The organism is Pectobacterium betavasculorum (genome assembly GCF_000749845.1).
In the GTDB taxonomy this organism is placed as follows: domain Bacteria; phylum Pseudomonadota; class Gammaproteobacteria; order Enterobacterales; family Enterobacteriaceae; genus Pectobacterium; species Pectobacterium betavasculorum.
This window is the reverse complement of record NZ_JQHM01000002.1, coordinates 173,015-403,700: the sequence shown is the minus strand read 5'-3', so window position 1 is coordinate 403,700 and position 230,686 is coordinate 173,015. Positions and strand designations below refer to the sequence as shown.

The window sequence follows — 230,686 nt, the reverse complement described above, 5'->3', positions numbered from 1 at the left end:
AGAAAGGGTTGATTGAGATGAACGTTCAAAACCGCCCATCTTTCCAAGATATGCAGAGACTTTGCCGTTGTTTTTATAATTTGCTAATGCTTTAGCAAAGAAATTTTCCAATTGACCTGCGGCGGCATCAACAATAATGCTTACGCGGTTTTCCATGTTGGCGGCTCCATGCCAAGTCTTTTGTGACTGTCTTCAACTGACTTTTTGAAAGCAGCTAATTCTTCATCACTAAATTCCTCTGCTTCTTCGTATTCAAGAGGAAGAAACTGAGTGCCGAGAGTGGCCAAAGCCATAGTCAACTTCTTGTATTCAATGAACGTGTTGATCGCGTGGTTTTTCATTGTCATAAGCGTGGTGAGATGTGGCAGCCAGGCTTTGTTATTTTCGGCAACAAAGAAGGTATAAAGAAGCCTCGTTATGCCATTATCTATTTGATTAACCTGATCGTTTAGCTTGTCGATGTCACTGCGCTGAATGTCTAATGCCGCAATGTTCTCATCAGTTCCATTGCTAAGAATATCGATAAACTCTTTATATTTCTCACAGCTTCTTTCAACAGGGGCCATGACTCTGTAGATGACTTTCAGTGCATCGGACGCTTGTTTTTTCGAGATAGAATTCCCGTGACTTCTATCAAAGTCAGATATGGATCGTTCAATAGGCTGAGATACGTTATTGAAAACGTTCTCTATCTTATCCGGCCCTTGGTTGACGATAGCCATAGCTTCAAGCCCTAGCATGATTGATTCCTTATAATTCTACAGGTTAAAAATGATACAGCAAAGTGAGTCACTCTTCCCAGCCGTATTTTTAGGGACTTCGAGCCTTCCCGCAAATCGCCTGCCAAAACGGAGATAAATCATTCGCAGGCATATTTTCGCAATCGGAAAACAAACTGTCATTAAACTGACGCCCCTTTGACACGCTGGCGTTCTAGGGTAAGGCCTCTGTGTTTCACACTGAGCGACCCTAGAGTTATGCGTGCAAAATGCTTTCCCTACCTTGTGCTGTTGCCGACGCTGGTTTTTTTGCTTGCCTTCACCTATTTCCCCTTGCTGCGCTCGGTCATAGACAGTCTGTATGACACTCGGCTGAATACCGATACGCCACTGTTCGTCGGGTTGGATAATTTTGCGCGTCTGGTGCAGGACGCGGTGTTCTGGCAGGCGTTGCTGAACAACGTGCTGTATACCCTGATGACGGTCGTGCCCGGCGTGCTGTTGGCGCTGTTACTGGCAGTGCTGCTGTGGGAAAACACGCGCGTGAATCGCTGGCTGCGTACCGCCTTTTTCTTTCCAATGATTATTCCGCTAGTGAGCGCCGCGACGCTGTGGTTGTTCATCTTTATGCCGGGGTTGGGGCTGCTGGATTACTATCTGGCGAAAGTGTTCGGCCCGATGAATAACAACTATCTCGGTATGAGCGACAGCGCGCTGGTGGCGGTGAGCGTCATTGGTATCTGGAAGTTTGCGGGTTATTACATGCTGTTTTTTCTCGCCGGTCTGCAAGCGATTTCTGCCTCTGCACGCGAGGCGGCGCTGATGGAGGGAGCCTCACGGCGTCAGGTGTTTTTCTACGTCACGCTGCCGCTGCTGCGGCCAACCATCGCCTTCGTGGTCACCATCGCTTTTATCTACGCCATTACTCAGATTGATCACGTCGCCGTGATGACACGCGGCGGGCCGAATAACGCCACGACTGTACTGCTTTATTACATTCAGGATCTGGCGAATGACACGCACGATCTGGGCAAAGCCTCTGCGGCTACCTTCCTGACGCTGGTGATGCTGTTCGCCTTTTCCATTATGAATCTGAAGGTGCTGGAGAAGGGGGCACATTATGAGCGCTGAAAATCAGATTGTTGACGTTCGGAGCGTGAAAAGCCAGCGCGTTGAGAGACGAAGCGTGACCCATCCTCTTCGTGTCACGACGCAGTTTACGCTGCCGCTGCTGCTGATTTGCGCCGCGTTACTGTGGGTCAGTCCGTTTATCTGGATGCTGTCTTCTTCCGTCAGTGCCAGCAGTTTTGGCGTGGATATGGCCTCGCTGTTGCCGCGTCTCCCGCTGACGTTCGATAACTTCCGCGATGCGTGGGACAGCGCCGACTGGTTACGGCTCTACACCAACACGCTGATCTTTGCGGTCGGCACGTTTCTGGTACAGCTGGTCACGATCACCACAGCGGGCTACATCTTCGCTTACCACGAATTCCGTGGCAAAACGCTGCTGTTCTACCTGCTGCTGATTCAAATGATGATCATGCCTGTCGTCATGATGGTGCCAAACATGATGACGCTAAAACAACTTGGCCTGCTCAATACCCTGACTGGCGTGATGATGCCGTATTTCGCCTCGGCATTTGGCGTGTTTCTGATGCGTCAGGCGTTTCTCAATATCGCTAAAGAAATCGAAGAAGCCGCGTTGATGGAAGGCTGCCGCTGGTGGCAGGTGGTGTTTCACGTCCTGATTCCCATGACCTGGCCGTCGATTCTGGCCTTCGCCACGGTCAGCATTACCTACCACTGGAACGAATATCTCTGGCCGCTGATGGTACTCAACGACCCGGACAAACAGGTACTGACCATCGGGCTGGTGTCGTTCGCGATGGGCGCAGAGTCTGGCGGACAGTGGGGGTTGATCTGTGCGGGCACGCTGCTGGTGTGCCTGCCGCTGATGGTGGCCTTTGTGGTGTTCCAGAAGCAGTTCCTGAGCAGCTTTGGTTTCTCAGGTATTAAGTGAATCGCTGATAAGGCCATGCGGGTAATACTGGTTACTTAAGCCCGTTGTTAGGGGAAACACAGGGGGAGGTTCCCGCAGGGACGCCTCACCCCTGTGGTCGCTCCGTGTATCTCGATCCTTAAGCGATCGGTGTTCGCCAACGGGCGAAATAATGATAGAGGTGGTTGTTATGTTGCTGGCTCAGATTTCCGATCTGCATTTTCGCAGTGAAGGGCGCAAGCTCTATGAGTTTATTGATATTAACGGGGAAAATGCCAAAGTCATCAATCAGATGAACGCGCTGAGCGAGCGGCCGGACGCGGTAGTGATTAGCGGCGACATCGTCAACTGCGGGCGTCCGCAGGAGTATCAGGTCGCCCAGCGCGTGTTGCAGATGCTGGATTATCCGCTGTATGTGATTCCGGGCAATCATGATGACAAGCAGCATTTCCTCAACGCGATGCGTCCACTTTGCCCGCAATTGGGCGATGATCCAGAAAATATCCGCTATGCGGTGGATGATTTCCCGATGCGCCTGCTGTTCATCGACACCAGTTTGACTGGGCAGGCGAAAGGCTGGTTGACGCCGTCCACGCTAGGCTGGCTGGAGCAACAATTGCAGGATCACTCAACGCGTGAAACGGCGATCTTCATGCACCATCCACCGCTGCCGTTGGGATCGGCGCATATGGATCGTATCGCCTGCGAAAATGGGCACGAGCTGCTGACACTGATCGAACGTTTCCCACAGCTTACGCGGATCTTCTGCGGCCATACGCATCGGCTGATTATGACTCAGCATCGGCAGGCGATAATCGCTACGGTGCCGGGCACCGTCCATCAAGTGCCGTATTTCTACTATGACGATACGTCGTACTACAACCTGGAACCTGCCAGCATTGTCATGCACCGCTATGTGCCGGTAACCGGGCTGGTGAGTTACAGCCAGTCGATCGCGTCGAACACCGGGCCTTATCTCTACGATCCACGAATCAGCTGTCCGGTGGATGCGTAATGGCCGTGATTCAGTTACGCAATATCAGTAAACGCTTCGAACACATGCAGGCGCTGGCATCGCTGTCGTTAGATATCGCTGACGGTGAATTTCTGGTGCTGGTCGGGCCGTCCGGCTGTGGCAAAAGTACGCTGCTGCGTATGCTGGCCGGTCTGGAAGACGTGAGCGATGGACAAATTCTGCTGGGCGACGACGACATCACGACGTGGAGCCCGAAGCAGCGTAATTTCTCGATGATTTTCCAGAACTACGCACTGTTTCCGCATTTGACCGTTGAGCAGAACATCACCTTTGGCATGCGGATGCGCGGCGAACCGAAGGCCGAATACCCACAGCGGGTACAGCGCGTTGCCAGCCTGCTTCAGCTTGAGCCGTTGCTTAAACGCAAACCGGGAAAACTGTCCGGCGGCCAACGTCAGCGCGTGGCAATGGCACGGGCGATCGTGCGCGATCCACGCTTGTTTCTGATGGATGAACCGCTGTCGAATCTGGATGCTCGCCTGCGCAGCGATGTGCGGGACGGCATTATGGATCTGCATCGGCAGTTGAAAACCACCACCGTCTACGTCACGCACGATCAGATCGAGGCGATGACGATGGCGGACAGGATCGCCGTGCTGGATCGCGGTGTGTTGCAACAGGTCGGTACGCCGGAGCAGCTATATTCTCACCCGGCTAACGTCTTTGTCGCCGGGTTTATCGGCACGCCCGCCATGAACATGGTGACGCTGGCATGTTCCGAAGGTCACGCGTTTTTACAAGCATTATCTGTAGTACTGCCCGCGAGTGAAGAAACACGTTTATTAACCAGTGTGCTGCTAGGGGTTCGCCCTGAGCATATTACCGAACACGCCGCGTCAGACGGCGATTTGTCATTGTCGGGAACGGTGAAGCAACGGGAGCTGTTTGGCGCGGAGTATCTGATTCATGTGGATACGCCGTTGGGCAATATTCGCTACCGTCGTCCAAATCGCGATGGCGTGCCGAACATCGGCGCGTCCGTGGTGCTTCATTTTTCACCGCAGGATTGTCATTGGTTTTCTGGGCAAACCGCCCGAAATTTATCCCAGGAGAAAAGAAATGCGTAAGCCTCGTATGATGGCGCTGGCGATAGCCTTGCTGATGTCTGGCTCTGCTCTGGCAAAAGAGAATATCGATTTTATGTTCCCTGCGCCGGTTGATGGCAAGCTGACGATGGAAATGACGCGCATTATCAAAGAATACAACCAATCGCAGGATCAGGTTGAAGTGCGTGGGATCTTCACCGGCAGTTACGACACGACGAAAGTGAAAGCGGAAGCCGCCGCCAAAGCGGGCGATCCGCCAGCGCTGGTAATTATGTCGGCAAACTTCACCGCCGATCTGGTCATCAAAGATGAAATCCTACCGATGGACGAGCTGTTCAAATATGGCAATGAAAAAGCTACGCCTTTCCTGAACAAAAATTTCTGGCCTGCGCTGCACCAGAACGCGCAGGTGATGGGGGTAACTTACGCGATCCCGTTCCACAACTCGACGCCGATCCTCTATTACAACGAAGACATGTTGAAGAAGGCGGGCGTTAATGAACCGCCAAAAAACTGGGATGAAGTGGTTACGATCGCCAAGAAACTGACCGATCCGGCAAAAGGGCAGTGGGGCATCATGATTCCCTCCACGAACGATGACTACGGCGGCTGGATGTTGTCTGCGCTGACGCGTGCCAACGGTGGGGCGTATTACAATGCCGACTATCCGGGTGAAGTGTATTACAACACCGCATCGACCAAAGGCGCGCTCCAGTTCTGGCGTGATTTGGTGTATCGCGACAAAGCAATGCCAGCCGGTGTGCTGAATTCCAAGCAAATCAGCGCCGCGTTTTTCTCCGGCAAGTTGGGCATGGCGATGCTGAGCACCGGTGCGCTGGGCTTTATGCGTGAAAACACCAAAGATTTCTCGCTCGGTGTGGCGATGATGCCGGAAAAAGAGCGTCGTGGCGTGACCATCGGCGGGGCGAGTCTGGTGAGCTTCAAAGGGATTTCCGAGGAGAAGAAGAAAGCGGCCTGGCAGTTTATGAACTATCTGGTCAGCCCGGAAGTCAGCGGAAGCTGGAGCCGTTTTACTGGCTACTTCGCACCACGTATGGCGGCCTATGATCTACCAGAAATGAAAGACTACCTGGCGAAAGATCCGCGCGCAGCCATTGCGTTGTCACAGCTGCAATATGCCCATCCGTGGTACGCAACTTATGAAACGGTCGCGGTACGCAAAGCGATGGAAAATCAGCTGGCGGCGCTGTTAAACGATCCGGCGAAAAAGGTCGATGACGCTGCTGCCGCTGCACAGAAAGAGGCGGATGGCATCATGAAGCCTTACGTGGATAAAACCGCGTTGCGAGATGTGAAATAAGCCACCTTGCCCCGTTGATGGCAAATCGACGGGGCGTTTATCGGGAAAACCGAATTATAGCAACCATCCCTTGGCTTTGGCGTTTTCCAGATGCTGCTTCATGTATTGCCACAGTTCCGGGTTGATCGTGGCGATGAACTCGGCGCGGTCGAGAACCTGTTCCAGACGGATGCCATTTTCTACCCAGCTTTGGCCGCCGTTGTACAGATTCATCAGCATCGGCATAACGCGATCGAGCACCAGAGCGAACTGGGCGCTGGGGGTTTCATTCGCTTCATATTCTTCCCACAGGTCGTGGAATTGCTGACGCTGTGGTTCCGGCAGTAGGCCGAAAATGCGGGCAGCGGCAGCGACTTCCTGATCGTGAATCGCAAGACGCGCGGAAAGATCGTAAACGATCACATCGCCCGCATCGATTTCGACGATATCGTGAATCAGCGCCATTTGGATCACGCGCTGAATATCCACACCTTCACCTGCGTAAGGCGCCAGCGCCATCGCAGCGACGGCAAAATGCCAGCTGTGTTCGGCAGAATCTTCGTGACGTTCGCTGCCGATAATCTTGGTGCGGCGCTGCACGCTTTTCAATTTATCGATTTCTATCAGAAAGCCGAAGACATCGGTCATGGAACCGAAATTCAGAATAGATGGGGAAGATGACATGAAAAGCTTACCTCTTGCAGTGAAAACAATGCAGTAAAAATCATGCACTGACAAATACAGAAAGGCGCTGTGAGCGTCTGAATCGGATAACCGTTAACGCGAATAACCGATAAGGACGACAGAGCCCTTCAAAAAACAGGAAGATATCGAAGTCGGACATTCTAGGGGATGTTGCCCGAGATTGACATGCATGATCGCACGTTAAGAGGGCGAAGAAGCCAAAAGTAAGGCGGGAATAATTATTTTAGCTTACACGTGTACACTGAAACTATTCTCAGTTAATCTGCTCAAAGGTTAAACACCTACGCCTGCTTCGCTTTGTACAAGAGCGGGAAAGGTAAGGCGGATAACGTCAGCGTACGACGTTGTTGAATGTGTCCTGTTAATACTGCGGAACCTATTGATGTCAAAAAATGCACAGATGTCGGACTACTCGCTGGCAGAGGAAATTGCGAATAGCATAAGCCATGGAATTGGTGTGATTTTCGGTATTGTGGGTCTGGTTTTACTGCTGGTGCAGGCGGTCAACAATGGTGCTGGCAGCGTGGCGATTACCAGCTACAGCCTCTATGGCGGCAGCATTATCCTGCTGTTTTTAGCGTCGACGCTGTACCACGCGATTCCCTCACCGCGTATCAAACCGTGGCTGAAAAAATTCGACCACTGCGCTATTTATCTATTGATCGCCGGAACCTATACGCCATTTTTGCTGGTCGGGCTGGATTCACCGCTGGCGCATGGCTTGATGGTTGTCATCTGGAGCATGGCGCTGTTTGGCGTGATCTTCAAGCTGGCGTTTGCCCACCGTTTTGAAGTGCTGTCGTTGATTACCTATCTGGTCATGGGCTGGCTGTCGCTGGTGGTGATTTATCAGATGGTGATGAAGCTGTCGGCGGGAAGTGTGACGCTGCTGGCCGTGGGGGGCGTGGTGTATACGCTAGGGGTTATTTTCTACGCCAGCAAGCGCATTCCCTACAATCATGCGATTTGGCATGGGTTTGTGTTAGGCGGCAGCGTCTGCCATTTTCTGGCGATTTATCTTTATATTTAAGTTCGCGTGCTTGCCGATAGCGTATGGCGTGCAGTGATAATGGGTAGATCGTAAAGACGCTGTGAATACATCCCTGTACGCTCGAGCCGCGCAGATATGAATCTCATCCCTGAGATTCAGCCTTTCAGGGCCGTCGCAAGCGACGTTCAAAAACGTTCCTGACGTTTTTGTCCCTGTCGCGGACGCTTTACTCTTCTATCCCATTATCACTGTTATCGTTCTGAGAAGAGATTTGCCATCTTCATGATGTGGCTTACTCGTCGAATTAATCCGTGATTTCATACGGCAGAGGCTGAACCGTGAGTTGGCTTTCGGCATCGTCACGTACGCGCAGGATGTTCTCTGCGTTCAGATCGTTATTCAGCACCGCCTGTACCCACACGTCACCGTTCTGCAATTGGCTGGCTGCCAATACTGTACCTGTACGACGCCAGTTCTCGCCGAGCTGCAATTCGAGATCGTCCCCAGCCTGAGGCACCCGGTTCGCTTTGCCCGCCAGCCAGTAGAGTGCGCGCTTATTTGCTCCGCGATATTTTGCCCGAGCGACCATTTCCTGACCAGTATAGCACCCTTTGCTGAAGCTAATCCCATTTAACGCCTGTAAATTAGTCGCTTGGGGGATGAACTGCGCACTGTTTGCGCTGTCAATGATGGGTTGGCCTGCTTCAATATCCAGCGCCAGCCACTGGCGGCTGTCATTCAGGCTGACTTTATCGCCGAGCTGTTCAAGTAGCGATGCGCTGTGTTCAGGAGACAGCACCAGTAGGAAACGCTCTGCGGGATGGGCGAAATGCAGTAAGGTGGCACCTTCGTGCTGAACGACGGGGTGCTCGGCATCTGGAAGTTGGTTAAATACAGAGGCCAGCAGCTCGCGGATACCCGTCCCCGCTGCGCCCAGCAGGATGGCATTATCGTCTGGCGCGATGGTTGTTTTCGAGAAAACGGCGTATTTTTTCAGTTCGCTAAGCTGGGTGTCGCGCAGGTTGCGACGCTCAATAAAAGCAAAGCCTTCGCCGTGATGGAACAGACGCAGGTTGCTCCACATTTTCCCTTTCGCGTCGCAGTGTGCGCAAAGGACGTGCCCATCGTCAGGCAGTGCCGCGACATCTGCGGTGACCTGTCCCTGAAGATATTTAACTGTATCCGGCCCGACCAGCGTGGCCAGTGCCCAGTCATCCAGTGAGATGAGCGTGGCGGCCAACTGGGCGGAAGCAAATGGGAGCTGTGAGGCAAAAGGAAGTTGATGAGCCGTATGTTGGTTAACCATATAGTACAATCCTGCGCTAAGGGCGATACCCGAATGGCCTAATGGTAAAAGAGCGCTCAGGGTTTGCAAGTGGTTATTCACGCAGCGCTATGGCATAGCACATCCTGATGCCGATGAGCACACTTAGCGCGGCGCACATGGGGGAAACTATGTCAAAATGTTACTATTAGTTGATGCCCGCTACCGGAATCGGAGTACACTAGCGGCAAGCAGCGATAACAAGGTGGACATGAAATATGGAAATCGATAATAAATCACGCATTCATTGGGCATGCCGCCGTGGTATGCGCGAATTGGATATCGCGATCATGCCGTTTTTTGAGCATGACTATGACACACTTAATGACAGCGATAAGCGCACGTTTGTACGCTTGTTACAAAGCGACGATCCTGATTTATTCAACTGGTTGATGAACCACGGTGAACCGAAGGACGGAGAGTTGAAACGCATGATTTCCCTCATTCAGACGCGAAATAAAGATCGTGGCCCAGTGGCAATGTGACCTTCGTGTTTCCTGGCGCATGCAACTGCTGTCATTGGTTGTGCATGGCCTACTCGTATTGCTCATTCTGCTGGCACCGTGGCCGGACGGCTATGCATGGCTATGGCTATGTTTGGTCACGATGGTGATGTTCGGTTTTATCCGTAGCCAAAGAAATATCAAATCCCGACAGGGGGAAATCGTTTTGCTTAGCGAAACGACCCTAAACTGGCGACAGCAGGAATGGCAAATTGTCAAACGACCGTGGCTTTTGAAAAATGGCGTGTTGTTGGCATTGCAATCGGCTGATGGGAAAGACAAGCAACAACTGTGGCTGGCATCGGACAGTATGGGCGATGATGAGTGGCGCCATCTGCGTCAGCTTCTTTTGCAGCAGAAACACTGGGCGCGATAACGGCGCGCTTTTGCGCATGATATTGCGCTAAGTGCGTATAAACATCACTACGGTGATTTACGGAAATAATCGCAGCAGGTATCTTACGCCGCTATCGTGAGGATAGGATATCGGCTGTTCCCGTCAGGGAATGTCGGCTTTCCTTTCTCTTTTTCCCTGTTTGAACCTGAGCTTATTCGGTCACCGTCTGACCGTGCCTTACAATCTATTGGGTATAACAATTTTTTGGGTATAACTGATGACTAAGCCCGCAGTGCAAAAAAATGGTCTGCATCCTCGTAATCGCCATCGCGACCGTTATGATTTTCCCGCGCTCAAACAGAGCTATCCTGCGCTGATCCCGTTTGTGAAGGTGAATGCCTACGGTGATGAGTCAGTGGACTTTGCCAATCCCGAGGCGGTGAAAACGCTGAATCAGGCGTTGTTGCAGCATTTTTATCAGATAGAGCACTGGACGATCCCAGATGGTTTTCTGTGCCCACCGATCCCCGGTCGCGCCGACTACATCCACCATCTGGCTGATTTATTGGCGGAAGATAACCGCTCGGTGGTACCGCGCGATGCATCCGTGCTGGATGTCGGTTGCGGCGCCAACTGCATTTACCCGCTGATTGGGTTCCGTGAATACGGCTGGCGTTTTACCGGCAGCGAGATTAATCCGCTGGCGATGAAAGCGGCCAATGAAACGATTGAGGCGAACGCTGGCTTGAACCGATCGATTCGCCTGCGTCGTCAGAAAAACAGCAAAGCGATACTGGCAGGCATTATTCACAAGAACGACACGTTTGATGCCGTCATGTGTAACCCACCGTTCCATGCGTCTGCGGAGGATGCCCGTCAGGGATCGCAGCGCAAACTACATAATCTGGGGCTGGATAAACGCTCCCCGCTGAATTTTGGCGGTCAGCAGGACGAGCTGTGGTGTGAAGGTGGCGAGTTAGCCTTCATTGGTCAGATGATCAAAGAGAGCGCCGGTTTTGCCCGTCAGTGCCTGTGGTTTACGTCGCTCGTATCGCGTAAAGAGAACCTGCCGGAGATTTATCGTGCACTGGAAGCGGTTGACGCGGAAAAAGTCAGAACGATAGATATGGCGCAAGGCCAGAAGCAAAGCCGCTTTGTGGCGTGGAGCTTTATGGATACTGCCGCGCGTGCTCGCTGGTTACAAAAACGCTAAGGTATCTCAGCGGGGGATGATGCCCGCCGCTGAAGTCTACGCGGGACTACAGCAGTGACGACATTTCTTGCAGGATTTGTTCGCACCACTGCTCTAGTCGTTCATCGCTGAGATCGTATTGATTCACTTCGTCTAACGCCAGTCCGACAAAATGTTTGCCGTCAGCAGCTAGCGGTTTTGGGCTGATGAAGTCGTAGCCATCGATTGGCCAGTACCCAATGAATGTGACACCTAACGGCAGCAGTTGTTCATGCAGCATGCCAAGCGCATCAAGGAACCATTCACTATAGCCAAGCTGGTCACCCATACCGTAAAGCGCGACCACTTTTCCTTTGAGATTCAGCGTCGCTAATTGGCCCCAAATGTTTTCCCAGTCTTCTTGAATCTCACCGAAATCCCAGGTTGGGATGCCGAGAATCAGCGTACTGTAGTCTTCCATACGTTGAGGGTCGACATCCTTAACGTTGTGCAGATCCACCAGTTCTTCGCCCAACATGTCGCGAATTTTTTCCGCTGCCATTTCGGTGTAGCAGGTGCTTGAGCCGTAAAACAGACCGATTTTCATATTCAGTTCTTTATAAACAATTTCTATCAAGAAGAGCGCTTTCGCTTTAGGTCACAGAGAGGTGTGACGGGCGAATGATGCCGCCGGATGTCGGTATTCTAAAAGGAGAACAGGCGTAAGGAAAGGTGCAGTGAGGGCCGTAGCCCTCACGGAAGGGAAATTATCCCAGAGACTGGTGACGCGTTTCTTTGGTTAGCAGTAGTGCAATCAGCGTCAGTGACGCCATCGCTGCCAGATAAACACCGACATAGAACAGACCATAGTTAGCCGTCAGCCACGCCGCGATATACGGTGCAACCGATGCGCCCAGAATCGACGAAACGTTATAGGAGAATGACGCGCCGGTGTAACGGACTTCCGTTGGGAACAGCTCCGGCAGCAAAGCCCCCATCGGACCGAACGTCAGCCCCATGATGCTCAGACCCAGCACCAGAAAGCCCATCACCAGCGCCTGATTACCTGAACCGAGCATATAAGGGAACAGCATGGAGAAAACGATCATAAGGCAGGTAATGGTAATCATGGTCTTGCGGCGGCCAAAGGCATCCGCCAGATAGCCCGCGACTGGCACCATCAGACCAAAGCCGATTACTGCGACCATCAGCATCAGCAAGAAGCTATTACGCGAGAAACCCAGCCCCTTAGGTACTGGCGTTGTGCCGTACGTCATGGAGTAAACGGTCATGATGTAGAACAACGTGTAAGTCGCCAGCATGATGAAGGTGCCGAGGATCGTGACTTTCATATGCTTGCGAAGCAGCGTTCCTAGCGGCATACGCACCTGCTTACCGGCTTTGACCGCTTTGGTAAAGACCGGAGCTTCATGCAGTGATATGCGGACATACAGACCAACCAGCACCAGCACGGCGGAGGCGACGAACGGTACGCGCCAGCCCCAGCTCATGAACTGTTCTTCCGTCAGCAGCCAGGACAACAGCAGGAAGGTGCCGTTAGCGAAGAAGAAGCCAATCGGTGCGCCAAGCTGGGGGAACGACCCATACAGCGCACGTTTATTGGACGGAGCATTTTCGGTCGCCAGCAGCGCTGCGCCACCCCATTCACCGCCGAGACCCAAGCCCTGACCGAAGCGAGCGATAGCCAACAGGATCGGTGCAAGAATACCGATGGTTTCGTAGGTCGGTAACAGCCCGATGAGAACGGTCGAAACTCCCATCGTCAACAGAGACGCGACCAGCGTGACTTTACGTCCGACGCGATCGCCAAAGTGACCGAAGACCGCCGAACCAATAGGGCGAGCCACAAAGGCAATGGCAAACGTTGCCAGCGACTGTAGCGTAGCGGCAGTCGGATCGCCCTGTGGGAAGAAAATGTGCGGGAAAATCAGCACCGCAGCGGTAGCGTAGATATAAAAATCGAAAAATTCGATTGCGGTGCCAATGAGTGACGCAACAATCACTTTATTGCGTGAATTTACGGGTGGTGCTTCCGCTTCGGCATCAATAGTGGGGGTGATGGTGGCTTGCATAATGTTTCTTTATTTTAACAACACGAACAGCCATTCTACGCATAGAAAAATCGGCTTTTCAACGTTGATTAAGTAAGGTCAATACCAGCTAGCATGCGGGTTCAAGGAGCCTGTTCCGATATATTGGCGATACATGAAATATAATGTGCCACGGCCTTATTTTTGCCGGAGAATGTTATGGCTATGTTGATGTTCACGGGATATGTGAGATCGCACACAATTCTGTTTGCGTGAGAATACCGCCTTGATGAAGGTGTAAAGTCGTCGCTTCGTCGGCATAATATAGCCAATAGGCGAAGAGGGACACGGCGATGCAAGAACACGATCAGGCACTTATCGAACAGTTTCTCGATGCGCTGTGGCTGGAAAGAAATTTGGCCGAGAATACGCTGGCGTCTTATCGCCTGGATCTGCGAACGCTTGCGGAGTGGCTTGCACACCATGACAACGATTTGCTTCAGGCGCAGTCGCTAGCCCTTCAGGCGTTCCTTGCCGATAGGGTCGATGGAGGCTATAAGGCGACGAGCTCGGCGCGCTTGCTCAGTGCGATGCGTCGCTTCTTTCAGTACCTTTATCGGGAAAAGCTGCGTAGCGACGATCCCAGCGCTGTCCTATCATCTCCGAAACTGCCGCAGCGTTTACCCAAAGATCTGAGCGAAGCGCAGGTTGATGCGTTACTCAACGCCCCAAGCATTGAACAACCGTTGGAATTACGCGATAAAGCCATGCTTGAGGTATTGTATGCGACGGGGCTACGCGTTTCCGAACTGGTTGGTTTGACGATGAGTGATGTCAGCCTGAGGCAAGGCGTGGTACGTGTGCTGGGGAAAGGTAATAAAGAACGGCTGGTGCCGCTGGGTGAAGAAGCGGTGTATTGGATCGAGTATTATCTGGAGCACGGTCGCCCGTGGTTGTTAAACGGGCAGACGCTGGATGTGCTGTTTCCCAGCAATCGCGCACGGCAAATGACGCGCCAGACGTTCTGGCACCGGATCAAGCATTATGCGGTGCTGGCGTCCATCGACAGCGAAAAGCTCTCGCCGCACGTTTTACGTCACGCGTTTGCTACCCATTTATTGAACCACGGCGCGGATTTACGGGTCGTACAGATGCTCTTGGGGCACAGCGATCTTTCCACGACGCAGATTTACACCCATGTGGCGACGGAGCGGCTGAAGCAGCTTCATCAGCAGCACCATCCGCGTGCATAATATAGAGTAAATAGACAGAGTAACAGGATGTTATCTGGCTGACGGGTCACTCCGTCTACTATCACGGCGTATTGCTACAAGCTATATCGCTACAGGCAATGTTGCGAAAAACAGGATTGATGAAATGAAAAAAGGGTTATTACTGCTTTCTTTGCTGGTGGCGACGGCGACCAATTTTGCCCACGCCGATGATGCCGCAATCAAGCAGACGCTGACGCGTCTGGATATGCAGGGCGCTGAAATTCTACCTTCGCCGATGGCAGGTATGAAAACCGTGATTACCGATAGCGGCGTGTTGTACATCAGCGAAGACGGCAAGCATTTGCTGCAAGGCCCGCTTTACGACGTAAGCGGCACGATGCCGGTCAACACCACCAATAAAATCCTGATCGGTAAGCTGGACGCACTACAGGAACAGATGATTGTTTATAAAGCCGCGCAGGAAAAACACGTGATTACCGTTTTCACCGACATCACCTGCGGCTATTGCCACAAACTGCATGAGCAGATGAAAGATTACAACGCGCTGGGCATCACCGTGAGCTATCTGGCCTTCCCGCGTCAGGGCATGAAATCCCCGGCAGCGAAAGATATGCAGTCTATCTGGTGCGTGGCCGATCGCAATAAAGCCTTTGATAACGCGATGAAAGGCGAAGCAATCTCGCCAGCAACGTGCAAAACCGATATCGCCGCGCATTACCAACTGGGCATCCAGTTTGGCGTGCAGGGGACTCCTGCCATTATGCTGCAAGACGGCATGGTTGTACCGGGATATCAAGGGCCGAAAGAGATGCTGGCAATGCTGGAAGCACACAAAGCCTCGAAGAAAACTGGCGGTTAATGCTACGTGAATATGATTACCCAACTCCGTCGGCGTCCGCTGGCGGAGGACATTGATTTACCTGACTCCGTTCCGCCTTTGTTGCGCCGTCTTTATGCGCAGCGTGGCGTTAAAGGGGCTCAGGAGCTGGAACGTGGCCTGAGTGGTTTACTCAATTACCGTTTGTTAAGCGGGATTGATAAAGCGATCGACCTATTGCAACTGGCGCTAGCCGAGAAGCGCTGCATCGTGATTGTGGGCGACTTTGATGCCGATGGTGCCACCAGCACCGCGCTCGCCGTACTGGCGCTGCGCAGCATGGGCGGCGCGAACGTAAAATATCTGGTGCCGAATCGTTTTGAAGATGGCTACGGACTAAGCCCGGCCGTGGTGGCGCAAGCTGCCGCGCTCGGGGCTGAGGTGATTGTTACCGTTGATAACGGAATATCTTCTCATGCGGGCGTCGAAGATGCGCATCGGCGCGGTATCACAGTGCTGGTGACCGATCACCACCTGCCGGGCGAAACCTTGCCTGACGCCGATGCCATGATTAACCCCAATTTGCCTGACTGTCAGTTTCCCTCTAAAGCACTTGCAGGTGTGGGCGTCGCGTTTTACCTGATGATGGCGCTGTTTGTGCGCCTGCGTGATAGCGACTGGTTTACGCAACAGGGTCTGGCGAAGCCGAATCTCACTGAATTACTGGATCTGGTGGCACTGGGCACGGTGGCGGATGTCGTACCGCTAGATGCCAACAACCGGATTTTGGTGGCGCAAGGGCTGAATCGCATTCGTGCCGGAGAGTGTCGGCCGGGCATTCGAGCACTACTGGAAGTGGCTAATCGCGATGCCAGCCAACTGGTCGCCAGCGATTTAGGTTTTGCCATTGGGCCGCGGCTGAACGCTGCCGGACGTCTGGATGATATGACGGTTGGGGTTGAACTGTTATTGAGTAACGACATTACTCAGGCGCGCATGTTGGCTAACGATTTAGATGCGTTGAACCAGGATCGACGAGAGATCGAACAAGGAATGCAGGTAGAAGCTTTGCGCCTGTGTGAATCGCTGGAGCGTACCCGAACCGAGTTGCCTTACGGTCTGGCGATGTACCACCCAGAGTGGCATCAGGGCGTTGTGGGCATTTTGGCCTCGCGCATTAAGGAGCGTTTTCACCGTCCGGTCATTGCTTTTGCACCTGCCGGTGATGGCATGCTGAAAGGATCAGGGCGTTCTATTTCTGGTCTGCACCTACGAGATGCGCTGGAGCGGCTGGATACGCTGTATCCCGGCATGATGGACAAGTTTGGCGGACATGCGATGGCAGCAGGGTTATCGCTGCATGAAGATCGGTTTGAGGATTTCCGCCAGCGTTTCGGAGAACTGGTTGGTGAGTGGCTTGATCCGTCTCATCTAGAAGGCGTCGTTTGGTCTGATGGCGAACTGGCTCTGCCGGAACTGAATTTGCTCTCAACGGCAGAAATGCTGCGCTACGCCGGGCCGTGGGGGCAAGCGTTCCCTGAACCGACGTTCGATGGCTGCTTCCGTATTCTGCAACCCCGCCTGCTTAAAGAGCGCCATTTGAAAGCGATGTTTGAGCCGGTCGGTGCAACAGGAGCGGTGCCGCTGTTAGATGGCATCGCGTTTAATGTCGACACCGCCGTTTGGCCTGATCCGAGTATTAAAGAAGTAGAAATGGTGTATCGGCTGGATATTAACGAGTTTCGCGGTAAACGCTCGGTGCAATTGTTGATTCAACATCTGTGGCCGCGTTAACTTTGTGAACCGAATAGGGCGGGCGGAAAGTCTATAAAATGCGCCTTTTATCCGCTAGAATGGCGGGTTACATCATTCCGTTGTCAACGACTTAACGTAAGAATATAAAAATCATGTTTGAAATTAATCCGGTAAAAAACCGCATTCAGGATCTGTCTGAACGTAGCGCCGTTCTTCGGGGGTATCTTTGACTATGATGCCAAGAAAGAACGCCTCGAAGAAGTAAATGCCGAACTGGAGCAGCCTGATGTCTGGAATGAGCCTGAACGCGCTCAGGCATTGGGAAAAGAACGTTCCTCGCTGGAAGCCATCGTAGATACTATTGATCAACTTGCTCAGGGTCTGGAAGATGTGACCGGCCTGCTTGAGCTCGCGATTGAAGAAGACGACGAAGACACCTTTAATGAAACCTCGCTAGAACTGGACGCGCTGGAAAATAAATTAGGACAGCTCGAATTCCGTCGCATGTTCTCCGGCCAGTACGACAGCGCGGATTGCTATCTGGACATTCAGGCGGGTTCTGGCGGTACGGAAGCCCAGGACTGGGCCAGCATGCTGGTGCGTATGTACCTGCGTTGGGCGGAAGCCAAAGGGTTTAAAACCGAAATTATTGAAGAGTCAGACGGTGACGTGGCTGGTACGAAATCCGCCACGATAAAGATCATCGGTGACTACGCGTTTGGCTGGCTGCGTACTGAAACCGGTGTACATCGTCTGGTGCGTAAGAGCCCGTTCGATTCCGGCGGCCGCCGCCATACCTCATTCAGCTCCGCGTTTATCTACCCGGAAGTGGATGACGATATTGATATCGAAATCAATCCAGCCGACCTGCGTATTGACGTTTACCGCGCATCCGGTGCGGGTGGTCAGCACGTTAACCGGACAGAGTCCGCGGTGCGTATTACTCACATTCCGACCAACATTGTCACGCAGTGTCAGAATGACCGTTCCCAGCATAAAAACAAAGATCAGGCGATGAAACAGCTGAAAGCGAAGCTGTACGAGTTTGAGATGCAAAAGAAAAATGCTGAGAAACAGGCGATGGAAGACAACAAATCTGATATCGGCTGGGGTAGCCAGATTCGTTCCTATGTTCTGGATGATTCGCGCATCAAAGATTTACGCACCGGAGTGGAAACACGTAACACTCAGGCCGTACTTGATGGCGATCTGGACAAATTTATTGAAGCAAGTTTAAAAGCGGGGTTATAAGAATTCGCATGGCTGAATCACAATCACAGGGTGCCGATCAGGCGCAAGATCTGAATAATGAATTAAAAACGCGTCGTGAAAAGTTGGTGACACTGCGTGAAAACGGGATCGCATTCCCGAATGATTTCCGCCGTGACAGCACGTCCGATCGTCTGCACGCTGAGTTCGATGCCAAAGAGAACGAAGAGCTGGAAGAGCTGGGTATCGAAGTGACCGTTGCGGGCCGTATGATGACCCGTCGCATCATGGGTAAAGCCTCTTTCGTGACCTTACAGGACGTTGGTGGCCGTATTCAGCTGTATGTTTCCCGCGACGATCTGGCGGAAGGCATCTATAACGAGCAGTTCAAGAAATGGGATCTGGGCGATATCCTGGGGGCGCGCGGCAAGTTGTTCAAAACCAAAACTGGCGAGCTGTCCATTCACTGTACCGAACTGCGTCTGCTGACCAAAGCGCTGCGTCCGTTGCCGGATAAATTCCACGGTCTGGCCGATCAGGAAACCCGCTATCGTCAGCGCTATCTGGATCTGATCGCTAACGACGAATCCCGCAATACCTTCCGCATCCGTTCTAACGTGATGGCTGCGATTCGCCGCTTCATGGTGGATAACGGCTTCATGGAAGTGGAAACGCCGATGATGCAGGCGATCCCCGGCGGCGCGTCTGCTCGCCCATTCATCACGCATCATAATGCGCTGGACATCGACATGTACCTGCGTATTGCACCGGAACTGTACCTGAAGCGTCTGGTTGTAGGTGGTTTTGAGCGTGTGTTCGAGATCAACCGTAACTTCCGTAACGAAGGTGTTTCTCCACGTCATAATCCTGAATTCACCATGATGGAACTTTATATGGCGTATGCCGATTATAAAGACCTGATTGTGTTGACGGAAAACCTGTTCCGTACGCTGACGCTGGACGTGCTGGGCTCGACCACAGTGGTGTATGGCGATCAGACATTCGACTTCGGTAAGCCGTTCGAGAAGTTGACGATGCGCGAAGCGATCTGTAAATACCGCCCTGAAACCAACGTTGCCGATCTGGACTGCCTGGAGAAAGCGACTGCGATCGCACAGTCTCTGGGCATCAAGATCGAGAAAAGCTGGGGCTTGGGCCGCATTGTTACCGAGATCTTCGAAGAGACAGCAGAAAGTAGCCTGATTCAACCAACCTTCATCACCGAATATCCGGCTGAAGTGTCGCCGCTTGCGCGTCGTAACGATCAGAATCCGGAAATCACCGATCGCTTTGAGTTCTTCATCGGCGGTCGTGAAATCGGTAACGGCTTCTCCGAGCTGAATGATGCTGAAGATCAGGCAGAGCGTTTTGCTCAGCAGGTCAACGCTAAAGATGCGGGCGATGACGAAGCGATGTTCTACGATGAAGACTACGTGACAGCGCTGGAACATGGTCTGCCGCCGACAGCGGGTCTGGGGATTGGTATCGACCGTATGGTGATGTTGTTCACTAACAGCCACACCATCCGCGACGTCATCCTGTTCCCAACAATGCGTCCACAGAAATAAGCTCGTTTTAGCTGAACCTTCTAAACCGGTGCAATTGCACCGGTTTGACGTTATCGACTACGTCAAATTTTAGGGGAAACACGGGGATACCTCGCACCGTGGTAGCCCCGTGTATCTCGATCTCACCTCGATAGTACTATCTCTCGTTTTATCTCTGCATTCTTGTCGTCATTCTGTCATTGTCGCCCAGCGGGGGAAGATGCTATTTTCAGGCATTCATTCACTGCTGGGACACCCTCATGATGACGTACCGCGATGCCTGGTTTGAACTGGCGCTGTTAACCAACGGTCGCAGTTTTCCACGGCATGCGCACGACGAGTTCGTCATCAGCGCCAATCTCAGCGGATTGGAAACGGTCTGGCTGGATGGAGAGACTTTTGTTGCCACCAACGATATGGTGACGACCTACAATCCCAATCAGCTACAAGGTAGTGACAACGCGTTTGATCGCTGGCAGTGCGCATCCTTGTACGTTCACTCGCAGGCATTCGAGCATTATTTCCATCAAACGTTTCTATTCTCACAGGGCTGGAATCCGTCTGCGCAGCTGGCGTCCGAGCTAAAACAGCTTGTCACCACCGATTTGGACGACAGTACCCGTCAGGAGCGCATTATCCTGCTGCTGGCAGGATTGATGGAGGGACAGCACAGAATGCCGTCTCAAAGCCAGGTCAAAGAGGCTGAGCGGATCACGCGGATCAAAGAGGGGTTGCTGAACGATCTCAGCGATATCCCCATGCTTGACCAGCTAGCGCAGCAGGAAAGCTTGTCGGTTGCGCATCTGGTACGCTCTTTTAATCAGTCTGTTGGACTGCCGCCGCTGGCGTGGCTGATGCAGCGACGTATGTGTAAAGCACGAGAACTACTGCGGCAGGGCACGGCGATTAGTCAGGTCGCAGGCGATGTCGGTTTTGCCGATCAGGCGCATTTCACCAAAGCCTTCAACCGCTACAACGCGATGACACCGGGGCAGTTTCGCCGTATCAATTTTTGACAATACAGTGTTTCCCTTGAGCTCTACACTCGCCTTATTGCTTAACGCTCGAAGGGAATACCATGCTGTTAGTTGTATTTACTGGGATGCTGCTATCCCTGTCGCTGTGTCTCGATCTGGGGATGGTCAATACCGCGATTATTAACCGTGGGCTTAGACACGGGGCGCGTTCGGCGTTTTATATCGGGCTGGGTTCCTGTTTCGGCGATCTGTTTTATGCCACGCTATCAGTGCTAGGGTTGGCGGTGGTATTTAACCTGACGCCAGTACGTTGGGCGCTATGGATTGGCGGCGGATTGATTCTGATCTGGATGACGATCAGTATGGCGCGCGCGGCATGGCGCGACTATCCGGTGAAACGCTTCGCCGATCTTTCTGAGTCAGTGAGCGTAGCGACTTCCACTCCACCAGCGCGTTACACCGAGTTTCTCAGCGGTATCGGCATGGCGCTGGCATCGCCGACGGCGTTACTGTGGTTTGCAGCGATCGGCGGCACCATTATCGCGCAGTCTACCGATGGCTCTGCCTTCATGATCGGCCTGTTTCTGCTGGGATTTTTCGTTGGCGGCGTACTGTGGACACTCTTCCTCGCGGCGCTGGTAAAATACGGCCAGCGGTTGCTGAAAGAACGTATCTCATTTTACTGTAGCCTGATCTCCGCGCTGTTGTTTGCCTACTTTGCCTGGCACGTCATTTCTCATGGCTATCAGACGCTGTTCCTGCCACTCTCTACGACTGCATGATCGGTCAAAACAACAGCACTTTGCCGGGTTTTTTACTTGCTCGGCAACGGCATAGCGCTATAATGCCACTCGCCTCTCCGTGCGAGTGTAGTTCAATGGTAGAACGGCAGCTTCCCAAGCTGCATACGAGGGTTCGATTCCCTTCACTCGCTCCAATCACACTTCTCTCAACGTCCACCCAAGTCCAGAAAATCCAGTAACCACAAGGCTTTCCACGATTTCTCAGTCGTTCAGGGAAAACCCACATCTATCTAAATCTACAGGTCAATGTGTATAGTTATGTGTATAGGACGTGATGACATCTGAAATCCTATACATATTCGCCATTGCCTGCTTGCTGACACTGGTGTAATTCGTGGGATATTTATCAAAGAAAAAATGGAATCAATAAAGCCCTGTGCAGCCCGCAGAGTCAGTCGGAAAATACGTTTAACCATCAGGACGGTGGCGACAGTGAGGTCAGAATAACGCTGAGGTCCTCCCCTTGATGAGGGTGTTGCTGAATCGTACCACGCCTGAATGGCTTCATCGTTTAGCCAAAAATGACGGAGCCTCGATTGATGAGGGCTTTGTTGTATGTCTTCCAGTTGGTGATTCTGAACTTCTACTTTTCCACAGAATTGTCTTTTTTTTCAGTATGATGCGTGATCAGGTTTTGTCATTTAGCAAAAGTTCGATTTATTTAACAAAGTCTAAGGGAATCACTAGACCTGTTGATAGCCATATCGTTAACCTCTTAACGGTGTGGTCAGCCCCTGTCTGGTAGGCCAATACTTTTCAGGGGCGAAACGTGATGGATATGTGCTTTTGTGATAGTGTACGTACCTATGGAATTTATCATATTGAAAAAGGTACGTACATGTCAACGATAAAACGCGATACTAAAAAATCAACAGCAGCAGGGAAATCACCGACTTTCCAGATACGGATTTCGCCTGAGCTACGTGAACAGCTTGATGAAATTGTGGCGAAAGAAGGTGTTAGCCTCGGAAACTGGTTCAAAGAGCTTGCCCGTCAGGAGTTGAGAAAGCAGGGGATTGAGCCGAAGGGGTGATGGTTTAGTTGGTTAGCAGAATAAACAACCAAGGGAATGGATGATGGATAAAAGAACACTAATCTTAAAATCAGGGCTGACGGTCAGGGAGCTACTTCGCCTGAAAAATAATTATGTCTATGTAAAAAGTGATGATTTCAAATTTAACACTCCAACGAAGAAAGCCGAGTCCTTTGCAGACTATGTTTTTATCGTTACTCGTTTATGCTGGGAAGCAATGTATCTTCCGGTCTTCATGAGCCTATTTTTTTCAATTTACGCTTACTATGATAGTGGCAATGTGATTGCCTTTGTCAAAACTTTTTTTATTATTTATTCGATATCGATTTTTTGCGTATTAAAAGTTGAGGGTAATTATTATAGTATACGCATGATTACCGTTGTAAAATTAATTAAATTTAGATTGGTTGTTTTTTTTACTAGCTAATTTTATTTTGATGTCATTTGGGGGCAAGATCGGTTTTTCGGGGATGTTTTGTATTAATAAGGGAGGCATAATGGATAAAAGATTACTCATCTTAAAATCAGGCTTGACGGTCAGGGAATTACTTCGCCTAAAAAATAACTATGTTGGCACTAAAAGCAAAGTTTACAGCAAAGAGACAAAAATAAAAGACATCGAACCCTTTTCTGATTACATCTTGTTTGTATCACGTTTATCTTGGAGAGGGATGTTAATACCTTTCCTTTTGCCACTATGTTTCGCTATTTATGATTATTATGAATATCGTATTATAATAAATAGTATTAAATTTTTTATACTTATTTATGGAATTATGTTGTTATGCGTTTTTAAATCAAAGGGAGATTATTTTAAGGTAAAAATGATAACAATAGCTAAATTAATGTACCTCAGGATTCGTGATATTTTAAATCACCAAAAAAATATTTAAAATAGGAACGATTATAGAAATAGCAATGCGGCGAAACATTGCTATTTGTCTCCTAGTAGATAGTTTTCGTTTGAGAATTCAGCGTGTACTTTTTTAATGGAGCTTCCAACCATATATATTTTCATGAATTTGTTGGCGGCAGTAAATTTAGGGCTGTAGTCTTTATCTATATAACGAAATAATTTTGTTGTTCTTGGTTTATCAAGAAAACCTCTGGAAGCAAGCCTGGTTGGATTTTCTATTAACACTGGCATTCTTAAAGCTGCAAAGCCAGAGAGTGATACATCTCCTACACTATAGAATAAATCACCAGCTTTATCACCATATCCCAATAGAGATGCTAACCCCCTGTATACTTTTCTGGTTAAACCAGGGTAATACTTTCCATCATTGATAATAGGAGATACTGCTTCGTAGACATTATTGCCGCCATGAGCCATTAACAGTAGACCAAATGATTTAAAATGTTTTACATTAAGATCTCTTCCTAATTGATTTAATCGATATCCTGCAAATGCCTGAAAACCACCCGATACAACACCAGATGGAGCCTGTCCGTAATTCTGTGTAACTGCCATAGAATTAAAGGTGATCGCTCAGACGGTCACCGAACTCGATAATAAAACGACTCATCGCCAGCCTTCAGTTCTGGATCGGCATACTCCATTTTTTTGACGCATCTTTGATCGCCAGATAAACAACTTTCCGTACCGAGTCGTCCGTCGGGAACACTTTGCGTTTCTTTATGGCCGCACGGATCACGCTGTTCAGTGACTCGATGGCATTCGTGGTGTAGATGGCCTTGTTTGATGCCTGTGAGCTTTAGATAGATCAAATTTGCCATTATTTATTCCTTAATGTTATCCATAATCCTGCCCCATAAATCCTTTTTCCTTATGGGAGGGATAATTTCTGCACTTTTTAGTCAATGAGTCAATAGCCGTTATCGTGCAATGTGTATGATTTTAAATGGTTATTTGGAATATGATTATCGTGGAAATTATTTGATTTGGATTTAATTCGGGTAAGAAGAAAACAGTATCCCTTGACCTGCCTGATATGATGACTGGCGGCGAAGCTTCATATGACGATAGGTGATAAATGACTGCTGGATGATGGCGATGAGCGAAACCAGAGTGGACAACGTTTATACCCATTAATGAATGCGATTTCATACATTTTCTTTTTTCTACCAAAATCCAGTTTTAGCTGGCGGTAAAATTCAAGTGAGAGTGAATGTGTATAGAAATGTGTATGGTTACAGCGGGTGTAGATAGTTAATGTATTTTAATATCAATGCATTATGTTTCGTGTTCTATGCACTTCACTTCAAAAGTATATCGGCGTAATTCCCAAGAGAATCATGATTTCTCAAGCACTGATGAAAAAATCACTCGCTATTATTGTGGCGCTGGACAAAGAAAGAGGGATTTAATATCTATCTATAAGTATCAAATCGACTCGCGAGTAAAATGTCAGGTGCGATATTGCACGGAATGAGAGTACAGCGGTGAGGGAATATCACCATCGCTGTACTTTTAGAAAGAATGCGCTATGTATCTCTTGGGGCGCATTCGGTTGATGGCTTTTACCCGCGATGTGCCCAGTGCGTCATTCTTTTCTCGATAAACGCGAATATTTCATACATCACGACACCCATGGCGCCGATGACCAGCAACCCGGCGAAGACGAGTGCCATATTCATGTTGGAACTGGCTGACATCATCAAATAGCCAATCCCTAAGTTGGATGCGACCGTTTCTGATATCACCGAACCGACAAATGCCAGCGTGATGGCTACTTTTAACGACGCAAAGAAATAGGGCTGAGAGCGAGGTAAGCCGACTTTTTTCAATATATCGAGACGAGATGCCCCGAGGGAACGTAGTACATCTTCCATCTCCGGTTCGACGGTTGCCAGGCCCGTTGCCACATTGACAACGATAGGGAAAAAAGAGATGAGGAAAGCGGTTGCAATGGCCGGTATTGTTCCAATACCAAACCAGACTACCAGTACGGGTACAAATGCAACTTTGGGGATGGAGTTAAACCCGACCAGTAGCGGATAAACAGCTTTGTAAACCAGCGACGATGCCCCGACAGCGACGCCCAGCAATACCCCGACCACAACAGCCAGTGCAAACCCCACTAACGTGGTGTAAAGGGTTTGCAACGAGTGGGCAGCGATAGGTTGCCAGTCGGTAATGAGTGAACGGTAGACATCGCTCAACGAAGGAAAGAGGTAGCTCGGCACCTGCAATCCGACGACGACCATTTGCCAGATCCCCCCCAGTAAAAGCAGAAGTCCCCACGGGGCGAGTCTTATGAGTGTTGCTCGTGACATAGTGAAGCGTTCTCCTTTAGGTATGGCGCTGTGAAGAGATATGTTCTCGCAGTTCAAATACATAGCGGGAAAACGTATCGGTGTAGGTAATCTGGAGATCGCGCGGGCGAGGCAGCTCGATCTCACGACGTGCAAGGATCTGTCCGGGGCGCGTGCTCATGACGTAGACCGTATCCGCCAGAAAGACGGCCTCTCGCAGATCGTGGGTGACCAATACCACGGTGAACGGCTCTTCCTGCCAGAGATCGCGTACCATGCACCATAGCTCTTCGCGGGTGAAGGCATCGAGCGCGCCAAAGGGTTCATCCAGCATCAGTAGACGGGGTTTGTGAATCAACGCCCGGCAAATCGATGCCCGCTGTTGCATCCCCCCAGACAGTTCCCAAGGGTATTTATGCTCGCAGCCTGCCAGCCCCACCCGTTTCAGCAAGTCCCGCGCCTGCTGCTCGTATTCACGTCGCTTGGCACGGAATGTGGAGCGGTAAGGCTCCACAATCTCCATGGGCAACATGACATTCTCCAGCGTGGTACGCCAGGGGAGTAAATTAGACGCTTGAAATGCCATCCCGACACATTTCTGCGGCCCGGCGACCTCACGATTATTGACGAAAACATAACCTTCCGTCGGGGCAATCAACCCTGATGTTAGCTTCATAAATGTTGATTTTCCGCAACCTGATGGGCCGACCAGTGCGACAAACTCATTTTCCTCAATACTGAAATCGATCTCTTTGATCGCCAGTTGGCTGCTGTTGTAGCCCAGACTCACTTTTTCGAATTTAACAAAACTCATTCATCACCACCTGAAGTGTTTATGGGACATCACGTTCCGCACGTGGCGGGAGGAATGCAGAAGTAAATAGGGTTGATTCATCAGGCGTGTTTTTCAGGCCAAATGCCTCGACTACGTCGGTAATGGCGCGCTGCATACGAGCCGGATCGACATCTCCCAGCCCGATCTTTTTGTTCTCTGGTGTGACGACCAGTTGGTCAAATGCCATTTGCAAGCGCCGGGTTTCCAGCGTTGTGTTGATTAGCGAGTCCTGTGCTTTAACGTATTGCACCGCAGCCACGGGATCGGCTAACGTCTCTTTCACCGCCTTATTGAAGGCGCGCAGGAAGGCTTTAATGGCCTCTGGATGCTCCTCCTGCATTTTTTTGCTGGCAATAAGGGTGTTGCCGTAGAGATCGACGCCGTATTGGGCATAAGGGAAAATCACCAGATCGTCCGCCTTGACACCGCGCGCTTCGAGGTTTAGCAGGCTGGTAAAATAGAAACCGGCAATGGCATCCACATTTTTACGCACCAGCAGATTGGGGGTGACCGTAGGATCGGAAGATTGCCAGGTGACGGCATCGTTATTCAGCCCGACTTTTTTCGCGAAAGCGGGCCAGGCTTTACGTCCGGCATCGAAAACGGGAGCCGCGATGGTTTTACCTGCCAGCGCTTTCGGTTCGGTAACACCGCTGCTTTTTAACAGAAAAATGGCGGCTGGCGTGGTGTTATACAACATGTACACGCCTTTTATTCCTGTGCCGGGGTGTTTCGCCTCTTGCTCTATCAGCGCATTGACATCTGCAAAGGCCATGTCGTAAGCGCCCGTGGCTACGCGGGTGACTGCGCCCGCAGAACCATTACCCGAGTCGATCTGTACATCCAGACCTTCCTGCGCAAAATAGCCTTTCGCTTTTGCCATCAAAAACGGTGCGGAAGGCCCTTCAAAACGCCAGTCCAAAGAAAACTTAACCTTTACAGGTTCAGCCGCCTGCGCCTGAGAAAGCAGCAGTAAGCATGAAAACAAAGCGCTAGCGCCTAGTTGGTATAGCTTGGATAATGTTGGCAGCATCGCAGGTTCCTCAAGAGTGAAAGTGAACGATCTTATTGTTGAACGCTGGGTGGGGCTCCGCGCACGATATCGCACAGCCCGGCAATAATGCGTTCGCCAGTTTCCGTGCGCAGTTCTTCATACCAGGCCTGCGTCAGCGCACTATCTTTGCCATGGGTGATATCGCAGCGTTTACGTGCCTTGAGCACCAGTTCCTTGACGCGCGGGCTGCGCAGCGACTGATAGTGCAGAAGTGCAGCTTCAATATCGGCGTGGTGAGCAGCACAATGGTGCAGTGCCTCGCCCAGCACTACCGCATCTTCCAGTGCGGCGCATCCGCCCTGACCGATATCTGGCGTGGTGCTATGGCCGGCGTCGCCCAGAAGCGCTACGCGCCCGCGCACTAATTGGGGAAAGGGTTCGATATCGTGAATTTCAATTCTGTTGGTCGTATCGGGATTGATGGCGGCGATCAGTCGTTGCACCTGTGGTGCCCAGCCGGAAAAATAGCGTAATAGATCGGCGCGTACCGTGGTGCGATCTTCCGGTAAACCTTGAGGGAGTGGAACATCGAAAAAGAAGTAAAACCGCCCGTCAGAAACCGGCATCAATGAAACGCGTTTGCCTTCTCCGACAAAGGTGGTCCACTGATTATCGGGAGCAATCTGTTCGTCAATGTCCACCAGACCATTCCAGTTCACATAACCGGCATAGCGACGTTCCGGTGTGTACCCCAGCACATGCGACCGGAGCGTAGAGTGGGTACCGTCGGCAGCGATTAAAATATCGCTGTGCGTGTGGGAGCCATCGGTAAACCAGGCGGTAACGCCGTGTTCATCCTGCTCAACGCGTTCGACGCGTTTACCAAACTGCACCGTGTCCCGTCCCCAGAAATCCAGCATTCCTCTTTGCAGCTCGGCACGGGCGATAGGGTAAGGTCGCTCACCGACCTGTTCGACCAGCGGGCTGAGGCTAAAGCGGGTCATCGTTTGCCCCTCACGGTAATCCTGATAGGCCATGTAGTGCATCTGACCACCGAAGCGCGTCATAATGCTGCCCATTCCTAAGTGGTTCATACAGGAGACGCCGTTCGGCCAAACTGAAATAGCGGCACCGACTGGTTTAATGTCGCGAACTGCTTCAAATACTTCGCACGTGATGCCCGCTTTTTTTAGGGCGACGGCCGCGCTTAACCCCCCAATACCCGCACCAATGATTGTTGCTTTCATCATTTTTCCTCTGGCTTGTCTTGTCCGTTATCTGTCGACAACCTGCAACGTTTGTATCAATCTGTGTTTTTCTTGCAACTTTAGTACCAATTTGTATTCACTGGCTAAGTGCAGTGTGACTGCGGGGTAAACGACGAAGACGTGCAATAAATGCACAACGACAGTGCAACATTGCTGTCACATTGCGCAATGAAAGGGCGTTAACGGTTTGCGGGAATCAACGGTGCGAAAAAACGGTAATGGTGTTGCAGCCTGCATTGCGCTACACACGATATGCAGCAGATTTGTCGGGTGGCGGTGAAAGTGGCGCACTTTGTGCTAGGCATTGAATCATGAAGCGCCTATCCAACAGATGTTAAGGAACCAGACGCTTAATAATGCGCTGATATTGAGTCAGAGGAGTCGTGTGTAATGATCTCACTTGAGCATTTTAATCAGTTGAGCGGAGAAGACGCGGAGGCGCTGCTGTTACCCTGTGTGGCACTCTCCGATTGGGTTGGGCGGGTCGCTCGCGGGCGCCCTTATCAACACATTACCGATGTGCTGGATGCCGGAGAGCAGGCAAGCCGCGATTGGCAACCTGAAGACCTGATGCTGGCGCTCAGTACTCATCCACGTATTGGCGAAAAAGCGGCCGGAGATACGCAGGAAGCGAAACTCTCTCGACAAGAGCAGGCTGCGGTTAACCCTCAGGACGCGATGCTGGCGCGAGCACTGCACGAGGGGAATGCTCGCTATGAGGCACGGTTTGGTTATGTGTTTCTGGTCCGTGCCAAAGGGCGTAGCGCTGAGGAGATAGTGGATATCGTAGAAAGAAGACTACAACACACGCCGGAACAGGAAACGCAGGAAGCTCTGGCTCAACTGCGGGAAATCACATTATTGAGACTGAAAGGAATATTTAACCCATGAGCACGCTGAGTACCCATATTCTGGACATTGCATTAGGTCACCCTGCTATTGGGGTAAAGGTTCGCTTAGAACGGCATGACGCCGCGTGCTGGTGCAGCATCGCTGAAGACGTCACCAATGGCGATGGGCGTATTGCGGCGTTTGTGAACGAGCCGTTACCCGCGGGACATTACCGCCTGACCGCCGCCATCGGAGACTGGTTCGCTGAAGCCAAGCGCGAATCGCTGTTTGTCGAGGCGCAGATTGATTTTCGACTCAGCGCCTCAGGTGGACACTATCATCTGCCGTTTCTGATTTCACCGTGGTCCTGGTCAACCTATCGCGGCAGTTGATGACTGATGATAGACGGCAATAATTTCTCCGGCGATTGCTACGGCAATTTCTGCGGGCAGTTTCCCCTTCACGTCAGGCAGGCCGACCGGACAGCGCATCGTCGCGAGCTGTGATTCACTGATGCCTTTTCCGGTTAGCTGGTAGCTGAAACGCTGGCGTTTCGTTTGCGATCCTATCAGACCAAAGTAACGGTAATCGCCCCGTTTCAGAATCGCCTCTGCCAAGGTTAAATCGCGTGGATGATGGTGCGTCATGACCACGAAATAGCTCCCAGCGGGGCTGTCTGTCACCGCATCCACTGGGTCATCCAGATGCCGGGCGATCACCCCCGGCGGCATGTGCCGGAACATCTCGTTCCGCTCATCAACCCACGACACCCGGCAGGGCAGGGTGGCAAGTAACGACACCAGTGCACGGCCAACATGTCCGGCACCAAAGACCACGATGTGCGGCTGCGGCAGAATGAGTGGCTCCAGCAACACCATTGTCATCCCGCCGCAACACTGTCCTGCTCTCGCGCCGAGGTTAAAACGTTCAATACGTGGCTGGGTGGCATGGTGTATTAACATATCGCGTGCAATGGCGATGCATTGGTATTCCAGATTGCCGCCGCCGATGGTCAGCCAGCTATCCTGCCGTGTGACGATCATTTTGGTTCCACCATCGCGGGGAACCGATCCTTGCTCGCCCAGCAGCGTGAGCAGAATGCATTCTTCATGACGGGTGTATAAATCATTCAGTATCGTAATCCATGTATCGTTCATGGTGCCTCCCGCAGCGACTGTATTCCCCAGAATACGCGTTCTGGCGTGGCGGGGGCGTCAAGATGCGGGTGTTGATGATAGCCAGCGACACTTGCCACCGCATCCTGTAATGCGCACCAGACGGATATGCCGAGCATGAAAGGGGGTTCGCCAACCGCTTTTGAACGATAAACGGTCTGCTGTGGGTTGGCGTGGTTTTCCAGCAGGTAAACGCGAAAATCGGGGGGGATATCGCTGATAGCCGGGATTTTATAACTCATAGGGCTGTCGGTAAGCAGACGTCCATCCTCGTTCCAGACCAGTTCTTCACAGGTGAGCCATCCGGCACCTTGAATAAAGCCCCCTTCAATCTGACCGATATCCAGTGCGGGATTCAGTGACTGCCCCACATCATGCAAAATATCTGTGCGTAGCAGACGATATTCTCCGGTTAAAGTATCGACAATCACCTCTGAGCAGGCCGCGCCATAGGCAAAATAGTAAAACGGTTGGCCTCGTCCTGCGGCACGGTCGTAGTGAATACCGGGAACCTTGTAAAAGCCGGTAGCGGAGAGCGGAACCTGATTGAGCCACGCCATGTTGGCGATATCAGCAAAACGAAAATATTTTCCCGGCACCTGGACGATTCCATTACGAAAGGCAACGTCCTGTTCATCGCAGTGGTGCAATCGGCACAACATCTCTGTCAGCCGCGTTTTTAGCGTTTGTGCCGCGATTTCCGCCGCTTTACCGTTCAGATCGGCACCTGATGAAGCCGCGGTCGGGGAGGTATTAGGCACTTTGCCTGTATTCGTGGCGGTGACTTGAATGGTTTCCAGGGGAATTTGCAGCACCTCAGCCACGACCTGCGCGACTTTCGTATTCAGTCCTTGCCCCATTTCAGTACCGCCGTGGTTCAACTGCACCGTGCCGTCGGTGTAGATCAGAATTAACGCGCCCGCCTGGTTTAAAAAACTTGAGGTAAAGGAAATACCAAATTTTACAGGCGTGAGTGCCAGACCGCGTTTGAGAATCGGGCTGGTTGCGTTGAATGTGCGGATCGCTTCACGGCGTACCTGATAATCTGCGCGTTGCTCCAACTGCTGGGTGATTACTGATAGGGGATTGTCTTCTATCGTTTGCCAATAGTGTGTGATGTTACGCTCTGTTTTGCCGTAGTAATTACGCTGGCGAATCGTCAACGGATCGCACCCCAGCTCGCGAGCGATGCGATCCATAATTTGCTCGATGGCCACCATACCCTGCGGGCCGCCGAACCCGCGATAGGCGGTATTGGAGGCCAAATGCGTGCGGCAGCGATAGCCTGTGATGCGTGCATCACCGAGATAGTAGGCATTGTCCGCATGAAACATCGCGCGATCGCAGATCGAACCTGAAAGATCGAGCGCATAGCCGCAGTTTGCCGCCAGATCGATGACCACACCGTGCAGCATGCCGTCATCGGTGAAGCCAACATCATAACGAACGAAAAAGGGATGCCGTTTACCGGTTGTCCGCATATCATCACGACGGCTCAAACGCAGTTTTGCGGGGCGTGCTGTCAGATGAGCCGCCAGAGCGGCATGGCAGGCGATACTCGCCGCTTGCGTCTCCTTACCGCCAAATCCTCCTCCCATTCTGCGCATATCGACGGTCACCTTGTTCATGGTGATACCGAGTACCGATGAAACCAGTTTTTGTACCTCGGTAGGGTGTTGCGTGGAGGAGAAAATCTGAAGGCTGTTGTCTTCTCCCGGCAAGGCCATCGCTATCTGTCCCTCCAGATAGAAATGCTCCTGCCCGCCAATATGAAACTGACCTTGGATACGGTGAGGTGCGTGAGTCAACGCCGTCTCTACTTCTCCGCGTTGATGTACATGCGGCGCTTCCACCCAAAACTCGCGGTGTAGTGCCTCTTCTACATCCAGCACGGCTTCCAGAGGCTGGTAGGTGATGCTTACTGCCCTGGCTCCAGCCTGCGCTGCTTCCCAGGTTTCTGCTACGACGGTCAGCACAACCTGACCGTGATACTCCACCGTTTCTTTGGCAAACAGCGGTTCGCCCGGTGCCAGTGCCCCGACATCCAGTTCACCGGGGACGTCTTGCCACCCCAGAACCCGAATCACGCCCGGCATAGCCAAACACGCCTGCGTATCAACGTTGAGAATACGGGCGTGGGCGTGTTCGCTCAGTACCGGACAGAGATGTAATAATCCGGGCAATGTCTGTTTATCATCCACATATTCAGCCTGACCGCTCACGTGTTTGTCTGCGCTTTCGTGCTTCTGCCTACGCCCCGCACCGTCTGCCAATTCACGATGAAACTGTTCCATCAGCATCCGTTCGGACAGTTGTTCTGGATTACTCGACATAGGCATCAACCTCCAGAGCCGTCTGCGGGTGGGACTGCTGCAAGACGTAGCGCCGCAGCAGATTTCGTGCAATAGCGAGGCGATAAGCTCCGCTGCCGCGAAAATCACTTAGCGGTGAAAAATCCTGTGCCAGCGCGGCGCAGGCAGAATCTAAGGCATCAGATAAAGGGCGGTATAGCAACGCTTGTTCACACGTCATTGCTCGTGATGGTGTTGCTGCCATGCCGCCGAATCCTATACGCGCTTCCACTACCCGGCCTTCTTCTACCAGGATATTGAATGCGCCAAAGACCGTGGAGATATCGTCATCACGCCGCTTAGACACTTTCCAGGCGGCGAAGGATGGGGAAATTCCGCTGCGAGGAATGACGATATCGCGGATAAACTCGCCCGGCTGTAAGGCGGTTTTACGATAGGCAAGAAAAAACTGATCGAGGGGAAGCTCACGCGTCTGGTCGCCGCGCTGTAGCACCAGATGGGCATTGAGTGCCAGTAGCATCGGCGCGCCGTCGCCAATTGGTGAGGCATTGGCGAGATTTCCCGCCAGCGTACCTTGATTGCGTATCTGGCAGGAAGCGAATCTCGACAACGCCTGACTAAAGGCTGGAATCAGTGTTTCCAGAGCGTGCTGGCAACGCTGAAGTGTGACTCCTGCACCGAGTACGATCGTGCGATCTGTTATCGTGATGGCTTTCAGCGCCTCGACTTGATGCAGGGCGATGATGCGCTCAAGACGCTGGTGGTGTTGAGTTACGTTAAGGGCTAAGTCAGTGCCGCCAGCCAACAAAGAGGCTGAGGGATGGCGCAGACAGAGCGCCGCCAGTTCCGATAGCGTAGTGGGAAGCAGGCAGGTTTGATCTGGATGATTTTCGATTGCCTTCAGCCGTATTTCACGTAGCCGACCTGCGGTTTGTTGTGCGAGTGTCTCGAAACGATCGTTCACTTCACGTCCGCAGACCTGCTGTGCGGCGGCGATAATAGGTCGGTAGCCCGTGCAGCGACACAAGTTGCCCGCTAACTGTTGCTCAATCGCGTGTAGGGAGCCTGGACAGCCGGACTTCTGCAATGCAAATGTCGACATCACAAAGCCCGGTGTACAAAACCCACATTGGGAAGCATGGCAGTCTGCCATGGCTTGTTGCACTGGGTGAAGTAGGCCGTTGTCAGCCAGATCTTCTACTGTTAGCAACTGTTTGCCGTGAAGTTGGCTCAGCAGCGTGATACAGCTATTGGCAGTCTGGTAGGTCATGCCTTCTATTGCTGGTTCGCCGATGACCACGGTGCAGGCGCCACAGTCACCCGACGCACATCCTTCTTTGGTTCCACTGCGTCTTTCCTGCGTGCGCAGCCAGCGCAGTATTGTGGTATCCGGTGCCACATCCGTTACTGTTTTCAGCGTTTGGTTCAGCAAAAACTGGATCATGCGGCGTCCTCCACGTCATCCTGACGCCAGACGCAGTGGCCATTAACCCAGGTATGCCAGATATTGCGATCGTCCCCCAACGTCATCAGTAAAAATAGCTTCTCATGGATATCATGGCTGTTCGCCAGACGCATTTTTTGCAGCGGGCTAACGGCCAGATCCAGCACCACGAAATCCGCCTCTTTGCCCGGCATAAAATTGCCGATGTAACGATCGAGATCGAGGGCGTGAGCCCCGCCGAGTGTCGCATGATAGAAAGCCTGACAGGCATGGAGCTTGCTGCCTTGCAGTTGAGCGACCTTGTAGGCTTCTCCAAGGGTTTGCAGCATGTTAAACGTTGTGCCCGCACCGATATCAGTGCCAATCCCCACACGTACGCCGTGATCGAGACAGGTATGAAGCGGAAAGAGACCGCTCCCAAGAAATAAGTTTGAGGTGGGGCAGAAGGCGATGGCGGAGTCTGTTTCACGCAGGCAGTCCCACTCACACGGTTCAAGGTGAATCGCATGGGCAAAGACGCTACGTTTGCCGGTCATATGATAATGGTGGTACACACCAAGGTAGCTGCTGTGCTCGGGCCAGAGTGTTTTTACCCACGCCACCTCGTCGGTATTTTCACTTAAATGGGTATGTAGCCAGACATCAGGAAATTCATACCGCAACTGTTCTATCACGCGCATGAGCTCCGGTGAGGATGTTGGTGCGAAACGGGGTGTCAGCGCGTAGTTAATACGACCAGTATTGTGCCAGCGTAGAATCAGGTCGCGAGTTTGTTGATAGCTCTGTTCTGGCGTTTCGATCAGATAAGGTGGGGCATTTCTGTCCATCATCACCTTGCCTGCGATAAGACGCATTTCAAGACTGCTTGCTGCACGGAACAGCGCTTCTACCGATTCTGGATGCACAGTGCCGAATACCAGTGCTGTGGTCGTCCCGTTAGCAAGTAGCTGGTTGAGAAAGAAGACCGACATGGCGGCAGCATAGTCACTGTCAGCATATTTGCTTTCCGTTGGAAAAGTATAGGTTTGCAGCCACTCTAGCAGCTGTTCTCCCCAGGCACCGACCATCTCGGTTTGAGGATAGTGGAGATGCGTGTCGACAAAGCCAGGCACAATCAGCTTGTCGCGATAATCGATATAGTCTGTTGGATGGCGCAACCAGTGGCGTCCCTCTTCCCATTCCACTAGTGCAGCGATATGGCTACCGTCCAGGAATAGCAATCCATCGTCAAGGTTACGGCTCAGTTTCATCATGTCATCTGGCCGCGTCGCCAGGCCAGTGATGTCGAAAAACTGGCTGCGTAATGCACGGGTATAAGTCATCGTCATCGTGAAACCTCTTTTTATACGAAGGCATTCCTTCGTGTGCTTAGCCTGCACGTAAATGAGCTACGCGCTGCTATGCCTTTGCCGCAGATGACGAGAAATTTGCAAATAACATGCCAGTGTATAAATTTATTGATTTTTAATTATGTGTTTGTAAATATTGGATTTTTATTTTGTTGCGCAACAAAAATTCAAAATAATGAAAAAATAGCGTTATTTTCCTGTTTGCAAACGGTTGCTAATATTCGTAACCGTTTGCGTGTTTCGGATAACAGAATAATACTCTGTTGAATGCGGGGGTTTTTCTTGTAATGGCGCAGGGTGGCGTGAAAACTTGCCCCATCATCGTGCATCTGCTCATTGGGGTTAGTCACTCATGCTGATGAATATTTCTTGGGGGCTACTCTTTAATTAAACCTGAATCAGGTATAATAGATTCTACCGTCAGCCGTTCATCGGCTGTGCAACATTCCCTCTGTGTTATCAGCATGTTTATCCTGCTTTTTAACCTTATGCGCGGTAACGGTCAGAAGTAAGTTTTCCACACAGCTGAAACGATCCCGATAAATAAGTGTCATGATAGATGTAGCGCGATGAGAACGACTCTTTATGCGGTACGCTGTTAATCACTTAAAGATGAGTATCATGAAGATTAAGCAAACATTTACCAGGGCATTACTCCACCCACGCTATTGGACGACTTGGTTCGGTCTTGGCGTGCTGTTTTTATTAGTCCAACTTCCTTATCCGCTGTTGATGAAAATCGGAAGCAGCGCAGGTCGTTTATCCCGTCTCTTTCTTAAACGTCGAGTGTCGATTGCTCGACGCAATCTTGAACTATGTTTCCCCACGATCTCCGATGACGAACGGGAAGCCATGATCGACAGCAACTTTGCCTCTCTCGGAATGGCATTGGTCGAAACTGGCATGGCCTGGTTCTGGCCCGATCGTCGCGTGCGCCACTGGTTTGATGTTTCAGGGTTGGAACATTTACAGCGCGCCACCGCAAAAGGTCAGGGCGTGATGGTGATTGGTATTCACTTCATGTCGCTGGAACTTGGCGGTAGGGCGATGGGGTTGTGTCAGCCGATGATGGCAATGTACCGTCCGCACAACAATAAAGCGATGGAAATGGTGCAAACCTGGGGACGTTCTCGCTCGAACAAGGCGATGATCGACCGTAAAGATCTGCGTGGTATGGTGCAGGCACTGAAACGTGGTGAAGCGGTATGGTTCGCTCCCGATCAGGATTACGGCCCTAAAGGTAGCGTATTTGCGCCTTTCTTTGCGGTGAAAAATGCGGCGACCACCAGCGGCACCTACACCATCAGCCGTCTGGCAAAACCCGCGATGATGACGACTGTGCTGATTCGTAAGCCCGATGCTCTGGGTTATCAACTGGTGATTCAGCCTGAATTACAGGGTTATCCTTATCATGATGAACAGGCGGCGGCCTGCTATATGAATAAGGTGATTGAGAAAGAAATCATGCGCGCGCCTGAACAGTATCTCTGGCTGCATCGTCGTTTTAAAACTCGCCCAACAGGCGAAGTTTCACTCTACGCTTGATAAGGCGGCGCCGCAGGATTCTCTATGCGGCGCCCGTTGTTTCTTACTCTTTCTCTAACAGCATCCCACGGGTAGCAAAGGATTTTTTAGCCGCGCCGACGCGCTCGTGGCGTGCTAAATAACGGTAGCAGCCCGCCGCCAGGAATGCGCCGATAAACCAGCTGAAGTTGGCTGCATCGCGCCACTGTGGAGTAAAGCTGATGACCAGACCGATGGCTACCGCAGGAATTAATGCCATCAGCGCGTTCGGATTGAACCCGTTTCGGTACCAGTATCGTCCTTTCGGCGTCGCATCGAAGAGATCGTCCACATAGATTTTCCCGCCTTTGATAACGTAGAAATCCATAAGCAGAATACCAAATAGTGGGCCGATAAAGGCACCGAGTACATCGAGCGTGTAATGAATCAGCTCCGGTGAATTGAAGAGATTCCAGGGCGTAAGTAGGACAGAACCGACCGCGGCGATCATACCCCCAGTGCGGAAACTGATGCGCTGTGGCGAGCAGTTGGAGAAATCGAAAGCCGACGAGACGAAATTGGCGACAATATTAATCCCGATAGTCGCGATAATCATGGTCAGTACGCCAAGCGCAACGGCAAAGCCACTGCCAATGTGTGTGACGGTTTCAATGGGATCGGTAATCATACGCCCAAACAGTGACTGGGTTCCTGAAACAATAACGACGGTGATGATAGAAAACAGCAGGAAATTAAACGGCAGTCCCCAACGATTGCCGCGGCGAATCTCCTGCATACTCTTGCCATAGCGAGAAAAGTCGCCAAAATTTAATAGTGGGCCGGAAAAATAGGAAACCACCAGCGCTGTCGCGGTAAGCATCTGCCAGGTCTGTTCGCTGGTCGTCAGTGTTTTGCTGCTCAGTGTAAAAGAAATATTTTCCCATCCGGTTTGGTAAATAATCCAGACGGCCAGCAGCGTCATGACCACATAGACTGCGGGGCCGGCAAAGTCGATAAAGCGCTTAATCGCGTTCATGCCATGCCAAAACACCATGGCTTGCAGAAACCACATGATGCCAAAACACATCCATCCTAGCGCCGACAGCCCGAGCCAGTGTGTTTGCGTTAGCGGCGCGAGATCCGGGTAGAACTTTAGTAGGACCAGCATTAGGGCATGGGCAGCGAGGTAGGTCTGAATTCCGTACCATGCAAAGGCGATTAAACCTCGTATCACGGCGGGGATATTGGCACCGAATACGCCGAATGCCTGACGGCAGACCACGGCATAAGGAACGCCAGCCATCTGGCTCGGTTTAGCAACCAGATTGGCACAAATCTGCACAATACAGATCCCCACCAGTAGGCACATGAGTACCTGCCAGCTTGCTAATCCCAGTGTGAAAAAGCTGGCTGCGACAACATAGCCCCCCATACTGTGCACATCCGACATCCAGAATGAAAAAATATTGTACCAGGACCATGTTTGAACGCGGGTCGGGGCCAGATCCGCATTGCATAATTTCGGGCTGTACGTATCAGTACCATTATCCGCGCTAATTTTTTCTGGCATGGAATCTGCTCCCTTTACTCTGATCGTTAAATGAATGACGTTGTATATAAAACGACGTTGCATGAATCAGGCCAGAATTCACTTTTTTGTATACATTAATGATCTATCGTGTGTACGATTTATGGATGCTGTTACAACGAGAAAATGAGATGAACTACACCTACGGACTTGAAAGCGCGGCATTCTCACAGCAAAAAGATGACGTTATTTACCAGGCACTGCTCAACGCGATTGTTGAACATCAACTGTTGCCTGGAACAAAGTTGCCGGAGGAAGCGCTGGCTGATGTGTTTGACGTGAGCAGAACGGGGATCAGAAAAGTGTTGCAGCGTCTTGCGGTGGTGCAAATGGTCACGCTAACGCCCAAACGTGGTGCACAGGTAGCGACGCCTTCGGTGGAAGAAGCTCGAGAAATTTTTAAGACGCGCCGTTTTATCGAATGTGCCAATCTGTCTGAGGTGATCTCGCACTGTCGATCGCCTCATTTGGCCGCGTTGAATAAGCTGAATATCGCGGAACAGAAAGCGCATGCTGATAAAAATGGGGCGGAAGCTATTCGTCTGTCAGCCGTGTTCCATATTCAGCTACAGGCGATTTCTGGCAACGCAGTGTTAACGGGAATTGTCTCGCAACTGACGTTGCGCTCATCGCTGGTCATTGCTGCTTATGGGGCCCCATGGCAGCAAGGGTGCCGGTGTCACGATCACCATGACCTTCTCACACTGCTGCGTGATAAAAATGCTACAGCGCTGTCCGAGGCGATGACTCGGCATTTCGACGATATTGTTGCCAGCCTGCGTTTTGACAGGGATGAAAATACCGAGCCTGATTTTTGCCGCTTGTTCGGCCATTTTAAGGAGAAGCTCGCATGAAATCGCTGTTGATTCAGGTGATTAATCCCAATACTAGCCTTGCTATGACGGAAACGATCGGGATGGCTGCCCGTGCTGTTGCTGCCCCTGGAACGGAGATTATGGCGGTGTCGCCTTCTCAGGGTGTGCCTTCTATTGAAGGGCACTTTGATGAAGCCATTGCCGCGGTTGGCGTATTGGAACAGATAAAGCAGGGAAAAGCGCAGGGTGTTGATGGACATATCATCGCCTGCTTTGGCGATCCAGGACTGCTCGCAGCTCGAGAGGTTGCCAGCAAGCCGGTAATTGGTATTGCGGAAGCGGCCATGCATATGGCGACACTGGTAGCAACGCGTTTCTCTATTGTCACCACGCTGCCGCGAACCGTCGTTATCGCCCGCCATTTATTACAGCGTTATGGCTTTGAGCATCACTGTGCCGCACTGCATGCCATCGATTTACCCGTGCTCGCGCTAGAGCAAGATGGCGATATCGCACAGAAGAAAGTGCGCGAATATTGTATACAATCTTTGCATCATGATGGCATCGGAGCCATTGTACTCGGCTGTGGCGGAATGGCCGACCTGGCACAAGATCTGACCCATGAACTGGCGATCCCCGTCATTGACGGTGTCAGCGCGGCTGTCAAATTGATTGAGTCTTTGTCAGCTCTGGGGCTGACAACCAGTAAGCACGGCGATCTGGATTATCCGACCGCCAAGCCGTTAAGCGGCATTTTCAGTACATTGCGTTAAGGAAATCAGACGATGATAAAAGAATCTGCCGCATTAATTGATGCGATTAACCGTGATTATCCACGCGATCTCATTGGGTATGCGGGAACGCCACCGCAGGCTAACTGGCCCGGAAATGCCAGAATTGCGGTTCAGTTTGTGCTGAACTATGAGGAAGGCGCAGAAAATAACGTTTTGCATGGCGATGCGGGCTCCGAACAGTTTTTGTCCGATATTATTGGCGCAGCGAGTTATCCCGACCGCCATATGTCAATGGATTCACTGTATGAATATGGTTCTCGCGCAGGGTTTTGGCGCATTCATCAGGAGTTCCTGCGACGCGGTCTGCCGCTGACGGTATTTGGCGTCGCAATGGCATTGGCACGTAATCCTGAGATTGTGCATGCAATTAAGTCGGCTAATTATGATGTGGTGAGCCACGGCTGGCGTTGGATTCATTATCAAAATATGGATATTGAAACAGAACGTGAACATATGAATAAAGCGATCGATGTGCTCACCGCGCTATTCGGTCAGCCGCCATTGGGCTGGTATACTGGTCGAGACAGCCCCAACACCCGTCAGTTGGTGGTCGATCAAGGCAGTTTTTGGTACGACAGCGACTACTATGGTGATGATTTGCCGTTCTGGATGCCAGTGAAAAAAAGTACTGGTGATGTGCATCCGCACCTTATTGTGCCGTATACCCTTGACGCCAATGATATGCGTTTTGCCTCACCGCAGGGGTTTAACAGCGGCGATCAGTTTTTCAGCTATTTGAAAGACAGCTTTGATGTGCTTTATGCCGAAGGGGAGACTGCACCAAAAATGCTGTCCATCGGTATGCATTGTCGTTTACTCGGCAGGCCGGGACGTTTTCGTTCCCTACAGCGTTTCCTGGACTATATCCAGCAGCATGAGCGCGTATGGATTTGTCGTCGTCAGGACATTGCAGAGCACTGGCGTGTGAATCATCCCTATATCGCGCAGTAAAGCACACTGAATACCACAAACAAAAATGGCCGCCGGAGGGCAGCCATTTTAGGGTGGTTAACATACTCTGAGTACGATTAACGGAAGATAGCGTGGGGGTTAACACCGCGATAGGTTTTGCCCAACGCTTTTAATATTTGATTGATTTTGCGGACAACGCGCATCTTTTTATCCCCACGATTCTTAAATAATTATTGGTTGAAAGTACCAAAGTTGATGTTGATATTTTCAAACATAGCGATGATTTTGTTCAGCAGTTTCATGGTCATTTCCTCGTTGTTAGGTGATTTGTTTTCTGTGATGCTGTTCACGTTTTTAAGAATACTCGCCCTGATACGGAGGGTCAACTTTTTTGTGATGTGAATCACAAAAAAATGAACGATCAGTTTGTGAAGGGTAAACCGCTGTTTTGATTTTCGTCTAATAACCCTTTCTGCTTTTTCTTCATACTGGTGCGTTTTTAGCGAGTTATCGGATTGACGATTACCTGTACTGGCTGCGCATTTCCTTATCGGAAAGATGAAGTGAGATAGGTAAATTGTCTCGATTAGCAGTTGAAATAAGCGCAAGGGAAGCGGGATAATCGTGCGCTTCGCATTGCCTGCCATCGTCTTAACCAGCTTGTTTTAGTACAGCCTGTTTTGGGTCGGCAATGTCTTGAGACAGTAACGTTTTTCCGGTTCTGCATTCAGCGAGCTAATCGTTTGCGTGCAGGGCTATACGGTTCATCGTGTGTCTGTAATGTTGGCGCGCTCGCAGAGCAAGGCCACGGGAGCCGTTCAGTATTGATCTTAAATAATAATGACATTTCAGGGGATACCACTATGCCAAACACCACCCGTCAGGCTGGCTCGCAAGGCTCGCTTGATGCTTTTTTCAAAATTACACAGCGCGGCAGTAACGTGCGTCAGGAAGTGTTAGCAGGCCTGACGACGTTCCTGGCCATGGTTTACTCGGTGATTGTGGTGCCGAGTATGCTGGGCAAGGCTGGCTTCCCGCCAGCGGCCGTATTCGTTGCGACCTGTCTGGTTGCCGGACTGGGATCGCTGCTGATGGGGTTGTGGGCTAATCTGCCGATGGCGATTGGCTGTGCGATTTCTCTGACCGCATTCACCGCGTTCAGTCTGGTGCTGGGACAGCAAATCAGTATTCCCGTAGCGCTGGGTGCGATTTTCCTGATGGGTGTGCTGTTTACCATCATTTCCGTCACGGGCATCCGTTCATGGATCTTGCGTAACCTGCCGCTGGGTGTGGCACACGGTACAGGGATTGGTATCGGTCTGTTCCTGCTGATTATTGCCGCCAACGGTGTGGGTCTGGTGGTAAAAAACCCGATTGACGGTCTGCCAGTTGCGCTGGGCGACTTCACCTCTTTCCCCGTCATTATGTCTCTGTTGGGGCTGGCGGCGACCATCGGTTTAGAGAAGCGTCGCGTACCGGGCGGTATTTTGCTGGTTATCGTCGTGATCTCTGTTCTGGGACTGATTTTTGATCCGAACGTAAAATACGCTGGCTTCTTTGCATTGCCGAGCCTGACGGCTGCCGACGGTTCATCGCTGATCTTCAGCCTTGATATCATGGGCGCGTTGCAGCCGCTGGTTCTGCCAAGTGTGTTGGCACTGGTAATGACCGCGGTGTTCGATGCTACGGGTACGATCCGTGCGGTAGCCGGACAGGCAAATCTGCTGGATAAAGACGGGCAAATCATCAACGGTGGTAAGGCTCTGACCGCAGACTCCGTGAGCAGCATTTTCTCTAGCTTGGTCGGAACGTCACCGGCAGCGGTCTACATCGAATCCGCAGCGGGTACGGCAGCCGGTGGTAAAACGGGCTTAACGGCAACGGTAGTTGGTGTGCTGTTCCTGCTGCTGCTGTTTGTCTCTCCGTTAGCGTATCTGGTCCCTGGCTATGCTACCGCGCCAGCGCTGATGTACGTCGGTCTGCTGATGTTGGGCAACGTCTCCAAGCTGAATTTTGATGATTTCGTTGATGCGATGTCCGGTTTGGTATGTGCCGTATTCATCGTACTGACTTGTAACATCGTGACCGGTATCATGCTGGGCTTTGGTGCGTTGGTATTAGGACGCATCTGTTCCGGCGAATGGCGTAAACTGAACATCGGCACCGTGATTATCGCTGTCGCACTGGTGGTGTTCTACGCTGGCGGCTGGGCGCTGTAATCCCTTCCAACAGACCTTCTGGCTCGGTCCAGAAGGTCTGTCATTCCCCGTTTTCCCTCCTTCATCATCACCGGCGTCAAATGCGATTTTATGTGCCCTTTTATTGGCTTTGGGTTGATGTTACTTGTGTGATAATCAAGAAAGTAATTATCCGTCATACTTCAAACCGCATGTGCGTTGGCAATACTCGGCTCATCTCTGAGCCTCGCCCTGAAGGGCTGCCGCTAGCGGCGTTCAAATCGGCTTAGCCGATTTGTCCTCGCTCACCCCAGTCACTTACTGATGTAAGCTCCCGGGGATTCGCTGTGTCGCCGCCTTCTTGCAGCTTGAATTATTTAGGATGAAACCTCTCTTCTTTACCGAGAAATCCATTTTCATACCGGACTAAATGCGTTAAATATGGAAGGGCAGTTCACGCGCTCGCAGGCAGAATTTTTTGATTTAGGAGTACGTCTAAGGAAAGCATGGAAATATTTTTTACGATTCTTATTTTGACCCTGGTTGTCTCGCTGTCCGGGGTGGTTACGCGCATTTTACCTTTTCAAGTTCCTCTGCCTTTAATGCAAATCGCGCTGGGTGCTATCCTTGCCTGGCCCCAGTTTGGGTTGCACGTTGATTTTAATCCTGAACTATTTATGGTGCTTTTCATTCCTCCGCTGCTGTTTGCCGACGGTTGGAAAACACCCACGCGTGAGTTCCTGAGGCACGGTCGGGAAATTATCGGTCTGGCGCTGGTTCTGGTGCTGATTACCGTGGTTGGCATCGGCTATTTCATCTACTGGATGGTGCCGGGAATGCCGCTGATTGCTGCTTTTGCGCTGGCTGCCGTGCTGTCGCCGACGGATGCCGTTGCACTGTCTGGTATCGTGGGTGAAGATCGCATTCCGAAAAAGCTAATGGGCATTTTGCAGGGCGAAGCATTGATGAATGATGCGTCCGGCCTGGTGTCGCTGAAGTTTGCTGTCGCTATTGCGATGGGGACGATGGTATTTACGGTTTCCGGTGCGACGCTGGAATTTATTCAGGTAGCGCTGGGCGGGCTGTTGGCAGGCGTTGGCGTGACCTGGATATTTGGTAAATCGCTGCGGGTTATCAGCCGCTGGAGCGGTGATGATGCCGCAACGCAGATCGTACTGCTGCTGCTGCTGCCCTTTGCGTCGTATCTGATTGCAGAACACATCGGTGTGTCGGGCATTTTGGCTGCGGTAGCGGCGGGGATGACGATTGGTCAGTCAGGTGTGATTCGTAGCGCGCCACTGACGATGAGAATGCGTGCCAACGGCGTGTGGTCGATGCTGGAATTTGTGTTCAACGGCATGGTGTTCATCATGCTGGGTCTGCAATTGCCGGGCATTCTGGAAACTTCGGTTACGCAGGCGGAGCTGGATCCAACGGTTGAAACCTGGATGCTGTTTACCGATATTGCGATCATCTATGGTGCCTTATTGCTGCTACGTTTTAGCTGGCTGTGGATGATGAAAACATACAGCACGCACATCCAAAAAAAGCGCCCGATGGTATTCGCCGAGTTTTCCACGCGTGAACTGTGGATCGCTTCCTTTGCCGGCGTCCGAGGGGCGATTACGCTGGCGGGTGTGCTGTCTATTCCGCTGTTGCTGACTGACGGCACAGCGTTTCCGTCACGCTATCAGCTGGTGTTTATCGCCACGGGCGTCATTTTGTTCTCTCTGCTGTGTGGCGTACTGGCGCTACCGTTTCTGCTGCGCGGTGTGGTAGTGGCGGACAAAGCGGCGCATGCCAAAGAAATCCGCATGGCGCGGATGGCCGTGGCGGAGGTGGCGATCAAAAGCATGCACAAAATGGAGGAGCGTCTGGCTGCCGATCGAGAGGAAAACATTGATGAGCAGGTGCTGAAAGAAGTCAGCGCACGTGTCATTGGTAATCTACGTCGACGGCTAATCAATAAAGACGATCCTGAAAACGGCATGTTGATTGAAGATCTTGAACGGCGTTTTCGTCTGACTGCGCTGAATTCTGAACGTGCGGAGCTGTACCACCTGCGGGCCACGCAGCAGATCAGCAATGAAACGTTGCAAAAAATGCTGCGCGATCTCGATCTGATGGAAGCGCTCTTGATCGAAAATGAGTAAGACGCAGTGAGGCGCTCCCCGCTACCGCGTTGATTTCTTTCTCTTCTCTTTCCTTCCTCTACATCCCCATGGCGTAAGCGATGGGGATGTTTTTTATGCGCTCAACCTAAGAACTCCGTCAGGCGATTGTAAACTGCTTGTCACTAAATGATAATGATTGTTATTATCTGTAGGGCAATTCTCATAAATAGAAAGTTTAGCAGTAGAAAACCAGAAATAAAAAACGGCCCGCACGGTATCAACATCGTGTGGGGTGAATGGCTGTTTGAAGGACCAGGTAAAAAATAAACGGACATTAACCCTGAATTAATTAGGTAATAAGCCACGTTTATAGGGGAAAATTATGCGTGTATTAGTGGTTGATGATGATTCTGTGCTGTGCCATTGGCTCGGGTCTAAATTACATTCCCACGGCCATTCTTGCCGGATGGTGCACGATGGCGCACACGCATTAAAAGCGATCAAGGATGAAGTTTATGATGTCGTTCTGTTGGACAGAATGCTCCCCATCATGGATGGGTTTACGGTATTACGTGAATTACAAGGGTCACGTCATCCGCCTATTATGCTGCTCTCGGCGCTGGATCGTGATGTCGATCGGGTGATGGGGTTAGAGCTTGGCGCTGAAGACTATCTCGGCAAGCCTTTTAATTTTAATGAGCTTAGATTACGTCTGGATATTATGGCGCGACGCGGTAAACGCCATGTCGATAATCCCTCTATGCTGACTTTTGAAGATCTGCAACTCGACCGTATGCAGCGCGTAGCATGGCGCGGCGGTAAGCGCATTGACTTGACAGATAAAGAAATCAAGTTACTGATTATATTGATGGAAAATCCGGGTCAGGCAATTACGCGCACAATGCTGTTAGAACGTGTATGGGGCTACAATTTTGATCCGCAAACCAATCTAATCGACGTTCATATGTCAAAGCTGCGGTCGAAAATTGATAAAGGATTCCCTCGTCCATTAATTAAAACGCTGAGAGCGATGGGCTACGCATTAGGCGCGGTAGATAAGGACAAAACGGATGTTGGCAGCCACGCTGAATAAAATAAAAATAAAGAGGCTGGGGCAGCGCTGGCAGATAAAAATAAAACACTGGCAATTACTGGGGGCAAGCCAATACCCCGGCTTTTTATGCACCTCTAATTTTCGTCAGGCAATAACCATTGTTTTTCTGTTCTTATTGATGATGCTGATGTGTATTGTCGGCTTCAGTTCATTAAGCGAAACACTGATTCGAACGCATGTCCGTGAAGTTATTCTGGGTAATATTTACGATTACTCGATGCAGTCGCGTTTAACGAATGCTGATAGCCTGATTGCGCAATTACGGCAGGATAATCGCGCGAAGGGAGATGAATTACCGCTGTTTCTGGTGATGAATAAACACGGCGATATTCTGTATCATAATCATCCATTAAGAACGCATTCATTAAACACGGATTCTTTAAGAACACCCCCACTAACGCCTGATTCTGCCAACATGCATCCTTTTGAAATGCGTCAGCATACTGATTGCCGGATGGATGTCAGCTGTCTTAAAGCCGAAATTTCCAGCCCAGACGGCCCTAATCTGATCGGTTTGTCCGTCATGTTGGATGATGGGGGCGTGCTGTTTACCGCTTACAACATTCGGCCCATGTTAGAGCGGGTGAGGACGATCCCGCTCGTGGCGGGGGCGGGATTATTTATCGTGCTGCTCTTCTGCCTGTTTGTCAGCCGCCATTTCAGCTTACGTAGCTTGCGCAGCGTGGAGAAAATCCGCGCGGCGCTGCATCGCTACAGCAGCGGTGAGCAACAGGTACGCATGCCGCTGTCGCCTTACGACGATGATTTTGACAGCCTGAGCGCCGATATTAACCAGAATCTGGAACGGATTGAACGCCTGATGGAGCAAGTGCGCAATACCTCGAGCCATGTCGCGCACGAGCTGCGTACTCCGTTGACGCATCTGCAAAATCGTCTGTTCAACCTGACTGAGCGTGCAGGGCTGGATAACGACATTCGTGATGAATTGAATCTGGCGGTGGATGAGGTACATAAAATCCTTGGGTTGTTCCGTACCGTGATGCGTATCGGTGAAATCGAAAGCGGGCGCTGCGTGCACCAGTTTGAGAACATTGAGGCGCGCCAACTACTGGAAGAAATTGCCGAATATTATCAACCGCTGGCGGAAACGCGCGGCTGTCGCTTGAAGATTGAAATCAAAGCCGGAATCCAGCTCTTTGGCGACCGTGCACTGCTGTTTCAGGCGCTGGCAAATCTGGTGGAAAATGCGCTGAAATACGCGGCACAGGGGAAATACATCACGTTGAGCGTGACGCTTTATCGCGGATGGATCGCCCTAAGCGTTGCTGACCGTGGTCCGGGCATTCCGCCTGCACAGCACGCCAAAGCGCTACAGCGTTTTCAGCGGCTGGATACCTGGTTTCAGTCTGGCTATGGGCTAGGATTGTCTTTGGTTCAGGCGATTACCGATCTGCACGGCGGCAAACTCTATCTGGACTCCTCCGAGCCGGGATTGAACGTCTATCTCTGCCTTAACCGTTGTTGATGTCTTTTTTCTCTCGATCAATATCACGCGTGGTAAGTAGTTTGTACTCTGTTTACCACGACGACCTTCCGTTGTTTTTATGAATATCCCTGCAAAAAATATGAATATTTATTAATTTTCTCCGTAATGAAGCCTACATTAATTATTGATTTATATTGATAATTTTTTTTATGGAAAGATTAACGAATATTAATGTTCTGCTGCTTGCGGCGTTTGATAATAAGTCTCATTATTAATTTTATTATCATCATGGCACCCCCGAATCCCCGAGTAGGCCATGATTTCTTTGGCTGCGGATTAGAGAGTCTTCCTATGAAAAATATGAAAGCAAAATTGCGTTCTTTCCTGCGTGACGAGAGCGGTGTAACGGCGATCGAATACGGCATTCTTGCCGCGGCAATGGCGGCGGCTATCGGGGCGATTTTCGGCGGCGACGGTATTTTCGTCAAAGCGCTGAATGAAAAATTCACCCAAATCGCCGACCAAATTACCGGCACGGGAACCAGCGGCGGTACGTCCGGCGCAGCGAAATAAGCGCGAGATGGCGGATTACACGCACTGGCCGCAGACGGCATTGCTGATGGGGTGCCTGCTGTGGTGTATCAGTACCGACCTGCTAGTACGCAAAATTACCAATCAGGCGGTATTGATTTTATTGCTGGGCTGGCTGTTTTTCAGCGTTTCACATGTCCTGCAATCCGGTGCGTTAGATAGGTTGGCACTACAGAAAACGTTATGGGCGCTGCCAGGTGCGGCGGCAGTACTGGTTGTGGGATTTTTGCTTTTCCTCACCGGCAGATTAGGCGCCGGGGATGTCAAGCTGATGAGCGTACTGTGCCTGTGGGTTGGGCAAGGACACCAGATCGTTTTCGTCATGGTAACGGCGCTGGCTGGCGGTGTTTTAGCCCTCAGTCTGCCGCTGCTTAATACCGTACCCACAGCGGTGGCGATAGGCATTCAAACCACCAACCGGATATTCAAGAGTCGGTTACCTATGCCACCCGCGTTGCCCGCCGATCTTTCTCAAGGCATACCTTACGGCGTCGCCATCGCGTTTGGCGCGATGTATGTCCTGATTTTTCCCTTGTTTTAATTCTGTCGCAGCTTTAAGACACACACGCTAGGGTAGGCAAGTTGAAATGAAAGTGAACTCTACATACGTACTGTCAGGCGCACTCGTGCTGGCAGGCATTGTTGCGTTGATGGTGCGTAGCCATCTCTCTTCTGAACCCCCGGCGCCGCCTCCGGTGGTTGCTCAAGCGCCCGAACCGGTCGCCGTTCTGGTCGCCGCGAAAGATCTTCATCCTGGTGATTTTATTGATCCTGCATCCCTGCGTTGGCAGGTCACCGAAGAACCTGTTTCCCGCACATTCAATTTTATCCGCGGTAAAGACAGCCAGTCTCTGCTGCTGGGTGCAACGCTGCGTGAAACGGTAGCGGAAGGTGCACGGCTGACCAGTAATGTATTGGTTAAGCCGAATGAGCCGGGTTTTGTCGCGGCCGTGCTGCGCAAAGGGATGCGCGCTATTTCTGTGCCGACCAGCGCCGTCGCCAGCAATGCCGGGTTAGTGACGGCGGGCGACCGTGTCGACATCATCCTGAGTATGAAAAGAGACGATCAGTCGGAACTGCCACCAAGTCGTCTCCAGCCTGTCGTTATGCCGCTTTTGGCTTCGCAGACCATTGTGCGCGACCTGCGCGTGCTGGCGCTGAATGAGCGAACTGATGCGCCGATCTATCCGCGCACGGATGTCAGTGCGGAAGACGGTAGCGGACCGGATGCTACGGCGAAAAGCCGTGAATCTGCGACGGGAACTCGCACGCGTTCAGCGACTTATCAAACCGTCACGTTGGAAGTGACGCCGCAACAGGCCGAAGTGCTGGCTGTGGCAAAAGAGCTAGGCATGTTGCACTTAGCACTGCGTAGCGCCACGCCGGATGAGATAGCCGACCCGCTACCGGGACGTCCGCTCGTGACCACCGTGCCACAGGCGACCGACATCTACGGTGCGTTTTCCAGCGGCGGTCACAAAGTTAAAACGTATCGTGGTGAGCAAAAAGACGTGGTGACGTTCCCATCCCGATAGGACGAATACGCAATCTGACAGCCTGCGGGGTACCGCGAGCTGCTCATAGAACAATGAAGCCCATTACGGAAATTAAGTAAATGACGATGTTTTCGCTGTTTTTGAAATCGGACTTTCGGGGGTCGTGCAAACGATTGCTGGCCGCTGGCCTGTTTAATGCGGTATTGCCTGTCACGCTGACGACGATGATGTTGCCTGTGACCACGCTGGCTGCCGGAGTATCTGAAGTGGCTGAAACTAACGTGGTGCACCTGACCGTGCATCAGGGACGGTTATTACAGCTCGATGCGCTGCCAGACAGCGTGCTGGTGGCCGATCCGAATATTGCCAGTTTTGAACTACCTTCACCGGGTAATCTGTTTGTTTACGCTAAAAGCGTCGGTACTACCACGCTCTATGCAATGGATGAAAATGGCAATGTCATCAACGCCATTCGTCTGGTGTCTGAGCATGATTTGAAAGCGCTGGGTGAACGCATGAAGCGTGAATTCCCCGGTGCGGATATCCAACTGGAAGCCTCGATTCCCAGCGGTGTGATTGTGCGCGGCAGCGTCGATACACCGCAGGACGCCAAGCGTGTCATCGACAGCATACAGGCTTACATCAGTGCGTCCTCAAGCGGCGGGCAGGGCGGCGGTGGAGGCGGTGGTGAAAAATTGCCAGGCTCCAGCGAATCCTCCGGCAAAGTGATCAACCAGCTCAAAATCAAGACGCCTTCGCAAATCAATATTCAGGTGCGCGTGGTGGAAGTGTCCCGCAAGTTGACCAGCGAACTGGGGTTCAACTGGGCGGCATCATTGAGCACCGGCAGCGGCAACATGAGCGCAGGCAGCGGTTCGCGTCTGAATCTGTTCAACGCCACAACCGGTCGATTTGCTAACCCAACGGATGCTGGCTTCCTGAACTTCGGTCGATCCAGACTGAGCGGACTGTTAACCGCCATGAACCAGCAGGGCATGGCAACCGTGTTGGCTGAACCTAACCTGACGGCGATGTCAGGGGAAACCGCCGCGTTTGCTGCGGGTGGTGAAGTGCCAATCGTCCTGATCACCAACAACAGTGTCAGCATCGATTACAAATCCTACGGTGTGATTCTGCGTATGACGCCGACGCTGCTGTCTGCCAACCGCATCAGCCTGCACATTGCGCCGGAAGTCAGCGAACTCACGGACGTAGGTTCCGTTCAGTTGGAAGGTGGATCGCGTATCCCAGCTTTAACCGTGCGCCGTGCGGATACCACGGTAGAGCTGGCTAGCGGACAGAGCTTTGCGCTGGCGGGCATGCTGCGTAGCGCGGGTAGCCAGACAATCAACGGCGTGCCGGGGTTGAGTAGCGTGCCGATGTTTGGCCGCCTGTTTGAAAGCGAATCCACCAGTCAGGAAGAAACGGAACTGGTGATCATAGCAACGGCCTATGTGGTTGAACCCGTTAATGCAGGCGATCTTCAGACGCCGGGACAAGGTGTAAAAATGCTGGACTCGTCCATGCCACGTTCTGCGTCCATCGGCTATCTCTACTGAGTTCGTGAGGGGAAATAAAATATGAAAACGATCAACAGCAACCACCCTCCGTTTCGCCCGCTGCACATGCGTGCGGCAGTGCTGACCGCCGTTTTTCTGCTGGCAGGATGCGGATGGAACAAACCGATTAACGACGTGCGTATGCAGCGCTTTGATCAGCCTGCTCTGCAACCGATCGCGGTTCAGCCTTCATCGGTGTCCGTGCCGTTGCTGGTTGCACCGAACGGACGGGGCTTTCTGCCCGAATCTCTGAAACAGCTCAATATCATGTTGAAAGATCAAGGGCGGTTATCCGCGCAGACGCTAACGCTTATCCCGCACAGCGCGAGCGGCGAGCAGATGGCGGGGCGACTGGCGACAGTGCTGAAAAATGCCGGTGCTAATGCGCAGAATGTGAAACAGATGCGCCGTTCTACGGCGAGCGGACAGACTGGCGATCTGGAAGTGATCTCCGAAGCGCTGGTGGTCAAAACCACCCGCTGCACGATCAATGACCCAAATCAGCTAATGGTGAAGCCCTATGAGGCAATAGGTTCTCTCGGCTGCGCCACGCAAAACAATCTGGCGATGATGGTCGCCGAACCCCGCGATCTGATTCAGGCCAAAGCGCTGGACAGTGCGGATGGTGTGGCGGCGGTCAATAGCATCGAACGCTATCACAAAGGTGAAGTGAAAGAGCTCATCGACATTAACTTTGAAGAAGATTAAGGGCGTGACATTCCATGAGTGAAATTACCCCTAACGATGGTGAAGAACTGGCGCTGCCGCTGGTGGCGTTCGCCAATGATACGCGCGATGTAGCCGATATCAGCGATCTCTTTACCCGCCTGAAACAGCCGGATGTGCCGGTGATGTCTGGTGGTATTGCCGCTGCTCGTCAATGGTGCGAGCTGAATGTTCCGCCGCGTATTTTACTGGTAGACCTAGAAGGGGCGCACTGGCCGCTTCCCGCACTGGAAGAACTCCTCAGCGTCTGCGGCCCTACCTGTCAGGTTATTGCGACAGGCAAAGAGCAAGATGTCGGTTTATACCGCGCGCTGCTTCAGGCGGGCGTTGTGGACTATCTGGTCAAACCGCTCACGCTGGATCTGCTGGCAGCAACGCTGGCGAAGTGTGAAGGCCAACAGGCTGGGCCGGAATATGCCCGCATGGGCAGAACGATTGCGGTCGTCAGCGCCAGCGGCGGAAGTGGTGCCAGTACCGTAGCGATGGGGCTGAGCCGCCTGCTGTCTGGTGAGCGTCATTTACCCGTAGCATTGGTGGATTTTGATCGTCGTAACGGTGACCAACTGCTGCTGCAAGGGCAAAGCGATGATGCGGGGCTGGCGGCGGTGTTGGGGACGCAGGAACTGGATACCCGACTGTTGCAGCGTGCCATGCTGCGCGTAGATACCCGCTTGCACCTGCTGGCGCAGAAGCCAGAACTGGGCGAATTGAGCCCGGTCGAGGTGGATAACGTGCTGAATCTCGGCGGTGCACTGTGCCGCATGTTCAATCAGGTGATTTGGGATCTGCCCAGCAGCTATCCGACCGGGGCGCTGGACGTACTGACCTATGCGGATCTGCGCATCATCGTGACGGAATTGACGCTTCAGGATGCGCGTAATGTGCGGCGTGTACTGAATGAAATCGGTGACGAAAGTGAAGGGCAGCGTCTGCTGCTGGTGCATAACCAGAGTCGTTTTGCTACGACCACGCCGTTAAGCCGCGATCGGTTTGAACAATTTACCGGCCGGAAGATTGATGTCGTGTTGCCGAATGCAGGCCATGCGCTGGCGCAGAGCCTCACGCTCGGCGCATTGAATCTGGCTGCGGCTCCTGCTTTCCAGCAGGCATTGCGCCAATTGGTCGATCTGGCCTGCGGCGTGCGCGCCAGACCAACTGAAAAACGCTGGTTCTCGCGTTGGTTAAAACGCGCCTGATGATGTTAAGCGTTCGCCGTTTTTCAAAGGGTTAAGGACTATTTTAGGGTTACGGACATGTTGATTCGCAAGAACAACCTGCAAAAAAGTGAAGCAGGGAAAAGTACGTCTCAGGCCGCACCTGCTGCCAACGTGGCGGAACTGAAAACGCGTCCGGTGGCGGAAAATCGTGCACAGCCAACGGTGAACACCTCTTCTGGCACCACGCCAGCAGCCCGCCAGACGGATAACCGGAACAGCCAGCGTCGGATTATCCGTGCGCAGCTTTACGATCAGATCGATGCCGGTAAAGCGGCGATGATGGGGCGTGACAAGCTGCTGGTACAGATCGAAACGGTGATCCGCCGCATCTGTGACGAGCAACGGTTACAGCTTTCTCGGCAGGAAGAGGAAGCCATCGCCACCGAAATGCTGGATGAGATGACGGGGATCGGGCCGATCCAGCCGCTGCTGGCGGATGACACGGTCAACGATATTCTGGTTAACGGCGCGGGTCAGGTGTTTGTCGAACGCTTTGGCAAACTGGAGCTGTCGCCGATTACCTTCATCGATGAAGAGCATGTGTTTAACACCGCGCAGCGTATTGCCGCGGCTGTGGGACGCCGTATCGACGAAGCCAGCCCGATGGTGGATGCCCGTCTGCCAGATGGCAGCCGCGTCAACGTCATCACTTATCCGCTGGCGATCGACGGCACCACGATCTCGATCCGTAAATTTATGCGCCGCAACCTGTCGCTGGAAATGCTGGCAGAACGCCGCTGTATGTCCTACGCGATGGCGGATGTCCTGAACAAAGCGATGCAGGCACGCGTTAACGTGATCGTCTCCGGCGGCACCGGCGCGGGTAAAACCACCTTGCTGAATGCGCTGTCGCAGAAGATCGGTAGCACCGATCGCATCATCACCATTGAAGATGCGGCCGAGCTGCAATTGCAGCAGGAGCACGTGGTGAGACTGGAAACCCGTCCTGTCAGCGCCGAAGGGACTGGCCGTGTCGATCAGCGCGATCTAATGCGTAACGCCCTGCGTATGCGCCCCGACCGCATCATTTTGGGGGAAGTACGTGGCGGCGAGAGCTTCGACATGTTGCAGGCGATGAACACGGGCCACGATGGTTCGCTGTGTACGGTGCATGCCAATACCTCGCGTGACGCGATACAGCGTCTGGAAAACATGGTGATGATGGCGAACATGCAGCTGCCGCTGATGGCGATCCGTCGCCAGATCGCCAGTGCGGTTCACCTGATCGTGCAGATCGAACGTATGCGTGATGGTATGCGTCGCGTGGTGTCCATCACCGAAGTGTGTGGCATGGAGAACGAAGTGATCCAGCTTCAGGACCTGTTCAGCTTCAACATTCAGGGGATGGATGGGCAGGGTCTGTTGACGGGGGAATATGTTCAGCACATTCAGCGCCCGCAGTTCTACAGCGATAAAGCGCATCTGTTTGATGCGCAATGATGAACTGAGGAGACGCCGATGAGTGATGTACGCCTGAATCTGATCACGCTGCTGGTATTTGGCAGCGTGCTGATGCTGCTTTTGGCGGTCAACGCCTGGAGAAAATCACGCCAGCAACGTATGCAGCGTGAGCAACGCTGGCAGCAGGTTTTAAACGAGGTCAGCCCGTCGGCCGCCGCCGTCGCGTCTGATTCGATCCTGCGCGATGAAATCAAAACGCCGTTGATGGGCGTCCCTGTCATTGGGCGCTGGCTGGCTATCCTCTGGGCGCAAATGACGTTCATCGGCTGGAAAAAGAACCTGCTTCAGCGTTCTCTTTCGCTGGGGGGGGGCAGTCTGATACTCGGCATGATTCTGGGGCAGCGTACCCTGCTGCCGCTCACGATGGGGCTCATGTTTACGCTGCTGCTGTTTGTCAGTATCGGCACAGTGCTGTTCCGCTCGACGCTGCAAAAACATTTGAAAGCGCTGCGCGAAAGCCTGCCCGAAGCCATTGATGCTATTACCCGCAGCTGTCGTGCCGGTGTTCCGGTGGCGAATACTTTCTCGATTGTCGCCGAGCACCTGACGGGGCCGCTGGCGAATGAATTCAAGACGATTGACCACTGGCTGAAACTCGGTATTCCACTGCGTCAGGTCATTCAGGCCTCGGCGACGCGCGTGCCGATGGCCGAGTATCGCTTTTTCGTGGTGATTCTGATCATCAATCAGGAAGCGGGTGGGCGACTGGGGGAAACGCTGGAACGTCTGTCCGCCACGCTGCGTGACCGTCGGGAGCTGCAATTGAAAGTGCAATCCAAGACGTCTGAAGCGCGCGCATCGGCCAAGATTGTCGCCGCGCTGTTCCCCGGCTGTCTGGCCTATTTGTACATGAAATCGCCGGACGATTTCAGCTTCCTGTTCTCCGATCCGGTCGGAACGACGGTACTGATTTACGCCTTGTGCAGCGTATCGGTCGGCATGCTGGTGACGCACGTTATGGTTAAACGGATAGGGTAAAGGGAGAGCCACTCATGACTGTTTTTGACGATCCCTTACTGCTGTTGGCCTTAGTGCTGATGGTGGCAGGAATCTATCTGGCCCGTACACAGCATAAAATTCAGCAATATAAACAGCTGGAAATTCGCATGCGCGGGCATCTGCCCAGCGCCTCTATAGAGGCGGCCTCTCAGGAAAACATCCTGAGAGGCCAGGGAACGGCATTATCCCCCCTGTTGGAAAAACTGTTGCAGCCTCTCGCTACGCAGGGCGAGCGCCTTTCAGGATCGGATCGCGATCGCCGCAATCTACGCCGCCTGCTGGATCTCGCAGGGCTTCGCCGCAACGAAGCGGTGGGATGGCTGGTGATGGGGAAATTTGCCGCAGGGGCGCTGCTCGCTATCGCTCTGGTGTGGGGATGGCTGCCACCTGCTGACCGTGCGGGTTTGACGGGCGTAGCGGCAGGTCTCATTGGCTTCTTTGTCGGCTCCATGGTGCCGGAGTGGTGGCTGAAATGGCGTGCGGCAAGCCGGGGTGAAAAGCTGGCGCGTGCGGTGCCGGACGCGTTGGATCTGATGGTGGTCTGCGCCGAAGCCGGTCTGCCTATTGGACGCGTGTTACAGGTGGTATCGAAGGAGTTAGGGCTGTCTTCACCGGAAATGGCGGATGAACTGCACTACACCGCCGCCGAATTACAGATCCTGTCGGATCGTACGCTGGCGATGAAGCATTTGGCGGAGCGGACACGGGTCAGTGAGATCGAAAGTATGGTGGCGACGCTGATTCAGGCGGAGCGCTACGGCACACCGCTGTCTCAGGCGCTGCGTACGATTGCCGATGAAAGCCGTAAAACGCTGATTCTGGGGCTGGAAGAGAAGGCTGGGAAATTGCCTGCTCAGTTGAGCGTGCCGTTGATGGCGCTGATCCTGCCACCGATTATCGCGATTATGGCATCACCCGCGCTGGTGCGAGTGATTCGCCTGCTGGCGCAATAGTTTTTTACTTTCAACGTATTAATTTTAAAGCATTGATTTTACAAACACCGATTCCCGATATGAGCTGGGAGTCGCAAGGGTTACAACCGATGGAGTGCTCGAAAATGGTCGATCTGGTAGCAAAACTTAAGCGCGGCACGCCCATGCTGGCACTGCTGATTGTCAGTACCGTGCTGGTGGGATGCGGCAGCTCGATGGCGATTAAAGGCAGCAAGGATGAAGGCCTGCGCCTGGCGCGTCTGCTGCGCGATCAAGGGCGTGTTGAAGCGGCGACGGAAGTGTACGCGCGCCTCGACAGTCGTGATGCGCTGAAAGGGGCAGAGATGTTGGAGTATGCCAGCGTTGCGGCGCTGGCACGTTCACCGCAGCAAACATTGGAGCTGTACGGACGAGCACGTCAGGCTCTGGGCGGTGATACCAACCAAATGACGTCGGGAGAAGCGCTGGCGGTGTGTCTGGGTATGGGGCGTACACAGTTGGCACTAGGACGTAATGCGATGGCGCAAACCGACTTTGCTTGTGCGCTGAAAGCACAGCCGAATGATGCTGGCGCACTTAATGGCATGGGCGTGGTGATGGATGCATCAGGTAAACACGCGGAGGCGCGTCAGCTATTTGAAAAAGCATTGCAGGTGAACCCAGCCGACGTTGCGGCACTTAACAATCTGGCGCTTTCATGGTTGGCGAGCGGTAATACGGACAAAGCGATTTCTCTGCTGCGTTCGGTGGATGAGAGCAACGCAACCAGCAGGCTGAATCTGGCGCTGGCCTACCTTTCTGGTGGCAGAGACGATGACGCGCGTTCGGCGCTGGCGACCATTGCACAGCCACAGCGTATTGATGGCCTGATGGACGAACTGAATCAGCGTTTACAGCAGATGCAGCAGGATAAATCCCGTGGCGAAGCGCTGCTGTTGTCCAGCCGCCAACGTCTGCAATTGAGTGCACCGGAGTAATGGTGTGGCTTCGTAATCGCGGCCCGTGGTGTAAGAAAGGTCTTGTGCCACGCCATGAACGCAACTGGCGCAGTACGTGCGGCGTGATTGCCACGGAAGTGGCATTTCTGGTGCCGGTGGTGCTGGTCGGGGTGATGATGCTATTTGAACTGGCTCGTATCGGGCTGGTGATTGCCGTTGGCAGCGCCGCACTGGATAAAGCCGTGCAGACGTTTCGTCTTGATAACCTCGGAACGGACAGTGCGGAACAGATGGGAACGCGGCTAAAAGCGCGCATGGTTGAATCAGGGTACGGCTATCTCAAGGAAGACGATTTAACCGTCAGCGTGTTGCACTTCGACAATCTGACTCAGCTTGGCGGGCTGACGAACGGCAATAGCAGCCAGGAGAATCCCAATGGCGAAGAAACGACGACGCTGCCGGTGTGGTCTGTGACGGTGCAGATCAAAAAAGCATTCATTACGCCGCTGCCGGAAGTGTTAACGCTGGGTGACACTTTCCGCTATCAGTACAAGCATGTGTTTGGAACGGAACTGCGTAATGACTGATCGCTTATTGAAAGGCTGTCGTTTATTAAAAACCGACCGTTTCCTGAGCGGGATCCGTCGCTTCTGGTGTTCTCGCCGTGGTTCTCTTGCGGTAGAAACGGCGCTGGCGTTTCCGATTGTGCTGGCGATAGGCTCGCTGTGTGCGGATCTCTACACCGTCGGGTTGGAACGGACGCGCATGGAACAGCGTGCGGGTGCCATTGCGTCAATATTAGCGATGCAGCAGAAGCTGGATGAGAACGGCTTACAAGGGTTGCTGGATACGGTATTGCCAACGGAAGGTGCAGGGAACTATCAGTTGTTAATCAGCAACGTGCGTCAGACTGGCGAGCTGTACTGGCAGTTGAGCAGAGGCACGGCAGCGGCGCTGTGTGTGGAAAGTGAAACACTGCCAGGTGAAGAGTATCTCCCTGAACTGCCGGAAAGAGATCGTGAAGAAGGCAGTAAGACTACCTCCATGATCGTGGTCGAGATTTGCCGTCAGGGTAAAGACGTGAGCCTGCTAGGCGGTATGTCGCTAGGCGGTTTGCTGCACGCGTCGTCAGTCAACCGGGTCGCTATCGACGTGGTTGAACTGGACGAGGTACTCAGAAAAGAGGCTCGACTAGAGGAAGAAGAGCCGTAATAACCGGCGTATATACAGAAGCGGCATATAGACCGCAAACGGCAGCGAGTATCTCGCTACCGAAATAACGAACAATTAAGACAAATAGGCATATGAGCAATGTCGTTTTTATTTTCCCGTTTTATGGGCGGGTTGAGTACGTGCTGAATCCAGGTATACAGGACAGGAAGTAATGAAAAAAACCTTACAGAACAGAAGCGTAAAAAAAGACGATACCGGAATAACGCTGTTCTGGCGTGAGCACCTGTCTGCCTTTATTCAGCAGGAAAAGGGCGCGGGTACTGCATTCTATACGCTGGGTGCGATGGCCTTATTAGTGACAGCGGCTTTTATCGTTGATACCTCGACGGCAACGGGCGATGCGACGCAGATCAAACGCGCGACAGATGCCGCCGCGCTCGCCGTCGGGCATCAAGCGACCATTAATGGAGAAGAATACAGTCAGGAAGACACCAATAAGCTGGCGTATGAATACGTTAAAAACAATCTGGGGATGAATAAGTCCCTGAGTGAAAAACTGGTGGCGAGTGATGTGTCCGTCACTGAAGGGCGCAACAGTGCCACACGTAAAACCTATACCGTTACTGCCGCCTTTGAAACCAAGCCTGGCCTGCTGAGCCTGGGCGTAAAGAAGCAGGAAGTGTATTCGACCTCGGAAGTCATCAACCGTCCGACCGAAATTGCCTTTGTTATGCCAGTGACAGGCGATATGAGTGAGGGAGATATCCGCTCACTGAAAAGCGTCAGTCGCGCGTTTGTCGAACGCATGCTGAGTAGCGCGGACGGTAAACGCGACAACCTGTGGCTATCGCTGGTGCCGTACAGCCAGTCCGTGAACGTATACGACGCAGAAGATGCGAATCGTATTCGTCGCTGGTCTACGCCGAGTGCGCTAAATCCGCCGGAGCTGCGTTCGCTCTTTGCCAGTGGCGTTGTCAGTAGCCTCGCCGACCGTCGTTTCCCCGATCGCCGCGCTAACCTGCTGTGCATGTACCGTGGATTGGGTCGGGAAGAAAACTTCTTCTGGGATGAGCCGCCCGCAGGTCAGTTTCGCGTTTACTACCGCCATGATTTGCCACAAAACGGCAGTCCTGGTGCGCCACCGATCAGTTGGCGTGGCCCCAACCCCGACCTCTATCCGTGGGATAACAACTCCAATGCTGTAGATACCCGTTGGATTGTTGCTGACAAAGGGTGCCCGAATGCCGCACTGATGCCGCTGACCAATGAAGAAAGCCGACTGAATCAGCGTATCGATCAATTCTCTGCCCGTTTTAACGTGAACTACGCCATCGGCATGTCGTGGGCAGGCGCGGCGCTGTCACCAAATATGCGCGGTTCAGACGGTTGGGGCGATGCCAGGCTGCCGCTGGATTTTAATCTGGATGGCAACGGTGACGGGCAAAAGGTGATCGTGATGATGGCGAATACCATCGGGAACTGGTTTGACACCGATGGCTATAACTTCAATCGCAATCAGTTTTCTGGCAGCACCGGATCAGATGTCGCTCGCGAGTTCGCACAGCAGCGCTTCCGCGATCTGTGTTCCAGCTTCCGCGCGCGCAATATCAAATTTTATTTTGTCGGCATTCGTCCCGGCGACCCAGAGGATTTTGGCCGCAACCTGTTCGACAGAGAAGCGACACCGGGCCTGCTGGTCTGCACCGAGGGTGAGAAACGCATGAGTTTTATCGATGGTGCAGGCTTCGGCGCAGAGGGTGTTGAGGATCAATTGATTCAACGGTTGGATCGTATTGCCGGCCAGATCGAAACCGAGGGCGGCTATGTTCGGCTGATTGAATAACTGCTGAATGTAGCCAGGAATGACGCGATTTGCCCCTTTCATTACAGGACATGACACGATGACTTTTTCCCGCTCAAAATCTGGTTCAGCCTTAACGCGCACGCCGCGTCAGGCGTGGGTATTGGAACCGCGCATGATGTTTGATGCCGCCGCTGTGGCTACGGTTGCTGATGTGGCTGCGCACGTGGCGGCAACGGACACCGCGCCCGGCGTCGATGCCACGCCGGTTAAGGCAACGGTCACCATCACCGATTCCAGCGACAGCTTTGTGCCTATTGATCTGTTCAGCGGCGTTAGCGTGTCAGCGGATAACGGCGGGCAGGAACTGCAAAATCTGGTGATTACCGTCAACCGCACGGGCGCGAATCAGGCAATAGTCATCGACGGTACTGACATTACGCTGGAAGCCGTTAATGGTGCGAAAACCACAGCGGGTGACGGACAATACGGTTATACCGTTGCGGTGAGTGGTGCGACGACAACCATTACAGTGAGCATTGCTTCATCTGCTGAAGCATTTACGCCTACTGATGTTGCTAAGCTGATAGATGGTATTGCCTATAAGCCACTCGATAAAACCGTGGCAGGCGGCGATGTGACGGTAACGCTGAAAAGTCTGAGTGACGAGAGCGACACTGCCGATCTGAATATCCACTCGACCATCACTATCGACAGCAAGATCAACGTTGCGCCCGTGGTGTCCGTATCGGATGCGCCAGAACTGGCCGAATTAATCATCGTACCCGGTATGGAATCGCCACAGGACGTCCGTTATTCCAATAATGGCGAGCGAGCCTATGCCATAGGAAGCGATGGCACGCTGGGTGTCTTTACCGTTGGTGAGCATGGCAAACTGACGTTGAGCCAAACGCTGAGTGATATCAGTGCGCTCAAAGATGTAAAAGAGGTGGTGCTGAGTGCGGATAACCGTTCGCTATACGCTATCACCGGTAGTAGCGATATTGTCGCACTTAGCCTTGACGACAGCGGGCAGATAATTCGGCTCAGCGGCAGCGATGAGCTGCCGGTATATACCCAGACGATTGCTGCGCAAAACGGCAATATTACCGGACTTGCCATCTCCGGCGATGGCACTCAGGTTTATGTCACTACGCGGTTGAACGGCATGATCGTCTTTACTCGTGACGTTACGACGGGCAGCTTGACGTTCCTCCAGCGCGTGAGTGACAGCGGGATCGATCGCAGTGGCATTGTGGCGAGCAGCGGTAACTATGTTGTCACGATGGGGATAGGGGCAAAGCACACGCTGTCGGTTTATCAGCGGAGTGAAGCCGGAACATTAACCTCTGTCGCGACGTTGGAAACGTCTGGGGCTGGTTATGGCGCAGTAGATTACCAACTGACGATCTCAAAGGATCAGCAGTTCATCTATGTCGCCGATCCTGGTAAGGGCGACATCAGCGTCTATCAACTGCGCGATGGCAGCGAAGGGAAGACGCTGACCCGCACGGATACGCAAACTCTGGAAGGCGTCAACGCACTCTATCTTAACGCCGACGGTAGCCAGCTCTATGCCTTGAGCAGCGAAGGCGCATTGCAGATTTATAGCGTCAACGCCTCTACGGGAGCACTAAGCGAAAGTGGCCAGATTAAGGATATTGGCGATACACGTGGCATGGTGCTGTCGCCAGATGGGCAATCACTTCTCGTTGCAGGCGAGGCGATTCAGCGTTTTAGCGCGTTACGCACTTATCTCTATGGCGGCGACTTACCGTTTGCCGATCATATCGCGCTTTCCGATCGCAATCTGGATGTATTAAACGACGGCGCAGGTAACTATAACGGCGCAGTGGTAACCATCGGTCGTGAAACGCCCTCCACAGACGATCAATTCGGCCTGAGTGTAGATAACAACCTGACGCTGCAAGACGGAAAAATTCTGCAAGCAGGCGTAGAGATTGGCACCTTCGCACAGAATCAGGGCACACTCAGCGTAACCTTTACCGCCGGTGTGACGAAAGAAACCGCTAATGCCGTCCTGAAACAGATTACCTACCGCAATGTTGGAAGCCAGAGCACTACTGAAACGGTAGCGCTGACGGTGACCGCGAGCGACGGCGAGCTGAATAGCACGGTGACAACCGTCGCGTTGCTGCTGACGGTTAACAGTGCGCCAACGCTGGTTAGCCAGGGTGTAAGCAACCTGACGTTGGATACGCGTGGCGCATCCGTCACGCTATTCAAAGACACCGTGATTAATACCGGGGAAGCCGGGCAGACGTTGACCAGGCTGTCGATTGGTATTGCTGGCTTAAACAACCCGCATCAGGAATACCTGACGGTGGATGGCACGACCATCGACCTGAGCAAAGACAGCGCGGGCACCACGGCTAGCGGTTACCAGTATAGCTATACCTATAACGACCTGAGAGGTGAGTCTTCACTGGTTCTGAGCAGCGTTCAGGGCATCAGCAGCATGGCAATGATGAAGCTGGTCGACGGCATGAGCTACTCGGCTGGCAAAGAGAGCACCAGCGCCAGCGGCTTGCGTACCATTACGCTAACCGAGTTGCAGGATAACGGCGGCACCGCCAATGACGGGAGCGATACGTCGACGCTGACCATTTCCGGCAGCGTCAATCTGGCTCTAAATGAACAGCCAACGATTGAGGCGACCTATTCCCCTGATGCATCGTTGTTTTACAACGATGGCAAACTCAGTGACTACAACGAGCGCGTCTCGGCGATCGGTGTTTCTCAGGATGGGAAAACCCTGCTGGTAACCGGCAGCGAGGAGAATAACAACGGCGGCAAGACCTACCTGCGCGTTTACGCTCGTGATGCGGAAACCGGCAAGTTGACGCTGCTGCAAAGCTTTACGCAAGGCGAACAGGACGATCCGTCCACCCCAGAGATTGAAGTTAACGGACTGAATACTATCACCACGCTGGCACAGTCTAAAGATGGCTCCAGCGTGTATGTGGCAGGCGGTAGCGGTAGCGCCTACTCGCTGGTGCAGTTTAGTCGCGATGCGACGACGGGACAACTGAGCTATGTCGGCATCGTCGCCACACAGGACGTGAATGGCGTTAGCGGCCTGGATGCAGCGGTTTCCGAGATCGTGATGTCCGACGACGGCACCTCGCTATATACCATTAATGGTGTGACGCCAGTTGATAGCGCTACCGGTAAAAACGCCGTTACTTTCTTCTCGCGCGATATTACTTCCGGAGCGCTGACGTTTGTCGGCTCGCTGATTGGTAGCGATACCATTCCACTGAAAGGCCCAAGCGGCATTGTGCTGTCCAGCGAGGGTAAATCGGCCTATATCTCTAATCTGGGGAACAACAGCATTACGGTACTGTCGCGCGATGCGGAGACGGGTAGCCTGAGCTATGTTAGTACGATCGATAAAACCACGATCGCTGCTGATGTGAATAGCGCGGAAATTCCGACGGACGATCGTTACCTCAATGGGTTGCAGGATATTGTTATTTCCCCCGATAACCGCTTTGTCTATGTGTCATCAAATGCGCAGGGAACGCTCTCCATTTTTAGCCGCGACATGGATACAGGAACGCTGACCTACGCTGGGACGTTGGATCTGTATAGCGAGGGGCATATTGCCGCGAACGCGCTGTCACTGCGCGAATTGGCGATGTCCGAAGATGGTTCGGCGCTGTATGTCGCCGCGCTCGGCAGTAAGTCACTGTTGGTGTTTGGTCGCGATAGCGATTCCGGCGCGTTAACGTACCTCAATAGCGTTGAGCTCTCGGTTAACACCGTCAACCATCTGGCCGTCAGCGCGGATGGTAAGAATATCTATGCCGGGGTCAGTACGTTCTTTGCGGGGCTTAACGTACTCAATGCAGCGGCAAATGCATCTTATAGCCAGACGGCGGATGTATCGTTTGCCACGGGCGTTACGCTGTCAGATCAGGAACTGGACGCCGCTGATGACTACAAGGGCGCGACGATTGCCGTTAGCCGTAACGGCGATGCATCGGCAAATGACCACTTTGCTTTCCAGAGCGGAAGCGATCTGACGTTGTCCGGCAGCGACATTCAGTATCAGGGCACGACAATGGCTACCTTCAACGTGAATGAGGGGGCGGTCTCGATTGTGTTTACCGAAAGCGTTACGAAAGCGGTCGCCAATCAGGTTCTGCATCAGATTACCTACCGTAATGAGGGTGATACGGCTGGCGCATCGATTCCACTGAATATCACCTTTAGCGATGGTGCTAAGGATACCAGCCTGCTGTTGACGCTGGTGGAGAGCAAAGCGCCGGTCGTGGATAACGTGGGGTACGTCCCACCGGCTGGTACAGCAGGGCGGTCATATAGTGCCGTATTACCAGAAAATCTGTTCCGCGATCCTGAAAATGGGGTGCTGACATGGCAAGTTAGCGGCCTTCCTGATGGATTAGCCTTCGATCCTGAAACTCTAACCATTTCCGGTACGCTGGCGATCAGTGGTGCGGGAAAATTCCCGATTACGGTTGTCGTGAGTAACGAGGTGGGGAATAGCACTGAGCATGTAATTATGCTTTCAGTGGAATCCGAACTGGCACAGACGCCGACGATTGGCGGTGAATCGAGCGCCCTTCAGAATGATTACAGCCTTGATGGCTATGACTCCAATAGTTATGTCGATGTGTTGAACGGGGTAAAAGATACCGCGCTGTCTGCTGACGGTAAAACCCTCTATGTCGTGAGTTCACCTGAGGGGGGATCTGCGGTACTGAGTATTTTTGTACGTAATGCGGAAGGAAAATTTACCCTGTCGCAGACCTTCTTTAACTACCGCTCTGTTTCTAACGATGAGACAGGGCAAAACGACAACGTTGTGGACAATGCAGGATTAGCCGGAGCGTCAGATGTGATTCTGTCCGCTGATGGGCAGTACCTGTATGTGGTAGGCAGTGAAGGCAACGCAGTGACCATTTTCAGCGTTGGCAGCGACGGTGAACTGACGCAAGCAGGCGTCCTTGATCAGGCCGCGCTGGGCGGTCGTTCACTGGATGTACGTTCTCACATTGTTTCTCTGGGCGATTACCTTTACCTCACCGCTGCCCAATCTGACAGCGATACGGATGCGCGCAGCGTGCTGGTATTTAAGCGCGGGGCGGACGGTAGCCTGACGTCAGTTTCCCAGACCGATAATCTGATCGGGGCGAACCGTCTTGTGCTTGATCCAACCGGGCGTTACCTGTTCGTGTCGGGTTCCGGCGGTACCGTCGGCGTCACCGCATTCAGCATTGATGCCCAAGGGGCGTTGTCTCAGGTCGGCCAGATTAGTGGAACGAGCGAGTATTACATCAACGGACTGGCGCTGTCGCCCGATGGCAAAACGCTGTATGCGATTAATGCTGATGTGGGGAATTACTCGCTCAATACGATAACGGTAGGCGCTGATGGGGCGCTGACGCTGAGAGAGACAACGCCAATCACCGATGACGGTGGCGATTCCGGCGAGGCGCTGGCGACCAATCTGGTCGTTTCTGCCGATGGCACGGCGCTGTTCGTGGTCGGTAAGAATATTTCTGTTTTTTCTCGTGCCGAAGATGGCAGTCTGACGCTGAAGCACACGATTAGCGGCAGTTGGGATAGCCCGTTCAACATTTCCTTCTCGAATCTGCAAAACGTGGAATTGAGTGCAGACGGCAAGCAGCTGTACCTGATTGGCGGCGATAGGATCCATGTGCTGAATGTTGGTACTGCCGGTGCCGCCTACACCGAAGATACTGATGCAACGGTGCTGTTGCCGTCAGGCCGTCTGTCCGATCCGCAGTTAGATGCGTTAAATAACGGTGCGGGTAACTATAGCGGTGCGAGCATCACGGTGGGCCGACAAGCTGGTGGGCTGCCGGAAGATACCTTTGGTTTTAAGGCCGATAACGGCTTGGCGCTGGACGGTAACAATATCGTCAAAGATGGCACCACGATCGCTACCTTTATGCAGGTTGATGGTGTACTGACGGTGACCTTTACGGCGGCGGTGACAAAAGCCGATGCGCAGAATGTGCTACGCCAGATCACCTACCACAATACCAGTCAGGATCCAGAACACGCGGGATCGTCACCGGCCTTCACCTTCAGCATCAATGATGGCGACAATAACGTCGCGACGATGGACGTGACGGTTAATCTTATTGGCGTAAACGATCCGGCTGTACTGAATACGACGGTGCTGAATCCACAAATTCCGGGCAATGGTGAGTTCGTTAAGCTGTTTAAAGATACGCATATCGACACCGTTGAGAGTGGACAAACCATCTGGCAGGTGGTGCTGACGTTTGATGTGTCAGGGGCAAATGAGACGATCAGCGTCGATGGCAGCACGATCGTGCTTGAACAATCCAGCGGTACACCGCACACAGCTGGTGGATTGCAATATTCTGTTACCGTGCAGGACGGTAAAGCGACGCTCCTCCTGTATTCAATGAAAAATGGCAGCGAAACCGCTGCGATTATTGACAGCATCGGCTACAACTATCTGGGCAGCGATCCCAGCGGGGAACGCCACGTTACCCTGATGATCAAGGAAAATAACTATAGCGGTAGCGCCCCGGAAACCACGTTGAAGCAGGCGATTACACTGACGCTGGTACCTGCGGCAGAAGCCAATACCGCACCAGTTATCACGGTTCCGGCTACAACTCCGGCGTATACCGAACGCGCCGATCCTATCGTGCTGGCACCTGATGCGACGGTGTCTGATGCGCAGATGGACAAGCTCAACGGCGGCAAAGGCAATTACGACGGCGCGACGCTGAAGATTACGTTGGGTGACGGTAAAACGGCGCAGGATAAGCTGAGTCTGAATGCTGGCAACGGCCTGACGTTATCGGGTGATACGCTTCAGAAAGACGGTGTGGTGATTGGTCAGGTCAGTAATAAAGACGGCGTGTTGACGATTAGCTTCAATAGCAATGCAGGCACGATCCCCACCACGGAAGATGTGCAGAACACGCTGCGTCAGATTACCTACTCCAGTGACAGCCATACGCCCGCCGCACGGGTTGCGGTGACGGTGACGCTAGCCGATCGTTATCTGGAATCTCAGGTTACGGCTTTGTCGGTGGCGATTACCGCTGTCAACGACACACCTGTGGTGGCGAACGATCCGGTGCTCTCAGCTGATGAATTGCGTTTGGTGAATGCGTATACCGCGATTACCGGGCTGGGCACGGTGACGGCGGCAGCCCGCACGGCAGATGGGTTGGCGGTGTATGTCAGTGATGATAAAGGCGCGATTGCTTTATTCCAGCGTGATGCGAACAGCGGCGAATTAACCTATGTGCGTACCTTTGCCGCCGTAGAGGGTGTGACAGGAATCAGTCAGCTTCAGGTTTCTGCCGAGGGGAATAGCGTGTATGCGCTGCGTGCTGACGGCAACGCGATCGTCTGGTTTAGCCGCGATGCCGAAGGCAATCTGGAGCATAAAGAAACGCTTAATGAGGGAGAAACGAATCGTTTCGAAGGCAACCTCTGGGACGTAAAAAATATTACGTTGTCGGAAGATGGCAAGACGCTGTATGTCATCAACAACTACAACCTTCTCTGGTTTACCCGCGATACGACAACAGGCAAGCTCGATTATGTTGGATCGATCGAGGGGGATATGTGGAGTGAGCCTTACCTATGGCAACCCAACGAGGTGGTCAGCCGCGGCAATCTGCTATTTGTGACGACGAATACCAGCAGTGGTTCATCACTGATTGTGTATACGCGTGGCGACAACGGCGAGCCGACACTATTGGGGCACACCCGCGACTTTCTTGATACCACGGGTAATACCGTGCAGCTCTCTGGACTGCAACAGATAACGGTCAGCGCCGATGGCCGAAGCATCTTTGTCGCCAGCGCAGAGCAGATCGATGCCTTTGCGCTGGATACCGCGACGGGAACGTTCACCCATCTTGCTCGCGTCGCAGCAGAAGGCTCGGTGAGTGACATCGCTTTCTCTGCGGATGCGCGGGTGCTGTACATTACGCAAAGTGACGGCACACTGACTCGCTATGTGTTGAATGGTCAGGCGTTGATAAAACTCGACACGCTGAAAAACGACGGAGCTGGCTTTGCTCATCTGCTGTCGGTTGACGGTGGTCTGATTGCGCTCGGCAATGGCGTAACGGCACTGGATGAAGCCTCTCGTCTGCCGATTTATCGCATTGATGGTTCAGCGGTCATCGTTGCACCCGCCATCACACTCAATGATGCAGAACTGGATGCACTGAACGGCGGGACGGGAAATTATCAGGGCGCTTCAATCACGTTACAGCGTGGAGAAACGGCATCCGCAAGCGATCGTTTCGATTTTACCGCTGGCGAGGGCTTCACGTTGACGAATGGCGTGATTAGTCAAGAAGGACAAGCGGTCGCGACCTTCACGCAGGTGGACGGCAAACTCACGGTAACCTTCACCGCTGCTATTTCTCGTGCAGATGCGACGGCGCTGGCACGTCAGATTAACTGGGCGACGAGCGCTCCCTTAACTGGAAACGCGGTGTCGCTGACGCTGGTATTCAATGATGGCGAAGCCGATTCCACCGCGCAGGCGCTCGGCGTTACGTTGCTAAGAGAGAGCAATCAGCCGCCTGTTGGTCATGCTGAGCAGTTTACTCCACCAGCCGCACAGGTTGGCACCCGCTGGTCTTATTCTTTGCCCGATAGCCTGTTCAGTGATGCGGAAAATGACGCACTGACGCTATCGATCAACGGTCTACCGAACGGGCTGACGTTTGATGCCGCCACGCGCACGATCGAGGGCGAACCGACCGTATCGGGAACATTCGACCTGACGATTACCGCCACGGACAGCGTGGGCAACGCGACGGCGCTGAATGTGGCGCTGACGGTCAATGCCGCCTCGACGCCAGTCGATCCCGATACACCAGTCGATCCGGGAACGCCGGTTGACCCTGGCACGCCGACGGAGCCTGCCAATCCCGATAACACCTCCACAGTGGCACCGGTCATTCTGGTGCAGCAGGGGGTAAACCTGCCTGTTGATTCGAGCGAAAGAGAGCGCGAACCGCCGCTGGGGGCGATTGTCGCCGAACTGTCTCGTTCAGACGTTCAACTGCTACCGACCAACATGACTGCTGAACCTGTGCGGCAGCGCGATGTTGATACGGCGCGCCAGTCGGATGCCCCTTGGGTGCTCGATCCCGTCATGTCATCGCTGATGCCAATGCTGGAGCAGGTCAACTTCTCTGCGCGTGCTGAGGCGTCTACACGCGATAACGCCGCGCTGCGTCCGGCTGATTCCAACCTGTTCCTGAGCGTGCGTGGTCAGACAACGGCACTGGAGTCGGCGTTTAGCAGCGTGCAGGGCGCGTTACAGCCGGATGCCTCCGGTGCGCTCGCCTTTAGCTTGCCGCAGCGCATGTTCAGCGTGCGTGAAGGCAATGCCACGCTGACGCTACAACTGGCGAACGGGCGTCCGCTACCGGCATGGGTACAGTTTGATGCCCGCAGCGGCGTAGTACGCATTACCGATGCCAGTACATTGCAGGTGAATCAGATCCAACTGGCGTTGAAAGCACAGGCCGCAGACGGCACCAGCCGGATCGTACCAATCACGCTGCAAATCGGGCAGGGCGATGGCGCAGCGATACCTACTGACCGTGGCGCGATGCAATCGCCTTCACTGCCCACTGAAAACCGGGATGTTGAACGGTTAGCGCCTGCGGGGAAAACCGCCTTTACCGAACAGTTGCGTCAGCATCAGCCTGAACAGGATGAACTGCTGGCGGCGCTCAGTGAGTTGAGCAGCCTGCGTGCCTAGCGCACCACAGAGAATACCGAGACGATATTTTATTACTTAACCACTAACCCAGGCGCTTGCAGACGGTAATCAATCCACTGCCTGCAAGATGAAGGGAACAGACAAATAGAAGATGGGGAGAACCCGGGTGAATCAGCACATAGCGCATTTCTGGGATAGCCAGCAACACGACAGTCAGCAGCAGAACGTTCAACGCGAGGCTACACCACGCTCCGCAGGTTCCCGGGCGTTACGGATCGCGGTGACCCTCGCCTGTCTGGGGTTGGCAGGCTGTGCCGTCAAACCTGAACCGATAACGGTTGAACAGCAGGTTGCACAGGCGCTGAGCGACAGAACACAGATGTTCGCCAATCAGGAACCGGTGCGCGGTACGATCACGCTGGATGAGGCTATTGCCCGTGCGCTGAAATATAACCTGCAACAGCGGGTCGCGCTGCTGGAACAGGCGATGGAAGATGATCTGTTGGGCGTACAGAATCTGGACATGCTGTTACCGAAACTGACCGCTCGCGCCGGGCTACAAACCCGCGACAACGTGGCGGGCTCTAGCAGCGAGTCGGTCACTACGGGCCGACAGTCGCTGGAAGCGTCCACCAGCCAGGATCAGACCATGCGCACCGCCGATCTGACGATGAGCTGGAATGTGCTGGACTTCGGTATCAGCTATTTTAACGCCAAAGTGCAGGCGAACAAATCGCTGGCGGCGGAAGAGCGTCGTCGTCGCGTCGTGGCAGATATTACCCGTCAGGTGCGGACGGCCTATTGGGAAGCGGCTACGGCGCAGCGCTTGCAGCCGGAAGTCACTACTGCGCTGACGCAAGCACGTCAGGCGCTGGAATACGCGCGTCAGACCGAACAGCAGCGTTTGCTGGCACCGGTTGAGGCGCTGCGTTTCCAGAAAAATATGCTGGAGATGGTGCGCCAGTTGGAAATCGTCGACAGCGATCTGGTGGTGGCGAAATCCCGTCTGGCAGCATTGATGAACCTGCCGCCGTCGAGCAAATACGATGTGGTTGTACCAAGTGAAAGCAGTCTGGTAGCACCGAAGATGGCCTACTCGCTCGACGATCTGGAAAACTTCTCGATGGTGAAACGTCCGGAAGTGCGCGAAGAAAGCTATCTGGCACGCAATAGCGTACTGGAAACCCGTAAATCACTGCTGCGTCTGCTGCCGGGCGTGTCATTGTTTGCCGGTATCAACGGTGACAGCAACAGCTATCTGGTCAATCACCAGTGGGCGAACGCGGGCGTTCAGGTCAGCGGCAACCTGCTGAACGTGCTGTCGTGGTCATCGGTGAAACGTGCCGGACAGGCGAATGAAGATCTGGCGGAAGTTCGTCGCCAGGCGCTGCGCATGGCGGTGCTGACACAGGTGAACGTCGCCTGGCAGGAATATCAGCAGAGTATGCAAATGTATGGTCGCTATCAGGAACTGGCGCGGATTCAGCGCGGCATCCTGAACCAAACCACGCTTAGCGTACAGCATCGCGCCGAAACGCAGATGGAGCAGGTACGCGTCAGTACGGAAACCATTCTGACGACCCGCGCGCGCGACCGCAGCTTTGCCGATGTGCAGAACGCGCTGGGCGCGGTATATCAGGCTGCCGGGCTGGATGTGCTGCCGGATAACGTGAACGATGTCAGTCTGGCCGCACTGAGCAGCTCAATTGCCCGTACCACGGGGAATCTTGAAAAAGGCGGTGTTGCGGTGCCACGTTTGTCCCTGTCAACACCATCTACGCCTGCCGCCACGACGGCTTCTACCGTAACAGCTTCCACGACAGGTTTGCCTGTAACGAAGCCCATAGCGCCCGTTGCCGTGACACCATCGGCTAACGCAGGGAAACCCTATCGCGTGGTGAACACGGATATGTGGGATAACCTGCAATCTCTACAGGCGGGAGGCTCGCGTTAATGGCTATCGGCATCATGCGTCCGCTGTTGCTGGTGAGTGCGTTAAGTCTACCCCTGTGGGGGCAGGCTGCGACCACAGGAGACATTCGCGTGCAGCTTAGTGCACAGCGTTACACCGTGTTATCCAGCGAAATTGCTGGGAAAGTGACGGATATTGCAGTGAAAGAAGGCGAACACTTCAAACAGGGCGATACGCTGGTAACGTTTGACTGCACCGTGCTGCGCGAAAAGCTGAACTACTCGAACGCCGCAGAAAATGCCGCGCGTAAGAAGCTGGCGATTGCCGATCGGTTGGATAAGCTCAACTCGATCAGCCTGTCGGATGTCGATCAAGCGCGATCGTCGGTGTCGATGGCGCAGGCGGAGAGCGGCGTCAATCGCGCGATGCTGCAACGCTGTGCGATTAAAGCCCCGTTTTCTGGTCGCGTAACGGAAACCAAGGTCAAGCGTTGGGAATCCGTGCCTGAAGGGAAGGAGCTGTTGGCGATTTATGATGACAGTGCGTTCGAGCTGGAAATGATCGTGCCGTCGCGCTGGCTAGTGTGGTTAAAGCAGGGCAGCGCCTTTCAGGTCACGCTGGATGAAACCGGCCTGAACTATCCGGCGGAAATCAGCCGTCTATCGTCAGCAATTGATCCGGTTAGTCAGTCGGTGAAGGCCTTTGGGCGGATTACGCAATCCACCGCTGGCTTATTGCCTGGCATGAGCGGTGTCGCGCAGATTGCACCGCCTGACGCAGCAGGCAGCGTAGCGCCATGACCGAGCGGAATACAACGGCAGCAGCACAAACCGAGCAGGATACCCGGCTGGCGCTGCTGGCTGAGTTATTGCAGTTGCAAAGCCGTGCCAGAGCGCGGGAAACGCTGGATGAACTGGCGTTTTTCATCGTCAATGAAACGCACAATCTGGTGAAGTACCGGCAGGCGCTGCTGTGGGACTGCGACAAACGACGCTTGCAGGCAGCGTCTGGGCTGGCCTCACTCGATCACAATGCGCCGTTTTGTACCGAATTTAGCCGACTGTGCCGCCAGTGGCAGGAGGAAGGACGCCAAACACAGGTGCTGCAATGCCGAGAGTTGCCTGCTGACGATCAAGTTCTATGGCAGGAGCATTTGCCGGAGTTTTTACTCTGGTTACCGTTGCGTGTCGCTCAGGGGGATGCGCCGCTGGTGCTGGTGTTAGCACGCGACAGCGCGTGGCTGCCTGCCGAAATCGTGCTGTTGGAAAAGCTGGCTGATGCCTACGCGCATGCGTGGTCGAGCCTGTGCAAAGTGCGTCGTCGCCCAGCGAAAACGCCGCCAGCCAGACGCCGCCTGATGCTTGCCGCCGCGATCGCGCTGATGCTGATCTTATTGATCCCCGTTCGCCAGTCGGTGCTGGCTCCGGCGGAGATCGTCGCGCATCGTCCGGTTATGGTACGCGCCCCTGTCGCGGGCGTGGTGGATGATATTCTGGTTCGACCCAATCAAACGGTTAGCGCTAACCAACCGCTGGTGCGGCTGGACGTGCGCGAACTGGAAAACCGGCTGGAATCGGCGCGGCAGGCTTTTGCCACTGCCGATGCCCAGTACCGTCAGGCTCAGCAGCAGGCGCTGTTCGATGCCAACAGTAAAGCCAGTCTGGCCGTGCTACAAAGCCGCCGCGAGCAGGCGCAGAGCGACATGGATTTTCTGCAACGTCAGCAGGAACGTATGCAGCTCGTTTCCCCGCGTGACGGCGTGGCGATTCTGGATGACGCCAGTGACTGGATTGGGCGTTCGGTGGTGGTGGGGGAACGCATCATGATGATCGCCGATCCACACGACGTGGAGCTAGAAATTCAATTGCCTGCGGCGGATGCCATTGCGCTGGAAAACGGTGCGGATGTACGCCTGTTCCTCAATGTTGCACCAAATTCGGCACAGGAAGCCCGGCTTGAGCAGATTGGCTATCGCGCCGCACCGACGCCGGATAATGTGATGGCATATCGGCTGCGGGCGCGTTTTACGCAGGATGACCCACTGCTGCGCGTAGGCCTGAAGGGCACTGCCAAGCTATACGGGAAACGCACAGTGTTATTCGTTTATCTGCTGCGTAAACCGCTCGCGTCCCTGCGCGTTTGGCTGGGCGTGTAACGATGGCCGGAGGTACGCTGCCTGCTGCCGGGCTCAGCCCGTTGCGCGATGAACTGATCCTGCATGCTGGGCCCGCTAACCGTGATGGATCGCCAAGCTGGACGCTGGAAGATCCATTACGCGGTCTTTATTTTCGCATCGGCTGGGCAGAAATGGCGATGCTATCGCGCTGGTCGATGGGGAATGCCGAACAGATCGTGGCCGAGGTTAATCAGACTTCTGCATTGACGCTCGATGACAGCGACGTGCAGTACTTCAACCGTTTCTTACAGGCCAACAGCCTGACGCGCGTTTCCGGTGATGACGCGCTGGCGCAGTTTACCCGTCAGGTGGAGCAGTCACGTGTCTCGATTTGGCGTAAGTTACTAAAGAATTACCTGTTTTTTCGTATTCCCTTATGGCATCCCGATCGTTTTCTAGGCGCGACGCTGCCGTGGATCGCGCCGCTTTTCAGCCGTACTTTTCTCAAGCTGACACTGTTGGTGGCTGTGCTGGGGTTATTCCTCGCTGGACGCCAGTGGGAAACGTTCAAGCATACCTTTCTGCATTTCTTCACGCTGGAAGGCGCAGCGCTGGCGGGACTGACGCTGTGCTTTACCAAGATCCTGCATGAGTTCGGCCACGCTTATACCTGTAAGCGCTTTGGTGCGCGGGTCGCTACCATGGGTGTCGCATTTCTGGTGATGATGCCAGTGCTGTACACCGATACGTCCGGTTCATGGAAACTCACTCGCCGTCGGCAGCGGATGGCGATTGGTGCGGCGGGCATGATGACAGAACTGGTACTGGCGGCGTGGGCGACGCTGGCGTGGAGTTTTTTACCGGACGGCATGCTGCGTAGCGCCGCGTTTATGCTGGCGACGACGACCTGGATCATGACGCTGGCGATTAACCTCAGCCCGCTGATGCGCTTCGACGGCTATTTCCTGCTTTCTGACGGATTACAGGTGCCGAATCTGCAAAATAGAGGCTTTGCCATCGGCCGCTGGCAGATGCGCGAATGGCTATTCGGACTAGGGGATGCGCCGCCTGAGCACTTTCCGCGTTGGCTGCAACGCACGCTGGTGGGCTATGCGTTTGCGGTGTGGATATACCGTTTCTTCCTGTTTACCGGTATCGCGATTCTGGTTTATCACATGGCGTTCAAGCTGCTGGGGATGTTGCTTTTCGCGATTGAAATCGGCTACTTCGTGGTGATGCCCGTGGTGAACGAAATACGCGAATGGAGTAAACGCCGTAAGGATTATCGTATGAACCGTAATATGACGACGACGCTGTCCGTGAGCGCCGTGGTTCTGCTCTTGCTAATGATTCCCTGGCAGCGCAGCGTATACGCTCCGGCGCTGCTGCGGGCGGAACAGCAAAGTAGCCTGTATATGCCCGTACCCGCGATGATTCAGCGCATTGAGGTGCAGGTTGGTCAGCCTGTGGATGCTGGGCAAACGCTATTTACGCTGTCGTCTGATGCGTTGGCGCATGAACGACAACAACTTGAACGCCAGATTGCTACGCTGAACTGGCAAAGCACCTTTCAGGTATTCAACAAGGAAGCGGCTGGCGATCATCAACGGGTGAAGCAGGAGCAAGAAGCCGCGCTGCAAAAATTGCAGGTATTGCAGCGTCAGTCTGAACAGTTGACGGTACGTGCGCCGATAGATGGCGTGGTGGCGGATATGGCGACGCCGCTGGAAACGGGCGAGTGGCTGGGGCAGGGCGAATGGCTGGCCGTGGTGACCAAGCCAACCGGCGGGCTGGTAGAAGCATTTGTGTCGGAAAAAGACTGGCAGCGACTTAGTACAGGCGGAAAAGGCACGTTTTATTTACAGGATGTCAGCCGCTCGTCGCTGCCGCTCACGATTGTGGAGATTGCCAGCACGGCGACCCGCGATCTGAATGCCACGCCGGAACTCGCTTCGGTTTACGGCGGCGATATTGCCACGCTGAGCGATTCACAACGCAAGCTGCATCCTGAGCAGGCAGTTTATCGAGTATTACTCAGTCTGCCTGCCGATTATCGTGCTCAGCCGCAGGTACTGCGCGGCACGGTAGTCATGGATGGTGAGGCGCAAAGCCTGCTGATTCGCGGCTGGAAAGTGGTATCTGCCGTGCTGATCCGCGAACTGTCATTCTGATCGGTTTTGATTTCTGCGATGTCGATCCTGGCTTTCTTTCTGCTAGTGCCAGATTCTTGCTTTTGCTGGCAGTAGCGTGAAGGAGGGCGCTTATCTCCTCGATTATGTTGTTCCTGATATCTCTATCCTATCTATTTAAAATGGCGGAAATTTTTAATTTCAGCGACAAGGTTTGGTGCCATACCGAGATACACGGGGCTACCACGGCGCGAGGTGTCCCTGCGGGAACCTCATCACCGTGTTTCCCCTAATATCTGACATTTGCTGTGGCCTGAACCATCGCGATGAAAATTCTTGTCTAACCGACTGAACACAAGAGGGCTGACTGTGAAGCGATCTGTCTTGTTGTTGATGGGCGTCATGCTGGCACCCTATAGCTACAGTGCGCAGGATAACGCCGTGTCGTTATCCGTTTCGGGCTTGAATACCGTGCTGGATAACGGCTTGCTGAAAGTCACATTCGGGGAGGATGGCAGTGCGGAGAGCATGGTGACGGGCGGCAATAATATTGTCACTAACCTGTCCGGTGCGGCGCGTGACCCGAGCAAAACGCGTAGCGCTTACCTCGATTACTATGTCACTAACGGGAATGGCTATGTTAAAGGCGTCAAAGATTTCACCCCCGAGCGCGTGGAGGTGTTGCGTAACGATCGTGAGATGGCGCATGTGGCCTATATCGACGATCGAGGAGGGTTGTTAAAGCTCGAATATCACCTGATTATGCGTCGCGGCGTTAGCGGTCTTTACAGCTATGTGGTGGCTGAAAATAGCGGAAGTCAGGATGTTAACGTCAGTGAACTGCGTAACGTTTATCGCTTCGATCCTGCGCGATTAGACCATCTCTACAGCGGCGTTCGTCAGGGCAAACCGCTGCTCTACAGCCAACTTGAGGCTTCGCCAAAGGTACAGGATGAAACTTGGCGACTGCCGGATAGCAGCATCTATTCCAAATATGATTTCGCTGGCTACCTGCGTGCCGCGCCTTTCTGGGGCGTTTTTGGTAACGGTGTGGGTGCATGGCTGATTCACGGCAATCGCGAGTATTTCTCCGGCGATGCGCTTAAGCAGGATTTGTTGGTGCATCAGGATGCGATCATTCTGAACTATATGACGGGGTCGCACTTTGGCACGCCGGATATGAAAGCGCCGCCGGGCTGGAAAAAATTCTATGGTCCGTGGCTACTGTACATTAACGAGGGCGATACCGAACAGATGCTGGCGGATGCCCAGCGTCAGGCGCAGACTGAAACCGTCAGTTGGCCGTATAAATGGGTGGACGATCCCCGCTATGCGCGCGATCGCACGCAGTTCAGCGGACGTGTTGCCAGCCAGCAGCCAGTCACCGTAGTGCTTTCATCATCATTGGATGAGCTATTTGATGTGCAAACCCGCGGCTATTCGTATCAGGCAACGACTGACTCGCTGGGCAATTTTGCTATTCCCCATGTCCGACCGGGCAATTACCATCTGGCGGTGTACGCTAACAGCGGTACGCAGCCGGGGATATTGGCGGAGCAAACGCTGTCCGTTTCTGGTGATAAGCAAGTACTGCCGGTGATCGCTCTACCTAAAGCCGAATCGGTTGTCTGGGCCATTGGGCAAGCCAATCGGCAGGCGAGCGAATTCCGCTTTGGTAACGAAGCACGTAATACCCGCTGGCAACATGAGGTTCCGGCAAATCTGACGTTCGATATTGGTCGTAGCGACTATCAGCGCGACTGGTATTACGCACAAACCAAACCGGGAAAATGGGATATTCGTTTTGCCCTACAACCTGAGAAGAAAACCTATTTCCTGAACATCGCGCTGGCGGCAGCCAGCAATAGCGGCATGAGCGAGCCAACCACGCCACAGCTTGCGGTAGCGGTAAACGGCACCACGCTGGAGACACTAACTTACGACAACGATAAAGCCATCTATCGCGGTGCGCTACAGAGCGGTCGCTATCACGTTGCGCGTATCTCCGTGTCATCCAGTTTCCTGAAAAATGGCAACAACACCATCACGCTGCAATTAAAAGGCGGCAGCGTGATGTATGACGTGGTGACGTTAAGCGAGGAGTAAATCCAGCTTGAATAACGCGTAGGGGGCGTGGGCATGGATAGCCCTCGATAAAAAAGCGCAGCATTGGATCTCTGGGGAAAGCTGGCCCGCGAGATGCGGGCCAGTGAGAGGCAGAGATTAGTGGGAACTGCCTTTTGAAGCGCCGACGCCGGTTTGTGAACGGACAAACTGAGCATGGAAGCGTGCGCGTTCCTGCTGCCCGGATTCGGAGCGATCGGTGATGGAGAAGAACCAGATACCGATAAACGCCACCAGCATAGAGAATAGCGCTGGATAATCGTAAGGATAAATCGGCGTGGCGTGACCGAGGATTTTCACCCAGATCGTCGGCCCCAGCACCATCAGAATGACAGCCGTCAGCGGCCCCGCCCAACCACCAATCATGGCTCCACGTGTCGTCAGCTTCGACCAGTACATGGAGATGATAATGATGGGGAAGTTACAACTTGCGGCGATAGAGAACGCCAACCCAACCATGAAGGCGATATTCTGGTTCTCAAACAGGATACCGAGCGAAATAGCGACGACACCCAGCACCAATACGGTGATTTTCGAGACTTTTAGCTCATCGCGTTCTGTCGCTTTCCCTTTCTTGATCACATTAGAGTAGAGATCGTGGGATACGGCAGACGCACCCGCCAGCGTCAGGCCCGCAACAACGGCCAGAATAGTGGCAAAGGCCACGGCGGAGATAAAGCCGAGGAAGAAGTTGCCGCCGACCGCATCAGCCAGATGCACTGCCGCCATATTATTCCCACCGATGAGTGCGCCCGTCGCGTCCTTAAACGCCGGATTGGCACTCACCAACAGAATAGCGCCGAAGCCAATGATGAAGGTCAGGAAGTAGAAATAGCCCATGAACCCAGTGGCGTAGAACACGCTTTTTCGGGCTTCTTTGGCATCGCTGACGGTGAAAAAACGCATCAGAATGTGCGGCAAACCAGCCGTACCGAACATTAGCCCCAGTCCCAGAGACAGCGCAGATATCGGGTCAGAAACGAGTCCACCGGGGCTCATGATCGCTGCGCCTTTCGGGTGAACCGCCATCGCCTGTTTGAACAGCGCATCAAAACTGAATCCTACGGATTTCATTACCATAACGGCCATGAAGGTGGCGCCGAATAATAGCAGAACGGCTTTGATAATCTGTACCCATGTGGTGGCGAGCATGCCGCCAAACATCACGTACATCACCATCAGAATGCCGACCAGCACCACGGCCACATGGTAGTTAAGGCCAAACAGCAGTTCGATGAGTTTTCCCGCCCCCACCATCTGCGCGATGAGGTATAAGGCCACGACTACCAGAGAGCCGCAGGCGGACAGGCTACGGATAGGACGTTGTTGTAGACGATAGGAGGCGACGTCAGCGAAGGTATAACGCCCGAGGTTACGTAGCCGCTCTGCGATCAGAAACAGGATAATTGGCCAGCCGACCAAAAAGCCGAGTGAGTAAATCAGGCCGTCGTAACCGGAGGTATAGACCAGCGCAGAAATACCGAGGAAGGACGCGGCGGACATGTAGTCACCCGCTATCGCCAGCCCGTTCTGGAAACCTGTGATATTTCCGCCAGCCGTATAGTAGTCGCTGCGCGAACGCGTTTTCTTCGATGCCCAGTAGGTGATATACAATGTACCGCCGACGAATAGCAGAAACATCACAATGGCCTGAATATTCAACGGCTGGCGCTGAACATCCCCTGTCAGTGCATCCGCCGCCCACGCCAGTACTGGCAGTGTCAACAGTCCGAACAGCATCATAAAGCGTATTTTCATTGCTTTACCTCATTCAGTAACTGCTTGGTCAGACGATCAAATTCACCGTTAGCGCGATACACATAGACGCCTGTTAGAATGAAGGAAATCGCAATTAATCCTACGCCAATCGGAATTCCGCGGGTAATGCTGGAATTGGGAGCGATCGGTGTTCCCAGCCAGCCTGGCGCAAAGGCGATCAGCAGAATAAAACCGACGTAAAGCACCAGCATGATCACCGAAAGAAAAGCGGCAAAACGCTGCCGTTTGTTGACCAGTTCTCTGAATAAAGGGTTACTTTCAATCCGTTGATAAATGTCATCATTCATCGTAAGTCTCCAGTAATCGGTAAGGTTGAGTATTGCCGAGACGTGACCGCCTGATTTATCGCCAGCCGCATTCCCGCAAATCACACCGTGGCTTACGGGAATGAAGAGAACGGTGGCTAATGGTTATTGAGAAGCGGTACCCATGGCCTGCTTTTCTTCGAGCAATTTTTCGACGACGCCAGGATCGGCCAGCGTTGAGGTGTCCCCCAGATTGCTGGTGTCACCGGCAGCGATCTTACGCAAAATACGACGCATGATTTTGCCGGAGCGCGTTTTCGGTAAGGAGTCCGTCCAGTGCAGGATGTCTGGCGTGGCAATGGGGCCGATTTCCTTACGTACCCAGTTGCGGACTTCCGTATACAGTTCACTGGACGGTTCTTCGCCGTGGTTCAGTGTGATATAAGCGTAAATGGCCTGCCCTTTCATATGATGCGGGATACCTACCACGGCCGCTTCCGCAATCTTAGGATGTGCGACGAGCGCAGACTCGATTTCCGCCGTTCCCAGACGGTGTCCAGAAACATTCAGTACGTCGTCAACACGACCTGTGATCCAGTAATAGCCATCCTCGTCACGGCGCGCGCCGTCGCCGCTGAAGTACATGCCTTTAAAGGTGGAGAAGTAGGTTTGCTCAAAGCGATCGTGATCGCCAAACAGCGTTCTTGCCTGACCTGGCCAGGAATCCACAATCACCAGATTGCCTTCACTGATGCCTTCCTGTGGGTTGCCGAGATTGTCGACTAACGCAGGTTGTACCCCAAAAAATGGACGTGTCGCAGAGCCAGCTTTCGCTTCGATTGCGCCGGGGAGCGGGGTGATCATGAAGCCGCCCGTTTCCGTTTGCCACCAGGTATCGACAATTGGGCATTTGCCATTGCCGATTTTGTTGAAATACCACTCCCAGGCTTCCGGGTTGATCGGTTCGCCAACGGAACCCATGATCCTGAGCGATTCACGCGATGTACCCTCGATCGCTTTATCACCTTCAGCCATCAGCGCGCGGATCGCCGTAGGAGCGGTATAGAGGATGTTGACCTTATGCTTGTCGACCACTTGTGCCATGCGGCTCGCGTCCGGCCAGGTTGGTACACCTTCGAACATTAATGTAATCGCGCCGCATGCCAGCGGGCCATAAAGCAGGTAGCTATGTCCCGTAACCCAGCCAACGTCCGCCGTACACCAGTAGATATCGCCGGGATGGTAGTCGAAGACATACTTGAAGGTTAGTGCGGCATAAACCAGATAGCCGCCGGTGGTATGCAATACGCCTTTGGGTTTGCCGGTTGAACCCGAGGTATAAAGGATAAATAACGGATCTTCCGCGTTCATTTCTTCTGGCGGACAGCGATCGTCTGCTTTTTCAATCAGATCGTGCCACCACAGATCGCGCCCATCTTGCCATTCACTAATCTTGCCCGTACGACGGAAAACGATAACGCGGGAAATTGTCGTGACGCTCGGGTTTTTTAACGCTTCATCAATATTCTTCTTTAGCGGAATCACACGTCCGGCACGGATGCCTTCATCGGCGGTGATAACCAGTTTGGCGCTGGAGTCGATGATACGCCCGGAAATGGCTTCGGGAGAGAAGCCGCCGAAGATCACCGAGTGAATAGCCCCGATTCTGGCACAGGCCAGCATTGCTATGGCTGCTTCCGGCACCATCGGCATATAAATGGCAACGACATCGCCTTTCTTGACACCTTGTGACTTCAACACATTGGCGAAGCGGCACACGGACTGGTGTAGTTCACGGTAGGTGACTTTTTTACTTTCAGTCGCGTCATCTCCTTCCCAGATGATGGCGGTTTGATCGCCACGCTCGGCCAGATGGCGATCCAGGCAATTTGCTGCCACATTTAATGTACCGTCTTCAAACCAGCGAATACGGATATGGCCAGGGTCGAATGAGGTGTTTTTGATCGTTTCATAGGGTTTGATCCAATCGACGATCTTTCCCTGTTCACCCCAAAAGGCGGCAGGATCGTTAACGGACAGTCGATACATATTTTCGTATTGCTGGGCATTTATCAGTGCATTTGCCGCAATAGCGGCGGGAATGGCGTGTTTATTATGTTGTGTCATAGCGCTTCTCCTTAAACATGTTAATGCTATGTCAAATAATGGTTAATTGTAGTTAACCCGTTATCTTTGTTTCTTTTTTGCGCGATTGATCACGCAATGCAGGAAAAGCAATGAGGCGTTACTTAAAAGATAGTCTTTTGGTTCAGAAAATAGGCTGTTTTTTCGTGGTAGCCGAAATGTGGGATGTGATATATGTCACAATATGAAAGTCAGCAGAATTATCTATGCTGTTTTAATGCCATTAACGATCAATTCATTGTTTTCAATAGTTTATATCTATCGTTATTAAGTTTTTGATCGCCCTTTACGATCAAAAGGCATAAAGATCCCGCTTATTCAGCCGATAGTAAAAATCCTGTTCAGAGTATATTCCTACGTAGGCCAGCTATTTAGCACATTTAACCGTGGTATGAGTGTTGAGTTTTTGTTCTGGTTGTTAATTATATGTAGGCTATTAATGAAATAGATTTATCTGATTATCAACAGGCAGATAAGTGTGAATAATATACACTCCAGGCGGGTTTCGCAGCGCAGATGCGGGCTTTCTTAAAAGAGTAAAGATGCCGTGGCAAGCTGCTGATAAAAAGAAAAATGAAGTGTTGTTTTTGTGGTCTTATTCAGAAATATCCGGTTTCCAAAAAATAACGTAGATACACCCAACATCACTGGCGCTGAGTAAGGCGACAGATGTTTGATCCCCAGTACCCCGAGAACGTGTAACAGGTTCCGGTTAGCGAAATTCACTAATCTTATTAGGTGATTTTCAGGGGGAAGGGGGAGAACACTATTAGCCCGGAAACCTTTTAAATTCCGGTAGGTTGATTGCTTATCAATAGTGCGCCGAGGGTCATGGTGCGCTGTGAGATACCTTTTTACATAGCATGATGCAGAGGAAACAATGAGTCTGATATTTGGCCGGAATGAGATTTTAGGCATGCTTTCTCAACCAGTTCAGAACGATCGGCGTGCTGTGGCGGTGATTGACGAAAAATATAAGGTCGTCTGCGCGAATTCTGCTTTCAACGCCCATTTTGGATTGCGCGCTGAAATGAATTCGCCCGTCTCAATTGATGATGTATTACCTATCAACGTGAAGTTTGCCTATCACGACTTTATGACGAATTCCAACGTGTTGAGTACGCGCGTGGTGTCGGATTTACTGTCTGATGGTTTTACCAAAAAGCAGTTGAGTACGCTGTCTTTTTCTAAGCTGAACGTTGAAAACCGAGTGCTTTCTCTGTTGATCCTAAATCAGGATGCGGTTGAGCCTTCGACAAATTTGGCGTCATAAGCTTGAATAATCGTAGATTATCTGGCCGAAAGAGTAGGGATGTGAGTTTTTCAGTGGAAAATAACGACAAAGGGAAAATTGCTGTTATTAATGACGTTGCTATGGCTGATTTAGTTTAGCATCGTTTTCTCAATAGCAGTCGACTACGTTGGTTATTCTCTGCTATCCGCTGACGGCCAGTAGAACGATGAAGCAACACCGCCTTTTCGTGAATGGAGAATAAAAGACGTTTTTTATTAACCAGCGTGGTGTGAAAAATTAATAAAAATATAGAGTTAACTATTTTATTGTATGTAATATGCTCTTTTTTAAATAAACAACGAAACGTTTCGATACCAACCTGCCTTACCCCTCGCCTATTCCCTTTTCCTGCTGTCTTTTTGTGGATTATTCCTTTTAGTTAACACGTTTTATTAATCATTGATAATAAGCTCTGAAAATTTTCTTTATTTTTAGCGCATTGAATCCTAAAGAACGGCTAATGAATAATTAGACTCTCGTCTAATTATTAGTGAAGCTAAGCTAACACGGTGTTTATCTGGATATAGCACTTTTTGATAAAAGCCGACGTCAGTTTTTTACCGGTAATGGTATTTCTACACGTCGATTTATCCCTATCGACAACGCACTTTCCGTAATAATTCTGATTTACAGCGCATTATTTCAATTATTTTTTCGATTTCTGGTTCCCCTTTTTACTTTCTCAGTTGGCATAACTTCTGAAAACAAGCGTTTCTTATGCGATAGGGGATAAATCATGGTTAAATTTCGTACCCACCTGTTGGCGCGTATTTTACGTGCCGGGGTACTTGGGGCATCCTTTGCCTCAATGCTGCCAATGGCGGCGGTCTATGCTGCATCTGCGGTGTCTGTCCAACAATATGCGGTGTCGCCTGGCCCACTCAATCAGGTACTCAATCAATTTGCCCAACAGGCTGGCGTACTACTTTCTTACGATCCAGCATTAGCGGCGGGTAAACGCGGTGCTGGGTTGCAGGGGAACTACAGCGTTGATCAGGGTTTCCAGCAAATTCTCAGTAATAGCGGCCTAAATGCACAGTACAGTGCCGATGGTAGCGTGACGCTAGTTCAGCGCACGGCGAGTGAGCCAGTACCCGTTTCAGCGCCTGCGGTTGCTAAAAACGATCGGATTGTTGTCACCGCTCCACCGAATACCGCGATGAAGTTGGATGTACCCGTTTCAGAAACGCCGCGTTCGGTTGCGGTTGTGACAGAAAAACAGATCGAAGAGCGTGGGGCGCAAAAAATCGATCAGGCGCTGCGCTATAGCAGCGGTATTCTGGCTACGCCATACGGGCCGGATAATAAAGCCGAGTGGGTAACCATCCGTGGTTTTAGCGATCAATCTCGATTCCAGAATGGCCTGGCTACGCTGAATGAAGATGGATTCTATGGTCAGCAGATTGAGCCATTTGGCGTCGAACGTATCGAGGTTCTGAAGGGCCCAGCCTCTGTTCTGTACGGACAAAATCCGCCAGGCGGCCTGGTTAATGTCATTACCAAACGACCGACGCGTTTGCCGCAGGGAAAAGTGGAGCTGGAATACGGCTCTAACGACTATCGCCATCTGGCCGTCGACAGTGCGGGTCCGTTAAATGATGATGGCTCGGTGCTATATCGCGTTGTCGCGCTGGCGCGCGGTACCTCGGGTGAGATGGACTTCTCGAAGAGCAAGCGACTTTATCTGGCTCCGAGCATCACGTTCCTCGGAGAAGACACGGAACTGACTGTGTTAGCCAGCTACATGGATACGAACTCGGACACGACCAACGGCTTCAAGCTGCCGTACGGTACATTACACGGCACGCCCTTTGGCAAAGTGGGCTATAAAACGTCGCTGGGTGGTATGCGACGCTGTATGACGAAGACTGTTCCGAAAACGATCGTCAGACATGGCAGCGATGGTTACATGAAGATGAAACCCATCGGCTTGCCTGGCAGCAGGTTGAACAGATTCATGCCCGTTTCCATGCGGTAGACAGCCAATTAGCCTCTTCGGTGCTGAGCAGACGGGGTGCAGAACGTCGACGCATGCTCAAATTGTTGGTTATTGCCAGCCTTACCGGAGGCGTAGGTTTTAGTCTGCCGTGGGAAAGTTATGCAGCCGATTACCGCACCGGAACCGGAGAAACGCGTGAGCTCAGCATCGAAACGGGGATGACTGTCTGGCTGAATACGGATTCAGCATTGAATCAGCAGGGTAACCCCGCGCTGTCTCAGCCGCTGACGTTTCAATTGATCAAGGGTGAGTTGATGCTGGACAACCAAACGGCGCATGCTGCCCGGTTGACGACTCCCCATGGCGATCTCGCTGCTGCGCCTTCCTGCCAACTGGCGCTGCGCTACACTTCTGCCCACAGCGTCCTTTCTGTTTTTAGCGGTGAAGTTTTACTACAAACGGCAGTACCCGCCGCACAGCGCGTGACTGCCGGGCAACAGGTTATCTTTACCTACGACAGGTGCAGCGAGCCTGCGCCCGTTGATAATTTCCGCCAGAGCTGGCGCAAGGGACTACTGGTCGCGGATAGCATGCCGTTAGGACAGCTTATCAATGAAGTTTCCCGCTACCATAAGGGGTACTTTCATGTCGATTCTGCGGTGACAAATTTACCAATTTCGGGCGTTTTTCCGCTGCATGAAACCGATCGCCTGCTTGACGCCATTGCACGGACACTGCCAGTGAAGGTGAGCAGACGTTTTTCCTGGTGGGTGGATATCCGCCCGAGCTAAAACACTGCTGGCATTTCGCCGATAAAACACCAAAAATATGCCCCAATTGTTAGCTGGTTGGTTGTCACTTGCAGACTAAACACAAATCTGGGGCATATATATCAATCTGTTGATACCGAAAAAGGCGTAGCATACTCCACAAAGGGTATTCTCAGCGTTGCCTCTTCATACGGGATGTCATCATGCAGTTACTGAACCTGAAACAAGCTCGCCTGTTGAGCTTTTTCTTTATTATGGGTGGCCTGTTTATATTGCTGCCTCTACGCCTGCTGGCCTGCTTCATTGCCGGTTTTTTGGTGTATGAAATTGTGAATTTGCTGACCCCCTATTTTCAACGGGTCATTAGCGGTAAACGCGCCCGCTGGATTGTGGTTGCGGTAATCAGCACGCTGGTAGTCAGCCTGTTGAGCCTATTGTTCGGCAGCCTGGTCGGATTGTTGATGCAAGAAATGAAGGATACTGCCGCGTTCAATGTACGCATTGGCTACATCCTCAATGACATCCAGCAGCAGATTATCCACTACTTACCGGGCTATCTGCCGGTCAGTATTGAAGAGCTTCAGCATGAGTTGTTGCAGTGGGTTCAGGCACACATTGTGATGTTGCAGAATATGGGGAAAAGTTTCCTGCATGGATTTGTGACAATGCTAATCGGTATGGTGCTTGGGGCGATTGTCTCGCTTTATAACGTCGATCATGACACGGAAAAACCGCTACTAAAAGCGGAGTTGCTACGCCGGGTTTCGCTGCTGTCGGTATCGTTCCGTAACATTGTTTTCGCTCAGGTGAAAATCTCTGTGGTTAATACGGTGCTGTCCGCTATTTTTATTCTTGGCGCTCTGCCGCTGTGCGGGATTCACCTGCCGTTTGCCAAAACGCTGGTGGTGCTCACTTTTGTATTTGGTTTGCTACCGGTCATCGGTAACCTGATTTCCAACTCCATCGTTTTCCTGTCTGGTTTATCTCTTTCACTGCCGATCGCGCTGGTTGCGCTGGTGTATTTGATGCTGATTCATAAGCTTGAATACTTCTTGAATGCACAAATCGTCGGAACGAGGATAAAAGCGCATGCATGGGAAATTCTGTTGGCTATGCTGGTGTTTGAAGCGGCATTTGGCTTGTCCGGTGTGATTGCGGCGCCGATATACTACGCCTACCTGAAAAGTGAATTGAAAGAGGCGTCACTGATTTAATCCTGTATTTCGGCAGGTGATTGACGCGATCGCCTGCCATATCTTGCCATTGTCATATAGAACACTACAACGGCGCACCAACGGCTCAATCTCATCCTTTCCGAAATGATATGTTTAGCAGCATTACTATTGTCGTGCGGATTAATGAAGAATGAGTAAAGATGTTGCGGTTGTTGCTCGTCGTGTGGGGTTTGCCTTAGCGTTAGCGGTGATTGTCGGCTTCGTGTTGCTTGCGCTATTTATTGATGTAGTGGTGCTGAATAACGCCGTGGGGGAGATTTCCATTACTGAGTTTTCTCAGGAGGCGTTCTTATTATTGACCGGGCTGCTGTTCTTGCGCATCGCGATAAAATGGCGTGCGCGTCGGGGGGGCTATCTGCTTATCGCCGGGTTTTTTTTCTGCTTGTTGATTAGAGAAATGGATTTCTTTCTGGATAATATTGCACATGGCAGTTGGTTATATTTTGCCATATTGTGTGCGGTGGTCTGCATTGGCTACGCGACATCTTCAATAAATAGTACGTTTGCCGGGCTGGCGCATTTTCTCCAGCACGCTAGCTACAGCTATATGGTGTGTGGGTTACTGGCCGTTTTGGTCTTCTCTCGCCTATTTGGAATGACCCTGCTGTGGGGAACGCTGATGGACGGTGGGTATATCAGAACCGTGAAAAACGTTGCGGAGGAAGGAGCTGAACTGTTCGGCTATACGCTGTGTCTGATTTCTGGTGTGCTGTATACTCGCTCTGTTAATCAAAAAACGAAGCTCTAAATGAATCAGCCCACTGCGAGATTGGGCTGGTTTTTTTAAAGAATACTTTGTTTTCAATAAGCGATGGTCTTTAGTAAACGATGACCTTCGATTAATGCTGTACCGTAACAACCTGCGGTTTAGCATCTTCTGGTTGAACACCTAACGGGTTGTTGCCCCAGCACTTCTCATATTCCCAGCCTGTCAGCTCTTCTGCGACGGCACGCGCATGAGCGGGTACGTCGGCAATGGTGCCGCCCGCTTTGATTCGTGCAATTTCTTCCAGCAGAATGGCATGATTCTTACGATCCAGCTTCATCTGCGTTGTGTAGTAAATCGCAACCAGTGCAAGAGCGATAACGCCCAGTGAGAACACGCCAACAATCGCCTGTACGGCAGATTCTGGCTGTACCGAGTGTCCGGAGACAAAGCCGAATTGGCTCAGCGTCCAGCCCATCGCGAAGACAATGACGGAACGTACCATCTTGCCAGCAAACGTCATTGCACCCGCGTAAATACCTTCACGGCGACGTCCAGTCAGAACTTCATCCACATCGGCCAGGAAGGTGTAAACCGTCCAGGGAATGTAGTAAATACCACCAGTGCTCAGGCCAAATACAGCGGTAATGGCAAACAGAACGAAGATAGTCATGTCTTCTGACCAGTTCGCAAAATAGAGCGCGGCGTAGGCGATTACGCTCACAATCACCACCATCAGTGCCAGACGGAACGGCCGTGCAAAGCCCATTTTGATGCAAATACCGATGAAGGCCGCAGTAGAAATAAGCTGCATGACTGAGCTGAAACTGTTGAGGTGTGACACCAGCGCCGTGTTTTGTTTCAGGCCAAAGACGATGAAGTAGGTAAATGCGGAAGCGAAAAGCCACTCTGCGCCGAAGCCAAACAGATACATCCCCAGATGCTTGCGGAAAATACGCAGGCGGAAGGTGGAGGCCATATCCACGCTCAGCTTTTTCATGGCTTGCCACAGGCTGGACGTACTTTCACGTACGATTTCATTTACCGGACGCTCCCAGGATGTCATATACAGTGCAATCATTGCTGCACACATAATGGCACCGTAAACCAGACCGGTGTAGAAGAATGGTGTTGCAGAGTCTTTACCGTAGATGGCAATAAACTGCCCCGGAATGAATGCCGCCAGGAAATTGGCGATTTTACCGAAAATGGCTTTAGAACCTGTCAACTTAGAGCGCAGTTTAAAGTCGGAGGTCATTTCGGTAGCCAGCGTCTCATACGGCACCATGATCGAGGTATAAATCAGCTCGAACAGCACGTACGTCGCCAGGTAATACCAAAAGCCAAAGCCTTCAACCCATAGCATAGGGTAGACCAGAACCAGTGGAGCACCCAGTAGAATAAAGAAGCGACGGCGACCAAATCGGCGACCAATTCGAGTGTTGTAAAAGTTATCGCTGATGTACCCCATGATGGGGTTACTGATAGCATCAATGATGCTGGCGACGGAGAAAATAGCAGCAGCCTGAACCAATGTTAAACCACAAAATGTGGTGTAAAAGTACATCAGCCATGCGCCGCTGATAGCAAGCGCGCCACTGCCGAGTAGGTTCGCGCTGCCGTAGCAGAACGTATGTTTAAAAGAGATTGGTTTATTCATGATCAGCCTAATTACAAATATGAAACAATATTTCATTTCATTTGAACTATAATTTCTTTATAATTTGCTCTATTGAAAAGAAAGTAAACTGACGATCACGCTTTTGAGTGCTTTTAATAGCGATCTGTCAGGTAGATCATGAAATAAGATATTTTAATTTGATTTTTATAATTTTCTGGATTTGGTTTTATGTTCTTAATTTACAAAGTTTGTAGGTTTCCTACAACAAAGCGATTCGCGTGCAGATTGGCGGCGAGATGATACTGGGCGCTATTCCACAAATCGATAGCATGGTGTGAAATAACGCATTGACCTCAGGGAGGAAATGTCGTCATCATCCCGCCCAGTTTACTTTATCGTATTCCCTTATCAGGAGCCGTAACGTGAGTCATTTGCTGGTCTACGCCATTATCTATGTGATTTTTATTGCTGTGGTTGGGTTGTTTGCTTTTCAGGCTTGGTTGCCTTCTTCCGCGCCGCGTGGGTTGAGAGATCGCGCGGGTATTCTGGTCGGGGTCTTACGCTGCGTTACGCTGTTTCTTGTCGTTTCCGCACTGCAAATCCTGTTTCCCAATTCGCTGCTGGATAAGCTTGTCTGGCTGGTTGCCGCAGCGATGTTGGTGATTGCGGTTATCGGTGGGGGAATGAGTTGGTCATCGCTACCGTGGCTGGATGAAACAAAAGGTAAAAGCCGCACTCTGGCGCTGGGTGTCCAAAGTGCGGTATATCTTGCGCTGCTTGGATTTATCGTTATTTAAAGTTTTGTACCAGTGCGGCCACGGTGTTCTTTGCGCCGTGATCGCGCAGCTTCAGGTAAGCCTGTGCGATGGCGTTGAATACATCGTGATTTGCAGGCAGATCCTCGCCAAAAATAGAACGAATATTGAGAAACGCACTGACCCGTTCAGCGCTATCTGACGTCTCTGCAACGATATGTCCGAGCTTCTCCGCTAGCGGATCGCGGATTTCGATAGGGTTGCCCGTATCATCTTTTCCGCTGACGTAACGCATCCAGCCAGCGATCCCCAAAGCCAAAACGCGATAGTCTCCTCCATTACGCAGATGCCAACGTAGAGATTCCAGCATGCGCTGAGGCAGCTTCTGTGAACCGTCCATAGCGATCTGCCAGGTTCGATGCTTGAGTGCAGGATTGGAAAATCGGGTAATTAGCTGAACGGCATAGTCTTTCAGGTCGATATCTACCACGCTGAGCGTCGGTGCCTGCTCCAGCAGCATCAGGTGGGACACGGCCCGGCGATAGTTCTCGTCATTCATACAATCGCTGACGTGATCATAACCGGCGAGATAGCCCAAATAGGCTAAAAATGAGTGGCTTCCGTTTAGCATCCGCAGTTTCATTTCTTCAAACGGCAGAACATCATGCACCAGCTGTACGCCTGCCTTTTCCCACTCTGGACGTCCGGCAGTGAAATGATCTTCGATCACCCATTGAATAAAAGGCTCACAGGCTATCGCACAGGGATCGCCAACGCCAAGATGATCCGCAATTTCCTGCAACGCTTCAGGTGTTGCCGCAGGGACAATGCGATCCACCATTGTGTTGGGGAAGGAAACATTAGCGTTGATCCAATCGATCAGATTCTGATCGTTGATTCCTGCCGACTCCAACACGGCAGCTTTGGCCGTCTTGCCATTTTCCGGCACGTTATCACAGGAGAGTACGGTGAACGGGGCGAGCCCTCGCTCGTGACGCAAACGCAGCGCTTCCGCGAGCAGCCCCGGCACCGAAGCGGGGTGATGGGGATCGATGAGATCCTGTTGAATCAGTTTATTGTTACGATCTAACTTGCCGCTCGTACCGTCCATGCAGTAGCCTTTTTCGGTAATCGTCAGGGAAACGATGGCGGTTTCTGATGCGGCGAGTTTCTCAATAATGGCGCCAATGCCTTCTATTTTGGCATGTAACGATTCGCACACGGCACCAACCACAATTGGCTGATTGCCCGTTGCGGCTTTTTCCAGCACGGTAAATAGATGATCCTGCTGACGCAGTGCATTAATCATCGTGTCGTCGCTGAATAGCACGATTTCACAGATTCCCCAGTCTCCTCCCACCATATTCAGCACACGATCGGTGAGCAGCGCCTGGTGGGCGCGATGAAAAGCGCCAAAACCGATATGGACGATGCGTGGCTTCAGTGCCTGGCGATCGTAGTGGGGGAATTGGACGCTTGCAGGCAATTCGCAGGTGGCGATATTTTTTATTTTATCAGTCATTTATTTCGCTTTCGGGTGGGTGAACCATGCGTTAAAAATAGCTGTGATCTACAGGCGGTGCAATACGTGACGTGCAGATAGGTTACGGCGCGCACGTTTTTTTCTCTGCGCAAATTTTAGCGTTTTTTCAGATTAGGTTCAGCGGCAGTGTGCGGTTTTGTGAGAGGGCTCCAGCGTAATAATGTAAGGCTGAAATTTAGTCTTATTTTTACTAACTTATCTCCATTTCTTCTACATCATCACGTGCCTTTCCCGATTGCAGTCTGCTATTTTGTTTCGATATTTCCTCACCTCAACGATCAATAAAAAGGTCCGTAAGATGAAACTTGAGTCCCTCGCGTTACATCATGGTTATGAATCTGAAGCGACAACGAAGTCCGCCGCAGTGCCGATTTATCAAACGACCTCTTACACTTTTGACGACACACAGCATGGTGCCGATCTGTTTGATCTTAAGGTGGCGGGTAATATCTATAGCCGTATCATGAACCCGACGAACGCGGTGCTGGAACAGCGGTTGGCAGCCATTGAGGGCGGAATTGGTGCGCTGGTGCTTTCATCCGGCATGGCGGCAATTGCTTATTCGCTTCAGGCTCTCACGCAGGTTGGGGACAATATTGTCAGCACCAGTCAACTGTATGGCGGCACCTATAACCTGTTTGCTCACACGTTGCCGCGTCAGGGGGTTGAAGTGCGAATGGCCTCTTTCGATGATTTTACGACGCTGGAATCGCTGATTGATGCGCGCACTCGCGCCGTTTTTTGTGAATCTATCGGGAATCCGGCGGGAAATATCGTGGACATTGCCAAAATCGCGGAGATTGCGCATCGCCACGGTGTTCCGGTGATCGTCGATAATACCGTGGCGACGCCCGTGCTGTGCCGACCTTTTGAGCACGGCGCGGATATCGTTGTCCATTCACTGACCAAATATATTGGCGGTCATGGCACTACGATCGGCGGTGCGATTATCGATTCCGGCAAGTTTGACTGGGTCGCGAATAAAACGCGTTTCCCATTATTGAATGAGCCTGATCCTTCTTACCACGGTGTGGTGTATACCGATGCTTTCGGTCCGGCAGCCTATATTGGACGCTGCCGCGTAGTGCCGCTGCGTAATACTGGCGCGGCGCTTTCTCCTCACAGCACGTTCTTGTTGTTGCAGGGGCTGGAAACCCTCAGCCTGCGTGTTGAACGCCATTGCAGCAATGCGGAAGCGTTGGCTGGCTACCTGAATCATCATCCTCTGGTGACTTGGGTGAACTATGGCGCATTGCCAGATAGCCCTTACAAGGCAAATTGCGACAAAATTACCTCAGGTAAGGCGTCTGGAATTATCAGCTTTGGCATTAAAGGTGGGAAAGTATCGGGTGGCCATTTTATTGATGCGCTGAAGATGATCTTACGGCTGGTCAATATTGGCGATGCCAAATCGCTTGCGTGCCATCCGGCGAGCACTACGCATCGGCAGTTGAATACGGAAGAGCTGGCGAAAGCGGGAGTGAGCGAGGATCTGGTTAGAATTTCGGTTGGCATTGAACACATTGACGACATCATTGATGATGTGTCGCAGGCGCTGGAAGCTTCGCAGAAAAATTAAGCGCTAAGGCATTTGAGAAACACATTGGAAACCTGAATCGGTTTCCAACGTGTCATGGCGATTACGAACGGTCGGCGTTGGCTTCTGTCGCAGTCGTCTGAGACTCAACGGGTGCAGTGCTTTGTACTGCATTGAGGCTGTCTTGCGGCTGTGCTTCTGGTGCTTCTTGTTGTGTTTCTGGTGTAGCGGGTGCCGCAGCAGTTTCAACTGGGATTGCCGGTGTGGCTTGTTCGATCAGACCATTAATCTTGGTCGGCATACCAGAACGTCTCTGGATCGCCTGATCGACTTCGCTGGTGTTCACGCTGGCATCGGCCAGAACCTTGCTCACTTTTGGCGTCATGCTGATCGGTGCCGGAGAATCAGAATGGAATTCTTCTACCGTGCGGGACAGCGGATTGTGAACTTCGACATAGCGTGAACCGTCCGGCTCAACGGTGGCTTTCACAGGTTCGTTGATGAATTGAACACGCGTACCCACCGGAACATGGTCGAATAAGTATTTGATATCATCAGCACGCAGACGAACACAGCCGTGGCTTACGCGCAGCCCAATACCGAAATTGGCGTTGGTACCGTGAATGGCGTACAGGTTACCGATGTACAGCGCATACAGTCCCATTGGGTTATCTGGGCCTGCGGGGAACACTTTTTGCAGCGTTTCACCACGTGCCGCATATTCTGCGTGCATCTTGGCGGTTGGCGTCCAGGTTGGGCCTGCTTTCTTACGCTGAATGGAGGTTGTCCAGTTAATCGGCGTATCTTTACCTAACTCACCAATCCCGATTGGCAGCACGATAACGGTCTTGGAGCCTTTCGGATAGTAGTACAGACGCATTTCTGCGCTGTTGATGACAATGCCTTCACGCGGTGCATCCGGCAGAATTAACTGATGAGGAATCACCATTTTGCTGCCGGGAATTGGCAGGTAAACGTCCGCATCTGGGTTGGCTTCCATCATGTTGCTCAGACCCATTTGGAACTGGGCGGCAAAATGCTCCAACGGCTGCGTGCTATCTGCCGGTACGGTTATTTCCAGATTCTCGCCTATCAGTCGGCTGTTAGCCGCTGGCAGGGGATAAACAACGGCAAAAGCGGCCTGGCTGAATGTGGCGGCTGCAAGAACTAAAGTAAAGATCGCGCGAATACTCATTTTCATTTCTTTATTTGAGTGATAAATGCGCCTCCGAATAGGGAGGCCGGGCTGCTAAGGTCGATAACGACCGGATGCGTATTATATGTGCAGAATGGCCTTTGAGGGAAACAACATGTGCAACTAATCACACTTTTTGCGCACCAATGAGAAAGCCAGTTTATCGAGTATATCGCTAACTCAGTTTTCCCCTTTCAGCGTGGGTTTTCGAAAGCGGCGATTAACCAGTACTGGAAGAGCCTGCCGAGCGTATGCCAGCCGTTCTGGTTCAATGTCGGCATAGATAAGAGCGGGTGTTTCCGGTGCCTGAACTACGACAACACCTAGAGGATCGACAACCATGCTGTTGCCGATATTCTTGATGCCGCATTCACCAACGGCGACGAGATAAGTGGTGTTTTCCAGTGCTCGTGCGCGCACCAGTAGCTCCCAATGTGCTTCTTTCAGCGGCCCCTTAATCCAGGCGGAAGGAAGGACAAGTACGTCTGCCCCATCCAGTACCAGGCGGCGTGCAAACTCAGGGAAGCGAATGTCATAGCAGGTCATCAGCCCGACGTTCAACCCAGCGATGGTCAACAGCGGTGGAATCGCTTCACCTGCCAGTACGTTTTCCGATTCCTGTACGGAGAACGCATCATACAAGTGCAACTTTCGGTATTGGGCGATGATCTCGCCGTTACGCAGCGCCAGTAGCGTATTCCAGACTTTCCCTTCTCCGTTCGGGATATGCACACACAGCATGGTCGTCAGGTTGTTGCCCTTGCTGGCTTCCAGCAAATGCGACACAAACGGGCCATCAAGCGGCTGGGCGGCGGTGAGCACCATATTAGGATTGGTGATATCGCGAGCCAACACGCCTTCAGGCAGCACCAGTAGATCGGCACCGTTTTGCTGTGCTGCTGACATGAATTCAGCGATTGTCGTGGCGTTTTGTTGCCACTCGCGGTCAACAGCGAATTGTCCCAGCGCGACTTTCATTCTTAATCCTTCTTTGCCTGATTAATCTCGTTTGGCCGGCATCATGCGCAGTAGCGTGTTGTCTTTCATGACATAGTGGTGGAACAGGGCGGCGGCGGTATGCAGCGCAATGAGCCAGTACCCTAACGGTGCCAGCGTTTCATGCCAGCCAATCAGTGTTTCAGCAAGGTCGAAATTCGGCGTAGCGGATGTTGGCATACTGATGCCAAAAAGCATCCAGTCGCGGCCGTTGTAATAGCGTGAGGCAACGCCCAGTATCGGCAGCGTGATAAACAGCAGGTAAATGACGGCGTGAGTGAGTGAACCCAGCAGACTCAGCAAACGAGACGGCGGTGGCGTAATAGCGGGTGAGGTATGCCGATGGCGTAAGAACAGACGTGCCAGCATAAGAACCAATATGGTTACGCCACAGCTAAAGTGCGTCACGATCATCACGGTGCGCAGCAGTGAACCTCGTTCAGCAAATCCGCGTAGTTCTATCGTGGCATAGGTAACAACGAGCAAAATAAAAACCAGCCAGTGCAGTGCAATCTGCGATGGTGCGAACTTTCCTTTCATGTTTCATCCTCTGCAACGTTGAGATCGATTTAACACCGTAACGAACGAATAATCCCATAAAATATAAGGTAACGTGCTTCTTGTCAGCCCTTCTTTACCCTGCCTGACAAACTGGATTATCTACGTTGGATTTTTTGGTATTAATCCCGGTTTGCTGCTCCGTTTGTCGTAGGGATCAGCAGATAAAATTGCATTGATGAGCCAGTACGAAGGGGAGATCTCGGAAAACGTAGATATAAAAAAACCGGCCGAAGCCGGTTTGAGATGAAGGATTATTCCTGCGGATTTTTCTCTGCCTTGCCTGCCATCATGGTCAGGAAGTCAAAGCGGCGGCGCAGATCCAGTTCTGCCTCTTCATAGAGCAGTGCGGTTTCTTCCGGCATCATGCTATTCAGGCGACGGAAGCGTTGCTCTTTCAGCAGCGTTTCGCTCAGGCTGCTTGATGGCGGACGAGAATCCGTCACTAACGCGGCTTTACCTTCTTCGGTGCGACGTGGATCGAAGCGATAGAGTGGCCAGAAACCGGTAGCCGTCAGTTGACGCATCTGATCGTGGCTGAATGCCAGATCGTAGCCGTGCTCTTCACACGGGCTGTAGGCGATAATCAGTGACGGACCCGGCCAGGCTTCAGCTTCCTGAATCGCTTTCACGGTTTGGTTCAACTGTGCACCCAGCGAGATCTGCGCAACATACACGTGACCGTACATCATGACGTTGATGCCCAGATCTTTACGCGCTTTGCGTTTACCTTTCTCACCAAATTTGGTCACTGCGCCCAGCGGTGTTGCTTTGGACTGCTGGCCACCGGTGTTGGAATAACACTGCGTATCCAGCACCATCACGTTGACGTTTTCGCTCAGGCTCATGACGTGATCTAACCCGCCGTAGCCGATGTCATACGCCCAGCCATCACCACCGATGAGCCAGATGGATTTATCGACAAAGTGGTCGGCTTCGCTCGCCAGCACCTTGGCGTCGGTATCATTGACGGCTGTTAGCAATCCACGCAGTTGCTCAATCTGCTGGCGGCGGAGATCGGGCGCGATGGATTCTTCCTGCAACGCACTAACCAAATCCTGCGGCAGTTGCGGTGCCAGTTTATTGAGCAGACGTACGGCGCGCTGACGGTGTTGATCGACGCTCAGACGGAAGCCCAGACCAAATTCGGCGTTGTCCTCGAACAACGAGTTAGCCCAGGCTGGGCCGCGACCGTTGGCATCGGTGGTCCACGGCGTGGTTGGCAGGTTACCACCATAAATAGACGAACAGCCCGTCGCGTTCGCTACCAGCAAACGATCGCCATAGAGCTGCGTCAACAGCTTGATGTACGGCGTTTCGCCACAGCCTGAACAGGCTCCTGAATACTCGAACAGCGGCGAAATCAGCTGAGAAGTGCGAATATCAATACGTTCCAGCGTAGATTTGTCGATTTCCGGCAGTTGCAGGAAGAAATCAAAGTTCTCTTTTTCCGCCGTCAAGTTATCCAGACGGGATTCCATATTAATGGCTTTAATTTCTGGATTCTGACGGTCTTTGGCCGGACAGACTTCCACACACAAATTACAGCCGGTGCAGTCTTCTGGAGCGACTTGCAACACATATTTCTGACCGCGCATGTCGCGCGCTTTCACATCCAGTGATTGAAGTGAAGCTGGTGCCTTCTCCATCGCATCTGGCTGAACCACTTTGGCGCGGATAGCCGAATGCGGGCAGGCGGCGACACAGTGGTTACACTGCGTGCAGAGCTGCGGCTGCCAGAGCGGAATTTCTTCCGCGATATTACGTTTTTCCCACTTGGTGGTGCCGGTCGGCCAGGTGCCATCGGGCGGCAGGGCAGAAACGGGCAGCGTATCGCCCAGCCCGGCCAGCATCGCGGCTGTGACGGTCTTGACGAAATCGGGTGCTGCGTCGGAAACCACTGGCGGGCGCTGTGGGCTGTCTGGGTTGACGGCTTCTAGCGGGACTTCTGCCAGCGCTTCCAGCGTGGCGCTCAGTGCCTGCCAGTTACGTTCAACCAGTTCCTGACCTTTACTGCCGTAGCTCTTGGCGATAGCGGTACGCAGTTTTTCTACCGCCACATCCGCTGGCAGAATCTGTGACAGGTGGAAGAACGCCATCTGCATGACGGTGTTAATACGCGCACCCAGATGGCACTCGCGAGCAATTTTGGCGGCGTTGATACAGTACACGCGAGCATTGCGCTGATTCAACCCTGCCTGGACTTCCTGCGGTAAACGGTGCCACAGATCGTCGCTGCTATACGGCGAGTTAATCAGGAAAACGCCGCCGGGCTTCAGTCGTTCGACCATGTTGTATTTGTCGATAAACTGCCACTGATGACAGGCGACGAAATCGGCCTGATCGATCAGATAGGCTGAGTTGATCGGGTGCGGACCTACGCGCATGTGGGAAACGGTGAGGCTACCGGCTTTTTTCGAATCATAGACAAAGTAGCCTTGTACAAACATCGGGGTGGTCTCACCGACGATTTTGATTGCATTCTTGGTCGCAGAAACGGTGCCGTCACTACCCAGCCCGTAGAACAGGGCCTCGAGTGATGCGCTGCTTGGAAAGTGCTGTTCTGGCAGTGGCAGGGACAGATTAGTGACATCGTCATAAATCCCCACGGTAAAGCGTGGTCTTGGGTTAGCGAGTGCTAACTCATTAAAGATCGCCTGTATGCACTGTGGGGTAAATTCTTTGGAAGACAGCCCGTAACGTCCACCAATCACGCGTGGCATAAGTGAACGCTCACCAGCGGAGAACGCCTCGGCTAGCGAGGTCATTACATCGAGATACAGCGGCTCTGCCAATGCGCCCGGTTCTTTAGTGCGATCCAGCACCGCAATGCTCTTCGCCGTGTGTGGAATAACGGCCAGAAAATGTTTGGCAGAGAACGGGCGATACAGGCGAATTTTCACTACGCCGACTTTCTCGCCGCGCATCAATAGCGTATCGACCACTTCTTCACAGGTCCCGACACCGGATCCCATCAGGATGACGATTTTGGTCGCCTCCGGGTGGCCGTAGTATTCAAACGGCTGGTACTGGCGTCCTGTCGCGGCGGCGAAATCGTTCATCGCCTGCTCAACGTGCCCATAACCTGCGTCATACCACCGATTAGTGGCTTCACGAGCCTGAAAGAAAGTATCTGGATTGGAGGCGGTACCTCGAATCACCGGACGTTCTGGTGTGAGTGCTCGCTCACGGTGTGCATCAATGGCCTGCTGTGGTAGAAGCTGGCGGAGCACATCATCACTCAGCGGCTCAATCTTGTTAATTTCGTGCGAGGTACGGAAACCGTCGAAGAAATGGATAAACGGCAGACGGCTATTCAAACTGGCGATTTGCGAAATCAGCGCAAAGTCCTGCGCTTCTTGCACATTGCTGGCACACAGCATGGCGCAACCCGTCTGGCGTACGGCCATGACGTCCGAGTGATCGCAGAAGATGGACAGCGCATGCGTCGCAACCGTACGCGCCGCGACGTGTAGGACGAACGGGGTTAGCTCACCGGCCAGCTTATACAGCGTGGGGATCATCAGCAGTAGACCCTGCGATGAGGTAAATGTGGTGGCTAGAGTACCCGTCTGCAATGCGCCGTGGACGGTAGCGATCGCGCCGCCTTCCGATTGCATTTCAACAACTCGAGGCGTGTCTCCCCATATATTCACCCCGCCGTCGCTCGACCAGGCGGCCGCGTGTTCAGCCATGCTGGAGCTGGGAGTGATGGGGTAGATGGCGATGACTTCACTGCTTCGCCACGCCACAGAGGCGACTGCGTTATTACCGTCGGTGGTGATCATGACTTATAGCCTTATTGCTCACTAAGCCTTTCATTTTACATGGTCTTTTGGGGCGATGAAAATGATTGGGCATAAACGAAAATACGATTTTTATCGGAGGATTATCGCATTTCAGGAAAAAAGAGGGTGGAACGATGTATGCGGAGTTGTATCAATATGTGTTTTATCCCCGTCATACCTCAAGCTACCTTTTCTGCGCGCTGTTTTCGTGATTAGGAAGAGCCGCGTTTCCGAAAGATGGGCGTTATTATATACCTCAGAGCAGGTTGATGTCTTTTTGTACCCCTTAAAGAGTACTGGAGCATGATTTTGTTTGCTCATTACTGTCATGACAGGTAGCGTGCTTAGACTAAAATAACATCTGTAATGAATGCATGAAGGAACCGAACGATGATAAATGATGAAATAAAAAATAAATTGGTTTCCGTACTGGCTTCACAACAGGCGCAGGGAAAAACGCCAGAACAGGCCGTCGAACACATCCTTCAGGCATTGGGTGGGCGAGCAGGTGATGTGTCCCGTATTTCAGTTTTGACGTCGACATTAATTGCCGATGTGCTTTATACCGTGTATCAGGAGGCGATTACCCCCCAGCAGATTGCGGTGATTTTAGGTAAGTTGGGCTATGCCGCCCGCGATATAGCCGCTGCATCACACGCTATCTATCCTCAACTGACCGTTCAGGTCGTCGGTCAGGTCTTACAGAACCCGGAGATTTATCCGACGATCGATCGCGCTGCGCTACTCGATGCGTTGACCTACGCAAACTTTTCCAAAGCGGAAAGCGAGCAGGCTGCTGATGCTCTCGGTGTTTAATACCAGAGCGATTCGATACCAGAACAGTACCGAAGAGTAGACAGCCAGACTCGTGATTTTCCCATTGTCGCTATCAGCTAGTTGATGGGGAGCACCAGCCTGTGTAACAGATTTTTAATCCACTGACTGGCTTCTGAGCGGCTATTGCGGCAATGGCTGTAAATCTTCACGCGATAGGACGGCACCGTGAAAGGAAGGGCGTGAATGCGCAAAGGCAGAAATTGCGCAAAGATTGTTGCGACATTGCGTGGTAATGCCATGATCAGCGTCGAATCGGCAATGATAAACGGGGCGCTCATCATGGATGGCGTTTTCAGCGTGACATGACGCTTCTTATTGAGTTTATCCAGCGCGTAGTCAATCACCCCGCGCGATTCATTCCAGGGGGTAACCACAAGGTGCCGGGCAGCAAGGTAATCATCCAGCGTAAGCGCTTCACCTGAAGGATAATCGGCAGCGGTGATGATGACATAGCTGTCTTCAATCCAGTCTATCTCCTCAATCTCTCTGTTCTCCGCTTGCGTCATATCAGTGAACCCTAAAGCAAAGTCGATTTTACCTGCCAGTAAATCCGTAATCGCGACTTTCTGCGGTGAATACAGCAGATTAAATTTGATATGGGGTGCCAGCTTTTCCATTTTCGCCATCAGGGTAGGAAATACCGAAAACGCGGTGTAATCGGTGATTGAGAAGGTAAAACTTTCCGTACTACGGGCAGGATTAAAACGTGGTCGTGGCGTCAAGCCTTGCGTCAGCAGTGTCAGGCTTTCCGCTATCGGCCCGGCGATGTCTTCCGCTAATACGGTTGGGTGCATGGTGTTGCCAACCCGAAAAAACAGCTCATCGGAAAACGTATTGCGCAAGCGAGTCAGCGCGTGGCTGACTGCCGATGCACTCATTGCAAGCTCTTTTGCCGCGGTGGCGACCGATCGATGCTGATATACGCTGTTAAACACCACCAGTAAATTTAAATCGATACGCCGTAAATCCAGATGCATAGTGTTCATCAGTCGCTGTAGAAAATGCAGTTCATACAGTATTTTTAATTCGGTAGCATGGCAAGTCTCGGTTATTGTTGGTAATGGAAAATTCGCACCGGAGAAAAGAAGCTTTATGAATATTGTTATCCGCCCTGCACAGAAACCAGACGCGAGTGTGATCCTGGATTTAATTATTGAGCTTGCCGTGTACGAGAAGGCTCGTCACGAAGTGTTGGCCTCGCTTGAAGATATTGAGAACTCGCTATTTGGTGAGGAAGCGACGGCTGAAACGCTGATCTGTGAGATTGATGGCAAGCCCGTCGGCTATGCGATTTTCTTCATGAGCTATTCAACCTGGCTGGGTAAATACGGTATCTATCTGGAAGATCTCTACATTGCGCAGGCGTATCGTAATGCAGGAGCGGGCAAAGCACTGCTGAAACAGGTTGCTCGTCTCGCGCAGGAAAGACAGTGCGGACGGCTGGAATGGAGCGTGTTGGACTGGAATCAGCCTGCAATCGATTTCTATCAAAGCATTGGTGCACAGCCGCAGGATGAGTGGGTTCGCTATCGGATGGACGAAAAGGGCATTGCCGATTTTGCTGGGGAATCTGAATAATTCACGTAACTAAATGATATTCATGTTTTAAGTGTGAGTTCAGACTTTGTTTGTAGGACTAAGCGTATACCAATGCAGAAAAGTGATAGGTTTTTTTGCTAGAGTTCTCACTCTATGAATCCCACCTTTTTGTCACCTCAAACTATGACAATTCTTTGATAAGTATACGTGAATATCACTTTTTAGTGGTGTTGGTGTGTACTTGACGGATGGTTTCGATTCAAGTATACGTGAATAACACAATTATGTGGTTTTCATGTGGACTTATGAATGGACAGGATCACTGCTATTGAGCGTTTAAATGCTTTCGATAAGCAAGGGCGTTATGTCTTCACCTCCCGCGATTTAGCCAAGATTTTCCATGAAGATACGCCCAGAGCGTTTAATGCCGGGCTAAATCGTTTGGTAAAAGATGGCATTCTTACCCGTGCGATTCGCGGTGTGTACGTCTATAACCATGCCAAAAGTAAAGATGCCTATACGCTTGAGCGCATCGTGTTAGCGCTACGCCGTGGTGAATATAACTATCTTAGCCTTGAATCCGCATTGTCAGAATATGGCGTGATTTCTCAAATCCCTATTGACCGGATCACGGTGATGACCACCGGACGTTCCGAAGAACATAAAACGCCTTTTGGGGTGATTGAATTTACCCATACCAAGCGGCCACCAGAGCAGATTTTGCAGGATACCTATTTTGGTAATTCCCCGTTACGGCAAGCAACGAAGAAAACTGCCGTGAGGGATTTACGCCGCGTTGGGCGCAATACCCACCTGATTGACGAATCGGAGCTATATCATGAATCAGAAAGTTAACTTTGCCGAATTGGTCAGCAAAGCGGTGGAATCAGCCGAGCTTGAAGGTTTGCGCAATGTGGTGGAGAAGGAGCTTTTGCACTACGACATCCTCTATTGTTTGGATAATGCGGGCTTGCTGGAGCAGCTTACTTTTCAGGGAGGGACATCGTTAAGGCTGTGCCATGGCGCAAACCGCTTCAGTGAAGATTTGGATTTTGCCGGCGGTGTCGCGTTTTCTGGCGCAGACCTGAAGAACATGAAAGCCTGTATTGAAGATTATCTGGGGAATCGGTACGGCCTTGAGGTCAACGTGAAAGAGCCAAATGAATTGCGGAATGAACCCGGTTATGAGGAAGTTCGCATCGACAAATGGCAGGTGTCTGTGACCACAGCACCGGAAAAACGCGATATGCCAAGGCAACGGATCAAGATTGAGATCGCCAATATCCCGGCTTATACCCGAACGCCGATGACGCTAAAACGTAACTATGAGGTTTTACCCGATGGTTATTCCGATACGCTGGTCATGTGTGAAACGCTGGATGAAGTGATGTGCGACAAACTGGTTTCGCTTGTCGCCACTACCAAATATACCCGCTATCGTGACGTGTGGGACTTGCCGTGGCTGATCCAGCAAAACGCGACTTATGATATCGATCTGATTCGTAAGAAAATACAGGATTACCGCATCCCTAATTATGATGAACTACTGGCACAGCGCATACAGAGCATCGATCAGGTTGTGGGGGATGGTCGCTTTAGCGCTGAAATGCGGCGATTCCTGCCACAAGCAGTATTTGATAGAACGTTAGGGCGTGAGGCTTTTAGCCAATATTTAAGCAGCGAATTAAAAGCACTCTTAAGTGCGTTACAGCAAGCGTTAAAAGGAGAGGGCGGGAAAGTGCCGTTCGTCATGTAACGCCAGTAGCCAAAATAAAATGATTTTGTACAAAACTGTTCACTCTCTTCACCTTTCATTTTTTATCTTAATCTTTAGTGAGTTAAGTGGTTAACAGTGAGTGAACAGGTGACGAGTCACTCATCACCCATGCAGGTCAGATATGCCTAGGTCGTCATTGTGGTACTCTTTATCGCATATATATGCGGATTAAAGGTGAAAGCACATGCGTTATGAAATGGCGGTACTCGCGGCTCTGGTATCGTTGTTATGGATCTGTGGGTCGATGCCATTGGCAAGTAAGGTGAGGTATTCATCACGTAAAGCTCTTGCTTTCGCCAAGGTGAGATGAGGATAGGTTCCTAAGCTCATTTTTGTTCGCTTTTTAGTTACTGGAACTGCATACCTGAAATACCAATTTTTCTTACCACCCTTTGATAGGGGAGCGATTCGTAGCATCAGGCCGTCACCATCAAAAAGGTTGATTTCCTTTTCTGCTGGCTTGGTATTTTTGATTTCAGTGTCAGTGAGTTTCTTAGCGATCTTTGCCATTTTAGGACCCTCGATTTTGGGACCCTTTCATGTGGGTCCCAAAAAGGGTGCCATAAGTAGTAGTTTCCAGCAATTCTCAGTAGACATCACTGGACGTAAAAAAGCCCGCAGGGCTTGTGCCATGCGGGCTTAGTGGACTTCTTTGGCGTTCTATAGAAAAGCTGGGGGAAGTTGAATTTATTATGTATTATTCTAATTAGACTAGTTATTTATATTTCATTTGTTAATCAAGGGACCTAAGTGTGGGCCTAACTTGGTTATATATCTAATGTTCTCTAAGAATGGCCAACAGCATATCTCTTCCGTTTATTGCTGTTTCATTACTAGGTTCAATTTGTAGCCAGAAGTTAACTTTACCAAGGATAGATAATAGGTAATTTGGATCTTTTATTTTTTTTCTAGATATGTGAGAGATATATCCATATTTTTCAATAAAATGAAGATCGCTCTTTAATTTTCGTTTGTATTCTCTTGGCAAAGATAATGTTTCCCCAGACACTGATATGCCAGTGATTATTTTTTTATTAGCATTAATTAATAGCGACGTTTTATCTTTATTGACGAAAAGACCATAGCTCTCTATTATTTCTGTAATGATATTAATTATATTGTAAGGTATGTAATCTCCTGAAAAACACATATCATCTGCATAACGTGAATAAGATAAATGATAGGCTTTACTTAGTTTTTCTAATCTATCATCTAGTTTTTTTAGTAATAAATTAGACAAGTATGGGCTGGTGGCAGCACCTTGCGCTAGTTTTTTTTCATAACAACATAGAGCACTTAAATAGAACGAAACGTTATCAGCATATCCTAATTTTTTAAAATAATTAATAACCCAGTTTATAGGAATCGTCGGGAAGAAATTTTTTATATCTATTTTTAGTAAACTCGCTTTTCCTAAATGAACGGATGCATTAGTAATGATTGATTTTGAAGGGTTAAAGCCATGACATGCTTTGTCAGGGGAATCTTTAAGTAAAATATTCTTATATATCCATTTCTGACACATTAGAAGTGAAGGGTATGGTGAAACAATTTTTCTGGTGCCACCTCGTTTTTTGAGAATATTAAATTCGCGATAAAAACTATCAGGCGAAGAAACCATCTTATCAAGAGTGTTTTCATCTATTCCGATTAAATGCGCTAAGTGCTGCTTTTCAAAAATAACAGGTACTTTTGATTCCAGAATTTTTTTTATATATGGGATGTAAATATTGATTTGCTCATCCGTTACTCCTCGATCAGCAAAAAAATCAACCCATGACGCTAACTCATTATTTTTCATAGTTAAAATGGCTTACAGAAGATACCTTCAATACTTTAGCGAGTGGATTGGAGCAGCAAAATTTTGCGAAATCGCAAAAATTTGCTGATTCAATCCAGATAATAAAGGTGAGTAGCGAAATGTTTCGCTGCGAAGCTTTATTATCATTATCCAAGGAATTGCAAAGCATTGCAATTCCTTGGAACTGGGTTAACCCAGACCTAATCATGAGAGCGACTCCACTCTAACATACTAGCTTCTGTAAGCCATTTCTACATTCTCTATGGTCATTTACTTATTGTCAATACTTGGCTTGAGCTTTTTACTCAATAATCTTATGCTTGGAACATACTTATAATTTATATCAAGCTTGGGACCACGCATAGATTTTGGCACCTCTCTCCATGTCTTTTGGGGATTATCTAAATGATCGTTACTAATCGTCAGTATAAGTTTACGCCCCGAAAGAGTTATATTTAAAAGGATTCCATCAACATTAATGTACCCAGTTTCTTTTAGTTCATTAACATTCCTAGAGAAATCAGAGAATGGTACTTTTGTTCTTTTAAAAACAGAGAAGCTGTCAAGTGTTCTGCTGCTTGCAGAGAATAATGTTTTGAGAATGGTTATTTTGATTTTGTTAATTTTTTTCATTAAGCATCACCCATTGCTCTAACTAAAAGAGTACGTCTATTTTTTTTATTTTCATATTCGGCCCACCAAAATATTGGAAAAACGCTATTAGGTAGGTTTATATTTTTCCGATAATAAAGAGCTTCAGCTTCACCATATCCCATAGACGGCATAGCTCTGCCGTTGTATTCCTTTGATAAGATTTTTTCAAGGTCTATCATTAATTTTATTTTTTCACTGCTATCATCTTTGTAAAAGTCACTTATGCCTCTTGAAATAGTTATCTGAGATGTGATGTCTATATTTTTAGATTTTATTCTTTTTATTCCCTCATCTGTTCCTGCTAAAACTTTCACTATGATTTTGACATCATCCAAATTAGCTTCTCTAAACTGTCTTTGGATTGTTTCCACTCGACCTATGACTGTTTGCCCTGAACCTACAAATTCATCTACTAAAATTATATCTCTTAATTGGGCATTTCTTCTAAATGTTTTATATGCTTGCATTGCATCATTAATAGCTTTATGACTCGCCCAATTTTGTTCTTGTAGTAGTGACTTTAAAGAATAAATGATTGCTTGCCCACTATCTGCATCATCCCCGATGCTCATTGCTGATATCAAAGTTGATTTTTCATGTATTTCTGGTTCAGTGACGATTTCTAATGCTATTTGTCGCATTAACTCTTGATACCTTTCATTATCAATAAACTCAAACCGATTCACTAAATCAATTAGTAGTTCTCTTGCTGCATCGTTTTTACACTCTTCGAATAATAAATATTCTAGAGTATCTGGGTTGTCAATTAACCATGGTTGTTTGTTCGTAAGAGTAAACAAAATCCTAAAAATATCTCTTTTCATAAAAAATTCTTTGAAGGAATGAGCGAGTTGCCAACATTAAAGATATTCCATCCGTATAGCACATGCGCATAGTATAATCAATGCTTTATGGCTTTAACCCCACAATAAACCAGCATCACTCATCTCCCACGATGATAGCATGCCTGGTCTATCAGCATTAACGTACTCGATTCCTGATTTTTGAAATTCTGTCACCAGTAATAACGCATCGGATACTGCGACCACACATAATGCAGTATATGTGATGAGTATTGCCCCTTTAGCTGCCCTGTGTCGTTTGTGAATATCTGCGATTTAGCGTGTTTTTCTGATAATACTAACAACTATAGATTGTTTTCCTACCTCTCGCCTCATCACGTCGCCCCATGTTCTCGCCCCATAGTATAGGGCGAACGGGTGAGGCGAGAACATGGGGCGAAAGAGTGTAGTCGCTTTACGACTATGTGCCGGAAGGTATACTTTCCGGCACGAACGATATGAGCCTGTTCATGCGGGCTGAACGCCCTTATTCCCTGGCTCATGGGGGTAATGTCGCGGCTGGACGCCACGCCAAAACCCCCAAGGTCAACGGCGGCACACCGTCGCGCGCTACGCGCGACCAACCCCTTTAAGACGCGCGTTTTAGCCTGTTATTTCTCTTCCTCGCTGGCTCGGTGTGAAATAACGGGAAACGCAGCTTTAAATGGGTTGGTCGCGCCACGCTACCGGCTTATGGCCGGAGACTTAGCTGCGACGGTGTGCGGGGCTAACGCCCCCCAAATAAACCGACGCGTGGGCGCGTCTTTTTGCTCGCTGGGGCGGCAAAATTTATTCGGCTCCCCCCGGCCTGCTCGGTTCACTTGGGGTGAACGCTCGCCAGTGGGTTCGGGCGACGCAAATTAACAATTTCTGCTAAATTGAATTTACTCACCTCACGCCACTTTTTAATCCATGCCGGATGCATGAATTAAAAAGCCTAAAGTCTGCGGTGAGCTCTTTTATTACATACAAAGAGCCTGCCGTTATATGCAGCATAACGGCAGGGTAATCATCATCCTCTAATCTGAAATTCCATTTCTGTATTTCCTGTGCTGCCCATTGTTATACCGCGAAGGCCAGATATCTTCAGGACGTCTATGCAAGGCTTCGGCAATTAAGCGTTCTCCTTTAGGCCAATGTCGTGTTAGTGCGTTTGCCAGTGTGGACGATGCGAGTCCCGCCTCTCTGGAAACCGCTGCCAGTGTTGTACCTCTTTTTCTTAAACCAGCGATGATATCTGCTGGATGCCAGTCTTGTTCAATCATCGGAAGTTACCCACGGTTATGGCTTATAGATAGAGGAAGAGAAGAATTCTCTTCTGGTTCTACCTGTGCTTGCGTCTTCTTTAGTAACTCTAAAGATAATGAATCTTAAGGAATGCTAAAGATGCTGTCAACTTAGTCATCAGTGGTAGATCCTTATGATCCCTGAACGTCTTAAAAATGCGAGGTTACGGGCCAATCTGACGCAAGAGCAGCTTGGCGTATTGGCTGGCATTGGAGAAGAGACGGCCTATTCTCGTCTCTCACAGTATGAGAGTGGAACGCATACGCCCTCGTTTAAAACGGTTTGTGCTTTTGCGCATGCATTGAACGTGCCGGAGAGCTATTTCTACACGGTGGACGATGACTTTGCCGAGGCGCTTCTGAAGCTGTATGCCGGTGATACTGTTCAGTGGCAACGCACACCAAATGGCAGATAAAGGGCAAACGGGCACGAAGTTCGCAACCATCTTTATAAACTCTAAAGAAAATTTATATTGAGGAATGCTAAAGATTACCGCAATACATCAACTGCCGGTAATAACTGAATGATTCCTAAGCGTTTGAAGGCAGCCAGATTAAGAGCGAATCTCACGCAGGAGAAGCTTGGTGTACTGGCTGGTATCGAAGAGGCGACGGCCTATTCGCGTCTGTCTCATTATGAAAATGGCACGCATAAACCCACTTTTGAACTAGTCTGCGAATTTGCCCGTGTGCTCAATGTACCGGAGTGCTACTTTTACATTGTTGACGATGAGTTTGCGGAAGATGTACTGAATTTGTACCTTGATCGAGCCCGCCGCAAAGAAAAATAGCACGTCTCCGATTTCACACCATCACTTGCTTATGGTGTGAAATCGGAGAAAACACGGCTTAATATTATCACCCAATCGCCTTCAGTCCTCGGATTCCGCCTTCCAGCACACTGCCATGATCCGCTGCTTTCACAAAGTCGGCCCACCATTGCATCATGGGGCGGCGTTGTTCAAGGTAGTCGCTGCGATTATAGGCTCGGCGTACTTCATTCTTATCCACATGGGCGAGGGCAGCTTCGATAACATCGGGCGGAAAGCCTTGCTCATTGAGTGCAGTGCTGGCAATTGAGCGCATGCCGTGTGATACCAGAATGCCGCCCAAGCCAGCACGTTTTAGTGCGGCGTTGACTGTCTGACTATTCATTGGCTGTAACGGCTTAATACGGCTGGGAAACACATATTCCCGATGGCTGCTTAAAGGCCGCATAAGTTCCAGAATAGCTAATGCCTGTTCTGAAAGTGGGACGATATGTATCCGCTTCATTTTCATTCGTTCTGCTGGAATACGCCATTCTCTAGCGTCCAGATCGATCTCTTGCCAGCGCGTATCGGACGCTTCAGCAGGACGGGTAAGGGTGAGAAGTTGCCACATGAACAGACAGCGGGTTGGTAACTCGATATTTGCCAGTCGCATCGTTTGCATTAGTTGCGGTAGTTGATCTGGCCGGATGCTGGGCATGTGTCTTTTCTGCGGTTTCTCGAATGCCTTGCTGATATTGACGCTGGGAGCTGCATCGATCAAACCAACGTTCATGGCATAGATCATCACCTCATTAATCCGCTGACATAAGCGCCTCACTGTTTCCAGTGCGCCTCTGGCTTGAACAGGTTGGATAGTCTGCACCAAGGTGCGTGCTTTAATGTCTGTAATACTCATTTCACCGATGGCAGGAAAGATATCCTTTTCGAGTGAGCGCCAAATATCTGAGGCATAGTCAGCGGTGATGCTGCTCTTTTTTAACTGTAGCCATTGTTCAGCAACGATCTTAAAGGTGTTGGATTTGGCTTCCAGTGCTTGCTTGCGCAGGGAATGTTGGTGTTCGTAAGGATCGATATCTTTTGTCAGAAGGGTTCGAGCTTCGCGGCGACGTTGCCGGGCATCGGCTAGGGTGATTTCGGGATAAGGGCCAAAAGTAAGTTTTGCTCGTTTTTGGGTGAAAGGGCGGAAATAGCGGTATTGCCAGACTTTCTTACCGTTGGTTTTAATCAGCAGTTGCAGGCCATCACCATCATGTAGCGTGTAATCTACTTCTTTAGGCTTGGCGGTTTTTATCTCTGTATCCGTGAGTGGTTTTGTCAGACGAGCCATAGGTACCTCTACGATTTAGGTACCCGATAGTTAGGTACCTAGCTGCTGGGTACCTAACAAGGTACCTAAAGGCACCGGAAGTCACAAGACATTAGAAGATGTCTAAGGACACAAAAAAGCCCGCAGGGCTTGCACCATGCGGGCTTTTCGTACTTCATCGGACTTATCTGGTAATACCCGATGTCTAAATTGGTGGAGCTGGGGGGATTTGAACCCCCGTCCGGAACTACTCTACCGTCGGTACTACATGCTTAGTCAGTCTTTACATTCGCTTGCCAGCTGCGGACAGACACGCCACTAACAAACTAGCCTGATTAGATTTAGCACTTCAACCCCAGGCAGGGCATCCACGCGATCTCTTTTGGGTTTGACCTCTCTTGATCCCCGTCCTAAGAGCGGAGGCTAGGGAGAGAGGGCTCTTAGCAGGTTATTAAGCTGCTAAAGCGTAGTTTTCGTCGTTTGCGACTATTTTTTTGCGGCTTTTTACGAGGCAAACCGCCCCTCGGCATGCACCTTGGGCTTTGCAAATCCCGTCGAATCCAGAATCAGCCCCAAGAAACAGTCACCAGTATACCAGAACTTACCGTTGTTAAGCCAGTGGCTTAGCGATTGGCGTTTTTCATGATACGGGCTTTATCTAACTTCCATTCACGTTCTTTGATGTCATCACGCTTGTCGTGATCTTTTTTACCTTTCGCCACGCCGATTTTGACTTTGCTCCAGGCATTTTTCCAATACATGGACAGTGCGATGACCGTATAGCCATCACGGCTGACGCGGCCAAACAGCGACTCTAGCTCGCGTTTGTTGAGCAGGAGTTTACGCGTGCGAATAGGATCGCAAACAACGTGTGATGAAGCTACGTTTAGCGGTGTGATTGTTGCGCCAAACAAGTAAGCCTCACCGTTCATGAAGGTGACATAGCTGTCGCTGAGGTTTGCTTTGCCTGCGCGCAGTGATTTGACTTCCCATCCTTGCAGCGCAAGACCGGCCTCAAATTCTTCCTCAATGAAGTATTCGTGACGGGCGCGCTTGTTTTGCGCAATGGTGGCAGAACCGGGTTTGTATGCTTTTTTCTTTGTCATAGTGCCGTCATTATACTGGATGTCATTGGGAATGAAATCCCCGCCGTGTGTCCGTGTGGTGGTTAATGATATCGTGCGATAAGCTTCGCAGAATTTTTGCCTGCCGGGCTATCAATGCTATTATTTTGCGCGTTTATGAATCACGGAAAATAGTATGCCAAAGATAAGTCGTTCCGCATTGGTGCCGTTCAGTGTAGAGCAGATGTACAAGCTGGTGAATGATGTCGCTTCCTACCCCGGGTTTTTGCCGGGCTGTACGGGAAGTCGCGTGCTCTCTTGTTCAGAAGAGGGGATGACTGCCGCTGTGGACGTTTCCAAAGCAGGTATCAGCAAGACATTTACTACACGTAATACGCTGACGCACAACCAGAATATCAATATGCAACTGGTCGATGGTCCATTCCGTCAACTGAGTGGCGACTGGCATTTTACGCCACTGAGTGCCGATGCCTGTAAAGTCGAGCTGCATCTGGAATTTGAATTCACCAATGCCTTGATTGAACTCGCTTTTGGCAAAGTATTCAAGGAGCTGGCAGGAAATATGGTGCAAGCTTTTACGCAGCGAGCCAAAGAGGTCTACAGTGTCCGCAATGCAGGTTGATGTGGTCTACGCGTTGCCAGAACGCCAGTATCTACGCACGGTGAAGCTGGAAGAGGGCAGTACGGTTGAGCAGGCTATCGTAGCGTCGGGCCTGCTGGAACTGCGCCATGATATCGATTTGCAGGTGAATAAAGTCGGTGTTTACAGCCGTGCGGCGAAGCTGGCTGATAGGGTGCAGGATGGCGATCGCGTAGAGATTTATCGTCCGTTGATTGCCGATCCGAAAGAGTTACGTCGCCAGCGCGCGGAACGTTCTAAGAATAAATCCTGAGTAATGTCGTTGAACGGCAAATGATGTACCCGCCAATCGTCTTTACCGGCATGTTCTTATAAAAAACACAGGCAAATCTGAGCATTTCAGATTTGCCTGCTGTTACACCTGTCATACCTCAAACCGCATACGCGTTGGCTTCCCTTAAGTACTTTGCCGCAGTGGACTTCGTCTTAAAGCGACGCTTCTGGCTGGTAAGATCATTCATCCGGATTCAACGGAGCGTCATTGAAAGCATTAATCCAGCGCAGGCTTATTGTTGATGTTGGTTAACACGCCACTGCCGCTAAAGGTCAGCGTCAGCGTCTGTTGTTTTACCGATTCATGGCCAGGCTGCTGGCGGAAGACGTAAAACCAGGTATCGCTGCCAAACGGATCCTGCATCATAGGCGTACCCAGCGTATAAGCGACCTGTTGTTTGGTCATGCCGGTATGAATTTTTGCAACGTCAGCCGGTGCCAGATAGTTTCCCTGATTGATGTCCGGCCGATACACCACCTTTTCCAGCGTGGAACAACCGGCAGTCAGCATAACAACCACCGCGGCGACGACAGTCAGCGTTTTACAGCGCATAGTGATTACATTCCTTAAGGGCATAGGTTGCCGATGATAATAGACCTTGCAGGACTTGGAAACCTACAAGGCGTTTGTATGACCCCAGGAAGGTAAAAAAGTTGAGCTTTTTTACCTGTGATGCGCCTTTCTTGCCCTGTCAGCAGCAGATTTTAGGCTGCCAGCAATTCTTTGGCGTTCGCCAGCGTATTTTTGGTCACGGCGCTGCCGCCCAGGAGACGAGCCAATTCCTGTAGTCTTGCGCGTTTATCCAACGGTTGCATCAACGTTTCTGTTTCTGCGCCGTCCGTTTGTTTACTTACGAAGAAGTGCTGATGACCGCAGCCTGCGACTTGCGGCAGGTGAGTCACGCACATAACCTGCGTGGATTCGCCAAGCTGACGCAGCATTCTGCCGACGATGGCGGCGGTTGGTCCGCTAATACCCACATCGACCTCATCGAAGATCATCGCTGGCGTATCCATTTTCTGCGCGGTAATGACCTGAATAATCAGTGCGATACGCGACAGCTCACCGCCCGATGCCACTTTCGCCAGAGTCTGATGCGGTTGACCGGGGTTGGTAGTTACGCGGAATTCAATATTGTCGGCACCAGTAGCCGTCAGGCTGTCTGGTGTAAATTTCACATCAATAGTGAAGTGGCCGTGTGGCATGGCTAGTTCACGCATATTGGTGGTGATGAGCTGTGCCAGTTCACTGGCGTGATGCTGGCGGCGCACGTGCAGCTGTTCTGCAAGGTGCAGCGCCTGCTGATGATATTCGCCGACGGAGGCGCTGAGCGCGTCGTGGTCGTTTTCCTGTTGTTCCAACTGCTGCTGTTCTTCTAATAGCTGCTGATGGAACGCGGGGAGCGCCTCAGGAGCAACATGGTGTTTGCGTGCCAGCGCGAGCTGACGCGACAGGCGCTGTTCTAGCTCATACAGTCGAATTGGGTCGAGATCCATCTGTTCACTGTAGTGGCGCAGCTCATCGCTGGCTTCACTGAGTTGAATGCCGGCCTCTTCGAGCATGGACAGCACGCCGGACAGCTTGTCATCCATACTGATGAGTTCGCCAAGCTGATGTTTTACGCTGTGTAGCATACTGATTATGTTTTGCTCTTCGTCTTCACTCAGCAATTGCATGGCCTGTTGGCTCATCGTCAGGAGCTGACCGCTATTTGCCAGACGCTTATATTCAATGTCAATCTGTTCGTATTCGCCAGGCTGTGGGGCGAATTCATTTAGTTCTTTTAATTGGTATTGCAGCAGTTCTCGGCGGGCTTCGCGTTCAATTGCCGCCTGTTGCAGTTGTGCCAGTGCGCGGCAGCTTTGGTGCCACTGATGCCAGACCTGTTGCATAGCAACCAGCAATTTTGGTTCATCGGCATAAGCATCTAGCAGGTGTTTTTGATGATCGGGGCGCAGCAGTAGCTGATGAGCATGCTGGCCGTGTACCTGAATCAGGTGCTGGCCGAGTTCACGCAGTTGGGACAGCGGCACGGCGGTGCCGTTAATAAAGCCGCGTGAACGACCATCGGCGCTAATCACGCGGCGTAACAGGCACTCGTTGCTGTCATCCAACTGGTTTTCTTCCAGCCACTGACGTGCCATCGGGGTATCCGTCAGCGCGAAGCGGGCGCAGATGTCGGCTCGGGCAGCCCCCGGCCTGACCATGCTGGCGTCAGAACGATTTCCCAGACATAAACCGAGGGCATCAATCGCGATCGATTTCCCCGCACCGGTTTCTCCGGTGATTACGCTCATTCCTGACTGAAAATCGATTTCTAATTCGCGCACGATGGCGAAGTTACTGATAGTGAGTTGCGCCAGCATGATAAACCCCTGTATGTAATCACATGTGATTACATACAGTATAAACTGGTTTTATATACAGTAAAGTAGCTGGATAGAATTTTAGAATAATTTTTTTGACCAGCCGAGTTTAGAGCTTAGCGTGTTGAAATAACTATAATTTTTTGGGTGAATCAGATTCAGGTAATGTTCGCTACGGCGAATCAGCACTTCTTCACCTTCCTGCACCGGTAGCGCAATCTGGCTGTCACAGCTGATTTCCAGGTCATTGGTAATGCAGGAAAATTTCAGCCGAATCGTGCTGCTGCTATTGATCACCAGCGGGCGTGCAGACAACGTGTGCGGGAACATCGGCACCAGCGCAATGGCTTCCAAAGATGGCGTCAGGATAGGGCCGCCAGCGGAAAGCGAATAGGCGGTTGAGCCTGTAGGCGTGGCGATAATCAGGCCATCCGAACGCTGGGAAAAAGCGAATTTGTCGTCAATATAGACTTCAAATTCAATCATATGTGCCACTTTCCCTGGGTGAAGTACCACTTCGTTAATGGCAGTACTGATGCTGTCGGGCTGGTTTGTGCGGCAAACGTGCGCTTCCAGCATAAAGCGCTGTTCGCTCAGATAATGGCCGTCGAGAACGTCAGAAAGCTGCTGCTGCGCATGATCGGGATCGAGGTCAGTTAAAAAGCCGAGATTGCCACGGTTTACGCCGATCACCTTGATGTCATAGCGTGACAGTACACGCGCTGCGCCCAGCATGTTGCCATCACCGCCGACAACCACCGCGAGATCCGCCTGCTGACCGATGTCGGCAAGGCTACCTGTCGGTGCATCTTTCAGGTTAAGTTCCCGTGCAATCTGTTGTTCGATTAGAACGGAGTAGCCTTTTTCGGTGAGCCAATGGTAGAGCATCTCATGCGTCGCCAACGCCGTTGGGTGGCGCGGGTGGCCGACAATGCCAATACAATTAAACGGCCTGTTCATTGTAAGTGGTGTGTTCATTGCTGTTTTGTCCTCAGCGTGGTGTATCGGCAGCGTTGGGAACCAATATATGACCGATTCCCTTGAATCCCCGATTTTGATCCCCATAATAAGCAACTAGCGAGATTAATGCTAAACCGCGGAGAATTTCATGAGTAGTAAAGAACAGAAAACGCCTGACGAGCAAGTCCTGGATCAAAAGGAAGCAGCAAAAGGGCAGCAAGCGGATGCCACGCCAGAGACGGCAGACGTAGCTGACCCGCGTGATGCGCGCATCGCCGAGCTGGAAGCCCAGTTTAGTGAACTGCAACAGCGCGAACGTGACAATATGCTGCGCGTCCGTGCTGAAGCCGATAACGTTCGCCGCCGTGCGGAAATGGATGTCGAGAAAGCGCATAAATTTGCGGTAGAGAAATTTGCCAGTGAAATGCTGCCAGTCATCGATAACCTGGAACGTGCGCTGGATACGGCGGACAAAGCTAATGAATCACTGGCTGCAATGATTGAGGGTGTCGAATTGACGCTGAAATCGCTGCTGGATGCCGTGCATAAATTCGGTATCGAGGTGGTCGGTGATGTGGGTGTACCGTTTAACCCAGAAGTGCATCAGGCGATGACGATGTTACCTTCAGCCGATCACCAGCCCAACCATGTCATGATGGTCATGCAAAAAGGCTACACGTTGAACGGCCGTTTGCTGCGTCCGGCGATGGTTGCTGTATCAAAAGCACAAGACTAATACTCTCTGCTTTTACGCACGCTATTTAAAACGTCTCTACATGCCGAACCCCGTGCTTTCCGTATGGGGTTTTTTGTTTGTATTTTGTTAATATTTGTTTGATAAAAAAGATGTTTTCTAGGTTTTGAATGACTCATCATCGTTAGCTATCAAAAGAATTGGTATTACCACTCTAAATGCACTTGATAATCATTATCATTTTTGTGAGAGTAATAAAACAACAGTGTTAGAAGGGTCATACTATGCCGGGTAGCCGTGTTATCGAGTCCACAAGCCGTAGATCAAGGAAGGTCAAACTTTCTCTGATGGGGCCGGCGTTTATCGCGGCGATTGGTTATATCGATCCAGGTAATTTTGCCACGAACATTCAGTCTGGCGCGTCCTATGGCTATACGCTGCTATGGGTGGTGGTGTGGGCGAACCTGATGGCGATGCTGATTCAACTGTTGTCTGCCAAATTAGGCATCGCAACGGGTAAGAATCTGGCGGAACATATCCGCGATCGCTTTCCGCGTCCCGCCGTTTGGGCGTATTGGGTGCAGGCCGAAATTATTGCGATGGCGACCGATCTTGCCGAGTTTATCGGTGCGGCGATAGGTTTCAAACTGCTATTGGGCGTGTCGCTGCTGGAAGGCGCGATCCTTACCGCGATAGCTACTTTCCTGATTCTCATGCTGCAACAACGCGGTCAGAAGCCGCTGGAGATGGTCATCGGTGGCCTGCTGCTGTTTGTTGCGGCAGCGTATATTGTCGAACTGGTATTTTCTCAGCCTGAGCTGTCCGCTTTAGCCAAAGGCATGGCAATCCCTAGCTTGCCGACCTCCGATGCCGTGCTGCTGGCCGCAGGCGTGTTGGGGGCGACGATTATGCCGCATGTGATTTACCTACACTCTTCCCTGACGCAGCATGAAGGCGGTCATTCCCGTGCCGAGCGCTATTCTGCAACGAAAGTCGATGTCGCGATTGCGATGACGATTGCCGGGTTTGTCAATCTGGCGATGATGGCAACGGCGGCGGCAGCGTTTCACTTCAGCGGCAATCAGGATATTGCCGATCTGGATAAAGCCTATCTGACGTTAGAGCCGCTGTTGGGTAAAGCCGCCGCGGTAATTTTCGGTCTGAGCCTGGTGGCGGCGGGTCTTTCTTCCACCGTAGTCGGTACGCTGGCGGGTCAGGTGGTAATGCAAGGGTTCGTGCGCTTCCATATCCCGCTTTGGGTTCGTCGTTCTGTGACGATGCTGCCGTCGTTTATCGTGATTCTGTCCGGTATGGATCCGACGCGCGTGCTGGTGTTGAGCCAGGTGGTGCTGAGCTTCGGGATTGCGCTGGCGCTGGTTCCTTTGCTGTCGTTCACCGGCAACCGTGAACTGATGGGACCGATGGTTAATGGCAAATGGGTGCAGCGCATCGGGCAACTCATTGTCGTGCTAGTGGTTTCTCTGAATATGTATCTGCTGATTGATACCATGTTGGGTATATAAATCTGGTGCCACATAGCGTGGCACCGTTTCGCTATTTGCTCGCCTTCCTCAACTCCGTCACTGGCACGCCGCCGATTCCCCAGTTATCCGTTTCGACTTCTTCAATTACCACCACGGTGGTTTTCGGGTTCTTATTGAGCACATCGACCAGCAACTGAGTTACGCCTTCAATCAATTGACGTTTTTGTTCAGCGGTGACGCCTTCATTGGTGATTTTGATATTGACGTACGGCATAGATTCTCCGGGATTAGGGGGATGAGCGGCGGCGGGGTACGCAGAGCCCAGCCGCGATGAAAAGTGCTGCTGCGCTACACAGAATCGCAGGCGCGACAGCGTGGGTAGTCGTCAGGACGCTGGTGAGTAGTGGACCAAGAATCTGACCAATACCGTAAGTGAGCGTCACTAGCCCAAGCAGGTTGATGCCGTGCGGCGCGTGTAGCCGTTTGGCTAATGGCATCACTAGTGAGGTGGTTCCCATAAAAGTAGCACCAAAGCCGATACAGCTGAATATCAATGCTACGAGAGAGTGGCTGAACAGCGTCAGTAGGACACACACGCCCTGAATCAGCAGATTAGCGGTCAGGCAGGGTAACGTTCCCCAACGGCTGGCGGCCCATAGCCAGAAAAAGCAGCCAGGAATGATTGCCAGCCCAACCAGTGACCATAAATGCAGGGATAAGCGCGGTACGTCTAGCGCCGTCACCATCAACGGCAGATAAGTGGCGACGACGATATAACCGAAGCCCGCGAGACCGTATAGCAGCGCAAGCCGTCGCCAGCCAAGATGAGGCTGTTCATCGACATGGGCAATCTGCCGCGGTGATACGGTCGTTTTATGCGGCGAAAGTATGAGTAGAGTGAGCAGAAGTAGTGCGGAGATCAGCGCGGCTCCCCACCACAATTGCTCGGCAGACAGTGCGTAATACTGCCCAATAATGATGTATTCATTGCCTAACACGATCCCTACGCCAACCCCGGCATAGAGCGAGGCAATAATGCCGCTATGCCTTGTGTGGTGCAAAACGATCAGGGAGCCGAAGATCATCAGCGCCGCGCTGGCGATCCCCGCGATGAAGCGAATGAGCATGACCAGCATTGTACTGGTGGTCAATGTCATCGCGAAGAGCAACACGCTGGTCGCGGCCGCTGCGGCAAACAGCAGGAACACAGGCTGAGAGGTTGAGGCACGACGGCTAAAAGAGAAAAACAGGCTACCGAACAGATAGCCGGCGTAGTTTGCGCTGGCAATGTACGAAAGCTGGCTGAAGGTGAAATCACCTTCAGCCAGCATGACAGGCAGCATCGGTGTATATAAAAAGCGCCCAAGCCCCATACCTAATGTCAGTACGCTCGCCCCAAACAGGGCGAGCGTCAGCGTATCCGATAGAGCAATAAAACGGGGACGTTCCATCATGCGATGACCCAAGGCATAGAGAATATACCGTTATCCTGCCCGCTTTCTCGCCAAATAAAAGTGAATAGTAATGAGCAGGTTGATGACGCAGAGAGAACGTTTTCTGGCATGAATTCGGTAGTGAGACACGCGTCTGTTATACCCAGTCCGGCTCCATTGTGCTGATTTCTCTGGAGCTGGTTTTACCTCAATTGCGGTTAGCTGATGGTTTTACTGAACGCGTCGACGGCAATAATCGCGTGGGCAACGTTTTCAGCCGTTAACCCGTGGTCCAGATTTTTCAATGTATCCGCGTCGCTACACACCAGTTCACCACTTTGATCAGATTCTCAAATGACTCATTTTCTAGGTGAAGAGAAAATGAAATGGCTCATGTTATCTACCTCGATGATGTGGTTTGAGAAGTGATGCGGTATTGAATTCGAGTGAATCATGGAAGGCGGTTGCGGTACGCGCGTTATGACGAGACGAATTGACGCTAGCGATGGGGAAACGAAAGCGCAGCGCGACTTCCTGAAGCGCGACTGATTTAAGGTATAGCATAGTCGATAAACGTCAGATGGACGAAAAGAGCGGAATGAGAGTGTGAGACTAAACCATAAATATCATAGGGTTGGTGCGTCACCCTGCTTTAACTATGCCGTAATTTCCACCCGATACACGTTTCCTTACCCGTTTATGCCGGAGCGCAAAAGGGCTATGATGGCTTCGCCGTTAGAAATGAAATGAGTCCCCCAGCCATCGATCACCGAGGTGTTTGCATGTCGTCTCCCATTGATATCGTCGAAAAGAAGCTGCTATCCGACCACTGGTTTATCCTTCATAAATATGTTTTTGATTTAAAAAGAAAGAGCGGTGGCGTAGTGCGCCAAATTCGTGAAGTTTACGACCGCGGTGATGGCGCGACGATTCTGCTGTACAACCGTGCGAAAGGCACGGTGATTCTGACACGACAATTCCGTATTCCCACCTACGTTAACGGTAACGAAAGCGGCATGCTGCTGGAAGCCTGCGCCGGTTTGCTGGACGATCATTCGCCTGAAGAGTGCATCCGCAACGAGGCGATAGAAGAAACCGGTTATGCGGTCGGTAACGTTGAGAAGCTGTTTGATGCTTATATGTCGCCCGGCGGCGTAACAGAACGGCTGCACTTCTTTGCTGCCGAGTACGATGAATCGCTGCGGGATAATTCCGGTGGCGGTGTGGAAGATGAAGATATTGAAGTGCTGGAGCTGCCGTTCAGCGAAGCCGTTGAAATGATGAACGATGGTCGGATCAAGGATGGTAAAACCATCATGCTGCTACAGCACGCGATCATTCGCGGCTGGTTTGCCAAAGGGTAAACGTATTTTATGGCACACGGGTCTCTCCGTGTGCCGTTTGATGTGTAGTGGTAGCGTTTTCATTTTTGGGTAATCCCGCCGTGACGATGTGATTATGCCGATTATTACCTGAGTAAACGTTTTATTTTTTCTTCTTTTTCTGTTTTTTCACTTAAGTTTCAATGTTATGGGGCGGTTTTTTGGCTGGTTTTTATCACTTTTATCGGGCAGGTATAGACTTTTTTTGAGGAAATTTTTCCTAAATTTCTTGTATTGAGATCGAATATTCAGCTATTTCTCTCCCTGATGTGTGACCCGTATCACTGGATGAAAGAATGTAAGCGGTGTAACTCGTTGCTTCATTATGCAGTAACTCATATTCTCTCTTTACAAAAAGTAAAGAAGGACTGCTCTGATGAAGATCAAGAATAAAGTATCTACCCTATTTGCAGTTTCATTTTTCACGCTTGGCTTATCGACTCAAAGCCTGGCTGCTGACGTCACCGTATGGGCCTGGGATCCTAACTTCAATGTTGCGGCAATGCATGAAGCTTCAGCGATATATAAAAAAGCTGATCCAAGTTTCAGCCTGAAAGTAATCGACTCAGGTAAAGAAGATATTGAACAGAAATTAAATACCATGTTGGCTTCTGGGGTTAAAAATGTTCTTCCTGATATTGTGCTTATAGAAGATTATAATGCACAGAAATACCTTCAGGCTTATCCTGACGCGTTTGTGCCATTGCAGGATGCCATCGATTACAGTCAGTTCGCGCCTTATAAAACGAAAGTGATGACGATAGAGAATAAGGTTTACGGTATTCCCTTTGATTCCGGCGTGGCAGGGATGTTCTATCGGCTCGATTATCTGGAAGCGGCCGGATATAAAGAGAGTGATATGGAGAACATTACCTGGGATAAATATATTGAGATCGGCAAGAAGATAAAAGAAAAAACTGGCGTTGATATGCTGACCTACGATATGAACGATGTTGTTCTTCCTCATATTATGATGCAGTCCGGTGGGGAATGGTTCTTCGATAATCAAGGTCAACTTAATCTCACCAAAAACGCTGCATTGAAAGAAACGTTAAAAACGATTAAAGCGATTAACGACGCGAAAATTGCGCGTCCTATCTCTGGCTGGTCGAGTTTTGTTGGTAGTTTTAATGCTGGGAAATCGGCGAGTGTGGTTTCCGGTGTATGGGTGATTGGTTCAATTAAAAGTGCCGAAGATCAGAAAGGAAAATGGCGTGTTGCGCCGATTCCACGATTAAATCTCGACAAAGCGGTGCGAGCATCTAATCAAGGTGGGTCGAGTTGGTATGTATTAAAGGGGGGAAAAAACACCCAACAGGCGATTGAATTCCTGAAAAAAACATTCGCAGCGGATAGTGATATGTATCAAACCCTTTTAGTTGATCGCGGCGCGCTTGCAACCTTTCTTCCCGCCACTTCTGGCCCTGCTTATGCAGTAAAAGATCCGTTCTTTGGTGGGCAGCCTGTGTTTGCTGATTTCTCTAAATGGGTGACTGAAATCCCACAGGTCTCCTATGGCATGTATACCCAGGAAGTGGATAACGCGATTGCTGCTGAAATACCCGCATTACTGAAAGGCGATTCTGTTGATGACGTTTTAAAACGCGCCGAAACTGCATTAAAAAATCAGATTATGCAGTAGTGAGTCTGAGCTTGGGGACAGCGAGTCCCCAAGCACTTCTCTCCAGAAATCTATGGTGTGATAATGATGTATAAACCTAAAATGAATAGGCTTTATAACATCAACGGCTGGGCGTTTGTCTCTATAGCTGTTGGGTTAATTGCCCTAATGACGATATACCCTATTTTCAAATCACTTTGGCTTTCCTTTCAGTCTGGTCGTGGTGTGGTGACGCAATTTGTCGGCCTGGGAAATGTCATTCGTTTATTTAATGATCCGATGTTTAAAACGGCGCTTTGGAATACGCTGACGTTTCTGGTGATCCAGGTGCCGATTATGATTTTGCTATCATTAGCGATTTCTTCTTGCCTGAATTCTTCGCAGCTTAAATATCGGCAGTGGTTTAGAATTGCGATTTTTTTACCCTGTGTGACATCTCTGGTAGCCTACTCGATTCTATTTAAGAGTATGTTTGAACTGGATGGCGTGATTAATTCATTTTTGATGTTTATTCATGTTATTGACGATCCGATTCCGTGGCTCTCCGATCCTTTTTGGGCGAAGGTGACCATTATTATCGCAATCACATGGCGTTGGACGGGATACAATATGATATTTTATCTTTCCGCCATGCAGAATATTGATAAATCGATTTATGAAGCCGCCAGAGTCGATGGTGTTAGTCCAATCAAGCAATTTATTTTTATCACCATACCATTATTGAAGCCGGTCATTCTTTTTACCAGTGTGACATCAACAATTGGAACACTACAGTTGTTTGATGAGGCCATGAATATCACGAATGGTGGTCCGGCAAATGCGACCCTGACATTATCACTTTATATTTATAATCTGTCGTTCAAATTTGTACCTAATTTTGGTTATGCGGCAACGGTTTCGTACGTGATTGTTGTTTTTTCAGCAATACTAGCGCTGATTCAATTTAAAGCGGCACGGAAGGGATAATATGAGAAAAAGTAAAATTAACAGCATATTGATGCATGCTTTTCTCGTGTTGATGAGCATTTTTTCGCTTTTTCCGTTCTATTGGATGGTGGTATCCAGTACCAATAGCACCAGCCAAATCAACATGGGGAAATTTACGTTTGGCGATCAGCTATTGGTCAATTTTACCAATCTGACGAGCCAGGTGGATCTCGCGTTGATATTTTGGAATACATCAAAAATTGCGTTGATCAGCACCGTATCGACGCTTGTGGTGTGTTCCATTGCGGGTTATGCATTTGAGATTTATTCCAGTAAACATCGTGAACGTGTCTATGTCGCCCTGTTAGCGACGATGATGATTCCGTTTGCGGCGTTAATGATCCCACTCTTCACCATGTTTGGTAAGGCCGGTTTACTGGACACACATTTTGCCGTGATTATGCCGACGGTGGCAGGGGCATTTATTATTTTCTACTTTAGGCAGTGTACTAAAACGTTTCCGAGAGAGTTGATCGATGCTGCCCGCGTGGAAAGCGTCGCAGAGTGGAAAATTTTCCTGTATGTCTATGTGCCAATTATGCGAGCCAGCTATTCTGCTGCGTTTATCATTGTTTTCATGACGTCATGGAATGCTTTTCTCTGGCCGCTTATTGTTCTCCAGTCTACTGAATTAAAGACGATTAATCTGGTGCTATCCAGCTTTGCTTCGGCCTATTCTCCAGATTTCGGGCTTATTATGGTGGGAACGGTTATTTCTACTCTTCCTAGTTTGCTTATCTTCTTCGCCATGCAAAAGCAATTTATTGCCAGTATGACGGGCGCAGTGAAGTAATACACGCGCAATGGAAAATTAAGTTTGAGGTTCAATATGGCTGATATTTTACTAAAGAATATAGTGAAGCGTTACGATAAGACGGAAACGATCCATCGTATCAATCTTGAAATTAATTCAGGCGAATTTGTGGTATTTGTTGGCCCCTCTGGGTGTGGTAAATCGACGTTACTGAGAATGATCGCGGGATTGGAAGAAATAACGGATGGTGAGATCCATATTGATAACCGTGTAGTTAACCATTGCGATCCCGCAGAACGGGGAATTGCAATGGTGTTCCAGTCATATGCGTTGTACCCGCACATGACGGTGGCTGAAAATATGGGGTTTGGGTTGAGAATGAATGGGCACCCCAAAGCTGAAGTCGAAAAAATGGTGCGAAAGGCTGCGATGACGCTCCAGCTAGAAGCCTTGTTAGATCGAACACCGAAACAGCTATCTGGCGGTCAGCGTCAGCGTGTTGCGATTGGGCGGGCTATTGTGCGCGATCCTAAAGTGTTCTTATTCGATGAGCCCTTATCGAACCTTGACGCCGAATTGCGCGTGGAAATGCGTTTGCAGATTGCCCAGCTTCATCAGGAAATGCGTAACACCATGATTTATGTGACGCACGATCAAGTGGAAGCCATGACGTTGGCAGATAAAATTGTGGTGTTAAACAAAGGGGATATTGAGCAAGTCGGAACGCCGATGGAGCTATACCATAAGCCAGAGAATATTTTTGTCGCCGGTTTTATCGGTTCGCCGAATATGAATTTTCTACCCGGTGAAGTGTTACAGGTTGAAGGAAATAAAGTGAGCATCTTGATTAATCAGCTCAATACGCTTTCTATTAATCTGGCTAGCCATGGATTGCGTGTCGATCAGAAAATTACCGTGGGTATTCGCCCTGAACATCTGAGTATTGATCCGGAAGGAGGAGACGTCAGCCTGTCGATCAATAGCGAAGTAACAGAAAGGCTGGGCAATGCCACGTATATTTTTGGTACTTACTCTGGCGTGAATCATTTCAAAGTACATTTATCAGGTGACAATAGCATTGTGCCTTACTCAACGATCCCGCTCACATGTCGTAGTGAACATCTTCATTTTTTTGATGAAAATGGGAAGCGAATGAATTAACTATGAATAACTGGTTATATGGAGATCAATAACGCCATAGAAAATGCCACGTTGACTCATTGGAAGAGTCAGAATTTTAACTAAGCAGCCGTTTGTATTCACATCGGCTGCTTATTTTACTATGCGGTATTTATTTTTATAAATATCGTCATCTGTTTTTAATCTGCCCCTTTGTTGTTACGTGATAAATACCCTTTAAGAGTATCGCCTCAAGGAGAAATGAATGAAAAAGAATAACTATTCAGGAATGATCTCTATATTGTTAATGTTATTTATAGGGTTCATGACAGCCAATGTGGCGAAAGCAGCGCAGCCGTTTGCTTATGGCGCGGATATTGGCTGGGTAAAGCAATTGGAAGATCGGGGTGTGACCTGGCGTGACGATGTCGGAACTCAGCGCGATGTATTACAGATATTGCGCGATCACGGCATAAACTCTGTACGGCTACGTATTTTTGTTAATCCTGACCCCAGTGCACTATGGCATAAAGATAATACGACCTGGACGATGCTCGGTTATACGGATAAAACTCGCGTGGTGGATGCCGCTCAGCGTGCCAAAGCGATGGGAATGCGTGTCATGGTGGATTTCCACTACAGTGATGTTTTCGCAGATCCAGGTCATCAAATAAAGCCAGTTGCGTGGGCGAACTACAATATTAGCCAATTAACTACGGCCGTTTATAACCACACACATGAGGTGATGACTGCGCTCATTTCCGCTGGCGTGACGCCGGAATGGGTGCAGGTTGGTAACGAAATGAACCCGGGGATTTTACTCCCGGAAGGGAGCACAAGTCGGTTTGCCAATTTAACGCAGCTACTGAATGCGGGCTATGATGCGGTTAAAGCGATCAGCCCTTCCTCTAAGGTGATCAGCCATTTGGCGCATGGGGATAATAATTCAAACTCTCGCTGGTTTTTTGACAATTTCCTCACCACACACGGTGGGAAAACTGATGTAATTAGCTTTTCATTCTATCCTTACTGGGAGGGGAAAAATTATTGGGAGCTCACCGGCGCACTGGCTAGCAACCTCAATGATATGGCGAGCCGCTATGGTAAGGAAGTTATGGTCGTTGAAGTCGGCGGCTTGGAAACTAACCCGACAGACAGTTACTGGACGATTAGGGATACGATTAACCTTGTTAAGGCGGTGCCGGGAAATAAAGGCATCGGGGTTTTTTATTGGGAACCTGCGGGTAATGCCAATGTGCTGCTGGATGGCTACGCATTAGGCGCAACGACACAAGTTTCAGCCAATGTATTGCAATTTACCCGAGCACTGGACGCGTTTGCCGAATCGCAAATCAATTTTATCAACGGAACCCGTTATAAGATCGCTAATCGGCATAGTGGTAAATCGCTTAATGTCGTGAGCGGTTCACATGAAGACGGCGCATTTGTTGAACAATATAGTGACGGTAACTGGGACAGCCAGCGTTTTTATTTTAACGCGATTGGCAATGGTTACTTCAATCTGGTGAATGTTAATAGCGGGAAGTACATTGATATTGATTCCAGCGCCAATGAAGATGGTGCGCAAATTCTCCAAATGTATAACACCGGTCATTTTAGCCAGCAGTGGCTGATTTTGGATGCCGGCGATGGCTATTATAAAATTCTGAATAGGAACAGTGGGAAGCTTTTGGATATTAACAGCCGTTCGATAGAGAATGGTGCATCAGGTATTCAATGGCATGATAACGGGGGATGGAATCAACTGTGGCAAATAACCGCTAATTGACGCCCGTCGGCCGCGTAGTTTGCTTACGTGGCCGTTTTATACCCGTCATACTTCAAGCTGCTTGTGCGTTGTTCAAAACGCTAACGTTTTGTCATGCAACTCGAATTATTTAGGGTATATTTGTCAGGATAGGAAAGATAAGGGGACGTATTATAAAAGAGCATCGTTGAGTGTGAAGCTTTCGCGCCAAACCATCTCATAACCAATCTGTACGTGTTTTTTATAATAGCGTCCTGCCACCAATTCTAAAAACAGATCGACGGCGGCTTCGCCCATTTCGGTGGGGTAGAGTCGCATTGTGGTCAGGCTGGGGTTGAGGTGCTGTGCCATGGGAATATCATTCATTCCAATCACTTTTATTTGTCTGGGAATGGAAATGCCTTTCTCTTGAATCGCGCGGTACACGCCGATAGCGATAATGTCTGTCGCGGCGAACACAACATCAGGCCATTCTTTTTGTTGCAGCAACTCATTCATCGCCTGATAGCCGGATGCAATAGAGAATAGCTGACTGACCTTACACCGTGATTCATGGTAGATACCGTATTTTTGGGTTATTTCTTGAAATACATGCAGCCGGCTCTCATTGTTCCCGATGAATGCAGGGCGCTCAGCTCCACTCTTAACAATGTAGTGTAATACTTCGCGCGCAGCCGCTTCCCGGTCAAAAATCACGGCGTCACATTTTTTATCGAGGGGAGCCGAATCGATAAAAATCAGGTTTTTATTTAATGAATAGATTAAGGCGATATCATCATCGCTAAAATGCCCCACGCAAATGATCGCCTGCGCCTGAGATAATGTATGGCTATTGGATGATAAGTTTGTGGTGAATATATTTCGCAACGAAATAGCAAAATGGTGGCAGCGATTTTCAATACCAATGCGCATTGCGGTAAAATAAGGATCGTTGAGTTCTTCAGAGGGCGTAAGAAAGTGGACGACGGCGAGGTGTAATAAATTGTCGTTATCCATTTTAAAATGAGATCGTACAACAAGCGAGTTCTCTAACTTTTTTTTCTGCTGCTTGCGTTGTGTGGGCGATAAATAGGCCAACTCATGGGCAATGTTCTTGATAAGTTGGCGCTTTTCTTTGGTTACCGACAGACTGGGGTCGTTATTAAGCACGCGAGAAACGGTTGATGCTGCGACTCCGGCTTTTTGGGCAATATCTCTAATTGTTGTCACAAAAAATTTTCCATAATTTTCCTATGGAACTGATAGTAGCCAATGATTAATTAATTTAACATCCTCATTATTCAAAAGTACGAGTAAATCGTCAGAAATCTGATAGTTGCCAATATCAATGACTGCACCTGCGTTGTTACAGCACCGTTGAGAAAAAGGCCAGCGTACGGCGGTTTTGCGGAGCATCGAGCACCTGTCTGGCTGGGCCAGTCTCGACAATTCTGCCATTTTCCATAAACACGATGTTATCGGCGATCTCACGGGCGAATCCGATCTCGTGTGTGACGATGACCATCGTAATACCGGAATGCGCCAGCTTTTTAATGACCTGAAGCACTTCGCCGACCAGCTCTGGATCTAACGCCGAGGTCGGTTCGTCAAAAAGCATGACCTGTGGATTCATGGCAAGGGCACGAGCAATCGCCACCCGCTGCTGCTGACCACCGGAAAGCTGATGTGGCCAGTTGTCGGCCTTTTCCACAAGCCCGACCTGTCGCAGTAGTGAATAAGCCTGCTCGAACACCTCTTGCCTGTTCCGCTTTTTGACGCGTAGCGGGGCATCACTAACGTTTTGTAGCACGGTACGATGAGGGAATAGGTTAAAGTGCTGAAATACCATACCGATTTTACTGCGCTGGGCGGCCACCTGTTTGTCACTCAGTTCAAAGAGTCGATAGCCTTTCTGCCGATACCCGACCAGCGTGTCGCCTACGCAAATGGTGCCGCCGTCGAGTTTTTCGAGATGGTTAATACAGCGCAGCAGCGTCGATTTACCCGCGCCGGACGGCCCCAGAATAGCGGTAACCGATCCCGCCTCCATCTGCAAATCGATGTCATCTAAAATCAGATTTCCCGACAGGGATTTACGTACGTTTTGCAGTGTGATGGCTTCGCCCATAGTTGTATTTCCTTCCTGATTCATTGAGTGCATGCCATTGTTAGCCAGTCGTTGATGCGCGATTGCCCGCCGGTTCAGGTGCTGGGGGATTCGCTGGGGTGTGGTCTGTTCGTTGGCTGAGCACGTTGGATAAACCTTGCGGCACGCGGTTTGCGGCTTTTACCAGGTTTGCTGTGTTTGAGCGTGGAACGGCCAAAATAGCGTTCTACGTAGTATTGGCCGACAGACAGCACGGAAGTCAGCAGCAGATACCAGATAGTGGCTACCAGCAGCAGCGGGATGACTTCATAGGTTCGCTGATAAATGATCTGGGCTGAATACAGCACATCCTGAAGTGAAATCACGGAAACCACCGCCGTGGTTTTTAGTTGGCCGATGACCTCATTGCCCGCCGGAGGCAGAATGGCGCGCATCGCCTGCGGCAGAACGGTGTAGAAGAATATCTGCGGTTTACGGTATCCCAGCGCTCTGGCGGCTTCCAACTGACCGGGGTTAACGCTCTGAATACCTGCGCGAACAATCTCCGCCGCATAGGCAGATTGATGCATAACCAGCGCTAGCACCGCAGCATTAAATGGGCTGATGAGCGTATTGCCAGGAACGCTGAACACCTCTCCGAAAAATGGCAGCGAGAGCGAAATAGTCGGATAGAGCGCAGCAATGTTGTACCAGAGAAACAACTGTACCAGCGTGGGGACGCCACGGAAAAACCAGGTGTAACCCCAACTGACCGCCACCAGTACCGGGTTGCTGGATAGGCGCATCAGCGCCAGTATTGTGCCGCCACCAAAGCCCAGTACGACCGATATTGCCGTCAGTTTCAGCGTCATGATGACGCCCTGAAGAATGGAGTCTTCCGTAAAACTGTCCACAACGACTCGCCATTCAAAACGGGGATTATTCAGTACAGAATGGGCGATTGCACCTAATAGCAGCAGAACCAGTAGGGCGCTGAGCCAGCGCCCGTAGTGTCGGTTGGCGACGATGTGTAGCTCCTGATGTGGCGAGGAGAGACTCATCCGAAGATCTCTGCGTTACGTTTCGCCTCTGGGACCGCGCCGTAGCCGATATCCCACTTATCCAAAATCTTCTGATAGGTGCCATCTTTAATCAGCGAGTTCAACGCTGCTTGAACGGCATCTTCCAAAGCAGAGTTTTTAGGAAACGCAATGGAAACTGGTGCGTCGTTCACAGAGATATCGCCGCTGATGGTCAGTCGTTTGACCTGACTCACCTGATAGCGTAATCCTTCATAGGGGCCGAAGAATAGCGGGACACGTCCGCTGATCACCGCCTGTACACCAGACGGACGATCCGGGAAGATCGCGACTTTGATCGGAGCTTTCTGCTCCGTGGCGCACTGTTTGCTGGCTTCCTGTAAACGCAGCAGTTGGGTTGTCCCCGCTCCTGCGCCAATTTCTTTACCGCACACTTCACTAAGTGAGGTAAATGGCGCAATGTTAGCGTCTTTAAGGGAAATGATGGCCAATTTTGACGCGTTGAAATAGCCGATAAAGTCGATCTGCTCAAGACGTTTTGGCGTCGCGTTGATATTCGATAGCGCCACATCGTAGCGACCTGATTTTAGACCGGGAATGATATTGTCAAATCCACCGGTATCGTGCCAGTTCACTGGCACGCCCAGTCGGTCGCCAATCGCGTTCATGATATCGATTTCGCGCCCTGCTAGCGTCTTATTATCTTCCTGATAGAAGGTGGTAGGTGGCGTATTGGGATTGGTGCCTGCCACGATAAAGCCTTTTTGTAAGACGGCTTCAGGCAGAGTGGTTTTCAAGGCCGCATCAGGCTGTACCTGAAAAGTGCGCGCAGTGGGGACATTTTGATCGGCAGAAAAGGCCGGTGGCAATATGCCAAGCATAAATAACGGAAAGACAAACAGATGTTTTTTCATTGTTTTTACCTGGGTTAACTGGCATGTCTTTTTTCATTGGACATGGAAAAAGGACATGGAAAAATAAATGCATTTCTCTTATCAAAAGAAAAGGGACTGATGCGGTATGTGATTTGCCAAACGGCATTTTTTGACACCTTTCTCTTTTAATCTTCAGGGTAAAACCGAACAAATAAAAAAAGGTTATAAGTTATAAACGAGCGGTTTTGTTACTTTTGTTTTTGCAAGAAAGAAGGGCGGAAGTTATTTTTATCTATAATAAACAGAAGGATATTCGAAAATGTTTTTGTTTACACCTCAACGTGAAGGCTAAAGACGAAATATCGAAAAGCAAAGATGAACCGCATATATACGCAATACCTTCCAGATGATAATAGGCGCGACACTGCCCGATAACAGTGTTTTTTCTGGTTAGCGTGTCGGACTTATTCTTGCGGAGCGATGCGGACGATATGAATAATCAGGTACAGCATTTCATCGTTAGAGATGTCGATATTGAGCAGGTTGTGAATATAGTCTTTGATTAATCGGCTGCATTTATAGGCATCAGGGTATTCTTTGGTGACCTGACCAAAAATAAAGTCATCATTTGAATGAATCAGGCTCTTTTCCAACAGACGTTGGATAAAGAACTGCATGTGCGTCAGGAAGCGTGAATAATTAATCGACTCTTTATCAATCACGATATGGAAGTTGTACTGGATGATATTAAAGATATCTTTCAGCATTTTGACTGACTGGAGCGTGTTCTCCATATTCTGGATGTCGGTTTGCGCGTTGACCAAATGAAACGCGATATTGCCCGCTTCTTCTTCTGGTAACTCCAGCGCCATCTGCTGGTTAATGTCGTTGAGCGCCCGCGAAGCAATCGCAAATTCCTGCGGGTAAAACCGCTTTACCTCATAAAGCAGACGATTTTGTATGCTGATGCCTTTGCGATAACGCTCAATCGCAAAGCTGATATGGTCGATCAGCGTGAAAAAGACCTGCTCGCTCAAGCGGCCATGAAGCTGCCGGTTTGCATCATCAATAATCTTATTCACGATGTGAACATACTCTTCCCCAACGTGCTCAATCAAACGGGCAAATTCGCGTGGTGATGGGCCACCTTTGAGAATAAAGGTTTTCTCAATTTTGGCTGGATCGAGAACATCTCCAGTCTTGCTGTTAAAGCCGATCCCTTTCCCCATGACAATGATTTCGTTGTTATCTGCATCAGAAGATAAGACCAGGCTATTATTCAGTATTTTTATTGCTTTTATCGGTTCAGCCATCATGCGTTTCTTGAGTGATATCAGTGGGAGCGTCAGTGAAATAATAACCCATTTCTTCTCTTTCATGTTGCGGGTGAATTGTCCCGCAACATGAAGGATTCAGAGTAGGCTTATCCCCGTTTTAACCTCGTGTCAGAGGGGCCGTATTAGGGCGCGTGGGGAAATAACCGGGCACCATTTGATTCTATGACACTCTGGTACCAGTAAAAACTTTTCTTTTTGATACGGCGTAGATCTTTCAGATCGAATTCATCGCGGTTCACATAAATAAATCCGTAGCGCTTACCGTAGCCCTGATGGGTGCTGACCACATCGATCGCCGACCACGGACAATAGCCAATCAAATCAACACCATCGCTGATGGCGAGCTGCATCTGTTCAATATGACGGGCAATAAAATCGATGCGGTATTGATCGTTGACTGTACCGTCGGCCTCAAGTTTATCCGGTGCGCCGATGCCATTTTCCGTAATCAGAATCGGCAGATGATAGCGCTCGTAGGTTTTACGCAGCGTTAAGCGCAGGCCAACGGGATCGATGACCCAGCCATAGGGCGTTTTATCGACGTGCGGATTTTCCGCTGCACGATAGACGCCGGATTCGCCCAGCATGATTTGCTGATCGCCCGCACGGGCGCTGACGTCCGATGCATCGCCTTTGCTGGCGGCAATGGTGGCGGTTGAATAATAGTTGATCGCCACGTAGTCGGGCTTTCCTGACTGTAGGATCTCGTCATCGCCGGGCAATGTCTCCGGTGCCAAACCGCGATCTTCCAGATAGCGCCAGGCCAGTGCGTTGTAGCGGCCATGTACGGCGACATCAAGAAAGCTCCAGCAGCGCAGCGTTTCCCAGTTGTGTGCGGCGATGGCATCTTCCGGTTTGCTGGTGGCCTGATACATCGATGTGGTGTTGATCGCCGGACCAATAAAACCGTTGGGTGCGAGTTCGTGACACAAAGCCATGACCTGCGCCTGCGCCAGCATCATGTGGTGGTTCTGTTGATACAGCACTTTTTTGGATGGCAAAACGCCACCCTCCGGCAAGCCAATCGCGCCGGGATGCAGAATCATGGTGTTCTGCTCATTAATCGTTAGCCAGTATTTAACCTTGTCGCCGAAATGCGTAAATAGCGTGCGAGCGTAGTGAACAAAGGCATCAATCGTGGCGCGATTTTGCCATCCGCCCTGTGCCTCAAGACAATAAGGCAAATCGAAATGGTAGAGTGTGACGACCGGTTCGATACCGTGCGCGTTCAGTTCATCAATCAGTTCGTTGTAAAACGCGATGCCCAGCGGATTGATGGCACCGGTGCCGTTGGGGAGAATACGCGTCCAGGCGATAGAGAAACGGTAAGCCTTCAGCCCCAGCTCGGCAAAAAGCTGCACATCGTCTTTAAACCGATGGTAGTGATCGCTGGCCACGGTGAAGTCAGCGGTGTTTTCCGGGTGCTGACACTTATCAATGATCGATGGGCTTTTCCCATCGGCCTGCCAGCCACCTTCTACCTGATAAGCTGACGTCGATGCTCCCCACAGAAAGCCCGCAGGGAAGTGTTTTTGTTGTTGATAGTGCATATAATTTTCTCCCATCAAAAAAGAGGGTAAAGGCAGTGGGTAGGGCACCCACTGCCATTGTGGGCGGTCAGGCGTTCACTTTGATGATGGTATCCGTCGGTGCGATCCGCTGTGGCGTAGTACAAACGATGCTGGCGTACTCATCGCTGTTGATGATCACGACTGGCGTAATCGGGTCATAGCCCAAACGCGTTATCTCATGCAGATCGAAGCTAATTAACCTGTCGCCAGCGGTGACACGGTCGCCCGGTTTGATATAGCCGGTAAAGTGCTTGCCGTTGAGGTTCACCGTATCAAGGCCGACATGAATCAGTAATTCCAAACCGCTATCCGTGCGGATACCGATGGCGTGTTTGGACTCAAGGAATGTGATGATTTCGCCACTGACGGGTGCGACCACTTCACCGTTGTCAGGAATAATCGCAACGCCTTGCCCCAGTAATTCCTGAGAGAATACGTCATCGTTGATGTCACTCAACGCGACCAGCTTGCCGGACAGCGGGCTGAGAATGGTTTGTGGCTCAGTGTGGCTTTCTTTGGTCTGTAATTTTTGTGTGGTATTAACCGCCGGTGCAGATTGGTGCTGGTTTGCCTGAGTCGGATTGGTTTTGGCGTTATCAGTTTCATCCACCGGATCGTCGAATCCCATGACCCAGGTGAGTGCAAACGTGACGACAATCGCAATGGTACAGGTGATCAGCGCATGGACGATGTTCATCGGATTTTCGCCAATAAAGGCAGGTAGCGCTGCCAGCCCCGGTGAGACGAAGGCATAGCGAACCAGACCGGCTAAACCAGCATAGATGCCCGCGCAGCCCCCGCCAATCATGGCGGCAATCAGTGGTTTCTTCAGTTTCAGTGTGACCCCGTATAAAGAAGGCTCGGTGATACCCAACAGGGCAGTGAAGCCTGCTGAAGAAGCCAGCTGTTTCAGGTTTTTGTTCTTGGTTTTAAACGCGACGCACAGCGTGGCGGCACCCTGAGCAATGTTGGAAGCCAGCATGCCGGGTCCGTTGATCATCTCAAAGCCGTTGCGGGTAAGCTGCGAGGTGGCAATCGGCGTCATCGCCCAGGCGGTGCCGGTGATGACCAAAAACGGTTGCAGGCCGCCCATCAGCATCGGAATAAGCCAGCTCGCCTTTCCGTCGATGATAGCGGCACCGCTGGCAACCAGATCGTTGAGGAATATACCGAAAGGCCCAATCACCACCAGCGCGAGCGGCGCGGTAAACAGCAGCACGATCATCGGCTTGGTGAAAAATGTGATCATCGAGGGTGAGATTTTTTCAGCGAAGCGCTCGATGTAGGACATGATCCACACGGTGAGGATGATTGGTAACACCGATCCGGCATAGTCCGCCAGCCGAACGGGAATACCGATAAAACTGATTGGCCCGCCTGATGCCAGCAACTGAGCCAGATTGGGGTGCAGCAAGGCGCCAGCAATCGTCATCGCCAGAATCGGGTTACAGGCGAACTTGATGGAGGCACCGTAGGCCAGCAGCACAGGCAGGAAGAAGAAGGCTGCATCAGAGATGGTATCCAGCAGGCGATAGGTCGTGCTGTCGGCGGAAATTAATCCGGTCAGTTTGAGGATCGCCAGCAGCGCTTTAATCATCCCTGCGCCGGTAATTGCTGGAATCACGGGGGTGAAGGTGGTGGATATTACGCTGATAATTTGCGAGAAAATGCCGCCTTTCTTCTGCTGTTTCTTGTTGTCAGAATGGCTGCCTGTATGGCGCTGGCCGTTCATCTTGCCAAGCTCATTCAAAATCGCCCTGTAGGTGATTTGAACGTCGTTGCCGATCACCACCTGAAACTGACCGCCGCGATCGACCACGCTGATGACACCGGGGAGCTTCGCAATTGCTTCTGCCTGTACGGCATGACTGTCGTTGAACTCAAAACGTAAACGAGTGGCGCAGTGGGTCAGTTTGCTGACATTCTGCTTGCCGCCGCTCAATGTGAGTATGTCGACTCCAAGTTTTTGATAATTCGTTTTTTGATAATTCGTTTTTTGATAATTCGTTTTTTGATAATTCATAGTCTTTACCCTGTGTTGACGCCAATTAGGCCAAAAAAAAAGACCAAAATAAAAATGCACCTCTTAAAAAGAGGAAATGCATTTTTACTTTGGTCTTGCCTGCCGTAGCAGTAGCACGCCGCGATAAAAATAGGCTGGTGTAACGTGTTTGTGTTGCGCCGCAATATCAGCATGCGGTGCCAGAGTTATGCAATGGACTCAGGTGAATTAATTGATCTGGATCACAAACAATATCGCCGTTTGCGATCCTTTCGCGCACGGTATCTCAATTTCGTTCACAGATAATAGCATTCAACCGCGCCAGCATCGCGCGATTTCTTGCTGTAGCGTATCTGGCTGCTGAACAAAAAAACGTCAAATAAAATAACTATATTAACCAGCATTGCCCCTCAGTTTTTGCCATCCTCGGTAGTTTCGCCATTGGCAAACACTATACTGGGTACTCTTTACCCTACAGATACAACAAAACCGAAAAGGTACATAAAATGGATGAACAGCTAAAGCAAAGCGCCCTGGATTTTCACCAGTATCCGATCCCCGGCAAAATTCAGGTTTCCCCGACTAAACCGCTGGCGACGCAACGCGATCTGGCGCTGGCGTATTCCCCCGGCGTGGCGGCACCCTGTCTGGAAATTGCGGCAGATCCGCTGGCCGCTTACAAATACACCGCGCGCGGCAATCTGGTCGCCGTTATCTCTAACGGAACGGCCGTGCTGGGTCTTGGTAATATCGGTGCACTAGCCGGTAAACCGGTGATGGAAGGCAAAGGCGTCCTGTTTAAAAAATTCTCCGGCATTGATGTTTTCGATATCGAAGTTGATGAACTGGATCCAGACAAGCTGATCGACGTGATTGCTGCGCTGGAGCCGACGTTCGGCGGTATCAATCTGGAAGACATCAAGGCACCGGAGTGTTTCTACATCGAGAAGAAACTGCGCGAGCGCATGAAGATTCCCGTCTTCCATGACGATCAGCACGGTACGGCAATCATCTGTACCGCCGCTGTTCTGAACGGCCTGCGCGTCGTAGAGAAGAATATTTCCGATGTGCGTCTGGTGGTGTCCGGTGCGGGCGCGGCGTCTATCGCCTGTCTGAACCTGCTGGTGGCGCTGGGTCTTCAGAAGCACAACATTGTGGTGTGTGATTCGCGCGGCGTGATTTTCCACGGTCGTGACGAAAATATGGAAGAAACCAAGGCCGCTTACGCGATTGAAGACAATGGCGCACGCAAGCTGGCTGATGTGATCCCCAATGCGGATATCTTCCTTGGCTGTTCCGGCCCCGGCGTGCTGACGCCAGACATGGTCAAAACCATGGCACCACACCCGTTGATTCTGGCGCTGGCAAACCCAGAACCAGAAATTCTGCCGCCGCTGGCGAAAGAAGTACGCCCAGATGCGATTATCTGTACTGGTCGTTCAGACTACCCAAATCAGGTGAACAACGTGCTGTGCTTCCCGTTCATCTTCCGTGGCGCACTGGATGTCGGTGCGACCACGATTAACGAAGAGATGAAACTGGCCTGCGTGCACGCGATTGCCGATCTGGCTCTGGCGGAGCAGAGTGAAGTGGTAGCCTCTGCCTACGGCGATCAGGAACTGTCATTTGGCCCTGATTATCTGATTCCGAAACCGTTCGATCCGCGTTTGATCATCAAGATCGCACCGGCGGTGGCGAAAGCGGCAATGGATTCCGGTGTGGCGACGCGTCCGATCGAGGATTTCGATGCCTATGTCGAAAAACTGACTCAGTTCGTCTACAAAACCAACCTGTTCATGAAGCCGATCTTCGCACAGGCGCGTCAGCAGCCGAAGCGCGTGGTATTCGCCGAAGGTGAAGATGCTCGCGTATTGCACGCCACGCAGGAGTTGGTGACGCTGGGGCTGGCGTTCCCGATTCTGATTGGTCGTCCGAGCGTCATCGAAATGCGTCTGCAAAAGCTGGGGCTGCAACTGACCATCGGTAAAGATTTCGAAGTGGTTAATAACGAATCCGATCCGCGCTTCAAAGAATACTGGAGCGAGTATTTCGAACTCATGAAGCGTCGCGGCGTGTCGCAGGAAAAAGCGCAGCGTGCGGTGATCGGCAATCCAACGCTGATTGGTTCGATCATGGTTCACCGTGGCGAAGCGGATGCGCTGATTTGTGGCACGATTGGCACCTATGAAGAGCATTTCGACGTCGTCGAGAAAGTGTTCGGCTACCGTGAGGGCGTACATACAGCGGGGGCGATGAACGCGCTGATGCTGCCGAGCGGCAACACCTTTATCGCTGACACCTACGTCAATGCGGATCCGACGCCGGAACAACTGGCAGAAATTACCCTGATGGCGGCAGAAAGCGTACGTCGTTTTGGTATCGAACCGAAAGTTGCGCTGCTGTCGCACTCCAGCTTCGGCACCTCGGATTCCCCGACGGCGCAGAAAATGCGTGCAACGCTGGCGCTGGTGAACAAGCTGGCACCGGAACTGGAAATTGATGGCGAGATGCACGGCGACGCCGCGCTGGTGGAAGCGATCCGCCGCGAGCAAATGCCGGACAGCCCGCTGAAAGGCTCAGCCAACATCCTGATCATGCCGAATATGGAGTCTGCGCGTATCAGCTATAACCTGCTGCGCGTGTCGTCTTCAGAAGGTGTGACGGTTGGGCCGGTGCTGATGGGGATTTCGAAACCAGTACATATCCTGACGCCGATTGCTTCGGTACGCCGGATCGTGAACATGGTCGCGCTGGCGGTGGTGGAAGCACAAACTCAGCCGCTGTAAGTTATTTCCAGTAATACAGACAAACCCAGTCGATTGTTGGCTGGGTTTTTTTATTTACCGCAGTTTATTGACCCAAAAACTGTCTGACCTGTACGAATTAATGGAATAATTTTCGTTTTATGCCATGATCCCGCCTCGTCTGTAGGAGCCCCTTTCCCCAGACTCGATAAAAAAACCAACGAGCGAATATCGGCTATGGCAACACGCGCAGTGAAAGAAAATACAGTAGAAAAAAGCGGTACAGAAAAGCGACTTCCTTCGCTGTTTGGCGGGTCGATGATTATTGCAGGGACGATTATTGGCGCTGGGATGTTTTCCCTGCCGGTGGTGATGTCGGGCGCCTGGTTTTTCTGGTCATTTGCCGTGTTGGTCTTCACCTGGTTTTGCATGTATCACTCGGGGCTGATGATACTGGAAGCTAACCTCAATTATCAGGCCGGAGCCAGCTTTGATACGCTGACCAAAGATCTGTTGGGTAAGGGATGGAATGCCATTAATGGCATATCGATTGCCTTTGTCCTCTACATTCTGACCTACGCGTATATCTCGGCGAGTGGTTCAATCATTCACCACACGCTTGCTGAGATGTCGATCGATTTCTCTGCTCGTGTCGGTGGCTGTCTGTTTGCGCTATTTGTTGCGTTTACCGTGTGGCTGAGCACGGCGGCAGTGAGCCGCATGACCGCCTTTTTTCTTGCTGCAAAGGTACTAACCTTTTTCATGACGTTCGGCAGCCTGCTGTGGAACGTTAAGCCGGTTGTTTTACTCAATGTTGCGGAAGAGGCACCCAGCTACCTTCCGTATGTGTTGATGACATTGCCATTTTGTCTGGCCTCTTTTGGTTTTCATGGCAACGTTCCCAGTTTGGTGAAGCATTACGGTCACCAGCCACAGGTGATCAAGCGTTGTCTGTTTATTGGCAGTGCGCTGGCGCTGGTGATGTATGCCATCTGGCTGATTGGTACGATGGGAAATATTGCTCGTCCTGATTTTATCGGGATTGCGGAGCGGGGCGGTAATATTGATGTTCTGGTGCAGACATTGGGCGGCGTGCTAAACAGCCCTTATCTGGATGTGTTGCTCACCGTCTTTTCCAACTTCGCCGTCGCCTGTTCGTTTCTTGGGGTAACGCTGGGGCTGTTTGACTATCTGGCTGATTTGCTGAAATTTGATGATAGTCGAATCGGAAGAGCGAAAACGGCGCTGGTGACCTTCCTGCCGCCTATTATCGGTGGGCTGTTTTATCCGAACGGTTTTATTTACGCGATTGGGTTTGCCGGATTAGCCGCCACCGTATGGGCGGTGATTACGCCTGCGTTGCTGGCGCTTGCATCGCGTCGTCGCTTCGGTAGCCCGATGTTCCGTGTTCGTGGCGGTAATGCGATGGTTGCGCTGGTGCTGCTATTTGGCGTCGGCACCGCGCTGATACACATTCTTTCCAGCCTCGACTTGCTACCGGTTTATCGCTAGTCGATATCGCCATCCCTGTGAACTGCTAAAGCAGAAGACGCGGGATGGCGAGCGTTCCAGATAACGGTACTCGGATAGCTATGACTTCCGCACCTGCTGCAACCACTTGTCCAGTTCATTAGCAAACTGTTGACGATCCCGCTGGTTCAAGGTGCTGGGGCCACCGGTCTGTATCCCGCTAGCGCGCATGGTGTCCATAAAATCTCGCATGTTCAGCCGTTCCCGAATGGTATCCGGCGTATAGCGCTCTCCGCGCGGGTTCAACGCGATGCCACCTTTTTCTATCACTTCTGATGCTAGCGGAATATCGGCAGTGATCACCAAATCGCCCGATTCAACGCGGCGTACAATCTCATTGTCGGCGACGTCAAAACCTGCCGCGACGCGCAGCGTGCTAATAAAGCGTGACGGCGGCACTTTTATGGTCTGGTTGGCGACCAGCGTGACCTGCATTTGTGTGCGATCCGCCGCGCGAAATAGCACTTCTTTAATGACGTTAGGACAGGCGTCGGCGTCGACCCAAATCTGCATGACTTATGCTTCCTTGTTGTGCGTATTACTTTCTGCCAGCCAGTCTCTGGCGGGCAAGAAATCTCGATAAAGTGCGGCTTCCGGGCTATCCGGTTCTGGTTGATGCTGGTATTCCCAGCGTGCCAGCGGCGGCATGGACATTAAAATGGACTCGGTGCGTCCGCCGCTTTGCAGGCCAAACAGGGTACCGCGATCCCAAATCAGGTTAAATTCCACATAGCGGCCACGACGATAGAGCTGGAATTCGCGCTCGCGCTCTCCCCACGGCAGATCTTTGCGTCGTTCGACGATGGGTAGATAGCCATCGAGAAATCCGTTACCGACGGCACGGATGAAGGCGAAGCTGGTAGCAAAATCAGGTTCGTTCAGATCGTCAAAAAATAGCCCGCCGATGCCGCGAGCCTCGTTACGGTGTTTGAGAAAGAAGTAATCGTCGCACCATTTCTTGTAGCGGGGATAGACATCGTCGCCGAATGGCTGGCACAGGTCGTGGGCGGTCTGATGCCAGTGTACCGCGTCTTCTTTAAAGCCATAATAGGGCGTCAGATCGAACCCGCCGCCAAACCACCAAACCGGTTCTTCTCCCGGTTTCTCGGCAACGAACAGACGTACGTTGGCGTGGCTGGTGGGAATGTAAGGGCTTAGCGGATGAATCACCAGCGACACGCCCATCGCCTGAAAGCTACGACCTGCCAGGTCGGGTCGATGCGTGCTGGCCGAAGGGGGCAATGACTTGCCAGTCACGTGGGAAAAATTTACGCCAGCGCGCTCAAAAATGCGCCCGCCCGACAGCACGCGACTGCATCCGCCGCCGCCTTCTGCACGCTGCCATTCATCCTCGGCGAAATCGGCTCCGCCATCGATCGCTGCAAGCTGCTGACAGATATCTTTCTGTAAGCTAAGCAAAAAATGTTTTACCGCGTTGATGTCAGACATAGTGGGCATCTCGTTTCCATAGCGATGGTGGCACAGCAATAAGGCGTGCAGTATACCATCAATAAAATCGATCCCCGGACACTCGTTGTGTGATTCCTGATAGCGGCGCGCAATTATGGATTGCGTCTGATAAAAATCACGCGATAATCACGATTTACCTTATTGCAAAATGGCGACTGTGATGGAAATCCGCATATTCAGGCAGGATGACTTTGAAGCCGTGATCACCCTCTGGGAACGCTGCGATTTGCTGCGCCCGTGGAACGATCCTGAAATGGACATCGAACGTAAGCTCAATCACGATCCCGATCTATTTCTGGTCGCAGAGGTGAACGGTGAAATCGTGGGATCGGTAATGGGTGGTTACGATGGCCACCGCGGTTCGGCCTACTATCTGGGCGTACACCCGGATTTTCGCGGGCGCGGCATTGCGAATGCGTTGATTAGCCGGTTGGAGAAAAAGCTGATTGCCCGCGGCTGTCCGAAACTGAATCTGATGGTGCGCGAAGACAACGACGCGGTAATCGGCATGTATGAAAAGCTCGACTATGAGATCGTCGATTGCATCTTGCTAGGAAAGCGTCTGATTGAAGATCGGGAATATTGATTGTTATTTCACTGACGCTAAACTGCTGCAAGGGCGTCATCGTGAGATGGGGTCTGAAGGAAGCGTGGAGGAAACACGACCTGACGAACAGAAACCTGCTACAAGGCTCATCCGATCGACAGAACGAGCATTAGGTAAATGCCAGACATCAGCGTCATATTGTCTTTTACGGCACTTTTCGTCGCTCGCAGACTCCAATCCCCATCTTGCTAGGGTGGCTGACGACGGAAGCCGTTCAATTTTGAGGAGTACACACCATGAATTTTCGCCCGTTGGGTTTATCGCTGGTGCTGGGGTTACCGCTGTTACTGGCCGGATGTAGCACGCTTTCCAATTTTTCCTGGTCTAGCCTGTCTCCGTTTAACTGGTTCGGCAGTGCATTACAGGTCACCGATGCTGGCGTCGGCGGCATCAATGCGGGTACACCGTTGTCCGAAGGAGCGTTACAGAACGCGCTGGATGGTAATTATCAACTGCGTAGCGGAATGGGGACATCCAACGGTCAACTGGTCGCGTTTTATCAGGCGCTGGACGGCAAAGACGTGAAGATGATCATCAGCGGCCAGCCGAAGGGCAGCGTGCGTAAAGTTGAAGTCATGGATTCGACGATTGCCAGTGCAGGTGGTGTGAAAATCGGTGACGCTTTTAGCAATACTTACAGCAAAGCGTTCGAATCCTGCCAATTGGGACAAGGTGACGATGCGCGGAGCGTTGAGTGTGCAGCGCCGCAGAGTCAGCATGTCAGCTATGTCTATTCCGGCGAGTGGGGCGGCCCGGAAGGTTTGATGCCGTCTGACGATATCCTGAAAACCTGGAAAGTGAGCAAAATCGTGTGGCATGCGCAGGCGCGAAATTAATTCATCTTGATGTAAAAGACTAATTTGTTTTTACGCAAGGTAAAAGTCAGGCGGCTTCGGGTATCATACCGCGCCGCCTGATATTTTTTTGGCGGCCGTACTCGGTATGACTACCGTAGTAAATGATAACAACAAAAGAAAAAACTGACGCTTGAGGAAGCAGAAATGACACCAATTCAAAGCGGTATTTTATTGGAACACCGCCGTTTTGCCATTTTTATGGAAGCGATGATTCAGGGAGAGTTTGATGCTATCCGACAGGGATGCAAAAAATTCTGTCAGACGCTACTAGAATTACAGCAGCAGTATCCCGATGCAGGATTAGGCGCGGTGCTGGCATTTGGCAGCGATGTTTGGCGCGATCTGGACTGCAATCACAGTGCGGCGGAGCTGAAGCCGTTCACGCCATTGGGTAAAGGGCTTGCGCCTGCAACGCAGCGCGATGTGTTGATCCATATCCAATCGCTTCGTCATGATGTCAATTTCACGCTGGCTCAGGCGGCACTGGCCGCGTTTGGCAGCGCGCTTCGTATCGAAGAAGAGACTCACGGTTTTCGCTGGGTGGAAGATCGTGATTTAAGCGGCTTTATTGACGGCACGGAAAACCCGCAGGGTGATGCCCGCCACGCCGTGGCGATTATCCCTGAAGGCCAGCCAGATGCAGGTGGCAGCTACGTGTTTACCCAACGCTGGGAACACAATCTGAAGCAGTTACAGCGTATTAGCGTGGAACAGCAGGAACAGATGATCGGGCGTACGAAGCAGAATAATGAAGAGCTATCGTCCGATCAACGTCCTGTGACGTCGCACCTCAGCCGCGTGGATTTAAAAGAAGACGACAAGGGGCTGAAAATCCTGCGTCAGAGCCTGCCTTATGGCACCGCCAGCGGGAAGAACGGGCTTTATTTTGTCGCTTACTGCGCGCGTCTGCACAACATTGAGCAGCAGTTGCTGAGTATGTTCGGCGATCGTGACGGTAAACGTGACGACATGCTGCGCTTTACACGCGCCGTCAGCGGCAGCTACTTCTTCGCACCCTCTCTGGATCAGCTTTTGTCCCTGTAAGATCCAACGTGTTTTCCTGATGCCTGTATCTGTGCAGGCATCGGTTCTTTCTACTTTTTCTCATTGGCTAGCCTGCCGCATTTTCTCCTTCTATCTCTTCTCTTTTTTCCTGTTATCTCTTGCCGTGGTGTTATGCCCTTTAGCGCTTAAAAACTCCGAAATAATATATATAAAGGTTATATGTTAACCACCGCTTCCCCTACACTGATTTGCGCTGACGAGTGCATTTTATTCAAAAAAATGGCTATGCAAACGATAGACCACCCATAACAAAGCCTACCGAATAGGCGCTAACTCTGGCAGGACATAAGATGAATCAAGTACAGGTGAAAGGCTGGCTGGTGAAGGGTTCTCTGGCGCTGTCATTGCTGTTGGGCGGGCAGAGCGCTGTCTCTGCTACCGAGTTGCTGAACAGTTCTTATGATGTGTCTCGTGAGCTATTTGTTGCGCTCAATCCAGGCTTTGAAAAGCAGTGGTTGGCGCAGCACCCCAACGATCCGTTGACGATCAAACAGTCGCATGCCGGTTCGTCTAAGCAGGCGTTGGCTATCCTGCAAGGCTTGAAGGCCGATGTTGTCACTTACAATCAGGTGACGGACGTCCAGATCTTGCACGATCGCGGTCAGTTGATTCCCGCCGATTGGCAGGCGCGTTTACCAAATAACAGTTCTCCGTTTTACTCAACCATGGCCTTTCTGGTTCGTAAAGGCAATCCAAAAGGGATTCACGACTGGAACGATCTGGTACGTGATGATGTGAAGCTGATTTTCCCGAATCCGAAAACCTCCGGTAATGCGCGTTATACCTATCTGGCAGCCTGGGGTGCGACGAGTAAAGCCAACGGTGGCGATGAGGCTAAAACCCGCGCGTGGATAACGCGTTTTCTGGCGAACGTCGCGGTATTTGATACCGGCGGTCGCGGGGCAACGACCACGTTTGTGGAGCGTCAGTTGGGCGATGTGCTGATCAGCTTTGAATCTGAGGTGAATAACATACGTAACCAGTACGGTGCTGAGAATTACGAGGTAATCGTTCCGAAGGTCAACGTACTGGCAGAGTTCCCGGTGGCGTGGATTGATAAGAATGTCGAGAAGAATGGCACAGAGCAGGCGGCAAAAGCCTATCTGAATTACCTTTATACGCCGGAAGCACAGAAGGTGATTACCGATTTTTACTACCGAGTGAATAACCCTGAGCTGGCGCAAACGCTAAAATCCCGCTTCCCAGAGACCACCTTATTTCGGGTGGAAGATCAGTTTGGGTCGTGGCCACAGGTGATGAAAACCCATTTCAACACCGGCGGTGAGCTGGATAAATTGCTGGCGGCTGGTCGTCAGGAATGTCTTTGGGGTCGGGTAACCTCTTTTCTGGTTCCAGTAAACGGGTGCTGCCGGGATTTGCGCTGAGTCTGGGCAGCAGCCTGCTGTTTGTCTGTTTGATTCTGCTACTGCCTTTAAGTGCGCTGGTGATGCAACTCTCTGAAATGAGTTGGGCGCAGTACTGGGCGGTGATTACCAATCCACAGGTAGTGGCCGCTTACAAGGTGACGCTCCTGGCGGCTGGGGTGGCGACGGTATTTAATGCGGGATTTGGCCTGTTAATGGCGTGGATTCTGACGCGTTATCGTTTTCCCGGCCGTGCTCTGCTGGATGGTCTGATGGACTTACCCTTTGCGCTCCCCACCGCCGTGGCGGGGCTGACGCTGGCCGCGCTGTTTTCAACCACCGGCTGGTACGGCGCATGGCTGGCAGAATACGGCATCAAGGTGTCCTATACCTGGCTTGGCATTACGGTCGCGATGGCGTTCACCAGTATTCCTTTTGTGGTGCGTACCGTTCAACCCGTGTTGGAGGATCTGGGTCCAGAATACGAAGAAGCCGCGCAGACGCTGGGGGCGAATCGCTGGCAGTGTTTTCGCTACGTCATTTTACCAGAATTAACCCCAGCGCTATTAACGGGCACCGCGCTGTCGTTTGCCCGCAGTCTGGGCGAGTTTGGCGCGGTTATCTTTATTGCGGGGAATATTGCCTGGCAGACGGAAGTTGTTTCGCTGATGATTTTTATCCGTTTGCAGGAATTTGATTTCCCTGCCGCCAGCGCGATTGCTTCCGTCGTGTTAGCGGTTTCCTTATTGATACTGTTTGCTGTCAATGTGCTGCAAAGCCGTTTTGGTCAACGGACCCGGAGCGTGTAATGGCGGAAATTCCTGACGTGAAGCGGCGGCGTCAACCTCAACCTCAACCTCAACCTCATCCTGTTCGGCAGGAGCGCAACTGGGCGAAAGCGGTGTTGATTGCGCTGGGCGTGATATTATCGCTCATCATGCTAGTTATCCCCTTGGTGTCAATTTTTGCCGCTGCGCTATCACACGGGCTGGGCGGCGTCTGGCGTAACCTGAGCGATCCTGACATGCTGCATGCGATTGGCCTCACGCTGCTGGTGGTCGCGATTGTCGTGCCTGTGAATCTGGTCTTTGGCACGCTGCTGGCGTGGCTGGTCACGCGCTTTCAATTTCCGGGGCGACAACTGTTGCTCACGCTGATCGACATTCCCTTCGCCGTCTCGCCGGTGGTCGCTGGTTTGCTGTATCTGCTCTTCTACAGCACCAATGGCCCGGTTGGCGGTTGGCTGGATGAACAGGGGCTACAGCTGATGTTTGCCTGGCCGGGTATTGCATTGGTGACGATATTCGTGACCTGCCCGTTTGTGGTCAGGGAACTGGTTCCGGTGATGATGAGTCAGGGCAGTCAGGAGGAAGAGGCTGCTGTGCTGCTCGGTGCGTCAGGCTGGCAGGTGTTCTACAAGGTGACATTACCGAATATTCGCTGGGCGCTACTCTATGGCGTGGTGCTCACCAACGCGCGGGCGATTGGCGAATTTGGTGCGGTATCCGTGGTTTCTGGCTCGATTCGTGGGGAAACCTACACGCTGCCACTACAGGTCGAATTATTGCATCAGGATTATAACAGCGTAGGGGCGTTTACCGCTGCGGCGCTGTTAACCGTGATGGCGATACTGACGCTGTTGATCAAAAGCGCCATCCAGTGGCGCCTTAATAGACAGGTGGCGCAAGGACGAGAACAGAACCCGCCAGAGAAGCCGTAAATTGAGATTGCTGGCAACGTCAGATTTTAGGGGAAACACAGGGATGAGGTTCCCGTAGGGATGCCTCGCCCTGTAGTAGCCCCGTGTATCTCGTATTAACCATGATAGGTTTGTCAGCAACGTTAACTTTATCGTTCACTCCGTAAGTGGGTGAGACACTTTAGGACTCAACTTGTGACAACGCTTGAGCAGTGTATTGGCAATACCCCGCTGGTGAGATTGCAGCGCATGACGCAGGGGTTGAAGAGTGAAATCTGGCTGAAGCTGGAAGGGAATAATCCTGCCGGTTCGGTAAAGGATCGCGCGGCATTCTCTATGATCCAGCAGGCGGAAAATCGCGGTGATATTACCCCCGGTGACTGGCTGATCGAAGCGACCAGCGGTAACACCGGTATTGCGCTGGCGATGATTGCGGCGCTAAAAGGCTACCGACTGCGCCTGCTGATGCCGGACAACATGAGCTATGAACGCCAGACTGCGATGCGTGCGTATGGCGCAGAGCTGGTGTTGGTCAATCGCAAGCTGGGTATGGAAGGCGCACGAGATCGTGCGAAACAGATGGTGCTGGCAGGAGAAGGGAAAATGCTCGATCAGTTCAATAATCCGGACAACTCGCTGGCGCACTTTCTCACGACAGGTCCCGAAATCTGGCAGCAGACGGCGGGCAAGCTGACGCATTTTATCTCCAGTATGGGAACTACCGGTACGATCTCCGGCGTTAGCCGCTACCTGAAACAGCAGAATCCGGCAATTTGTACGGTAGGGCTACAGCCTGCGGAAGGGAGCCACATTCCCGGTATTCGCCGTTGGACGCCAGACTATATGCCAGGTATTTTTCGCGCCGACCTGGTCGATCGTATTCTGGATATGACACAAGTGGACGCCGAGAATACGCTGCGGCAACTGGCGCGTCAGGAGGGCATTTTCTGCGGCGTCAGCACCGGTGGTGCGGTGGCTGGCGCGTTGCGGATTGCGGCGGAAAACCCCGGCAGCGTGATTGTGGCGATCGCCTGCGATCGCGGCGATAGATATTTGTCCACCGGGGTATTTGATTAAGGTTACTCGAATTATTTAGAGTATCCTTAGAGTGGTTATTCCCGCTCCAACGCGTGAATCGGCTCCATCCGTGCCGCACGACGGGCGGGGAAGAAGCCAAAGATAATACCGATCAGGCTGGAGCACAGGAACGCGGCAATAATCGATGAACTGGAATAGATCATCGAAAAATTGCTGCTGAGCTGTGCGAATAGCACGCCGATAGCCAACGACAGCGCCACGCCGGCAATACCGCCGAACAGACAAACCAGCACGGCTTCGATAAGAAATTGCTGCATGATGTCGCTGGTACGTGCGCCGACCGCCATACGAACGCCGATCTCTCGGGTTCGCTCCGTGACTGATACCAACATGATATTCATCACGCCGATACCGCCGACCAGCAGCGAAATCAGGGCAATCATCGAAACCAGTAGCGTGAGTGTGGTGGTGGTTTTCTCGATCATTTGACGGATGCTATCGGTGTTCATGATAAAGAAATCTTTCGTACCGTGCCGCTGCATCAGCAGGTCGGTAATCCTCTGCTCTGCGATGCTCATATCAATATTGTCTTTCACCCGCACCGTGATGCTTTTCAGGTAGGACTGCCCGACCATACGTTTCATCACCGTAGTGTACGGCACCCAGACGTTCAGGTTTTCATCGCTGCCGAAGCCGCCCTGATTCTTGCTGACGACCCCAATAATTCGAACGGGCAACGAGCCCAGCAAAATCACCTGACCAATGGGATCTTCGCCGTGGGGAAAGAGCTTATCGAGCGTGTTTTTATCAATCACCGCGTCCTGCGTCAGCTCATCGACACTGCTACGAGAGAAAAGCACGCCACGTTCCAACGTATAACCACGTACGGTGAAGAATTGTTCGCCAACCCCAGAAATGCTGGCGGAAACGGCAATGTTACCGTAGCGCATCGTTACGCTGGTGGAGACAGAGGGCGTCACGCTATGCACGTAGGGTTGCTGCGTCAGTGGCTGAATATCGCTGGCACGCAGCGTCTGGATAGCACTGGCATCCATGTCGCCGAAACCTTTGCCGGGGAAGATCTCCAGCGTGCTGGTGCCCATCGAGTTGATATCGGCCAGCACCTGCTCCTGTGAACCTTTTCCCAGTGCGACCACTGAAACGACGGATGCGATACCAATGATAATACCGAGCATGGTCAGAAAGGTGCGCATCCGCTGGGCATTCATCGCCAGCAGCGCCATTTTAAACGCGTCAATAAAGCGGTCTTTGAACTGATTCAGCGCAGAGGTTGCCGGAGAGCTTGCCGTTTCTGGTAACGGTGCAGTGGCTTCTTCGGGGCGCGTCTGTCTATCGGCAATCACTTCGCCATCGCGCAGTTCGATGATGCGCTGTGCATGTTCAGCAATCGTCATATCGTGTGTGACGATCACGACCGTATTGCCCTGTCTGTGCAGGTCGCGAAGTATGCTTAGAACTTCATTACCGCTGTGGGTGTCCAGCGCACCGGTCGGTTCATCCGCCAGAATGATGCCGCCAGCGTTCATCAACGCCCGCGCAATACTCACTCGCTGCTGCTGGCCGCCGGAAAGCTGGCTGGGTCGATAGTGGAGGCGATTTTCCAGCCCCAGCCGAGTCAGTAGATCTGCCGCCCGTTGACGTCGCGCCAGTCGGCTCTTTCCAGCATAAATCGCGGGTACTTCGACATTCCCTAGCGCGGTCAGATCGCCGAGCAGATGATAGCGCTGGAAAATAAAACCGAAATGTTCGCGGCGCAGTTCGGCGAGCTGGTCGTTATCCAGTTCACCAACGGCGCGTCCTGCTACCTGATAATCGCCCGCTGATGGTTTATCCAGGCAGCCGAGAATATTCATCAGCGTAGATTTTCCCGACCCGGATGCGCCGACAATCGCCACCATTTCGCCCTGATTGATGGTGAGGTTGATGTCCTTGAGGACGGTAACGTCTTGTTCGCCGTTGGAAAAGCGTCGCGTAATGCCAGTCAGCTTAAGTATGGATGTTGACATGCGTTACATCCCCATCGGCGAGCCGGAATGCGTGGAGGCTGCATCGGCGGATGTCTGGCTGACAACCACCTGTTCACCGACACTAAGCCCTGAACGGATCTGGGTACGCACGTTATCGTTGAGGCCAAGCGTCACCAGACGGGATTCAACCTTCTTATTCGCGTTCACGACCTGCACATACCACATGCCATTGCGCAAGGTGAGTGCGGTCGCGGGAACGACGATGGCATTTTTCACCGATGACAACAGAATATAGACCTGAGCCGTCATGGAAATACGCAATACGCCGTCGGGATTTTTCACATCGAACTGACCGTTGTAATAGATTGCGGTACTGGATGATGAACTGGAACTGTTGGTGCTGGATGACGTCGTGGTAGTGTCCGTGTTGATGGAGTCGGGCGCGGGCTCAATCGAACTCAGCGTGGCTTCGTAGCGTTTATTCGGTTCGCCCAGAATGCTGAACCAGACTGGCATACCGGTTTTTACCTTGACGACGTCGGCTTCTGAGATTTTGACTTTGATGGTCATGGTGTCCAAATTGGCGACCTTGGCGATGGTTGGCGTCGTCTGGATCGCGTTCACCGTTTGGCCTGCTTCAACCGGAATCGCGACGACGGTGCCATCCATCGGTGAGCGAATCTGCGTATATCCCAGATTAACCTTGGCGGTGTTGACGGTGATCTGCGCCTGAACGATTTGGGCATCTAGCGCGTCGATATTAGCTCTGGTCGCATCGAGTGTCGCTTTCGCACTATCGTAATCGGCCTGTACGCCAACGCTGCGCTTCATCAGCATTTGCTGACGCTGCCAGCTTAATTCGTTATTACGCAGTTCCGCCAGTTTGGCGGCACGCTGAGCCTGAACGTTTTTTAGCGCGGCTTCGCCATTCTTTAACGTGTCCTGCTGGGTGAGGTCATCAATCTCGGCGATCAATTGCCCTTTTTGTACTTTATCGCCGAGTTTGACATGCAGCGCTTTGATTTGCCCTGACGCTTGTGCACCGACGCTGACCTGCTTCTGCGCTTCAATTTCTCCGTCGGCGAGTACCGTCTGTTCGAGATCCGCAATCTCTGTGGCGGCAGTGAGCGCATTGGGTGCTGGCGATGGCTTGTTGAAAATCAGGTGAATAAGTACGGCAGTGACGATAAGACCAATGGCGATGGTCGTACGGCGGCGTGTAAAAAATCGTGATTGCATCAGGGGAGGTCGTCCTTAATTCATACATTTTAACGGGAGTAAATGACGCAGGTGGGTAATTTACCCCGAGTTCGTAAAGGTAGCGGTAATCTTTATTGAAAGAAATGGTAAGGATTAAGTAAATCTGGCTGCGGATATTCGCGTCAGGCCTGAGAATTCAGCATCTATGCCCGATTAATGAGGATATGAATATCTTGCTGGTCGATGACGACGTAGAACTAGCTTGGCGATATGCTCCGTGCGTGCCGCGCTGGAAAGCCTGAAACGAAAACGGCACCATCCGGGTGCCGTCTCGTGCAAACGTAGTAAACCATCCGTAGAGTGGCGGCTTACTTTTTGATACGGATAACCGGCGTTTCACCGACAACAACCGTACCACTCAGTTTGGTCAATTCCTTGATTTCATCCATGTTGGAAATAACCACTGGTGTCAGAGTAGACTTCGCTTTCTCTTCCAGCAGAGCCAGGTCAAACTCGATAACGAGATCGCCTTTCTTCACGCGCTGGCCTTCTTCGGCGATGCGCTTGAAGCCTTCGCCTTTCAATTCAACGGTATCAATACCAAAGTGCACAAACAGCTCAATGCCGCTGTCAGACTCAATGGAAAACGCATGGTTGGTTTCAAAAATTTTACCGATGGTGCCGTCTACCGGTGCGACAATCTTGTTGCCAGTTGGTTTGATGGCAATGCCGTCGCCGACGATTTTTTCTGCAAACACGACATCAGGAACATCTTCAATATTGACGATTTCACCAGACAGCGGGGCAATGATTTCGATGCTGCCAGTGTCTTTTTTATCGTCAGAAACCAGAGATTTCAATTTATCGAACAAACCCATGATTCTCTCCTAAGCATTAATATTGGGCCAGCGTATACCCTAATCTTTCAAGTCATTGTGGCATTGGCTTTCTTCGCTACCCCGACTGCAACGGTATTGCCTGTCGGGGGTGCTGATTGCCACCTTGAAACCTATTAGGTAAAGCAGAATCAGCAGAGCGTTTTTTCTTTAATAAAGCGGCTCACCAGATTGCTTAACTCTTGTGCTGTCGGTTGGGCTAGTGCTTGCTCCGCCAGCGCCTTCGCATCTTCGTAATTCGCATTACGGATGATTTTCTTGATGCTCGGGATAGAGATCGCACTCATGCTGAATTCGTCCAGCCCCATTCCCAATAACAGTAGTGTAGCACGTTCATCACCGGCGAGCTCACCGCACATCCCTGTCCACTTACCTTCGGCGTGAGACGCGTCGATGACCTGCTTAATCAGCGTCAGGACGGCTGGGGACATCGGATTATAGAGATGAGAAATCAGCTCATTACCGCGATCAACTGCCAGAGTATACTGGGTTAAGTCATTTGTCCCAATACTAAAGAAGTCGACTTCTTTGGCTAAATGTGGCGCGATGGCGGCGGCGGCAGGTGTTTCAACCATTACGCCGACCTCAATGCTTTCGTCGAAGGCCTTACTTTCTTCTCTCAACTGCGCTTTCAGCATCTCCAGTTCGGCTTTCAGCTCACGAACTTCTTCCACGGAGATGATCATTGGGAACATGATACGCAGTTTGCCAAAACTGGATGCGCGCAGAATGGCACGCAACTGAGCATGCAGGATTTCTTTACGATCCAGACAGATACGGATAGCACGCCAGCCAAGGAACGGGTTCTCTTCCTTCGGCAGGTTCATGTAAGGCAGGTCTTTGTCACCGCCGATATCCATCGTTCGGACGATTACCGCCTGAGCGCCAACGGCTTCGGCAACAGCCTTGTACGCCTGGAACTGCTCTTCCTCAGTAGGCAGTGAGTCACGATCCATGAACAGGAATTCGGTACGATACAGGCCGACACCTTCTGCACCGTTACGCTCCGCACCTGCGACATCACGCACAGTACCGATGTTGGCACAGACTTCAACCTGATGACCGTCTAGCGTGACGGCCGGCAGATCTTTCAGCTTGGCCAGCTCATACTTTTCAGCGTTGTATTGCTGCTGAACCGCTTTTAATTCTTCAATTTTATCCGCAGTCGGATTCTGATAGATCTGGTTGTTTACCGCATCCAGAATCAGATAGTCGCCATTTTTGACCTGACGGGTCGCATCGGTCGTGCCGACGATCGCAGGCAGTTCAAGAGAGCGGGCCATTATGGAGGTGTGAGACGTGCGGCCACCGATATCGGTAATGAAGCCCAGTACTTTGTCCAGATTCAACTGCGCGGTTTCTGACGGCGTCAGATCCGTTGCGACCAGAATAACTTCATCCTGAATATCGCCCAGATCGACGATGGTCATATTGAGAATGTTGCGTAGCAAACGCTTCCCAATATCACGCATGTCCGCAGCGCGTTCTTTCAGATATTCATCATCAAGCTCTTCCAGTGCTTTAGCCTGGTTTTCGATGACGGAAAACGCTGCGGCGTCGGCAGAAGCATGTTCATCTTTAATCAGGGCTATGATTTCCTGCTCGAACTCTTCATCTTCCAGCAGCATGATGTGCCCTTCGAAGATGGCTTCTTTCTCTGCGCCCAGCGTCTCGCCCGCTTTCTTCTTGATAGCTTCCAATTGTGCGGATGCTTTGGAACGGCCAGTCAGAAAACGTTCAATTTCCTGCTCGACCTGATCCGCAGAGATTTTTTTCCGGTTGATGAGAATTTCATCTTCTTTCAGTAACAGTGCCTTACCAAAAGCAATACCCGGTGATACTAATATGCCTGAAATCATAACCCTACCTTACTCGATTCTGGTGTTCACTAAAAAACTCGTCGGTTAATCGAGCTCAGCCATCAGCTTGACCAGGTGTTCAACCGCTTTTTGTTCGTCTTCGCCTTCCGCAGCGATAGTAACCACAGTTCCCTGTGTTAAGCCAAGTGTTTGTAATTTGAACAGGCTCTTGGCGCTGGCGTTCTTGCCATTGGACGTCACGGTGATTTCTGAAGTGAAGCCTTTGGCTTCTTTGACGAACTGAGCAGCGGGACGAGTGTGCAGGCCATTCGGTGCGGTGATAGTCACTTCTTGCTGGAACATGCTTTTTTCCCCAACTTATGGATTAGATTAATGTTGTGGAACTAAAGTTTAGCTGATTCACTGAACTTTAGCCTGTTTGGTTAGCTCCTGATTATGTTACAGGGGCAGACCACGATGCGACAAGAAAACCGTCAAACGTATTTCCTGGATAAAATACCATCAAACACCGCAGATTCCGCTACCCATTATCTTAGCCTCAGTCGCAAAACGGCGATGTGGGCTATCGTGCGCAGGGAACAAACCGTTGTGCGCAGGACAAAAACAATGTGATGGGGTGTGGTGTTTGTCGGATATTAATTTCACGCATCAAAATAATTGTTCGGTTAAATACTAAACCTGATGCAGAAAAGCAATCCGTATGTGGTGAAAAGTTTGAAGTGTGCCACAAAAAAGCACCTAAATAGGTGCTTTTTTAACACATTGGTCACTTCTTGTCCGAGTGACGGCCTGTTGCTTATTGTTGCAGTTCCTGCTCGGTGAACAGGTCGGCAAAGAGTGCGGTACTGAGGTAACGTTCGCCGGAAGAGGGCAGGATAACGACGATAGTTTTACCGTCGAACTCTTTCTCTTTGAGCAAATTCAGCGCTGCGGCAACGGCGGCACCAGAAGAAATACCCGCCAGAATGCCTTCTTCTTCCATCAAACGGCGTGCGGTGCTGATCGCTTCTTCGTTCGTGATTTTCTCTACGCGGTCAATCAGTTTCAGATCCAGATTACCGGGAATGAAGCCTGCGCCGATGCCCTGAATCTTGTGCGGACCTGGTTTAAGTTCTTCACCTGCCAGCGCTTGAGAGATCACCGGTGAATCGGTCGGTTCAACCGCTACGCTGATGATAGCTTTGCCTTTGGTATTTTTGAGGTAGCGGCTCACGCCAGTCAGCGTACCGCCTGTACCGACGCCAGAGATAAAGACATCAACCTGACCGTCAGTATCTTCCCAGATTTCAGGACCCGTGGTCTTTTCGTGAATCTCTGGGTTAGCTGGGTTGCTGAACTGCTGCAACAGCAGGTAACGGCTCGGATCGCTAGCGACAATCTCTTCTGCTTTGGCGATCGCCCCTTTCATGCCTTTTGCACCTTCGGTCAGCACCAGATTAGCACCCAGCGCTTTCAGCAGTTTACGACGCTCGATACTCATGGTTTCCGGCATGGTGAGCGTGAGCTTGTAGCCGCGAGCCGCCGCGACGTAGGCCAGCGCAATCCCTGTGTTCCCGCTGGTAGGTTCAACCAGTTCGATGCCCGGTTTGAGAACGCCACGCTTTTCTGCATCCCAAATCAGGTTGGAACCGATACGGCATTTTACGCTAAAGCTGGGGTTGCGGGATTCCACTTTAGCCAGAATGCGTCCGTTGCCGATACGGTTCAGGCGAACCAGCGGCGTATGGCCGATTGTGAAAGAATTGTCTTCGTAGATCTTGCTCATAGCCTGTCCTTATAACTGTATGAAATTTTTGCGAACGTAGAGAGAATACCCGTTCACACTTTTCAGTGAAGTAAAGAATTGCTATATCGTTATGTTCTTAAGAAATATCTTTTCATTACAACAGAAAGCACTGGCAGAGATGAGCCAGTGCGCATGGTCTTTTTATGGCGCTTTTTTAGGCAATGTTGTCGACAGACTCCGATAACGATCCACCCACAACTGCGTTGCGCCACATACCGCGACGGGCATGATGACCAGATTCAAAAAAGGCACCAGCGTGAACAGGCTGATCAATGCGCCAAACTGCATATTAGCGACTTTGTGGCGGCGCAATGCTTGTCGCATCGTCGCAAAGCTCACTTTATGGTTGTCAAAAGGATAATCGCAGTACTGGATCGCCAACATCCACGCACTGAACAGGAACCACAGAACCGGAGCGACCGTCTGCCCGATGCCGGGGATGAAATAGAGAAGTAACAGCACAATGGCGCGCGGCAGGTAGTATGCCAATTTTTGAACCTCGCGCTTCATGATGCGTGGGACGTCTTTGGCGATACCCAGTATGCCGCTGTCCGGCAGCGTTTGACCGGTTAATTTTGCTTCCAACTGCTCCGCCAGCAAGCCGTTAAACGGTGCAGCAATAAAATTGGCGATGGTGCTAAATAGGTAGCTGAATACCAGCAAAATGGAGAGTACGGCGAGTGGCCAAATGAGGTAGCTGAGCCATTGAAGCCAGCTTGGAATGTGTCCCATGATCTGGGGAATCCAGCCATTCAGCTTGGTAAAAAGCCACCAAAAAGCGCCGCCCATCAGCACGATATTCATGAGTAAAGGAAGAATAACGAAACGCCGGATGCCCGGCAGTGAGATCAGGCGCCATCCGGCAAGAAAATAGTGTATGCCGCTGCGAGTCTGTTCTGCGGTGCCATAAGACGTTTTTTCGAAAGACGATGGTTTTTCCGAAGACGGTTTTTCCGAAGACATAGTGCCGATATACTCAGTCATTTGTTTGTTAGGGCATCATATCGGGATGATCTTATGCTGACCAGCCCGCACTTGGATGAAAAAGCAGCAAAAAAGTGCGTTGTATCTATCTTTATTGTCATAAAGTACCGTGCAGGCTTGCACTTGTGTACTCAGGCAAATAGAGTTAGTAGTATAAGTATTTGCCGTGGTGGCAATGTATTGTTAGAACAATTGGGATAGCAATGATGCAGGACTTGCGTCTGATATTAATCGTTGTTGGCGCGATCGCTATAATAGCGCTTTTACTGCACGGCTTGTGGACCAGCCGTAAAGAGCGCTCGTCCCTTTTTCGTGACCGCCCAGTTAAACGTGCAAAGAAAGTGCGTGATGAAACACCGCTTGACGATCTGGATGAAGGCGTTGGCGAAGTTCGCGTGAAGGGCGCTCGGCCGCAGCAAAATGAGCCTTCATTTGGCAGCGCTTCACTTGATAACACTTCATTTGATGATTACGGCAGTGCGGGCGAAGACGCTCGTTCAGAGGTGAATCGGCCGTTCGAGCACCTGTCTCCAGTTTCGGCTTACGATCCGTTACTGGATGAAGCTACTCCTGTGGATTCTCCGCGCTCTCAGGTGCGCGGTGATGCCAATCCGCAGGTTGTCGACCCCAGACAAACCCCGACTCCTGAGCCGAGCATTAGTGCTCCTCGTGAACCGTTTGCATATGATTCCACGCCGTCGCAGCCTGTCGCGCATTCCCTGCATGAAAAAGTTCAGCCTGCGCCCGTACAGCCTCAGCAACCCGTTGAGCCCGTAGCAGCAAAAGAAGCGGTTCTGGTGCTGCATGTCGTGGCGCATCAGGGCGGTGTCATCGGCGGTGAACTGCTGTTACAAAGCCTGCTTCAGGCTGGTTTCCAGTTTGGTCAAATGAATATTTTCCATCGCCATGTGAACCCCGCTGGCGCAGGGCCGGTGTTGTTCAGTCTGGCGAATATGGTCAAACCCGGTTCGTTCAATGTAGATGCGATGTCCGAATTCTCGACGCCCGGCGTGTCCATTTTCATGATGGTGCCGGCTTATGGTGACGCCAGCCAAAACTTTAAACTGATGCTACAGTCTGCGCAGCGTATTGCTGACGATGTTGGCGGTGTGGTGCAGGACGATGAGCGCCGGATGATGACGCCGCAGAAGGTTGAATCCTACAAAGCGCGTATTCGCGATGTGCTGAAAGCCAACGCCTGATAGCCTCATGCATGTGAAAACCGTCGGTGAGAAAAGCCTCCGTTAATGGAGGCTTTTTTTATTCTCCTATCAGACCATGATTCTTCGATCCGACATTGATGTAGAGTAGAAAGGCAAGAAAAGGTGAAACGTTGTGAGTGAAGCAAAAGGATTAAAACAAGAGCTTGGCCTGATTCAGGGCGTTGGGCTGCTTTCTACTTCGCTATTGGGGACTGGGGTTTTTGCGGTTCCTGCGCTGGTCGCGCAACTGGCACAGCAAGACAGCCTGTGGGCATGGCCGATATTGATCCTGTTTGTCTTTCCTATCGCAATCGGTTTTGCTGCGTTGGGGCAACATTTTCCTAATGCGGGCGGTGCCGCACATTTTGTTAATCTGGCCTTTGGGCCGCGCATGGCGCGTGTGACTGGCTGGCTATTCCTTTCCGTTATTCCTCTAGGCCTGCCTGCTGCCTTGCAGATTGCTGCGGGCTTCTGGCAGGCGGCATTTGGCTGGAGTGATTTGGGGCTGCTCTGCGTGCAACTGCTGACGCTGGGCGCTATCTGGCTGCTTGGCCTACGCAGTGCTGGGTCCAGCGCCAACATTCAGATCGTTATTGCGATGTTGGTTGTAGGGCTGGTTGCTGCAATTTGGTGGCAGGGGGGTATCACGCCCGCGCATATTCCCTGGCCGTCGGTGAGTGAACTGTCATGGTCGAACACTTTCGGCGCGCTGGCTGTCATGTTCTGGTGCTTCGTTGGCCTTGAAGCTTTTGCTCATATGGCGACGGAATTTCGGGAGCCAGAGCGGGATTTTCCACGGGCTTTACTCATCGGCATGCTGGTTGCTGGCGCAGTTTATTGGGGATGCACGGTGGCCGTATTGCATTTTAAGGCTTACGGAGAAGGCATTGCCGCAACGGCATCACTGCCGGGTATCGTTGTGCTGCTGTTTGGTCAGCATGCGCTATGGATCGCCTGCTTTGTCGGCTATCTGGCCTGCTTTGCTGGCGTGAACATCTACACGCAGGGATTCGCTCGTTTGGTCTGGTCGCAGGCACCGAAAGGCAGTGCGCTGGCGAAGCTGTCCGTAGGGCAGGCACCTGTGAATGCGTTATCGATGGTTGTTGCCTGCTGTCTGGTGTGCTGCCTGCTGATTTACTGGCTCAGATTACCGCTGGATATGCTGATTGTGTACGCGAACGGCATCTTTGTGCTGATTTATTTGCTGTGTATGTTGGCAGGATGGCGTTTGCTGAAAGGGCGCGCCAGAGTGATGGCGGCAATGGGAGGCCTGCTCTGCTGTGCGCTGTTGCTGATGATCGGCTGGAAATCGCTGTACGCGTTAATCATGCTGGCCGTACTGTGGTTGTTCCTGCCGCGCAAGTCGGTTGAACTGGTTTCTCACTGAGTCGTTTCTTCTGAATTCTCTGGCGTGAGTCGGCGTTTCGGAGGATTGCCGGCGTTGCGATGTAGGGAATTGAGCAACGCCCTGAGCAGGGCGTTGCATCGCGATGATGATTAGTCGTTCTCCGGCGCTATTTCCTGCACTACGGCTGGCTTTTCTTCCGTAGACAATTTCGCTTCCAGCTCGGTCAGGCGCTGTTCCAGGCGTGCAACCTTCTCGCGCGTGCGGAGCAGAACCTGCGTCTGAATATCGAATTCTTCACGGTTTACCAAATCCAGTCGTGTCAGCTGTGCTTGCAAGACCTGCCGAATCTTTTTCTCCACATCATCGCCCAATTCCCGGATACCTTTTGGCATGGACTCATGCACTTGACGGGCGATTTGCTCAATCTTCTTTGGGTCAATCATGTCGCTTTCCTGATTAGGTTATTTAAGTAAATACTATAGCAAGAGCAAGTGTAATGCCTATAAACGAAATCCGACATCGGCTTTGCACATATTCAGCATAATTTTACTGTAATCCAGCATACGTTTTGCCTTATTTCCTGCGGCGGGGCAATTGCCCTATCGAGGTATTAGCGTTATAGTAAACCCGCTTATTCTCAGGGCGGGGTGTAATTCCCCACCGGCGGTAAACCAGTGAACGTATGAACGAATAAGGTTCTGTGCACTGGAAGCCCGCGAGCGCTCACGCTGTGTTTTCCGATATTACTCGTCGGTTTCGCAACATGAGGTCAGCAGACCCGGTGTAATTCCGGGGCCGACGGTTAAAGTCCGGATGGGAGAGAGTAACGGTATCTGTCGGGTTATATGCCCGCTCGCGTTATTTTTGTTAGCCATTGCTATGCAACCAGTAGTAGTGGTTACTCCTCAAGCTCGCCCTGATTCTGGTAATCCATAATAACATTGAGGTTTTTTACCATGAATCAGACATTACTTTCTGAATTTGGCAATCCTACCGAACGCGTAGAACGCGCACTTGATGCATTGCGTCATGGTCGTGGCGTGCTGGTACTGGATGATGAAGATCGTGAAAACGAAGGTGACATGATCTTTTCCGCTGAAAATATGACCGTTGAACAAATGGCGCTGACGATTCGTCACGGTAGTGGCATAGTGTGCCTGTGCCTGACGGAAGAGCGTCGCCAGCAGTTGGAATTGCCGATGATGGTGGAGAAAAACTCCAGCCATTATCAAACGGCGTTCACTGTGACGATCGAAGCCGCTGAAGGCGTGACGACAGGTGTTTCTGCTGCCGACCGTTTGACCACCATTCGTGCCGCGATTGCGGATAACGCCAAGCCGAGCGATCTGAATCGCCCTGGTCACGTATTCCCGCTGCGCGCCCAACCGGGTGGCGTGTTAACGCGCGGTGGTCACACTGAAGCGACGGTCGATCTGATGACGCTGGCCGGTTTGAAGCCGTCTGGCGTACTGTGTGAACTGACGAACGATGACGGCTCAATGGCGCACGCGCCGGAAGTGATCACGTTTGCCAAGCAGCACGACATGCCGGTGCTGACGATTGAAGATCTAGTCGCTTACCGCATAGCAGCAGAGCGCAAAGCGAGCTGATTCAAGCAGATAGAGAACCAAAAAGGGCCGATTAATCGGCCCTTTCGTATTTTATGATTTATATTTTTAACGGCTTAGGGCTTTCTTGCCAGCAGCGTAGCGAAACGCAGCTTGATGCGATTACCCTGCGCATCTGTCTTGTGTAGTTCGCCCATGTCCTCGTTATATTTGAGGATCTCCCAATCGGCGTAATAGTTCTTCAACTCGTCTTCTTTAAAGGTAAACGAGAAGGGCATTGGACACGGACAATCTTCCGTCGACATCGCCGCGATAATCAGATTGTAGCCACCATCAACGGTGCTGTTTTGTATATTGCTGATGATGTGTGGAATACGGTCGCGTTCCAGGAACATCAATACGACGGTCGACAGGATGAAGTCGTACTGCTCTTTGATTTCTGCCAGATTGATGTTGTAAACGCCCGCCCGGATGTTATCCAGTGCTTCGCTCTTGATGATGTTATTCAGCGAATCAATGCTTTGCTCGTGTTTATCACAGGCGGTCACGTCAAACCCGCGCAGGTTCAGATACAGCGCGTTACGCCCGCCCCCGCAGCCTAAATCCAGCGTTTTACCCGGTTTGATGTGCTGTACTGCGTTGATTACTTCGGAATGGGTTCGCGTCAGGCCGTATTTTTTATGGTAGAAATCTTCCGCCGAACAGAAAAAGCTAAGCTGACATTCCAGATCGTCAGAGAACGAGACGATGCGGTGCCACGCCTGTGGCTCCACAAACGGCGGCTGGTTCTGCTCAGAGAACTGGAATGTCTCCAGCGTATCGCCATCCTCAGTCAGCATGGAAAAGGTCATTTCTCCCTTCAACACGGTCAGTTTTGCCCAGGTGCCTTCTTGTGTGTTGTGCTTTTCCTGAAACGCGGCAGGCAGCGTCTGGCTGTTCCACTGTGGCATCTTCTTATAACAAATGAGATCTTGCATCGTTACCTCGGTCCGTAAATTCAACAATCTATAGCCGTATTCTATTAATCCGCACGCGGGCTTACCAGAAATATGTATTTTAAATGCATTATTTATTTTGCCGTATCAGGCAGTGACAGAAAGCTGTCGCAGTAGCGGAAATGCCTCTTTCATCCGCTCACCGCCGACCACAAAGGCACGTAGCCTTTGCTGACTATCCAGCGCTTTGGCCACCATACCCTGTTCGTTCCATTCCTGCTGCCAGTGTAAATCGCTGCTGGTGGTATCGCCTGCCATCTGTAAAGGAAACAGCGGCGTCTTGATTTTAACCAGCATCGGCGGCAGGGTTAGCGACTCATTGGCACCTAGCAGGTTCTTCGCCAGCATGATAGTGCTGAGTTGAATCGGTTGCAGGAACGGTAAGAGCTTACCGCCAATTTCCGCGCAGTCGCCTAGCGCATAAATCTGCGGATCGGTGGTCTGTAACTGCGCATTAGTCTGGATGCCTTTTTGCACCGCCAAATCTGCCGCTTTCGCCAATTGTGTATTGGCCTGCAAACCGACGGCGGAGATGATTTCGTCTACCTCAACCGTGCGCCCATCGGTAAACATAGCCTGCACGCCGGTTTCGGTTTTCTCCAGTTGCTGCACGGTCGTGTTCAGCAACAGCGAAACGCCTTGCTGTGTCAGCGTGAATTGCAGTCGCGCACTGACTTCAGGCGGCATCAACGCAGGCAGGATGCTGCTTGCGCAGTCAACTAGCGTGACGCGTTTTCCGGCGCGGCTCAGGTCCATTGCCAGTTCGGTCCCGATGAGTCCAGCACCGAGTACTAGCACGCGTTCGGCCTGCCAGAGTCGGCCTTCGTGAGTCCGGTATTCCTGCTGACTATTGAGCGTCAGCATGTGTTCGCGCCCCGGAATTGGTGGCACCATTGCGCTGGCCCCGGTCGCGAACACCAGTTTGTGGTAATCGTAACGCTCCGTGCCACAGACGACCTGTTGCGCATGGCGGTCAATGGCGGTGACGCGCGTATTGGCTAGCAGCGCAATGCGGTTTTCTTCAGCAAACGCGGTTGCCTGAATCTTGGTCAGATCGTCGGCGTGCTGCTTCAGGCTCATCACATGGCTTAGATCCGGCTTGTTGTACTCATCACCGCTGTCGGCGGTGATCAAGCGGATAGGGCTGTGGGCATCTAGTTTACGTAGCTGTCGGATAAGCTGGCGAGCAGCAAAGCCCGCGCCAATAATCACGATATCTTTCATCATCCGCTCCTTAGCGAATCGGATTGAAAACGTCTTTACCCAGCCCACATTCCGGACAGAGGAAGCTGTCGGGTACATCCGACCACATGGTGCCAGGTGTGACATCCTGCATAGGTTCGCCAAGTGCCGGATCGTAGATCCACTGGCAGACGCTGCATTGCATACAGCCGCTTTCTGACGGTGCTGTTGGCTGTGTTGCTGACTGTGGTACAGCGACTTCGTTGCATCCACAGGCGCTTTCGGCAGGGACGCTCACACTTTGTGGTGCGGCTGAGGCTGCTGATTGCGGTACGGTAGTCTGTTTTGTGGGCGAGATGACGCGGCGGGCAGGCGTATTATCCAGCGGATGCAATGCCCACTGGCGGGCAATCTCGCGGCCATGTTCACGGCAAATTTCCAGCGCGGAACCATCAGGACGCCACTTGGTTTTCAGCGCCAGCGTGGTTTCAAAACCGGCGTCCATCAGGCGGGTTTGAATGCGGTCTACCGCACCGCCGTTCCAGCCGTAGCTACCAAATGCCGAGGCTTTCTTATTTTGGAAACGTAGACCGGTGATCTCTTCCAGCATGGCGGCGACTTTCGGCATCATCACGTTATTCATGGTGGATGAACCGACTAACACGCCTTTCGAGCGGAATACCTGCGTCAGGATTTCGTTCTTGTCGTGGCGGGCGACGTTATAGATTTTCACCGCGACACCCGGATCGACATCGTTGATGCCTTGCGCAATGGCGTCAGCCATCATACGGGTGTTATTGGACATGGTGTCGTAAAACAGCGTGATGCGATCTTCCTGATAGCTGTCCGCCCACTTCAGATACAGGTGGATGATCTGGGCCGGATCGTCGCGCCACACCACGCCGTGTGAGGTGGCGACCATCGACAGCGGCAGGTTAAAGCCGAGGACTTCGTGGATTTTGGCAGTTACCAGACGGCTGAACGGTGTCAGAATATTGGCAAAATAGCGCTGACACTGCTCGAACAGTTCGGTTTGATCCACCTCATCGTTAAACAGATGTTCATCACAGTAGTGCTGACCGAACGCATCGTTACTGAACAGCACGGCATCCTCAGTCATGTAGGTCATCATGCTGTCAGGCCAGTGCAGCATCGGGGTTTCAATAAAGATCAACTGCTTGCCGTTGCCGATATCCAACGTGTCGCCCGTTTTGACCGTGTGGAAATTCCACTCAGGATGATGGTGATGGCCGGTAATGGAATCGATCGCATTATAGGTGCAGTAAATCGGCGTGTTGGGAATACGCGCCATCAGCTCGCTCAGCGCCCCGGCGTGATCCTCTTCGGCATGGTTGATCACGATGTAATCAATCGTGTTCAGATCTACTTCCGCCATCAGATTCTGCACAAATTCACGGCTGAATTTGTGATCGACGGTATCAATCAACACGGTTTTCTCTTCGCGGATCAGGTAGCTATTGTAGCTACTACCTTGCAGCGTTTTGTATTCCGTGCCGTGAAAATCACGGACTTCCCAGTCGCGTTGTCCAACCCAGTGGATGTTGTTCTTTACGTGAATCGTCATGTTCTGAAACCTCAATAAGCATATGCGAGAAAATATACTGTAAAGATTGCAGGAAGTGTGCCAGTTTTTAATTTATTGATTTATAACGTTTTGATAAATAATGTTTGTCAAAGTGACATACTTTATCTATTGTCTTAATGACACAGGCTATGTCATTAGGACACACCATGACGCTTTCTATTAATGCCCTTGCCCGTATCGCTATCGAGCTGCAAATGGGGCTATCGAATCAGGATCGTTTTCAGCGTTTGATCAACAGCCTGCGCCAACTGCTGCGCTGTGATGCGTCTGCGCTGCTGCGTTACGAAAATCAGCTATTCCGCCCGCTGGCGATAGATGGTCTGGCACCGGACGTGCTGGGGCGACGCTTTCGCCTGTCCGATCATCCCCGTCTGGAGGCGATTGCCCGCGCGGGCGATGTGGTACGTTTTCCGGCGGACAGTCAGCTTCCCGATCCGTATGACGGCCTGATCCCCAGTCAGGAGGATCTTAAGGTGCACGCCTGCGTTGGCCTGCCGCTGTTTGCCAATCAGAACCTGATCGGGGCGCTGACCGTAGACGGCATGGACCCGTGCCAGTTCGATCATTTTAGCGATGAGGAACTGCGGCTGGTGGGGGCGATGGCGGCGGCGGCGCTGAGTAATGCGCTGCTGATGGAACGCCTTGAGCGGCAACTGCCCGCGCCGGTACGTGCCGAAAGTCCGGCAGCGGAAAGCGTGGAGGAAATGGTTGGATTATCAGAACCGATGCAGCGGTTGAAGAAAGAGGTCGATATCGTTGCGGGTTCCGATCTGAACGTGCTGATCATGGGAGAAACTGGCGTCGGTAAAGAACTGGTGGCGCGGGCGATTCATCGCGGTTCCAGTCGTGCAAATCATCCTCTGGTGTATCTGAACTGCGCTGCGCTGCCGGAATCGGTGGCAGAGAGCGAACTATTTGGTCATGTGAAAGGGGCGTTTACCGGTGCGATTCATCATCGAACCGGCAAGTTTGAAATGGCGGACAACGGTACGCTGTTTCTGGATGAGATTGGCGAGCTGTCGTTGACGCTACAGGCGAAGTTGCTGCGCGTGTTGCAGTATGGCGACCTACAGCGCGTGGGGGATGACAGTAGCCTGAAAGTGAACGTGCGCGTGCTGGCAGCAACTAACCGCGATCTGCGGCAGGCGGTGCTGGATGGCGCGTTTCGTGCCGATTTATTCCACCGCTTGAGCGTGTTCCCGCTGTCCGTACCGCCGCTGCGTGAGCGCAGTCAGGATGTGGCGCTGTTAGCCGGTTTCTTCTGTGAACGCAGTCGTGCGCAGTTAGGGCTGGCACGTCTGGCGTTAACCGCGGAAGCAGGGACGTTGCTGGAGCAGTACGATTGGCCGGGGAATGTGCGCGAGCTGGAGCACGCGATTTATCGCGCCACCGTGCTGGCGCGTGCCGGACAAGAATCGGGCGAGGTGCTTTTAGGCCCTGAGCATTTCAATCTCGAACTTCCCTCTCAACCTGTTCATTCCAGAGCAGGATCGTCGAATGCTATTGAAACCGCGCCCGCATATTTCGTCAGCGGCAGCCTGCGGGAGGCAACGGACGACTATCAGCGTCGGATTATCCAACAAACGCTGGCGCGTCATGAGGGAAACTGGTCATCCTGTGCCAGAGAACTGGAAATGGACAGCGGCAACCTACACCGTCTGGCGAAGCGACTGGGCATCAAATAAAAAACGCCCCGATAGTCGGGGCGTTGCAGACCGTTGACAAACCTATTTACCGAACGAAAACGGGAGTAACGGAATAGAAGAGTAAAGCGTTTGCGCCATGGACAAAAGCGTCAGGAACGCTTTTGAACGTCGCTTGCGCACAGGGACGTGTTTACAGCGTCTTTACGATCTATCCGTTACTCGCGCTCGGCTGGCGTTAGCGGCTAACCTCTAATCACAGCAGAAGTGAGTTAACCGCATTTCACGCACTTGGCGCTCTGAATCACCTGGAAGAAATCGTTGCCTTTATCATCAACCAGAATAAAGGCAGGGAAATCTTCGACTTCGATTTTCCAGATGGCTTCCATACCCAGTTCAGGGTATTCGACGCAGGTCAGACTCTTGATGCTGTTCTGCGCCAGAATTGCTGCCGGGCCGCCGATGCTGCCGAGGTAGAAGCCACCGTGTTTATGACACGCATCGGTAACCTGCTGGCTGCGGTTGCCTTTTGCCAACATGATCATGCTGCCGCCGTTGGCTTGTAGCAAATCGACGTAGGAATCCATGCGGCCTGCGGTGGTTGGGCCTAACGAACCAGATGGGTAGCCTTCCGGCGTTTTTGCTGGGCCTGCGTAGTAAATCGGGTGATCTTTAATGTACTGCGGCAGGCCTTCGCCGTTATCCAGACGCTCTTTCAGCTTGGCGTGAGCAATATCACGACCCACGATGATGGTGCCAGTCAGGGAAAGACGGGTGGATACCGGATACTGCGACAGCGTCTTCAGGATCTCGGTCATCGGGCGGTTCAGGTCGATTTTAACCGCATCGCCTTCGCCCGTTTCACGCAGGTGCTCAGGGATATATTTGCCCGGATTCTGCTCTAGCTGCTCCAGCCAGACGCCCTTGCGGTTGATCTTGCCTTTGATGTTACGGTCAGCGGAACAGGACACGCCCATCCCGACTGGACAAGATGCGCCGTGGCGCGGCAAGCGGATAATCCGCACGTCGTGCGCGAAATATTTACCGCCGAACTGCGCGCCCAGACCCAGATCGCGCGCCGCTTCCAGAATTTCCTGCTCCAGCGCGACATCACGAAACGCCTGACCGTGCTCGTTGCCTTCGGTTGGCAGTTCGTCGTAGTACTTGGTTGAGGCCAGCTTAACGGTTTTCAGCGTGGTTTCTGCCGAGGTGCCGCCAATCACAAATGCGATGTGGTACGGCGGACAGGCCGCCGTACCCAATGAACGCATTTTCTCGATCAGGAAGCTCTTCAGTTTACCCGGCGTCAGCAGCGCTTTGGTTTCCTGATACAAGTAGGTCTTGTTGGCAGAACCGCCGCCTTTGGTGACGAACAGGAATTTATAATCTTCGCCCTCGGTACTGTAGAGGTCAATCTGTGCCGGCAGGTTGGTGCCAGTGTTGACCTCTTGGTACATATCCAGTGCGGCGTTCTGTGAGTAACGTAAGTTGTCTTCAATAAACGTGTTGTACACGCCCTGCGACAGCGCTTCTGCATCGTTACCGCCAGTCCATACGTTCTGGCCTTTTTTACCGACGATAATCGCGGTACCGGTATCCTGACAGGTTGGCAGAATGCCCTTGGCGGAAATTTCGGAGTTGCGCAGGAATTGCAAGGCAACGTATTTATCGTTTTCGCTGGCTTCCGGGTCGTGGAGAATATCGGCAACTTGCTGTTGATGAGCGGGACGGAGCATGAAAGAAGCATCGTGGAAGGCTTGCTGTGCCAGAAGGGTCAACGCCGCTGGCTCGACTTTCAGGATGTCCTGGCCTTCAAATTGCGCGACAGAGACAAAATCGCTGCTCAACAGGCGATATTCGGTGTCATCTTTACTGAGTGGAAAAGGATCTTGGTAATAGAAGGGTTTATTCGACATTTTTTTCTCACTTGCAATTGCATTAATTAGTAAATTCCGACCTTTATAGGATTCAACGTCTTATTATTAAGGTAAGGCGTATTACCGCAGCACCACAGGGATGTCTCGAATACAAAAGTAGTAATCCCTATAATTGTATGGTTTTTTGTCGGGAAGTACTACTTTGGTACATCACAATAATAATGATGATATGAATTATTTTTCCCTGCTACAGGCGAGAGAAGCCGCCGCGTGGTACAGGATAATGTGCACGGTATAACGTGGAAATATTCCTCTTTTAATTATCTTAATTAAGTAAATTAAACGGTGAAATTAAAAATAATAACCATTTTATTTTTAATGTTATTCATTAACGATATAAAGAAACCGTTGTCCGTTTTTTATCGCTTCATGAAAAAGCAGGTTCATCACAAAAGGCAGAGCGCTGTGGCCCGTAGGATGACTGATATGATTTTGCCTGCATTATGGCGACGTACTTTCTTGCTGGGCAAGGAGATTGTCGATCATCCACAGGCCTGCTGGGCCGGGGGGATGGGGTTTAGACCAGACGACATCTACGTCAATCCACTGTGGCCAGCCTGACACTGGCAGTTCTACCAGCTTTTGTCGATCATATTGCGCCACCAGCCAGCGCGGAAGAATGCTCCAGCCGTGCCCCTGCTGCGCCATCTCCAATAACATAAGGTAGGACGGCGCAGACCAGACGATCCCTTCCGGTTGGAGCCGGTCGCTACGTTTATAGGTATTGAGATAGAGCTGGCGGACGGTCGCCAGTTGGCTGCGTGTTACGGTTTTTTCCGTCGCGAGCGGGTGGACTACCGACACGAAGACGGCCATTTCAGTCTTAACCTGCAAACGCGCGGCGGCAATATCGGGCGGGTAATCTGTCTGGGCACGTAATAGCCCGACATGCGCGCGGTCCATTTGCAGCAGATCGATGACGTCGTCGCCTTCCGCAACCAGACATTCAAATTCAATATCGGGAAAGTTGTGTGCGAAACGCTGAATCACGGGTTCGTAATGGGTGGCTTGCCAGATGTCGGACAGCACAAACGTCAGGCGGGGTTCGATATGGTCGGCCAGACGGATCGCCAGCTCATCCAGCTCCTCACTGGCTGACAGGATCGCCTGTACGTGAGAAAGCACTTTTCTGCCTGCCAGCGTCAGCACGGGCTGATGGCCGGATCGATCAAACAGCGTCAGCCCGAGATCGGCTTCCAGATTGGCAATGGCGGCGCTGATGGTGGACTGGCTTTTGTGCAATCGCCGGGCGGCGGCGGAAAATGAGCCCGCATCAACGGTGGTTATAAACGCCAGCAATGATTCTGGTGAATAACGCATAGTGCCTCTATCGTTTTTATCGATGGAATCTAACTGTACTCTACCAGCTTATGTGATGAAAATAAGCCCGTGATACGATGCCATCCATGGTCATGGCGAAAATTGACCAGTAACACGCAATAAATAAAAGTGAATGTGCTATGCAAAATAAAACCAGCAAAACCTTACGTGAACGTCTGTACCATGCCGTGGGCTTTGAGCTGATTGCGTTAATGATCTGTGCGCCAGCGGGTGCCTGGCTGCTGAATAAGCCAATCTTCGATATGGGTGCACTGGCCATTATGCTGTCCAGTGTCGCGATGATCTGGAATATGATCTACAACTCGATATTCGATCGCTTATGGCCTGCGGACCGCGTTAAGCGTCGGCTGCCGATCCGTATCGCCCACGCGCTGGGGTTTGAAGGCGGCTTTATCCTGATTGGTCTGCCGCTGGCGGCGTGGATGCTGAATGTTACGCTGTGGCAGGCGTTGATGGTGGAGATCGGCTTCTTCCTGTTCTTCCTGCCGTATACCGTGGTGTATAACTGGGCCTACGATGCGCTGCGGGAACGCATTATGAACCGCCGTCGTCAGGTGTCGGCCAGCTTACGTTCGCGCTAAGCCTGCTTTTATCGGTGTGTCATTTTAAAGCTCTGATACGCCGGTAGCTCAAGCGAACGCCATAAATACCATGATGCTACTGTGCGATAAGGCTGACATTGCAGGCTCAGTGCCTGCAAATCGCGCGGTTTCGGCATATCCGGTAAATCATAGACGTAGCGCAATCCCTGACGAATGCCCAAATCGTCGAGCGGCATGATGTCAGTACGTTCCAGCGAATAAATCAAAAACATTTCTACCGTCCAGCGTCCGATTCCCTTTATCGAGGTGAGTTGCTGAATGAGCGTGTCATCATCCCTATCTGCGGCCTGTTCGAGGCTCGGCACCAGCCCACTTACTGCACCCTGTGCGATAGCGTGTAGCGTATCCGCTTTGCGGGCGGAAAAACCGCACTGACGCAGCGTATCGGTGGAACAGGCTAATATTTGTTGCGGAGTGGGAAAGACATCATCATGTACTCGCAAGAGCTTTGCGACCATCGCATCTCCGGCGCGCGTCGTGAGTTGCTGATAGGCGACCGCACGCATCAGCGCTTCGTAAGGTTCCCGGTGTGGCGCGGTTTGGTGACGACAGTCGCCGATCTGTTCGATCACGCTGGACCAGCGTGTATTGATGGCACTGAGATGTGTTTTGGCGTGCTGCGTGAAATCCGACGATGGGTGGGATGGCATAAACGGCTTCCGTTGTGAGAACGCAAAGAGCAGGAAACGAGCATAGGTGATTGCCGCTCGGCGCGCCATCTGGGAAGCACTATTGGTAGGAAAAATAAAATCTGAATGAAAAAGCAAGAGTTGAACGTGTGCGTAAGGTGCCTTCGGTTTAGCGTTAGTGCATGACGTGACTTTCACTAATAGTAAGATTGGCAGCAATACTGAATGGGAATGAGGTGCCTATGATGCGTAACGACACGATGCTCAATGATACGCCATTTCAGGATGCCGACTCGCGCTGGCAGGCGGTGGTAATGCGCAATAAGGCTGCTGACGGCTGTTTTATTTATGCGGTGAAGACGACGGGGATTTACTGTTCTCCATCCTGTGCATCACGCCAGCCTCGGCGTGAAAATGTGGTGTTCTTCGCGACGGGTGACGAGGCGCAGGCGGCGGGTTTCCGTCCGTGTAAACGGTGTCGTCAGGGGACGCTTTCGCGACAGGAACAGCAGACACAGCAGATTGCCCGTGCCTGCCGGATGATAGAGCAGTCGGATCGTCCGCCGACGCTGGCGATGCTGGCTCAAGCAGTCGGGATAAGCGCTTTCCATTTTCATCGCGTGTTCAAAACCACAACGGGTCTGACGCCAAAACAGTATGCCAGCGCCCACCGTCACCGGCAGTTACGTGAACACTTAGCAGATAATGATGAGGTGACCGCGGCGATTGTCACGGCGGGCTATGACGCTAGCGGGCGCTTTTACGCTGAAGCCAGTACGCATTTAGGAATGACGCCGACGGTGTTTCAGAACAAGGGAAAAGGGATGACGATCCACTTTGCGATTGGCCGCAGCTCACTTGGCGACGTGCTGGTGGCGGAAAGCGAGAAAGGGATCTGCGCGATCCTGCTGGGAGACGATCCTGAATCTTTGCTCAATACGCTTCAGGAGATGTTTGCTAACGCGCATTTGGTCGGCGGTGATACAGCGTTTGAGCAACGGATGTCGGAGGTCGTCGGGTTCGTTGACGATCCGTCCATCGGGCTAACGCTGCCGCTTGATATTCGCGGTACGGCATTCCAGCAGCGAGTCTGGCAGGCGCTGCGTGCCATTCCGGCAGGGGAAACGCTGAGCTATCGTGAGGTTGCTGAGCGAATCGGATCGCCCGCTGCCGTGCGTGCTGTCGCGGGTGCCTGTGCGGCAAACCAGCTGGCGGTTGCGATTCCTTGTCATCGCGTGGTGCGGCATGATGGGGCGCTGTCAGGCTATCGCTGGGGTATGGAGCGTAAACGTGCTCTGCTAGAGAAAGAGCACGTGAAGAAAGAACCGATGGAGAAAGGACAGATTGTGCATCAACAAGAGGAATCGTCGCCGTGAATTTTGATTTATTTGCCGATGAAGCACCGCGTCGCTGGACGGAAACGCTGGCACCGAGTGCGTTCATCTTGCGTGGTCGTGCTTATGACGATGCGCCAGCGCTGCTGGCGGCGCTACAAACCGTGATTGCGCGAGCACCGCTGCGTAATATGGTCACGCCGGGCGGTTTTGTGATGTCGGTGGCGATGAGCAACTGCGGGCAGCTCGGCTGGGTGACGGATGAACAAGGCTACCGCTACACTTCACACGATCCGCTAAGCGGAGAAGCGTGGCCCGCTATGCCGGAGGTCTTTTTCCGACTGGCGCAGCAGGCGGCGAGCGAAGCCGGTTTTGCTGATTTTGAACCGGATGCCTGCCTCATCAACCGCTATGATGTCGGTACGCGTATGTCTCTGCATCAGGATAAAAACGAACGGGATTTTCACCAGCCCATCGTGTCTGTCTCGCTGGGGCTGAGCGCGATGTTCCTGTTTGGTGGTATGGCTCGTAGCGATAAAGCACAGCGTGTTCCGCTGACACACGGCGATGTGGTGGTCTGGGGCGGTGAATCGCGCCTCTATTTTCACGGTATTCTGCCGCTGAAAAGTGGTGCCGTACCGGAAGGGATGCCTGATGAATGCCGTTTTAATCTGACGTTTCGTAAAGCCGGATAAGAAAACGCTATTCCGCTTACCGTGAATTTCGTTTGTGTTTGAGTGAATTCCTTTTAAATAGATAGCCAGCCTGCATCGGCATACAGGCTGGCTTAAGGGCATAATACTGTTCGCTTAAGCCCGTTGTTAGGGGAAACTCAGGGGGGAGGTTCCTGTAGGGACGCCTCACCCCTGTGGTCGCCCCGTGTATCTCAATGCTCAAACGAACCGCGGTAGACTTAAGAGTCGAGCTTATTTCTTGCTGAACTTCATATAATCAAGGGCGCTTTCTGCCGCAATACGACCCGAATTGAGTGCAAAGCCAAATGTACCGCCGCCTAACAACAGGTCATAAGTGTCGCCATACATGCCGGCGGCATCATTACCTGTGACGTACAGGCCCGGAATGACCTCACCGGATTTATCTATCGCCTGCATTTTTTCGTCGATCTTCACACCACCCAAGGTGCCCAGCGCGGCGGGTTGCATTCTCACCGCATAGAACGGGCCGGTTTTTATTGGACGCAGATAATCCATGTTTTTGTTGAACACATCATCCCGTTTTTGCGTCGCAAACTTGTTGTTTTCTTCCAGCGTATTCTTCAGCACGCTGGCATCAACGCCCATCTCTTTCGCCAGCCCGTCAACGGTGGTGGATTTGAAGACGAAGCCGCGATTTTTCTGACTTTCCTTCGTAAATTCGCTATCGAATTTAGTCAGCTTGGTATTGGCAATAACCCATTCGCCAATCGGCACATCAATGCCGTCTTCGACGTAATGTTTACGCGATGTCTCGTCAAAGATGGAGTACATGATGCCGCCCGCTTTTGACAGCGCGTTGCCGGAGTGTGGCCAGATGATGACGTTAGATTCATCGGTAAAGCGGCGGCCGTGTTGATCAATCCACAGATAGGGCTGACGCGCAGCGGCCAGCAGATGAGAGTTAGGCGCATAGTCTGGCAGGCCGGGACGATAGGCTTGCAGCAGACCCAGACCGTCCGGTTTGGCACCGGCTTTCCAGGCCATATTAATCCCGTCACCGTCCTTACCGACGTTGCCAACCATAATGGTATCGGGGAAGGCGGCGTATTTTTGCAGCATCTCTTTATTGTTGGCGTAGCCGCCAGTGGCGATGATGACGGCCTTGGCGTCTATCTGGAAGGTGTTGCCGTCGCTATCTTGTGCGATGACGCCCGTGACTTTACCGTCTTTCACGACCAGATCTTTACCCGCCGTTTTCACCAGCGTGGTGACATCCATACTTTTAAACTGCTCGTGGAATGTCTTGATCAGGTGGCGTCCGTGGCCGGGGCCGTCGATCACATGCCAGGTCAACATCCCGCCGGGGCCGCCGGGACCGATGTATTCAAACTTGATGCCTTTCGATTTCACCCACTCAATCGTGTCCGCCGAGCGGTTGACGAAGGCGCGCACTACGAAGGGATTTGCCATCCAGTGGCTGTAATCCATGATGGTTTTAAACGCCATATCAGGCGTCACTATAATCCCCTGACGTTTCTGCATGCTGCTGTTGGCGGCGAAGATGCCTTCGGCAAAGTTACCCGTGCCACCGACAATCGGCTGTTTTTCCAGTAAGACGATTTTCGCCCCTTTTTCTGCGGAGGCCATGGTTGCCGAGGTGCCAGCTGCGCCCGCACCGATAATAACGATGTCGGCACTTTTCGGGATTTCCGGCTTTGCGGCGTCCGCCGCCTGTGCGGTAGACCAGCCCATCATCGAGAGACAGAGTGTTGCGAGTACACTTTTTCTGAAGCGTTTCATGATGTTTTCCTTGATGTTATTAATATTTTTACAACACGGTGTGTTATCGCCGCGTTCCCGCCGCTGTGCTTAGCGCGTGGAGAACCGGCGGTATTAATTCGCCTTGGCCTGTGAGTACGCATCTTCCGATGCCTCTTTTACTGCCTCGCTGGTCATCGTGGCACCGGACACGCCATCAACCTGTATGCTCTGTTTTTCGGTCATGGCTTTCGCGAGTTCGATTGCCGCTTCCCCGCCGACTTCGGGGGTTTCTTCCGGAGCATCAATGGTCGATTTGAGGACTTTCCCCTGCGCATCGATATCGAGTGTGACGGTGACATCGCCACCGATACCCTGTCTGGCGGCGGAATAGGTGCCAGCTTTAAAACTCCCTTCTTGTGCGACTGCGTTTTCTACTGCGAATAAAAAGCAAAGTGGTAAAAGGGCTGAGAATGTTTTCATATAACTTTTCATATCAGTAAGAGAGTCCCGTTGGTTTTGAATGAGGTGAATAACTGCGCTATCGCCCATGAATAAAGTGATAGCCGTCGTCGTTATTGAGAGGCCTGAATATCAGGCAGCAAATCGGTAAGCCAATGCCGAGTAATAAAAATAACAGGCTGAAATGGTTAAGATTGAAGATGATTTCGAACTGAGAGAGAAAACGTAATAGTGGAAACGTCAGCGTCATACTGAGCATGACGGAAAGCAGTTGGCTAATGGTTAACAGATTATTACCGCTGTGGTACGTGCTGTTATTCAGATTACTGAAAGCCAATGTGCTTTCTGCTGAATATAACGTCGAAATCAGTACGCCTAACAGCATGGCGATAATGCCGATGAGGTGCATCGATCTTTCTTGCACGGCGACGCTTAAGGCAAGGACGCACAGCGATGTGATGCCGGTGGTCAGCATCAACAGCCGCCGGTAGCCAATACGCTTGACCAGTGGCTCGAACAGCAGCTTTGACAACAGCGCACCACTGGAAAAGAGCAGCAGAATCAGGCTGGTTTCTGCGGGTTTACAGGCCAGCGTCGTTTGCAGCATGAGTGAGAGCACAACGGGTATTGATGCCAGTAACGTACGCGTCACAATGCCGCCAAATACGCCGACAGAAAAGGTTCTGATGCCAAACAGGGCGCGCGGGAATAATGCAGTTTCTGCGATAAGATGTTGTCGGTAATAAAGAAAAACCAAACCCAATGTGCTGCAAGACAGGAATAACATGACGAGTGTTGGCAATATATTTTTCGTGGCGGTAGTTAGCATGAAGGCGACAAGGAATAACATCAAAATGGGGAAGGCGACTTCATAGGCACCCGTGCGTGACGTCTCTTTAACCGTCTCAACAGGAATATATTTGGTTGCCAGAAAAAAGCAGAGTAAAGCCAGCGGGATATTAACGAAAAAAATAGCCTGCCAGGATAGAAAATTAACCAGAATATTACCGAACACGGGGCCGATTAGGGTGCCAAGTAATCCCAACAAAGTCACCCGATTAAGAAAGCGTAATTTCAGACTCTGCGGTGTGGTACGCAATATCACGGTTCTGATGATGGGCAGCATGAGCGCACCGCCGATGCCTTGAATAAAGCGGTAAACGCTTAAGCTACCTAGCGTGGTGGCCGTCATACACAGCAGTGAGCCGAGCATGAAAATGGCAATCGCTATCTGGTAGGTTTTCCTTTCTCCGAGTCGTTCCGCCAGCCAGCTATTGGCCGGCGTAAACGCGACGACCGTGACAATGTAAGAAATCACGATCGTTTCCATATGCAATACCGGCTTGTGCAGTGACTGCGCGATAGCCGGAATGGCGATATACACCATGGTGGTATCCAGAGATTGCATAAAAAAGGTGGCGGAAGCAATCCAGAATAAGACCCATGACGTATTCATTTAGGCCACCGTCATTTGTCCGGCATAAAGCACGAACAGTCGTAGCAGGAACACGCCGAATAAACTCATGACAGCTAAGGTTATCACTTGCCCTTTGCCGGAATGGGCAGAAGGTTTGCGTACCCGATTGATAATCGAGGGGATCACAATGCCGATGCCGATAATGCCAATCCAGAATACGTTTCCCCAGAAGCCTGACAGCGCGGCTTGGACGGCGACAACTTTTTGCCCGCCGCCAAGCAGCAGTCCGACAAAAAACGCCAGCAGCAGGAATAGCTCGGCATACACCACCGGTGTTTCCACACGATGGATGAAATGCAGGGAGCGTGAATTCCCTGAGGCCTGACGCCCCCACGCGCTGGCTAGCAGCATGACGGCAATACCGGATGTCGTACCGGATACTAAAAACAGGACGGGCAAGATGGGGTTATTCAGCAGCGGGAACGATTTCAGCGCGGACAGCAGAAAGCCGGTATAGCAGCCGAGCAGGATTGCCAGCACCAACAGCAGATTTTCAATCACCGCAGTATTTTTAACGATAACCGCCGTCAGTCTACGTGCTCGCGCGGCCAGCGCGGGACGATGCCAGACGGTATCAAGCAGAGTCAGCCATACGTCATGGTAAAGCGTGATGAGCCACAGCAGCATGACAACGAAATACACCTGAAAGAGCATCACCCCAAGCGACATGATGGAAGTGGGATTGTAAAAGACCATCAAATACCAAAAGGTCAGCGGTTTAGTCAGGTGAAAAATCAGAATCGCCAGCCCGAGGATCACGGCAAGCGGTGCCACGATGGCCGTGGCTTTGATCATGCGATTACTACCGTGGTATTCGCCAGGAACGTAGTGCCTGAGGAGCAGGGACAGCGACACCATCCCCGCCGAAATGCCGACCAGAAGAAGGTAAACGGCGATGGGCCAATCCCAGACCAGCGTGTCGAACGTGAAGGCATTATGCATTGTCGATTGCTCCTCGTTTCCCAGGAATACGATAGAGTTGAGGCTCGGTGCCCAGATAAACCTTGGAGCGGTAGGTCGCGTTGCTCTCGATCATCTTGGCAATGTTGCTTTCAGGGTCGTTGAGATCGCCAAATACCAAGGCTTTAGTGGGGCAGATTTCGACGCAGGCGGGCTGCTTCCCTGCCGCCAGATTGCTTTCCCGACAAAAATTGCATTTATCTGCCGTTTTCGTGACGGGGTTGATGAAACGCACATGGTAAGGGCACGCGGCAATACAGTAGCGGCAGCCCACGCAACGCTTATCGTTAACGTCGACAATGCCAGTAAGTGCATCTTTGAAGGAGGCTCCCGTTGGGCAGACGGCAACGCAGGGTGGATTCTCACAGTGCTGGCAGGACTTACGGAAAAATTGCTTGATGGCACGCGTTTTCTCGACGGCGGGAATGTCGACGGTTTGCAGTATGTCCAGCCGGGTTACGCCATCAGGGACGTTATTCGTCTCTTTGCAGGCCTTGATACAGGCTTTGCATCCGATACAACGCATTTCGTTATGTAATAAGCCATATTTAACGGCTAATTTACCCTGCGTTTTTTCTGTCTCATTTTTCGCCTGTGCGAGACCGATATTTCCACTAACGGCGATCGCACTTCCCATATAGGCAATAAAACGACGGCGAGATAATTCTTCCATATCATAAATCTTCACATTGAGGTGATAGCCGCGCGAACACCCAATTTTTCATGGATGTTATTAACCCAGCAATAGCGCTAATATTTCGCAGTTTGACGCTAATAGATAAACAGTGGTCAATTATTACGATGAAGGTAATAAACTAGGCCATGTTGTTATTGTGGTTTTATTGGAGCATGGCGATAAAAGGCTAGGTGTGCGGTTGATCACATTTATTTTTTTGTAGTTACCTATATAACAAACTTCGATTTGTTATATATGCCATTCAATTGGCTTTTTATTTATTCCTTAGAAGCGTGGTTTTTAGGATGCAGCGTTTCGATTGTAGTGATTTGTTTTTTTATTTTTCCGTTTTCGGTGATAGTGAATAATTGATGTGTATCAGATTATACGTTTTTTTATCCGATAAGGATGGCGTATCAATTGAGGCTAGACTTTTGCTTGCAACAAATAAAAAACGTTAGTGCTTATTTGGCACTAACGTTTATGTAACATAAGTAATTAAGAATAGAAAATATTAATGGTAGGTTGGCATCAGGGCTTTAAGTGTTTATCAAGAAAGCGGACGGTAATCTGCATGATGTCCGGTTGCAGCCAGTGCGGCCCGCCGTGCTCGGCACCTTTAACGCTGTAGTAGGTCGATTCGATATTTTTCTCTGTCAGAGCTTGATGCAGTCGTTCGGTCTGGCGTGGAGAAACCGAGGTATCGTTGGTACCGTGCATGATCAGGAACGGGGGCGTTGCGCTACTGATAAAGTTAATCGGGTTAGCGGCGGCTGCTTTTTCAGGATAGCGGGTGATTGCGCCTCCTTCATTAAACACCGCAGTGCCGTTGACCCAGATAGCTTCTGTCGCAGAAGGCGAGGTGTGTTTCTGGACGATATCATCAGGGAAGCCTTCACCGACGAGCGTCAGATCGGATAATCCATAGAAATCAATCACGGCCTGGACGTCACTGCTTTGGTCAAGATTATCGCCTTTATCGTGGGCTTTCGAGCCATTTGTCGTCCCGGCAAACGCTGCCAGGTAACCTCCGGCAGACGCGCCGAAAACCGCAGCATGTTGGCCGTCAATACCAAATTTTTTCGCATTGGCGCGCAGATAACGAATAGCGGATTTTACATCTTCCAGCGGCGCGGGAAAAAGAACGGTGGGGGCGACACGATATTCCATACTAGCAACCACATAACCCGCTTCGGCAAGATTAAGACGCTGTTGCAGGTAATTATCCTTATTGGCATTAACGAATCCGCCACCGGTAATGAATAATACGACGGGAAGCGCTGTTTTCGATTCAGGCTGAAGAATATCCATTTTTAATGCAACATTCGGATAGCCACGCACCGATACCTGAGAATAAACGACGTCAGAGATTAACTTCACCGATGTGGTTTCCTGCTTTACGGTGATCTCATGCTGATTCTGTGCTGCATTGATTGCAGTAGCGCTCATCATTGCCAACGTAGCTAACCCTATTTTTGTTGTTTTCGAATAATCCATATCTTAAGTCCTTTTGTTAGGGGGTTGTAAACTTTTTCGGTTTGTGAGGGATGATGCTGTTATTTGTAAAAATAATATTAAAAAACATTTGATATTGTGAGTCCGTCTTCTTCAATCAATTATTTCCTTATTGATAATAAGTTGACTATATCTACTATTAACGTTATTTCTCATTAATTAAATGTGCATCTAATCACATTTGATTATTTACAAATCCTTATAATTGATATCATAAGTGATGATAAATGAGGCTGTTGATGCGTAATATAAAACAATGTTTAGCATAAAGCGTGTGATTTATTATCAGGAACTCATCCGGGTCGGGAGTTTCACCAAGGCGGCGAAAGCGCTGAATATCTCTCAGGCTTTTTTGTCACAGGAGATCGCGCGGCTGGAACTTGAAACGGAAAGAAAACTGATTAACAGAACCACTCGGCAGTTTTCTCTGACGCCATTTGGGAAGCTCTTTGCTGACAAAATTCAGGGGATCATTAAAGAACATTATGAGCTGGAACAGTTCGTTAGCAGCTATGAGGAAAGCACGGACGGCGCACTGCTGGTTGGCGTGATCCCGATTTTTAATCGTCTGGCCCACTACAATATGTTTAACCTGTTTCAGAAAGCCTATCCCAATATTGATATCTCTTTCATTGACGGCGTGAGCACCGATTTACTGGAAAGGGTGCGCAACAGCGAGATCCACCTGTCTTTTTCGACGCCTTTTGATGAATATCTGAAAGATCCTTTGTTTCATCACACCATTTGCCAGATTGATGACATTGTTGCCGTGATGGCGACGTCGCATCCCCTTGCTAACAATAAAACGCTAAGCCTGCCGCAGCTGGTAAAAGAAAAGCTGATCGTTCCGCAGAAAGGGACGGGGGAGCATGCCGCCGTTTCCGAATCGTTCACCAGACAAGGCATCAACCCCAGCTACTTTCGTGAATGCAGCAACATGGACATCATTATGGATCTGGTGATCAACCTGTCCGGCGTGGTCTTCCTCTGTTCGTCTGTCGCCAAAAGCCTGACCGCTTACGACGTCGCGGTTATTCCACTGGAAGAACAGTTAAAAAGGACTTTCGCTATTAGCTATCTGAAGCGCAGCGTGAACATCCCTATGGTGCGCCTGTTTTTGGATTTCCTGCAAGATTACAGCGAGTCTGTTCGGTAGCGCATTTTATCCCCCTCGATTCATTCAGCTTCCGCTTCCCGCTATTCACATGTTTTAGGTAAATGTTGCAAATGTGAATAAGTGTGAGGCGATTCAAACTATCGTTATTAATATACTTGTATGGTAGTCGTCATGATCGAGTGACTACATGCACAGAAGGATAAGTAACGTGAAGATTGTCAGCGCTGAAGTGTTTGTCACCTGTCCGGGGCGGAACTTTGTCACCCTGAAAATTACGACAGATAGCGGATTAACCGGCCTTGGTGATGCGACGCTTAACGGGCGTGAGCTGCCGGTCGCCTCTTACCTCAAAGATCATGTGTGTCCGCAGCTTATCGGCCGTGATGCGCACCAGATCGAAGATATTTGGCAGTATTTCTACAAAGGCGCGTACTGGCGTCGTGGCCCGGTAACCATGTCCGCGATTTCTGCTGTCGATACCGCACTGTGGGACATTAAGGCTAAAGCCGCCAACATGCCGCTCTATCAACTGCTAGGCGGAGCGTCGCGCACGGGTGTGATGGTGTATTGCCACACGACGGGTCACTCCATTGATGAAGTGCTGGATGATTACGCTAAACATCGCGACCTGGGCTATAAAGCGATTCGCGTGCAGTGCGGCGTGCCCGGTATGAAAACCACCTACGGCATGGCGAAAGGCAAAGGGCTGGCGTATGAGCCTGCGACAAAAGGCAGCTTGCCGGAAGAGCAACTGTGGTCGACGGAAAAATACCTCGATTTCACGCCGAAGCTGTTTGAAGCCGTGCGCGACAAATTTGGCTTCAACGAACACATGCTGCACGATATGCACCACCGCCTGACGCCGATTGAAGCGGCGCGCTTTGGTAAAAGCGTTGAGGACTATCGCTTATTCTGGATGGAAGACCCGACGCCTGCGGAAAATCAGGAGTGCTTTCGTTTAATCCGTCAGCACACTGTCACGCCGATTGCGGTGGGGGAAGTCTTCAACAGCATCTGGGATTGTAAGCAACTGATTGAAGAGCAGCTCATTGATTACATCCGCACCACTATTACCCATGCGGGCGGGATTACCGGCATGCGCCGCATCGCCGATTTTGCCTCGCTCTATCAGGTGCGCACCGGTTCGCACGGCCCGTCGGACCTGTCGCCTGTCTGCATGGCGGCGGCGCTGCATTTTGACCTCTGGGTGCCAAACTTTGGCGTGCAGGAATATATGGGTTACTCGGAGCAAATGCTGGAAGTGTTCCCACATAGCTGGACATTCGATAACGGCTATATGCACCCAGGCGAAAAGCCGGGTTTAGGCATTGAGTTTGATGAAAAGCTGGCGGCCAAATATCCCTATGACCCCGCGTATTTGCCGGTTGCCCGTCTGGAAGATGGCACGTTGTGGAATTGGTAAGAGTGGAATGGGTAATTAGAGGCCAAAAGATGAAAAGTATTGTGATACAACAGCCAAATTCACTGGTGATTGAAGAACGCAGTATTCCGCAACCGGCGGCAGGTGAAGTTCGGGTCAAGGTGAAGCTGGCGGGCATCTGTGGTTCGGACAGCCACATCTATCGCGGGCATAACCCTTTCGCTAAGTACCCGCGCGTAATCGGACATGAATTTTTCGGTGTGATTGAGGCTGTTGGTGACGGTGTAGACGCAGCTCGGCTAGGCGAACGCGTCTCGGTCGATCCGGTGGTGAGCTGCGGCCACTGCTACCCATGTTCAATCGGTAAGCCGAACGTCTGTACCTCGCTGGTGGTGCTGGGCGTGCATCGTGACGGTGGGTTCAGCGAGTACGCTGCTGTACCCGCGAAGAATGCACACGTCATTCCCGATGAGATTCCTGATGAATTTGCTGTGATGGTGGAGCCTTTTACGATTTCCGCCAATGTGACCGCACAGGTGAAACCGACCGAGCAGGATGTCGCCTTGATTTATGGCGCGGGGCCGATGGGGTTGACCTCGGTTCAGGTACTGAAAGGCGTGTTCAAGGTGAAGGAAGTGATCGTCGTCGACCGCATTCCCGAACGTCTGGATATGGCATTACGTAGCGGAGCGGACAGGGTTATCAACAACGCGTCGCTGTCATTAAAAGATGAATTGGAAGCGCTGAATATCAAGCCTACGCTGATCGTTGATGCTGCCTGCCACCCGTCTATTTTGCAGGAAGCGATTACGATTGCTTCTCCTGCGGCGCGTATCGCCATCATGGGATTCTCCAGCGAACCTTGTCAGATCAGCCAGCAGGGAATCACCAGCAAAGAGCTATCTATTTTCTCATCACGTTTGAATGCCAATAAATTCCCTATCGTGATTGAGTGGCTGAAAGATAAACATATCGATCCGGCAAAGCTGATCACACATCGATTTGATTATCAGCAGGTAGTACAAGCGATTGAGGTTTTTGAAAAAGATCAAAAACGCTGCTGCAAAGTCCTGCTGACTTTTAATGGTGCATGATGGGTTATTAGCAACAGGGTCTATATAAAAGGGAAACACACTATCGATTACAGAAAACTATAGTAATTCCTTTGAAGTAATTATTTCTCTCTTAATCACTCCTGGCCATAAATAACAGACTGGAGTGGCTTGCGACACCATGATGAACGGTAATTTTACTTACTGTTATTTATACCCTAAATAATTCGAGTTGCATGACAAAACGTTAACGTTTTGAACAGCGCTAGCGCTGGCCCGAAGGGTGGACCCCATTTATGAGGTCCATTAATCCTCAGGAGCTTACATAAGTAAGTGACTGGGGTGAGCGATGAAACCAACGCACATGCAGCTTGAAGTATGACGGATATACCATAATTACAAAACGTCGAGAGTATATATATGAATAAGCATAAAATAGCATCTGGACAAAATAAACCTGCAAGAAGTACCTCTGACTTAGTTAAAGCAGCGGTGTCCGGCTGGCTGGGCACCGCATTAGAATTCATGGATTTCCAACTGTATTCGCTCGGGGCGGCACTGGTCTTTCATGAAATATTCTTCCCTGAACAATCGGCGGCAATGGCGTTGATTCTGGCCATGGGCACCTATGGCGCAGGCTATATTGCTCGTATTGTCGGTGCCTTTATTTTTGGCCGCATGGGTGACTCCATCGGTAGAAAGAAAGTGCTCTTTATTACCATCACCATGATGGGGATCTGTACCACGTTAATCGGTGTGCTGCCGACGTATGCCCAGATTGGTATTTTTGCACCGATCTTGCTGGTGACCTTGCGTATTGTGCAGGGGCTGGGGGCGGGGGCGGAGATTTCCGGTGCAGGCACCATGCTGGCTGAATACGCGCCGAAAGGCAAACGTGGGATTATTTCCTCACTGGTTGCCATGGGCACCAACTGCGGCACGCTCAGCGCTACGGCTATCTGGGCCGTGATGTTTTTCACCCTTGAAAGAGAAGAGTTACTGGCGTGGGGCTGGCGTGTACCGTTCCTGGCCAGCGTCGTCGTGATGATATTCGCGATCTGGCTGCGTATGAACCTGAAGGAAAGCCCAGTTTTTGAGAAAGTCAGCAATGACGTCTCTGGTACTGAAGATCCATCATCTGCTCTGGTGGTTGAGCAAAGCGAGCAAAAATCCATATTGTCGATGTTCAAAGGCAAAGCGTTTTGGCTGGCAGTCGGGTTGCGTTTCGGTCAGGCGGGAAATTCAGGATTAATTCAGACCTTCCTGGCTGGGTATTTGGTTCAAACGCTGCTATTCGAGAAGTATATTCCGACAGATGCCTTGATGATCAGTTCTATTATCGGATTCATCACCATTCCATTCTTAGGATGGCTCTCGGATAAAATCGGTCGTCGCGTACCTTATATTATTCTGAATATCTCGGCGATATTGTTAGCCTACCCAATGCTTTCTCTCATCGTTGATAAAGAGAATAGCGTTAATGTCATTATCGTCAGCATTATCATTATTCATAACTTCGCGGTGCTGGGATTATTTGCGCTGGAAAATATCACTCTGGCGGAAATGTTCGGTGGACGTAGCCGCTTTACTCAAATGGCGATTGCTAAAGAAACGGGTGGCTTGGTTGCCGTTGGTTTTGGTCCAGTATTAGCCGGTATTTTCTGCAACATGACCGGCTCCTGGTGGCCGATTGTTGTGATGCTGATTGTCTATTCACTGATTGGTTTATTCGCGGCTATTAGCATGCCGGAAGTCAAAGATCGCGATTTAGATGAATTAGACGACGCAGCATAACAGAACGCTACAGTGTTCCTGTTTGTGAAGCGGACAACGGTGTGAAAGGGACATTGCAGGCGACGGGCTGGTAGGATGAAAAGCGCGGCGGGTTCGGTAACACTGACGCTCGCCGCGCTAAGCGTGTATCATAAACGGTAAATTTCTTGGCTAAGCACAGCGGCATGGATACCTCTTTTCAGATCAACAACAGCGAACCAGTCAACCAGCAAATTTATCGCGTACTGCGCAAAGACATTGTGGAATGCAATATTCCGCCGGGTAAACTGCTGTCTGAAAAAGAAATTTCTGTGCGCTTTGACGTTTCCCGTCAGCCGGTCAGAGAAGCTTTTATCAAGCTGGCCGAGGCCGGACTGGTGCAGATCATGCCGCAGCGCGGCACGTTTGTGATGAAGATCTCCGAGCAGCGCGTGGCAGATGCCCGCTTTATCCGTCAGGCACTGGAATGCGCGATTGTGCGCCGGGCAGCCGAAATGGTGACGGACGAGCAACTACTGACGCTGGAGCACAACTTACGCCGTCAGGAACTGGCCGCGCAGAATGAGCAGGTGCGCGAGTTTCTTAGCCTCGATGATAGCTTCCATCAACTTTTGACGCAGATTGCCAACTGCCCGCTGGCGTGGGAAACCATCGAATCGATCAAAGCGACGATGGATCGCGTGCGTTTTCTCAGCCTGAGCCAGGTTTCGCCCCCGACAAGCCTGATCCAACAGCACTACCTGATTTTTAGCGCCCTGAAAGCGCGCGATCCTGATGCGGCAGAAAAAGCGATTCGTGAGCATTTGCAGGAAATGATCTACTCGATCACGCCGATTGCGCAACAAAATAGCGACTGGTTCGAGCACGGCTGAGTGACTATCTCGTTGAATAATCTGGTGGCAAGCACTCGCTGAAGCCCATTGTCCCCAGCGAGTGGATGAGGAAGTACTATCTTCTGGCCGTATGCCACAGCATGGCGTTTAACTCGCCCATGCTGTGACGGTTTGCCACCTCAGCGTGATAACGCCGCAATTTCACTGCCGCTCAAAGCTCCATCGTAGATTTTGAAATAATCATATCGGCCTTTCATATAGGGATCGGTCGGGTATTGAGAACGGCCAAGATAGGCGGCATTCAGCTCACCGAGTTGATAAGGTGCCTGAGTGAACGTGTCGCTGCGGGCTACTTCGGTGCCGTTAATATAAAGAATGGCGACATTATCTGACATTGTCATTGCGGCGGTTACCCAGCTACCGAGTGGGAATGTTTCGCTGGTGCTTTCAAATGCTTCCATCATGTAGCCATGCAGAATCGACATTCTGAAGGACATCTTTCCAGCATTGCTAAACGGCAACAGCGCGATCCAGCGTCGGGTGCCAGAACCCATGTCGAAAATACGTGCCCAGACCCGCCTGTCGTCCGCACAGAAGCGGGTAATGACGGTGAAATCACCTAAATTTTCCATCACTTTACCGGGAAGGCTGACATAGCCATCGACGCCATCTAACACCAGCGCAACGCCCGAACCATCAGGCCCCGTTCCCCAACTGGCTCCGCCGTGCAAGGTGCTGTTTTCCCATTTTCCGGTGCTGTCAGCCAGCGTGGTGCCTGAACCTTCATTGAACGCCAGATGGAAAATTTCTTCCGCTTTGATTACTACGCTGACAGCGTCAGAAGCGGAGGTTTCAGCGCTATTTACAATAGCCTTAACGCGATAGTAATAGCGGGTTGCGTTGGCAGCGATATCCCGATCGCTATAGGTCAGCCGATCGGTAATATCGTAAGCGATGGTGCTAAATGCGCCATTCGCAGAGGCGGAACGTTCAAGCGTATAGCTAGTGGCACCGACGACACCCCACCATGAAAGCTCAATACGTTGCCCACGGCGATAAGCGGTTAACCCCGTTGGCTTCAAGGCAGAATTATCGACGGCCAGTTCGCGGGTATACAGCAGCGTGCCATAGCCTGTACCATCACCACCGCCGCCATTTTCGGGTGAGAGTCTCTGCACCTGTTTATAGACGTAGGGCGTATCAATCCCTTTGCGTTTGGCGTAGTGGTTATAGATGGTTTCCCAACATGGTCGGTTATTCCCTTGGCTCACCGTGCTCACCCCTTCCATCCAGCCATGTCGGTTACGATAGGTTTTCCACGGTACGGGATAATAGGCACCGTTTGCATCGGCAAGATTGGATTTCGCGACATATTCGGCACCGGCGAGAAATCGGTTGTTGGCATAGCCGTAGATATCGTCTCCCTGATTCCACGCCATTTCACAAAATGCGACACCCAAACTCATTCCTAACGTGGTGTGCCCCTGATCGCGGCCGCTTTCTTGCCATTGCCCCAGATAGCCTGGGTGTAAATGAACTACGGACTGCATACCCGCGCCGTTGCCCTGACCATATTTGTAGTAATCAAGCGCTTCCTGATAGATATCCGGTCGGTCGCATAGCACGCCAATCGCCAATATGTTGGCAATGGCACACTGATCCCAGTTAGCCCAATAGTTTGTGATGTCCGCGCCATTATGAACGTCTAAAAAATTACGCGACATCGGATAGAAAATGGTTAGCATCATGTTCTGGAAACGCTCAAAGTCAACCTTGGCCCAGCCGGAGTAGGTACGCATAATCTCTGCGACGTTAGCAAACTGATAGCCGTAGATACCCGCGGCTAACCAACGGTCTGCGTTGCCAGTGATCGTTTTTAGAGTAGAAGACCAGGCGTTGAGATATCGCAGGGCTTCATCAGCATAGGACGTATCCTGTGTGATTTTCCAACGTACCGCCAGACGATAGGAACGCTGAACGTCGATATATAGAATCGAGAAATTTTGCCCATCGCCCCCGCGTATCAGTGTTTCTGCTGCACGAGGGTCGGCACCTCTCTGCGAATACGGATCGGCAATAAAAGGCGCCCACGCTTCTGTCCAGGGACTCTCTTTTCTGGCGAGCTTTTCTCGAATGCGAGAAAAATCCTCTTCGGTATGCAATAGACCTGGGTGCGTGAAGGGTCGATCTTCGGCATAAATTGAGGGAGCAATAGCGCCTGTTGCCACTGCGGCGATGGCTCGAGTGAGAAAATTACCTTTGAATTGCCCTAATAATCCACTGAAAGCAACGCCCGCTCCGGCTTGTAAGAAGCGGCGACGAGGCAATGACCCCAGCTTTTCTGCTTTAGCGTGTGAATCAATAGATGTATTTGTATTCTCGTTGTGTCGCTGTAGCGATATTTTTTTCATGGTGGTTTAACTTCCCTATTTAATATGTGTGTTGAATCACTTCACCTATTACCAACACCGCTCCGGTTTTCCATAACCTGTCGATTATCAGGCAACGGAAAAGGGCTGTGCGATCCCGCTGTTGCTCTGTACCTGTATTTTTTGATGTGTTGCACATACTGAGTGCCGAAAATAAGGCTTTCTTTATTGAGGTGTCGAGGGAAATCGTGCTGGAAAAATTCTGATCTGTATTGCGCAGAGGTATGGGAAGCACTCATTGATTTTTTTATGAAAACCAATGAGTGTAGCGTGTTATATCAGCCTTTTTGGCATGTTGTCAGCCTTTAGCATGGGCCTCCGATGGAGACCCGTGCTGCACGCTATCTTATTGAAATTGCTATTTCAGCGGTTGGGCCAATTTAATCAACCACAGCTCGTTATCGGCTTCTGGTTTCTGCAACGGTTTGATTTCTAACGTCGTATCGACCGACTTTCCGTCTCGTGTGAGTTTGCCATCGGCAGTGACCTGATAGTCGTCCGCTTTGTCTTTGGCTTTCACGGGAGAGCGCAGCACGGATTGCAGGCCAAAGTCGTTGTCGTTAATGACGGCCAGCGTTTGCTTATCGACCAGCGCCAGACCTTCCACTTTCTCCTGCTGCCAGCCAAGCTTACGTAGGTCAACCAGCTCCTGCTTGTGCGCGAGCGTAATGCCGCGTTTTTCCAACTGAGCGAGATCGTCAAATTCCGGCGATTTACCATCGGCATCGAACGGCGTCAGGTCGCTCGCTTTGCTGAGATCGACCAGATAGATGCGGTTCTGCATCTGTTTGTCTTTATCTGCACCTTGTTCGACCAGCAAAATGCGCTGATTATCCAGTGCGACGATATCGCCGATCTTGGCATCCTTCGCTTTCTTATAGCTGTCGATGTTGATGGGATAACCCAGCATGCGGCTGGTTTGGGTTTCCGGATTAAACATCACCAGACGCGTAAACTGTGCTTTGTTTTTGCTTTTGCCGTCGATATCCAGCGTACTTTGCACTGCCATGACAATGGTGCCGTCCGGCAGGCGGGTCAGCCCTTCAAAACCCCGATTCGGCTGGCGCCATTTGATGATGTTCGGTAAACCGCTGGCAACCGAGTGCTCATTGCCCGCAGGCGTTGGGCCGAATTTTTGCAGGATCTTCCCACTAGCATCAACGTGAATCAGGAACGGGCCGTATTCGTCACACAGCCAGAAACCGCCTTTGCCATCCGGCGTAACGCCTTCAGTATCCAGCCCACGCTGGCTGGTACTGAGCGGTTGCAGGGCGTCATTCAGCGCCACTTCATTGGTGGTGCCAATAAAGTCCGCTGGCAGCGGCAGGCCAGTGATATTGCCCTCGGCATCGTGCAGCGAGCGAGGGTTTATCGCTTCGGCAGCTTTTGCAGTGACCCGAATATCCATCATTAGCGGCGCGTAGTCGGGGCTGGCGAAGATCTTGGCGTCTTTCTCGCTGACCAGCGGCGCATCGGCATTCGGGCCACGATCGGTGACGGTGGTGAAAATCAGATCGTCACCCTGTTTGCCAGTAAAATACAGACCAGAGCCAATACCGACAGGCAGGCCGTTGGGGAAGTTTTTGGCGAATTTGCCCTGATACTGCACATGCTCGCCGGCGGGGAAGGTAACGACATAGCGCGTCACTTTTTCTCCTTCGGCCTGAGCGCTAAACGGCAGAAGTCCGGCAACCAGCAGTGCTAACAACGTGTGTTTCATGCTATTCCCCATCAAATGTCATTCTGGTAGTGACGACGATGCGGTGATCGTGTCGCCTGTCGTGGATGAAGTGGTGTTTTCTTTCTCTTTCACGCCGCCTGGATTGGGGCGCGGGTAATCATAATCAATACGCAGAGGATGCGCGTACGCACTGTTCCACAGCTGTGTATAGAGCTGGTCTACCCGTTGCGCCATTGCTGGGTTCTGAATCACCATTTCCAGATTACGCGAGTTATCCAGATAGCCACCGCTCCAGTTGCTGGTGCCGATCCAGGCTTTTTTGCCGTCGATGGTCATGAGTTTACTGTGGATCACGCGGGCAAAAGGGATGAAGCCGCTGCTGGCTTGGGGGATGGATACCGTTTTTATCTGGATGTTGGGTAGCAATGCCAGACTTTTCAGGTAGGCGATATTCGGCATTTTGGTGCTCCATTCGGACACCATCAGCTCGACCTGTACGCCGCGTGCGGCGGCGGTGCGAATCGCGTTATCGATAACCGCATAGTACGGGCGCGTGTTATCAGAGCCGTAGGAAAGCGGGACATAATCCATCACCTGAATGCGCACCTGTTGCTGGGCCTCCGCCAGCAGACGGGGGAGTTCTTCTTCGGAATCAATCACGCCAGCGGGATTAAACGCTTTGGGGCTGGCAACCAGATAGTTGCCCGAACGGTCAACGGCGTCCGTCGATGCGGGCAACGGCGGAACCGTTTCACCGTTAGCCAGTCGCGCCTGTGCCTGCCAGTCTTGTTCAAAAATGGCGCTAATCTGCTTCACCACGCGCGGATCGTCGATCAATAGCCCCGTTTCGTGAATGTGCTCCAGTGCCCGCCAGTCAAGATTCTGGCTACCCATGTAAGCCTGTTTACCATCAATCAGCAGGTATTTGGCATGCAGAATACCGCCGCTCAGGCTTTCATTGGGGATCACGCGCAGTTCCAGATTCGGGATGGTTTTTAGCTGATCCAGCGTGTCCTGAGTGGAAATTTTTAGCCCTTTTTCTTCGAGCAGCAGACGGATTCGCACGCCGCGTCCTCCGGCGGCACGCAGATGCTGTAAGACACTATCGAGGCGCGTTCCTGCCTGATTAGCGACATAGAATTGGCCCAGTTCAATCGTGTGCTGGGCATTATCAAACAGCGATGTCCATACCGCATCGCTCGGGCGTAAATCTGGGGCAGTCAGCGTGGTTTCCACCGGGGCGTCATACACTAATTCATAGCCGGGGATGCGATAGCCGCTCGCACTGGAGTCGGCATAGGCTGACGCACTTACAATAAACAATACGCCTCCTGTCAGCAGCGTGTTGATGCCATGCTTCCAGCGTTGCCCCGAATGGGTGGAACCATCACGTTTAAGCATAGCGTTTCTCCGCCATCGCTTTCTCCGTCATGGAACTATGCGTCACCGCAGGGCCCGCTTTCTGTTGGCGAGTATGCGGCATTCCAGCGCGAATCAGCAGGACTTTCAGCATTTCGTTGATGTGTTCCATCCGGCTTTGCAGGAAATTATTCCCCAGCAGGCACACCAGCGCGATGGCGATCCCTAGTCCGGTCGCGTACAGCGCAGTTCCCATTCCGGCAGAAACCTGACTCGGGTCAGAAATTCCGGCGGCGGACAGGGCTTTGAAGGTGTCGATGATCCCCATGATGGTGCCGAGCAGCCCCAGCAAGGGTGCTGCGGTAACGACGGTTTCCAGAATCCATAGCCCGCGAGACAATTGCGGCTTACTTTGCAGATATTGTGCGTCGATCAGGTCGTTAAGTGCATCGCGGTTTTCTGCCTGATGTGACTGCGCCAGAACGGGGGTGACTACCGTGATAGGCAGGCTGGGGCGCTGGGTTAGTGCGTCCGGCAGATCGTGAGCGTAGCGAATATCTGCCGTTAGCGCACGGTCCAGACGTTTGGCCTGCCGACGCGTATAGGAAAAATAGAGACTGCGTTCGATGATGATCATCAGGGCGATCACCAGTGAAGCGTACATGATGTAGAAAATAATTTCGTGCAGCATATCGGCGTTCATGGCCTGATCCTTCTGTTGCCTTGTTGGGCGTGATTTGTGATGACGATGTCCGTCGGGCGGGTGTCATGGGTAGATCGTAAAGACGCTGCAAGTACATCCTTGGCGCGGACGCTTTACTCTTCTATCCCATTACCCCCGTTTTGCTCTGTGCTTCGGCTATTAACGAATTAGAACGTTGCTTCCAGTGAGGCGCTGAAGGTGCGTTCTTCCCCGACGTTGTAAAACGGTGTGCCTGCCGATACGCCGTTATACGATCTTGAGTTGAAGCTCACTGAGCGCGCCGAGTCGAGATACGCTTTGTCGAACAGGTTGCTGACGCCAACGCGTAAGGTGGCACTTTTCACGATCTTCTTATCCACTGGCAGATAGACACCGGCGCTGAGATCGAAAACGGTACGTCCGCCGATCTTCTCGTCATTGGTCATATCGCCGTAGAACGATCCGACATAGCGGCTATTTACGCCGGCGTAGTAGAGGCCGTCGTCATAGCCCAGCCCGAGGTTGAGCATATTTTTCGGCGCATTGGCGACCTGTTTGCCGGTGGTGGGGAGCTGGCTACCGCTGGTGGCGAGATTATTTTTTTGCTCGGTATCGGTATAGGTGTAAGCGGCGAAGTAGTTGAAGTTATGAGGCAGCTTGCCGCTCCACTCCAGCTCCAGCCCTTTGTTTTCTACTTTCCCGGCGTTGATCATTTCGTACTCACCATCGGCGTTACGGCTGGAGATCTGGCGATCGGTAAAGCGGATAAAGAACAGCGAGGCGCTCAGCAGCATGTCCTCATCCTGGAAGCGCCAGCCGAGTTCCTGATTCCAGCTCAGCTCGGGTTTGGTGTTGATGGAATCGCCAACGTTGTACAAGACGTAGTTGGGCGGGGTGCGCATATTGCGTGTGATGTTGTAGAACAGCTGATTTTCGGTATTGATGCGGTAAGCCGCGTTAAAGCTGGGCAGGAATTCGTGGTACTTCTTGTTCTTTTTCTCTGCGACGTTATACAGGCTGCCGAGGTTAGTGCCGTCACGTTCTACGTGCTGATAGGCCAAACCGCCAGTGAACGTCCATTCCGGTGAGAAGAACCAGGTGTCCTGTACCCAGATTTTATGCGCTGGCGTGATGGTAAACTGGTTACGACCCTGAACCACTTTTCCGTTAGCGTCGGTGACCTGATTCGCATCGCCGGGTTTGCCGGAGATATTAACCGGAGTGCCGTCGCTTTTTAACGGAATGAAGGGCTGCGTTTGGCGCTGGCGGGCACGCTCGAACCAGTAGCCGATATCCAGGCTATGCTCGTCGTTAAGATCCCATTTCAGCTTGGTGGTGATACCCGGTCGCCAGGTTTCCGTCCATGACGGGCGGTAGTAGGTGTTAGAGGTCAGGTTACTGAGATCGTAGTTACCCGCGCGGTCTGATGTTGCAGATAATACGCTGGCGTTTCCGCTGCCAAAGCTGCCGCCGTTCGTCGAGAAATAGTAGGGCTGTAAGGTCAGCGCCAGATTGTCGCGTAGCTGCAATTTCTGGGTGAACGTGACATTCAGCGTTTCAAAGTTATTGCGGTTGATTTTGTAGTATTGGGAAATCTGTCCACGGTTGTTGTAAACCGGCGTCGTGGCATAATCCATCTTACGCCCGTTTTGCTCGAACTGCCGTTTGCTTAGCGTCGAGTAGTTGATGGTATCTTGCTGATTGTATTTCACAATCAGGTTGCTGCTGTGGCCGTTTTCATGTTCATACAGGCCGTTCCACTCGATTTTATCGGCGCGTGAATAGCCTGCGCCACGCCATTTGTCGGAGTCGGTATACGAGTAAGAAAGCCAACTGCTGAAGCCGTTGTGTTTGCCCGTTTCCAAACGTGCGAAGGTCTTGCTGAGGTTGTTACTGCCGAACGTTTGCTTAACGAAGCCGCCAAACTCTTTCGCCGGACGGTGGGAAACCAGCCCGATGTTGCCGCCGCTGGCACCGATGTGCGGGCCATCCATTTCTGACGAACCTTGGGTAACGAAAATCTGCTCCAGGTTTTCCGGGTCGCCCATTCCGTTCGGGTACACGGCGTAGTCGCCAGAGTCATTGACGGGAATGCCGTCTGATGACAGGCCGACCTGATCCGCACTCATGCCGCGCATGGTATAGCTGACGCCGCTCAAGCCGCTGGCGTCATTACTGCTGACGTTCAGGCCTGCGGTGTATTTCAGTTTATCAATGGCGTTGCCTGCTGCGGGCATCTTGTCCAGTGCGTCTTTCGTCACGGTCGAACGAGATTTGGCGCTGTCTTCTTGAACCATTAGCCCTGCGCCGAGTGGTTGCCCCTGTACGTTGATGGTGCCGACATTTGTTGCTTCCTCCGCCAGCGCGGAGCCTGCCAATAATGCGCCGACGACGGACAAACATACCCCAGAAAGTTTGCACGGTTTCATTTAATTATCCTAGTATTATCAATAATGTACTGTTGACGTTATTTTGCTGATTCACTCTCTTGCTCAGGTGCGAAACGCTACTGCGCCTGATAATCAAACGTGGCTAAAAAGCGTTTTGTGCTTTGTCCTGCAAAGGCGTCGGCAGGGAAGGCTCGAACTTGTTTGATGTTCTGTAAGCTGGCCTGTGCCGCGCGGTTGAGCAGCATGCTGGATGCTTTGCTGTTGATCCCAGAATTGATGACTCGCCCTGTGCGATCGACTTCCAGCCAGACTTCAACCCGACCTTCGGGACGTTCAAGCGATGCCTGTCGTCCGGTTGGGTAACGTTTTGTTTGTTCAAGCTGCGCGCGCAGTGCCTGCGCATAGCTATTTTCCAGCGCGGCGACATTCACCGACGGCGCGGATGGCGCAGCATTCGTAGTCGGTGCTGTGCGCTTGACCGTCGCTTGCGGGCGTGGCGCAGTCGGTTTAGCCGGCGTGGGCGTCGGTTTCGGTTTCGGTTTGGTTTCGGCCTTTGGCTTAACTTCGGGTTTAGGCTTCGGCTTTACTTCCGGTTTAGGGGGAATAACCCGCGGTGCTTCTATAATCGGGTCTGGCTCGTCAACCGGAATCGGCTCAGGTTCGGGCTGTGGCACGGGTTCCGGTTCTGGAAGCGGTTCAGGCTGAGGAACCGCTTCCGCTTCAGCCAGCGTGATCGCCATGACCGTTTCGTCGTATTGCTGCTGAACTTTCAGCGGCGGCTGTTGGCTGGCGAAGAACAGGCAGGTGGCAAAGACCGGTAACGGCAACCAACTGATGGCGTGGCGTGAACGATAGAGCAGATACATGTCACGATTTCCGGGTGGCGATAGAAATGGACGAGAATCCGCCCTGACGCAGGGTATCCATGACGGCGACCAGACGCTCAACCTCGACGCTTTTATCGCTGTTGATAATGATGGTGGTTTGCTGGCCTTGCTGCTGCTGTTGCAGCGTATTGATAAGATCGCTCAGCGCCATCGGCTGCCCGTCCAGCTCAAGTTGATCCTGTGCGCCAAGCGTGATGATTGCTTTTTTCTGCGGCTTGAGTTGCTGTGCGCTGCCTGCGGCGGGGAGTTGTGTTTTCAGGCCTAGCGCTGGAATAACGTTCATGCTGATCAGAACAAAGAAGACCAACAGGAACATCATCACATCGATCATGGGAACCAAATCGATGTGGGCTTTTTGCTTTTTAGGTTCGTTCCAGTTTCTCATTACTCACTTCCCTACAGGCGCGAATGTCTGAACAGGGCAATTCGCGTGGTGCCGAAACAAAGCAGCCAATATAGGTAGGGTTTGTTTAAGTTTTTTTACATTTATGTGATTATTTTTTCATGCTGATACGTTTTGATGGTGATTTTTTGTCAAAAAATAAGTTTTTTGATGTTTTTACATCATTCGTTAACGACAGTGGGAGAATCCCCAGAGAAAGGAAAAGTACGCCAGACGGGTGAGAACAGCGGAAAATGAATAACCAGTGAAGCCACTGGCTGAGTCGTTACCCTTTGGGTCGGAGAGTTATCTTTTGACTAGGAAGCTATCCCTTTCCGCGTGGTTTCCTGAAGGCGAAAAAGAGTTGCAGCGTGTTGCATAGCACCAGAAAAGCGGTGACGACGAACACCCAGCGGAATCCCATCAACGCGGACACGCCGGAACCCATCAGCGGCCCCAGCACGTTGCCCAGATACATGAATGACTGGTTATAGCCGAAGATGCGGCCTGTCACCTGCTGGCTGCTGTATTTAACTAATAGCGCTTGTACGGTTGGCATCAGTGCGCCGTCGGCAAAGCCCAGCATAAAACGCAGGATACCGAGCTGTGTGGGGCTTTGTACCACCGCCATGACCAGGAACAGCAGTACGCTGATTGCCAGTGCTGCGATCAGGACGCGGTGTGCGCCGATGTGGTCACCTAAGCGGCCAAGGCGTGGTGCAGATAGCAGGGCGGACACGCCGGGAATAGCGGCAATCACACCGCTGATAAAAGCAATGTTGTCCGTGCCGGGAGCCAGATCGCGGATGAACAGCGTCAGAATAGGGCTGATGGAGCCGTTTGCCATCTGGATCATCATCGTCGTAATGAACAGGCAGATGATGAGCGCGGGATAAGGCAGAGAAGCGAAGACCGCTTTCCCGCTCAGCCTATTTTCTTTGGTGACCTTAATGACGCTCTCTTTAATCGCGAAAAGCGTAATCAGGAAACTGGTGAACAGCATGCCGCCGGTGATGAAAAAGACGATACGTAGCCCGATATAGTCGGCCATAAAGCCACCGAATAAAGGACCGAGGATGACGCCAGCAATTTGCCCGGTCGATAGCATACCGAGTGCCCAGCCGCTTTTTTCACGCGGAACTTGCGAAGCGATTAGCGCCATGGCGTTGGGAATGTACCCAGAGGTCAGTCCCATTAACGAGCGTAGGATGAACAGTTGCCACACGTTGGTCGCCAGTCCCTGCAACGACATCACGATTGCCATGCCGAGTGCTGCGCGCAGCAGCATAAGCTTGCGGCCTTTACGGTCAGCGAGACTTCCCCACAGTGGCGCAACGATGGCAGAGATCAGAAAAGATGAACTGAAGATCAAACCGGACCACAGGCTCAGCGACTCGTGCGAATTAACCCCTAGCTGTTCGATGTACAGCGGCAGGAAGGGCAGTATCTGGCTCATAGCCAGCCCGGTGAAAAAACATCCCAGCCAGGCAGAGAAGAGGTTAAGTTTCCAGGTTTCCATGGGGGTCGGAACGAGCCTTCATCAGCGAATAACCAATGGCGAAACTGCGGTGACTGCGCGTGAGAAAGTGTGCTAACTGGCAGTGAATAGCGCTCAATTAATAACGGGCAGTGACTAAAATTTCGTCTTTCATCATGAGCATAGCATAGCTGGTGGTGTATTGGTCACTGAGGGTAATGATTCGCAACAAAAGAAAATCAGCGCGGGTAGGTGAATGCTATTGTGTGATTTGCGTCACAAAAAATTAGCTTTTGTACAACGGGAGTTGTACAATTCACGACCATAAGGCAGCTCACTGCCAGTAAGACAAAAGCAACTCCATCGCGTCATTAGAATAACGAGTTAAGTGAAACCAAGGTGAAAAAAGTGCGTAACTTCTTTAAAAAAATGCTGGCGGCTTACCTGAATACCTATAAAAACGTGCCGCCTGGCGCACTGTTCTAAAATCTGTGCTATGCATGAAGCAGGCCGCCATATTGGCGGCCTGCTTATTGATGGGGCTGACTTATTTTGAGAATCAACGTACGTGGTTCTGAGTCCATTCCCCGTTTCGTGATGGTATTACTTCGTACTGTAAACCGGAACCGCCGTTACTTCTGGCACGGCATCGGTCAGATAAGCACCGGCTGCGCTGCTTTTGACTTCTTCTTCATCAATAAAGCCATAGAACACGCCCTGCGACGCGGAAACGCCGCGAATTTCCGCATCCCCACGCATCTGCGCATTACCTGACAGCACAATACCGCGCTCATAGGCTCCCGGCCCCATGAAGACCGTATGCAGTCGTGCATTATCACGCACGATGGTATTGCCCTGCATTACCGTCAGGCCGCTGACAACGGCGCGCCCTTCCACCGTTCCGCTCAGAATTGTTGCACGATCTTCAATTCTGGCATTATCCCTCACCGTACCGCCGATGACGCGAGCATAAGGCCCGACGTATGCAGTAGGAGCGACATTTGCGGAGTTAGACACCCAGCCGCCGCCGTTTGCGTGGCGAGAACCGTTAGCGGTTGGATTTGGTGCGCCCGGTTGGCTGCCTTCCGGCCAGGCACCAGTGAAATCAGCCATCCACGGATAGCGGTAGAGGGAGTAGTAAGCCTGATCCCATTTGATCTTCTGCATTTGCGACGGGGTACCCATTACCACCATGTAAATGCCGCTATCGTCCTGTCGGATAGTGAAGTTTTTCACCGTGGCGGATGCGCCGCGCTGCAATTCGCTGTAGCGTGAAACACCGTCCGAACCGATAGCGACAATCCCCCAACGCCAGTCGGAATGCGGCTGTGGCATCGTTGCCGGATCGTTTTTCAGCCCAGGGAAGCGGGTAATGGCTGACTTACTCTGCACCATACCGCGGAATTTAACGGTAATTTTCGTCGCCCCACTTTCTGGGATCAGCCGGACGATGTTGTAGCCCAACTGCTGTGGAGCCTGATCGAAAGGTACGGAGAAGCGTCGCAGGCTAGCGCTGGCACCGACAACCCGTTCAAGTGCGGTGGTTCTCAGCAGACGGTCGGCGTTATTCTCGTTAGGTTGGACAGCCCCATAACCGCCGTAGGTGGAGCGGTAAAAACGGCCACGGTCGAAACCATCGGGATCGATGTAATCCCAGTTGACGTTGTGCATCGCCCAGTCGCCGAAGACGTCGTTGAATTCAGACTGGCTCCAGCCCATGTTACTACGCAAAACGGACAGCGGATCGGCGGTAGACTGGCCGCTTTCGCCTCCTTTCGGCGCTTTTGACCACATATCGTTGATGGCGCTATAACCAAAGCGGTTCTTCAGGTATTCCATAAACTGCCAGTTGCAGTAACGGTTACGTGTTGAGCCCAGATAAATATGCGAATAGTTGACCTGCATTTCCGAGCAGTGTGCCGACGTACCGCGGAATTCATCCATCTGGTGCGTCATCCAGTTCGCGTGGGATTCCCAAATCCAGCCAACGTAGTTTTCTCCGCCCGCATTCTGGAAGCCGCCAGTTTGCCCTTGCAGCGCATGGGTAAATTCGTGCGCCAGCCCCCAGTTATCCTTGAGTGACGCTGGGCCGATCCACATCCCCATGCTGCCACCGCCCGCAATCCCCCCGCTGAGCCCAAAAGTAGGATCGATGTGAATGTTGGCCTTATATTTCACGGTTTGTTTGCAATAAGGTTCGGGATACTGAATTTGGTGAATAAACTTATCCCAAATTTGTTCCAGTTTCTGCCCTGCGGCAACCGCATCATTACGGTTCACGTCGTTATTATTCCAGCGGAAGGCAAAGTGCTCTGTCTGGTATTTCACGGAAGGCATATCGGTGATGGAATTATCCACCTGCCAGTTACCCGCGACGCAAGCCTCGGCGGCGTTTGCCGTATTGACCATCAAAGCGCCACCTAAAACGAGTAGACAGTTTAGCGGCGTGAGAAGTGTTTTTATTGTTGGCATAAATCCTTTTCCTAGCATGAATGATTGCTAATCAGCCTTATTATTTCAAGGGAGTAAATTCCCCGTTGATATATAAGACCCCATCCTATATATCCGTCATGCTTCAAATTGCCCGTGCGTTACTTTCACATGCATTTTGAATTATTCAGGCGCTATTTTTTCTTAAGTAAAAATATATCGGCCTCTGTAGAAAGAGGCCGATTGGATTATAGGTTAATTTTATCTTGTTACCTATTTCATTTTAAATTTTGGTTATGCTCTGGTTTCCTAAAATGAATATAATTATTGGTGTAAGTCTTTATTATCCAATAAAGCAGGCTGGCTGCTAGTAACGAATTAAATGCTGGCACGCCCCATTCAAAGGCTAACCCGACGACGGCTCCCACAAGGCTAGCGATAATAGCAGGCCAGCCAATCAGCGGCGTTTGTGCAATGTTGGGCAATTGGCCTTCGGCACGGCTGGTATCGAGCAGCGTTCTGTGGGTGCGTAAAATATAATAATCAACCAGCATCACGCCGATAATCGGTGGGAAAAGCACGCCCAATAGCGTCAGAAAATCGATAAAGCGATCCAGAATACCGGCTACGGATAGCGCGGTGCCGATGAGACCAATCACCAGCGTGATCGAGACATAGCGTAGTTTCTTCCCGGTGACACCCTCTATGGCATTGGCGATTCCCAAAGAGGAGGAATAAAGGTTGATATCGTTCACTCTCAATGTGGAAAATATAACGGCAATCAGACCGATGCCGCCAGCAGCCTGTGACATGATTGTTACGACATCTGCGGTATTGAGCGCGCGGGCAATAATGATGGCGAGGCCATTCACAATAAACTCGCCGACAATAATCGACAGCATCGTCATCCAGAATACGTGCTTCCCTTTTTGCGAATAGCGCGTCATATCTGGAGTAATTAAGCTGGCGACGATACAACCACCAACCACCATCGTTGCTCCCGCGCTAATGGAAATAGCCTCGCCGTTAGGTGCAGAAGCGATCAATTCAGCAATATTGTGGCCGGAGAGCGTCATTATCGAAATATAGCCGACAACGATAACAAACATTGGCACGGCTATTTTTGCAGTGAAACGTAATGCTCTGAAACCAAAGGCAACCAGCAGCGTCAGCGCAATACCGGACAGCGCGGCGGACCAGCCAAAGCCGAGTTTATCCGCCATTGCGAAGTTGAGCGCTTTAGCGAATACCGCATTTTGGACGCCGAACCAGCCGATGAGGCTAACGGCGATAACCAGCCCAATCAGGACGGAACCAATACGGCCAAAGCCGCACCAGCGTGCAAGCAGACTGCCCGACATACCTTCCTTCATTCCAGCGTAGCCAAGCCCCACGGTCACTACGCCAAAAATGGCGCTGCCAATAAAGATGGCGAGAAAGGCCTGACTTAACGTCATTGAATGGCCAAGCACCGCACCTAACATAAACTGGTCTAGCGCGGTTAACATACCGATATGCACTAATGCCACGTTTAAGAAAGGCAGCCGGACATTCAGTGGAACGCGGCTGACAGGGTAATCATCTATTTTTTCCATGTAGATATGTTCTCTTATATAAATTGAATGCCTTTCTCGATGAGAGAGTTAGGGATATAACCATCGATTCCCATATGGCGACAAAATTCCTCAAATTGAGGCAGCGAGTGCGCCTCTGCCTTTTGATACATGTTATAAATTCTATTCTCGATTGTTTTTGGTGATACGTTCATTTTCCTTGCGATTTCTTTATTTGATAAACGCTGCAATATCAGAAAAATAATATCTAATTCTGACTGGGTGAAAATGCTGGTCGTTAGCTCAGTTTGTAATGTGGTCGGCTTCTTTTGGTTTATATATATGAGCGGAGACCGCGTATCCAGAGGCCTGGCATTCCACATAGTTCCAATACAAAGCTTATTTTCATCAAAGATAGGAATCTTTTCGCTGACGAAGGGCGTCAGCGTTTTCTTTCCATACCAGTAGTGTGTTTCGATCACGGTTACGCGCTGTTCACTGTTTTCTGTCAGTCTGTCATGTTCTTTTAAATCGTCAGAAAGTTCCGCCCAACTGGCAGGAAATTCATCATCAAGTCGCCCTTCAATATCAAAATTCATCGGTGTGTTGGTATAAAGGTAAGCGGCTTTATTCATGTAAACATGGCGTGATGATAAATCTTTAATACCCCATGGTTCATTTAAACACTCCATCATAATAATCAGATTGCGAATATAATCAGTCATGTTTGTTTGTGATGATGGCATCCTGCCCTCCTTAATGGATCGGAATTAATTCAACGGATTAATTTAGCTAAATAATGCCGAGTATGTTTGTGCGCATATCCCGATAGATTGCCATATTCTTTGTATCCTAGCTTTTCATAAAATCCCTTGGCCTGGAACTCGAATGTGTCTACGTAGGCCAGATGGCAATCGCGTTTTAATGCTTCTTTTTCAGCCGCCTGCATGAGTTCTCGACCAAGGCCGCTTTTACGATACTTCTCGCTAACCCATAGATATTGAACCTCCAATGCTCCCCACCAGGTTCTGGATATTAATCCTGCGATAATATTATTGTCATCGTCTTTGAAATTTAAAAAGAGAGGGGAAATATCAACAGCATCATACTGCGCATTGTGTTTCCAGAGGCTGTCGATGACAAACTCTTCTTCATTTGGTTCTGGTGTGTCAGTAATATTCAGATTCATTACAATAAACCTCATTATTAGCACGCTAAATTATACTTCTAAATATGAATGCTTCATTACCATATTAATTATGTTTAGGCAAGAGTGAAATTCACTCGTTATTAGATTGCTCTGTTGCTCTATGATGAAAAACATAATCTGGTATCTATTGATTATATGTTGATAAAAATCAGAAATTAAGCACTTATTTGCCTCACCAGGGAAAATACCAGATCATTGATAATAAAAATGTATGTTGTAACCTATGCCAAAAGGCGACATTGTTATTATGCTCATTCCATTGTTCTGGCTGAATGTTCGATGGCTTGCCATTTTGTCATTTAGATGTAAGCCTGAGAGTTGATTACATGTCGTTAAACGCCTTACGCACATTGGTCGCTATAGCCCAGCATGGATCTTTTGCCCGTGCGGCTGAAGCTGTGTGTCTGACACAATCTGCCGTCAGCCTACATGTTCGTGTGCTGGAAGAAGACTTCAGGGTGTTGCTTTTCGATCGTTCGCGTCGCGTTCCGGTACTCACAGAAGCTGGGCATCGCGCAGCATCTCAATGACGGTCAATTATACTTTCTGACGGTCATCGTGGCTGCTAAATCGATAAGTAAAAGAGAATCCCCCGCTGATGTTATCGGCGGGAGATGTTATCAACGAACTAGCGATGGCCGTTTGGCGTTAAACGACCAGTTTGGTATTAAAAATTGCATACCAAGCGCGTCGTTACGGTTTTTATCCGGTAGTGACTGATAAAGTCTGTGCGCTTCCTCCACCCGTTTCCTGTTCAGGGTAATCCCTAATCCCGGGCCTTCCGGCAGGTGTAAATGTCCTTTTTCAATGCGCGGCGCCTCGTGGGTGAGCTGCTGTCCATCCTGCCATATCCAGTGGGTATCAAACGGTGTAATGCGTTCGCCCGGCGCGGCGGCTCCCAGATGAGCAACCATAGCGAGTGAGATATCGAAATGGTTATTGGAATGGCAACCTGTAATCAATCCCCATTCGTGGCACAGCTGCGCCACAGTATTGGCATGGCGCAGGGTCCAGAAGTGCGGATCGGCCAACGGGATGTCGATAGCATTAAGCTGAAGTGCATGATTGAGCTGCCGCCAGTCGTTAGCAATCATATTGGTTGCTACGGGAATGTTCGTGGCATGCCGGAATTCGGCGAGGGTTTCCCGGCCAGAATAGCCGTTCTCGGCGCCGCATGGATCTTCCAGATAGGGTATTTGCCCCTGTAGCTCCCGCCCCAGCCGTATCGATTCATCCAGAGACCAGCTGGCGTTGGGATCCACCGTCACCCGCGATCCCGGGAAGTGGTGGAGTAGCGCTTTTACCGTCTCAACCTCTTTTTCGCCGTGATGCACGCCACCCTTGAGTTTGAAGTCGTTAAAGCCATAGAGGTCGCTGGCGGCCTCCGCCAGACGAATTACGCCATCGCTGTCTATTGCCGCCTGATGACGCAGATAAAACCAGTCATGTTTTCCGGTTTCGCCGGGCAGGTAATTCATGTCGGTTTTAGTACGGTCGGCGATGTAAAAAAGGTATCCCAGTATCGGAATTGAATCGCGCTGCTTGCCGCTGGCCAGCAGTTCTGCGACCTGAAGATTTAACAATTGCCCCGTCAGATCCAACAGTGCGGCTTCCGTCGCGGCTACGGCATTATAAAATTTCTCCGGGTTCATCTGTGGAATATGAATCGCGGTATTGTCGCTTTGTCCGCTAGTCAGATTGCGCTTATCGCTTTTAAACAGCGTGCTTAGCGTGGTGTTCATCCTGAGTAGTGAGGTTCCCTCCACCTGAGGAATAAAATCGTTGAGCATCGCGAGCGTACTGGAATGGCAGGGACATTCTCCCACGCCGGTATTACCCGCGTTGTCTGTCAGCGTGACCAGAATTCGAGTGAAGTAGCAGTTGTGCGCACCGCCAATATTCAAAAGCATGCTGTCATAACCGGCGACCGGAATGACCTCCATTTTTTTAATGATAGGGCTGTCAGACATTGCGATGCTCCATAGGGTTGAATGAACTGGGGGGCGCGGCGTGTGTGCTACGCAGCAACAAGAACAGACCTGTTGCGACAGAAACTGCGGTCAGAGAATAGAGCCCGCCCGTTGTGCTGCCGGTTTTCAATTCCAGATAGCCAAAGACGGTAGGTGCGACGAAGCCCCCGAGGTTGCCAATGGAGTTGATCAGGGCGATCCCCGGCGCGACGATGGACGCGGGCAGATTGCCCTGCGGCATGGGCCAGAAAAAAGTGGCGCTGACCTTTGAACCAATGCAGGCAACGATCATGGCGAAGAAGCCTAACCACGGCGAGCCGATCGTCGCCATGAAGGTGCCGCAGGCGGCGATAAGCATGGCGACACCCAGCGCTTTGGATAAATGTTGGCGATGTTTGTCGCTGAATTTGCTGACAAGATTGATGGCGATAATGGCGCACAGCCAGGGAATGGCGGTAAGCAAGCCGATACCGAAGCTGCTGAATCCCTGAATACGTTGGATAATTTGCGGGAGCCAGAATACCAGCGTGTAGCCTGTCATCGTCATCGTAAAGAAGATGGCGCAGTAAAACAGCGTCCTGCGGTCCGTCAGTAAATGCAGTTTTCCCGTCGTTGTCTGCTGCGCGTCACGTTCTCTCTCTTCCTGCTGTAGCTGTTGTTCCAATGCGAGTTTTTCATCTGCGCTGAGCCAGTGGGCTTTATCGGGGCTGGAGACCAGTACAAAAGCGGCCAGGATCCCGACCAGAATCGAACCGCCACCTTCTAAAAACATCACCCATTTCCAGCCTGCGATGCCGAGAAAATCATGCATCATCAGGATACCTCCCGTTATCGGGCCGGAAAAGAGAAACGCACCGGCGCTGGCGCTGAGGATCAACGCCGTTGCACGACCACGCCAGGCGTTAGGTACCCAGAGCCGGAAGTAATACAGCACACCGGGGAAAAAGCCCGCTTCGGCTACGCCGAGTAAAAAGCGCAGGGCATAAAACTGGGTAGGGGTGGTGACGAAACCCGTCACGACCACGACGGCTCCCCAGGTAATCATGATGCGAGTCAGCCATACCCGCGCACCATATTTTTTCATCATCAGGTTACTGGGCACTTCAAACAGCGCATAGCCGATAAAGAAAAGCCCTGCGCCAAGGCCAAATGCTGCCGCGCTGATACCGGCATCGGTCTGGAGTTCTGCTTTGATAAACCCGATGTTTGACCTATCTATCTGATTAATAATCAGCATAACGGCCAGCATAGGGATAATTCGCTTAAAGAATTTGGCAATGGCTGAGGCAAGATGCACCTCTCTGGTGTGGTTGGATGATGCGGTTGTTGTCGTTGTCATTTTTTACACCTCGCATAGGTAGGTTACGAAGGTGTTATAGGAATGTGTGAAAGGAAGAACTATGTGCAAATGCCTAGCATACGTTGGGCTACTCCACAGCGACGGCGAAAATGCAGGCACCAGCGCGATTAGGAAAAAGTGAGGAAATATCACGTCTGCGACGGCGGTCACAGCCTGACGGAGGATGAACATCAAGCATTGACGCTTTTTATTCGTTTGCTAAGGTAATGGAAAAAATCGGCTATTCACTCACCATCATTACTCGTCAGGAAGACAGAGAATGATCTCAACGCAATCCATTAGCAGAGTCACACATGCTTCATGAAAAGGTGGATTTATTCGAGGCTTATCCGTTTTCTATTCCGTCGATTCGCTCGCTGGATAAGCTGGAACTGCACCCGAAAGTCACTTTTTTATCGGCGAAAATGGCGCTGCTACTCACTCGTTTTGGTAAAAAGGGGATTTATCTGCTCGACGAACCGGAAGCTGCGCTGTCGCCCAGCAGGCAATTAACTGCGATCGCCCGCATGCACGATCTCATTCGTGAAGGATCGCAGTTTGTTATCGCGACCCACTCTCCGATTCTGATGGCGTATCCTGATGCCACTATCTTTCAGTTCGGTGAAGACGGAATACAGCAGGTCGCGTATGAGGACACGGAGCACTACCAGATCACGCGTGCTTTCCTGAATAACCCTGAGCGCATGCTGCGTGAGCTGATGGCGCAATAGTGTTCCAGGAGTTGGCATATATACAGAAAATTCATTTATATCGTTTTAAATTGTGTGTTGAACTGAGGATGACTAATCGCCGTAATGTGGGATTGAATAATCTGCCATTCTGCACAAGCACTTTGGAACCAGGCATTAGCGACAGCAATAACGCTGTTATCTGTCGCTTGGTTCAAATTCTGAATAATAGCCTCCATTTCACCTTGATAGATATTCCATGTGGTGCGCAGCTCATCCAGCGTTTGATTGATGGTATCAATGTCGCTGATGACGTAGCCACTGCTCAGAGTGAGCCCCTTGAGGCAGGCCACCGTGCGTTCATCGTTACTTAGCCCCTCTTGCTGCGTAATAATTTTTTGCTGGTAATCGCTGATTTGCTTCTCCATATCAGCGAGCTGATCTTTGGCTTCGATGAGAGAGGAAACGCCAATACCAGCCAGTATGAGGGAGAGACCTCCAGTAATCGGTGCCAGAAGAATGCCAAATATTGTTTCGAGAATGCTTTGGTGTTCGGCAGACTGCACATTAGCGATCGTCTGTCGGTCTTTTCCAATTTGAGCACGTAGATTGCTGATCTGGGTGTTGATGGAGTCAATGGTGATGCTAATGCTCTCCTCCTGTGCCTGAACTTGAGCAATTGTCTGTTGCATGGTTTCTTCGGCATCCATCATCTGCTCTTCGAACCCCTTTAATGTCGAGATATAGTTGTTCATCTGGCTCTGCATTGCCTGTAACGGGGGAGACAATGCCTGTAACTGGCTCACGGCCTGTTCCCGTAACTCGGAGGAAAATTGCGTTTCCAGTTGCTGGAATAACTGAGTGAGGGGCCCCTGTGCGGCGGTGATAGCATCACCACAGGTAGCAATTGCGTTCAGAATGTCGCTCTGGAAATACAGAGTACCGCTGCGGCGCCAGGCTACGACCAACTGCTGAGCATTGCCCAAATCCTGGTCGAGTTGAGAATACCAGGACGCATTAACTGATTGAATTTCTGCTTCAATCAATGCCTGACAGGAAGAATGTAATAGCGCCATCGCGCTTTGGGAGCGGTCGATTTGCGTATTGCAGGCTTGCGCGTTAAACGTCATGAGATCACCTTGCTGGATTGTGTGATCTCGCCCTTTTTAAAAGGGCGAGACAATAAAGGACGAGATATCAGGCTGCTTGCTGTATGGTTCCATCCATATTCATGTTGGCTTTGGGGACAGAAACCGGCAGGCTCGACAACTGCTGGGCGAAGTTGGTCGCTAAAACCCACTCACTGTCGGCTGCATCTGAGAAGGTCTCTTGGACAATGATTGCAAGGGAGCTTTCCGCTAGTGCCAACTTGTCGGCAACGCCCTGTAATTCGCCCTCAAATACAGTCCAACTGGTGCGAAAATCAGACAATGCGGAAGTAGCAGTATTGATGTAGGTGACAGCCTGCTTACTGGCAAGAGCCAGCCCTTGCAAGGCCACGATCTGTTGTTTGTCGGAATCTAATTCTTTTTGGTCTTGTGCTATTTCATTGAAGTTATCATTTATTTTTCCTTGCATTATTCCCCACCCAATTGACCCACCCAAAGATATTAGGCCGCCAGCTCCACACAGTGTTGCACCGGCTCCGAACGTTTCCGGTATCAAAAGAATGCCGATTACAGCTAGAATAAGACCGAGGAAAGTTGCGCCAATACTGGCAGCCAGTGCGATATTTTCTGCGGCGATGATGTCGTGTAATGTCTTGATAGCTTGATTCATTTTAGCGACATCATTTTGTAGGTCGGTTTCTGCCGATTGAATATCACTAGCTCCAGAAGTCAGCGCGTCATGGGATTTTTGCATCTTTTCCCCCCATGTTTTGAGCTTTTGTGCGGTGTCGTCTGCATTGTTCAACATGCTAGTCACTTGCTCTTGTAGAGCGCTAATCAACTCGGCGACCTGTTTGACATTGGGATCATTTGCACCCACAGCATCAGGATGCGCGTTTGCGATATCCTGGATTCGTTGAGAGAAAGCTGCGTAGTCACTCCCGTAGTTGATTACTGCCAGAGGAACGCCAGCAGTGATATCGGGAGCCAGATTATTGATCCAGTCGGAGGCATTGGCCTGTGCTTCGTCCAGCTTGCTGGACAGGCTGTCATACCAACTGGGCTTTGGCTGTGGTGGAACGAATGTGGTGTTGAGAACGCCATGGCAGGCCTGAGTGATCAGGTTTAGGGTGAGAAAGGCGTTTTGAGTTTTGTTTTTCAGGGTAGTGACATTGCTGCTCATATTTCTCTCCTTCGAGATTAGCCGGAATACTTGTTGGGGTTTTGTGGGTCGAGAATCACAGGTGAACCAACTTGGGTTAGCTTTTGTGGAATGCTGCTGGCGAAGGTAGAAAGTACCTGCCAGTTGGTGTTGGCGACTGATAGCGTGGAAAGATCGAACAATTGCGCAGGATCTGCACCGGCCTCAAGCGCGTTGATGGTATCGGTGACGCTGTCGAGTTGCTCGATCCATAACGTTTGCAGGTCGGAAACCCCTTTTCCGATTTGAGAAAAGGTCAACTCGAGGTTGTTTAATAGTTGTATAACCAGTTTGGTCCCGGCCGCCGCCTGTGCGGCATCGGAGGCTTGAATCTGAAGATCCGCAATTTCTTTCAGGGTACTTGCTACTTCAGCGGTATCCTCTATTTCTTCATAGAAGTACTTGCCGATGGTGATGGCTATTGATGCCATGTCCAGAAAGGAAAAGCTTTCTGCTGCTGCTGTTCCTACCTTGTAAAGCAGGGTGACGGTGGTGGTGGCGATTTCTTTGCCAGTACTGATATCTTCACTAGTGATACTGCTCTGTAAGGACGCGACCACATCCTGCAAGTGTTGCAGTTTGGCTGCAATGTTCTGCATCTGCTGCTCTTCTTGACTCAGGGCGTTCCAGCCTTCGTTGATACTTTTATCTAGCAAAGGTTGGATATTGGCGAAGGCTTGCTGGTGCGTTTTTAAGGCGTCAACTGCGGTGCCAGTGTCCTTCACTGCTTTGGTCAACTGGGGCCGCAGCACGTTCTTCAGGAGCTCCAGCCATTGACTCTGTGACAACTTATTTTCTTGCGCTGTAGCGTTAACTCCGGCAAAAGCTGTGGCGTAGTCAGGGAACTGAAGAAGAATACTCCCCCAGATATCTGGCCTGTCCTGAACCCATTGATTTCCTGCATTACTCAGCATTGACATCCGGCTACGCACCGAGGCGAGCCAGTCGGGGTCATCCGGCAGTTTGCCGATATTTGTATTGCTACTGGTGAAAGCGTAGCTATCGAGCTGCATCACATTATTGAAAGAGTCGGTGAGCAGTTCTTGTGCGTCATAAATGGTTGGACTCAACATATCAGCTAATCTCTATGAAAGGATCAAAAGTCATGGAACGACCGTCCAGGTCTAGAACCACAGAATATTGCTGACCGCCAGTGGTGCCTTGTGCTTCCACCCGGCCTTGCCAGTACGTACCATTGATACTGTTAACGGCGACAGGTACACATACTTTGTCATTCACCATTTGGCCTATGAACGAAAGGATGGATACGTCGCTTGACAGCGAAACACCAGTGACATGCCAGTTGATGACCTGCCCATCCTGACAGGCCGTCTTCAGTTCCTCCTGACCTTCATTACCTGAACCCACATATTTGTTGGTATCGATCAGATAGACATTCGAGCCCAGATTGTTGGATGCCAATGCATTTTCTGCATCTACTACAATGAGTACGTCAATTTCGTTCATTGCTCTTTCCTCGCTTTTTCACACAACATCGATTGCAGAATTGAGAGAAAATGTTTTTTCTCCTATTCGCACGTTTACTTCATAAGAGAAAAATGAGAACTGTCCCCGGGATTCCACTCTGCCAAGCCAGGGGTTGCCGTTTGCCGCTTCGTTTTGCGGCTGGCAGATTGCTTGTTCCACCATTTGCCCAGAAAAGCCGGTGATGGTGACATCACCGCGCAGGCTTACTGGCACAGCGTGCCATTGAATCTGATCGCCATCCTGAGCAACGGTATGCAAGGTTGAACCACCTTCACCCCAAGAGCCTATGAAACCGTTGTTATCCACTAAATAGGCATTATTCGTAATATTTCCTGACGTGAGAGTTTCTGTAGTATTGACCACAATAAGCACATTAATTATTTTCATTTTTTTCCTTTTTTTAATGTTAATTTAATTTTTTTGTTTGTTTTTAGATAAGGGAAATATAATCGGTTTTTATTTATGTTTATTTCATGGCTGTTTTTTGTCAAGTTGACTTAGTTGTCTTTCTTTTGTTTTTTTAATTTACCGGTTGTTTTTATTGTGTTTTGTTTTTTGTCGGTATTTGTCATAGGTAATTTGGATTAGGGGTTTTGTATTGGGTCGTTTGCTTTATATTTTTATGGCGATTTTATGATTTTTATCGAATGTGTAATATAAGGGGGGAGGCGATAATGTTGGGTGATTATATTTTTACTCTATTGTAAATAATTGGACTCATATAGGGGAATGAATAACTCATGTAGTCACTCGCCTCGTTAGCACACTTTTAAAGTTAGATGACAGTTTGTGCTGACGTCTGGATCTCCTGTTTCTTGTTCTCAAAAAGAATTCCGCTGGTGTTTAGCCGCTAACGAACAGGGGGAGCGGCTAACAAATAACTTTAGCCGTGAGTGAATAATGCGTGTGCCGCCGGTGTTTGGTAAAGAACAGAGCTGCCTCGACTTTCCCCTCAACCCGCTACAAATAGCTCAAGGTGAAGTTCGCCGTTGCCATGAAATCGCCGGACTGAATCAGATCGTCGCGTACCTTTTCTATTCGGGCTGAAAAGGGGATGGTGTTGTCTCCGCTTTGCAGCACAATGTTGTCCGTGCTGCTGTTGATGCCGACCAGTTTACTTGCATGATAAATGCCAATCGCGATGCCTTTGGCACCGGAAGGCGTATCCAGCGCCAGCCGTTTGGGCAAGAGCGGCTCTTCTTTACCTGAAAAGCGGATAGTGACGTTTTGGTAGGTATCCAGATTGCAGTCCGTGAGGTTAATGGTGAAGTCATGCCAGTCGCCGTAGCGATTGGCTTTTAACGTGCGCTCAGAGACTTCACTCATGTCCACCACAATCGCCTTGCTCTCCGTACTTACATTGCAGGCGGCGTTGACGACTAAAACGTGGAAGGTCACTTCGTGATCGTCCAATGATGACATCTGTTGTGCGATGGACGTTCCCGACGGCAGAGCCAAGATAGCGAGTGTGAAAGCGAGCAATGCACCGCGTGGCTTGGTTTTCATTATCGTATTGCTGTGTTTTATCATTGTTGCGATCTCGCGTAGGAAGACGGGTTAATGATAGTTAAACCGTAGGATAATATTTTTCTCGGTATCGCCTATCACGGCGGGACCGGAGGCGTAGAGCTTGGCCGTATAACGCCGTTCAATCATGCCGCTTGATGCCGTCAGGCCGTCAACCAGACCGATGAACTGGTTAAACACCACGTTATTGCCGCTGCGCGTATCTTCGATCTTCAGCGTAGCGCCATTTCCCATATCCATGCCGTCTATCCCGACGAGTGAGTTTCCCCGCGATGAGGCATCGAAGTTGATGTCCAGATCGAACCCTCTGCCGCAGTCTTCTCCACCATCGGTCGATACGTTGATGTGGAACTCCGTTTGCGCCAGCGCATTCGCTTCCGTACCTGACCACGCTCTCACCGTACCAAAGTCGACATAGCTATCGGGCGAGACGTTGATCTTCGCGGCGCACTGCATAATGTCGATGCCGTGTAGTCCTGACAGGCTGAGGCCATAATTACTGTCGGGTTTGTTGTTTATGCCCAGTTCACCGTCAACCTGAAAGACGCGCAGCGAATCGACTCCCGCCGTGGTATCGGTGATGTTTCCCGTTTTTTCGAGGTAGAGCTGTACCGTGACATTTAGCATGGTCGGGTTGGACGGCGGTGATGAGCCGCTTGGACCGGGTAAGATCCACTGCCCCGTGGAGACGCGGGAGGCGCTGGTGCCGCCATTGGTAATCACCCCGAGATCTTGACCGTTGTAGATGATGCCAATCCCGACCCCTTGGCTGATGACCTTGCCTTCAGGGTTGGGATAGAAATAGGACATCTCACCCTGCGGGCGCACAGATTTATACGCCCAGCAGGCCAGGCTGCGGGTATAGGGTTTTGACGTCCACAGCCGGCTGCCAATCGGCAAGGTCGCTGGGATCTTTAGCGTACCAATATCCTCATAGTCGTTTACCGGGCCGGTCACGGTGCCCAGCCGGCATTCCAGCGCGCTGGCGTTAAACGCCGTTAAGCCGAAAAAGAGCGACGCGCAGAGGGCGACATGGCGATGTTGATGAGCAGCTAACCAAGACATAGCGGTTCCCTGTGGCTTATTTACGGATGACGGGCTGGCACTGGTTTTGTGCGCAGGTAAAAGGCAACTCCAGATGGCCGCCGTAGTCATTGACGTAGTACAGATAGAAACGATTGACTGCGCCGTCATTCACCTCAACCGACAGCGTTGAGCGTGGCGCGACCATAAAGGCGCTGCCTTTCAGCAGGCTGGTGGGGTTGGCACGCGTCGCTTTGGGCTGTTTCAGGATGCCGCTGACCGTGATGTAGTACGGCGTGGGGTTTTCTACCTGAAAGGTGTTTCCCGTTTTGCGGACGATCAGTTTTTCCTGCCATATTTCGTCTTTGGCTGGCTTTACGCCACGGGGGCGGAAGAACACCTTAATTTCAGACTGAATGGCTATCTGTAATACGTTGGGCTTGTCCGTCTTGGGTGGAATTTCCCGGACGTTAAGGTAAAACAGCGATTCGCGGTCAGTTGGCAATTGGCTGATTTGTTCTGTTTTGACCAGACGGATCAGGCTATATCCTTTCGCTTCGATGCGCTGTAGCGGCGGCAGTACCATCAGCGGCGTCGTCACTTTATTGTGCCGATCGTCCGTCAGCCAGGACTGCGCCAGAAACGGGTTCTCCGCATTTTGGTTCATCAACATGACCGTCGCCGATTGCTCCTCGTCGTTAAAAATAACGCGGGTGCGATCGAGGTTCAGGGCGCTATAGGCTGCGGGCATCAAAAACAGGCAGCCGATGAGGAATCCTGCTGCTCGCCGATAAAATGTGTGTTTCATAACGTACTCTCCAGATTTTTCTCTTTCGCGCCGCTTATTTACAGGGAAGCAGCAAGGCATCAAGGTGATTTAAGGTGGCGGGTAGGGTGATGGAACACTGCGTTCTTCCCTCCCAGATAACGGACAGCTTTTCGTCAGGCGATACGCCCGTGATATAGGCCTGCCCGCCGTTGGCAATCATGGCGATGTCGCGGCCTTTCTTGTTTTTAATCTGGGCGGCGAACGGGGGATTTTTGCCATCGGCCAGCGTTACGTATGCCATGATTTTTGCCCCGCTCACCACGTCGAATTTGCGGTAGCCGATGGCACCTTCGGTCAGCGTGCCCTGAACCACCGTCGTCACCGCTTCAATGTGTTGCGGTAATTTCTGAACATCAATGCGGGTTGACACGTCGTAGTAGCTGCTGGTGCCAGCAATCACGGCCAGGCCATAGCGGTTAGTCTCGACCTGACTACCGGTGAACGGCACGCCCGCTTGACCTGCATCGACCATGATGCGGGTGCCACCCTGATTGCCTTTCGGGTGTGCTGCGACGCCGTGGCGGGTGGCAGTAACTCCGCCGCGCAATGAACCGTTCAGGTAGGTATAGCGATCCTGCTGCCAGGCGACGCCCACGGTGGCATCCGTCATCGGTGCCAGATAGGTATAGTTGCCGCTCAGGTAAGTATTCTCTTTGCTGTCATGCCGGGTACTCAGATTCCAGGTGCGGTGCGGATCGGCGTTATTGGAATAGGTCAGCGCCTGATTGCTGCCGTCGTTATAGCGCCCCATGCTGTAGCTCATGCGGTCCTTCTCGCCGAGCGGGATAGAAAAGCTCAGATACAGGCTGTCATCGATACGGCGGTTGAATTCGGTGCGATAGACCGAGAGATTCGCGGCAATGCCTTTAACTGCGCCGATATCGAAATATTTGTTCAGCGAAACCCCGTAGCGATCCTGCTCGGCTTCATTCCAGTAGGTTTGGCGCGTATAGGTAACGTAGGTCGATAGCCCGCTCAGCACAGAGGATGATTCCCGCGTCGCGAAATTTTTGGAGAGCGTGATGGTGTAGCGTTCTTTTTCATTGCGATAGCGGCTATCGAGATTCAGCGCATAGAGATACTGCGCCATGCTCATGTAGGTCTTCTCTGAAAAGCGGTAGCCCGCGAAACTGATCTGGCTATCGATCGAGTTGAAATATTTAGACCAGTTGAGTGAGAAGGCATGCCCCATCTGCGACGCGGACGTTGCCGGAAGCGTCGCGCGTGACTGTGTGATATCCGCCGACAGCGCGCCCAGCAGGTAAAGGTTTTTCCCTATGCCCGCCGACCAGGACTGGTAGCCATCGGATAAAATACCGCCGCCGTACACCGACCACGCGTTGGATAATCCCCATGAGGCTTCGGCGGCAGAAAAGACTGGGCCTTGCAGACGGTGGTTGGTATTCGAGGGTTTACCCGCGGCGAGTTTGTACTGCACGTGTCCCGGTCGCGTCAGGTAAGGCAGGTTGGCCGACTCGGTCTGGAACGTCGTTACTGTGCCGTCTTCTTCCGTCACTTGCACATCCAGCGTCCCGCTAACGCCGTTTTTCATATCCTGAATCGCAAAAGGACCAGCAGGCACGGTGGTTTCGTAGATTAGCCTGTCATTTTGCGTGACGGTGACCGTCGCGTTTGATTTAGCGACCCCACGAATTTCGGGCGCGTAGCCACGCAATGAAGGCGGGAGCATGTTCTCGTTGTTGGCTAATGACGCGCCGGTAAAGCGATAGCTATCGAACAGATTACTGCTGAAATACATTTCACCCAGCTTGAGATCGGCTGACAGGGTTGGCAGCGGGTGATAAGCGTAAAACTGATCCCACGAGAAGCTATCGCGATTCGCGTTGCGCGATTTTTGCAGAAAATAGCGGTAATCGGCACGGTAGCGCCAGGCTCCAAGATTAAATCCGGCTGTGCCGTAGCTGCTGAAATAGTGTGATGTGCCTCTGCCATTGGTATCGCGGCGTACGTTCCCGACGAGGTTGTAATCCAGCAGCGCGCCGTTGATGCCGTGGTCCCATTGTTCGGGCGGAATCCAGTTGCGATCGCTGTACACCAGCCAGGCTTGAGGAATCGTAATATTTAGCGTTCCCATGCCTATCTGGTTAGAGACGTTGACGCCAGCGATAGGCGTCAAATCGACACATGTGCCGTTATTCCATAATTCAGCCTGGTCGCGAGCTTCTTTTTTCAGCGCCAGTTTATCAATGAATTCGGGCGCGAGGCAGGCGGTTGGCCGAGAACGATTATTGCCTTCTGGCAGGTAGCTAACCATTTGCTGCTGTATTTCACGCGCGTTTACTTTTATTGATAACAGATAGGTACCGGGTGTGACGTATTCGGGATCGGAAAAATGGCTAAGATCAATTTCACTACGATCATCGACATCCAGTACGTTAACGTTAAACTCCGTTGCACTGAGCGATGTTGTATTCAAAGAAAAAATAAAAAAACCGTAACGAAATAATGCGGATTTTATTTTTTCTTTGAACGTAATATTCTTCGTTGCCATAGGAATAGCTGCTTGAAAAGATGTCGCGTTGTGGCTATCCATTCATGTATTTCGACATGTGGAATGAATAGGATAATAGGGGAGGAAACCTCCCCATTTGATTACTGATACCCTGTTGTTAGCGGAAAAGTATATTATTGATAGGACACCACAAAATTAGCCGTGCTGGCGAAGGAGCCTGTAGTAATCACTGGCGATTCCCCTTCCTGTGGTGTTGGGAGTTTGGCAATATAGGACGTGAAGGAGAAAGTATTATCTCCATTTGCCAGCGGCGTAGCAGGAACAGCTGGTGTTGTTCCGTCGAATTTAATTTTTTCGCCGACGCGTTCTACGGCAATGCCCGCACCGGTCGCACTGCCGTTTAATGCCAGCAGTTCATTATTGGTTCCAGATGCCACGCCGCCGGAGAAAACAATTTTGGCGCTGGTTGCGGTATCCAGACTGCAATCTTTTAATGTGATATCAAACGGCTTAATTTCTGACGTGCCACCATTTTCCAACACGGTTTTGCTGATTTCGCCGAACTCGATCGTTTGGTGCAGATCTTCCTGAGATACTGAGCAGGGCGTATCAATAATTTTTCCTTTAAATGTCACCGAACCATTATGTGAATCTGCGGCATGTGCTCCGACAGAAAATATCACGGAGATGAGGGATGCCAGGGTGATCTTTGATAATTTCATATTATGCTCTCTCTATTGGTTACTCTATTTAAATTATGGCGCTACTTTCATGAGTGCATACGTACTCATGCATCATGTGTAATGCTACTTTTAATGTTGTTATTGATTGATCGGTCGTGGGGCATCTTTCACGAAGTGAATATATTGACCCATTTTCCTAATCGGTGAATTTGGAGCTGGATGGATAATAGTGTTGAATGATTTAATGGTCAAATATATTGATTTAATTATTTTTATTTAGGTTAAATGTTTTAAATTTATGTTTATTTAGTTTTTTATTCTGATTTTTGCGCATGGTGGTAAATGTAGGATGGTGTGATATAAGTGCCGTTTTATCAATAAGTTATTTTAATTCAACATCTTATTTGTTATTGATTTTCTTTGGTGACAGACGCGGGGGGATATTTTTTATGGTTTATAAAAATAGTGAAATATATTTTTTATTGGATAATGATTAAATGTAGGTCAAATAATCTTTGACAATAAATGGCTAAGTTTTTATCCTTGCAAGAGATAGCATCAGTAAAGCTATCTATATAATTGATTTTGCTTCCATAGATAGCGTGTTTTTGTTTTGATAGTGTGGTTTTTCAGACTATTTCGTAGGTCTTATGATCATAAAAATCGTATCTATAATCTTATTATAGCAAATGAATTGTGCCTCTAATCTTGATGGAAAAGGGTCGAATGGTTTATTTGATTAATGATTTAATCATTTTCAACGAGGGAGAGGGAACACTGGCATGGATAGAACGTGAAAATGAAGCAACTTCTGTGAATTTTCCTATTTCGCGATTGTTCTGTTTATTAATAGAGAACCAGGGGGTAACGCTAAGCCGTGATTTTTTGTTAAAAGAGGCGCTGGAAAAGCATGCACTTTGCCCTTCTCTTAATAATCTAAACAACTATTTATCTCTATTAAGGAAGGTGTTGCGTGAGTTTGATCTTGCAGATTCGATAGTAACAATCCCCAAGTTGGGGGTTGTTTTTACCGCTGAAAGTATTGTCTCCTATCCTGCATTGGATAGAGGAGAAGAAAAGGAAACGCAATATCAGGAAAGTAACCAGATAACGGAAGAGGATGTTTATAAAGAAAAAAAGCCATTTTCTATTGAACATCACGCTATTCCTGAACCGGTAAAAAAACAGCAATACATCAAGTTCCTTCTCATCTGGGCAGTAGCCGCTGGGTTTTTCCTGCTCATGCTTGAGAGCGTAAATCGTTTCCCGTATCGGCATCTTGTCAATGTGAATATGACTGGGAAATGCGATCTTTTCTATTTATATGACAGTGTTGGCTATCCCCTCCCGACCGACTATGAAAATTTGTGTTCCGATAATTCATTATTCTTCTTGTCGAAAAAAATCGTTATATCTGAAATGCTGGATAAGAAAAGTGAGATCGTTATTTCCTGTAAGAAAGAGGGGTCTGGATGTGTAACTTATGTTAATAATTAAAGTCAGGAAGAAAATTTTTTGCACCACGATGGTGCTGTGTATGTCATTCTCTCTGGGAATCATTTTTTATTTAAAAAATAATTTATACAGAAAACCGCTGATATGTCAGGCAGAGGTGGCGGTTAAGTCAGAAGAACAGCGTGTCAGAAAGGAATATGACATCTATTTTTATCTAAATAGACAAAACAGAGCGCTGGTTTTGGTCAATGGCTTTTACATTGGTGAAGATGGCGTGCCGCTGACGATCCGGCGTACGTTCAGTTTTGATTCCGTCTGGGAGGGGAACCGCCTGGAGGTACACAATATCGCGATGAACAAGAATATTAATGATAATGCACCCGATGATGCGCTCCCTATCCTGGCGGAAAATGATGTCATCCAGTTCGAAATGTTGACGAAGCATGCCTATCTGATTAGCACAGTCCAATCAAAGATGGCATGCAACATTCGCGATTAATCGTGCTGGAGGGGGTAAGCTTATTGGTCGCGATTCTGGAGGCGATTCATAATACGTGTTGTATAAAATCATAAATATCTTCAATCACTTGCTGAAAATTGGCAGGGGCCGGATTAATAATCAGGTGGTCAGAATAGCCGTTTAGCAGTGCGTCCAACTGGCGGGAGACGCGCTGGGTATCCGTGTTTTTAAAGGCTCTGGACGCGATGCCTGATACAATAATTTCTTCCAGCAAGGCAGACCATTTCTCGGTCATCACATGGGCGAGCTCTGCGTAAGCCGTATTGTGAACCGCCAACTGCCATAGCGAACCATAAAGATTCCAGATGACGTCAGTGGTATCTGGCAGGTAAATCTTCACCAGCTCATGCAGTTTCTCTTTCGGGCGTGGTGTAAGTTTTACCACGTGTGGTCGAGGTTCGATAATTCGTCTGTTTTTCTTTTTACTGAGAACCCCAGCATGCTGGCTGGAGTTCTCAATCAGCGCTCACGGCGTCTCTCTATGCTCGTTCTTTCAACGGCAAGGTTGTCATGCAGGTTTGGCTGTCGTCATAGGTAGCAAACGCTGAGCTTGCGACACGTCCCTGATAGGTGACGTTAATCGTTCCTTCAATATTGCGCGGTAACCATACGCCAACAAAACCGTTTCGGTGGCTGTTTAGGGTTTTCTGCATGACAACGTTACCGGCTTTATCCGTGATTTTTACGTCAAACGCCGTATTAGCAAGTTCGCCCTGACACCCGGACAAACTGTGGTTAAAGCAGGGATGCGTTTGTTGAATGTAAGGGGCGAATGAGAGATAGAATTTATCTCCCAGCGGATAGCGATACTGCTGTTGCCCATCTGACAACTTCAGTTCTTTGCTGGTAATAGAAGCGCTGTAGGGCAAAGGCCTTGCCTGTGGTGATTGATCGATAACCTCGACGATTTGCTCGATGGTTTTCCCTGCCAGCCCTTGCTTGGCTAGAAAAGCGTTGGCGTCAGTTGCCGCGGCAAAACCTGAGCTGCTTAATGTCAGACCGAGTAGTGCTGCCATCATCTTTATCTTCATCATCATTTCCCCTCAATAGCGTCATTATTTTGGAATCACTAGCTATAACGTTACACCTTCCCCCTACGGGAAGGTCAAAAGATGGGGTGTATAGAAAGGTAAATTAATGTATTTACTGGTTTTTTATTGATTTGGGTCAATTTTTAACCATAGCGGAGGTGCGCGATATCAGTACGCACTATTGATGTGTGTCACGAGACGGGGGTCTTCGTCTTTGCTTACTGACCTGGCCAGTAAAACTCGATGCGGGTTCCACTCGGTTCATAGCACATCATATGCAAAGCGTGGCTACGCTGATGCTTTTCATGCGCAGATCGCACATGAGATTTTGACTACTGCGGTGTGCCAGTCTTGACGTCTGAAATGCTATTGATGCCGGAGCTGAGTACGCCAGAGGCGTGTATCAATGCTGCACGCAATATTGGTGAGAAAATTTTCCGATAAATACTGTGACCGATCTATTGCTAGCAAACCTTTTTAAAACAATGTTATTTCAAATAATATCACTTTAATCCCTTATTTCTTTTTGGCTGAACCGTAAATTGCGCATTATGGCTCGGCCAAATGGATGATACATTTTTAGCCTCATTTCAGCATACTTGACGTATCAACATAAATGATGTGCTAAATAATCAATTCATCCTCGCTATGAAATAAGATAATAAAGGGAACGATATGAATTCCTCTGAGTATATAAGAAATATTTCAGAAATAATGACGGTGCCTTTAGCCGCAAAGCATTGTGTGTAGCAGCGGAAATAGGGATAGCAGATAAAATAGGGGAGCAGGGGGCAACCATCGCTGAATTAGCAAAGGAATGTCATGCGTGTGAAAAAAATAGTTGATATCATAAAGGTACTTGAGATTTTCGGATTTTTTGAAGTAGAAGATGAAGGTCTTATTAAAAATAATGCACGTTCTGCACTGCTGATCTCGGATAACGTAAACTCGATGAAAAATTTCTGCATGCTGTTCGGCAATGAGTATTATCAGGGGTTTGATGGATTATTGCATACGAGTCGCACAGGGGAATCGGGATTTAAGCAGGTCTTTGGTCTGACACTCTATGAGCATCTGGCGAATTCCGCATTGCGAGCTGAAATTTACGATCTTGCCATGCGGAATTTATCTCACCCGGTTGGATATATACTGGCTAAAGAATATGCATCCATTTTTAAAAAGGCTTGCAGTATTGTTGATATTGGCGGTGGCAGTGGCGTTATTCTGGTTGAGATTATAAAACAGTACCATAACCTGATGGGTTGTCTTTTTGACATGACTGGTGTCTGTAACCGAAGGGAAAAGCGCGTCGCACAGCATTATCCTGAATTGAAAGAAAGAATGGTTTTCATCCCCGGTAGTTTCTTTGAGGCGATTCCTACCGATCACGATGTTTATCTGCTTAAAAACGTATTACATAACTGGAATGATGAATTTAACCTGAAGATATTGAAAGAAATAGCGAAATCAATGGGGAATTCGACACTGTTAATCATTGAACCTTTGTTGGGGTATGAAGAAACATCACCAAGACTATTAATGAATTCGCTCTTTCAGTCTGTTATCTGCCAGGATGGTACGCGATACAGGACATTGAAAGATATGGAAGATATTCTGACGTTAAGCGGATTAACCATCGTTAGCACAAAGAAAATAACAACGGGGCATACGGTTGTTGAAATTAAATTAAACACTACGCTGTTGGGTTGAACGGCATAAATGCACTGTTTTCTTAAGCTTTCCTTATCTATACCCGTCATACTTCAAGTTGCATGTGCGTTGGCTACGTTCACTCACCCGAATCACTTACCTGAGTAAGCTCATCGGGATTCCTTCGCTTGCCGCCTTCCTGAAACTCGAATTATTTAGGGTATATACTCTCGTGAATACTGTTATTAAAAACATGTTATTAAAAACAGTATTGACACTGTTTTTAAAATCCGTAAATTGGTCAGCAACAGCAGCGAAGTTTCAGTTTGCTGTTATAGTAAAGATAACGAACATGTTCTTTAATCAGTGTTTTTTGCGATAAAGGCCACGAAGTATTTTTGTATGGGTAATCGATGTTGAGAGGCATTAATATTCTCACTCGATGATGCTTAAGGCCACGTAGTCAGTATCTACAATCGCAAAATGGGACGAAAGCGCGATGATGTAAGGCCATGATTTAGTGTTTATTGTTTGCGATTGAGTTTTAGTGATTCGTAACATGTCGCAACGAGAGTAAGGCCACGCATTAAAGAGTATATATCGCGATGGGGGATGTACCTGTACCTGCCATACCCGTCAGGTTGGTAGGGGGTTTAAACCAGTAAATATATGGGAGGTTTTAGTTAATTTTAGTACCCAATATTATCTGTTATAAACGTGTACATTTGAAGCAGTACCAATAGTAGTAAGACGTTATTAAGTCAATTAATGTTAAATATTAAGTCTGTAGTACCTTAAAAGCCCTGGCTAACACAGTCAGGGCTTTTATCATTTTTGAACCGTTGCTGTATTCAAGTCGTTATTTCGGATGTTTCTGCAACTCAGTACCTGCCCGCTCCTGCGCGGTTATGATGGCCGACTCCTTGCTCTAGGGATTTAGCAGACTGTAATCATGGCTCATGTCGTTCTAACGGGTAAGTGGCAGATACCACACCCGCACTTGGATTTGGCGTACCGTTTTATTGTGCTCTAACTCGCACGCCGGCAAAAACAATCACCATTGCTGATACCAGCAATAATCCACTGCCAGCAAACACGCCGCTTGCCCCGTTAAGATCAAATATCAGCCCGCCCCCTGCGGCACCAGCCCCGATAGCAAACTGGATCGATGCCACCAGTAAGCCACCCGCGCTTTCAGCTTCGTCCGGTACGGTGGTCGCAAGCCAGGTTGACCAGCCCACGGGAACCAGACCAAACGCAAATCCCCACATCGCCACCAGCAGGCCGTCCAGTATTGCCAGATGTCCAAAGGCGACCATGGTCAGCGCCAGAACGCCCATCACAAAGGGCACTAGCGCCAGCGTCAGGTGTAAGTTTCGTGCCAATAGATAACCGGCAATCGAGGTGCCGACAAAATTGGCGAGACCAAAGCCAAGTAAAATCAAGGAAATGCTTTCGACGCTTGCCTGACCGACGGTTTCCAGAAACGGTCGTAGGTAGGTAAAGAAGGCGAAATGCCCGCTAAAGATCAGCACGGTTGCCAGCAATCCACCGATCATGCCCGGACGGCGCAGCACGCGAAACAGGGTTCCCAGGCTGCCACTGCTTTCCGGTTTCATTGATGGTAACACCCACATCTGCCAAAACAGCGCCACAATGCTCGGCAGAATGCAGAGGATAAAGACGTTTCGCCAGCCAATCAAACTCCCCAGGTAACTGCCAAGCGGCGCGGCAACGACGGTAGCAATCGAGACGCAGGAGAAGATAACCGCTAGCGCTTTAGGCACTTTATCCTCAGGTACAAGGCGCATCGCTGTGGCGGTGGACATGGCCCAGAATCCACCAATGGCAACCCCTAGTAGTAAGCGCCCCACTAGCAACACGTTCAGAGTAGGGGCAAATGCCACTAGCAGGCTGGAGATAATTTGCAGCACTGAGAAAAACATTAATACCCAACGACGATCGATACTTTTGGTCGCGGGCGTGATGAGCAACCCGGTTACCAGCGCGACCAGAGCCGTTGCGGTCACCGCCTGGCCCGCCATTCCCTCTGTGATGCCTAAACTTGCTGCCATCGGCGTTAATAAACTAGCCGGTAAAAACTCAGCCGTAATTAGACCAAATACCCCCAGCCCCAGTGAATAGACGGCTCTCCAGGCGGGCTTGGTGGGCGTAATGGCCTCACTTGCCGCGATGCATGAATTCATCTGTTGCTCTCCCGTTAGAAAAATGTGACAACCGTCACAAAGAATAGAGCGTTCCGTATGGACGATCTATGGCATATAATCTTCACTTATTGATTATTCGTCCGGAGTTGCTGCTATGACCGCTCAGTCACCCGATTTGATCAGCGAGCTTTTGCGTGGGATGCGTCTTTCCGGGGTGACATATCGCCGAATTGAGACCCATGCCCCATTTGGTGTGGCGTTCCACTATGTGCCCGGCAAAGCGCAGTTTCACTTTGTCAGTCAGGGGACGGCGCTGTTGCGCATGGAGAGTGGCGCGACGTTTGTGCTAAAAAGCGGTGATGCGCTGTTTATCCCCAACGGGAATTCGCATGCGCTGCTCTCTGATGAAAAGGTTGACGCCACGCCGGTGTCTGCGTTTCCCTGCGAATCGATTTGCAATTCGGTCTCTGCGATTGACTGCCAACCCTGCCCGGATAACGAGAACACAGTGATCTTCAGCGGATGCATGGATTTTGAACTAGGCGGAATGCAGCCGCTGATCAAAGCGATGCCGGAAGTCATGATGGTGAGCCGCCTGATGTCGACCTGGCCGGAAATTCATCCCCTTCTTGCGGCTATGGAACGTGAATCGATGGCACGTCAGGTGGGCTTTGCGGGCATTCTGGCGCGGCTGGCGGATGTGGTCGCGGCGCTCATCGTGCGAGGGTGGGTTGAAGCAGGGTGCGGTAAAGCGACGGGTTGGGTGCAGGTACTGCGCGATCCGCGACTGAGCCGGGCGATTTACGCGATGCATCAGAATCCGGGCGTTAACTGGAGCGTGGCGGAACTGGCAAAAGAGGCAGGCACCTCCCGTTCCGTTTTTGCCGAACGCTTTCTCTCAGCAACGGGCACCACACCTGTAAAATATCTCAGCGAGCTGCGCATGCGTCTGGCTGTCCAGTACATCCGTCATGAGCATCAGCCGATTGAAACCGTGGCGTTACGTCTGGGTTACGGATCGCTGGCGGCGTTCAGCCGGGCATTTAAACGCATTGTGGGTCATGCACCGGGAATGCTGCGGGAAACCAGTCAGACTTCTGAGGAGGTTTGATGGGTAATGTACAGGGTATGTGAACCCGAATAATAAGCAGTTCCGGCTCATTTGTGATGAGGCTGTCCGTAAAGCACTCACTGAGGCAAAACCGCGCTATGGTGCGCCACGCCTTGCTGATGAGCTGCCGGTATCGGAAAACCTGCGAAAGCAGAACTTCAGCGCCAGCGGCTCGAATACTCAGCCATCGACAACCATGATTAGTCGGTAACGTTTAGCTGCTAGAATTGCTCAAAAAAATCTACAGTGAACTACTCCTGAAACCGACGATCGGCAGAGCTTGATTAACTATTCCAGTGCCGTTGAGCGCATTCCATTGTCAGCTTGTCCTGGCACAGAGAAGATTGCGATCATTACGGCACGACTATTAACACGTTTACGATGCGCACTCAGCGAGCGATGATTTTTGTGTTCCAGAATAAGAGCAGAGATTTTTTCCCAGAGTTTATGACTGAGCTACCAATTACTGCCTGTAATATCCCTCATCAGACATAATCATTATTTATTAATGATTATGTCTGATGAAGGATTGGTTATTAGTCATTCAATGACTGTTTGCAGTCGTGAGTTTCTCATGATGAGAAACGCTTGAGCCGAGTTTCGGAGCGGTTGCATTGACTAATACCATTGCGGGACTACACGACACTCAGATATAGCGAAGGCGTTCATGTACCTGCTGAAGCAGTTGGATGCTCTGAACTTGTTGTATTAACGGCTGGGCAGAGATAGACAATAATATCGCGGAGAACGCCCTGCGCCGGAAAAACTAATTGCTCGCTGGTTTAGACGAAGGTGATGAGCATACCGCTGTTCTGTACTCACTGATTGGTAACTGTAGTCTTAACGGCGTGGATCTTACCTCCGTCTTGGCTTTAATACGGTCTGTATGTGACGCCTACATTAATTATAAATCGAACTATTATTATTTCTCATTATTTATTATTTTGCTATTTTAAAATTATTTCTTAATGATCGGTTGACATTTTTTGTTTTCACTTTAACGCTATGGCTGTATTTCTATTCCTATATCTATCATGATTAATTTCACTTATACTTTGCTAAAATCACTATGTTATGAATCTTTTAGGTAGTGGATGGATAGTAAAGTCAACGTTTTCATGATGTGGAAGAATGGCAGTTAAATAAGGGAAGTGTTAGTTGAAATATTAATATACTAACCATATTCAATAAGTATTAACATGCTAATTATATTCAAAGCGATAAATATTAATCTCTGATTAAATACGCCAAACAGGGAGGGAATCCTATGTCTGATAAAAAGGCACTTTTGTGTAATCTGCAACCAGTGGGTAATAGGGAAAATGCGCAATGCGACCTTATTTTCCCCTTATCTTCCGCGCAGCGGGGGATGTGGTTCGCCCAACACCTAAACCACAGCGCTAAACCCCAGGTATTCAAAGCCGCTGAATATCTTGAAATCCTTAGCCCTCTGGATACGGCGATATTTGAAAAAGCGGCCAGAATTGTCGTTGAAGAAGCACCGTCTCTGCGGATGACCTTGCATAATACGCCAGAAGGCCCCTGCCAGCGTCTCGATCTGCCGTCCGACTGGACTTTCCCGCTGCTTGATTTTAGTCAAGAATCTGATTCCACAGCGGCGGCAGAGCGATGGATGCGAAACGATCAAAATACTCCCTTTAATCTGTCGCGCGGTCCGCTTTTCTCATTCGCCCTTCTTCAATTGGCACCCGAACGATTTTTTTTCTACCACAGTTATCATCACGCTATTCTTGATGGGTATGGTGCGGCTTTGCTCGTACGGCGTATGGCTGAAGTCTATTCCGATCTTCTGGCAGGCAATCATCCCCGTGGCGATTCTTTTGCCTCCCTGACGGACGTGCTGGACGCCAATAACGCGTATGAAGCATCAACGCGCTATGAGCAGGACCGTCAATACTGGATGAAACAGCTTATCGACCAACCAGCTCCGGTAAGTTTGGCGCAGAGGCAAGCGACGTGTTCCGATATTGTCCGTCGGCAGCAATACTTACCGCAACACAGCCATCTTCAATTGCGGGATATTGCCAGCCGGCATGGCGTGGCCTTACCACAGTTACTGATTAGCCTGATAGCCATTTATCTTAAGAGAATAACGAGCCAGGACGATCTGTTGCTGGGGCTGCCGATGACGGCACGCTCCGGTAGCAATTTTCGCCGCTTTCCGGGTATGGTCAGCAATGTGTTGCCGCTGCGTCTGCGGCTGTCGGACGACGACGGTATCGCAGAGTGCCTTAGTCAGACGAAAAGCGTGTTATATGGTGCCGGGAGGCACCAGCGCTATCGTGGCGAATCCATTAGCGCCGATCTGGGCTTGATCGCTCAGGGCAGTCCGCTGTACTCCACCTCGATCAACATCATTCCTTTCCAGTACGACGACATACGTTTTGGCGATGCGGGAGTCGCCGTGCACAATTTGGCGCTTGGCCCGTCGGATGATCTTATGATCACGGTACTCGATCGTGGCACAACCCATGGCCTGGAGCTGTGCCTGACGGGCAACGCCTCCCTGTACGATGAAGATGATTTAGCATGTCACCTTCGCCGCCTGATGTACTTTTTCGCGATCGCCGAAGATAATCTGCCTAGAAAAGTGGGCGATTACGAACTGCTATCGCCTCAAGAGCGTGACACGCTCATGCAGTGGGGTGCCGCGCAGAGCACCTATCCGTCAACGCATTGTATCCATGAACAATTTGAAGCGCAGGCGCAGGCGCGGCCGGATGCCACGGCGGTGGTTTGTCAGGCGCAGTCGCTGCGCTACGGCGAACTGAACGCCCGCGCCAATCAGCTTGCGCACTGGCTGATCGAGCTAGGCATACGCCCGGACAGCCGTGTGGCGATCGCGCTTGAACGCAGCTGCGAGTTGCCCGTCGCCATTCTGGCGACGTTGAAGGCCGGCGGCGGCTACGTGCCGCTGGATCCCAGCTATCCGCAGGAGCGGTTGCAGTACATGCTGGAAGACAGCGAACCGGCGGTGTTGATCACCACACGGGCGCTCCTGCCGCAACTGGGCGAACTGCCTCAGGGGCTTGGCCTGATTGTGCTGGATGCGGAATCGCGGCCCTGGGAGCAGTGCCCTTCGGCGAATATCAGCCCGGCGCGGCTGGGGCTGGCGGCGAACCATCTGGCCTATATTATCTATACCTCCGGCTCTACCGGCCGACCCAAAGGGGTGATGGTGGAGCACCGCAACGTAACGCGCCTGCTGGCGGCAACGCAGGAAACATTCCGGTTCGACGAACAGGACGTCTGGACGCTGTTTCACTCCTATGCCTTTGACTTCTCCGTATGGGAAATCTGGGGAGCGCTGCTGCACGGCGGGCGTCTGGTGGTGGTGCCGCAACTGACCGCGCGCTCGCCGCAGGCACTTTACCGTCTGGTGTGCGAAGAAGGCGTGACGGTGCTTAACCAGACGCCGAGCGTGTTCCGTCAGCTTACGGCGGCGCAGGCGGAAAGCGGGGAAAGGCATGCCCTGCGCTGGGTTATTTTCGGCGGCGAGGCGCTGGATGTGGCGGCGTTAGCGCCCTGGTATCGGCAGAACGTCGGTTGCCGCACGCAGTTGGTCAACATGTACGGTATTACCGAAACCACGGTGCACGTTACCCGTGCTCTGCTGGATGAACGCGACGCGGAGCGGAGCGGGGAAAGCCCGGTGGGACGCCAACTGGCAGACCTGCGGTTATATATTCTGGATGCGAGCGGGATGCCGGCGCCGATAGGGGTGGCGGGAGAGCTGTACGTTGGCGGAGCCGGGGTTGCGCGGGGTTATCTCAACCGGCCTGACCTGACCGCCGAGCGTTTCCTTGACGACCCCTTCGCTGGAGAAGGAGAACGGATGTACCGTACGGGCGATCTGGGGCGCTGGTGCGCTGACGGTACGATTGATTATCTGGGGCGCAATGATTCTCAGGTGAAGATCCGCGGCTTTCGTATCGAACTGGGCGAAATAGCGTCCGTGCTACAGGCTTGTGATGACATCAAGCAGGCGATCGTGATGGCGCGCGGTGCGGCGCAGGATAAGCGGCTGGTGGCGTACTGCGTTCCTCAGGAGGATGAGGGCTGCATT

At 51.1% G+C, this 230,686-nt stretch carries 192 protein-coding genes, 1 tRNA gene, 1 other RNA gene, 9 pseudogenes and 1 riboswitch (2 of these 204 cut by a window edge); of the genes and pseudogenes, 104 read left to right on the top strand and 99 right to left on the bottom strand.

From position 1 onward, the window contains the following. Together KP22_RS09320 and KP22_RS09315 are read right to left on the bottom strand one after the other, a co-directional pair. Positions 1-156, bottom strand: the 5' portion of a protein-coding gene (locus KP22_RS09320; RefSeq protein WP_039323912.1) for a type II toxin-antitoxin system YafO family toxin. The gene continues 264 nt to the left of window position 1, outside the view; only the first 156 of its 420 coding nucleotides appear in the window; it begins with the start codon at positions 154-156; the stop codon falls past the left edge of the window. Further along, a complete protein-coding gene (locus KP22_RS09315) occupies positions 141-740 on the bottom strand; it encodes a hypothetical protein (RefSeq protein ID WP_039323910.1) in 600 nt (199 codons plus the stop codon). Before KP22_RS09315 ends, KP22_RS09320 begins: the two co-directional genes overlap by 16 nt. 237 nt (positions 741-977) lie before the next feature. On the opposite strand from KP22_RS09315, the gene KP22_RS09310 reads away from it, so the two are divergent. The 5 genes from KP22_RS09310 to KP22_RS09290 all read left to right on the top strand — a co-directional run bounded on the left by KP22_RS09310 (position 978) and on the right by KP22_RS09290 (position 6,121). Next, the gene (locus tag KP22_RS09310; RefSeq protein WP_039323908.1) at positions 978-1,850 is read left to right on the top strand and encodes a carbohydrate ABC transporter permease; all 873 of its coding nucleotides are present in this window, start codon (positions 978-980) and stop codon (positions 1,848-1,850) included. Continuing rightward, entirely contained in the window at positions 1,840-2,739 is a 900-nt protein-coding gene (locus KP22_RS09305) for a carbohydrate ABC transporter permease (RefSeq protein WP_039323904.1), read from the top strand. The genes KP22_RS09310 and KP22_RS09305 overlap by 11 nt, the downstream gene beginning before the upstream one ends. Positions 2,740-2,908: 169 nt before the next feature. Then, positions 2,909-3,733 (top strand): phosphodiesterase, encoded by an 825-nt coding sequence (locus KP22_RS09300; RefSeq protein ID WP_039323900.1) that lies wholly within the window; start codon positions 2,909-2,911, stop codon positions 3,731-3,733. Further along, the gene (locus KP22_RS09295; RefSeq protein ID WP_039323895.1) at positions 3,733-4,821 is read left to right on the top strand and encodes an ABC transporter ATP-binding protein; all 1,089 of its coding nucleotides are present in this window, start codon (positions 3,733-3,735) and stop codon (positions 4,819-4,821) included. Before KP22_RS09300 ends, KP22_RS09295 begins: the two co-directional genes overlap by 1 nt. Then, positions 4,814-6,121, top strand: a complete 1,308-nt coding sequence (locus tag KP22_RS09290) for an ABC transporter substrate-binding protein (protein WP_039323891.1) — start codon at positions 4,814-4,816, stop codon at positions 6,119-6,121. Before KP22_RS09295 ends, KP22_RS09290 begins: the two co-directional genes overlap by 8 nt. Positions 6,122-6,175: 54 nt before the next feature. On the opposite strand, the gene KP22_RS09285 is transcribed toward KP22_RS09290, so the two are convergent. Next, complete coding sequence (locus KP22_RS09285) at positions 6,176-6,784, bottom strand: HD domain-containing protein (RefSeq protein ID WP_039303355.1); 609 nt, start codon at positions 6,782-6,784, stop codon at positions 6,176-6,178. A 403-nt stretch (positions 6,785-7,187) separates the two neighbouring features. Between KP22_RS09285 and trhA the strand changes: the two genes are divergently transcribed. After that, positions 7,188-7,835: a PAQR family membrane homeostasis protein TrhA gene (gene trhA / locus KP22_RS09280; RefSeq protein WP_039303356.1), complete on the top strand. Its 648-nt coding sequence runs from the start codon at positions 7,188-7,190 to the stop codon at positions 7,833-7,835. 265 nt (positions 7,836-8,100) lie between these two features. On the opposite strand, the gene ygfZ is transcribed toward trhA, so the two are convergent. Continuing rightward, positions 8,101-9,102: a tRNA-modifying protein YgfZ gene (gene ygfZ, locus KP22_RS09275; RefSeq protein ID WP_039303359.1), complete on the bottom strand. Its 1,002-nt coding sequence runs from the start codon at positions 9,100-9,102 to the stop codon at positions 8,101-8,103. 236 nt (positions 9,103-9,338) lie between these two features. On the opposite strand from ygfZ, the gene sdhE reads away from it, so the two are divergent. The 3 genes from sdhE to rlmF all read left to right on the top strand — a co-directional run bounded on the left by sdhE (position 9,339) and on the right by rlmF (position 11,173). Then, positions 9,339-9,605, top strand: coding sequence for an FAD assembly factor SdhE (sdhE, locus tag KP22_RS09270; protein WP_039303362.1), 267 nt, complete (start codon positions 9,339-9,341; stop codon positions 9,603-9,605). Beyond that, entirely contained in the window at positions 9,586-9,999 is a 414-nt protein-coding gene (locus KP22_RS09265) for a protein YgfX (protein WP_039303365.1), read from the top strand. The genes sdhE and KP22_RS09265 overlap by 20 nt, the downstream gene beginning before the upstream one ends. A gap of 238 nt (positions 10,000-10,237) precedes the next feature. Beyond that, positions 10,238-11,173 (top strand): 23S rRNA (adenine(1618)-N(6))-methyltransferase RlmF, encoded by a 936-nt coding sequence (gene rlmF, locus KP22_RS09260; protein WP_039303368.1) that lies wholly within the window; start codon positions 10,238-10,240, stop codon positions 11,171-11,173. A gap of 46 nt (positions 11,174-11,219) precedes the next feature. Here rlmF and fldB read toward each other — a convergent pair whose 3' ends face one another. Together fldB and KP22_RS09250 are read right to left on the bottom strand one after the other, a co-directional pair. Continuing rightward, the gene (fldB, locus tag KP22_RS09255) at positions 11,220-11,738 is read right to left on the bottom strand and encodes a flavodoxin FldB (protein ID WP_039303371.1); all 519 of its coding nucleotides are present in this window, start codon (positions 11,736-11,738) and stop codon (positions 11,220-11,222) included. A gap of 160 nt (positions 11,739-11,898) precedes the next feature. After that, positions 11,899-13,224, bottom strand: a complete 1,326-nt coding sequence (locus KP22_RS09250) for an MFS transporter (RefSeq protein ID WP_039323888.1) — start codon at positions 13,222-13,224, stop codon at positions 11,899-11,901. A 311-nt stretch (positions 13,225-13,535) separates the two neighbouring features. Here KP22_RS09250 and xerD point away from each other — a divergent pair, with 311 nt between their 5' ends. The 8 genes from xerD to KP22_RS09210 all read left to right on the top strand — a co-directional run bounded on the left by xerD (position 13,536) and on the right by KP22_RS09210 (position 21,659). Beyond that, positions 13,536-14,435, top strand: a complete 900-nt coding sequence (gene xerD, locus KP22_RS09245) for a site-specific tyrosine recombinase XerD (RefSeq protein ID WP_039303377.1) — start codon at positions 13,536-13,538, stop codon at positions 14,433-14,435. A 124-nt stretch (positions 14,436-14,559) separates the two neighbouring features. Next, entirely contained in the window at positions 14,560-15,276 is a 717-nt protein-coding gene (dsbC, locus tag KP22_RS09240) for a bifunctional protein-disulfide isomerase/oxidoreductase DsbC (RefSeq protein ID WP_039323885.1), read from the top strand. A 6-nt stretch (positions 15,277-15,282) separates the two neighbouring features. Continuing rightward, the gene (gene recJ / locus KP22_RS09235; RefSeq protein WP_209428698.1) at positions 15,283-17,028 is read left to right on the top strand and encodes a single-stranded-DNA-specific exonuclease RecJ; all 1,746 of its coding nucleotides are present in this window, start codon (positions 15,283-15,285) and stop codon (positions 17,026-17,028) included. A 113-nt stretch (positions 17,029-17,141) separates the two neighbouring features. Continuing rightward, positions 17,142-18,240, top strand: a protein-coding gene (gene prfB / locus KP22_RS09230) for a peptide chain release factor 2 (RefSeq protein WP_156103732.1) whose coding sequence is annotated in 2 segments (ribosomal slippage) — positions 17,142-17,216 and positions 17,218-18,240 — 1,098 coding nt in all. Because the reading frame shifts where the segments join, the coding sequence is not laid out codon by codon here. A gap of 8 nt (positions 18,241-18,248) precedes the next feature. Further along, the gene (gene lysS, locus KP22_RS09225) at positions 18,249-19,766 is read left to right on the top strand and encodes a lysine--tRNA ligase (protein ID WP_039303389.1); all 1,518 of its coding nucleotides are present in this window, start codon (positions 18,249-18,251) and stop codon (positions 19,764-19,766) included. 239 nt (positions 19,767-20,005) lie between these two features. Continuing rightward, positions 20,006-20,761: an AraC family transcriptional regulator gene (locus tag KP22_RS09220; protein WP_039323877.1), complete on the top strand. Its 756-nt coding sequence runs from the start codon at positions 20,006-20,008 to the stop codon at positions 20,759-20,761. Between the two features lie 62 nt (positions 20,762-20,823). Then, a complete protein-coding gene (locus tag KP22_RS09215; protein ID WP_039323875.1) occupies positions 20,824-21,504 on the top strand; it encodes a LysE family translocator in 681 nt (226 codons plus the stop codon). An 81-nt stretch (positions 21,505-21,585) separates the two neighbouring features. Further along, positions 21,586-21,659 (top strand) — tRNA-Gly (locus KP22_RS09210). A 135-nt stretch (positions 21,660-21,794) separates the two neighbouring features. Here KP22_RS09210 and KP22_RS21660 read toward each other — a convergent pair. After that, positions 21,795-22,099 (bottom strand): annotated as a pseudogene (locus KP22_RS21660) (transposase); the annotation flags it as partial. 264 nt (positions 22,100-22,363) lie between these two features. Here KP22_RS21660 and KP22_RS09205 point away from each other — a divergent pair. The 3 genes from KP22_RS09205 (at position 22,364) to KP22_RS09195 (ending at position 23,451) form a co-directional block, all read left to right on the top strand. After that, complete coding sequence (locus tag KP22_RS09205; RefSeq protein WP_039303398.1) at positions 22,364-22,558, top strand: ribbon-helix-helix protein, CopG family; 195 nt, start codon at positions 22,364-22,366, stop codon at positions 22,556-22,558. A 40-nt stretch (positions 22,559-22,598) separates the two neighbouring features. Beyond that, complete coding sequence (locus KP22_RS09200) at positions 22,599-22,985, top strand: hypothetical protein (protein ID WP_156107272.1); 387 nt, start codon at positions 22,599-22,601, stop codon at positions 22,983-22,985. A gap of 70 nt (positions 22,986-23,055) precedes the next feature. Further along, positions 23,056-23,451 (top strand): hypothetical protein, encoded by a 396-nt coding sequence (locus tag KP22_RS09195; protein ID WP_039323871.1) that lies wholly within the window; start codon positions 23,056-23,058, stop codon positions 23,449-23,451. A gap of 41 nt (positions 23,452-23,492) precedes the next feature. Here the strand turns inward: KP22_RS09195 and KP22_RS09190 are convergent, their stop codons facing one another. The 6 genes and pseudogenes from KP22_RS09190 to hpxO all read right to left on the bottom strand — a co-directional run bounded on the left by KP22_RS09190 (position 23,493) and on the right by hpxO (position 28,850). Beyond that, positions 23,493-24,029 carry a DUF4225 domain-containing protein gene (locus tag KP22_RS09190; RefSeq protein WP_052012503.1) on the bottom strand — a complete coding sequence of 179 codons (537 nt, stop codon included), beginning with the start codon at positions 24,027-24,029 and terminating at the stop codon, positions 23,493-23,495. A 64-nt stretch (positions 24,030-24,093) separates the two neighbouring features. Continuing rightward, positions 24,094-24,255: pseudogene (locus KP22_RS22165) on the bottom strand (transposase); the annotation flags it as partial. Between the two features lie 784 nt (positions 24,256-25,039). Continuing rightward, complete coding sequence (locus tag KP22_RS09180) at positions 25,040-25,795, bottom strand: ABC transporter permease (RefSeq protein WP_039303401.1); 756 nt, start codon at positions 25,793-25,795, stop codon at positions 25,040-25,042. 16 nt (positions 25,796-25,811) lie between these two features. Further along, on the bottom strand, positions 25,812-26,588 hold the full coding sequence (locus KP22_RS09175) for an ABC transporter ATP-binding protein (protein WP_039303404.1): 777 nt from the start codon (positions 26,586-26,588) through the stop codon (positions 25,812-25,814). Between the two features lie 19 nt (positions 26,589-26,607). Next, a complete protein-coding gene (locus KP22_RS09170) occupies positions 26,608-27,642 on the bottom strand; it encodes an ABC transporter substrate-binding protein (protein ID WP_039303408.1) in 1,035 nt (344 codons plus the stop codon). Between the two features lie 32 nt (positions 27,643-27,674). After that, a complete protein-coding gene (gene hpxO, locus KP22_RS09165) occupies positions 27,675-28,850 on the bottom strand; it encodes an FAD-dependent urate hydroxylase HpxO (protein ID WP_039303411.1) in 1,176 nt (391 codons plus the stop codon). Between the two features lie 411 nt (positions 28,851-29,261). Between hpxO and uraD the strand changes: the two genes are divergently transcribed. Together uraD and uraH are read left to right on the top strand one after the other, a co-directional pair. Continuing rightward, positions 29,262-29,762: a 2-oxo-4-hydroxy-4-carboxy-5-ureidoimidazoline decarboxylase gene (gene uraD / locus KP22_RS09160; protein WP_039303414.1), complete on the top strand. Its 501-nt coding sequence runs from the start codon at positions 29,262-29,264 to the stop codon at positions 29,760-29,762. Continuing rightward, positions 29,759-30,094, top strand: a complete 336-nt coding sequence (gene uraH, locus KP22_RS09155) for a hydroxyisourate hydrolase (protein ID WP_039323868.1) — start codon at positions 29,759-29,761, stop codon at positions 30,092-30,094. The genes uraD and uraH overlap by 4 nt, the downstream gene beginning before the upstream one ends. Here the strand turns inward: uraH and xdhC are convergent. From xdhC to guaD, 4 genes are read right to left on the bottom strand one after another with little or no spacing between them, the layout of a single operon-like run. Continuing rightward, entirely contained in the window at positions 30,074-30,859 is a 786-nt protein-coding gene (xdhC, locus tag KP22_RS09150; protein WP_039323866.1) for a xanthine dehydrogenase accessory protein XdhC, read from the bottom strand. The two genes, uraH and xdhC, sit on opposite strands and share 21 nt — an antisense overlap. Next, a complete protein-coding gene (gene xdhB / locus KP22_RS09145; protein WP_039323864.1) occupies positions 30,856-33,210 on the bottom strand; it encodes a xanthine dehydrogenase molybdopterin binding subunit in 2,355 nt (784 codons plus the stop codon). The genes xdhC and xdhB overlap by 4 nt, the downstream gene beginning before the upstream one ends. After that, the gene (xdhA, locus tag KP22_RS09140) at positions 33,200-34,633 is read right to left on the bottom strand and encodes a xanthine dehydrogenase small subunit (RefSeq protein ID WP_039323861.1); all 1,434 of its coding nucleotides are present in this window, start codon (positions 34,631-34,633) and stop codon (positions 33,200-33,202) included. The genes xdhB and xdhA overlap by 11 nt, the downstream gene beginning before the upstream one ends. After that, on the bottom strand, positions 34,630-35,961 hold the full coding sequence (gene guaD / locus KP22_RS09135; RefSeq protein WP_039323858.1) for a guanine deaminase: 1,332 nt from the start codon (positions 35,959-35,961) through the stop codon (positions 34,630-34,632). Before guaD ends, xdhA begins: the two co-directional genes overlap by 4 nt. Positions 35,962-36,603: 642 nt before the next feature. Here guaD and lpxP point away from each other — a divergent pair. Beyond that, positions 36,604-37,527, top strand: a complete 924-nt coding sequence (lpxP, locus tag KP22_RS09130) for a kdo(2)-lipid IV(A) palmitoleoyltransferase (protein WP_039303432.1) — start codon at positions 36,604-36,606, stop codon at positions 37,525-37,527. A gap of 43 nt (positions 37,528-37,570) precedes the next feature. Here the strand turns inward: lpxP and KP22_RS09125 are convergent, their stop codons facing one another. Further along, a complete protein-coding gene (locus tag KP22_RS09125; RefSeq protein ID WP_052012501.1) occupies positions 37,571-39,055 on the bottom strand; it encodes an NCS1 family nucleobase:cation symporter-1 in 1,485 nt (494 codons plus the stop codon). Between the two features lie 149 nt (positions 39,056-39,204). Between KP22_RS09125 and KP22_RS09120 the strand changes: the two genes are divergently transcribed. Genes KP22_RS09120 through puuE form a run of 3 tightly spaced genes read left to right on the top strand, consistent with a single transcriptional unit; the run spans position 39,205 to position 41,633 of the window. Further along, positions 39,205-39,927 (top strand): GntR family transcriptional regulator, encoded by a 723-nt coding sequence (locus KP22_RS09120; protein WP_039324025.1) that lies wholly within the window; start codon positions 39,205-39,207, stop codon positions 39,925-39,927. Beyond that, a complete protein-coding gene (locus KP22_RS09115) occupies positions 39,924-40,661 on the top strand; it encodes an aspartate/glutamate racemase family protein (RefSeq protein ID WP_039303435.1) in 738 nt (245 codons plus the stop codon). Before KP22_RS09120 ends, KP22_RS09115 begins: the two co-directional genes overlap by 4 nt. 12 nt (positions 40,662-40,673) lie before the next feature. Further along, positions 40,674-41,633 carry an allantoinase PuuE gene (gene puuE, locus KP22_RS09110; protein ID WP_052012500.1) on the top strand — a complete coding sequence of 320 codons (960 nt, stop codon included), beginning with the start codon at positions 40,674-40,676 and terminating at the stop codon, positions 41,631-41,633. A 191-nt stretch (positions 41,634-41,824) separates the two neighbouring features. On the opposite strand, the gene KP22_RS09105 is transcribed toward puuE, so the two are convergent. After that, positions 41,825-42,241: a hypothetical protein gene (locus KP22_RS09105; RefSeq protein ID WP_039323855.1), complete on the bottom strand. Its 417-nt coding sequence runs from the start codon at positions 42,239-42,241 to the stop codon at positions 41,825-41,827. Between the two features lie 216 nt (positions 42,242-42,457). On the opposite strand from KP22_RS09105, the gene KP22_RS09100 reads away from it, so the two are divergent. The 23 genes from KP22_RS09100 to KP22_RS08990 all read left to right on the top strand — a co-directional run bounded on the left by KP22_RS09100 (position 42,458) and on the right by KP22_RS08990 (position 79,362). After that, positions 42,458-43,813, top strand: a complete 1,356-nt coding sequence (locus KP22_RS09100; protein ID WP_039303442.1) for an NCS2 family permease — start codon at positions 42,458-42,460, stop codon at positions 43,811-43,813. 464 nt (positions 43,814-44,277) lie between these two features. Further along, the gene (locus tag KP22_RS09095) at positions 44,278-45,924 is read left to right on the top strand and encodes a Na+/H+ antiporter (RefSeq protein ID WP_039323852.1); all 1,647 of its coding nucleotides are present in this window, start codon (positions 44,278-44,280) and stop codon (positions 45,922-45,924) included. A gap of 343 nt (positions 45,925-46,267) precedes the next feature. Continuing rightward, positions 46,268-46,978, top strand: coding sequence for a response regulator transcription factor (locus KP22_RS09090; RefSeq protein WP_039303447.1), 711 nt, complete (start codon positions 46,268-46,270; stop codon positions 46,976-46,978). Continuing rightward, positions 46,956-48,485: a sensor histidine kinase gene (locus KP22_RS09085; RefSeq protein WP_039323849.1), complete on the top strand. Its 1,530-nt coding sequence runs from the start codon at positions 46,956-46,958 to the stop codon at positions 48,483-48,485. The genes KP22_RS09090 and KP22_RS09085 overlap by 23 nt, the downstream gene beginning before the upstream one ends. Before the next feature lie 312 nt (positions 48,486-48,797). Continuing rightward, entirely contained in the window at positions 48,798-49,019 is a 222-nt protein-coding gene (locus KP22_RS09080; RefSeq protein WP_010295686.1) for a Flp family type IVb pilin, read from the top strand. A gap of 7 nt (positions 49,020-49,026) precedes the next feature. Further along, complete coding sequence (locus KP22_RS09075) at positions 49,027-49,578, top strand: A24 family peptidase (protein ID WP_039303454.1); 552 nt, start codon at positions 49,027-49,029, stop codon at positions 49,576-49,578. 46 nt (positions 49,579-49,624) lie between these two features. Next, entirely contained in the window at positions 49,625-50,572 is a 948-nt protein-coding gene (gene cpaB, locus KP22_RS09070) for a Flp pilus assembly protein CpaB (protein ID WP_039303456.1), read from the top strand. 80 nt (positions 50,573-50,652) lie between these two features. Then, positions 50,653-52,092 (top strand): type II and III secretion system protein family protein, encoded by a 1,440-nt coding sequence (locus KP22_RS09065; RefSeq protein ID WP_039323846.1) that lies wholly within the window; start codon positions 50,653-50,655, stop codon positions 52,090-52,092. Between the two features lie 21 nt (positions 52,093-52,113). Then, positions 52,114-52,800 carry a CpaD family pilus assembly protein gene (locus KP22_RS09060; RefSeq protein WP_039323843.1) on the top strand — a complete coding sequence of 229 codons (687 nt, stop codon included), beginning with the start codon at positions 52,114-52,116 and terminating at the stop codon, positions 52,798-52,800. A gap of 14 nt (positions 52,801-52,814) precedes the next feature. Next, positions 52,815-54,014 carry a CpaE/TadZ family protein gene (locus KP22_RS09055; RefSeq protein ID WP_039303462.1) on the top strand — a complete coding sequence of 400 codons (1,200 nt, stop codon included), beginning with the start codon at positions 52,815-52,817 and terminating at the stop codon, positions 54,012-54,014. A 57-nt stretch (positions 54,015-54,071) separates the two neighbouring features. Beyond that, a complete protein-coding gene (locus KP22_RS09050; protein ID WP_039323840.1) occupies positions 54,072-55,475 on the top strand; it encodes a TadA family conjugal transfer-associated ATPase in 1,404 nt (467 codons plus the stop codon). 18 nt (positions 55,476-55,493) lie between these two features. After that, positions 55,494-56,474: a type II secretion system F family protein gene (locus tag KP22_RS09045; protein WP_039323836.1), complete on the top strand. Its 981-nt coding sequence runs from the start codon at positions 55,494-55,496 to the stop codon at positions 56,472-56,474. 14 nt (positions 56,475-56,488) lie between these two features. Continuing rightward, positions 56,489-57,448: a type II secretion system F family protein gene (locus KP22_RS09040; protein WP_039323833.1), complete on the top strand. Its 960-nt coding sequence runs from the start codon at positions 56,489-56,491 to the stop codon at positions 57,446-57,448. Positions 57,449-57,552: 104 nt separating this feature from the next. After that, on the top strand, positions 57,553-58,404 hold the full coding sequence (locus tag KP22_RS09035) for a tetratricopeptide repeat protein (protein ID WP_039303473.1): 852 nt from the start codon (positions 57,553-57,555) through the stop codon (positions 58,402-58,404). Further along, positions 58,404-58,952 carry a hypothetical protein gene (locus tag KP22_RS09030; RefSeq protein WP_039303477.1) on the top strand — a complete coding sequence of 183 codons (549 nt, stop codon included), beginning with the start codon at positions 58,404-58,406 and terminating at the stop codon, positions 58,950-58,952. The genes KP22_RS09035 and KP22_RS09030 overlap by 1 nt, the downstream gene beginning before the upstream one ends. Next, complete coding sequence (locus KP22_RS09025) at positions 58,945-59,577, top strand: TadE/TadG family type IV pilus assembly protein (protein WP_039303480.1); 633 nt, start codon at positions 58,945-58,947, stop codon at positions 59,575-59,577. Before KP22_RS09030 ends, KP22_RS09025 begins: the two co-directional genes overlap by 8 nt. 172 nt (positions 59,578-59,749) lie before the next feature. Then, positions 59,750-61,381, top strand: a complete 1,632-nt coding sequence (locus tag KP22_RS09020) for a Tad domain-containing protein (protein WP_039303483.1) — start codon at positions 59,750-59,752, stop codon at positions 61,379-61,381. A 58-nt stretch (positions 61,382-61,439) separates the two neighbouring features. Next, the gene (locus tag KP22_RS09015) at positions 61,440-71,138 is read left to right on the top strand and encodes a beta-propeller fold lactonase family protein (RefSeq protein WP_039323831.1); all 9,699 of its coding nucleotides are present in this window, start codon (positions 61,440-61,442) and stop codon (positions 71,136-71,138) included. Positions 71,139-71,265: 127 nt separating this feature from the next. Next, positions 71,266-73,053 carry a TolC family protein gene (locus tag KP22_RS09010; protein ID WP_039323828.1) on the top strand — a complete coding sequence of 596 codons (1,788 nt, stop codon included), beginning with the start codon at positions 71,266-71,268 and terminating at the stop codon, positions 73,051-73,053. Continuing rightward, complete coding sequence (locus KP22_RS09005; protein WP_039303494.1) at positions 73,053-73,811, top strand: efflux RND transporter periplasmic adaptor subunit; 759 nt, start codon at positions 73,053-73,055, stop codon at positions 73,809-73,811. Before KP22_RS09010 ends, KP22_RS09005 begins: the two co-directional genes overlap by 1 nt. Continuing rightward, positions 73,808-75,166, top strand: a complete 1,359-nt coding sequence (locus tag KP22_RS09000) for an efflux RND transporter periplasmic adaptor subunit (RefSeq protein WP_039323826.1) — start codon at positions 73,808-73,810, stop codon at positions 75,164-75,166. Before KP22_RS09005 ends, KP22_RS09000 begins: the two co-directional genes overlap by 4 nt. A 2-nt stretch (positions 75,167-75,168) precedes the next feature. Continuing rightward, positions 75,169-77,298 carry an HlyD family efflux transporter periplasmic adaptor subunit gene (locus KP22_RS08995; protein WP_039323823.1) on the top strand — a complete coding sequence of 710 codons (2,130 nt, stop codon included), beginning with the start codon at positions 75,169-75,171 and terminating at the stop codon, positions 77,296-77,298. Between the two features lie 327 nt (positions 77,299-77,625). Beyond that, positions 77,626-79,362, top strand: a complete 1,737-nt coding sequence (locus KP22_RS08990; protein WP_039323820.1) for a polysaccharide lyase family protein — start codon at positions 77,626-77,628, stop codon at positions 79,360-79,362. Between the two features lie 117 nt (positions 79,363-79,479). Here KP22_RS08990 and actP read toward each other — a convergent pair whose 3' ends face one another. The 3 genes from actP to acs all read right to left on the bottom strand — a co-directional run bounded on the left by actP (position 79,480) and on the right by acs (position 83,531). Then, the gene (gene actP, locus KP22_RS08985; RefSeq protein WP_039323817.1) at positions 79,480-81,138 is read right to left on the bottom strand and encodes a cation/acetate symporter ActP; all 1,659 of its coding nucleotides are present in this window, start codon (positions 81,136-81,138) and stop codon (positions 79,480-79,482) included. Next, on the bottom strand, positions 81,135-81,446 hold the full coding sequence (locus tag KP22_RS08980; RefSeq protein WP_039323813.1) for a DUF485 domain-containing protein: 312 nt from the start codon (positions 81,444-81,446) through the stop codon (positions 81,135-81,137). Before KP22_RS08980 ends, actP begins: the two co-directional genes overlap by 4 nt. A 123-nt stretch (positions 81,447-81,569) precedes the next feature. Then, positions 81,570-83,531, bottom strand: coding sequence for an acetate--CoA ligase (acs, locus tag KP22_RS08975; RefSeq protein WP_039303509.1), 1,962 nt, complete (start codon positions 83,529-83,531; stop codon positions 81,570-81,572). Positions 83,532-84,429: 898 nt separating this feature from the next. Between acs and KP22_RS08970 the strand changes: the two genes are divergently transcribed. The 6 genes and pseudogenes from KP22_RS08970 (at position 84,430) to KP22_RS08955 (ending at position 89,535) form a co-directional block, all read left to right on the top strand. Continuing rightward, positions 84,430-84,822 carry a hypothetical protein gene (locus KP22_RS08970; protein WP_039303512.1) on the top strand — a complete coding sequence of 131 codons (393 nt, stop codon included), beginning with the start codon at positions 84,430-84,432 and terminating at the stop codon, positions 84,820-84,822. A gap of 757 nt (positions 84,823-85,579) precedes the next feature. Beyond that, positions 85,580-86,314, top strand: a pseudogene (locus KP22_RS23015) (STN domain-containing protein); the annotation flags it as partial. Positions 86,315-86,697: 383 nt separating this feature from the next. Further along, a pseudogene (locus tag KP22_RS23010) lies at positions 86,698-86,742 on the top strand (hypothetical protein); the annotation flags it as partial. A 132-nt stretch (positions 86,743-86,874) separates the two neighbouring features. After that, positions 86,875-87,573, top strand: a complete 699-nt coding sequence (locus KP22_RS08965; protein WP_244880023.1) for a FecR family protein — start codon at positions 86,875-86,877, stop codon at positions 87,571-87,573. A 182-nt stretch (positions 87,574-87,755) separates the two neighbouring features. Further along, entirely contained in the window at positions 87,756-88,766 is a 1,011-nt protein-coding gene (locus KP22_RS08960; RefSeq protein WP_039303526.1) for an AI-2E family transporter, read from the top strand. Positions 88,767-88,917: 151 nt separating this feature from the next. Further along, positions 88,918-89,535 (top strand): hypothetical protein, encoded by a 618-nt coding sequence (locus tag KP22_RS08955; RefSeq protein ID WP_039323810.1) that lies wholly within the window; start codon positions 88,918-88,920, stop codon positions 89,533-89,535. Between the two features lie 91 nt (positions 89,536-89,626). Here KP22_RS08955 and KP22_RS08950 read toward each other — a convergent pair whose 3' ends face one another. Then, positions 89,627-91,153, bottom strand: coding sequence for an MFS transporter (locus KP22_RS08950; protein WP_039303532.1), 1,527 nt, complete (start codon positions 91,151-91,153; stop codon positions 89,627-89,629). A 383-nt stretch (positions 91,154-91,536) separates the two neighbouring features. On the opposite strand from KP22_RS08950, the gene KP22_RS08945 reads away from it, so the two are divergent. Beyond that, entirely contained in the window at positions 91,537-91,911 is a 375-nt protein-coding gene (locus tag KP22_RS08945; protein WP_039303535.1) for a hypothetical protein, read from the top strand. On the opposite strand, the gene KP22_RS08940 is transcribed toward KP22_RS08945, so the two are convergent. Continuing rightward, entirely contained in the window at positions 91,904-93,391 is a 1,488-nt protein-coding gene (locus KP22_RS08940; protein WP_039303538.1) for a mannitol dehydrogenase family protein, read from the bottom strand. The genes KP22_RS08945 and KP22_RS08940 overlap by 8 nt on opposite strands. Positions 93,392-93,710: 319 nt before the next feature. Between KP22_RS08940 and KP22_RS08935 the strand changes: the two genes are divergently transcribed. Next, positions 93,711-94,991 (top strand): O-acetylhomoserine aminocarboxypropyltransferase/cysteine synthase family protein, encoded by a 1,281-nt coding sequence (locus tag KP22_RS08935; RefSeq protein ID WP_039323807.1) that lies wholly within the window; start codon positions 93,711-93,713, stop codon positions 94,989-94,991. A 61-nt stretch (positions 94,992-95,052) separates the two neighbouring features. On the opposite strand, the gene KP22_RS08930 is transcribed toward KP22_RS08935, so the two are convergent. The 4 genes from KP22_RS08930 to nifJ form a co-directional block, all read right to left on the bottom strand. Then, positions 95,053-96,144, bottom strand: a complete 1,092-nt coding sequence (locus KP22_RS08930) for a L,D-transpeptidase family protein (RefSeq protein WP_039323801.1) — start codon at positions 96,142-96,144, stop codon at positions 95,053-95,055. A 180-nt stretch (positions 96,145-96,324) separates the two neighbouring features. Beyond that, positions 96,325-97,122, bottom strand: coding sequence for a deaminated glutathione amidase (locus KP22_RS08925; protein ID WP_039323799.1), 798 nt, complete (start codon positions 97,120-97,122; stop codon positions 96,325-96,327). Positions 97,123-97,143: 21 nt separating this feature from the next. Next, entirely contained in the window at positions 97,144-97,680 is a 537-nt protein-coding gene (gene cybB, locus KP22_RS08920; RefSeq protein WP_039303552.1) for a cytochrome b561, read from the bottom strand. A gap of 272 nt (positions 97,681-97,952) precedes the next feature. After that, entirely contained in the window at positions 97,953-101,486 is a 3,534-nt protein-coding gene (gene nifJ / locus KP22_RS08915) for a pyruvate:ferredoxin (flavodoxin) oxidoreductase (protein ID WP_039323797.1), read from the bottom strand. Positions 101,487-101,876: 390 nt separating this feature from the next. Between nifJ and KP22_RS08910 the strand changes: the two genes are divergently transcribed. Next, positions 101,877-102,302 (top strand): hypothetical protein, encoded by a 426-nt coding sequence (locus KP22_RS08910; RefSeq protein ID WP_039323794.1) that lies wholly within the window; start codon positions 101,877-101,879, stop codon positions 102,300-102,302. A 77-nt stretch (positions 102,303-102,379) separates the two neighbouring features. Here the strand turns inward: KP22_RS08910 and KP22_RS08905 are convergent, their stop codons facing one another. Continuing rightward, on the bottom strand, positions 102,380-103,309 hold the full coding sequence (locus KP22_RS08905) for a LysR substrate-binding domain-containing protein (RefSeq protein ID WP_072012563.1): 930 nt from the start codon (positions 103,307-103,309) through the stop codon (positions 102,380-102,382). 106 nt (positions 103,310-103,415) lie between these two features. On the opposite strand from KP22_RS08905, the gene KP22_RS08900 reads away from it, so the two are divergent. The 3 genes from KP22_RS08900 (at position 103,416) to KP22_RS08890 (ending at position 105,618) form a co-directional block, all read left to right on the top strand. Next, complete coding sequence (locus KP22_RS08900; RefSeq protein WP_039323790.1) at positions 103,416-103,901, top strand: GNAT family N-acetyltransferase; 486 nt, start codon at positions 103,416-103,418, stop codon at positions 103,899-103,901. 270 nt (positions 103,902-104,171) lie between these two features. Next, complete coding sequence (gene abiEi / locus KP22_RS08895) at positions 104,172-104,717, top strand: type IV toxin-antitoxin system AbiEi family antitoxin (RefSeq protein WP_039282029.1); 546 nt, start codon at positions 104,172-104,174, stop codon at positions 104,715-104,717. Continuing rightward, positions 104,701-105,618, top strand: coding sequence for a nucleotidyl transferase AbiEii/AbiGii toxin family protein (locus KP22_RS08890; protein ID WP_039323788.1), 918 nt, complete (start codon positions 104,701-104,703; stop codon positions 105,616-105,618). The genes abiEi and KP22_RS08890 overlap by 17 nt, the downstream gene beginning before the upstream one ends. Before the next feature lie 228 nt (positions 105,619-105,846). Here KP22_RS08890 and KP22_RS08885 read toward each other — a convergent pair. From KP22_RS08885 to KP22_RS21635, 5 genes and pseudogenes are all read right to left on the bottom strand, one after another. Then, positions 105,847-106,149, bottom strand: a pseudogene (locus tag KP22_RS08885) (integrase arm-type DNA-binding domain-containing protein); the annotation flags it as partial. A gap of 265 nt (positions 106,150-106,414) precedes the next feature. Beyond that, positions 106,415-107,440 carry a reverse transcriptase family protein gene (locus KP22_RS08880; RefSeq protein WP_039323782.1) on the bottom strand — a complete coding sequence of 342 codons (1,026 nt, stop codon included), beginning with the start codon at positions 107,438-107,440 and terminating at the stop codon, positions 106,415-106,417. 270 nt (positions 107,441-107,710) lie between these two features. Then, positions 107,711-108,073: a hypothetical protein gene (locus KP22_RS08870; RefSeq protein ID WP_039323777.1), complete on the bottom strand. Its 363-nt coding sequence runs from the start codon at positions 108,071-108,073 to the stop codon at positions 107,711-107,713. Then, the gene (locus KP22_RS08865) at positions 108,073-108,918 is read right to left on the bottom strand and encodes a phosphoribosyltransferase-like protein (RefSeq protein ID WP_039323774.1); all 846 of its coding nucleotides are present in this window, start codon (positions 108,916-108,918) and stop codon (positions 108,073-108,075) included. Before KP22_RS08865 ends, KP22_RS08870 begins: the two co-directional genes overlap by 1 nt. A 1,037-nt stretch (positions 108,919-109,955) precedes the next feature. Further along, a complete protein-coding gene (locus tag KP22_RS21635; RefSeq protein WP_072012561.1) occupies positions 109,956-110,201 on the bottom strand; it encodes a helix-turn-helix domain-containing protein in 246 nt (81 codons plus the stop codon). A gap of 155 nt (positions 110,202-110,356) precedes the next feature. On the opposite strand from KP22_RS21635, the gene KP22_RS08860 reads away from it, so the two are divergent. Together KP22_RS08860 and KP22_RS08855 are read left to right on the top strand one after the other, a co-directional pair. Beyond that, positions 110,357-110,638, top strand: coding sequence for a helix-turn-helix domain-containing protein (locus tag KP22_RS08860; RefSeq protein ID WP_039323772.1), 282 nt, complete (start codon positions 110,357-110,359; stop codon positions 110,636-110,638). A gap of 108 nt (positions 110,639-110,746) precedes the next feature. Continuing rightward, a complete protein-coding gene (locus tag KP22_RS08855; RefSeq protein WP_039323770.1) occupies positions 110,747-111,013 on the top strand; it encodes a helix-turn-helix transcriptional regulator in 267 nt (88 codons plus the stop codon). A gap of 67 nt (positions 111,014-111,080) precedes the next feature. Here KP22_RS08855 and KP22_RS08850 read toward each other — a convergent pair whose 3' ends face one another. The 3 genes from KP22_RS08850 to smpB form a co-directional block, all read right to left on the bottom strand. Next, the gene (locus KP22_RS08850) at positions 111,081-112,322 is read right to left on the bottom strand and encodes an integrase domain-containing protein (protein ID WP_039323768.1); all 1,242 of its coding nucleotides are present in this window, start codon (positions 112,320-112,322) and stop codon (positions 111,081-111,083) included. 190 nt (positions 112,323-112,512) lie between these two features. Further along, positions 112,513-112,875, bottom strand: a transfer-messenger RNA (tmRNA) gene (gene ssrA, locus KP22_RS21630). A gap of 49 nt (positions 112,876-112,924) precedes the next feature. Beyond that, positions 112,925-113,407: an SsrA-binding protein SmpB gene (gene smpB / locus KP22_RS08845; protein ID WP_039303608.1), complete on the bottom strand. Its 483-nt coding sequence runs from the start codon at positions 113,405-113,407 to the stop codon at positions 112,925-112,927. Between the two features lie 154 nt (positions 113,408-113,561). Here smpB and KP22_RS08840 point away from each other — a divergent pair, with 154 nt between their 5' ends. Together KP22_RS08840 and KP22_RS08835 are read left to right on the top strand one after the other, a co-directional pair. After that, positions 113,562-114,008, top strand: a complete 447-nt coding sequence (locus tag KP22_RS08840) for a type II toxin-antitoxin system RatA family toxin (protein ID WP_039303611.1) — start codon at positions 113,562-113,564, stop codon at positions 114,006-114,008. Then, positions 113,998-114,279 carry an RnfH family protein gene (locus KP22_RS08835; protein WP_414625928.1) on the top strand — a complete coding sequence of 94 codons (282 nt, stop codon included), beginning with the start codon at positions 113,998-114,000 and terminating at the stop codon, positions 114,277-114,279. Before KP22_RS08840 ends, KP22_RS08835 begins: the two co-directional genes overlap by 11 nt. Positions 114,280-114,516: 237 nt before the next feature. Here KP22_RS08835 and bamE read toward each other — a convergent pair whose 3' ends face one another. The 3 genes from bamE to nadK all read right to left on the bottom strand — a co-directional run bounded on the left by bamE (position 114,517) and on the right by nadK (position 117,626). Then, positions 114,517-114,852 carry an outer membrane protein assembly factor BamE gene (gene bamE, locus KP22_RS08830; RefSeq protein WP_011092444.1) on the bottom strand — a complete coding sequence of 112 codons (336 nt, stop codon included), beginning with the start codon at positions 114,850-114,852 and terminating at the stop codon, positions 114,517-114,519. A 152-nt stretch (positions 114,853-115,004) separates the two neighbouring features. Next, positions 115,005-116,666: a DNA repair protein RecN gene (recN, locus tag KP22_RS08825; protein ID WP_039303617.1), complete on the bottom strand. Its 1,662-nt coding sequence runs from the start codon at positions 116,664-116,666 to the stop codon at positions 115,005-115,007. A gap of 81 nt (positions 116,667-116,747) precedes the next feature. Further along, on the bottom strand, positions 116,748-117,626 hold the full coding sequence (gene nadK, locus KP22_RS08820) for an NAD(+) kinase (protein ID WP_039303620.1): 879 nt from the start codon (positions 117,624-117,626) through the stop codon (positions 116,748-116,750). A 148-nt stretch (positions 117,627-117,774) separates the two neighbouring features. Here nadK and grpE point away from each other — a divergent pair, with 148 nt between their 5' ends. Then, positions 117,775-118,362, top strand: a complete 588-nt coding sequence (grpE, locus tag KP22_RS08815) for a nucleotide exchange factor GrpE (RefSeq protein ID WP_039303622.1) — start codon at positions 117,775-117,777, stop codon at positions 118,360-118,362. A 242-nt stretch (positions 118,363-118,604) separates the two neighbouring features. Further along, positions 118,605-119,843 (top strand): Nramp family divalent metal transporter, encoded by a 1,239-nt coding sequence (locus KP22_RS08810; protein WP_039303625.1) that lies wholly within the window; start codon positions 118,605-118,607, stop codon positions 119,841-119,843. Between the two features lie 31 nt (positions 119,844-119,874). Here the strand turns inward: KP22_RS08810 and KP22_RS08805 are convergent, their stop codons facing one another. The 3 genes and pseudogenes from KP22_RS08805 to KP22_RS22745 all read right to left on the bottom strand — a co-directional run. Beyond that, on the bottom strand, positions 119,875-120,078 hold the full coding sequence (locus KP22_RS08805; RefSeq protein ID WP_039323766.1) for a 2-hydroxymuconate tautomerase family protein: 204 nt from the start codon (positions 120,076-120,078) through the stop codon (positions 119,875-119,877). 13 nt (positions 120,079-120,091) lie between these two features. Next, positions 120,092-121,258, bottom strand: coding sequence for an MFS transporter (locus KP22_RS08800; RefSeq protein WP_039323764.1), 1,167 nt, complete (start codon positions 121,256-121,258; stop codon positions 120,092-120,094). A 197-nt stretch (positions 121,259-121,455) separates the two neighbouring features. After that, positions 121,456-121,613 (bottom strand): annotated as a pseudogene (locus KP22_RS22745) (glycerol dehydrogenase); the annotation flags it as partial. A 406-nt stretch (positions 121,614-122,019) separates the two neighbouring features. Here KP22_RS22745 and nudK point away from each other — a divergent pair. The 6 genes from nudK to KP22_RS08770 all read left to right on the top strand — a co-directional run bounded on the left by nudK (position 122,020) and on the right by KP22_RS08770 (position 128,889). Beyond that, positions 122,020-122,601 (top strand): GDP-mannose pyrophosphatase NudK, encoded by a 582-nt coding sequence (gene nudK / locus KP22_RS08795; protein ID WP_039303631.1) that lies wholly within the window; start codon positions 122,020-122,022, stop codon positions 122,599-122,601. A gap of 394 nt (positions 122,602-122,995) precedes the next feature. Further along, the gene (locus KP22_RS08790) at positions 122,996-124,261 is read left to right on the top strand and encodes an extracellular solute-binding protein (protein WP_039303634.1); all 1,266 of its coding nucleotides are present in this window, start codon (positions 122,996-122,998) and stop codon (positions 124,259-124,261) included. A 63-nt stretch (positions 124,262-124,324) separates the two neighbouring features. Continuing rightward, positions 124,325-125,206, top strand: a complete 882-nt coding sequence (locus KP22_RS08785) for a carbohydrate ABC transporter permease (protein WP_039303637.1) — start codon at positions 124,325-124,327, stop codon at positions 125,204-125,206. A gap of 1 nt (position 125,207) precedes the next feature. Then, complete coding sequence (locus tag KP22_RS08780; RefSeq protein WP_011092454.1) at positions 125,208-126,020, top strand: carbohydrate ABC transporter permease; 813 nt, start codon at positions 125,208-125,210, stop codon at positions 126,018-126,020. Between the two features lie 36 nt (positions 126,021-126,056). Then, positions 126,057-127,142, top strand: a complete 1,086-nt coding sequence (locus KP22_RS08775; RefSeq protein ID WP_039323761.1) for an ABC transporter ATP-binding protein — start codon at positions 126,057-126,059, stop codon at positions 127,140-127,142. 223 nt (positions 127,143-127,365) lie between these two features. Then, positions 127,366-128,889: a glycosyl hydrolase 53 family protein gene (locus tag KP22_RS08770; RefSeq protein ID WP_039323758.1), complete on the top strand. Its 1,524-nt coding sequence runs from the start codon at positions 127,366-127,368 to the stop codon at positions 128,887-128,889. A gap of 150 nt (positions 128,890-129,039) precedes the next feature. On the opposite strand, the gene KP22_RS08765 is transcribed toward KP22_RS08770, so the two are convergent. The 7 genes from KP22_RS08765 to KP22_RS08735 all read right to left on the bottom strand — a co-directional run bounded on the left by KP22_RS08765 (position 129,040) and on the right by KP22_RS08735 (position 137,779). Further along, entirely contained in the window at positions 129,040-130,077 is a 1,038-nt protein-coding gene (locus KP22_RS08765) for a LacI family DNA-binding transcriptional regulator (RefSeq protein ID WP_039303650.1), read from the bottom strand. Between the two features lie 136 nt (positions 130,078-130,213). Continuing rightward, positions 130,214-130,975 (bottom strand): amino acid ABC transporter ATP-binding protein, encoded by a 762-nt coding sequence (locus KP22_RS08760; protein ID WP_039303654.1) that lies wholly within the window; start codon positions 130,973-130,975, stop codon positions 130,214-130,216. A gap of 74 nt (positions 130,976-131,049) precedes the next feature. Next, complete coding sequence (locus KP22_RS08755; RefSeq protein ID WP_039303656.1) at positions 131,050-131,994, bottom strand: amino acid ABC transporter permease; 945 nt, start codon at positions 131,992-131,994, stop codon at positions 131,050-131,052. Next, entirely contained in the window at positions 131,991-132,887 is an 897-nt protein-coding gene (locus KP22_RS08750; protein ID WP_039303659.1) for an ABC transporter substrate-binding protein, read from the bottom strand. Before KP22_RS08750 ends, KP22_RS08755 begins: the two co-directional genes overlap by 4 nt. 425 nt (positions 132,888-133,312) lie before the next feature. Next, positions 133,313-134,161, bottom strand: coding sequence for a BglG family transcription antiterminator LicT (gene licT, locus KP22_RS08745; RefSeq protein WP_081926236.1), 849 nt, complete (start codon positions 134,159-134,161; stop codon positions 133,313-133,315). Between the two features lie 146 nt (positions 134,162-134,307). Then, positions 134,308-135,735, bottom strand: a complete 1,428-nt coding sequence (locus KP22_RS08740; protein WP_039323755.1) for a glycoside hydrolase family 1 protein — start codon at positions 135,733-135,735, stop codon at positions 134,308-134,310. Positions 135,736-135,802: 67 nt separating this feature from the next. Next, positions 135,803-137,779 (bottom strand): beta-glucoside-specific PTS transporter subunit IIABC, encoded by a 1,977-nt coding sequence (locus KP22_RS08735; protein WP_052012499.1) that lies wholly within the window; start codon positions 137,777-137,779, stop codon positions 135,803-135,805. 485 nt (positions 137,780-138,264) lie between these two features. Between KP22_RS08735 and maeB the strand changes: the two genes are divergently transcribed. Together maeB and mtr are read left to right on the top strand one after the other, a co-directional pair. Continuing rightward, positions 138,265-140,544, top strand: coding sequence for an NADP-dependent oxaloacetate-decarboxylating malate dehydrogenase (maeB, locus tag KP22_RS08730; RefSeq protein WP_039303669.1), 2,280 nt, complete (start codon positions 138,265-138,267; stop codon positions 140,542-140,544). A 195-nt stretch (positions 140,545-140,739) separates the two neighbouring features. Further along, the gene (gene mtr, locus KP22_RS08725) at positions 140,740-142,014 is read left to right on the top strand and encodes a tryptophan permease (RefSeq protein WP_039303673.1); all 1,275 of its coding nucleotides are present in this window, start codon (positions 140,740-140,742) and stop codon (positions 142,012-142,014) included. Between the two features lie 78 nt (positions 142,015-142,092). On the opposite strand, the gene KP22_RS08720 is transcribed toward mtr, so the two are convergent. Together KP22_RS08720 and hemF are read right to left on the bottom strand one after the other, a co-directional pair. Continuing rightward, positions 142,093-142,545 (bottom strand): YaiI/YqxD family protein, encoded by a 453-nt coding sequence (locus KP22_RS08720; RefSeq protein ID WP_039297674.1) that lies wholly within the window; start codon positions 142,543-142,545, stop codon positions 142,093-142,095. 3 nt (positions 142,546-142,548) lie between these two features. Continuing rightward, positions 142,549-143,481, bottom strand: a complete 933-nt coding sequence (gene hemF / locus KP22_RS08715) for an oxygen-dependent coproporphyrinogen oxidase (protein WP_039303888.1) — start codon at positions 143,479-143,481, stop codon at positions 142,549-142,551. A gap of 181 nt (positions 143,482-143,662) precedes the next feature. Between hemF and KP22_RS08710 the strand changes: the two genes are divergently transcribed. From KP22_RS08710 to cysM, 7 genes and pseudogenes are all read left to right on the top strand, one after another. Beyond that, positions 143,663-144,088 (top strand): GNAT family acetyltransferase, encoded by a 426-nt coding sequence (locus tag KP22_RS08710; protein ID WP_039303676.1) that lies wholly within the window; start codon positions 143,663-143,665, stop codon positions 144,086-144,088. Between the two features lie 257 nt (positions 144,089-144,345). Continuing rightward, entirely contained in the window at positions 144,346-144,945 is a 600-nt protein-coding gene (locus tag KP22_RS08705) for an RpoE-regulated lipoprotein (protein WP_039323751.1), read from the top strand. A gap of 165 nt (positions 144,946-145,110) precedes the next feature. After that, on the top strand, positions 145,111-146,010 hold the full coding sequence (locus KP22_RS08700; protein WP_039303683.1) for a Dyp-type peroxidase: 900 nt from the start codon (positions 145,111-145,113) through the stop codon (positions 146,008-146,010). Between the two features lie 311 nt (positions 146,011-146,321). After that, positions 146,322-147,347, top strand: a pseudogene (locus KP22_RS08695) (sulfate ABC transporter substrate-binding protein); the annotation flags it as partial. Positions 147,348-147,349: 2 nt separating this feature from the next. After that, a complete protein-coding gene (cysT, locus tag KP22_RS08690; RefSeq protein WP_039323749.1) occupies positions 147,350-148,204 on the top strand; it encodes a sulfate/thiosulfate ABC transporter permease CysT in 855 nt (284 codons plus the stop codon). Next, positions 148,204-149,115, top strand: coding sequence for a sulfate/thiosulfate ABC transporter permease CysW (gene cysW / locus KP22_RS08685; RefSeq protein WP_039323746.1), 912 nt, complete (start codon positions 148,204-148,206; stop codon positions 149,113-149,115). The genes cysT and cysW overlap by 1 nt, the downstream gene beginning before the upstream one ends. Positions 149,116-149,289: 174 nt before the next feature. Beyond that, complete coding sequence (gene cysM, locus KP22_RS08680; protein WP_039303696.1) at positions 149,290-150,171, top strand: cysteine synthase CysM; 882 nt, start codon at positions 149,290-149,292, stop codon at positions 150,169-150,171. A gap of 35 nt (positions 150,172-150,206) precedes the next feature. Here cysM and KP22_RS08675 read toward each other — a convergent pair whose 3' ends face one another. From KP22_RS08675 to cysZ, 7 genes are all read right to left on the bottom strand, one after another. Continuing rightward, positions 150,207-152,159 carry a MacB family efflux pump subunit gene (locus KP22_RS08675; protein ID WP_039323745.1) on the bottom strand — a complete coding sequence of 651 codons (1,953 nt, stop codon included), beginning with the start codon at positions 152,157-152,159 and terminating at the stop codon, positions 150,207-150,209. A gap of 3 nt (positions 152,160-152,162) precedes the next feature. Beyond that, positions 152,163-153,359: an efflux RND transporter periplasmic adaptor subunit gene (locus KP22_RS08670; protein WP_039323739.1), complete on the bottom strand. Its 1,197-nt coding sequence runs from the start codon at positions 153,357-153,359 to the stop codon at positions 152,163-152,165. 329 nt (positions 153,360-153,688) lie between these two features. Next, positions 153,689-154,198, bottom strand: a complete 510-nt coding sequence (gene crr, locus KP22_RS08665; RefSeq protein ID WP_010284368.1) for a PTS glucose transporter subunit IIA — start codon at positions 154,196-154,198, stop codon at positions 153,689-153,691. A 149-nt stretch (positions 154,199-154,347) separates the two neighbouring features. Next, entirely contained in the window at positions 154,348-156,075 is a 1,728-nt protein-coding gene (ptsI, locus tag KP22_RS08660; protein ID WP_039303706.1) for a phosphoenolpyruvate-protein phosphotransferase PtsI, read from the bottom strand. A 45-nt stretch (positions 156,076-156,120) separates the two neighbouring features. After that, a complete protein-coding gene (gene ptsH, locus KP22_RS08655; RefSeq protein ID WP_039303709.1) occupies positions 156,121-156,378 on the bottom strand; it encodes a phosphocarrier protein Hpr in 258 nt (85 codons plus the stop codon). Between the two features lie 454 nt (positions 156,379-156,832). Beyond that, complete coding sequence (gene cysK, locus KP22_RS08650) at positions 156,833-157,801, bottom strand: cysteine synthase A (RefSeq protein ID WP_039303712.1); 969 nt, start codon at positions 157,799-157,801, stop codon at positions 156,833-156,835. 162 nt (positions 157,802-157,963) lie between these two features. After that, positions 157,964-158,785: a sulfate transporter CysZ gene (cysZ, locus tag KP22_RS08645; RefSeq protein ID WP_197061562.1), complete on the bottom strand. Its 822-nt coding sequence runs from the start codon at positions 158,783-158,785 to the stop codon at positions 157,964-157,966. Between the two features lie 224 nt (positions 158,786-159,009). On the opposite strand from cysZ, the gene zipA reads away from it, so the two are divergent. Continuing rightward, entirely contained in the window at positions 159,010-160,008 is a 999-nt protein-coding gene (gene zipA, locus KP22_RS08640) for a cell division protein ZipA (protein ID WP_209428697.1), read from the top strand. Positions 160,009-160,141: 133 nt separating this feature from the next. Beyond that, positions 160,142-161,395 (top strand): L-methionine/branched-chain amino acid transporter, encoded by a 1,254-nt coding sequence (gene yjeH / locus KP22_RS08635; RefSeq protein ID WP_039303718.1) that lies wholly within the window; start codon positions 160,142-160,144, stop codon positions 161,393-161,395. 110 nt (positions 161,396-161,505) lie between these two features. Here the strand turns inward: yjeH and ubiK are convergent, their stop codons facing one another. Further along, a complete protein-coding gene (ubiK, locus tag KP22_RS08630) occupies positions 161,506-161,799 on the bottom strand; it encodes a ubiquinone biosynthesis accessory factor UbiK (protein ID WP_039303720.1) in 294 nt (97 codons plus the stop codon). 186 nt (positions 161,800-161,985) lie between these two features. Next, positions 161,986-162,185: riboswitch (FMN riboswitch) on the top strand. A 127-nt stretch (positions 162,186-162,312) separates the two neighbouring features. Here ubiK and ribB point away from each other — a divergent pair. Beyond that, positions 162,313-162,966 (top strand): 3,4-dihydroxy-2-butanone-4-phosphate synthase, encoded by a 654-nt coding sequence (ribB, locus tag KP22_RS08625; protein ID WP_010284392.1) that lies wholly within the window; start codon positions 162,313-162,315, stop codon positions 162,964-162,966. Positions 162,967-163,040: 74 nt separating this feature from the next. Here ribB and tehB read toward each other — a convergent pair whose 3' ends face one another. The 3 genes from tehB to norV all read right to left on the bottom strand — a co-directional run bounded on the left by tehB (position 163,041) and on the right by norV (position 166,686). Continuing rightward, positions 163,041-163,901, bottom strand: coding sequence for an SAM-dependent methyltransferase TehB (tehB, locus tag KP22_RS08620; RefSeq protein WP_039323736.1), 861 nt, complete (start codon positions 163,899-163,901; stop codon positions 163,041-163,043). A 105-nt stretch (positions 163,902-164,006) separates the two neighbouring features. Beyond that, the gene (gene norW, locus KP22_RS08615) at positions 164,007-165,143 is read right to left on the bottom strand and encodes an NADH:flavorubredoxin reductase NorW (protein WP_081923384.1); all 1,137 of its coding nucleotides are present in this window, start codon (positions 165,141-165,143) and stop codon (positions 164,007-164,009) included. 10 nt (positions 165,144-165,153) lie between these two features. Further along, positions 165,154-166,686 carry an anaerobic nitric oxide reductase flavorubredoxin gene (gene norV, locus KP22_RS08610; protein ID WP_039303726.1) on the bottom strand — a complete coding sequence of 511 codons (1,533 nt, stop codon included), beginning with the start codon at positions 166,684-166,686 and terminating at the stop codon, positions 165,154-165,156. Positions 166,687-166,853: 167 nt separating this feature from the next. Here norV and norR point away from each other — a divergent pair, with 167 nt between their 5' ends. Then, positions 166,854-168,392 carry a nitric oxide reductase transcriptional regulator NorR gene (gene norR / locus KP22_RS08605; protein WP_039323734.1) on the top strand — a complete coding sequence of 513 codons (1,539 nt, stop codon included), beginning with the start codon at positions 166,854-166,856 and terminating at the stop codon, positions 168,390-168,392. Positions 168,393-168,622: 230 nt separating this feature from the next. Here the strand turns inward: norR and fumA are convergent, their stop codons facing one another. Continuing rightward, positions 168,623-170,266 (bottom strand): class I fumarate hydratase FumA, encoded by a 1,644-nt coding sequence (gene fumA, locus KP22_RS08600; RefSeq protein WP_039303732.1) that lies wholly within the window; start codon positions 170,264-170,266, stop codon positions 168,623-168,625. Positions 170,267-170,728: 462 nt separating this feature from the next. Continuing rightward, positions 170,729-171,607: a LysR family transcriptional regulator gene (locus KP22_RS08595; protein ID WP_039323732.1), complete on the bottom strand. Its 879-nt coding sequence runs from the start codon at positions 171,605-171,607 to the stop codon at positions 170,729-170,731. A gap of 140 nt (positions 171,608-171,747) precedes the next feature. Between KP22_RS08595 and KP22_RS08590 the strand changes: the two genes are divergently transcribed. Continuing rightward, positions 171,748-172,209, top strand: a complete 462-nt coding sequence (locus KP22_RS08590) for a multidrug/biocide efflux PACE transporter (RefSeq protein WP_039323729.1) — start codon at positions 171,748-171,750, stop codon at positions 172,207-172,209. An 8-nt stretch (positions 172,210-172,217) separates the two neighbouring features. On the opposite strand, the gene KP22_RS08585 is transcribed toward KP22_RS08590, so the two are convergent. Continuing rightward, entirely contained in the window at positions 172,218-172,880 is a 663-nt protein-coding gene (locus KP22_RS08585; protein ID WP_039303741.1) for a DNA-3-methyladenine glycosylase family protein, read from the bottom strand. A gap of 224 nt (positions 172,881-173,104) precedes the next feature. Here KP22_RS08585 and ada point away from each other — a divergent pair, with 224 nt between their 5' ends. Next, complete coding sequence (gene ada / locus KP22_RS08580; protein WP_039324015.1) at positions 173,105-174,235, top strand: bifunctional DNA-binding transcriptional regulator/O6-methylguanine-DNA methyltransferase Ada; 1,131 nt, start codon at positions 173,105-173,107, stop codon at positions 174,233-174,235. Next, positions 174,232-174,888 (top strand): DNA oxidative demethylase AlkB, encoded by a 657-nt coding sequence (gene alkB, locus KP22_RS08575; protein WP_039303743.1) that lies wholly within the window; start codon positions 174,232-174,234, stop codon positions 174,886-174,888. Before ada ends, alkB begins: the two co-directional genes overlap by 4 nt. A 231-nt stretch (positions 174,889-175,119) precedes the next feature. Here the strand turns inward: alkB and KP22_RS08570 are convergent, their stop codons facing one another. The 6 genes from KP22_RS08570 to KP22_RS08545 all read right to left on the bottom strand — a co-directional run bounded on the left by KP22_RS08570 (position 175,120) and on the right by KP22_RS08545 (position 181,679). Beyond that, positions 175,120-176,649 (bottom strand): FAD-dependent oxidoreductase, encoded by a 1,530-nt coding sequence (locus KP22_RS08570; protein WP_039303746.1) that lies wholly within the window; start codon positions 176,647-176,649, stop codon positions 175,120-175,122. Positions 176,650-176,742: 93 nt separating this feature from the next. Further along, positions 176,743-177,090, bottom strand: a complete 348-nt coding sequence (locus KP22_RS08565) for an FMN-binding protein (RefSeq protein ID WP_039303749.1) — start codon at positions 177,088-177,090, stop codon at positions 176,743-176,745. A 58-nt stretch (positions 177,091-177,148) separates the two neighbouring features. Beyond that, complete coding sequence (locus KP22_RS08560; RefSeq protein WP_039303752.1) at positions 177,149-178,525, bottom strand: MFS transporter; 1,377 nt, start codon at positions 178,523-178,525, stop codon at positions 177,149-177,151. Beyond that, a complete protein-coding gene (gene nrfD / locus KP22_RS08555; protein ID WP_039323727.1) occupies positions 178,526-179,488 on the bottom strand; it encodes a cytochrome c nitrite reductase subunit NrfD in 963 nt (320 codons plus the stop codon). Further along, positions 179,481-180,179: a 4Fe-4S dicluster domain-containing protein gene (locus KP22_RS08550; protein WP_039323725.1), complete on the bottom strand. Its 699-nt coding sequence runs from the start codon at positions 180,177-180,179 to the stop codon at positions 179,481-179,483. The genes nrfD and KP22_RS08550 overlap by 8 nt, the downstream gene beginning before the upstream one ends. Before the next feature lie 534 nt (positions 180,180-180,713). Further along, entirely contained in the window at positions 180,714-181,679 is a 966-nt protein-coding gene (locus tag KP22_RS08545) for an alpha/beta hydrolase (protein WP_039323723.1), read from the bottom strand. Positions 181,680-181,953: 274 nt separating this feature from the next. Between KP22_RS08545 and KP22_RS08540 the strand changes: the two genes are divergently transcribed. The 5 genes from KP22_RS08540 to KP22_RS08520 all read left to right on the top strand — a co-directional run bounded on the left by KP22_RS08540 (position 181,954) and on the right by KP22_RS08520 (position 187,892). Then, the gene (locus KP22_RS08540) at positions 181,954-182,853 is read left to right on the top strand and encodes a LysR family transcriptional regulator (protein ID WP_039303764.1); all 900 of its coding nucleotides are present in this window, start codon (positions 181,954-181,956) and stop codon (positions 182,851-182,853) included. 169 nt (positions 182,854-183,022) lie between these two features. Further along, entirely contained in the window at positions 183,023-184,237 is a 1,215-nt protein-coding gene (manD, locus tag KP22_RS08535; protein ID WP_039303767.1) for a D-mannonate dehydratase ManD, read from the top strand. A 29-nt stretch (positions 184,238-184,266) separates the two neighbouring features. Further along, on the top strand, positions 184,267-185,289 hold the full coding sequence (locus KP22_RS08530; protein WP_039303770.1) for a Zn-dependent oxidoreductase: 1,023 nt from the start codon (positions 184,267-184,269) through the stop codon (positions 185,287-185,289). A gap of 378 nt (positions 185,290-185,667) precedes the next feature. After that, entirely contained in the window at positions 185,668-187,041 is a 1,374-nt protein-coding gene (locus KP22_RS08525) for an MFS transporter (RefSeq protein ID WP_039303773.1), read from the top strand. A 164-nt stretch (positions 187,042-187,205) separates the two neighbouring features. After that, entirely contained in the window at positions 187,206-187,892 is a 687-nt protein-coding gene (locus KP22_RS08520) for a GntR family transcriptional regulator (RefSeq protein ID WP_039323721.1), read from the top strand. Positions 187,893-188,032: 140 nt separating this feature from the next. Here the strand turns inward: KP22_RS08520 and KP22_RS08515 are convergent, their stop codons facing one another. The 8 genes from KP22_RS08515 to KP22_RS08480 form a co-directional block, all read right to left on the bottom strand. Next, the gene (locus KP22_RS08515) at positions 188,033-190,264 is read right to left on the bottom strand and encodes a LamG-like jellyroll fold domain-containing protein (protein ID WP_052012498.1); all 2,232 of its coding nucleotides are present in this window, start codon (positions 190,262-190,264) and stop codon (positions 188,033-188,035) included. Positions 190,265-190,640: 376 nt separating this feature from the next. Further along, on the bottom strand, positions 190,641-192,002 hold the full coding sequence (locus KP22_RS08510) for an esterase-like activity of phytase family protein (RefSeq protein WP_039323719.1): 1,362 nt from the start codon (positions 192,000-192,002) through the stop codon (positions 190,641-190,643). A gap of 18 nt (positions 192,003-192,020) precedes the next feature. Then, on the bottom strand, positions 192,021-193,364 hold the full coding sequence (locus KP22_RS08505; protein WP_039323712.1) for a phospholipase D-like domain-containing protein: 1,344 nt from the start codon (positions 193,362-193,364) through the stop codon (positions 192,021-192,023). Beyond that, a complete protein-coding gene (locus KP22_RS08500; RefSeq protein ID WP_039303785.1) occupies positions 193,357-194,025 on the bottom strand; it encodes a MotA/TolQ/ExbB proton channel family protein in 669 nt (222 codons plus the stop codon). The genes KP22_RS08505 and KP22_RS08500 overlap by 8 nt, the downstream gene beginning before the upstream one ends. A 167-nt stretch (positions 194,026-194,192) precedes the next feature. Further along, positions 194,193-196,433 (bottom strand): TonB-dependent receptor family protein, encoded by a 2,241-nt coding sequence (locus tag KP22_RS08495; protein ID WP_039303788.1) that lies wholly within the window; start codon positions 196,431-196,433, stop codon positions 194,193-194,195. Between the two features lie 77 nt (positions 196,434-196,510). Beyond that, the gene (locus KP22_RS08490; protein WP_039303791.1) at positions 196,511-197,260 is read right to left on the bottom strand and encodes an energy transducer TonB; all 750 of its coding nucleotides are present in this window, start codon (positions 197,258-197,260) and stop codon (positions 196,511-196,513) included. A gap of 1 nt (position 197,261) precedes the next feature. Then, positions 197,262-197,666, bottom strand: coding sequence for an ExbD/TolR family protein (locus KP22_RS08485; protein WP_039303794.1), 405 nt, complete (start codon positions 197,664-197,666; stop codon positions 197,262-197,264). Between the two features lie 322 nt (positions 197,667-197,988). Then, positions 197,989-199,182, bottom strand: coding sequence for a multidrug efflux MFS transporter (locus tag KP22_RS08480; protein WP_039303796.1), 1,194 nt, complete (start codon positions 199,180-199,182; stop codon positions 197,989-197,991). 357 nt (positions 199,183-199,539) lie between these two features. On the opposite strand from KP22_RS08480, the gene azuC reads away from it, so the two are divergent. Continuing rightward, on the top strand, positions 199,540-199,626 hold the full coding sequence (gene azuC / locus KP22_RS23005; RefSeq protein ID WP_121246965.1) for a stress response protein AzuC: 87 nt from the start codon (positions 199,540-199,542) through the stop codon (positions 199,624-199,626). Between the two features lie 117 nt (positions 199,627-199,743). Here azuC and KP22_RS08475 read toward each other — a convergent pair whose 3' ends face one another. The 4 genes from KP22_RS08475 to KP22_RS08460 all read right to left on the bottom strand — a co-directional run bounded on the left by KP22_RS08475 (position 199,744) and on the right by KP22_RS08460 (position 204,312). Continuing rightward, complete coding sequence (locus tag KP22_RS08475) at positions 199,744-201,612, bottom strand: Svx/AvrXca family virulence/avirulence protein (protein ID WP_039303798.1); 1,869 nt, start codon at positions 201,610-201,612, stop codon at positions 199,744-199,746. Between the two features lie 236 nt (positions 201,613-201,848). After that, positions 201,849-203,165 carry a purine-cytosine permease family protein gene (locus KP22_RS08470; protein ID WP_039323709.1) on the bottom strand — a complete coding sequence of 439 codons (1,317 nt, stop codon included), beginning with the start codon at positions 203,163-203,165 and terminating at the stop codon, positions 201,849-201,851. A gap of 14 nt (positions 203,166-203,179) precedes the next feature. Further along, entirely contained in the window at positions 203,180-203,869 is a 690-nt protein-coding gene (locus KP22_RS08465; protein WP_039303801.1) for a helix-turn-helix transcriptional regulator, read from the bottom strand. Between the two features lie 29 nt (positions 203,870-203,898). Beyond that, positions 203,899-204,312 (bottom strand): GNAT family N-acetyltransferase, encoded by a 414-nt coding sequence (locus tag KP22_RS08460; RefSeq protein ID WP_039303803.1) that lies wholly within the window; start codon positions 204,310-204,312, stop codon positions 203,899-203,901. 347 nt (positions 204,313-204,659) lie between these two features. Here KP22_RS08460 and KP22_RS21625 point away from each other — a divergent pair, with 347 nt between their 5' ends. After that, entirely contained in the window at positions 204,660-204,863 is a 204-nt protein-coding gene (locus tag KP22_RS21625) for a helix-turn-helix domain-containing protein (protein ID WP_231566859.1), read from the top strand. Positions 204,864-204,953: 90 nt separating this feature from the next. On the opposite strand, the gene KP22_RS08455 is transcribed toward KP22_RS21625, so the two are convergent. Further along, the gene (locus KP22_RS08455) at positions 204,954-206,303 is read right to left on the bottom strand and encodes an enolase C-terminal domain-like protein (RefSeq protein ID WP_039323707.1); all 1,350 of its coding nucleotides are present in this window, start codon (positions 206,301-206,303) and stop codon (positions 204,954-204,956) included. Then, positions 206,296-207,642: an MFS transporter gene (locus tag KP22_RS08450; RefSeq protein ID WP_039303807.1), complete on the bottom strand. Its 1,347-nt coding sequence runs from the start codon at positions 207,640-207,642 to the stop codon at positions 206,296-206,298. The genes KP22_RS08455 and KP22_RS08450 overlap by 8 nt, the downstream gene beginning before the upstream one ends. Before the next feature lie 314 nt (positions 207,643-207,956). On the opposite strand from KP22_RS08450, the gene KP22_RS08445 reads away from it, so the two are divergent. After that, on the top strand, positions 207,957-208,373 hold the full coding sequence (locus KP22_RS08445) for an AAA family ATPase (RefSeq protein ID WP_156107271.1): 417 nt from the start codon (positions 207,957-207,959) through the stop codon (positions 208,371-208,373). 35 nt (positions 208,374-208,408) lie between these two features. Here KP22_RS08445 and makE read toward each other — a convergent pair whose 3' ends face one another. The 10 genes from makE to KP22_RS08395 all read right to left on the bottom strand — a co-directional run bounded on the left by makE (position 208,409) and on the right by KP22_RS08395 (position 218,703). After that, the gene (gene makE / locus KP22_RS08440) at positions 208,409-209,461 is read right to left on the bottom strand and encodes an alpha-pore-forming cytotoxin subunit MakE (protein ID WP_039323704.1); all 1,053 of its coding nucleotides are present in this window, start codon (positions 209,459-209,461) and stop codon (positions 208,409-208,411) included. Between the two features lie 67 nt (positions 209,462-209,528). Beyond that, positions 209,529-210,623: an alpha-pore-forming cytotoxin MakA gene (makA, locus tag KP22_RS08435; protein ID WP_039303809.1), complete on the bottom strand. Its 1,095-nt coding sequence runs from the start codon at positions 210,621-210,623 to the stop codon at positions 209,529-209,531. 17 nt (positions 210,624-210,640) lie between these two features. After that, positions 210,641-211,714, bottom strand: coding sequence for an alpha-pore-forming cytotoxin subunit MakB (gene makB, locus KP22_RS08430; protein WP_039303812.1), 1,074 nt, complete (start codon positions 211,712-211,714; stop codon positions 210,641-210,643). A 1-nt stretch (position 211,715) separates the two neighbouring features. Continuing rightward, the gene (gene makC / locus KP22_RS08425) at positions 211,716-212,108 is read right to left on the bottom strand and encodes an alpha-pore-forming tripartite toxin MakABE regulator (protein WP_039303814.1); all 393 of its coding nucleotides are present in this window, start codon (positions 212,106-212,108) and stop codon (positions 211,716-211,718) included. A gap of 18 nt (positions 212,109-212,126) precedes the next feature. Then, positions 212,127-212,516 carry an alpha-pore-forming tripartite toxin MakABE regulator gene (makC, locus tag KP22_RS08420; protein ID WP_039303816.1) on the bottom strand — a complete coding sequence of 130 codons (390 nt, stop codon included), beginning with the start codon at positions 212,514-212,516 and terminating at the stop codon, positions 212,127-212,129. 573 nt (positions 212,517-213,089) lie between these two features. Continuing rightward, positions 213,090-213,635 carry a fimbrial protein gene (locus KP22_RS08415; RefSeq protein ID WP_244880022.1) on the bottom strand — a complete coding sequence of 182 codons (546 nt, stop codon included), beginning with the start codon at positions 213,633-213,635 and terminating at the stop codon, positions 213,090-213,092. Between the two features lie 51 nt (positions 213,636-213,686). Continuing rightward, the gene (locus KP22_RS08410; RefSeq protein ID WP_039323694.1) at positions 213,687-214,721 is read right to left on the bottom strand and encodes a hypothetical protein; all 1,035 of its coding nucleotides are present in this window, start codon (positions 214,719-214,721) and stop codon (positions 213,687-213,689) included. Positions 214,722-214,737: 16 nt separating this feature from the next. Then, positions 214,738-215,487 carry a fimbrial biogenesis chaperone gene (locus KP22_RS08405; RefSeq protein WP_039323692.1) on the bottom strand — a complete coding sequence of 250 codons (750 nt, stop codon included), beginning with the start codon at positions 215,485-215,487 and terminating at the stop codon, positions 214,738-214,740. A gap of 34 nt (positions 215,488-215,521) precedes the next feature. Then, complete coding sequence (locus KP22_RS08400; protein WP_039323690.1) at positions 215,522-218,020, bottom strand: fimbria/pilus outer membrane usher protein; 2,499 nt, start codon at positions 218,018-218,020, stop codon at positions 215,522-215,524. A gap of 134 nt (positions 218,021-218,154) precedes the next feature. Further along, positions 218,155-218,703, bottom strand: a complete 549-nt coding sequence (locus tag KP22_RS08395) for a fimbrial protein (protein WP_039303823.1) — start codon at positions 218,701-218,703, stop codon at positions 218,155-218,157. A 687-nt stretch (positions 218,704-219,390) separates the two neighbouring features. On the opposite strand from KP22_RS08395, the gene KP22_RS08390 reads away from it, so the two are divergent. Together KP22_RS08390 and KP22_RS08385 are read left to right on the top strand one after the other, a co-directional pair. Beyond that, on the top strand, positions 219,391-220,161 hold the full coding sequence (locus KP22_RS08390; protein ID WP_039323688.1) for a winged helix-turn-helix domain-containing protein: 771 nt from the start codon (positions 219,391-219,393) through the stop codon (positions 220,159-220,161). A 40-nt stretch (positions 220,162-220,201) separates the two neighbouring features. After that, positions 220,202-220,618 carry a FidL gene (locus tag KP22_RS08385; protein WP_231566863.1) on the top strand — a complete coding sequence of 139 codons (417 nt, stop codon included), beginning with the start codon at positions 220,202-220,204 and terminating at the stop codon, positions 220,616-220,618. Between the two features lie 46 nt (positions 220,619-220,664). On the opposite strand, the gene KP22_RS08380 is transcribed toward KP22_RS08385, so the two are convergent. Both KP22_RS08380 and cueP read right to left on the bottom strand, forming a co-directional pair. Continuing rightward, complete coding sequence (locus KP22_RS08380) at positions 220,665-221,024, bottom strand: TetR family transcriptional regulator C-terminal domain-containing protein (RefSeq protein ID WP_244880021.1); 360 nt, start codon at positions 221,022-221,024, stop codon at positions 220,665-220,667. 94 nt (positions 221,025-221,118) lie between these two features. Further along, on the bottom strand, positions 221,119-221,673 hold the full coding sequence (gene cueP / locus KP22_RS08375) for a copper-binding periplasmic metallochaperone CueP (RefSeq protein ID WP_197061567.1): 555 nt from the start codon (positions 221,671-221,673) through the stop codon (positions 221,119-221,121). An 819-nt stretch (positions 221,674-222,492) separates the two neighbouring features. Here cueP and KP22_RS08370 point away from each other — a divergent pair. After that, on the top strand, positions 222,493-223,380 hold the full coding sequence (locus tag KP22_RS08370; RefSeq protein ID WP_244880020.1) for a methyltransferase: 888 nt from the start codon (positions 222,493-222,495) through the stop codon (positions 223,378-223,380). Between the two features lie 959 nt (positions 223,381-224,339). Here KP22_RS08370 and KP22_RS08365 read toward each other — a convergent pair. Further along, a complete protein-coding gene (locus KP22_RS08365) occupies positions 224,340-225,527 on the bottom strand; it encodes an MFS transporter (RefSeq protein WP_039323686.1) in 1,188 nt (395 codons plus the stop codon). Positions 225,528-225,642: 115 nt separating this feature from the next. Between KP22_RS08365 and KP22_RS08360 the strand changes: the two genes are divergently transcribed. The 4 genes and pseudogenes from KP22_RS08360 to KP22_RS08350 form a co-directional block, all read left to right on the top strand. Continuing rightward, positions 225,643-226,599, top strand: a complete 957-nt coding sequence (locus KP22_RS08360) for an AraC family transcriptional regulator (RefSeq protein WP_039303837.1) — start codon at positions 225,643-225,645, stop codon at positions 226,597-226,599. Between the two features lie 34 nt (positions 226,600-226,633). After that, a pseudogene (locus KP22_RS08355) lies at positions 226,634-226,777 on the top strand (IS3 family transposase); the annotation flags it as partial. A 459-nt stretch (positions 226,778-227,236) separates the two neighbouring features. After that, positions 227,237-227,453: pseudogene (locus tag KP22_RS22380) on the top strand (IS66 family transposase); the annotation flags it as partial. 413 nt (positions 227,454-227,866) lie between these two features. Then, positions 227,867-230,686, top strand: partial view of a non-ribosomal peptide synthetase gene (locus KP22_RS08350; protein WP_052012497.1) — the 5' portion only. 5,190 nt of this gene lie beyond the right edge of the window; only the first 2,820 of its 8,010 coding nucleotides appear in the window; it begins with the start codon at positions 227,867-227,869; its stop codon lies beyond the right edge, outside the window.

Coding starts and splice junctions, on each gene's coding strand:
- KP22_RS08675 (WP_039323745.1), bottom strand. CDS start 152,159: ATGTCAACATCCATACTTAAGCTGACTGGCATTACGCGACGCTTTTCC.
- ygfZ (WP_039303359.1), bottom strand. CDS start 9,102: ATGGTTAACCAACATACGGCTCATCAACTTCCTTTTGCCTCACAGCTC.
- rlmF (WP_039303368.1), top strand. CDS start 10,238: ATGACTAAGCCCGCAGTGCAAAAAAATGGTCTGCATCCTCGTAATCGC.
- lysS (WP_039303389.1), top strand. CDS start 18,249: ATGGCTGAATCACAATCACAGGGTGCCGATCAGGCGCAAGATCTGAAT.
- KP22_RS08515 (WP_052012498.1), bottom strand. CDS start 190,264: ATGAAAAAAATATCGCTACAGCGACACAACGAGAATACAAATACATCT.
- cpaB (WP_039303456.1), top strand. CDS start 49,625: ATGAAAGTGAACTCTACATACGTACTGTCAGGCGCACTCGTGCTGGCA.
- makC (WP_039303814.1), bottom strand. CDS start 212,108: ATGAACGAAATTGACGTACTCATTGTAGTAGATGCAGAAAATGCATTG.
- KP22_RS08925 (WP_039323799.1), bottom strand. CDS start 97,122: ATGAAAGTCGCGCTGGGACAATTCGCTGTTGACCGCGAGTGGCAACAA.
- norV (WP_039303726.1), bottom strand. CDS start 166,686: ATGACGATTCACGTAAAGAACAACATCCACTGGGTTGGACAACGCGAC.
- KP22_RS08390 (WP_039323688.1), top strand. CDS start 219,391: ATGGTTTATTTGATTAATGATTTAATCATTTTCAACGAGGGAGAGGGA.
- smpB (WP_039303608.1), bottom strand. CDS start 113,407: ATGACAAAGAAAAAAGCATACAAACCCGGTTCTGCCACCATTGCGCAA.
- uraH (WP_039323868.1), top strand. CDS start 29,759: ATGAGCACGCTGAGTACCCATATTCTGGACATTGCATTAGGTCACCCT.
- KP22_RS09055 (WP_039303462.1), top strand. CDS start 52,815: ATGAGTGAAATTACCCCTAACGATGGTGAAGAACTGGCGCTGCCGCTG.
- ada (WP_039324015.1), top strand. CDS start 173,105: ATGCGTAACGACACGATGCTCAATGATACGCCATTTCAGGATGCCGAC.
- KP22_RS08475 (WP_039303798.1), bottom strand. CDS start 201,612: ATGCCAACAATAAAAACACTTCTCACGCCGCTAAACTGTCTACTCGTT.
- KP22_RS09300 (WP_039323900.1), top strand. CDS start 2,909: ATGTTGCTGGCTCAGATTTCCGATCTGCATTTTCGCAGTGAAGGGCGC.
- KP22_RS09215 (WP_039323875.1), top strand. CDS start 20,824: ATGCTGTTAGTTGTATTTACTGGGATGCTGCTATCCCTGTCGCTGTGT.
- KP22_RS08465 (WP_039303801.1), bottom strand. CDS start 203,869: ATGCCATCATCACAAACAAACATGACTGATTATATTCGCAATCTGATT.
- KP22_RS08780 (WP_011092454.1), top strand. CDS start 125,208: ATGAGAAAAAGTAAAATTAACAGCATATTGATGCATGCTTTTCTCGTG.
- KP22_RS09040 (WP_039323833.1), top strand. CDS start 56,489: ATGACTGTTTTTGACGATCCCTTACTGCTGTTGGCCTTAGTGCTGATG.
- KP22_RS08760 (WP_039303654.1), bottom strand. CDS start 130,975: ATGGGCGAAGCCATCACACTGCAAAACGTACGTAAATCCCTGTCGGGA.
- KP22_RS08810 (WP_039303625.1), top strand. CDS start 118,605: ATGCCGGGTAGCCGTGTTATCGAGTCCACAAGCCGTAGATCAAGGAAG.
- KP22_RS08840 (WP_039303611.1), top strand. CDS start 113,562: ATGCCAAAGATAAGTCGTTCCGCATTGGTGCCGTTCAGTGTAGAGCAG.
- cysT (WP_039323749.1), top strand. CDS start 147,350: ATGTCTTTGGGGTCGGGTAACCTCTTTTCTGGTTCCAGTAAACGGGTG.
- mtr (WP_039303673.1), top strand. CDS start 140,740: ATGGCAACACGCGCAGTGAAAGAAAATACAGTAGAAAAAAGCGGTACA.
- acs (WP_039303509.1), bottom strand. CDS start 83,531: ATGACACAACATAATAAACACGCCATTCCCGCCGCTATTGCGGCAAAT.
- KP22_RS08415 (WP_244880022.1), bottom strand. CDS start 213,635: ATGAAAACCAAGCCACGCGGTGCATTGCTCGCTTTCACACTCGCTATC.
- KP22_RS09065 (WP_039323846.1), top strand. CDS start 50,653: ATGACGATGTTTTCGCTGTTTTTGAAATCGGACTTTCGGGGGTCGTGC.
- KP22_RS09310 (WP_039323908.1), top strand. CDS start 978: ATGCGTGCAAAATGCTTTCCCTACCTTGTGCTGTTGCCGACGCTGGTT.
- KP22_RS08565 (WP_039303749.1), bottom strand. CDS start 177,090: ATGAAAACATTCTCAGCCCTTTTACCACTTTGCTTTTTATTCGCAGTA.
- KP22_RS08450 (WP_039303807.1), bottom strand. CDS start 207,642: ATGACAACGACAACAACCGCATCATCCAACCACACCAGAGAGGTGCAT.
- KP22_RS08965 (WP_244880023.1), top strand. CDS start 86,875: ATGCTCAAATTGTTGGTTATTGCCAGCCTTACCGGAGGCGTAGGTTTT.
- KP22_RS08995 (WP_039323823.1), top strand. CDS start 75,169: ATGGCCGGAGGTACGCTGCCTGCTGCCGGGCTCAGCCCGTTGCGCGAT.
- KP22_RS08490 (WP_039303791.1), bottom strand. CDS start 197,260: ATGTATCTGCTCTATCGTTCACGCCACGCCATCAGTTGGTTGCCGTTA.
- guaD (WP_039323858.1), bottom strand. CDS start 35,961: ATGACGATGACTTATACCCGTGCATTACGCAGCCAGTTTTTCGACATC.
- KP22_RS09030 (WP_039303477.1), top strand. CDS start 58,404: ATGGTGTGGCTTCGTAATCGCGGCCCGTGGTGTAAGAAAGGTCTTGTG.
- KP22_RS08870 (WP_039323777.1), bottom strand. CDS start 108,073: ATGAAAAAAATTAACAAAATCAAAATAACCATTCTCAAAACATTATTC.
- KP22_RS08890 (WP_039323788.1), top strand. CDS start 104,701: ATGAATCAGAAAGTTAACTTTGCCGAATTGGTCAGCAAAGCGGTGGAA.
- hpxO (WP_039303411.1), bottom strand. CDS start 28,850: ATGAAAGCAACAATCATTGGTGCGGGTATTGGGGGGTTAAGCGCGGCC.
- KP22_RS08785 (WP_039303637.1), top strand. CDS start 124,325: ATGATGTATAAACCTAAAATGAATAGGCTTTATAACATCAACGGCTGG.
- KP22_RS09285 (WP_039303355.1), bottom strand. CDS start 6,784: ATGTCATCTTCCCCATCTATTCTGAATTTCGGTTCCATGACCGATGTC.
- crr (WP_010284368.1), bottom strand. CDS start 154,198: ATGGGTTTGTTCGATAAATTGAAATCTCTGGTTTCTGACGATAAAAAA.
- zipA (WP_209428697.1), top strand. CDS start 159,010: ATGATGCAGGACTTGCGTCTGATATTAATCGTTGTTGGCGCGATCGCT.
- KP22_RS08800 (WP_039323764.1), bottom strand. CDS start 121,258: ATGATGGAACGTCCCCGTTTTATTGCTCTATCGGATACGCTGACGCTC.
- puuE (WP_052012500.1), top strand. CDS start 40,674: ATGATAAAAGAATCTGCCGCATTAATTGATGCGATTAACCGTGATTAT.
- KP22_RS09125 (WP_052012501.1), bottom strand. CDS start 39,055: ATGCCAGAAAAAATTAGCGCGGATAATGGTACTGATACGTACAGCCCG.
- makE (WP_039323704.1), bottom strand. CDS start 209,461: ATGACGTTTAACGCGCAAGCCTGCAATACGCAAATCGACCGCTCCCAA.
- cysK (WP_039303712.1), bottom strand. CDS start 157,801: ATGAGCAAGATCTACGAAGACAATTCTTTCACAATCGGCCATACGCCG.
- grpE (WP_039303622.1), top strand. CDS start 117,775: ATGAGTAGTAAAGAACAGAAAACGCCTGACGAGCAAGTCCTGGATCAA.
- KP22_RS08595 (WP_039323732.1), bottom strand. CDS start 171,607: ATGCGTTATTCACCAGAATCATTGCTGGCGTTTATAACCACCGTTGAT.
- lpxP (WP_039303432.1), top strand. CDS start 36,604: ATGAAGATTAAGCAAACATTTACCAGGGCATTACTCCACCCACGCTAT.
- KP22_RS09005 (WP_039303494.1), top strand. CDS start 73,053: ATGGCTATCGGCATCATGCGTCCGCTGTTGCTGGTGAGTGCGTTAAGT.
- KP22_RS08710 (WP_039303676.1), top strand. CDS start 143,663: ATGGAAATCCGCATATTCAGGCAGGATGACTTTGAAGCCGTGATCACC.
- KP22_RS08570 (WP_039303746.1), bottom strand. CDS start 176,649: ATGAAACGCTTCAGAAAAAGTGTACTCGCAACACTCTGTCTCTCGATG.
- KP22_RS08495 (WP_039303788.1), bottom strand. CDS start 196,433: ATGAAACCGTGCAAACTTTCTGGGGTATGTTTGTCCGTCGTCGGCGCA.
- KP22_RS08705 (WP_039323751.1), top strand. CDS start 144,346: ATGAATTTTCGCCCGTTGGGTTTATCGCTGGTGCTGGGGTTACCGCTG.
- KP22_RS08470 (WP_039323709.1), bottom strand. CDS start 203,165: ATGGAAAAAATAGATGATTACCCTGTCAGCCGCGTTCCACTGAATGTC.
- KP22_RS09105 (WP_039323855.1), bottom strand. CDS start 42,241: ATGGCAGGCAATGCGAAGCGCACGATTATCCCGCTTCCCTTGCGCTTA.
- KP22_RS08590 (WP_039323729.1), top strand. CDS start 171,748: ATGCAAAATAAAACCAGCAAAACCTTACGTGAACGTCTGTACCATGCC.
- xdhC (WP_039323866.1), bottom strand. CDS start 30,859: ATGAACGATACATGGATTACGATACTGAATGATTTATACACCCGTCAT.
- makB (WP_039303812.1), bottom strand. CDS start 211,714: ATGTTGAGTCCAACCATTTATGACGCACAAGAACTGCTCACCGACTCT.
- KP22_RS08910 (WP_039323794.1), top strand. CDS start 101,877: ATGATAAATGATGAAATAAAAAATAAATTGGTTTCCGTACTGGCTTCA.
- KP22_RS08505 (WP_039323712.1), bottom strand. CDS start 193,364: ATGCTTAAACGTGATGGTTCCACCCATTCGGGGCAACGCTGGAAGCAT.
- bamE (WP_011092444.1), bottom strand. CDS start 114,852: ATGCGCTGTAAAACGCTGACTGTCGTCGCCGCGGTGGTTGTTATGCTG.
- KP22_RS08880 (WP_039323782.1), bottom strand. CDS start 107,440: ATGAAAAATAATGAGTTAGCGTCATGGGTTGATTTTTTTGCTGATCGA.
- cybB (WP_039303552.1), bottom strand. CDS start 97,680: ATGAAAGGAAAGTTCGCACCATCGCAGATTGCACTGCACTGGCTGGTT.
- KP22_RS09035 (WP_039303473.1), top strand. CDS start 57,553: ATGGTCGATCTGGTAGCAAAACTTAAGCGCGGCACGCCCATGCTGGCA.
- licT (WP_081926236.1), bottom strand. CDS start 134,161: ATGGCTGAACCGATAAAAGCAATAAAAATACTGAATAATAGCCTGGTC.
- KP22_RS08755 (WP_039303656.1), bottom strand. CDS start 131,994: ATGAGTCTCTCCTCGCCACATCAGGAGCTACACATCGTCGCCAACCGA.
- KP22_RS08865 (WP_039323774.1), bottom strand. CDS start 108,918: ATGAAAAGAGATATTTTTAGGATTTTGTTTACTCTTACGAACAAACAA.
- KP22_RS08775 (WP_039323761.1), top strand. CDS start 126,057: ATGGCTGATATTTTACTAAAGAATATAGTGAAGCGTTACGATAAGACG.
- nifJ (WP_039323797.1), bottom strand. CDS start 101,486: ATGATCACCACCGACGGTAATAACGCAGTCGCCTCTGTGGCGTGGCGA.
- ubiK (WP_039303720.1), bottom strand. CDS start 161,799: ATGATTGACCCAAAGAAGATTGAGCAAATCGCCCGTCAAGTGCATGAG.
- KP22_RS08980 (WP_039323813.1), bottom strand. CDS start 81,446: ATGAATGATGACATTTATCAACGGATTGAAAGTAACCCTTTATTCAGA.
- KP22_RS08455 (WP_039323707.1), bottom strand. CDS start 206,303: ATGTCTGACAGCCCTATCATTAAAAAAATGGAGGTCATTCCGGTCGCC.
- uraD (WP_039303414.1), top strand. CDS start 29,262: ATGATCTCACTTGAGCATTTTAATCAGTTGAGCGGAGAAGACGCGGAG.
- cueP (WP_197061567.1), bottom strand. CDS start 221,673: ATGATGAAGATAAAGATGATGGCAGCACTACTCGGTCTGACATTAAGC.
- KP22_RS08400 (WP_039323690.1), bottom strand. CDS start 218,020: ATGGCAACGAAGAATATTACGTTCAAAGAAAAAATAAAATCCGCATTA.
- KP22_RS09305 (WP_039323904.1), top strand. CDS start 1,840: ATGAGCGCTGAAAATCAGATTGTTGACGTTCGGAGCGTGAAAAGCCAG.
- makA (WP_039303809.1), bottom strand. CDS start 210,623: ATGAGCAGCAATGTCACTACCCTGAAAAACAAAACTCAAAACGCCTTT.
- KP22_RS21625 (WP_231566859.1), top strand. CDS start 204,660: ATGTCGTTAAACGCCTTACGCACATTGGTCGCTATAGCCCAGCATGGA.
- KP22_RS09190 (WP_052012503.1), bottom strand. CDS start 24,029: ATGGCAGTTACACAGAATTACGGACAGGCTCCATCTGGTGTTGTATCG.
- KP22_RS08850 (WP_039323768.1), bottom strand. CDS start 112,322: ATGGCTCGTCTGACAAAACCACTCACGGATACAGAGATAAAAACCGCC.
- fumA (WP_039303732.1), bottom strand. CDS start 170,266: ATGTCGAATAAACCCTTCTATTACCAAGATCCTTTTCCACTCAGTAAA.
- KP22_RS09000 (WP_039323826.1), top strand. CDS start 73,808: ATGACCGAGCGGAATACAACGGCAGCAGCACAAACCGAGCAGGATACC.
- nadK (WP_039303620.1), bottom strand. CDS start 117,626: ATGAACAGGCCGTTTAATTGTATTGGCATTGTCGGCCACCCGCGCCAC.
- KP22_RS09195 (WP_039323871.1), top strand. CDS start 23,056: ATGGATAAAAGATTACTCATCTTAAAATCAGGCTTGACGGTCAGGGAA.
- KP22_RS09045 (WP_039323836.1), top strand. CDS start 55,494: ATGAGTGATGTACGCCTGAATCTGATCACGCTGCTGGTATTTGGCAGC.
- nrfD (WP_039323727.1), bottom strand. CDS start 179,488: ATGCATAATGCCTTCACGTTCGACACGCTGGTCTGGGATTGGCCCATC.
- xerD (WP_039303377.1), top strand. CDS start 13,536: ATGCAAGAACACGATCAGGCACTTATCGAACAGTTTCTCGATGCGCTG.
- recN (WP_039303617.1), bottom strand. CDS start 116,666: ATGCTGGCGCAACTCACTATCAGTAACTTCGCCATCGTGCGCGAATTA.
- KP22_RS08960 (WP_039303526.1), top strand. CDS start 87,756: ATGCAGTTACTGAACCTGAAACAAGCTCGCCTGTTGAGCTTTTTCTTT.
- KP22_RS08410 (WP_039323694.1), bottom strand. CDS start 214,721: ATGTCTTGGTTAGCTGCTCATCAACATCGCCATGTCGCCCTCTGCGCG.
- KP22_RS09025 (WP_039303480.1), top strand. CDS start 58,945: ATGACTGATCGCTTATTGAAAGGCTGTCGTTTATTAAAAACCGACCGT.
- KP22_RS08930 (WP_039323801.1), bottom strand. CDS start 96,144: ATGAGTATTCGCGCGATCTTTACTTTAGTTCTTGCAGCCGCCACATTC.
- norR (WP_039323734.1), top strand. CDS start 166,854: ATGACGCTTTCTATTAATGCCCTTGCCCGTATCGCTATCGAGCTGCAA.
- abiEi (WP_039282029.1), top strand. CDS start 104,172: ATGGACAGGATCACTGCTATTGAGCGTTTAAATGCTTTCGATAAGCAA.
- KP22_RS09200 (WP_156107272.1), top strand. CDS start 22,599: ATGATGGATAAAAGAACACTAATCTTAAAATCAGGGCTGACGGTCAGG.
- KP22_RS08360 (WP_039303837.1), top strand. CDS start 225,643: ATGACCGCTCAGTCACCCGATTTGATCAGCGAGCTTTTGCGTGGGATG.
- KP22_RS08510 (WP_039323719.1), bottom strand. CDS start 192,002: ATGAAACACACGTTGTTAGCACTGCTGGTTGCCGGACTTCTGCCGTTT.
- KP22_RS08560 (WP_039303752.1), bottom strand. CDS start 178,525: ATGAATACGTCATGGGTCTTATTCTGGATTGCTTCCGCCACCTTTTTT.
- KP22_RS08750 (WP_039303659.1), bottom strand. CDS start 132,887: ATGAAAAAACATCTGTTTGTCTTTCCGTTATTTATGCTTGGCATATTG.
- KP22_RS08485 (WP_039303794.1), bottom strand. CDS start 197,666: ATGAGAAACTGGAACGAACCTAAAAAGCAAAAAGCCCACATCGATTTG.
- KP22_RS09075 (WP_039303454.1), top strand. CDS start 49,027: ATGGCGGATTACACGCACTGGCCGCAGACGGCATTGCTGATGGGGTGC.
- KP22_RS21635 (WP_072012561.1), bottom strand. CDS start 110,201: ATGATTGAACAAGACTGGCATCCAGCAGATATCATCGCTGGTTTAAGA.
- KP22_RS08395 (WP_039303823.1), bottom strand. CDS start 218,703: ATGAAATTATCAAAGATCACCCTGGCATCCCTCATCTCCGTGATATTT.
- KP22_RS08770 (WP_039323758.1), top strand. CDS start 127,366: ATGAAAAAGAATAACTATTCAGGAATGATCTCTATATTGTTAATGTTA.
- trhA (WP_039303356.1), top strand. CDS start 7,188: ATGTCAAAAAATGCACAGATGTCGGACTACTCGCTGGCAGAGGAAATT.
- KP22_RS08405 (WP_039323692.1), bottom strand. CDS start 215,487: ATGAAACACACATTTTATCGGCGAGCAGCAGGATTCCTCATCGGCTGC.
- KP22_RS08550 (WP_039323725.1), bottom strand. CDS start 180,179: ATGGAAGAATTATCTCGCCGTCGTTTTATTGCCTATATGGGAAGTGCG.
- KP22_RS08905 (WP_072012563.1), bottom strand. CDS start 103,309: ATGAACACTATGCATCTGGATTTACGGCGTATCGATTTAAATTTACTG.
- xdhA (WP_039323861.1), bottom strand. CDS start 34,633: ATGATCCAGTTTTTGCTGAACCAAACGCTGAAAACAGTAACGGATGTG.
- KP22_RS08735 (WP_052012499.1), bottom strand. CDS start 137,779: ATGAATTATCAAAAAACGAATTATCAAAAAACGAATTATCAAAAAACG.
- dsbC (WP_039323885.1), top strand. CDS start 14,560: ATGAAAAAAGGGTTATTACTGCTTTCTTTGCTGGTGGCGACGGCGACC.
- KP22_RS08855 (WP_039323770.1), top strand. CDS start 110,747: ATGATTCCTAAGCGTTTGAAGGCAGCCAGATTAAGAGCGAATCTCACG.
- KP22_RS08700 (WP_039303683.1), top strand. CDS start 145,111: ATGACACCAATTCAAAGCGGTATTTTATTGGAACACCGCCGTTTTGCC.
- KP22_RS08955 (WP_039323810.1), top strand. CDS start 88,918: ATGAGTAAAGATGTTGCGGTTGTTGCTCGTCGTGTGGGGTTTGCCTTA.
- KP22_RS09120 (WP_039324025.1), top strand. CDS start 39,205: ATGAACTACACCTACGGACTTGAAAGCGCGGCATTCTCACAGCAAAAA.
- KP22_RS08460 (WP_039303803.1), bottom strand. CDS start 204,312: ATGAATCTGAATATTACTGACACACCAGAACCAAATGAAGAAGAGTTT.
- KP22_RS09295 (WP_039323895.1), top strand. CDS start 3,733: ATGGCCGTGATTCAGTTACGCAATATCAGTAAACGCTTCGAACACATG.
- KP22_RS08540 (WP_039303764.1), top strand. CDS start 181,954: ATGTTTAGCATAAAGCGTGTGATTTATTATCAGGAACTCATCCGGGTC.
- KP22_RS08970 (WP_039303512.1), top strand. CDS start 84,430: ATGAGTCTGATATTTGGCCGGAATGAGATTTTAGGCATGCTTTCTCAA.
- KP22_RS08525 (WP_039303773.1), top strand. CDS start 185,668: ATGAATAAGCATAAAATAGCATCTGGACAAAATAAACCTGCAAGAAGT.
- KP22_RS09115 (WP_039303435.1), top strand. CDS start 39,924: ATGAAATCGCTGTTGATTCAGGTGATTAATCCCAATACTAGCCTTGCT.
- KP22_RS08520 (WP_039323721.1), top strand. CDS start 187,206: ATGGATACCTCTTTTCAGATCAACAACAGCGAACCAGTCAACCAGCAA.
- cysZ (WP_197061562.1), bottom strand. CDS start 158,785: ATGTCTTCGGAAAAACCGTCTTCGGAAAAACCATCGTCTTTCGAAAAA.
- KP22_RS08500 (WP_039303785.1), bottom strand. CDS start 194,025: ATGAACGCCGATATGCTGCACGAAATTATTTTCTACATCATGTACGCT.
- KP22_RS08950 (WP_039303532.1), bottom strand. CDS start 91,153: ATGAATAAACCAATCTCTTTTAAACATACGTTCTGCTACGGCAGCGCG.
- ribB (WP_010284392.1), top strand. CDS start 162,313: ATGAATCAGACATTACTTTCTGAATTTGGCAATCCTACCGAACGCGTA.
- KP22_RS08900 (WP_039323790.1), top strand. CDS start 103,416: ATGAATATTGTTATCCGCCCTGCACAGAAACCAGACGCGAGTGTGATC.
- norW (WP_081923384.1), bottom strand. CDS start 165,143: ATGAAAGATATCGTGATTATTGGCGCGGGCTTTGCTGCTCGCCAGCTT.
- fldB (WP_039303371.1), bottom strand. CDS start 11,738: ATGAAAATCGGTCTGTTTTACGGCTCAAGCACCTGCTACACCGAAATG.
- KP22_RS08445 (WP_156107271.1), top strand. CDS start 207,957: ATGCTTCATGAAAAGGTGGATTTATTCGAGGCTTATCCGTTTTCTATT.
- KP22_RS09220 (WP_039323877.1), top strand. CDS start 20,006: ATGATGACGTACCGCGATGCCTGGTTTGAACTGGCGCTGTTAACCAAC.
- KP22_RS08365 (WP_039323686.1), bottom strand. CDS start 225,527: ATGAATTCATGCATCGCGGCAAGTGAGGCCATTACGCCCACCAAGCCC.
- KP22_RS08835 (WP_414625928.1), top strand. CDS start 113,998: ATGCAGGTTGATGTGGTCTACGCGTTGCCAGAACGCCAGTATCTACGC.
- KP22_RS08370 (WP_244880020.1), top strand. CDS start 222,493: ATGCGTGTGAAAAAAATAGTTGATATCATAAAGGTACTTGAGATTTTC.
- tehB (WP_039323736.1), bottom strand. CDS start 163,901: ATGCAAGATCTCATTTGTTATAAGAAGATGCCACAGTGGAACAGCCAG.
- KP22_RS09050 (WP_039323840.1), top strand. CDS start 54,072: ATGTTGATTCGCAAGAACAACCTGCAAAAAAGTGAAGCAGGGAAAAGT.
- KP22_RS09085 (WP_039323849.1), top strand. CDS start 46,956: ATGTTGGCAGCCACGCTGAATAAAATAAAAATAAAGAGGCTGGGGCAG.
- KP22_RS08385 (WP_231566863.1), top strand. CDS start 220,202: ATGTCATTCTCTCTGGGAATCATTTTTTATTTAAAAAATAATTTATAC.
- KP22_RS09015 (WP_039323831.1), top strand. CDS start 61,440: ATGACTTTTTCCCGCTCAAAATCTGGTTCAGCCTTAACGCGCACGCCG.
- KP22_RS08790 (WP_039303634.1), top strand. CDS start 122,996: ATGAAGATCAAGAATAAAGTATCTACCCTATTTGCAGTTTCATTTTTC.
- KP22_RS08480 (WP_039303796.1), bottom strand. CDS start 199,182: ATGGAAACCTGGAAACTTAACCTCTTCTCTGCCTGGCTGGGATGTTTT.
- KP22_RS08805 (WP_039323766.1), bottom strand. CDS start 120,078: ATGCCGTACGTCAATATCAAAATCACCAATGAAGGCGTCACCGCTGAA.
- hemF (WP_039303888.1), bottom strand. CDS start 143,481: ATGTCTGACATCAACGCGGTAAAACATTTTTTGCTTAGCTTACAGAAA.
- KP22_RS09315 (WP_039323910.1), bottom strand. CDS start 740: ATGCTAGGGCTTGAAGCTATGGCTATCGTCAACCAAGGGCCGGATAAG.
- KP22_RS09290 (WP_039323891.1), top strand. CDS start 4,814: ATGCGTAAGCCTCGTATGATGGCGCTGGCGATAGCCTTGCTGATGTCT.
- KP22_RS09090 (WP_039303447.1), top strand. CDS start 46,268: ATGCGTGTATTAGTGGTTGATGATGATTCTGTGCTGTGCCATTGGCTC.
- actP (WP_039323817.1), bottom strand. CDS start 81,138: ATGAAAATACGCTTTATGATGCTGTTCGGACTGTTGACACTGCCAGTA.
- KP22_RS08670 (WP_039323739.1), bottom strand. CDS start 153,359: ATGCAATCACGATTTTTTACACGCCGCCGTACGACCATCGCCATTGGT.
- KP22_RS08530 (WP_039303770.1), top strand. CDS start 184,267: ATGAAAAGTATTGTGATACAACAGCCAAATTCACTGGTGATTGAAGAA.
- KP22_RS08545 (WP_039323723.1), bottom strand. CDS start 181,679: ATGGATTATTCGAAAACAACAAAAATAGGGTTAGCTACGTTGGCAATG.
- KP22_RS08585 (WP_039303741.1), bottom strand. CDS start 172,880: ATGCCATCCCACCCATCGTCGGATTTCACGCAGCACGCCAAAACACAT.
- KP22_RS09080 (WP_010295686.1), top strand. CDS start 48,798: ATGAAAAATATGAAAGCAAAATTGCGTTCTTTCCTGCGTGACGAGAGC.
- KP22_RS09205 (WP_039303398.1), top strand. CDS start 22,364: ATGTCAACGATAAAACGCGATACTAAAAAATCAACAGCAGCAGGGAAA.
- KP22_RS08935 (WP_039323807.1), top strand. CDS start 93,711: ATGAAACTTGAGTCCCTCGCGTTACATCATGGTTATGAATCTGAAGCG.
- KP22_RS09060 (WP_039323843.1), top strand. CDS start 52,114: ATGAAAACGATCAACAGCAACCACCCTCCGTTTCGCCCGCTGCACATG.
- KP22_RS09020 (WP_039303483.1), top strand. CDS start 59,750: ATGAAAAAAACCTTACAGAACAGAAGCGTAAAAAAAGACGATACCGGA.
- KP22_RS08720 (WP_039297674.1), bottom strand. CDS start 142,545: ATGCAGATTTGGGTCGACGCCGACGCCTGTCCTAACGTCATTAAAGAA.
- ptsH (WP_039303709.1), bottom strand. CDS start 156,378: ATGTTCCAGCAAGAAGTGACTATCACCGCACCGAATGGCCTGCACACT.
- KP22_RS09100 (WP_039303442.1), top strand. CDS start 42,458: ATGCCAAACACCACCCGTCAGGCTGGCTCGCAAGGCTCGCTTGATGCT.
- KP22_RS09170 (WP_039303408.1), bottom strand. CDS start 27,642: ATGCTGCCAACATTATCCAAGCTATACCAACTAGGCGCTAGCGCTTTG.
- xdhB (WP_039323864.1), bottom strand. CDS start 33,210: ATGTCGAGTAATCCAGAACAACTGTCCGAACGGATGCTGATGGAACAG.
- nudK (WP_039303631.1), top strand. CDS start 122,020: ATGTCGTCTCCCATTGATATCGTCGAAAAGAAGCTGCTATCCGACCAC.
- KP22_RS09175 (WP_039303404.1), bottom strand. CDS start 26,588: ATGAGTTTTGTTAAATTCGAAAAAGTGAGTCTGGGCTACAACAGCAGC.
- makC (WP_039303816.1), bottom strand. CDS start 212,516: ATGAAAATAATTAATGTGCTTATTGTGGTCAATACTACAGAAACTCTC.
- KP22_RS09095 (WP_039323852.1), top strand. CDS start 44,278: ATGGAAATATTTTTTACGATTCTTATTTTGACCCTGGTTGTCTCGCTG.
- KP22_RS09180 (WP_039303401.1), bottom strand. CDS start 25,795: ATGTCACGAGCAACACTCATAAGACTCGCCCCGTGGGGACTTCTGCTT.
- KP22_RS09250 (WP_039323888.1), bottom strand. CDS start 13,224: ATGCAAGCCACCATCACCCCCACTATTGATGCCGAAGCGGAAGCACCA.
- sdhE (WP_039303362.1), top strand. CDS start 9,339: ATGGAAATCGATAATAAATCACGCATTCATTGGGCATGCCGCCGTGGT.
- KP22_RS08940 (WP_039303538.1), bottom strand. CDS start 93,391: ATGACTGATAAAATAAAAAATATCGCCACCTGCGAATTGCCTGCAAGC.
- ptsI (WP_039303706.1), bottom strand. CDS start 156,075: ATGATTTCAGGCATATTAGTATCACCGGGTATTGCTTTTGGTAAGGCA.
- KP22_RS08740 (WP_039323755.1), bottom strand. CDS start 135,735: ATGCACTATCAACAACAAAAACACTTCCCTGCGGGCTTTCTGTGGGGA.
- maeB (WP_039303669.1), top strand. CDS start 138,265: ATGGATGAACAGCTAAAGCAAAGCGCCCTGGATTTTCACCAGTATCCG.
- cysW (WP_039323746.1), top strand. CDS start 148,204: ATGGCGGAAATTCCTGACGTGAAGCGGCGGCGTCAACCTCAACCTCAA.
- KP22_RS08860 (WP_039323772.1), top strand. CDS start 110,357: ATGATCCCTGAACGTCTTAAAAATGCGAGGTTACGGGCCAATCTGACG.